Origin of the sequence: Micromonospora sp. NPDC048930, from assembly GCF_043197935.1 — a bacterium.
Taxonomy (GTDB): Bacteria; Actinomycetota; Actinomycetes; order Mycobacteriales; family Micromonosporaceae; genus Micromonospora.
Map to the genome: position 1 here is coordinate 516,715 of NZ_JBICUB010000003.1, position 188,097 is coordinate 704,811.

Here is a 188,097-nt window from a genome sequence, read left to right on the forward strand (position 1 = left end):
GATCCTAACCAGCAACAAAGGACGGTCGATGTGACCCAGATCACATAGATCTACATCGTCGGACGGTAAGGTGTCGACAATCGTCATCCCCTTTCGAAGGGTGTCGCCGATGGTCAACTTCCGCCTGTCCAGATCCCGTCGTTTCCGGATCGGCAGCCTCGCCGCCGCCGGTCTCCTCCTCGCCAGCGTCGCCGCTCCCGCCAACGCGCAGGCCACCCCACGGCTCGCCGAACCGGCCACCATGGACACCGTCGCCGCCGGGCTCGGCGTCGATGAGATCTCCAGCAGCCCCAACCTCCGCCAGGTCGCCAACCTGCCGAAGATGGGACCGTTCGCCGCGGAGAACGCCCTCAACAGCGACATCGCGTTCCAGGGGCCGTTCGCCTACGCCGGCAACTACAACGGCTTCACCATCTACAACATCGCGAACCCGGCCGCACCGAAGGTCATGTCACAGGTGCTCTGCCCGGGTTCCCAGAACGACGTATCCGTCTACGGTGACCTGCTCTTCCTCTCCACCGACTCGTCGCGCAGCGACGACTCCTGCGCCAGCGTCTCGCAGACGGCGGCCAACAAGGCATCCTGGGAGGGCATCAAGGTCTTCGACATCAGCGACAAGACCAGCCCGCGCTACATCAAGTCCGTCGAGACGGACTGCGGCTCGCACACCCACACGCTGGTGCCGGGCAAGGACGGCCTCTCCGTCTACCTGTACGTCTCCTCGTACAGCCCGTCGGCGGCCTTCCCCGACTGCCAGCCGCCGCACGACTCCATTTCCATCGTCAAGGTGCCGCTGGAGTCGCCCACCGACGCGGCGGTGGTGGCCACGCCGAACCTCTTCCCGGACGGCGGGTACCCCGGCCGCCCGGGCGGCTCGGCGACCACCGGCTGCCACGACATCACCGTGTACCCGGCGAAGGACCTGGCCGCCGGCGCCTGCATGGGTGACGGCATCCTGATGGACATCGCCAACCGGGAGGCGCCCCGGGTGATCAACCAGGTCCGGGACACGACCAACTTCGCCTTCTGGCACTCGGCCACCTTCAACAACACCGGCACCAAGGTCGTCTTCACCGACGAACTCGGTGGCGGCGGCGCGGCGACCTGCAACCCGACCGTCGGGCCGAACCGTGGCGCGGACGCCATCTACGACATCACCGGCGCTGGTGACTCCCGGACGCTGGAGTTCCGCAGCTACTACAAGATCCCCCGGACGAACGGCGACACCGAGAACTGCGTGGCCCACAACGGCTCGCTGATCCCGGTGCCCGGCCGCGACATCATGGTCCAGGCCTGGTACCAGGGCGGCATCTCGGTCTGGGACTTCACCGACTCGGCCAACCCGAAGGAGATCGGCTACTGGGAGCGGGGTCCGCTCTCCGACACCCGGCTGGTCACCGGCGGGGCCTGGTCGTCGTACTACTACAACGGCCACATCTACTCCAACGACATCCAGAAGGGCCTGGACGTGGTGGAGATCGACCAGGCGTCCATCCCGGGCGCCAACACGCGGCACTTCACCCGGCTCAACGTGCAGACCCAGCCCGACTACAAGGACTGACGTCCCGCCCGTCCACGGGCCCGGCCACCGCACCTGCGGGGCCGGGCCCGTCGGCGTTCAGCTCATCGGCAGCCGGTAGCTGCGCTGCGCACCACCGGACGGGACCAGCCGGACCTCCCCGGTGCGCAGCCCGTACGCCACCGACCAGCGGGTGTGCGGCTGCCGCACCGAATCCAGCAGGCGCAGCGCGGCCGGGGCGTCCACCACCCCGCCGGCGGCGTCCAGCGCCTCCGCCAGCAACCCGTACCGGTGGTCGCGCCGCAACTGCTGGTCGGGCACGCCGATCGCCGGCACGTTGGTCAGCGCCTGCCACGGGCCCCGCCGCTTCTCGGCGCGCAGGACGCCGTCGACGAACTCCACCACCGCCGACGCGCCGGTGGCATCGGCGAGCAGATAGTGCAGCGCCGGCCCCCCGCCGCCGAAGTCCAGGTTGTACCGCTCGAACAGGGCGATCGCCTCGTCCACGGTGGCCGCCTGGTCCAGCACCAGCCGCAGGATCCGCACCGAGCCCACGGTCGGGCGGCCCGGCACCGGGCGGACGGTCGCGTGGTCGTCGGCGGCCAGCCCCACCGCCAGGCCCCGCTCGTTCATCCCGTCGAACGGCAGCAGCGGCGCGTTGAGCAGCCGCCGGTCCCCGGCCGGGTCGGCGCCGACCCCGAGGTACGAGATGTCCACCAGGGAGATCGAGGCGTACCCGTCCGGCGGGTCGGTCCGCAGCACCAGGGCCGGGTTCGGCTCCCAGTCGAAGTTGCGGGCGAACAGCGGCCGGCTCGGGTCGCCGAGGGCGGCGAAGAGCGAGCAGCCGAACGGGCTCGCCTCGGGCGTGCCGGAGACCCCGACCATGGGGTCGTAGTCCCCCACGTACGTCATCTCGTACAGCGGCAGGTCGTCGACCTTGCGGAGGCTGGCCAGGGTGCGCTCGACCTGGCCGTCGTCCTGTCGTGAGGCGGTGGGCGTGCCGGCCGCCGCCGGTTCCGGGACCCGGCGGCTCTCGGCGCAGCCGGCGGTGACCAGCAGCAGGGTGAAACCGGTGGCGAGCAGGATCCTTCGCATGCCGCGACGCTAGAAGAGGCAGCGACGGTTGTCCATCGGGTCAGTGGGGCGGGATCCGGGCCAGCTGCGCGTCGACCGCCTCCCGGCTCAAGGCCGGGCGGCCACCGGGATGGCCGACCGTCGCGCCGGCCGCCGCGACCGCGTACCGGGCGACATCCCGGTACGCCGCGCCGCGCAGCAGGCCGGCGGTGAGCGCCGCGACGAAAGCGTCCCCGGCGCCGGTGGTGTCCACGGTGGGCGTGTCGGACAGCGGTACGAAGAGCTCCCCGTCCGGCCAGACGAAGGCGTTCCCCTCCCCCGCCACCTCCACGGCGACCAGCGACGGGCCCCGCGCCCGCAGCTCCCGGCCGGCCCGCAGGCCCGCCTCGACGTCCCGCGGCGGGTCGCCGACGAGCCGGCCGGCCTCCGGCGCGTCGGCGCGGAACACGTCGGCGAGGGCGAGCAGCTGGGCCGCGTCGGCCGGGTCGTCCGGCGCGCCGTCCAGCACCACCAGCCGACCGGCGGTACGGGCGCAACGGGCCGCCGCGAGCGCGGCCGGCACCGGCTGCTGGAGCTGGACGACCACCGCGCGGGCCGCCTGGAGCACGTCCTCGGCGGCGCGCACGTCCGCCTCGGTGAGCAGGGTCGCCTCGGGAATGTGCTCCAGGTAGCGCCAGCGCGCCCCGGTCTCCAGCATGTCGACGATCAGCGCGGTGGGGGTGCCCGGCCGGCGCAGCACCGGAGCCACGTCGACGCCGTCGCTGCGCGCCCGCCCCAGCAGCCGGTCGCCGACCTCGTCCTCGCCGACCACGCCGAGCAGGCCGACCCGGGCGCCGAGCTGGGCCAGCCCGACCGCCTGGTTGGCGCCCTTGCCGCCGAGCAGCTCCCGCCGGCACCGCACCGGGGCGGTCCCGGACGGGCCGGGGACCGCGTCGACCACCAGGACGAGGTCGCGGGCCACCTGCCCCACCACGATCGCGTCCAGTCCCGCCATGCCGGGCTGATACCCGGGCCACCGCCGGTCACGCCCGGCGGCTCACCCCCGCACGATGGCGAACATGAAGCAGCCGTAGACCACGTTGCGGCTGTGCAGGCGGTCCACCGCGGGGTCGGCGAGCAGGTCGGCGACGACGGCCTCGGGGTCCTCGCCGTCGTGCAGCCGGCCACCGACGATCCGGCCCCGGCGGTCGTACGCCCGCAGCACCTGCGGTCGCCCCCGCCAGTCGGCCGGGTACCCGGTCACCTGCTCCGGCCCAGGGCAGTCGGCGTCGTGCGCGAAGATCGGCCCCACCTCCCGGTACGGGCCGTCGGGCAGCGGCGGGGCGTACCCGAAGAGCAGCAGCGGCTCGCCCGCGACGGCGTCGCGGAGGCAGCAGCGCAACGGCTCCTCGCCCTCGGCGGTGGACCGTTCGGCCGGCCGCCCGCTCACGTCGAGGCCGGTGCGCCGCACCTCGGCCAGCACCTCGCGCGGCAGCGGCTGGATCAGGTACCCGGTACGCGTGGTCGTCATACCCCCAGCCTGCCCGGAACGGCGCACGGATGCTGGCGGCGATCGGACCTCGCGTCCCGGCGCCGCGTCGCCTGTCCGACATTTCGCATCAGACGGGCCGGGGTGGGTATGCCGGCACCCGAGCCGGTCGGGACGGGCTGCCCGCCACCCTCGGGCAGCCCGTCCCCGATCAGCGACGGGAGACCGGGATCTGGAGTTCCGTCACGCCTTCCTCCGGCCTCTCCTGGCAGTAGTCGAGGTAGACCTCGCGGGCGTACCCCTCGGCGCGCCAGCCGTTCTCCTCGATCCACCGGGCGAGCACCCGCATGCTGGCCTCGACCTCGTCCATCGCCCCGTGGTGCACGATCGTCGCGGCGGTGGCCAGCGCCGGCAGGTCGACGACGGCGACGTCGCTGGCGGCCGACCGGTCGACGTCGACGGTCACCCCGGCGTGCACGACCACCGCCTCCCCGTCACCCTCCGGCTCGTACCAGGCGATCGCCGGCCCGGTCGGGCGGACGTGCGCCTCGTCGAGCCGGCGGAACAGTTCCGGGTAGAGCGGTTGGATCACCGGACCGATGTCCGGCGTCTCGTAGCTCGGCGCCACCCCGGTCAGTTCCGCGATCCGCACCGCCGGGACCTTCTTGAGTACGACATCCTCGGTGGTCATCCGACCCTCCGTCTCGAGCATCCGGAGTCTCGCCTCCACCGCGGCCAGCCGGGCGGTGTCCGCGGCGACCTGTGCCGCGAGCTGGGCGCGGCGCAACCGCAGCATGCCGCGCAGCTCGGCCGCGTCGAGCCGGTCGTCGAGGACCGTCCGGACCTGGTCCAGGGTGAGCCCCAGGTCCTTCAGGGCGATAACCCGGTTGAGCCGGCCCAGTTGCTCCGCCCGGTAGTAGCGGTAGCCGGTGTGCGGGTCCACGCTGGCGGGACGGAGCAGCCCGATGCCGTCGTAATGGCGCAGCATACGGACCGACACCCGGCCGAGTACGGCGAATTCTCCGATGGTGAACATGACCCCCTCACGCTCGTCCCTGACACCGTGTCAGAGTCAAGCGAGGGCGATTCAGCACACCGGCTCAGACCCCCATCTCGGCTTCGTACGCGCGCCGGAACCGGCGGCAGGCGGTGGGCGCGAGACACACGTGCCAGGCCTGGCCCTCGTCGACCACGTTGATCTCGCCGGCCTCCTGCCGGGCCAGCAGCAGGTCGGCCAGGGTGTCCCGGACGCCGAAGCGGTGGAACCAGGCCATCTCCACGTCAGCCGCCCAGCCGAGGCAGTGCCCGCTGGGCACCATCGCGGCGTACCCGAGGCGGCGCAGCCGGTACTGGTGCTCGGCGCTGCGGGCGAGGCTGGTGACCCAGAGCGGCGGAGTGGCCGGCGGGGTGGCCAGGGAGAACTCGCGGCCGATGTCGTTGAGCAGCGCCACCACCTCGCGGCGGGTCCGGCGGAACATCAGCCCGGCGGTGCGCGGGGTGGCGTCGGGCAGCAGCCGCCGCCGGACCGCCCGCAGGCCGCGGCCGACGAGCGTGCCCGGCTGCTCCCGGTAGCGGAAGGCGAGCAGCCCCCGCCGGCGCAGCCACTCCAGGTCGACCAGGTCGGTGCTGCTGTTGACCTGGCTGTCGGTGAGGAAGGCCGGGGTGTCCCCCCACCACATCACGTCGATCCGGGAGAGCAGGTAGATCCGGACCAGCGCGGTGAGATCGGGCGCGGAGCTGCGGGCGTTCGGCTGGTAGCGGGCCATCTCCAGCAGCAGGGTCTCCCGGGCGCCGACGAACCCCTGCGGGGTGGCGTCGAGGACCGCGGCGACGGCCGGCTCGCGCAGCCGCTGGTCGAGCAGCACCTGGCGGGCGGTGGTCGACGGGGCGTCCGCCAGGGCGCCCACCTCGACCAGCAGCTCCGCCACCGCCGCCCGGTACGCGCCCAGGTCCGGCTGTCCGGGGGCGGGGCGACGGCCGGCGGCGGAGGGCCGCCGGCGGGCCGGCGCGGTGGACGCGACGGCGGGCCCGGGCTGCTGGCCGGGGCTTCGGCTGGGCACTCGCATGGTCGGTCCCCTCTCCGGGCAGGACACGGCGTGGTCGAACCTGAAACACACCGTAATCACCAGGAAAGGCCGATCCCCGAACAATCCTCCTATCTCCCCCTAAGGAGCTTCTTTCGGCGCGGAAAGCGCCTGCACCCACCCGTACGTCGGCGGGGTGGGCAGGTCGGCGTCGAGCCCGCCGCGGACCGCGTCGGCCAGCTGCAACGCCGCGCCGAGGGCGGCCCGGAACAGCAGGGAGCCGGTGCTGACCCGGGCCACCCCGAGCCGGCCCAGCGCGGCCAGGCCCGGCCCGCCGGGCCGGTGGAGCACGTTCAACGGCAGGCCGGCCTCGGCCGCGAGCCGCCCGACCAGGTCGTCCGGCGCGCCGGGCACGAAGAAGCCGTCGGCGCCCGCCGCCCGCCACGAGCGGGCCCGGCGCAGGGCCTCGTCGAGCGGATCGGGCACGCCCAGCCACCAGGCGTCGGTGCGGGCGTTCACGAAGAGCCCGGGCACCGCGGCCCGCACCGCCGCGAGCTTGGCGGCGGCCAGCTCCACCGGGGCGAGCGTCCCGTCCGGGCGGCCGTCCTCCAGGTTCACCCCCACGACGCCGAGCGCCGCCAGCTCGGCGACGTAGTCGGCCACCGTCGCCGGGTCGTCGCTGAAGCCGTCCTCGACGTCCACGGTGAGCAGCACCGGCAGATCGCGCAGCCGCCGGGCCAGGTCGAGGTTGTCGATCCGGGTGGCCCCGGCCGCGTCCGGTTTGCCGGCGGCCGCCGCGACCCCGAGGCTGGTGGTGCCGATCGCCGGATGCCCCCGGGCCACGAGGGCCGCGGCGGAGGCGTGATCCCAGGCGTTCGGCAGCAGCAGCGGCCGGCCCGGGCGGTGCAGGGCGTGGAAGGTGGCGGCGCGGTCGCTCATCGGACGGTCACCTCTAAGCTGGTCGGGATGCGGAGGGTGGGGTGCGGCTGGTAGCCGGCCGGGGCGTCGGCGGCACCGCAGCGGCGGCGCAGCACGTCGACCACCCCGGCCGCCAGAGCCAGGGCGTGCCGCTCCCCCGGGCAACCCCGGGGCCCGGCACCGAAGGTCAGCGTCCCGCCCGGACGCCCGGCTCGGAACCGGTCCGGGTCGGCGTGGACGGCCGGGTCCCGGTTGGCCGCGTCGAAGCGGAGCAGCAGCGGGACGTCCGGGCCGATCTCCCGGGCGCCGAGGCGCAGCGGGGCGGTGGTGAGCCGGCGGGTGGCCCGGACCGGCGGGTCGAGCCGCAGCACCTCGGCCAGCAGGTCGACGGTCGACACCGCCGCCGGCGCGGTGCGGCCGTGCCGGACGGCCGCGCCGATCAGCCCGGCGGTGGCGTCGCAGGCCTGCACCAGCAGCCCGATCCGGTTCGCGGCGACCTCGGGCGGCGCCGGTGGGGACAGCGCCAGCAGCGCGGCGACCGCCCGGTCCGCGCGGGCCACCACGGCCGGGTCGGCGCCCGGGTGGTAGGCGGCGGCCACCGCCGGCACCGCCGCCCCGGCCGCCGCCGGGTCGGCCAGCCCGAGCCGCGCCGCCAGCACCTCCAGCGGTACGCGCCGCGCCAGCCGCGCCATCACGTCGACCCGCCCCGGCCCCCGGCGCTCCGCCGCGGCCGGCCGGGGCACGGCCTGCTCGCCCGCCGCCCCGGTCCCGGGCCGGGTCGCCAGCGCGTCGAGCGTCTCCCCGGCCGGGCGGTCGGGAGGGCGGGTCGCCACCGCGTCGGGCGTGGCCCCGGTGAGCCGGACCGCCGCCTCGAGCGTGTCCTCGGTGAGCCGGGCCGCCGCGGCGCGCAGGTCGTCCGGGTCGAGGGCGGCCAGCGCGGCGACCCCGATCGCCCGGCGGTCGGGGTGCCGGTCCGGGGCGCTGAACCGGCTGACCGTCCCGCGCAGCCAGGCGAGGGTGCCGGGCGGTCCGCCGGGCGCGACCGGCACCACGCACCGGGGATCGGTCAGCACCGCCACCACGTCGGCGTGCCGGGTGACCACCCAGCCGTCGTCGGGATCGGGCACGGGTTCGCCGCACGGTGGCGTACCGGGCGGCGCAGGGATGACGGGCCAGCTCATCGCCCGACCGTAGGCGGCGTTTCCTTCGGTCCGGACCGAACCGTCCCGTCACGTCGGCGAGGTGGCATCGGGCGCGCCGCACCGCCGGGTCGGTGAGGTGGCGGCATCGGGCCGGCCCGACACCGCCAGGTCGCCGACGTGGCACTGGTCGAGCGCCTCAGGCGCGGGCGGGTCAGGCGCGGGCGGGGCCGGTGTCGCGGGATGGCGGGGACAGGTCGGCCTCGTCCAGGCCGAGGGCGGCGGCGAGGGCGGGGCGGCCGGCCGGGGTGAGGCGGATCGCCCGGCCGGTGCCGCGTACGGTCCAGCCGAGGTCGAGGAAGCGGTGGCAGAGCGCCGCGCCGAGGGCGCCGGCCAGGTGCGGGCGGCGTTCGGTCCAGTCCAGGCAGTCGCGCACCAGCGGTCGCCGGGCCGCGCGCAGGGGCTCGACCGGTACGCCCAGCTCCGCCAGCCAGGTCACCCCGCCCGGGGTCAGGGCGAGTCCCCCGCTGGTCTCCAGCACCCCCCGGTCGAGCAGGGCGTCGTGCAGCAGCACCCCCAGCCGCCCGGCCAGGTGGTCGTAGCAGGTCCGGGCGTACGCCAGGGCGGCCCCGGCCGAGGCGGCGCGCAACGTGCGGGGCGGGGCCGGCGGGGCGGGGGCGTGCCCGGCCAGGTCCTCGATCAACTGGGCCACCGACGGGCCGGCGAGGCGGACGTACCGGTGCCGGCCCTGCCGCTCCTCCACGAGCAGGCCGCCCCGGACCAGGCGGGTGAGGTGGTCGCTGGCGGTGGACGCGGCCACCCCGGCGACCCGGGCCAGCTCCCCCGCCGTCCAGGCCCGCCCGTCGAGCAGGGCCAGGCAGAAGCTCGCCCGGGTCCGGTCGGCGAGCAGCGCGGCGAGTCCGGCCATCCCCCGGCCGTCGGTGCTGGTCGTGGTCATCCCCCCATGCTGGCACGGGGACGGTTCGGCGCGGACCGACCGGTTGATGCATCGGCAGCCAGCTCTTTACATCGTTGTATCCAACGTTGTAAACAGACAGAGACCTTCGTCGACTGATCGCCCACCACCAAGGCAGGTCTGATGGGACACCTCCGCCGCGGCGTCGCCGCCGTACTCGGTCTGCTGCTGGCCGCGACCCCCGCCGTATCGGCCCCGGCCGACCCCGGCCCACCCGCCCGGTATGCCAACCCGGTCTCCGCCCGCTTCGCCGACACCTTCGCCGACCCCGCCGTCGTCCGTGGCGACGACGGCCTCTGGTACGCCTTCGGCACCTCCGACCCGCTGCGCGAGGGCGAGCGGCAGACCCACCGGGTGCCGATCGCCCGCTCCGCCGACCTGGCCGACTGGACGTACGTCGGGGACGCCTTCGCCGCCGGCCAGCGCCCGTCCTGGGCCGCGCCCGGCGCGATGTTCTGGGCCCCCGACGTGCGCCGGGTCGGCGACCGCTGGGTCATGTACGTGACCGTCACCGACACCACCGTCTCCGGCGACACCTTCGACACCGCCATCGGGGCGGCCACCGCGCCCAGCCCCGCCGGCCCGTGGACCTTCGCCGCCGAGCCGGTGGTCGCCCCCCGCCCCGGCGGCGGGGGCGGCTATCTCTGGACCATCGACCCCAGCCTGTTCATCGACGTGGACGGCACGACGTACCTCTACTACGGCAGCTACTACGGCGGGATCTCGGTCACCGAACTCTCCCCCGACGGGCTGCGGGCGGTCGGCACGCCCCGGCTGGTCGCGATCGACAACAAGTTCGAGGGCGGCTACGTGCTGCGTCACGACGGCTGGTACTGGCTCTTCGCCTCCACCGCGAACTGCTGCGCCGGTCCCGCCACCGGCTACTCGGTGCAGGTCGGACGGTCCCGCGGCCCGCGCGGCCCGTTCCTGGACCGGGAGGGCCAACGGCTCGACGTGTCCCGGGCCGGCGGCACGCCGGTGCTGACCCAGAACGGCAACCGCTGGATCGGCACCGGCCACAACGCGGTGCTGACCGACCTGTCGGGGCAGGACTGGATCGTCTACCACGCCATCGACCGCGCCGACCCGTACCTGGACGAGCCGTTCGGCGTCAACGAGCGGCCGATGCTGCTGGACCGGCTCGACTGGGTGGACGGCTGGCCCACCGTGAACGCCGGCGCGGGCCCGTCGGACGGGTCGCGGCCGGCCCCGGTCACCACCGGCCCGATCGACGACCGCTTCGCCGACGCCGGGCTCACTGGCTGGCGGGCCGTCCAGGGCAGCTGGCAGGTGGCCGACGGCGTGCTGACCGGCGAGGGGGTGCTGACCAGCCGTACCGAGATCGACGGCGACGTTCGCGCGGAGGCCGACCTGCGGCTGACCGGGGCGCACGGCGCCGGGTTGCGGCTCGGCCCGGTGGAGGTCCGGGTCGGCGACGGCCGGCTGACGGCCCGCGACGCCGGCGGCATGACCACGTCCGCCCCGCTGTCCGCCGGCCTCGACCTCGCCGACCGGCACAACCTCGCGGTCGAGGTACGCGGACGGCAGCTCGTCGCGGAGCTGACCCCGGACCGGCTCGGCGACCCGCTCGCCGTGGTGACCCTGGCGCTGACCGGCCCGGCCGCCGGGCCGCTGACGCTGCTCGCCGACGACGGGACCGCCGAGTTCGACAACGTCAGCGCGGCCGCGCTGTACCGGCCGGTGCGGCACCCGGTCGCCGCGCCGACCGTCGGCCCGCTGCTGCCCGGCTGGTCCGACGAGTTCGACGACGGGCTCGACCCCGCCTGGCGGTGGGTGCGGCGCAACCCGGCGGCGACCGTCGCCGACGGCGCGCTGCGCTGGCCGGTGGAGGCCACCGACCTGGTCGGCACCGGCAACACCGCCGGGGTGCTGCTGCGCGACGCGCCGACCGGGGACTACGTCGCGGAGACCAGGGTGACCCTCGACCTCGGCGAGGACACCGTCCGCAACTACCAGCAGGCCGGCCTGGTGGCGTACGTCGACGACGACCGCTTCGCCCGGCTGGCCCAGGTGGCGATCTGGAACACCCGGCAGGTGGAGTACGGCTACGAGCTGCCCTTCGCCGGCCAACCGGTGTACGGCGGCAGCATCGTCGGCACGCCGGCCACCACCACCTGGCTCCGGCTGGCCCACCACGTCGACCCGGTCACCGGCGAGCACGAGTTCCGGGCCGGCTCCAGCCGGGACGCGGTGCGCTGGACCTGGGGTGCGGTCTGGACGTTCCCGGCCGACACCACGCCCCGGATCGGGCTGGTCGCCCAGGGCGGCGCCGAACCGCCGGTCACCGCCGAGTTCGACTACCTGCGCTTCTACCGCTGATCCGCCCGGCGCGGGCAGACGGCACGCGGCCCCGGCCACCGTTCGGTGACCGGGGCCGCCCGCTGCCCGGCCCGTCGGCATCGGCCTGCCGCGACCATGGCCGGACGGGCAGGTCGACGAGCGGCTCCGCGACCGGCCGTCCGTCCCGACCAACCGGCTCCGACGACGGTCTCCCGGCGTCACCGCTCCGGTCGGGGCTCAGGCGCCCGGACGGGGGCAGGCCGAGGTCAGCTCGTGGACCGTCCGGGTCTCGCTGTCGTAGCTGCGCGCCGCGACGAACTCCCCGCCGGGCCGGTCGACGGCGGCCAGCGCCCGGGCCCGGCGGCGGTCGGCGTCGCGGAACCGCAGCGCCAGGCTCAGGTGCGGGATCCACCGTCCCGGCTCGTGCCACTCGCGCTGCCCGCCGGCGTCGGCGAGCACGTCGCACACCGCCCCGTGCAGGGCGACCAGCTGCGGCGTCGGGCGGACCAGCCAGACCAGCGGGGCGCTGCCGTCGAGCACGGCCACCCGGTCGAGCCGGGCCGGCAGGGGCAGCGCGGCGTCGCACAGGTCGGCGAGGCGCTCCTCGGCGCCGGGCGGGAACTCGTCGACCGCGGCGAGGGTCAGGTGCGGCCGGTTGGTGGGGTGGGTGTGGCGCGCCAGGCTGGGCAGGCCGGCGGCGGCCAACCGCGCCCAGACCGCCCGTACCGCCTCCTCCAGCTCCGGGGAACAGAGCAGTTCGACCGTCCGCACGCCGTCAGGCTAGCCGCCGCCGGTGTGCCGCGGCGTCCCGTGGGGAATGCGTACCGGATGAGCGTGCTGACCGAGACCGACGAACGCCACCTGCGCCGGGCCGTCGCGCTGGCCACCGCCGCCCGGGACGCCGGGGACGGCCCGTTCGGCTCGCTGCTGGTCGATGCCGACGGGCGGGTGCTCGCCGAGGAGGTCAACACCGAGCGGACCGACGACGACATCACCGCCCACCCGGAGCTGAAGCTGGCCCGCTGGGCGGCCCGGAACCTCGCCCCCGACGCGGCGGGAGCCGCCACCATGTACACCAGCTGCCAGCCCTGCGGCATGTGCGCGACCGCGATCGAGCGCTCCGGCCTGGGCCGGGTGGTGTACGCGCTCAGCACCGAACAGCTGGCGCAGCTGCGCCCCATGCCGCCGTACGCCCCGGTGGCGTACGCCGGTCCGGCGCTGCTGGCCGAGGCCCGGGTCCCGGTCGAGGGGGCCTGAGCGGGCCGCCGGTCAGCGCCGGCCACCGCCCTCCGGGACCGGCCGGCGACGTGATCGGGGCCACCCCCCGGCGGGACCGGGTGGCCTGTTGCGCCGGTCGCCGCGCCGGGCCGGGGGCGGTGATGAAAGGCTTGCCGCATGAGTTCCGCACCAACACCGACCGACCCCACCACCCCCGTCGACGCCGACGAGGCACCAGCCTTCGCCGATCTCGGGCTGCGCCCCGAACTGCTGGGCGCGCTCGCCGCGCTCGGCTACGAGGAGCCCACCCCGATCCAGCGGGAGGCGATCCCGCCGCTGCTCGCCGGTCAGGACCTGCTGGGGCAGGCGGCGACCGGTACGGGCAAGACGGCGGCGTTCGCCCTGCCGCTGCTGCAACGGATGCCCGACGGGCGGGCCGGTGGTGACCCGGTGTCGCTGGTGCTGGTGCCCACCCGGGAGCTGGCGGTGCAGGTCTCCGAGGCGTTCCACCGGTACGGCAAGGACCTGGGCACCCGGGTCCTGCCGATCTACGGCGGCCAGCCGATCGGCCGCCAGCTGCGCGCCCTCGACCTGGGCGTGGACGTGGTGGTGGCGACGCCGGGCCGGGCGCTGGACCACATCGCCCGGGGCACCCTGCGGCTGGGCTCGCTGGCCACGGTGGTGCTGGACGAGGCGGACGAGATGCTCGACATGGGCTTCGCCGAGGACATCGAGGCGATTCTGGAGCACGCCCCGGCCGAACGGCAGACGGTGCTCTTCTCGGCCACCATGCCGGCGCGGATCGACGGGCTGGCCCGGCAGCACCTGACCGACCCGGTGCGCATCCAGATCGAGCGCGAGCGGCCGGTGGCGGGCGAGGCGCCCCGGGTACGGCAGAGCGCGTACATCGTGGCGCGGGCACACAAGCCGGCGGCGCTGGGCCGGGTGCTGGACGTCGAGTCGCCGACCGCGGCGATCGTCTTCTGCCGCAGCCGGGAGGAGGTGGACCGGCTCACCGAGACGATGAACGGCCGGGGCTACCGGGCGGAGGCGCTGCACGGCGGGATGAGCCAGGAGCAGCGGGACCGGGTGATGGGCCGGCTGCGGGCGGGCACGGCGGACCTGCTGGTGGCCACCGACGTGGCGGCGCGGGGCCTGGACGTCGAGCAGCTCACCCACGTGGTCAACTACGACGTTCCGTCGGCCCCCGAGTCGTACGTGCACCGGATCGGCCGGGTGGGCCGGGCGGGCCGGGAGGGTGTGGCGATCACCCTGGCCGAGCCGCGCGAGCACCGGATGCTCAAGACCATCGAGCGGGTCACCGGCCAGCGGATCACCATCGACAAGATCCCCACCGTGGCGGACCTGCGGATCCGGCGGCTGGAGCTGACCCAGGCGGCGCTGCGGGAGTCGCTGCTGGAGGACGACCTGGAGCCGTTCCGGGTGATCGTGGAGTCGCTGTCGGACGAGTTCGACATGATGGAGGTCGCGCTGGCCGCGGTGAAGCTGGCCCACGAGGCGACCCTCCCCGGCACGACCGACGAGGAGGAGGAGATCCCGCAGGTCGCGGTCCGCCCGTCCCGGGAAGGCCGACCGGGGTACGAGGGCCGCGGCGAACGGCGCGCCGGGCGGCCCCGCGGCGCCGGCACCACGCAGGTCTTCATCGGGCTGGGCCGGCGCGCCGGGGTCCGGCCGCAGGACCTGGTCGGGGCGATCACCGGGGAGACCCGGGTCAGCGGCCGGGACATCGGCTCGATCGAGATCGCCGACCGGTTCTCCCTGGTGGAGGTCCCGTACGCGGTCGCCGACGAGGTGATCCAGGGGCTGCGTGCCAGCACCATCAAGGGCCGCAAGGCGACCGTACGCCGGGACCGGGACGGCGACGGCGGCGGCGGTGAGCGCCGCTTCGACGGTGACCGGCGGGACCGGCGCGGCGACGAGCGGCGGGAGCGCCGGGACCGCTGGTGAGCACGGCCGAGGCCCCCGGTCCGGGTGGACCGGGGGCCTCGGCGTGTCGGATGGTCAGGCCGCGGCGAGCGGCTGGCCGCCGAGCGTCTCCGCGTCGACGTCGGCCGGGCGCAGCGCCAGGGCGAGCACGTCGGCGACGTCGGCGAGGGTGTGGATGGTCAGCGCCTCGCGCACCTCGGTGGGCAGGTCATCGAGGTCCGGCTCGTTGCGCTTCGGGATGATCACCTCGGTGAGGCCGGCCCGGTGGGCGGCGAGCAGCTTCTGCTTCACGCCGCCGATGGGCAGCACCCGGCCGGAGAGGGTCACCTCGCCGGTCATCCCGAACTCGGGGCGGACGGGCCGGCCGGTCACCAGCGACGCCAGCGCGGTGACCATGGTGATGCCGGCGCTGGGGCCGTCCTTGGGCACCGCGCCCGCCGGGAAGTGCACGTGGATCCGCCGCCCGGCGAGGGCGTTCGGGTCGATGCCGAGGCGTCGCCCGTTGGAGCGCAGGTAGGACAGCGCGATGTGCGCCGACTCCTTCATCACGTCGCCGAGCTGACCGGTCAGGGTCAGCCCCGGCTCGCCCTCCATGCTGGTCGCCTCGATGAAGAGCACGTCCCCGCCGGCTCCGGTGACCGCCAGGCCGGTGGCCACGCCGGGCACCGCCGTCCGCTCGGCCGACTCCGGGGTGAACTTCGGCCGGCCCAGGTAGCGAGCCAGGTTGTCGGAGTCCACCCGGACCGGCGTCGGGTCGGACGCGAGCGCGACGGCGACCTTCCGCAGGATCTTGGCCAGGGCCCGTTCGAGCTGCCGGACGCCGGCCTCCCGGGTGTACTCGCCGGCGATCAGGGCCAGCGCCTCGTCGGCGACGGTCACCTCTTCGGCGGTCAGTCCGGCCCGCTCCCGCTGCCGGGGCAGCAGGTGGTCCCGGGCGATGGCCACCTTCTCGTCCTCGGTGTAGCCGTCCAGGGTGACCAGCTCCATCCGGTCCAGCAGCGGGCCGGGGATGGTCTCCACCACGTTCGCGGTGGCCAGGAAGAGCACGTCGGACAGGTCGAGGTCGACCTCGAGGTAGTGGTCGCGGAAGGTGTGGTTCTGCGCCGGGTCGAGCACCTCGAGCAGGGCCGCGGCCGGGTCGCCGGAGTAGCCGACGGCCAGCTTGTCGACCTCGTCGAGGAGCACCACCGGGTTCATCGAGCCGGCCTCGCGCAGGGCGCGGACGATCCGGCCGGGCAGCGCGCCGACGTAGGTGCGCCGGTGGCCGCGGATCTCGGCCTCGTCGCGGACGCCGCCCAGGGAGACCCGGACGAAGTTGCGGCCCAGCGCCCGGGCGATCGACTCGCCGAGGCTGGTCTTGCCGACGCCGGGCGGGCCGGCCAGGGCGAGCACGGCCCCGGAGCCGCGGCCGCCGACCACGCCGAGGTTGCGCTCGGCGCGCCGGTTGCGCACCGCGAGGTACTCCAGGATGCGGTCCTTCACGTCGGCCAGGCCGGCGTGGTCGGCGTCGAGCACCGCGCGGGCCGCGGCCAGGTCGGTGTTGTCCTCGGTACGCGTGTTCCACGGCATCTCGAGGACGGTGTCCAGCCAGGTCCGGATCCAGCCCGCCTCCGGGGAGGCGTCGCTGGCCCGTTCCAGCTTGCCGACCTCGCGCAGGGCGGCCTCGCGTACGTTCTCCGGCAGGTCCGCGGACTCGACCCGGGACCGGTAGTCGGCGGAGCCGTCCGGCTCGTCCTCGCCGAGCTCCTTGCGGATCGCGGCGAGCTGCTGGCGGAGCAGGAACTCCCGCTGGGACTTCTCCAGCCCCTCGCGGACGTCGCTGTTGATCTGCTCGGTGATCTCCTGCTCGGCCAGGTGCTCCTTCACCCAACCGACCAGCAGCTCCAGCCGGGCGGTGACGTTCGGGGCGGCGAGCAGTTCGGTCTTCTGCGCCAGGCTGAGCCAGGGCGCGTAGCCGGCCGAGTCGGCCAGCTCGGAGAGGTCGGTCATCCGCTCCATCGCGTCGATGACCTGCCACGCGCCGCGCTGCTGGAGGACGGAGGTCATCAGCGCGCGGTACTCGCGGGCCAGTTCCCGGGCCTTGCCGGCCGGGGCGGGTTCGTCGAGTTCGGTCGCCTCGACCCAGAGGGCGGCGCCCGGTCCGGGCACGCCGGAGCCGATCCGGGCGCGGGCGAGGCCGCGGACCACGGCGGCGGGCTCGCCGCTGGGCAGCCGGCCCACCTTCTCGATGGTGGCGATCACGCCGACCGGGCCGTACTCGCCGTCGATGCGGGGCACGGCGAGGATCTGCTTGTCGCTGTGCGCGCGGGCCGCGTCGACCGCGGCCTGGGTGGTCGGGTCGAGGGTCACCGGGATGACCATGCCGGGCAGCAGGACGGCGTCGGTCAGTGGAAGTACCGGAAGAGTTGCCATCGAACACCTGCTATCACGTTGAGTTGAGCGTGACAGACTCAAGTAACAAAGCGTTCCCCTTGTTCCGGGTTGTGACCCACGCCACTCCTCCGCCGGGCCCCGGTCGGCCCCGGCGGCCCGGCCGCGCCATTCCGGCAGCACGGATTTGCCGACGCACCGAATGGCGAACGACCGGTATTGTTGCGAAATTGCCGCGCCGTACGTCAAACTCTTAGCCACACCCCGCCCGACACAGGGAGCAATGGCGATGGCAAGGAAAGTAATCACCGTTCTGACCGACGACCTGGACGGCGGAAAGGCCGACCGTACCGTCGAGTTCAGCCTGGACGGCGTGGCGTACACGATCGACGTCTCCGACGAGAACGCGGGCGTTCTGCGCAAGGCCCTGGACCCGTACATCAGCGCTGGCCGGCGGATCGGGCGCGGGCCGGTGGAGAGCGCCCGCACCACGCGCCGGACCACCCGCCCGGCCACCTCGGGAATGGACCGCGAGCAGAACCGCGCCATCCGGGAATGGGCCGCGAAGAACGGCTACGAGATTTCCGAGCGGGGCCGCATCCCCGTGTCGGTGGTGGAGGCGTACAAGAACCGCTGAGCCGTCCCGGCTCACCGTCGGGCATCCCGGGGTCACGCTGAGAAATCGGCGTGGCCCCGATGGCTTTTCCCGGTGTTCACAATTTTCAGCCACGAGAGGCCCGCCGGCGCCCGGTGCCAACCCCCGTCGCCCGTCCGGCGCCCGGACCCGCCGACGGCGGAACCGCCCAGGTACGCCCCGGGCGGCTCCGGCCGTCGTGATCCTCAGTTGACCCGGATCCGTACCACGTCGAACGCGGGCGTCTGGTTGGCCCGCTCCATCATCGGGATCCGGTGCGAACCGTCACCGGCCCAGACCGCGCACTGCGCGACACCCGACTGCGGCAGGCCGGGGATCTGGATGAGCACGTCGTCCGGCTGGGCGCTGCCCTTGCCGTCCTCGGTGGCCACGAAGAACGCCGGCACGTCCTGGGGGTTCGGCGGCTGGCGGAGACTGTTGAGCATCCGGCACGCGGTGTGGAAGTGGCCGCGCACCAGGCCCTGGTCGTCGAGCAGCGAGCTCTCCAGGTAGTAGCCGCCCTGACCGGCGGCGAGGAAGCGGTCCCGGACCAGGTTCCGGGTGCTGACCCGGAGGGTGAACGGCTGGTTGCGGCGGACCTGGTTGGGGAACTGGGTGATGAGCAGCGACGGGTTGTTCGCCGCCGCGCCGACCTCACCGAAAGCGGTGCTCACGCAGCGGTTGCCGGCCTGGAAACCGTCGTGCGGCTGCAGCCGGCTGTTGGTGCAGTCCTTGGCGAGCACACCCAGGCCGTTGCCGTTGTTCCCCCCGTTGTTGTTGCCGCCATTGTTGTTGCCGCCGTTCTGACCGCCGTTGTCGTCGCCACCGTTCTGACCGCCGTTCTGACCACCGCTCTGGCCGCCGTTCTGGGCGTTGTCGGCCAGCGCGCACTGGGCCAACTGGTCCAATCCCTCGGGACGCGGCGCGACCCGGCCGATCGCCGTGGCGATCCGATTCAACGTCGCGGTCCGCTTGTCCGCGAGCGGTCGCAGGACGCTGTTGTTGACGAAGTCCTGGCTCGTGTTGCTGCCCGCGGCGGCGAGCCGCCGGTTGGCCTCGGCGATCTGCGCGTCCAACAGGGCGAGGTTGCGGTCCACCTCGTCGCGCGCCTGATCGGGCACCTCCGGCAGTTTGCTCTTGACGTCCGGGCAGGCCACGGTGGGGGCACCCGCGCCGGCGCCGCCGCCGGTGGTCTGCTGGCACTCGGCGACCGACATCTGCCCGTCACCCCAGTGGTTGCGCACCCAGCGGCCGTTCTGCCAGGTCCGGGTGGTGCTGCCCTGCCCGCCGGGCGCGGTCGCACCCGGGCTCGGGGCGCTGCACGACACCGGGGCGGTACGGACGTTCGTCCGCCGGTCCTGGGCGGACGAGATCTGGGTGACGGCGACGATTCCGCCGAAGACCGCGAGCGTGCCGACCACGGCCAGCAGCCGCTTGCTCCGCGCGTTACCGGATGACCGGCGCGCCCGTGTGGACCTGCGCATCGAATTGCTCTCCTTCTCGATCCGGTAGTTGACTCGTGATCCCGGCGGACCGACGGAATTCGGGGTGAGGATCACTGCGACGTTCCGGTTGCACGTCGATGACCGACGATGCCCTTTCCGCACCGTCACCGCGCCGTTCGGCGCGGCTGGGAAGGTCTGCGTCCATTCCCGCTTAGGTACGGAACGACGACGGCGAAGGTTCAACCGTGATCGGGAGAATTCGAGGAGAGGTGCCCACGGGGCCGGACCGCCGGTCCCCGGGGCGCGCCGGGCTCAGTCGGCGCAGAGGTGGTCGAAGGCGAAGCCGCCGTCGAGCTCGTCCCGCCGGTCGGCCAGCCGGCGGATCTGCCCGCGCAACTCGTCGCGGTCGACCAGGGGCGGCTCGGCGGCGTCGAGGCCGCGCAGCCGCTCCCCCACCGCCACCGCGGCCAGGTCCTCGGCGAGCCGGCCCGGCGCCACCCCGCAGGAGAGCCGCTGCGCGAAGAGCTGGACCCGCTCCACCAGGCACCGGCCGGGCCGCACCTCGACCCAGGCCCAGCCCTCGGCCGGGCCGTCGGTCCAGCAGGCGTGCAGGCCGCGGACGATCGGGTCGGCGAGGCGCCGCTCCACGTACGCCTCGACGGCGGCGGCCCGGGCCAGCGCCCCGAGATCGTTGACCGGCCCGCTCCGGCCGTCCGGGAGCCGGCCGACGATGTCCCGGAAGCCGACCACCTCCCCGCCCTCCGGTCCGGTGCCGCCGGCATAGGCGCGGGCGTCGATGACGTACTCGACGAGCCGGCGGGCGTGGTCGGCGCCGCGCAGCGTGGCGGACTCGATCCGCAGCACCGGCAGGCCGACGCCGGCGCAGACCGTGCTCGTCATCCGCTCGGCGCGCCGGGCCGGGGAGCCGGGCGCCGCCGGCGGGGCGAACGCCACGGCGAAGACCGGCCGGCCGCTGTCGGCCGCGCACACCACCTGGTCGAAGCTCTCCCGGATGGCCGTGCTCCACTGGTTGCCGGTGACGCCCGGCGGGCGGCCCTGGACCAGTTCGCTGAGCCGGCGTGACGGGTGGACGACCTGCCCGGACCGGGTGAACGACGGCGCTGTCCCGGCCGCGATCGGACGCAGCCAGGAGGTCGCCACGCTGCCGGTGCTCGTCATCTTCGCCAGATCCATCCGTCGGTCGCCAGACCGGCCCGAGTCTAGGGCGTCGACCATGATCGTCGCCTCGGCGGTGCGGGGGAATCCGGTTGCCCGCGCCACCGCGTACGGCTGGGATGTCCGACGTGTCGACCTTCCTCACCACCGACCGGCTGGTGCTGCGCGAGTTCACCGCGCAGGACGCCCCGCACCTGACCGACCTCGACGGCGACCCGGAGGTGATGCGCTATCTCACCGGTGGCCGGCCCACCCCGCCGGCGGAGATCCGGGACCGGGTGCTGCCCCGGATCCTGGCCGCGTACCGGCAGCCGCCCGGGCTGGGCTGGTGGGCGGCGGAACGGCGGGCCGACGGGACCTTCCTGGGCTGGTTCGAGTTCCGGCCGGTGCGCGCCGGCGACGCCCGCGAGGTGGAGCTGGGCTACCGGCTGCGCCGCTCGGCCTGGGGCGCCGGGTACGCCACCGAGGGGTCCCGGGCGCTGGTCCACAAGGGTTTCACCGAACTCGGCGTGGAACGGGTCATGGCCACCACGATGGCGGTCAACGCGGGGTCCCGCCGGGTGATGGAGAAGGCCGGCCTGTCGTACGTGCGGACGTTCCACCAGGACTGGCCGGAGGCGATCGAGGGATCCGAGCACGGGGAGGTGGAGTACGCGCTGACCCGCGCGGAGTGGGCCGCCCGGCGGTCATCGTGACGACCCGGGCTGCGAACGCGCCGCGCCTCCGGGCCGGCACCTGACCGACGAACGGCGTGTCTGAGCGACATGAACACGTCTGTCCGGCATGTCTGTCCTGCGGAACGTCCCGGCCCGCGCCGAACCCGTCGCCGAACGTCGCAGTGCCGGCTGGTGCTCCGCCACGCCGGCACCTCGACCTGAGCGCCACGACTGACCGGCGCGGAAGCGGGTACGCCGACGTCCGGTTGGTCGCCGCTGGAGCGGAGGTGGGCATGACGCGGCAGCAGTTCGGGTTCCTCGCCGGGTTCCTCCTGGTCGCGGTCTGGGCGCTGGGCGGGGCCGGCGCCGCGGCGGCCGCCACGCTGGCCGGCCTGGTCGGCTGGCTGCTCGTCCGGGCCGTCGACGGCGACGCCACCGTGCCCGGCCTGGCGGACCGGGTGGGCGCGGACCGGCGCCGCTGAGCGGGGTGGCCAGGATGACCGGCACCCTGCCCCGGCGCGCCAACGCCCCGCCGGCCGGCGCCCCGCCCCGACACGCCACCGCTCCTCCGGCCGGCAGCCGGCCGCCGCACGCCACCGCACCGCCGCGCGGCACCCGCCCGCCACGGGGCGCCGCTGCGCCACCCGGCACCCGCCCGCCGCGCGGCGCCGCGGTCCCGCGCGCCGTCGCGCCGTGGACCGAGGAGGAGATCGCCCGGCTCGCCGAGGACGCGGCCCGGCGTACCCCGGCCGTCTCCGCGCCGGCGGCGACCGTCCGCATCGACGGGCCCGCCGCCCGCGTCGACCTCGACGTCGTCGTCACGCACGGCGTCCACCTGCCGACGGCCGCCGAGGGGGTACGCCGCCGCGTGACCGCCGGGATCGAGGCGTACACCGGGCGCACCGTCGAGGCCGTCACCGTCACGGTGGTGGGCCTGCGCCTGCCCGGGGAGGCGCCCGCGCCGGGTGGACACCCCGGCGACGACCGGGAGGCGACGTGACCGCCCGTCGGCCGGCCGGGGGCTGAGGTGCGCACGGCCAACCGGGTCGCCACCCTGCTGCTGGCCGTCGCCCTGCTCGCCGGCGGGGTGCTCGTCGCCGTCGCGGGACTGCTCGCCGCGCTCGGCCGGCCCGGACCGCTGCCGGCGGCCTGGTCCGCCACGCTGACCACCGCCCGGTGGCGGGACGCCCCGGTCCGGGCGGTCGCCGCCGGCGTGACCCTGCTCGGCCTGGTCGTGCTCGCCGCCGAGCTGCGCCGCTGGCGCCCGATCCGGCTGCGCTTGGCCGCGGACGACGGCTGGCACCTGCACCGCCGTTCCGTGGAGCGGCGGCTGGCCCGGGCGGCCCGCTCGGTGCCGAGCGTGCGGCGGGCCCGGGTACGGGTCCGTCGACGCGGCGACGCCTGGCGGCCCCGGGTGACCGCCACCGGCGACCCGGCGGCCCGGGCCGACGTCGAGTTCGCGCTGCGCCGGGAACTCGACCGGCTGGCCGCACCCCACCGGGACCGGATCGAGGTCCGGCTCGTACCCGCCCGGCGGGCGACGTGAGCAACGCCGCCCACCGGCTGCTCTGGACGGTGCTCGCGCTGCTGCTGGTGGCCGCGGGCGGGATCGCGCTGGCGGTCGGCGCCGGCCGGCTGCCCGGCGGCGACGCGCCGCTGCTCGGGGCCGCCGCCGTCACCTGGTGGCGGGCCGGTACGCCGTGGAGTCCCCTCGCCGTGGCCGTCGGCGGGGTGCTGCTGGCCCTGCTCGGGCAGCGGCTGCTCGTCGCCGGGCTGCGGGTGCCGGGCCGGCTCTCCGGCACCCTGGCGCAGCCCGGGGACGGCGACGGGCGTACCCGGGTGGCGAGCGCCGTGCTGACCGACGCGCTGGAGCGGGACCTGCTCCGGGCGCCCGGGACCCGCCGGGCCCGGGTGGTGCTCACCGGCCCGGTGGCCCGGCCGGACGTCTGGGTGGCGGTGCGCCTGGCCCCGGACGCCGACGTCGCCTCCGCCCGCGACCAGGTCGACGCCGCGGTGCGGCGGTTCGCGGCGACCGTCGGCTGCCGGCCCGCGCACCTGGACGTCACGGCGCTGCTGGACGAGCCCGGGCGCTGACCGGCAACACCGGTCGAGCAGTCGGGCGGCGGGCCGGCGCACGGTGGCGCCCGCCGCCGGGTGGCCGACCGGGCCGATGCGGGAGCATGGGCGGGTCCGCGAGGAAGGGAGCCGCCGTGCGGGTGGTGTCGCTGGTGCCGTCGTTGACCGAGGCGGTGGCGCTGACCCGGCCCGGGGCGCTGGTCGGCGCCACCGACTGGTGCAGCCACCCGGCCGGGCTGGACGTCGCCCGGGTCGGCGGCAGCAAGTACTCCGACCTGGACCGGGTGCTCGCCCTCCGGCCCGACCTGGTGCTGCTCAACGAGGAGGAGAACCGACGCGCCGACGCGGACGCGCTGCGTGCGGCCGGCGTGCCGGTGCGGGTCACCTTCCCGCGTACCGTCCCGGAGGCGCTGACCCAGCTCGGGGAGCTGGTCGCCGCGCTCGGCGTGCCCGCTGAGCCGGAGTGGCTGCGCGCCGCCCGGCGGGCCTGGGCCGCGCTGCCCGCGCCGGCGGCGCCGCGGGCGGCGGTGGTGCCGGTGTGGCGGCGGCCCTGGGTGGTGCTCGGCCGGGACACCTTCGCCGGTGACGTGCTGCGCCGGCTCGGCGTGGCCAACCAGTGGGCCGACCACGCGGAGCGCTACCCCCGCCCGAGCCTGGCCGAGCTGCGCGGCCGGCGGCCGGAGCTGGTGGTGCTGCCGGACGAGCCGTACCGGTTCACCGCGGCGGACGGACCGGAGGCGTTTCCCGGCGTCCCGGCCGCGCTGGTCTCGGGGCGGCACCTCACCTGGTACGGGCCCTCGCTCGCCGAGGCGCCCGCGCTGCTCGCCGCCCAGCTCGCCACGCCGGTCTGAGCCGCGGACCTCGCCGGGAGGGCGGGGCCCGCGGCCCGGGCGGTCAGGCGATCGGGGTGGCGTGCACCGGGTCCAGCTCCATCAGGCTGGTGTCGTCCACGTCGTACCCGATGGCGTTGTGCACCTGGACGACCCCGGCGACCTGGGTGGCCAGGCGGCCGGCGAGCTCGACGGCGGTCCGCCGGTCCAGCCGCCCGTCCAGGGTGACCTCGCCGTCGCGGACCTGGACGGTGACCAGGCCGTCCCGGACCGCGAGCACCTGGCGCAGCACCTGCTGCACCACGTCCTCCCGGATCTCCGCGTCGCTGCGCAGGTGCACCCGGAGCAGGTCGCTGCGGGTCACGATGCCGACCAGCCGACCCAGGTCGTCCAGCACCGGCAGCCGCTTGACCGCCTCGCGGTCCATCAGCCGGGCCGCCGCCGGCAGCGATGCCCGCGGGCTGGTGGTGACCGCCGGCGCGGTCATCAGATCCCCGGCGACGAGCGCGCCCGCCTTCTCCCGGGCGGTACGCCGGCGCCGCCCCTGGAACACCCGACGCTCGTCGGGGTGGCCGGCCCGCTCCACCTTGTGCAGCAGGTCCGCCTCGGACACCACGCCCAGCACCCGGTCGAAGGAGTCCACCACCGGCACGGCGCTGATGCCCTGCCGGATCAGCACGTCGACGATCTGCCGGTACGGGGTCTCCTCGCGTACCGTCGCGACGTCCCTGGTCATCACGTCGTCCACCTGCCACGCCCGCATCACGACCTCCTCAGCCCGGTCTTCCACTCGCGACGCTAGGCGCGTTGGCACCCGCTGGTCAGAGGCGGTCGGCAGGCCGGCGCGGGCCGTCCGGACCGGGCCGGAAGGGGTCCAAGGTCCCGGTCCGGAGCGGCCCGGTCGGCCCTGCCCGCGACGGCGTCCCGGCGGTGGAATGAAGGTGCCACCGGAAAGCGCGGTGCGAGGCACAGGAAGGGACGTGGAGACCATGACCGCGACGATCGAGCGGATCACCGCCAACACCATCGCACCGGCGGCCGAGACCACCCGGGACGTCGAGACCACCCGTCAGAAGGCCACCCGGTACGTCCTCGCCGGACTCCGGATCGCGCTGGGCTGGACCTTCCTCTGGGCCTTCCTCGACAAGATGTTCGGCCTGGGCCACGAGACCGCCGCGAAGGCCGCCTGGATCAACGGTGGCAGCCCCACCAAGGGCTTCCTCGCCTTCGGCGCGGCCGGCCCGTTCGAGGGCATCTACCACGACATCGCCGGCGCGGCCTGGGCGGACTGGCTGTTCATGCTCGGCCTGCTCGGCATCGGCGCGGCCCTGATGCTCGGCATCGGCACCCGGATCGCCGCGGTCGCCGGCGGGCTCCTGCTGCTGATGATGTGGACGGCCGTGCTGCCCCCCGAGAACAACCCGTTCATGGACGACCACCTCATCTACGCGGGCCTGCTGGCCGTCCTGGCCCTGGTCGGCGCCGGCAACACCCTCGGCCTCGGCAAGGCGTGGGCGAAGCTCCCCATCGTCCAGCGGCTCCCCTGGCTGAAGTGAGGTCAGTGCGGGCAGTACCCACCGGGCGGGCGTCACCGAGAGGCGGCGCCCGCCACTTCGTGCCACCACCGGTCCCCGTCGCCACGCCGCGTCGGGGACCGTCACGTATCGGACGGGCGCGATCCGGCAGGATCGACGGTGACCGCACCGATCAGCACCGAGGAGACCCGTTCATGGAGAAGCCCGAGGTTGGCCCGATCGAGGGCGCGCCGCCCGCCGATCTCGTCATCGAGGACATCACGGTCGGCGAGGGCCCGGAGGCCCGCCCCGGCCAGCTGGCCAGCGTCCACTACGTCGGCGTGGCCCACTCGACCGGCCGCGAGTTCGACGCCTCGTGGAACCGGGGTGAGACGTTCGAGTTCCCGCTCGGCGGCGGCCAGGTCATCGCCGGCTGGGACCAGGGCGTGGTCGGCATGAAGGTCGGCGGCCGGCGCCGGCTGACCATCCCGCCGCACCTGGGCTACGGCGCCCGGGGCGCCGGTGGCGTCATCAAGCCGAACGAGACGCTGGTCTTCGTGGTGGACCTGCTCGGCGTCCGCTGATTCCCTGTCGGGATCGGCTGCCAAGGTACCGGCTGGCCTGACCGTGCAGGTCGGCTGGTTGGAGGATCGCTGGTGGGGAAGGTCGCCTCGTTTGTCGGCGCTTCGCGCGTCTGACCTGACATGTCCCGCGAGGACTCGTTGAGGGGCCTTCCCCACCTTCGCGCTCACAAATCCATGGTCGGCCGATAGGCGCATCACCGATGATTGCGACCATGGCCACGACCCGACGAGCTGACATGTTCACCGCCGGGTTGCTGCTTGCAGCCCTTGGGTTGCCGAAATGGCTCAGCGTCCAGGCTCACCCAATGGCCTCTACGCCGATCGTCACTCAACTGGTCACCCAATCGCCTGGGGTGGCCAACTAAGATCCGGTAACCACACCGGAGGGGTCAGATGGAGACATGGCGTGTCGTGGCGGCCATCGTCACGGGCCCGGCTGTGAGCCTTGCCGGAGTCGCCCTGGCCACCAACTTTCGCGGCGTGACGGAGTGGCACGTGCGGCGGTCGATGTCCACCGGGAGCGTGCTACGGCGAGTTCCGCCATGGCGCTGGCTACCAGACGTCCCGCACGAGGAGCGTCTAGCGCGTTTCGTCCTGCTGGAACGGCTGATTGGCATAGCTTTCGCAGTGGCCGGCGTCATGATCTTGATTACTGTGGGCTACAGCGCCTTCACCGGTCAGCCGATGCAGACGGTGAAGTAGGCAGCTTCATCTCAGCCGCTGGCCAGGTCGATCAACACCCCGGCCCGTCGTTCACCGCCCCCCGGCCAATGGCCACGATTGATCGGAATCCGATGCCGGACACGACACGGCAACTCAGCTCCGCACCGGCAGACCCGCCGCCACCGCTGCCAACACCAGACCGGCCGATGCCGCCTCGCAAGGGTCATCGCCACGGCGACCAGGTACTCCTCGTACGAGACACGCCGCACCGGAACTCCCCTCGGGCATGGGCGACGGCACGGCGGCCGGCCCTTCGCTGGTCATCGGACCGCCGCACCTGCCCACAGGTGTTCGGTCACCCCCGGCAGTGGTGGACGCTCAGGTCGTAGATCGCGGTCGAACCCCGCCCGTCGTCCAGTTCGGAAGGGGCCAGGTCCTCAGGGCGGACCTCGATCTTGTGTCCCGGCCCACTCCCGCTGTCGATCCAGACCCGCACCTGTCCCTCCTTCGGCAGCTCACGAGGGCCAACCACCGGGACTGAGTACGCCTTGGTCACACCGCCGACGCCCCCCGTTCCGACCGAACACGCTGGCCGGACGTTCAGGTCGAGCCGGGCCAGCATGGCAACCCGATCCTGGCAAGACAGGCTGGGACTGTGGGTGGTGGGCGTCCGGCAATACTCCGGTCGGTGGCGTTGAACGCCCTGACGGCGCTCCCGGGCCGCTCGATGATCGGGCTTTCGCGCCGTGGGTAGGGCTTGAACAGGTCGCCGGAGGCGGCCTGCCGGGCAGAATGTTCACGGGCGCGACCTCGATTCGCGTCAAGGCCCTCGGCCAGCGCTACCACGCGAGCCGAGGGCCGCTTTTGCGGCGCGATCCGACTTCAACCTCAACCTGTTCATCCTGTCCATAGAATGAACAGGATAGACAGCCTGGCTCGGCTGGACAGGTGGAAGCCTGAGGGCATGATCGACCCTTGGTCACCGCGTTCATTCGCCGAACAAGTGGCCGACGCACTCCGGGCGAAAATCGACAGCGGGGAGTGGCCACCCGGGCACAAGCTCCCTGGCGAGGTGACGCTGGCGCAGACGTACGACGTAGCGCGCGGCACCGTGCGGGCCGCGCTCGACGCGCTGCGTGAGGAAGGCCGGGTAGTGACCTTCACCGGGCGCGGGACGTTCGTCACGCCCGGGGGTGACCGGAACCGTTGACACTTGACGGTCAGCTCCCCCGGCCGGCCCGACCATCGAACACCTGGAGCTGCGCGAGCCCGCCGCGACCGTGACCTCTCGCCACCCGCGCCCCAGACCGGTCAGGCCGGGACCAGCTCCCGCGCGGGCAGCGGCGCCCTGCCGGCCGGGACCGGGTCGGATCCCGATACGACCCGCACCACGCGGTGCAGGCCGGTGGCGCGCAGCACCCGGGTCACCATCGGGTCGGGATCGACCAGCAGCAGCTCACCACCCCGGGCCCGGACCCGCAGGTGGGCGGCGACGAGGGCACGCACCCCGGCCGCGGAGAGCACCCGCACGCCGGACAGGTCCACCCGCAGCACCGGGCGCGCCGGGGCGGCCCACAGCGCCGCCCGGAACGACCCCACGGTGGCGATGTCGATCTCACCGACCGCCCGGACGTCCACCACGTGGTCGGCCACGTCGATCTCGACGTGGAATCGGTCGCTGCGCTGCCCCATGCCCAGGAACCTATCCCGCGGCACCGACACTTCCGGCCGCCCGCCACCGGGATCCGGGAAGGTACCGGGTGGCCACCCCGACGGCCTCGGGGTGAACCCTCAGGGACTCTCCACGACCCGGTTCTCCCAGGCCCACGCGGCGATCTCCACCCGGTTGCGCGCACCCAGCTTCTGCTGGATGCCGGAGAGGTGGCTCTTCACCGTGCTCAGCGTGATGAACAGCTCCGCCGCGATCTCCTGGTTGGTCCGGCCGCGGGCGACCGCCCGGACCACCTCGGCCTCCCGTTCCGACAGCGCCGGGCGCAACCGCCCGCCGGCCGGAGGCGCGGGCGGGTGCAGGTGCCGCAGCAGCCGCAGGGTCAGCGACGGGGAGACCAGCGCCTCGCCGTTGTCGGCGGCCCGTACCGCCTCCACGAGCAGGGCCGGCCCGGCGTCCTTGAGGACGAACCCGACCGCGCCGCCGCGCAGCGCGCCGTAGACGTACTCGTCGAGGTCGAAGGTGGTCACCACGACGACGCGCAGCGGGTCGACCACGCCCGGCCCGGCCAGGGCCCGGGTGACCTGGAGGCCGTCGAGCCGGGGCATCCGGATGTCGACCAGGCAGACGTCCGGGCGTAGCCGACGGGCCTGCTCCACCGCGTCGACCCCGTCGACCGCCTCGGCCACCACCTCGATGTCGGGCTGGTCCTCCAGGATCATCCGCAGGCCGCCCCGGACCATCGCCTGGTCGTCGGCGAGCAGCACCCGGATGGTCACCGGCGCTCCCCGGTCGCCGCGGGCAGGACGGCCGCGACCGACCAGCCGCCGTCCGGGCGGGGGCCGGCGGTCAGCGTCCCGCCGAGGGCCGCGACGCGCTCCCGCATCCCGACCAGGCCGTACCCGTGCCGGCGCGAGTGCCGGGCGGGGACGGACGGGCCGTCGTCGACGACCTCGACCGACACCCTCCCGGCCTCCTCGGTCACCGCGACCGCCACCGTACGGGCCGCCGGCGCGTGCCGGGCCACATTGGTCAGCGCCTCGCGGACGACGCGGTACACCGTGGCGGTCACCTCGGGCGGCCAGGACCCCGCGTCGTCCGGGACGCGCAGCCGCACGGCCATGCCCTGCCGGGCGAAGCGGGCGGCCAGGTCGGCGAGCTGTTCCGGGCCGGCCGAGGCCGGGGCCCCGTCGGCGGCGTCCCGCAGGATGCCGACGAGGCGCCGCATCGCGGCGAGCGCGTCGGAGCCGGCCGACTCGATGCCGGCCAGGGCCTGCCGCGCCCGCTCCGGCTGGCGGGCACCGACCAGTTGCGCGGCCTGGGCCTGGACGACGATGCCGGTGATGTGGTGGGCGACCACGTCGTGCAGTTCCCGGGCCAGTTCCAGGCGCTCGTCCCGGCGTACCCGCTCGGCGGTGGCCCGGCGGCGGGCGTCCAGCACCCGCACCGCGGTGCCGGCCGCGACGGCGGCCAGCCAGGCCAGGGCGTTCCACCAGGTCAGTGCCGCCGCACCGGTCCGGGGCCAGGAACCCGCGCCGCTGATCGCGGAGATCGCCACGGCCACCACCACGGCCATTCCACCGGCGGCGATCGCGACGGCCGCTCGGACCGGCAGCGTGCCGACCGCCGAGGCGATCAGCACGGCCAGGGGCAGGGCGGTGGCCGGGCCCGGTTCGTGCGGCAACCCGGCCAGGCCGGCGACGAGGACGGCGACCGCGGCGACCACCAGGCCCGCGACCGCCGTCCATCCCCGATGCCGCCGACGGGCCAGGGCGAGCAGGGTGACCACCATGCCGACGGCGCAGCCGAACACCCAGTACCCGCCGCCCCAGCTGCCCGCCACGGCGGCCGACTGGACGACGAGCGCGGCGGCGCAGCCCAACCCCAGCCCGACGTCGGCCGTCACGCTCCACCGGTCCTGATCTCCCATGCCGCCCAGGCTAGGGAATCGCGGCGCGGGTCGAACCGGTCAAAAGTACGGTCGCGGCGGCCCGGAACCGTGCCGTGGACCGATGGCGGGAGCCCCGCCGTCGCGAAGGCTCGGGGCATGACCGACGAGAACTCCCCACCGGTGCTGCACGCCGAGGGCCTGACCAAGCGGTACGGCAGGCGGGTGGCCCTGTCCCACTGCGACCTGCGGATCCCGCCGGGCCGGGTGATCGGCCTGGTCGGGCCGAACGGCGCCGGCAAGTCCACCCTGCTCCAGCTCGCCTGCGGGCTGATCGCCCCGACCGAGGGCAGCCTGCGGGTGCTCGGCGCCCGTCCCGCCGCCGACGCGGCCCACCTGGCCCGGGTCGGCTACGTCGCCCAGGACACCCCGGTGTACGCGTCCCTGACCGTCGCCGACCACCTGCGGATGGGCGCCTGGCTCAACCCGCGCTGGGACCGGGCCCTGGCCGAGCGGCGGATCGCCCAGGTCGGGCTGAACCGGTCGCAGCGGGCGGGCCGGCTCTCCGGCGGGCAACGCGCGCAGCTCGCCCTCACCGTAGCCGCCGCGAAGCGTCCCGAGCTGCTGATCCTCGACGAGCCGGCCGCCGCGCTGGACCCGCTCGCGCGGGACGGGTTCCTGCACCACCTGATGGAGTTCGTCGCGGAGCTGGGCGCCAGCGCGCTGCTCTCCTCGCACCTGCTCGGGGACGTGGCCCGGGTCTGCGACCACCTGGTGGTGCTCGCCGGGGGGCGGGTCCAGCTCGCCGGTGACGTCACCCGCCTGCTGGCCGACCACCGGCGGCTGACCGCCCCGCGCGGCGAGCTGGACCGGCTCCCGGCCGGCGTGGAGCCGGTGCGGCGGGCGACGGCCGGCGGGTACGACCGGGTCGTGGTCCGCACCCCGGCCGGGGTGCCGCTGCCCGGGACGGTGGAGCCGGTCGGGTTGGAGGAGCTGGCGCTGGCGTACCTGAGCCGGGCGGCCGGCGAGTCGACCGGCTCGGCGCCGGTTCCGGCGGTGCGGCGATGATCCGGCTGACCTGGCGGCAGTTCCGCGCCCCGGCCCTCGCCGGCCTGGGCGGGCTGGCCCTGCTCGCCGCCTACCTGGTGCACCTGGGCCTGGCCGTCCGGCACGACCACGACGCCTACCTGTCCCGCTGCCGGGCCGGCGGGGACTGCGCCGGCGCCCTCGCCCAGTTCCTCGGCGACCACCAGAACACCCTGCTGTACCTGGCCGCGCTGCTCGCCCTCGTCCCCGCCCTGCTCGGCATGTTCTGGGGTGCGCCGCTGGTCGCCCGCGAGCTGGAGGCGGGCACGCACCGGCTGGTCTGGAACCAGAGCGTCACCCGGACCCGCTGGTTCGCCGTCAAGCTGCTGGTCGTCGGGGCGGCCGCGATGGTCTTCGCCGGCCTGGCCAGCCTGCTGCTCACCTGGGCGGCGAGCCCGGTCGACGGGCTCGCCGGGGACCGGTTCAGCACCATCGTGTTCGGTGCCCGGAACATCGCGCCGATCGGGTACGCGGCCTTCGCGTTCACCCTCGGCACGGTCGTCGGGCTGCTGCTCCGCCGGACGCTGCCGGCGATGGCGCTGACCGCCCTCGTGTTCACCGTGGTGCAGTTCGTCGTGCCCAACCTGGTCCGGCCGCACCTGATGCCACCGGTCACGGTCTCCCGGCCGATGACCGCCGAGGCGATCAACGAGGCCCGGGCGCTGGGCAGCATCACCGGCGCCCCGGTGGTCAAGGGGCTGTCCGTGCCCGACGCCTGGGTCAGCGACGTCAGCGAGCTGCGCACCGCCGACGGCCGGCCGCTCGCGGCGGACCGCTTCGACCGCTGCCTCCTCGACCCGCCCCGCACCGGGGCCGGCGGCACGTTCGGCGACACGGCGGTCTGCCTGGGCCGGCTCGACCTGCACGTACGGCTGTCGTACCAGCCCGACGAGCGCTACTGGACGTTCCAGTGGCTCGAGACCGGGATCTATCTGGCGCTCAGCGGGCTGCTGGCCGGGTTCGGCCGGTGGCGGATCCGCCGTCGGGTCACCTGACGGGCGACGGGCGGCCCTCGGCGACACGCCGTCGAGGGCTGCCCGGGCGGGGCATCGGCGGGGAAGAATGGCCGGATGGTCGTTCCCCGCCCGCGCCCGCCCCTGCTGATCCGGCCGGTCCGCGAGCCGGCCACCGTGCCGCCGCCGCTGGACGGGCCGTGGGCCCCGGCCGACGTCCGGCTCGACCGCGCCGACCTGCTGCCGCTGCCCGACGGCGGGCACGGGCCGGAGGACGTGGTGGTCGACCCGGACGGCCGGGCGATCAGCGGTGATGAGGACGGCCGGCTCTGGTGGTGGCCGGCGGACGCCCCGGCCGGCACCCGCCCGACGCTGCTCGCCGAGACCGGTGGCCGGCCGCTCGGGGTCGAGCTGGATCCGGTCGACGGCGGGTTGATCGTCTGCGACGCGTACCGGGGGCTGCTGCGGGTCACCCCGGACGGGGCGGTGCGGGAGCTGACCGGGACGGCGCCGCCGGTGCACCTCGCCGACAACGCCACGGTGGCCCGGGACGGGACCATCTACTTCACCGACTCGTCGGACCGGTTCCCGCTGTCGCACTGGAAGCGGGACCTGCTGGAGCACCGCCCCAACGGCCGGGTGCTGGCGTACGACCGGCGCACCGGGCGGACCGAGGTGGTGGCGGACGGGCTCTACTTCCCCAACGGCGTGGCGCTGACCCCGGACGAGTCGGCGCTGATGCTGGTGGAGACGGCCACCCACCGGCTGTTGCGGGTGGACCTGCCGGACGGCCGGGTCACCGTGCTGACCGACCTGCCGGCGTACCCGGACAACGTCTCGGCGGTGGGCGACGGGACGTACTGGATCGCGCTGCCCAGCCCCCGGCTGCCGATCATGGAGAAGCTGCTGCCGCACCCCCGGGTCCGGCAGTTCGTCGCCCTGCTGCCGGGCGCCGTGCAGCCGCAGCCCCGCCGGTACGGCCTGGTCGCGCTGGTCGACGGCACCGGGCGGGTGCTGCGCACCCTGCACGGGCCGAGCGGCGCGTACCCGATGATCACCGGCGTGCGGCAGCACGCTGGGCACCTCTGGCTGGGCAGCCTGACCGCGACGGGCGTGGCCCGGGTCGACCTGACCTGACGCCGGCCGGGCCGGCCCGGCGTGGTTCCCGCAGGGACGCCCGCCGGGCCGGCCGTAACGGGGGCCGGCCCGCCGTGTTCCCGGAGGGACGCCCGCCGGGCCGGCCGAAAAGGGGCCGGCCCGCCGTCACGGCGGGCCGGCCCGTGGCCGTTCCTCCCCGGTGGTCAGCCGCCGGTGACGCTCTTCGACGGGGCGGGAGCGGGCGCCGAGCCGCCGGCCACCGCGCCCGGGTGCGGCGTGGCGACGGGCGCGGGCTTCAGCCCGGCCGGTACGGGCAGCGCGCTGCCCTTGGCGAACTCGTCCCAGCTGACGTTCCAGGCCGTGAAGCCGTTGCCCTGGTCCAGCTTCACCTCGGTGCCCTTGACCGTCACCAGGTCACCGACCTGCGTGACCCCCATCAGCCAGTCCGCGGCGGCGGCGGAGACGTTGGCGCACCCGTGCGAGACGTTGGTGGAGCCCTGGTCCCCCTCCGACCACGGCGCGCTGTGGATGAACTCGCCGCCCCAGGTGAGCCGCTGGGCGTCGTCCACGTCGACCACGTAGCCGCCGTTCGGGTCACCCCGGGTGTCGAAGGTGGTCCGGTCGAACTTCTCCATGATCACCATGGTGCCGCTGGAACTCGGCGTGCTCGGTTTGCCGAGGCTCACCGGGATCTTGCGGAGCAGCTTGCCGTCCTGGTAGACGGTCATCTGCTTGGTGGCGTTGTCGATGTCGAGGCTGACCTGCCGGCCGATCTTCGAGGTCGCGGTGTGGTCGGCGTCGCCGATGGCGTCCTTGCCGATCGGCAGCCCCTGGAGCGCGCTCCGGACACTGATCTTCGTGCCGGACTTCCAGTGGTCGGGCGCCCGGTATTCGACCTGCTTGCCGTCCGATTCCCACGACCAGGTGCCCGGCTGCGGCGGGTCGGTCTTCACGAACAACCGGCGCTGCACGTCCGCTCTGGCCTCTTTCGGAATGGGCGGGTCGAATGCGACGACCACCGGCATCGCCGTCCCGTACGTCTGATTACTGGTGAAATACAGTTCGCTGGTGATGGCCTGCTTGGTGGATTTCGCCATCGTGGTGAAGGTCGTCTTCTGCGTGGCCGTCCGCCCGCGGTCACCGGTCGCGGTCACCTCCGCCGTGTACGTGCGCGAATTCTGCAACGGACGCGTCGGCACCCAACTCGACCCGTCCTCCCGCGGCTCCGCCGGCACCGTTTGACCCTTGTCGTCGGTGAGCTTCACCGCGGTGATCTTCCCGCCGCTGACCTTGGTGCCCACCTCGGCGCTGACCGGCACGTCCTTCGTCCGGTCGCCCGGGGTCACGGTGAGCGACGGCGCGGACGCCGCCTTGCCGTGGCCGGGCTTCACGGCCTCCCGCTGGCCGGCGGTGCAGGCGCCGACCACCAACGGTGTGGCCGCGATGGTCACCGCGAACAGCGTCAATCGCCGCCTCACATCCATATTCCGCACCCCATTTCCACTCCCCTTGGCTCACATTCTCTAGGGCCTGCGGGAGGCCGTGGCATATTCGGCGGAATTGCTCGCCCGAGCCGACTTCGATTTCGACTCGGGCGTACGGAAATGGGAATTGGTGGCGCGGAAAGGGCCGTGCGTCACGCCCTGCGGCCGGCTGGGGCCGAACGGGGCGCGACGACCGGTTCAAGCCCAGTCGTCGTCGCCGTGGTTGCGGTCCCAGCGACCGCCGATCGGCGGGGTGTCGAGCCGGCTGGGCGCCTCCGCGTTCCCGGCCAGGTCGTTGTCCTCCACCCGGCAGTCCACGCAGCTGCCCTGCCCGGTGACCCAGAGCCCGTGGGTCTGCGCCTGGGTCTGCCGGCCGTCCCAGATCCGGTTGCCCCGGATGCTGGCCGAGTCCAGAGCGGCGTTCACCGTGATGCCGGCCCGGGTCGTCGGCGCCGCGGGCAGCTCGTACGGGGTGCCGGGCGGCGGGGTGTCCGCGCTCCAGGCGCTGTCGGCGTCCGGTCGGATCGGCGCCAGGGTCAGCGTCGCCGCGTCGTTCGCCGCCACCACGGCGATCCGCTCGCCGACCCGGACCACCTTGCCCCGGTGCTCGTCGTGCTGCCACTCCGCGCGCCGGTCGACCACCTGCCGCTCGCTGTACCGCACCGAGTCGCCACCACCGTGGTCGGCCGGGCCGCACTGCCGGCCGTTGCCCCGGATCCGGTTGTTCACGATGATCGCGTCGACGAGCGGCCGGTCGATCCGGATCGCGTCGAGGCTGTTGCCGTAGAAGTCGTTGCTCTCCAGGACGATCTCCCGCCCGTGCTCCTGCTCCACGCCACCGAGAGAGCGCTGGTGGTAGCCGTAGCGGCCGTTGCCGCTGATCCGGTTGCCCCGGATCGTGTACGGCCCGGGGGTGTTGCCGATGCTGATCCCGTCGCGCAGGTTGCCGTCGATCACGCAGTCGCTCACGATGCCGCCGCGACCGCCCGAGTGGGTGGTGCCCTTGGCGGAGACGTGGAAGCCCGCCTCCAGGTTGCCGGTCATCGTGCAGGCCGAGACGATCAGCCCGTTCGCGCCCCAGTCGGAGATGCCGAACCGGTTGCCCTGGGCGTGGCAGCCGATGATCCGGATGCCGCGCGGGCGCAGCTCGCCGACCTCCTGCAGCTCCAGGAAGATCCCGTTGGTGGCGTTGCCGACCGCCGAGCAGTTGACGATGTTGAGCCGCTCGACGCTGCCCCACCCGCCCACGCCGATCCCGATGCCGGCCCCGCCCATCTCGGTGCCGTTGTCCAGCCGGCCGCAGCCAGCGACCTGCACCCCGTCGATCACGGTGTCCTGGAGGAAGTCGCAGCCCAGGCCGGTCGCCGCGGTGTGGTGGATGTAGAGGTTGCGGAACACGCCCCGCACCACGTACTGGAGCCCGAGACCCTTGGCGAGCGGGTTGTACTCGGCCGAGGCCACTCCGGAACCGTCGATCTCGAAGTCGGCGAACATGCAGTCGGCCAGGTGGCGCTGCTGGTCCGCGCCGTGCTGGACGGCGGTGTGGAAGGCCAGCGGGGTCGGATCGGCCCGGTTGCCGGAGTTGCTCAGCACGAAACGGGTCGCGCCGGGTCCCGCCCCGACCAAGGAGACCCCCGAGCGCCACACCGTGCCGGCGTCCCGGATCGAGTAGACGCCGGGCGGGCAGTAGATCACCCGGGCCCGCCCGTCCGCGGCGTACGCGTCGCCCAGCCGGTCCACCAGCGCGGCGAGCGCCGGCTGGTCATTGGTCGTCCCGTCCCCGGACAGGCCCTGCTCGCGGGCGTTGCAGAGCAGCGGCGCGCCGGCTACCGGGTACGGGCGTACCCCGGCGGCGAAGGGCATGTGCGCGTACGCCATCGGTCTCCTCCCTCGAGGACCCGAGGCGGATTCCCCCCGTCGATACGGGGAAACGCCGACGCCCGCCTCAACCCGCCGCGCCGGAACGCCGGCGGTGCCCGGCGGCCAGGCCGTCGGCCCGGCGCCGGGCCGCGGCCGGCACCGGCTCGGCGAGGAACTCGCGCAGCGTGGCCCGCATCCCGTCGAGCACCACCTCCCCCTCCGCGGTGAGCCGGCCGGTCCGGGCGAGAGCGTCGGTGGCCTCCCAGGCCGCCACCCGCCAGCGGGCGAACGCGACATGCGCGGCGAACGCCGACTCGGCGTGCTCCTCGACGCGGCGCTGCCGCTGCCAGAACGCGGCCACCCCGAGGTGCGCGTAGGTGCCGTGCAGCAACGCGCCCAGCGGCCGGGGATCCTCCCGCCAGGGGGCGTAGAACCGCTCGTCCGGCCCCGGCTCGACCAGCTGGAAGGCGCTCATCAGGCCGACCATCTTGGCGTGCTGCACCTCGTGGGCGAGGGTCACCGCCAGCGCGGTGGCGTCCGGCGGCAGCGACATCGCCACCGCCCCGAACGCGTCCCGGAACGTGCCGCTGACCAGCCCGTCCGGGGCGCGGCGCAGCGGGGCGAGCACGCGGACCGCCGCGGCCACCTCACCCGCTACGGCCTGGTGGTGTCGGCTGAGCAGGCTCCACCCGGCCTCCGTCCGCCGCCGCCACCGGCGGTGCTCGGCCGGCCCGACGGTGGCCAGCAGCCGGGGATCGGGGCCGTCACCGGGCGCCAACCGCCAACCCGGCCCGTCGAGCGTGACGGCGAGTCGCAGCGGCCCGGCGCCGGTGACGATCCGGTGCAGCGGAGTCCAGCCCGCCGACGTCGCCCCGACGGCACCGGACGCGTCGACGGCTCCGGCCGGTCCGGCGGCGAGGCCGGTCCGGGCCGGCCGCTCCGCGCGGTCCGGCCCGTCCGATCGGTCGCCGGACCGGGTCAGCACCACGCGGTGGCTGCCCCGGCACAGGACCGGGCCGTCGGGCTCCGCCCGCACCTCGAACGCGTCCTCGTCCCCGGGCAACCAGGCCTGGCCGAGGGAGGGCAGCACGACGAGCGGACCGGCGGCGGGCACCCGCGTCGTCACCCCGGCCCGGACGGCGGCGGCCGCCGTGACCTGACCGAGCGCCGACGGCGCGACCGGCCCCGCGGTCGGCCGTAGCAGCGCCCGCACCGTGCCGGCCAGCCAGGCCCCCACCGTCGGGTACGACAGCACCCGCCGAACCGCCTCCGGTACGACGTGCTCGATCTCGGCGAGCACCCGGTACGCCTGGCTGGCCGCCGCGGCCTGCGGGTGCCCGGACCGGTGCGCGAGCTCCACCAGGGCGGTGGTGAGCAGGCGGTCCCGGCTGTGCCGGATCGCGGCCAGCGCGCGGACCGCCTCAGGGCCGCCACCCCCGCTCGCCAACGCCCGCAGCATCCCCTCGGAGAGCCGGTGGGCCCGGGCGGGGCCGGCCGCCGTCATGCCGCCGACCCGGCCAGCCTGCGGACGTCCCCGATGAGCCGGCGGTGCACGTGATCGATGAGGTGGCGCAGGTCCGGGCAGTACACCGAGGGGTTGCGGAAGCCGTCCCCCGCACGGTAGCGGTGCGAGAAGAGGCCGCCGCCGCAGATCTCCAGCACCGGACAGGCCCGGCAGGTCGGGGACAGGCCGTCGAGGCCGCCGCGCCGAGCCCGGGCCAGCGGCAGCCGCAGTGCCGCGTCGAAACCGTCGGTCGCGACGGCGAGCCCGCTGGCCCCGTGCCCGGAGACCGCGACGAGGTGGTCGGACTCCACGATGCTGCCGTCCGTCTCCACCACGATCGAGGCCGCCGGGCCCAACCCGATTCCCTCCAACCGGGAGGTACGGCCGAACAGCAGTCGAATGACCTCCTCGAACAGCCGGATGCCGGTCTCCCGGACCGGGGCGTCGTACCACCGGTCGAAGACCTCGACCAGCCACCGGCCGTACGGCGCGTCGGCGGAGTGGGGATCGCGGCCTGGCGGCGGGTCGGACCAGCTGCCGTGCGGCAGCAGCAGGTCGATAGCCGGCGGCCGGAACGCGAGCAGGTCCTCGTAGACCCGCACCGGGTCGTTGTCGAGGTCGACGGTGCACAGCAGGCCCAGGTACTGACGTCGGTACCGCGGCTCGGCCAGCAGGGCCAACGCCCGGCTCACCGCCCGGTGGGAGCCCCGCCCCCGGTGGTCCCGGCGGTGCCGGTCGTGGACCTCGCGTCCACCGTCGACGCTGACCCCCACCCCGACATCCAGCTCCCGGAAGAGGTCGAGGAAGCGGTGGTCCAGGCGTACCCCGTTGGTCTGCGTCGCCACCCGCACCGTCACCCCGGGGCCGACCGCGGCGCGCACCCGCCGTACGGAGTAGGCGAGGCGTTCGGCGCCGGCGAGCAGCGGTTCACCGCCGTGCAGCACCAGCTCCACTGCGGACAGTTGGTGCCGAGCGACGTGTTCGGCGATGCGGTCCGCGGTCCGGTCCACGGTGTGCCGGGACATCACCGGTGGGCGGTCCCGCCAGCGCTGGTCGCCCAACCGGTAGAGGTAGCAGTAGTCGCAGGCCAGGTCGCAGCGGCCGTGCACCTTGAGGATGAACTGCCGCAGTGGGGCGGACCCGGACGACGCCCGGTCGGCCGGGGACGGGTCGGTCAGGGACGGCCGGAGCTGATCGGTCAAGGAGACTCCCTTGGCTGCTCTGGCGTGACTGTCGGGAGTTGGCAATCGGCGCACCTGTCATCGAGCGTAGTCCCATCGTCGATCCGGCGGGGTCCACCAATGGCATGACCGTCGGCGCCATCCCGCGCCGACGACAAGTCGCGAATCCGACTGAAATCCGGAAGAGGTCGCGCTACAGCGGGCGGGGCGTGGATTTGCCGACCCGCATCCCGCGTTCGGCAAACCGCGCCCTGACCGGCGGATCCGACGCCGGCCCGACAATCGTCGGCAGGCCGGAGGGCCGGATCGGCAGTGGTTTTCCCACTCTCGACACTGCTGGGAAGACGGTGAGGTGGATGGACGTTTCCCGCCAGGGTGGCCTTGAATGGAATCCAACCCCGACGGGCGCCTTTCGGCGTCGACCGACCGGTCGTGGTCGGGGTAGCCACTGGCGGACGTGGAAACGGATGGTGCACAGGCGAATGAGCCAGGACCAGACCGACCGGGAGACGATGGTCATCGACCTGACCGGGATCGATCTGCGCGCGATCCCTGAACTGCCGGCGACCGTGTTCGAGATGGCGCTGCGCCGCCTGCGCGACGAACTCGCCGACCAACCCGATTCGTATCTGGGATTCATGAGCGCCCTCAGTCCCGACAACTGATTCCCGTCCGGCACCCCGGCCGGCGGATTTCGCCATCGGCCGGATGACGGCCCGTCCCCTCCCCGATCGACAGACATGGAGCGGCGATGACCGCAGCGACGCGGGTGGAAACCGCATCCCCGCACCCCGACATCGTCGGGTTCAGCTCACCCGGCGGTCGGTCCGGACAGACCAGCACCGTGGCGAACGCCGCGTGGGCGCTGGCCGCCGCGGGTCGCCGGGTTCTCGTCCTGGACTGGGCGACGAACCGGCCCTCGGTCCCGGCGCACTTCCCGCCGCGGGTCGCCCGGTTGGAGCCCGACGTCGCGCTGCGGGCGGCCATCGACCTGGTGCACCGGCCCGGCAGCCCGCCCGAGGTGGACCGGTACGTCACCCCCCGGCAGGCGGGCGGCGGACACGTGGACGTGGTCACCGCCGGGCCGGATGACCAGTGGATGTTCTCCGAGCTGGTCAGGAATCCGGTGACCGGCGCCGAACTGCGGAGCCGGCTCGAGGCGACCGCGTACGACCACGTGCTGCTGGACTGCCCGGCCCAGGCCCCGGCGCTGACCCGGGCCGGCCTCGCCCACCTCTGCGACGTGGTGGTGGTCTGCTTCCGGCCAGCACCCCAGTCGGTCCGGGAGGCGACCCAGATGGTCGGACGGCTGGCCACCGAGGGGCCGGAGGAGCTCCGGCTGGTGGCGGTGGCCACCCAGATCGCACACGACCAGCCGGAGGCGACCCGGCACGTGGCGGCGATCCATGACGCCTTCGCCCGCCTCGACCATCCCGGCGCGGCCGGCCGTGCGGCCCCCGCCGTGGTGGAGATCCCGCAGCACGCGTACCACGAGCACCTGGCGATCCTGCTGGACGAGGGTGCGGTGCGGGACGGGCTGCTGCGGGTGGTCGAGTTGATCGGCGGGGAGCCGCCTGTCGTCCTGCCGGTCGTGGACCCCGGTGTGCTGCACTGGTACCGCACCGACTTCGCGGACGTGTCCGGCGAGGACAGCATCGGCACCGTCCACCTCGCCTACGATGCGGCCGACCGCCGCTGGGCGGACTGGGTGCGCGACGCGCTGGGCCGCGCCGGCGCCCGCACCCGAGACCTGTCGGCCGCAGGCGATGCGGCCATCCTCACCGACGCCGACCAGGTCGTCGTCGTTGGCCACCGTCCGCTCCGCGACGCGCGGGTCGAGGCGCTGCTGTGCCCGCTGCCCGACGGCGGCGGGACCGACCCCTGGCCGGCCGGGGCGGCGGAACGCCCACCGGTCTCCGTCGCGGACGACGACGCCGGGCCAGGGCCGGCCGGATCCGGGCTGGCGGCCGGGACCGACACGTCGGACCCACCGTGCCGGCCCAGCGTCCTGCAGCTCCAGGTCGACGACGGTGACTACGGGGTCCGGGCCGGGAACCTGTACCTGGTCGACCTTACCGACGCCGACGAGGCGGGCGCGCGGGGCCGGCTCCTCACCCACCTCGGCATGCGCCTCCGGTCCGACGGATCCACCGGCCGCTTCCGCCCCCGGTTCCCCGGCACCGGCGCCGGAGTGCCGGCGGGCCCGCGGGTGCTGGACCTGCCGGCGAGGGTCACCGGGTTCGGCGGCCGCGAGGCCACGCTGGAGCGCCTGCGCGACGTGCTCCTCGCCGACGCCGAGGTCCCGGCGGCCCTGACCGGCCCGATCAGCATCGGAAAGGCCGCGCTGGCCCGCGAGTTCGCCGTCCGCTTCGGTGGCGACTACGACGTGGTCTGGTGGATCCCGGCCGAGAGCCGGGAGTCGGCCGGCCAGGCCCTGCGCCGCCTCGGTGAGGCGTTACGCAAGGAAGGGCTCGCCAACGGCCGGGCACCGGCCCGCCGCGGGACGGCGGCCGAGGAGGACCAGCGCCTCGGCGCCCGCGAGGTGGTGGAGCTGCTCCGCAAGCCCGCGTTCGGTCATCCGTACCTGCTCGTCTACGACGACGTCCGCGATCTCGACCTGCTCGACGATCTGGTGCCGGCCGGGCCGTGCGGACACGTGGTGCTCGTCGCCCGACCCGGCGTGCTGAGGCCGACCGACAGCGAGGTCGTCGTCGGCCGGCTCAGCCCGGAGGAGGCCGTCTCCCTGCTCCACGAGTTCGTGCCGGACCTGACGGTCACCCACGCCCGCGCCATCGCCGATGCCGTCGATCACCTCCCGCTCCCGCTCCGGCTGGCCGGCGCCTGGCTGCGGGAACAGGTCGACCTGGTACGCCGCCAGGCTCCCGCCGATGCCGCGGTCACCGTCGCCGCCATGGCGGACCTGCTGCGGGAGCGGATCGCCAGGCCCGCCGGCGAGGTGGCGGACCGGGGCGGGTTGTGGCGGCTGTGGGAGGTGGTCGCCACCACGCTCGACCACATCCCGATCGGTGGCCTGACCGCCCGGCTGGCCGAACTCTGCGTCCACCTGTCCGGCGACCGGATCAGCCTCAAGCTGTTGCGCAGCAGTCCGATGGTGGCGGCGCTGGTCGAGGCCGCCGGCCCGGACGCCGCCCCGCTGCTGGCCGACCCGATCGAGTTCGACCGGGTGCTCTGGACCGGGGTCCGGTTCGGCATCTTCGACCTCACCTGGGGCCCCCACGGCCTGCTGCGCCTCAGCCCCCCGCTGCAGCAGGTGATCGGGGAGAGCATGCCCGACGCCGAACGCGAGACCCGCCAGCGGCAGGTGCAGCTCGCCCTGGCCCGGTTCGCACCGGGCATCCTTGAGGACGAGGACCAGGAGCACCGGGTACGCCTGGAGGAGCTCCAGCACCACCTCGGGCCGAGCGGCGCCGTGGCCGCCACCGCCGTCGAGGTGCGCCGGTGGGTGGCCCGGCAGGTGCGGTTCATGCAGCTGCAACAGGTGGCGAGCGTCGCTCGCGCGGCGCTGCGGATCGCCGACGAGGCGCTGGCCCGGTGGCGACCGACCGTACCGCCCGACGACCCGACGCTGCTCTGGCTGGAGGTGGAGCGGGCCAACATCCTGCGGGCCCAGGGTGACTACGCGAGAGCCCGCACCGTTGACGAGACTGTGCGGCTCCAGCAGTCCGACAGCCAGGGCGTGGACCACCTGCGGACCCTCGTCACCACCCGGGGGCTCGCCGGTGACCTGCGCGCGCTCGGCTGCTACGACGAGGCCGAGCAGTACGACAGCATCGCGTACCACGGGTTTGACCGGACGCTCGGCGGCGACCACGCGCACACGCTGATGGCGGCGCATAACCTGGCGCTCTCGTCCTACCTGGACGGCGACGCGCACACCGCGATGCTCATCCAGTCCGACCTCCTGGCCCGGCGCCTGCGGCTGCTCGGCGACGCCAACCCGAGGACCTGGTGGACCGCCGAGAGTCTGGGCACCTACCAGCGGGAGTTCGGCGACGTGGACGCGGCGCTGGAGACCCTGCGGCAGGCGGACGGGTGGGTCAACCGGACCCTCGACGGGCGGCGGCGGGAACACCGGGTGGCGCTGCGGGTGGCGCGCAGCCTCGCGGTGACCCAACGCGCCGCCGGCAGCCCGCGGGAGGCCATGGCCAGCAACACCGACCTGGTCCGGGCCTTCGACCGGCTGCTGGGCCAGGAGCACCCGGACACCTGGGGCTGCCGGATGGCCCTGGCCGCCGACCACCACGTCACCGGCACCCCGCACGAGGCCGTCCGCATCGCCCGGGACGTCCTCGACCGCTACCGCAAGTCGGCCGCCTTCGGCCCCGACCACCCGTTCACCGGGCTGTGCCAGATGAACCTGGCGCTGTTCCTGCGCGGCAACCGCCAACTCGAGGAGGCCCGGGACCAGGGCGAACGGGCGTGGCACGGGCTGCGGGCCACGCTGTCCGGACCGACCCACCCGTGGGTGCTGGCCGCGATGGTCAACCAGGCCGCCCACCTGGCGTCCGTCGGCGACACCCGGCGGGCGCGCGATCTCGGCGGGGAGGCCGCCCAGTGGTGTGCGGAGGACCTGCCCGCGGAGCACCCGTACACCCTGGCCGCCCAGCGCAACCTCCGGCTCCTCGACACGTCCCCGGCCGACCCGTCGCGGTTCGACGGCATCGCCGTCGACGCGCCCCAGATGTGACCCGTCGTCCCGCTCGATCCCACCGAAGGAGGCCGCACCGGTGAACGCCGACGAATACCGTCCGCCCCCGCCGGACGAGCCCGTCCCGGGCCCCGCCGTGACCACCGTCCCGGCCGATGGTCAGGCGGACACCGGCACCGACCGGCGGCAGCGGGTCGGGGACCTGCTGGACGCCAGCCCCGACCTGCACTACATCTCCTGGTGCACGGACGGCCGGTGCGACCACCACGATGACCGGTTCGCCGACGAGGGCGCCGAGGACACCCGGGAGGCGTGCCACAAGCTGGCCCGCAAGGCCAGTTTCCAGATGGACCACCCGCTGCACGACTGGCTCATCGACCTGGGCACCGGCTCACTGATCCGACTCGTCCTGCAGACGGACGGGGGCGTCGCCTACTGCGACCAGATCATCCCTGGCAGCTACCTCTTCGGCGCGGTTCTCCGTCTGCCGGACGACCCGGCGGAACGCACCGACCTGGTCAACCGGGTGGACGCGACGGTTTCCGGGGCGGTGGAGCGCTACCGGGACGAGATCCATGCCCGGGAGTACGACCTCGGCGGCTGGCGGACCGAAGGCCTCTCCGACACCCTCCGCGCGGCACAGCCGCACCGGCCACCGGCCACCGGAATCCCGGAGCAGCGCACCGCGGCGACCTCCCTCACCGTCACCGGGCGGGCGGACCACCCCGCCGTCGCGGTGTGCCGGGCGGCGGTGCGACCGTACGACCTGCACCTGGTCGCCCTGATCGAGAACGGACGTCGGGTGTTCTGTGTCGACGTGCTGCGGGACGGGCAGTTCGACGCGGACGGCTGGGCCAGCGCCGGCGACCGCCGGGCCCGCTACGCACAGGTGGCCGTCGAGCTGCCGGACTACGTGCGGGAGCTGGGCCGAACCGCCCGGGCCTCGATCGGCGGTCCGCTCCGCCGCGTCGTGCTGGACGTCGAGAGCGGCGCGATCTACTACCGCAGGATCGACGAGTCGCGATACATTGTCGGCCTGACGCTGTACCAGCCCCGGGTCGGCTCGGCCGAACGCCAGCTCGACGCCGTCCTGGCGGCCTGGCCGTGACGACGCGAGCGGGGTCACCGGCCCGGACGGCGTCCCGCCGGCATCACGGTAATGCCGGCGGGACGGGGCGGACATCGAGGGCGGGACGTTGATCACGATCAGTCGGTTCGCCCGTCGGGCCCGCCCGGCACCCGTGCCCGCCCAGCCCTGGCACGACTGGGGCCTGGGCCGGCTCGTGCTGATCAGTGGCACGGCGGGCCTGGGCTGGCTGCTGGCGGTCGCGGCCGGGGTGCAGGTACGGGAGAACTCGGTTGGATACCTCGCCATCGCCGGCGCGTTGCTGGTCGTCGGCCTCTACAGCAGCACGCACGGCATCTCCCGCGACGAGCTGCGGGTCGGTGCCGGCACGGTGACACTCGCCGTGACCGTCGGCGTGCTGACCAAGGCTGCCTTGATCGCCGGCGCCATGTACCTGGTCTTCCGGGAGCCGCGCTACGCCGTGCTGGGGCTCGCCGTGGCCCAGATCGACCCGCTGGCGGTCGCGGCCATGAGTGCCGGCTCCCGGATGTCGGCGCGCGCCAAGGCGCTGCTGGCCGCATGGGCGTCGTTCGACGACCCGATCACCGTGGTGCTGACCGTCTACGGCGCCGCCTGGCTGCTCCGGTGGGGCTCCGCCAGCACGGGTCAGTTGACGACCATCGGTCCCGCCGCCGGTTCGATCGGCGTCAGCATCGCCCAGAACCTCGCGCTGGCCGCGCTCGGGCTGCTGCTGTGGTGGATACTCCAACGGTTCGCTACCGCCCGGGTGCCGGACCAGGAGCCGGGTGACCGGGTCTGGCCGGCTGTCATCGAGACAGCGGTTCTGGTGGCGCTGCTGGCCCTCGCCGTCGTCTACTCGCTCGCCCTCGGCGTCGCCCTGCTCGGGCTGTTCTTCCGGCCGCCGCTGGGACGGCTGCTCGGCGGGGTGACGCAGGGGGCCTTTCTGGCCGCCTGTTTCCTCCTGGGGCTGGCCCTGGCCGAGGGGGTCGACCTGTGGGCCGGTCTCGTGCTCGGGGTGGCTGCCTTCGGCGCCCAGGTCGTGGTCGGCCTGGTCATCCCGGCGCGGATCACCCGACGGGACCGCGCGTACCTGGCGGTGGGGCAGCAGAACGGGATTACCGCGATCATCCTCGCTCTCCTGCTGGAGGCGAGCGTGCCCGGCACGGTGGGGGTGGTGGCTCCGGCCATCCTGGTGGTCGCGGTGCTGCACGCCGTCAGCAACGGCGTGCTGGACACCGGAGGATCCCTGGCCCGGTGGGGGCGGCGTACCGGCGCCCCGGCACCGGACGGCCGGGAGCAGACCGGAGTCGGTCCACACGAGCGCTCGGGCATCCTCCCGGCACAGGCGGGAGGAGATGCCGCCGCCGGCACGGTGTCGAAGGTCGAGCGCGAACGCGGCTGATCCGCGGATCACCCGGCGCCAGGTCGGCCCACCACGTCAGCCGGTGCCGCCCTCCCAACCGTCCACCGCGCGTCCCACCCGGACGCCGAGTTCGGCGAAGGTACGCCGGATGTCGTCGAGCCGGATCGTCGGGCCGGCCGCCTGGGAGACGACGTCGTCGTGCTCCGGGTCGCGGACGCTCGACTCGACCAGCTTCTTCAACTCGTCCAGCGGTATGTCGTGATAGAGCGCCTCGTAGCGCGTGCAGATCCGGTCCAGCCGGTCGCGCTCCGCCGGGCTCGGCCGGCCACCGGCGCGCAGTTGGGAGGCGTCGTACCAGTCCAGGAAGGCGTGCTCGAACGCCTGCACGAGCTTGCCGAGGAAGACCGCGGTGCCCAGGGGACTGAATCCGTCCTGCTGCCTGAGCCGGGCCTGCACCGCGCGCAGCCCGGCGTGCAACGGGCGGGCCGGCGCGTCGGCGAACGCGGCGGTCAGGTCGTCGTCCATCCGGTCGATGGAGCGCAGCAGCCGTAACGCGTCCTGGAAGAGTTCCTCGACAGCGGTCAGGGTCGGCGAGGCGGTGGGGCGGGACGCTGTCGTGGTCGGGTCGCCACCCCGGGTGGCGCTGGCCACCTCCCGGCGGATGTCGGTCAGCTGCCGTTCGGTGGTCTCGCCGATCCCTGCCAGGTGCTGCGCGACGTACTCGATCAACTCCTGGGTGGTGGCCTGTTGCCGGGTGATCCGTTCGACCCCGTCGATGATCACCTCCAGCGGATTGGCGGTGACCGTCTCCCGGTGGCGGCTCAGCACGCCGGTGACCACCGCCTGCAGGGTCTCCGGGAAGGATTCGCGGCCGTACACGATCGGGTCGTTGGGCTTGAGGATCGGCACGAGTTGGGTGGCCATCGCTTCGGTCAGGTAGCCGACCACCACCAGGACGATCTCCACGGCACCGGCCTCTGCGCGGGCTCGGGCGGCCCGTTGCCGCACCTCCGTAACGTCGGCCGAGGACAGCACCCCACCGGTGATCAGGATGGCGCAGCGGTACTCACCGTGGGAGTCGGAGACCCAGTAGTCCACCCCCACCTCACCGCCGCGCTCCCGCAGGTGTCCACGCGCGACCCGGATCCCCACCCGGTTGAGGACGTGGAAGACGTCCCGGCGGACGTCCAGCACGCTGGCAAGGTCGAAGTGGTTGCCACTGACCTGGCGCACCACCTCCGGACTGATCAGTTCCTGCGTGCCCTGCGCCCAGCCGTAGAGGTAATGACACAGGGTGATGAACTGTCGGGGCACTCCCTTGGTCAACGCGACCAGGGATTCCACCGCCTGCTGGGTGAACGGGTCCAGCGCGTCGTCGCCGCGGATCGCCCGGTGCGACGACCGGATGAACTCCTGGACCTCGGCCACGGTCATCGGGCTCACCTCGACGACCTGTCCCATGCGTTGCTTGGTGCTCTCGTCGACGATCTTGAACATGTCGGGCATGCCGGCGAGCACCACCAAGGCACCGGACTCCCCGACCGCCTCCAGCATCCGCTTGAACGGCCCCAGCCGATCGGCGAAGTCGGTACGGCTGTCGACCGCCGACAGCACCCGGTCGAACTCGTCGATCATCAGGACGGAGGGCCGGCCCCGGTCCCGGTGCAGCCGCCCGAACGCGGCCATCGCGTCCAACGCCGCGGTGTCCGTGCCGATGCTGCGGAAGATTCCCCGCTCCTGGAGGAAGTCGCTCGGCGGGTTGCCGGTCAGCCAGTCCCAGATCAGCGTCTGCACCTCGGGCTGGAGCAGCAGGGTGAACGCCGTGCCGAGGTCGTTGTCCCGGGTGACCCTGATCAGGGTCGTCTGCAGCCGTTGCAGCAGCACCCGGTCGGGCAGGTGCAGCCGGGCGACCACCGCCACCGGGTCGATCTCCCCTTGCCGCAGCCGCGCGGCGGTCCGCGCGGTGTGCGGCGTCGCGTCCAGCTCGTCGGCCACCACCTCGGCGTAGTAGTCGCTGAGCAGGTCCATCACCCGCGGCCGCTTCACCTGCCCGATGAACCGCTTGTAGAGGTCGACGAAGGTGCCGTTCGGCGCGTCGAGATAGACCGGGTCGGCCGCCGGGGCGGACTCCAGGACGCGGCGGCGCAACGCGGCCACCAGGTGGGTCTTGCCGGTGCCGAAGTCCCCGACGAGGGTCAGGACGCGGCCCTTGCGGGGTTGGTCGGGCGTGTGCGGCGAGCGCAGGTAATCGTCCAACGCCTCCCTGGCCCGGACCACCGCCCTGGTGGCCACCGTGACCACACCGGCCGCGCTGTCGCCGACCCGGGCTACCGGTGTCGGCAGGTAGGGGTTGACGCCGTCTGCCGGGAAGAGGGTTCGTCGGGGTCGACCGGCACCATCCGGCGTCGGCCGCGGTGCCTGGTCACTTGGCATCGGTCTCGTCCCCTGACTCGTCCTCGTCGGTCCCTGGTCGGTGCGGCGCCTCCGGTGGTGGCCCCTCTGTCGGCGGAGCCTCGGGACCTTCCGTACCCGGATTGTCGTCCGGCAGGTACGGACGACGTTCTTCGAAGGACTCCGCCTGGCGCTCGTGGAATTTGCTGATGTGCTTGTCGGTGACGGTGGCGTCGCCGTCCGCGATCGCCTGCCTCCACACATCGTGACACAACTCACGTAGTGCGCTCAGCGTCATCCTGCGGTCGGCCGGAACCAGGTTTTCCATCATCTGCCTGTCGACCGTCGGCCAGCCCGGATTGGGGGTACGGGCGAGCCGGCCGCCGGCGTAGGTCCAGCCGTCGTGATCTTTGAGTGGGCCGAGACTGAGCACGATGGCCTCGGCCTTTCCGTCCCCGTCCAGCTGTCGGTGCCACGACCTGACCGCCTCCGGGTTGCGGCTCTCCAGGAAGAAGAAGACCCGCTCGACGCGGAATCCCATGTAGTGCTGGACCGGGTGGACCCGGGCCAGGGCCAGCTCGCCTTCCTGGCCGGGGCTGTTCACCTGATCGAGGAAGGCGGGCAGGATGATCGCCGCGAACTCCTTGCGCGACCGTAAGTGGCCGCTGAGCCTGGCGTACGCCGAGGGGGCGGGCATGATGGTCGCCCCCGGGTCGGGATAGTTGTCATCCTCCGCGTGCACCTCGGTGAGCACCCGGTGGGCGAGGCGGTCGAAGTAGTTCTCCAGCACCGAACGGCCCTCGGGAGCGGGCGGGCTGAACGGCTCGTACCGGGTCACGTCGACGATCTTCAAGGTGGTGTCGGCGAGGGCCTGCTGCAGGCGGTGGACACACCGGTGGATCAGCGACGTCTTGCCGGATCCGCGCTCGCCGGTCACCACCACCAGCCGACCGGGATGCTTGCCGTCCCTCCTCATCGGAGGGAGGAAGTCGATGAACCGCTCGTACGCCTGCTGGGTCTGGTCGACCGCGAGGTAGAGCTTCTCGTGTTCGGGGTAACCCCACGGTTGCAGCGCGCCCTCCGCGGCCGGCCCGAGTTCCTTGATGTCGAACGGGTTCCGTAGCGGCTCGCCGTTCGGGCTCATGCCATGCTCCGCGGGGACTCGTGGGACTGGTCAGCTGCCGGTGGGACGGGGGCGGCGGGCGGGGGGTGACCTCGGCGGCGCCACCGGTGGATCAGCGCGTCGCGGATCGGTCGTTCCCGGGCCTCCGCCACCGTCCGCACACCGTTGCGCAGCTCGTCGACGGCGGACCGCACCCGCACGGCGCGGTCGCCGTCCGGGCGGCGCACCTCCCGCGTCGACCACCCCGACGTCAGCTCGGACCCGAGCGGCCCGTCGTCCAGTGCGGCGAGCATCCGCCCCACCTCGGGGTGCCGGTCCGGCCGGGGCGTCTCCTCCAGGGTCAGCTGCAACCGGGTACGCAGGTCGTCCAGCGACTCGCCCCTGGGCACCGGCTGGCTGGCGTCGGTGGCGACGTCCATGAAGCCGAGGACGGCCGTGACGAACGCCCGGGCGTCGGTCCGCAGGGCGGCGGAGTGCTTGCGCAGCTCCGTCATCCGCTCCCGCCAGCCGGTGGTGGCGGCGGTGGTGACCAGGGTCAACGCGGCGCCGACCAGCAGCGGCCAGAGCACCTTCCAGGTCGAACCGCCGGAGCCGGAGCCGGAAGCGCCGTCGTCGAGCTGCGTCGCGGCGACCGCGACGCCGCACGCCCTCGCGAAGTCCTCCTGGTGTCGCCCGCGCCAGTCCTCCAGCGACCAGTCGCGGCCGTCGTCGCGGAGCTGGTCCGGAACCGGCGCAGCGGTGGCGAGCCGGAGCAGCACGGCGGCCCGCACCACCTCCGGCCGCTGGGCGGGCGAGAGGCAGAGCAGCGCCTCGGCGGCCGTGCTGTCGGCTGCTTTGTCATCCCCGCAGGCGGCCACGCCGACCAGGGTGAGGAACAGCAGCGGGCCACACAGCGACGGGATCAACCATCGACGGAGGGCACTGACCCGCATAGCTCTCGACTTTATCGACAGTGCGCCAGCAATGGCGTCCCGGCCGCGGGCCGAACTTCCGGCGCAGCCGTACCCCGGAAATTGTCCACAGTGGGCTTCCGGTCGGGCTCATTGCGTGGTAATGGCGGACCACCATTTCGAATGGAAATTCCGCGTGATCGGCGATTCGACATTCGGCCTCACATTGAACGGAAATTCCATGAGCGGGGCGAGCGAACGGGGACGGCGCCGTGGTTCCGCGGAACCACGGCGCCGTCGAATCGTCCGCCGCGACGGTCAGACGTTCGCCACCAGCAGGGCGGGCTGCTCGACGCAGTCCGCCACGTGCCGCAGGAACCCGCCGGCCACCCCGCCGTCGCAGACCCGGTGGTCGAAGGTGAGGCTAAGCTGGGTCACCTTGCGGACCGCCAACTGCCCGTCGACCACCCAGGGCTTGTCGACGATGCGCCCGACGCCGAGCAGCGCCGCCTCCGGGTGGTTGATGATCGGGGTGGAGCCGTCCACGCCGAACACCCCGTAGTTGTTCAGGGTGAAGGTGCCGCCGGTCAGCCGGGCCGGAGGCAGGGTGCCGGACCGGGCGGCCGCGGTGGTCTCCGCCAGGGCGGCGGCCAACTCCCGGGTGGTCAGCCGCTGCGCGTCGCGCAGCACCGGGACGAGCAGGCCCCGGTCGGTCTGCGCGGCGATGCCCAGGTGCACCCCGGCCGACTGGACGATCCGCTGCCCCTCGGTGTCCACGTGCGCGTTGAGCTGCGGGTACTTCCGCAGCCCGCTGAGGCAGATCCGGGCCAGCAGGGCCAGGATGCTGACCGGCGCGTCCGGGGTGGCGGCGTTGATCGCGGCCCGGGTCTCCAGCAGCCCGGTGGCGTCCACGTCCACCCAGATGGTCACCTCGGGGATCTCCCGCCGGCTGCGGGAGAGCTTGTCGGCGATCGCCTTGCGGATGCCGGTGAGCGGGATGACCACGTCGCCGTCCCCGGCCGGGGCCAGCCCGACGTGCGCCTCCGGGGCGTCCGGCACGGCGGCGAGCTTCGCGGCCGGCGTGGCCAGCGCCGCCTCGACGTCCGCACGCCGGATCACGCCGCCGGGCCCGGTGCCGGTCAGGGCCGCCAGGTCCAGGCCGCGTTCCCGGGCCAGCCGCCGGACGATCGGCGAGATGACCAGCGGCGCACCGGCCGGGCCGCCGCGGGCCGGCGAGCCGGCGCGCTCCGCCCCGACCGCCGCCGCCAGGCCGGCGACGTCCGTGGGCGCCGCGCCGGTGGCGGCGTCCGTGGCCGCGCCCGGACCGGCGGTCGGGGCCGGCGCACCGGGTTCCGGAGCCAGGGCCAGGCGCGGGCGGCGACGCCGCCGCCCGGAGCCGCCGTGGCCGGTGCCGTACCCGATGAGGACGTTGCCGGACCCGGCCCGCTCCTCCTCGCGGTAGGTGGCGTGCGGGTCGTCCCCGCCGTCGAGCGGGGCGATGGTGATCAACGGCTGGCCGACCGGGCGGACCTCACCCGCCGCGCCGTGCAGGGCGACGACCCGTCCGGCGTACGGGCAGGGCACGTCGACGACGGCCTTGGCGGTCTCCACCTCGACCACGGTCTGGTCGACGCTGACCACGTCGCCGACGGCGACCCGCCACTCGACGATCTCGGCCTCGCTCAGCCCCTCCCCCAGGTCCGGCAGGAGGAAGTCCCGGGTCTGCTGCGCGGTGGTCATGCCGCCACCCACCGGGGGTCGGGCTGGTCGTCCCACTGGAGGCGGGCGACGGTGTCCAGCACCCGGTCCACCGAGGGCAGGTGGGTGTGCTCCAGCATCGGCGCCGGGTACGGGATGTCCAGGCCGGAGACCCGCAGCACCGGGGCGTGCAGGGCGTGGAAGCAGCGCTCCTGCACCCGGGCGGCGATCTCCGCGCCGACCCCGGCGAAGCCCTGCGCCTCCTGGATCACCACGCAGCGGCCGGTCTTGCGGACCGAGGCGGCGATGGTCGCGTCGTCGAACGGCACGATGGTGCGTACGTCGACGACCTCCAGGTCCCAACCCTCCTCGCGGGCGGCCTCGGCCGCCTCGAGCGCGACCGGCACGGCCGGGCCGTACGCGACCAGGGTGGCGTCGGTGCCGGCACGGCGGACGACGGCCTTGCCGAACGGCGCGGTCCGGGCCGGCAGCTCCGCCTCGGCGCTGGAGAAGTAGAGCTTCTTCGGCTCCATGAAGACGACCGGGTCCGGGTCGTCGATCGCCTCGCGCAGCAGCGAGTACGCGTCCTCCACCGTCGCCGGGGTGACCACCTTCAGGCCGGGGGTGTGCGCGTAGTACGCCTCGGAGGAGTCGCAGTGGTGCTCGACGCCGCCGATGCCGCCGGCGTACGGGACGCGGATGACGATCGGCACGCTGAGCGCGCCCCGGGTGCGGTTGCGCAGCTTCGCCACGTGCGAGGCGATCTGCTCGAACGCCGGGTACGCGAACGCGTCGAACTGCATCTCCACCACCGGCCGCAGCCCGGACATGGCCAGGCCGACGGCGAACCCGACGATGCCGGCCTCGGCGAGCGGGGTGTCGAAGCAGCGCTTGTCGCCGAACCGGGCCTGGAGCCCGTCGGTGATCCGGAAGACGCCGCCGAGCTGGCCGACGTCCTCGCCGAAGACGACCACCCGCTCGTCGTCGAGCAGCGCGTCGGCGAGCGCGGCGTTGAGCGCCTTCGCCATGGTCATGGTGGCCATCAGGCGTCCCCCTCCTCGTCCCGGGCGGCCAGCTCGGCGCGGACCTGCTCGCGCTGCTCGACCAGCTGCGGGGTCGGCTCCGCGTACACGTGGTCGAAGAGGCTGAGCGGGTCGACGGCCGGCTGGGCGTTCATCCGGTCGCGCAGCGCGGCGGCGTACGCCTCGGCCTCGTCGGCGATCGCCGCGACGGCCGCGTCGTCCAGCACCCCCCGGGCCCGCAGGTACGCCTCCAGCCGGGCGATCGGGTCGCGGTCCCGCCACGCCTCGACCTCCTCGGCGTCCCGGTAGCGGGTCTGGTCGTCGGCGTTGGTGTGCGGCTCCATCCGGTAGGTGTGCGCCTCGACCAGGTACGGCCCCAAGCCTGCGCGGGCGTGCTCGACGGCGCGGGTGAGCACGGCGAGGACGGCCACCGGGTCGTTGCCGTCCACCTGCTCGCTGGGCACGCCGTAGCCGACGCCCTTGTACGCCAGGCTCGGCGCGGCGGTCTGCCGGGAGAGCGGGACGCTGATCGCGTATTTGTTGTTCTGCACGAAGTAGACGACCGGGGCCTTGAACACGGCGGCGAAGTTGACCCCCTCGTGGAAGTCGCCCTCGCTGGTGGCGCCGTCGCCGATGAAGGCCAGCGCGACCGTGTCCCGCCCCTGGTACGACTCGCCGTACGCCAGGCCGGCGGCGTGCACGCACTGGGTGGCGAGCGGGGTGCACTGCGGCGCGGTATGCACGGTGGTCGGGTCGTAGCCGCAGTGCCAGTCGCCCCGCAGCAGGGTGAGCACCTCGACCGGGTCGATGCCCCGGGCGGTCAGCGCCATCGACTCGCGGTAGGTGGGGAAGACCCAGTCGGTGTCCCGCAGGGCGAGGACCCCGCCGACCTGGCACGCCTCCTGGCCCCGGGAGGACGGGTAGACGGCGAGGCGGCCCTGCTTGGTCAGGGCGGTGGCCTGCACGTCGAAGCGGCGGCCGACGACCATCCGGCGGTACATCTCGCGCAGCGCCTCGACCGGCGGCTCCGGGTAGTCGTCCCGGGCCGGCAGCGGGGTGCCGTCCGGGTTCAGCAGTCGGACCGGCTCGGTGCGCGGCAGCAGGCCGGCCGACGGATCGGGGGCGGCCGGGGTGGCCGGCCGGCGGGTGCGGGGGGATGCCCTGCGGACCGCCTGGGGTGTGGTCGTCACGGCGGGGACCTCCTGGACGTGTGGTGGCCCTATGCTCCTGCTGTCGGATGATTGACTCAACATCGCGGATGAACGCGGGACGAATGGCAGAGGAATGAGGGCTTCATGAGCCAGGAGACCGGCACCACACCGGGCATGCCGGCCGGAACGGGACGTTCGGCCGGGCCGCTCGACGAGGTGGACCGGCGGATCCTGCACGAACTGGTCCGGGACGGCCGGCTCTCCATCCGTACGCTGGCCGAACGCGTGCACGTCTCGCGCACCAACGCGTACGCCCGGCTGGAGCGGCTGATCCGGGACGGGGTGGTCACCGGGTTCCAGGCGCGGGTCGCCCCGGAGCCCGCCGGGCTGGGCACGTCGGCGTACATCGCGCTGACCATCGAGCAGAACACCTGGCGGGAGGTGTCGGCCGAGCTGGCGCAGGTCCGCTACATCGAGCACGCGGCGCTGCTCAGCGGCGAGCACGACGTGCTGGCCCTGGTCCGCGCGCCGGACAACGCCACCCTGCGGGACGTGGTGCTCGACCGGGTGCAGAGCATCGCCGGGGTGCTGTCCACCCGGACCTGGCTGGTCTTCGGGGAGTTCGACGGGACGCAGAGCCCCTGGCCGTGACCGCTCAGCGCTCCGGCGGGGCCTCCAGGCCCTCGCGGTCGGCCAACTCCAGCAGCGGCTCCAGCGAGAAGCGCCGCTCGTCCAGGCCGGCGTGCGGGTCGCCCCGCTCGGCGAACCGCGCCGGCATGCTCACCACGTCGAAGTCCTCCGGCCGCGCGTCGTCCAGCTCGGCCCAGTCCAGCGGCGCGGAGACCAGCGCCCGCGGGGTGGGCCGGATCGAGTACGCCGAGGTCATCGTGTGGTCGCGGGCCATCTGGTTGTAGTCGACGAAGACCGGCCGGTCCCGCTGCTCCCGCCACCAGGTGGTGGTGACCAGGTCGGGCAGCCGGCGCTGCATCTCCCGGCCCAGGGCCAGCACGGCCCGGCGGCAGTCGCCGAAGCTCCACCGGGGCTCGATGGACAGGTAGACGTGGATGCCCCGGCCGCCGGTGGTCTTCGGGTAGCCGGCCAGGCCCAGTTCATCGAGGAACGCCCGGACCTCGTGGGCGACCGGCACCACCTGGGCGAAGTCCACGCCGGGCATCGGGTCGAGGTCGATCCGGAGCTGGTCGGGACGTTCCACGTCGGCCTTCGACACCGGCCACGGGTGGAACCGCAGGGTGCCCAGGTTGGCCGCCCAGGCCACCACGGCCAGCTCGCTCGGGGCGACCTCGTCGGCGGTCCGGCCGCTGGGGAAGGTGATGTGCGCGGTCCGCACCCACTCGGGCGCCCCCGCCGGCAGCCGCTTCTGATAGAAGGCGTCACCCTTGTTGCTCTGCCGGGTGGCGATCTTCGCGCCCTCGAACACCCCGCGCGGCCAGCGCTCCAGCATGGTGGGACGGTCCCGCAGGGCGCGCAGGATGCCGTCGCCGACGGCGAGGAAGTAGCGGACCACGTCCAGCTTGGTCAGTCCCCGCTCCGGAAAGTACGGCTTGTCGGGGCTGGAGACGCGGACCACCCGCTCCCCCACCCGGATCTCCTCGGCCGTGGTCGCCACGCCTCACACCGTAGCCGTCGGGCGCGGTCGCGGGGACCGGCTCACCGGGACTCCGCGGTCACCAGCAGCCGGATCTGGGCGTCCACCCAGGCCCGGACCGCCGCGTCGCCGGGGTCGGCGCCGAGCGCTCCGGCCAGGTCGATCAGAGCATTGCCGCACCGGTCCAGGCCCACCCGGGCCAGCCGCTCGGCGGCACTCCGCAGCCGGTCCCGGAACCCGGCCGGCAGGTGCCGCAGCCCGCTGTGGGCAGCCTGGGCGAGCAGCGCCGACGCCGCGCGCAGCGCGGCCGTCACCGGATCCGGCGGCTCGGCCACCACGCCGCCCAGCGCGCCGTCGCCCGCACCGGCCGCCAGATCGGGTACGACCACCGTGTCGGCGACCACCGCCAGCGCCTCGACCACCAGGCCGTCCGCGCCGCGCCGCACCGTGCCGCTGACGTACCGGGGGGTGCCGTGGGCGCCGCCGAGCGCCGCCGCGAGCGCGTCCAGCGCGCCCGGGGCGACCGCCCGGTGCACCGCCGAGACGGTCGCCACCCCGCCGGCCACCCCGGTCACCGTCGCGGCGAGGCGCTGCTCACCGGCGGCGTACCCGATCGCCCGCACGTCGCCCAGCGCCAGCACCCGCACCGACTCGGCCGCGGTCCGGGGTCGCAGCAGCCGGGGCGGCTGCTCGGCCAGGGCCGCGGCGAGCGCGTCCAGGTCCCGGGCCAGCAGCCCGGGTGGCAGCTCCGCCCAGGACCCGGCGCCGGGCGTGACGGTGGTGCGGGCCAGCCGGCCGGCGGCGAACCGCAGCCGGTGCGCGGCGCTGCGCACCGCCGACTCGGAGACGACGTTGCCGGCGGCCAGCGCGCCGAGCGTGCTGCCCGCCACCCGCCGCCCGGCCAGGGCGTGCCCGGTGAGCCCGGCGCCGTCGGCGGGGCCGAACTCGCGCCGCAGCACCAGCACGCCGGCGGCCGCCGGGTGGGCGAGGACGACGTCGACGGCGACCTCGCCGGCCGACTCGCGGACCCGGGCCCCGAGGCCGGTGAGCCGCAGCCGGCGCAGCGGGGTCTCGGCCGGCTCGTCCGCGCCCAGCACCCGCTCCGGCGGGGTGCCGCCACCGTTGACCACCGCCCGGCGCCGGGCCGGCAGCTCGGCGAGCACCTCGGCGAGGGTCTCCGGCCGGTAGCGGGCGCTTCGGGCCGCATACGCCTCGAGCTGGCCGGCCAGCTCGTCGACGGCGAGCAGCGGCCAGCGCAGCCCGGCGGCGTCCAGGTCCCGCCGCACGGCGGCCAGCCGGGCGTCCGCCCCGGTGCCGGTGTGCACCGCCCCGGTGAGCAGCACCTCCCCCGCCAGGGTCACCGCGGCGTCCAGCGCCGGACCGTCCACCACCGACGCCGTCCCGCCGACGCGCACCTGCGCCTCCCGGCGGTCCGGTTGGTCCCGGTCGGCCGCCCGGCACGCCCACACCGCCAGCGCGATCGCCTCGCCGCCGTCGCCGGCGGCGTCGCTGCTGGCGTACCCGATCTGGCGGGGCACCAGGAAGCGGACCGTGCCGGTGGGCAGCTCCACCTGCGGCACCGGGTCGTCCGCGCCGGGTCGGCGGACCACGGCCAGGTAGCCGCGCCGCCGCCGGCGCTCGGCTGCGGCGAGCGCCGGCGTGCCGACCGCAGCGGCCAACTCCTCGTCGGTGACGTCTCCCGGTGACCAGCGCCACGGCTCACCGGCGGTCCCCGCCGGGCCATCGCCTGCTCCGTCCGGGCCGGCGGTGTCCGGGTTCGGTCCGACGCCACCGCCGCCGGTCGGGCCGCCCGGCCTGGCGGGCACCGCCCGCTCCGGCCCGGGGCCCGTCACTGTCTGTTCCCGCTGGTAGGTCAGCACGAGCGCCAGCAGATGCCGGCAGACACCGGGCGCCGCGCAGGAGCAGACGCCGGTGGCCAGTCCGCCGCCGGCCGGCAGGACGCTGGTCACCCCATCTGGGTGTGCCGCGCGCACGGCGCCGTCCTCGTCGACCGTGAGCGTAGGCAGCTCGCCGCCGTCGACCGCCTTGGTGGCCCGCTTCACCAGGCCGCGGTTGCTGAGCGCGGCGAGCACCTCAGGGGTGAGCGCCAGCAGGTCGGTACGGGTCACGGCTCGCTCCTAACGGCCCACGTGCTCGGCCACGAACGCGGCCAGCTCGCCGGGGGTCATCGCGCCGACCGCCGCGCCGACGTCGGCCAGCTTCTGCGCGGTGGCCCGGTCGTACGCCGGGTTCGCCTCCTCGTCCAGCGCGGCCAGCCCGAGCACGTGGGTGCCCTGCTCGACGAGCTGTTTCACGCCGCGCACCAGGTGCGCCTCGCTGCCGCCCTCGTAGAAGTCGGTCACCAGCACGAGGATGGTGCGACGCGGGTTCTCCACCAGCTGCGCCCCGTACGTCACCGCCCGGGCGATGTCGGTGCCGCCACCGAGCTGCACCTTCATCAACAGCTCGACCGGGTCGTCCACGTCGCTGGTGAGGTCGACGACCTCGGTGTCGAAGGCCACCAGGTGGGTCCGGACGCCAGGCAGCCCCCACAGGCAGGCGGCGGTGACCGCGGCGTGGATCACCGACCCGACCATCGAGCCGGACTGGTCGACCAGCAGGATCACCTGCCAGCGGTCCAGGTGCCGCCGGGTCCGGGAGAAGAAGTGCGGGGTACGCACGTGCAGCCGGCGCTCGTCCGGCCGCCAGTGCGCCAGGTTGGCGCGGATGGTGCGCCGCACGTCGAAGTTGCGGGCCTGCCGGAACCGGCTCGGCCGGCGTGCCCGTGCCCCGGAGAACGACTGCCGGACCTCGCTGGCCATCCGCTCGACGAGCTGGCGCACCACCGCCTCGACCAGCCGCCGGGCCAGCCGCAGCACCCCCGGGTCCATCAGGTGCTTGGTGCGCAGCACCGCGCGCAACAGCGCCGGGTTCGGCTCCACCCGGGCCAGCACCTGCGGATCGGTCACCACGTCGTGGATCTCGTACCGCTCCACCGCGTCCCGTTCCAGCCGTTCGACGGTCTCCCTGGGGAACAGGCGGGTGATGCCCTCCAGCCAGTCCACGGTGGTCAGGACGGATGGGCCGGAGCCGCCCCGGCGCACGTCCCGCCGGCTCAGCTCCTCGTCCCGGCCGTACAGCCAGTCCAGCGCGGCGTCCCGGCCGGCCGCCTCCGCGGAGAGGCCGCCCAGGCACTCCTGCGCCGCGTCGCCGAGGAGCAGCCGCCAGCGCTCCAGCATCGGATCCGTCACGGGAGCTCTCCTTCCGGTTCGCCGAGCAGCCCCTCCCGGGCGAGTACCGTGTCGACCCGCGCGTCCAGCGCGCGGGCGGCGGCGACCAGCACCGGGTCGGCGTCCAGGCGCAGCAGGTCGCGGGCCCGTCCGTCGGCGCCGTGCAGCGCCAGGACGTGCCGGGCCACCGCCTCCCGCTCGCGGGGAGGGAACCAGCCGAACGCCTGCCGCAACGCGGGCAACGCGACCAGGAAGTCGTGCGCGTCCATCGCCGCGAGCAGATCGTCGAGGACGGCGAGCAGGGCCGCGTCTCCGGCGACCACCTCCTCCCGGGCCAGCGCGAACAGGCCGGAGAGCCAGTCGCCCAGGGTGGCCGGGGCGGCCACCGCCCGGACCGCCCGACCGGCGTCCGCCGCCGCGCCGAGGGACCAGCGCAGGCCGAGGGCGGCGCCGCGCAGGTCCGGCGGGGCCGCCGGGTCGGCGGCGACCCGCCCGGCCACCGCCAGCGCGGCCTCCGTGTCGAGCCCTAGCGTGGGACCGGCGTACCGGATCGCGTCCCGGACCGCCACCAGCGCGGCCAGCCGGCCCCGGTCGGCCGGGGCGGTGGCGGCGTGCACGCCCTCGACGAGCCAGAGCGCCCGGCGCACCGCGGCCACGATCAGCGCGCCGAGCGGCGCCGCGCCCGCGCTGCCGAGCAGCCGGTCGTGCCGCCACAGGCCGAGCACCACGGTCAACGCACGGCCCAGCGCCCGCAGGTCCGTCACCGTGCCCGCCGCCCGGGCGATCGCGGCGAGCGCCCGCGCGGAATGCTCGCGGAGTCCGGCCAGCGCGGTGTCGAAGAGCAGTGTGGCGAGACCCTCCACGTCGTCACCGAGCAGCACGGCCCGCTCCTCCACCAGGGCGGTCACCGCGTCGAGGACGGTGGGTCCGTACCCGCCGGCCTCGATCAGCCGGGCCAGCCGGTCCGCGGCCGGGCGGGGCGACCAGCGCTCGGTCAGCACCGCGTCCGCGCCCACCCGGGGGCCGCTGTCCCGGACGTGACCGGGGACGTCGAGCAGCCGCAGCCGGTGCAGCAGCCGGCTGCGCGCCAGGTCGGCAGGATCGGTCAGGCCCAGCTCGACCACGTCGGCCGGGCCCACGCGGTGCCGGTCCAGTTCAGCGTCGACGTCGTGCACCAGCGGTGGCAGCGGCGTGTCGGGGTGCAGCCGCCCCACCCGGTCGCCGCTGAGCGCCGCCACCATCTCGACCACCGCGGGGTGCGTGCCGGCGGCCAGGCGACCCCGCGACGCCCACGGCAGGGGCTGGTCGAGGGCGTCGGTGACCAGGGCGGAGACCAGCCCGTCGAGCACGTCGACCCGGCCCGGGTGGGCGTGACCGCGGAGCCGGGCCAGACCGCCGGCCATGCTCCGGGCGGCGATCAGGTCGGCGGTGGAGACCGGCTGCCGCCGGGCCCGCAGCCGGGCCGCCACCGACTCCGTCAGCGCCTCCGCCGCCCGCTGCGGGCCGTCCTCCCAGACCCGTTGGTAGTAACCCGGGGAGGGCATCCCGGACTGGTAGCCGTCGAAGGCGTCCAGCCGTTTGAACGAGTACGGCACCAGGTAGCTGCCGGCCACCGCGTCGGGCTCCGGCGCCGGCACCTCCGGCCAGTCCTCGTCCTCCGTGGTGGCGGAGACCAGCCGCACCAGGGCCGGACGGTGGAAACCGCCGGTGACCACCAGCACCGGACGGCCACCCGCCCGTGTCCGCGCCGCCCTCACCCAGCGGCCCATGTACGCCTCGCGGGCGGTGTCGTCCTCGCCCGCGTCGGACTCGCCGCGCAGCAGGTCGAAGTATGCGGCCAGCCGCTCGGCGAGTCCGTCGTCCGGGCCGATCTCGAACAGGTGGTCCCAGAGGGCGTCCACGTTGTCCACCGCCAGGGTGGCACAGAGCCGGCGCACGGCCTCGGCGTACCGCTGGTCGGCGTCGGCGTACCGGTTGGCGCGGCGGGCGAACGCCGGATGCCAGGCGGGCAGGTCGATGAAGCGGACCTGCGCCCCGGCCGCCCGCCCGGCGGTCAGCGCCACCCACTCCGGCGAGTACGCGCAGAACGGGCTCCATGAGGCGTGCCGCCGGCCCGCGTCCCGGTAGGTGCTGAACACCGCGATCGGCAGCTCGTGGTCGAGCAGCAGCTCGTCCATCCGGTCGTTGAGGTCGGCCGGCCCCTCCACCAGCACGTACGCCGGGCGCAGCGCGGCCACGGTGGCCGCCACCAGCCGGGCGCAGGCGGGGCTGTGGTGGCGGACCCCGAGGAACGCGACGCCCCCCGGCGTGTCGCCCGCCATCAGCCGGGCAGCAGGTGCCGGGCGTCGTGCAACGCCTGCCACTGCGCACCCGACCGGCGGGACACCTGCTGTTCCAGGTAGCGACGCAGCCGGGCCAGGTCGTCCGCGTCGTCCTTGGCGGCGGTGCCGGCCAGGCAGGCCACCAGGTCGGCGGCGTCGCCCGCCTCGCCGCGCAGGAACCAGCCGCGCAGCCCGACGGCGTGCGCCACCGAGACCGCCTCGGCGGTGCTCATCACCGACGACAGCCGCTCCATCGCGTCACCCCGCTCGGTGACCCCGGTACGCAGCTCGCGGAAGGTGGTCACCAGCACCTCCAGCACGTCCCGGCGTGGCGGCACGGTCACCCCGGAGCGGCGCAGCAGCTCACCGGCCTCCGCCTCGACCAGCTCCAGCTCGGTGGCCAGGTCGGGGATGGGGAAGACGGTCTCGAAGTTGAAGCGCCGCTTCAGCGCGGCGCTCATCTCGTTGACGCCCCGGTCGCGGGTGTTCGCGGTGGCGATCACGTTGAAGCCCTCGCGGGCGAACACGGTCGCGTCCCGGCCGGGCAGCTCGGGGATGGCGAGCACCCGGTCCGACAGCGGGGAGAGCAGGCAGTCCTGCACCTCCAGCGGGCAGCGGGTGATCTCCTCGAAGCGGACCACCCGCCCCTCGGCCATGCCGCGCAGCAGCGGGGCCGGCACCAACGCCCGCGGCGACGGGCCGTCGGCCACGAGCAGGGCGTAGTTCCAGGAGTAGCGGATCTGGTCCTCGGTGGTGGCCGCGCCGCCCTGGATGGTCAGCGTGGAGTCACCGCTGATCGCGGCCGCCAGCAGCTCGGACAGCAGCGACTTGGCGGTGCCGGGCTCGCCGACCAGCATCAGCCCGCGACTGGTGGCCAACGCCACCAGCGCGCGGTCGATCAGCGACGGGTCACCGACGAACTTGCGCCGGATCCCGGCGGCCGGGTCGCCGAGGATGAACCGGCGGGCGGCCCGCAGGCTCAGTGCCCAGCCCGGCGGCCGGGGGTCGGTGTCGTCGGCGGCCAGCTTCGCCAGCTCGTCGGCGTAGCGCACCTCGGCCGGGGGCCGCTGGGCGCGCTCGGCGGTGGGATCCGTCGCGGTCACCGGGTCACCTCCGCCAGGTCGCGCAGCACCTCGGACGCGGTGATCTCGTCCAGGTCACCGAAGCGGACCTTGCCGTCGCGGCCGTACCACTCCCCCTCGGGACGGTCGTTCACCCAGATCGCCTCGAGCTTCTGGTCGGGGAACATGTCCACCACGCCAACGGCGATGCCCGGGTCGAGGTCGATCACCAGGGCGCGCCCGCCGGGCAGTTCCCGCTCCAACCAGCCCTGCACGCCGGCGTCCTGGGGCGCGCCCCGCCGCCAGCCCCGCCGTTCCAGGCTGAGCAGCCGGCCGGCCGGCACCGAGACGCCCATGTGCCGGTGCAGCAGCCGCTCGTCCCGCTCGGCCTCGGTGAGCCGGTGCACCTCGCGGCCGAGCTGGACGAAGGGCTGGAGGATCTCGTAGTCGGCGAAGAGCTCCGCCCAGGCGGGCATGGCCGCGCCGAGGTGCACCGGGTGCGCGATCACCACGGTGCCGTCGTCCGGCAGCAGGTACGTCTCGTCGTCGACGTCGGCCAGCGTGCGGTCCTCGGCGACCCGGAACGCGGTGACCACGGCGCCGGCGGAGTCCACGGTCGCCCAGACCAGCCGCCGGACGATGTGCCAGAGCAGTGGGTGCGCCAGGAAGTAGCGGCGGAAGTCGGCGACCGGCCAACGTCGACCGGCCACCATGGCCGCTTCGAAGCGGCGGATCTGGTCGGCGGCGAGGGTGCGGACGTCCTTCTTCAACCCGACGAACCGCTGGTACGCCGCCGGCGCGAGCGCCTGGTCGTCCCGGGCGCCCGGCTTGGGCAGGTCCTTGCGGCGGGCCCCGGAACCGTCCACCACGTACGGCTTGAGCTGCTCGTCGAAGCCGACCGTGAACCGTCGCGGTCCGTAATCGAGGACCAGGCTGCCGTCGGCGTCGAGCCCGAGGTCGGGCACCAGCCGGTCGCCGAGCTGCTCGGAGTCCAGGCCCAGCCCGGCGGCGACCTCGGTGACCTTCGCCGCCGCCCGCTCCCGCAGCCCGCGGAACTTCACCTTCTGCGAGATGCCGTAGAGGTGCATCAGGGCCACATCGGTGCCGATGCCGGCGAGCACCTCCAGGCCGGTGACCGCCCGGGCGTGACCGCCCTCCCCGGGCCAGGCCCGGATCAGCGGGGCGAGCCGGCGGGCGGTGCCGTCGTCGCCGATCAGGCCGAGCGCGGTGAACGCCCAGCTCTCCTTCGACGGCGCGCCGGCCGCCTGCCAGCGCTCGAACAGCGCCCAGGCGAACTCGGCCAGCGAGAGCGGGTCGCACACCTCGCGGACGATGCCCACGCCCGGGTAGGCCTCACCCGGCTTGGACACGGCGAGCATGGTGCAGAGGTGACGCAGCGCGTCGACGGGCAGCGCCGCCGAACGGTCGCGCAGCAGCACCGGCGGCAGCAGCACCGGGTCCAGCCACTGCGGCAGGGTGGGCATCCGGGCGGGAAGCTGCTCCAACGGGTCGGCGTCGAGCATCGCCGTCGCCGCCGCGAGGGCCTCCTCGCCGTACTCGCCGGCGGCGTCGAGGACCGTGTCCCGGTGCTCGACGGCGACCAGGCGCAGCGCCCGCTCGGCCGCGCGTCGGCGCGGCCCGGGTGTGCCGAGGGCGGCCGGTAGCAGCGCCCGCGTGGCGGCAGCCGGGTGCCGCCGGAACCAGGCCCGCGCGGTGGAGCGGACCGACTTGAGCCGGTCGAGCCAGTCGGCCATCAGGTCGGCGACCTCGCCGTCGGCGACCGGCAGCAGCACCTCGTGGACTGCCTGTGGCGTGGTGCGGGCCAGGTGCAGCACGGCCGGCAGCGCGTCCAGCTCGTAGCGGCCGACCAGGCGGCGCAGCCACTGGTCGGCATTCCAGCTCTCGGTCGGCCGCCAGGCCGGCAGCAGGGGCCGGGCAAGCTCCTCGGTGGCCCGGGTGAAGAAGTGGACGGACTCGTAGTCGCCCGCCGTGCCGGCGGCCACCCGCCCGCCGAGCACGGTCAGGTCGTCGCCCCGCCAGTACCCCGCCCAGCCCGGCACGACGGCCGCCCAGCGTTCCCGCTCGCCCGGCTGCCAGACCAACGCGGTCCTGTCGGGGCGGGTCAGCCCGGTCACCACCGGGGGCGCGACCCGTCGGCGCTTCACCAGCCAGGGGGGACTGAGCAGCACCGGCGGCAGCCGGTCCGGCCCGGCGACCGGGACGGCGGTGGCGCCGTCGCCGGCGACCTGCGCGACCCGCGCCTGCCCCACCGGGTCGAGCCCCGGCAGCGCGGCGTCGACCGCCGTCGGGTTCGTCAGCACGTGCCCGCGCAGCAGCGTCGCGGCCTCCCGTCCGGCGGCGGTGCGCTCGCCGGCCGCCTGCGCCAGCAGGCGGACCCCGCGCACCGGGAAGCGGCGGAGCATCTCCAGCGCCCCGGCCTGGACGTACTTACGGTCCAGGCGGGCGAGGAGCAGCGCCATCGCCTCGTCGGTCGGGAGCGCCGCCAGCAGGGACACCAGCCGCTGCTGGCCCTCGGCGCCGAGGTTCTCGCGGTCGAACCACTCGGCCAGCAGGGGCGCGATCGCCGGTCCGATCGCGACGGTCCCGGTGACCACGACGGCGGGGTCGTACATGAGGGAGTAGACGGAGAGGTGGCCGGCGAGGGCGGCGAACCGTTCGACGTCGTCGACCGCGCAGAGCAGCAGCTCGACCAGGAGCCACTCGCCGGCGGGGTCCACCGCGGCCACGTCGTCGGCCACCCAGTCCCGCTCGGTCGGCAGCAGGAACGAGGTGACCACCCGGGCCGGCAGCGGACCCGACCGGTAGCCGGCGAGGGCGGCGCGGATCCCCGCGTACTCCTCGTCGCTGGCGACCGCGAGGTGCGCGCGGATCCGGCGCAGCACGCCCAGCCGCAGGTTCCGGTAGCCCCACTCGGCCGTGTCGGTGCGCACCCGGCGCAGCCCGCTGGTGCCGCCGTGGCCCGCGCCGACGGTGATGGTGGCCTGCTCGGCCAGCGCGGCCGCGGCGCCGACCGGGCCCAGCTCGGCGACCAGCAGGTCGCCGATCGCCCGCCCCTGCTGGTCGCGGTCACGCCAGCCGACCACCGCCGCGGCGGCCACCACCAGCACCGCCGCCCCCAGCGGGGTCGGCTCACCGGCGAGGTACGCCCGCAGCGCGGCGCTCAGCTCCGGGTCCTCGGCGTGCCGGGCCACCGCCTCCAGCTCCGCCGCCAGTGGTGCCAGCACCTGCTGCCCGGCGGCGCGGCCCTTGGCGCTGCCCGCCAGGGCCGGCCCCGGCACGCCGCCCCGGCGCGGGATCAGCAGCCGCCGCCAGCCGGCCGGCACCACGAACGTCTCCTCGTCCGGCAGCTGATCGGCCGTCGCCTCGCCGGGCAGCTCACCGGCGGTCGGCGCGGCCGGCGCGGCGGCCTCGGCGGTGACCGAGGGCCGCGCGGCGGCGCTGCCGGACTCGACGTACCCCTTGCGGAGCTTCTCCGCGATCAACCGCTCGGCGTGCGCGGCGGCCTCGGCGGCGGTGTCGAGTTCCTTGGCCTGCGTCCGGCCCTCGGCACCGATCCGTCCGTAGCGGACGGTCACCGTGGTACCGGTCTGGTCCACCTCCCAGAACTTGGCCGCGTTGCCGCTGACGAAGTCGAATCTGCGCACGCCGTCTCCTTGATCACCCGCAGTGTGCGGGGACCATAACCGGCCCCACCGACAGCGCGGCGACAGGAGGTCAGCTGACGAGCAGGACGCCGGCCGCGACCAGCGGCAGCCCGACGAAGAGGAAGATCCCCACGCCGGTGAGGACGCGACCGCCGCCGCCGGTCTCCTGCTCGGGCGCGAGCCCGAAGGTGGCCCGGGCGTCCAGCATGCCGATCCGACTCAGGGTCAGGTCGCCGGTGACCCCGAGCAACGCCCCGACGACGACCAGGGCGACGCCGAACCGGTTGACGAAGTCGCCGCCGGCCACCGCGACCCACGCGCCGGCGGCGACGGCGACCACGACCAGCGCGATCACGAACAGCACGCCGGCTTCCCGCAGACCCTTGAGGACCGTCATCGGTGACTCCGTCCCGTCGCGTCGGACGGGACATTGTCCTCCATCGACGCGTCCGCCCGCTGCCCCGTACGGGACAGCGGTCAGTCGGGCCGGCGACGCGGGAGCTGCGTGCTGCCGGGACCGGCCACGACGAGACTCGTCGGTCCGGTCCCGGCGGCGTCGGTGCTCAGCGCCCTTCCTGCTGCATGCGGTTCATCAGCATCTGCTTGCCCTGGTCACCGGCCTTGCGGTTGTTCTCCTGGATCTTGCGGAACCAGCTGGCGAGTTCCGTGTCGCCCCGCTGCTCGGCGTCGGAGATGTACGTATCCATCCGGTAGATGTTCTCCAACGACATCTGCAGCGTGTGGATCAGGTCGTAGTTCTTGTCCCGAACCGGGCTCATCTGTTCCTTGGTCATGGTTGCCACGGCTTACCTCCCCTGTCCGTGTCGGTCGAGCCAGCGGTTACCCCGGGTCGGGCGGTTCACGCCACCATCTCGCGACGGGGACGGTGGGCGGATCGTCCCCGAGGTGATCCGCCGGCCGGCACGGTTACCCGGCGCGGGGGCCGGGTACCGGTTGCCGCATGGCGGAACTGGCGGCGCTCTGGATCGTCCGGCACGGCGAGAGCACGGCGAACGTCGCGGCGACCGCCGCCGAGGCGTCCGGCGCCGAGCTGATCGACCTCACCCACCGGGACGCCGACGTGCCGCTGTCGCCCACCGGCGAGGAGCAGGCCCGGGCGACCGGCCGCTGGCTGGCCGGGCTGCCGGCCGGGCGCCGGCCCGACGTGGCGGTGGTGTCGCCGTACCTGCGCGCGGTGCGGACCGCCGAGCTGGCGCTGGCCGGCGCCGGCGTCCCGGTCACCCGGGACGAGCGGCTGCGCGACCGGGAGCTGGGCATCCTCGACGGGCTCACCCCGCACGGGGTCCGACGCCGCTACCCGTCCGAGGCGGAGCGCCGGGCCCGGCTGGGCAAGTTCTACTACCGGCCGCCCGGCGGCGAGTCCTGGACCGACGTGGCGCTGCGGCTGCGTGCCCTCCTCGGCGACCTGCGCCGTGACCATGCCGGCGGGAGGGTGCTGCTCTTCGGCCACGACGCGCTGGTCTTCCTGCTGCGCTACCTGGTCGACGGGCTGACCGAGGAGGAGCTGATGGCGCTGACCCGGCAGCACGTCATCGCCAACTGCTCGATCACCGGCTGGTCCGCCGACGCGTCCGGCCGGTTGGCCCTGGAGCTGTTCAACGACGTCGCCCACCTGCATCGGCAGGGCGCGCGCCCGACCCGGGAGGACGAGGTCCATGCCGAGCCGGTCTGACGTGATCACGGCCGCGCTGCTGCGGGACTGGGCGCTGCCCGTGCCGACGGGCGGCAAGGAGGCCCGCGGCACGGTGCTGGTGGTCGGTGGGTCGCGGTTCACCCCCGGGGCGGTGCTGCTCGCCGGGGTGGCCGCGCTGCGCGCCGGGGCCGGCGTGCTGCAACTGGCCGCCGCCGAGTCCACCGCCGCCGCGTTGAGCATCCAGGTCCCCGAGGCGCTCGTGGTCGGCCTGCCCGAGATGGACGGCGGCGCGGTGCGGGGCGACCCGGGCGACCTGCTCGGTGGCCTGGTGGCCGAGGCGGACGTGGTGGCCGTCGGCCCCGGGCTCAAGGACATCGACGCCACCCGGGGGCTGGTGCACCTGGTGCTCGACGCGGCCGGTCGGGAGACGTCGCTGGTGCTCGACGCGTACGCCCTCGGCGCGCTCAGCCACGAGCCGGACCTGCTGGTCGGCTCGGGCCGCAAGGTGGTGCTCACGCCGAACCTCACCGAGGCCCGGCACCTGCTCGACCGCGAACCGGGCGACGACCTCGACGCCGAGGCGGTCGAGTTGGCCCGCCGGTACGACGCGGTGGTCTCGCTCTACGGCCACATCGCCACGCCGGACGGGCGGTGCTGGCGGGAGGAGAGCGGCGACGCCGGCCTGGGCACCTCCGGCAGCGGGGACGTCCGCGCCGGGCTCCTCGCCGGCCTGCTGTCCCGGGGCGCCGAGCCGGCGCAGGCCGCGTGCTGGGCGGCGTTCGCGCACGCGGTGAGCGGCCAACGCCTGGTCCCCCGGTACGGGCGGATCGGTTTCCTCGCCCGCGAACTGCTGGACGAAATCCCCTACACGTTGGCCACCATCTGACGGCTGTTGTTCGTCCATTCGGGTGTGTGTAACACCACACCCGGCTCCCTACGCTGGTCCCTCAAAGGCGAGCAACCTGCTCGTTTTCCGCCGGCCCGCTTCCCACCAGGGAGTGTGGCCCGGCCGGATCGGCCCCCTGGGAGTCTGTGTGAAGAACCTTCGTCGCAAGACACTGGCCGCCGCGTCCGCCATGACGCTCGGCGTCGGCCTCGCCCTCACCGGCGGGCTGGCTCCGGCGGCGGCCGCCGGACCGGACACCTCGTATCTGGTCCTCGCCCCGCAGGGCGCCAACACCAGCCAGGCCGCCGCCCGCGTGGCGGCCGCCAACGGCACCGTCGTGGCCAGCTACGACCAGATCGGCGTGCTCGTCGTCCGCTCGACCAACCCGAACTTCGCCACCGACGTGGCGGGCGCGGGCGTCGAGTCGGTCGCGTCCACCGCCGGCCTGGGCACGGCCCTCGACGAGGGGGAGACCGTGGAGGTCTCCGCGGCCGACGTCGCCAACGCCACCGGCGACCCGACCAAGGAGCCCATGTACGGCCAGCAGTGGGACATGGACATGATCCACCTGCCACAGGCCCACGCGGTGACCACCGGCAGCTCGAACGTCGTCGTCGGCGTGCTGGACAGCGGCATCTCCAGCAGCCACCCGGACCTGAAGACCCAGATCGCCAAGGACAAGAGCGTGTCCTGCATCGGCGGTGTGCCCAACACCTCCGAGGCGGCCTGGAACCCGACCACCAGCGACCACGGCACCCATGTGGCCGGCACCATCGCCGCCGCCGTCAACGGCGAAGGCGTGACCGGCATTGCGCCGGGCGTCAAGGTCGCCGCCGTCAAGGTGGTCAACGACGCGCAGTTCATCTACCCCGAGGCTGCGATCTGCGGCTTCGTCTGGGCTGCCGACCATGGGATGCAGCTGACCAACAACAGCTACTACATCGACCCGTGGGAGTTCAACTGCCGCAACGACGCACGTCAGCGCCCGATCTGGCAGGCGGTGCAGCGGGCCATCCGCTACTCGCAGTCCAAGGGCGTGCTCAACATCGCGTCCGCGGGCAACTCCAACGTCGACCTGGCCCACAAGACGGTCGACACCGGTAGCCCGGACGACGTGCCCGAGGACCAGCAGGAGATCCGGGACATCAACAGCGCCTGCCTCGACCTGCCGGCCGAGGCTCCGGGCGTGGTGACCGTCTCCGCGGTCGGTCGGACCGGCGCGAAGAGCTACTACTCCTCGTACGGCCTGGGCGTGGTGGACGTGACCGCGCCGGGCGGCGACACCCGGTTCCGGACCCAGGGTGTGCGCTCGACGCTGAGCGACGGGATCCTGTCGACGACCTTCAACACCGCCACCCGCACCAACGGGTGGGGGTACAAGCAGGGCACCTCGATGTCCGGCCCGCACGTCACCGGCGTCGCGGCGCTGGCGCTGTCGGCGCACCCCGGGCTGACCCCGGGCGCGTTGGCGGCGTTCCTGGAGGGCACGTCGGTGGCGCAGTCCTGCCCGGCGGGCGTCTACAACCCGGTTCCGCTGATCTCGTCCGGCCCGCACGCCTACGACGCGACCTGCTCCGGCGGCGCGCGTAACTCGTTCTACGGCGCCGGGATGGTCGACGCCTACAACGTGGTGAAATAGCGGCAGCGGCAACCCCGGTGGGGCCCGGCGACGCGTCGCCGGGCCCCACCCGTTTGTCCAGCTCCGGCCGAGGGTAGGGGGGCGACATCAGCCGACTCTAGGAGGTCACGGGTGTCCACCGATGCCATCGTCCTGCTCAAAGAGGACCACAAGGAGATCCGCCGCCTGTTCAAGGCCTTCCAGGACGCGGAGGACGCTCCGGCGAGCGAACGCCAGGAAATCGTCAAGCAGATCCTCGAGGCCCTCACGGTGCACACGTACCTGGAGAACGAGGTGATGTACCCGGAGGTCCGCCGGCTGGTCCCGGACATCGAGGACGACATCCTGGAGTCGTACGAGGAGCACCACGTCGCGGACGTGCTCTGCTTCGAGCTCTTCACGCTGGACCCGGACGACGAGCGCTACAACGCCAAGACGACCGTGCTGATCGAGAGCGTGCTGCACCACGTGGAGGAGGAGGAACAGGAGTGGTTCCCCAAGGTCCGCGAGGCGCTCGGGCGCAACCAACTCCAGGAGATCGGTGAGCGCATGATCGAGCTGCGGAAGAAGGCGCCGAAGACCCCGGCCGCGCCGAAGGCGCTGAAGAAGTCCCTGGACGCGGTCGTCGCCTGACCCCGACGGCGGGACCCGGCCCTGGCCGGGTCCCGCCAGGTCACCCCGGTCGCCGGGGCGGCCGGGGCGGACCCGGTAGGATCGGCGCGGGCCGTGACTGGCGCGTGGGGATGGAGAACCATCGGGAAGCGGTCCCGTCATGAGGACGCACGCCGAGCGCCTGGGCCTTCCGCACGTCACCAGGAGGTCGCATGTCGCTGAACGCCGAATCCACCGCCTTCCGCAGCGCGCTGGAGGTGATCCGCGCCGTCGAGCCGCGGGTGGCGGACGCCATCGGGGCGGAACTGGCCGACCAGCGCGAGTCGCTCAAGCTCATCGCCAGCGAGAACTACGCCTCGCCCGCCACCCTGCTGGCCATGGGCAACTGGTTCAGCGACAAGTACGCCGAGGGCACGGTCGGCCGCCGCTTCTACGCCGGCTGCCAGAACGTCGACACCGTCGAGGCGCTCGCCGCCGAGCACGCGAAGGAGCTGTTCGGCGCCGCGCACGCGTACGTGCAGCCGCACTCGGGCATCGACGCCAACCTGGTCGCCTTCTGGGCGGTCCTGGCCGACCGGGTGGAGTCCCCGGCCCTGAAGAAGGCCCAGGTACGCCAGGTCAACGACCTCACCGAGGCGGACTGGTTCGCGCTGCGCCGCGAGCTGGGCAACCAGCGGATGCTCGGCATGTCGCTGGACGCCGGCGGCCACCTGACCCACGGCTTCCGGCCGAACATCTCCGGCAAGATGTTCGACCAGCGCAGCTACGGCACCGACCCGGCCACCGGCCTGATCGACTACGACCGGGTCGCCGAGGCGGCCCGCGAGTTCAAGCCGCTGATCCTGGTCGCCGGCTACTCGGCCTACCCCCGCAAGGTCAACTTCCGGATCATGCGGGAGATCGCCGACTCGGTCGGCGCCACCTTCATGGTCGACATGGCGCACTTCGCCGGCCTGGTGGCGGGCAAGGTCTTCACCGGCGACTTCGACCCGGTGCCGCACGCGCACATCGTCACCACCACCACCCACAAGTCGCTGCGCGGCCCGCGCGGCGGCATGGTGCTCTGCGGCCCGGAGCTGGCCGACCAGGTCGACCGGGGCTGCCCGATGGTGCTCGGCGGTCCGCTGCCGCACGTGATGGCCGCCAAGGCGGTGGCCCTGGCCGAGGCCCGCCGCCCCGACTTCGCCGACTACGCGCAGCGCATCGTCGCCAACGCCCAGGCCCTCGCCGAGGGGCTGCTGCGCCGGGGCGCGAAGCTGGTCACCGGCGGCACCGACAACCACCTGGTGCTGATCGACGTCTCCGGGTACGGCCTGACCGGCCGGCAGGCCGAGCAGGCGCTGCTCGACTCGGGCATCGTGACCAACCGCAACGCGGTCCCGCAGGACCCGAACGGCGCCTGGTACACCTCCGGCATCCGGATCGGCACCCCGGCGCTGACCACCCGGGGCCTCGGCACCGCCGAGATGGACGCCACCGCCGAGCTGATCCACACCGTGCTCAGCCAGACCGCCCCCGGCGAGTCCAAGGCGAAGTACGTGCTCGACCCGGCCCTGGCCGACAAGGTGAGCAAGCAGGCCAGTGAGCTGCTGGCCAAGTTCCCGCTCTACCCCGCCGTCGACCTGGGCTGACCGGCCTCCTGCCTTTCCCCGACGCCCCGCCCGGCCCCACCCGGCGCGGGGCGTCGCCATTTCCCGCTCAGGGGCATGATCGCGCTCAATCCGGGATGTAGTGGGGTCGGAGAGCGAACGAGGCTACTGGATCGTGGATCTAGTGTGATGGGCGGTCAGGACGTGGCGCGGCGGCGGAGGGCGCGGAGGCGGTGCAGGACCTCGGTGCCGCCGCGGCCGAAGTGGTCGTGCAGCGCGCGGTACTCGGCGTACAGCTCGTCGTAGGCGGCGGCCCGGGCCGGGTCGGGGTGCCAGGTCTCGCGGCGCGGCGCGGCCATCGCCGCCGAGGCCGTCTCCACGTCGGGGTACGCCCCGGCGGCCACCGCCGCGTGGATCGCCGCGCCCAGCGCGGCCGGGTGCGCCGTGTCGACCACGTGCAGCGGCCGGCGCAGCACGTCGGCGTAGATGCGCAGCAGCAGCCGGTTGGCGGTCAGCCCACCGGCGGCGGTCAGCTCGTCGACGCGTACCCCGGCGGCCTCGAACGCCTCGACCACGGTGCGGGCCCCGAACGCGGTCGCCTCCAGCAGGCACCGCCAGATCTCCGCGGGCCGGGTGGCCAGGGTGAGCCCGACCAGCACCCCGCTCAGCTCGTGGTCCATCAGCACCGAGCGGTTGCCGCTGTGCCAGTCCAGCGCGAGCAGGCCGTGCCCGCCCACCGGCTGGTCGGCGGCGAGCGCGTCGAGCAGTTCGGGCACCGGCACGCCGCGCCGCCGGGCCTCCTCGGCGTACCCGGCGGGCAGGGCGCGGTCCAGGTACCAGGCGAAGATGTCCCCGACGCCGCTCTGCCCGGCCTCGTAACCCCACCGGCCGGCGGTCACCCCGCCGTCGACGACGCCGCAGACGCCCGGCACCTCCCGGCAGCTGTCCGCGTTCATGATCAGGCAGGTGGAGGTGCCGAGCACGGCGAGCATCCGCCCGGGCGCGACCGCGCCGGCCGCCGCGGCGGTGACGTGGGCGTCGACGCCGCCGGCGGCCACCGCTGTCCCCCCCACCAGCCCGGTCCACCGGGCCGCCTCGGGGGTCAGCCCACCGGCCCGGCCGCCGGGCGGCAGCAGCTGACCGTCGATCTTCGGCAGCAGCGCGGGCAGCTCGGGGTGCAGCGCGGCCAGGAAGTCGGCGCTCGGGTACCGCCCGTCCTGCCGCAGGCCCTTGAAGCCGGCGGCGGTGGCGTTGCGGGTCGGGCGTCCGCAGAGCTGCCAGACCAGCCAGTCGGCGGTCTCCATCCACCGCTCGGCCCGGTGGAAGACCTCCGGGTCCTCCTCCAGCGCCTGGAGGGCCTTGGCCAACTGCCACTCGGCGGAGACCCGGCCCCCGTAGCGGGGCAGCCAGGACTCGCCCCGCTCGGCGGCCAGCGCGGTGATCCGGTCGGCCTGCCGCTGCGCGGCGTGGTGCTTCCAGAGCTTCGGCCAGGCGTGCGGGCGCCCGCGCAGCACGGTCAGCTCGGCGAGCGGGGTGCCGTCGGCGCGGGTGGGCAGCATCGTGCAGGAGGTCGCGTCGAGGCCGATGCCGACCACGTCGGCCGGGTCGACGCCGGCGGCGCGGACCGCGGCGGGCACCGCCGTACGCAGCACGTCCCGGTGATCGGCCGGGTCCTGCAGCGCCCAGTCCGGAGGCAGCGGCGGCCCGTCGGGCAGCCGCTCGGTGAGCACCCCGTGCGGGTACGGGTGGACGGCGCTGCCCAGCTCCGCGCCGTCGGCCACGTCGACCACGACGGCCCGCCCGGAGAGCGTCCCGAAGTCCACCCCGACCACGTACCGACCCACCCGTGGCTCCCTCCCCCACCGCCGGGGGTCGGCGCTGGGGGGACAGGCTAACGGGTCAGCGCAGCGGCCGCTTGAGGTGGTAGCGGTGCACCTCGGTGCTGCCCTGCACGTTGTTCACGTCCTCGGCGGCGGAGACCAGCTCCCAGCCCTCCCGGCCGACCCGGTTGAGGTGCGCGATGGCGGTGTCGCCGTACGCGGTCACGTCGGTGCGCGACCCGTCCGGGGCGTACCAGACGAACGACACGTGGAAGTTGCGGCCCTGCCCCTGATAGCGGCGGACCAGCAACGCGTACTCCCAGGCAACCATCCGTCCATTATCTACGGACGGATCTTCGCTCGGGAACACGGGTGGTGGCGGAACGACGACACCGCGCTGTCACGCCGGGGCGGTGAGACCGGCCAGCTCGGCCCGGGTGGGCGGGTCCGCGCCCCGCCGCCCGCAGGTCCACGCGGCCACCGCGGCGGCCTCGCCGAGTACGGCGTCGAGCAGCTCCGGGCCGGCGGCGCGCAGCGCGGAACGCCGGGCGGCACCGAGCAGGTCACGCTCGCTCAGCGCGGCCAACAGTCCCGCGGTGAACGCGTCACCCGCGCCGACGGTGTCCACCACCGCCACCCGTGGCGCGGCCACCCGCCGTGCTCCCTGCCGGGTGACCACCAGTGCCCCGTCCGCGCCGAGGGTGACCACCACGAGAATCGCGCCCAGCTCCAGCCAGCGCCGGGCCACCCGGTCGGGCGACTGTCCCGGGTGCAGCCAGTCCAGGTCCTCCCGGCTGACCTTGACCAGGTCCGAGACCGCGACCAGTTCCTCGACCCGCCACCGGGCCCGCGCCGCGTCGCCGGTCAGGGACGGGCGGCAGTTCGGGTCGAAGCTGATCGTCGCGCCTGCCCGCCGCTCCCGTACCAGCGCCAGCACGTCGTCGGCGCCCGGTTCGAGGACGGTGGCGAGCGACCCGGTGTGCAGGCAGGCACTGCCACCGGCCACTCCAGCGAGGTCGGGGAAGGACCGCCACTCGATGGCGAAGTCGTACCGGGCCTGCCCGTCGGCGCCCACCTCGGTCCGGGCCACGCTGGTGCGCGGCAGGTCCGGCACCGACGCCGGATCCAGCCGTACGCCGCTGCCGGCCAGGTGGGCGCGGAGCAGCCGCCCGTACGCGTCGTCACCGAGCTGGGTGAGCAGGGTGGTGGGCTCGCCGAGGCGGGCGAGCGCGACCGCCACGTTCGCCGGGCTGCCACCCGGGTGGGCGGTCGCCTCGCCCGTCGGCTCCTCGATCAGGTCCACCAGGCTCTCGCCGACAACCGTGATCAACTGTCTTCCTTTCCCGGGCCACCTGGACCCGGTCGCATCGGCGGCGGGTCAGCCCGCCCGCCGGCCCGGCGTCTCCTCGATCGTGGTCGCGCCGGTCATGATGGCCACCGCCTCGGGCATCGTGTGCGACGCCGGCGTGACCACGCCCGCGCACCGGCCGAGCCGCTGGATGTGGATCCGGTCGGCCACCTCGAACACGTGCGGCATGTTGTGGCTGATGAGGATGACCGGCAGCCCCCGGGTGCGCAGCTCCTCGATCATCCGCAGCACCTGGTTGGACTCCTTGACGCCGAGCGCCGCGGTGGGCTCGTCGAGCACGATCACCTTGCTGCCGAAGGCCGCGGCCCGGGCCACCGAGACCGCCTGGCGCTGGCCGCCCGAGAGGGTCTCGACCGCCTGCGCCACATTCTGCAGCGTGCCGATCCCGAGGTCCGCGAGCGCCTGCTCCGCCTCCCGGCGCATCGCCTTCTGGTCGAGCATCCGGAACACCGAACCGAGGACTCCCCGTCGGCGCTTCTCCCGGCCGAGGAAGAGGTTGCTCGCGATGTCCAGCGCTGGCGCCACGGCCAGGGTCTGGTAGACCGTCTCGATCCCGGCGTCCCGGGCGTCCTGCGGGCGCTTGAACTGCACCGGCTTCCCCTCCAGGAACAGTTCCCCCGCGTCGGGGATCAGTGCCCCGGTCAGGCACTTGATCAGCGTGGACTTCCCGGCGCCGTTGTCCCCGATGACGGCGAGCACCTCGCCCGGGTACAGGTCGAGGTCCACCCCGTCCAGGCCCACGACCTTGCCGAACGTCTTGACCAGGCCCCGGGCCGACAGCACCGGCGTACGCTGCCCGCTGTCCGTGCTGCCCGGCCGGCCGGCGGGGGTGTGCGTGGTGGTGGCGGTCATGACCTCACCTTCCTGATCCACTGGTCGACGGCCACGGCGAGGATCACCAGCACGCCCACGGCGAGTACCCGGTACTGGTCGTCCACTCCCGCCAGGGAGAGGCCGCTGCGGAAGAACCCGACGATCAGCGCGCCGAGCAGGGTACCGAGCACGGCGCCCCGGCCGCCGAAGAGGCTGGTGCCGCCGATGACGACGGCGGTGATGCTCTCCAGGTTGGCGTCGGTGATGGCGTTCGGGCTGGCCGCCCCGGCGCGTCCGATGAGGATCCAGGCGGTGAGGCCGTAGATGGCGCCGGCGACGAGGTAGACGCTCAGCAGGACCCGGTCGACCCGGATGCCGGCGAGCCGGGCGGCCTCCTTGTCGTCGCCCACGGCGTAGACGTGCCGCCCCCAGGCGGTCTTCGCCAGGGCGAAGCCCACCGCCAGGTACAGCAGGACCACCGCGATCACGCCGATCGTGATCCGGAACCGGCCGAGCGGGAAGGACTCACCGGTCCAGCTGAGCACCGCCGGGAGGTCGGTGGCCTGCACGCTCTGGCCGCTCGAGTAGAGCAGCCCGATCGCGGTGAAGACACTGAGCGTGCCGAGCGTGACGATGAAGGGCGGCAGCTTCAACCGGGTCACCAGCGCGCCGTTGAGCGCCCCGGCCGCGGCGCCCACGGCGACGGCCAGCAGGACGGCGAGGGCGCCCGGCAACCCCTGCCCCTCGGCCAGCTTCGCGGCCAGCATCATGGCCAGGATGACGATCGCGCCGACCGACAGGTCAATGCCCGCGGTCAGGATGATGAGCGTCTGCCCGACGGCGAGCGCGCCGATGACCGCCACCTGCTGCAGCACCAGCGACAGCGAGTTGGGCGAGGCGAAGCGCGGGTTGAGGGTGGAGAAGACGACGAACGACGCGACCAGCACGAGGAACGGGCTGATCGCCGGGTGCGCGTGCAGGAGGTGCTGAACGCGTTGCAGCGGTGAGTGCCGGCGCAGCGCGAACTGCTGCGCGGCGGTGGTCGGTGGGGTCGTGGCGGTCATCGGAGGCTCCCTGCCGGTGTCGGCGGTGGCGGACGGGATGCCCGGCCGAGGGTGCGGGGCGGAGGAGGCCCCGGGCCCTCGACCGCGGCGGGGGTGGCTCAGCCCCAGCAGCGCTGGGCGGCGTCGGCGCTGGTGATGCTCTCGATCCCGCTGGCCGCCTTGTCGGTGACCAGCGCGACGCCCGTGTCGAAGAAGTCAAGGCCGTCGGAGGCCTTCGGCTTCTCCCCACCGGTGGCGATCTTCTTGATCGCCTGCACGCCCAGCTCGGCCATCTTCAGCGGGTACTGCTGCGAGGTGGCGCCGATGACGCCGTCCTTGACCTGCTTCACGCCGTCGCAGCCACCGTCGACGGAGACGACCAGGACGCCCTGCGTCTTGCCGGCCGCCTGGAGCGCCTTGTGCGCGCCGACAGCGGCCGGCTCGTTGATGGTGTAGACGACGTTGATGTTCGGGTTCTTGGTCAGGCAGTTCTCCATCGCGGTCCGGCCGCCGTCCTCGGCGCCGTTGGTCGGCTCGTTGCACGCGATGGTGTAGGTGCCGCCGGAGTAGCTGCCCGTCTTGGCCTCGTCGCCGTTCTTCTTCTTGTCGGCGGTGTCGATGCCCATGCCGGTCAGGAAGCCCTGGTCCCGGTTGTAGTCGACGGAGACGACCTTGTCGTTGAACAGATCCAGCAGCGCAATGGTCGCCGGCTTGCCGGCGAGCTGGGACGCGGTCCACTTGCCGATCAGTTCGCCGGCCTTGAAGTTGTCGGTGGCGAACGTGATGTCGACGGTGTTGGCGGGGTCCGGCGGGGTGTCCAGCGCGATCACGTAGAGCCCGGCGTCGCGGGCCTTCTTGATGGCCGGGTTGACGCCGGGGCCGTTCGGGGTGATCAGAATGCCCTCGTCGCCGCGGGCGATCGCGTCCTCGATCGCCTGCACCTGGCCGGCCTCGTCGCCGTCCTCCTTGCCGGCGGCCAGGGTGAGCTTCACACCCTCGGCCTCGGCGGCCTTCTTCGCGCCCTGCTGCATGGTCACGAAGAACGGGTTCGTGGAGTTCTTGGTGATCAGCGAAACGGCGACGGTCTTGCCGCCGTCGCCGGAACCGCCGTCGCCCGAGCTGTCACCGCACCCGCTGACGGCCATGCTGGTCACCGCCGTGGCGGCGGCCAGCAGGACGGCGCGGCGGCGGCCGATGCGCTGGATCATGTGTTCTCCCATCAAGGCCCCACGGCCGGGGCCGTGGCGGAGATGACAACGATGTCAGCGAAGTTTCGGGGCAGCCACCGTGTGATGTCAATGCCTTGTCGAGCGTTTTTCTCTCACCGACTCGTAACTCGTAGGTAACTCTTGACATCGATGTCAGCGGTCCGGAGGATTCACCGCCACCACCCCACGCCCGGTGCCCGACCCGTCGGCGCGGGCGTCACGATGGACGGAGATGTGGATGAGAATCCGCCGATGGCTGGCCGCGTCCGCGGCCGCGATGCTCGTGGCGGCGGTGCCGGGCGCGGCCACCGCCGGGACGTCGACCCGGGACGAGCCGTACCGACCGCAGCTGCACTTCAGCCCCGAGCGCAACTGGACGAACGACCCGAACGGGCTCGTCTGGTACGACGGCGAGTGGCACCTCTTCTACCAGTACAACCCCGAGGGCACGCAGTGGGGGAACATGTCCTGGGGGCACGCGGTCAGCCGGGACCTCGTGCACTGGGAGGAGCTGTCGCTGGCCATCCCGCGCTCGACGGACGAACACATCTTCTCCGGGTCGGTCGTCGTCGACGAGAAGAACACCTCCGGCTTCGGCCGTCCGGGCGCGCCGGCGATGGTCGCGGTATACACCAGCTGGTACCCGGCGACCGGCATCCAGGCGCAGTCGCTGGCGTACAGCACCGACCGGGGTCGCACCTGGACGAAGTACGCCGGGAATCCGGTGCTGGACCTGGGCTCGCGGGAGTTCCGTGACCCCAAGGTCTTCTGGGACACCAAGTCCGGCCGGTGGACCATGGCGGTGGTCCGCGCCACCGAGCACAAGGTGAGCTTCTACGGCTCCGCCGACCTGCGCTCGTGGAGCCACCTCAGCGATTTCGGGCCGGCCAACGCGGTCGGCGGCGTCTGGGAGGTGCCGGACCTGTTCGAGCTGCCGGTCGACGGCGACCCGCAACATACGAGGTGGGTCCTGATCGTCAACCTCAACCCCGGTGCGGTGGCCGGCGGCTCGGGCTCGCAGTACTTCGTCGGCGACTGGGACGGCACCACGTTCACCGCGGACAACGTGGTGAACGGGGAGGCGGAGCCACCGGCCGGGACACTCTTCGCCGACTTCGAGGACGGCTACGCCAGCTGGACGGTGGAGAACGATCCGGTCCTGGGGCCGGGGCCGTTCGGCTCCGGTCCGTACCCGGGCACGGTGCCGGGCCAGCAGCAGGTGAGTGGTTTCCGCGGCCGGGCCCTGGTGAACAGCTTCCTCGGCTTCGACGCGCCCCGGGGCCGGATGGTCTCCCCCGACTTCACCCTGGACCGGGGCTACCTGAACCTCCTGGTCGGCGGCGGCGCCCACCCGCACCTGCCCGGCACGACGACCGACTTCGTGCCGGCCGGCGCCGAACCCGTGATCGGCTTCGAGCTGCCCGACGGCCAGACGTACGAGCAGGCGGGCTGGACGGCGACCGGCGGCCTGCGCGACCGCGCGCCGGTGGTCGGCCCGGCCCGATGGGAGCGCGGGCACGTCGGCGACAAGTTGCTCACCACCTTCTTCGAGGCCGACTCGACGACCGGCACCCTGACCTCACCCGGCTTCACCATCAACCGCAACCACCTGAGCCTGCTCGTCGGGGCCGGCGGTCACCTGGACGCCGGCGCCCGTACCGTGGTCGAACTGCTGGTGGACGGCCAGGTGGTGCGGACGGCCACCGGTAACTTCTCCGGCTTCATGAACTGGCGCAGCTGGGACGTGAGCGAGTTCCGGGGTCGCACCGCGCAGCTTCGGATCGTCGACGAGAACACCGGCGGGTGGGGCCACCTGCTGGTCGACCACGTCATCGCCACCGACGAGGCGGTGCTGCCCCGGTCCGTGGAGACCGCCGTCAACCTGGTGGTCGACGGCCAGGTGGTCCGAACCGCCACCGGCACGGACAGCGAGCGCCTGGACTGGGTGGGCTGGGACGTACGCGACCTCGCCGGCCGGCGGGCCCACCTGGAGATCAACGACTTCAACTCAGGCGGCTGGGGGCACATCCTCGTCGACCACGTCATGTTCGCCGACCGGCCGGCGCAGAGCGAACTCGACCGCTTCGACTGGCTCGACCACGGCAAGGACTACTACGCGGCGGTCACCTACAACAACGCCCCCGGCGGGAAGCGCGTCGCGATCGGCTGGATGAACAACTGGCAATACGCCGGCACCATCCCGACCGCGCCGTGGCGCGGCGCGATGGCCCTGCCGCGGGAGTTCGCGCTGAAGACGATCGACGGCGCGCCGCGGTTGGTCCAGGAGCCGGTCGCGCAGCTCACCAGCCTGCGCGGCGCGGGCCCGGCGTTCACCGTGCGCGACGCCACCGTGCGTCCCGGGGTGCACGACCTGCCCCCGGCGGCGGACGGCACCGTACTGGAGATCCAGGCGGAGTTCGAACTCCGCGACGCCCACCGGTTCGGCCTCCAGGTCCGCGGCGGCGGCGAGGACCGGACGCTGATCGGGTACGACGCCGGGGCGGGCCGCCTCTTCGTCGACCGGACCCGCTCCGGGCAGGTCGACGTCGGCCCGCTCTTCCCCGGCGTGCACTCCGGCCCGCTGTCGGTGGACGGCAACCGGGTGCGGATGACCGTCTACCTGGACCGCTCCTCGGTCGAGGTCTTCGGCGGAGCGGGGCAGACCACGATCACCGACCAGATCTTCCCCGCGGCCACCAGCGACCAGACCCGCCTCTTCGCCGAGGGCGGCGAGGTGGTGGTGCGGTCGCTCACCATCCGGCCGTTGCGGTCGGTGTGGCGATAACCTGAGAGTCGATCACCAGCGGTCGGGGGCCACCGGGCAGGCCCTGGCCCCCGACCGCACCACAGCCCCTGGTAGGAGCGCCATGCACGCTGCCGTCTCCGCCCCGCCGACCGGCGTCAAGGCCCGGCCCACCCTCCGGGACGTCGCGCTGCTCGCCGGGGTGAGCACGAAGACCGTCTCCCGGGTCGTCAACGGAGAGGCCGGCGTCTCCGCCCCGAAGACCGCCGCGGTACGCCGGGCGATCGCCCAGCTGGACTACCGGCCGAACTTCACCGCGAGCAGCCTCCGGCGGTCCAACGGCCGCAGCGCCGCGATCGCGGCGATCCTCGAGGACCTGGCCAACCCCTTCTCGGCCGCCCTGCACCGGGCCCTCGAGGACGCCGCCCGGGACCGGGGAGTGTTGATCTTCGCGGGCAGCGTCGACGAGAGCCCGGACCGGGAACGGGAACTGGTGCACGCCTTCACCATGCGGCAGGCCGACGCCCTGGTCGTGGTGCCGGCCAGCGACGACCAGAGCTACCTGGCCGGGGAGATCGCCGCCGGCACGCCGGCCGTGTTCGTCGACCGGCCACCGGTCGGCCTGGCGGTCGACGCGGTCCTCTCCGACAACCACCACGGCGCCGCCACGGCGGCGCACCACCTGGTCGCCCACGGGCACCGGGACATCGCGTACCTGGGCGACCTGCAGACCATCGCCACGGCCCGGCAACGCGCGCAGGGCTTCAAGGAGGCGCTGAGCGACCACGGCATCCGGCCGGCCACGATGGTGCACGACCTGCACACCGAGCGGGACTCGGTGGAGGCGGTCCGGCGGCTGCTGCGCGACGACCGGGCCCCGACCGCGCTGTTCACCTCGCAGAACATGGTCACCATCGGGGCCATCCGCGCCCTGCAGGAACTCGGCCGGCAGCACGACGTGGCCCTCGTCGGTTTCGACGACTTTCCCCTGGCCGACCTGCTGCAACCGGCGGTCACGGTGATCGCCCAGGACCCGTCCGAGATGGGTCGGGTCGCCGCGTCACTGATCTTCCGGCGGCTGGACGGCGAGCAGTGGCGACCCCGTACGCACCTCGTGGCAACCCGGCTGATCCCCCGGGGGTCCGGCGAGATCAGCGGGCCGCACCGCCACTGATCACGCTGCCGGCCGGCTCCGCCAGCTCGTCGGTGACCAGCGCGGCGAGCCGGTCCAGCCCGAGGTCGATCTGGTCCGGGGTCACCGCGCTGACCGACAACCGCAGGGCGTTCACCGTCGCGCCGTCGTCGTAGAAGTGCGCCATCGGGGTCCAGAGCACCCCGTACTCGCGGGCGGAACGGTGCAGCAACGAGTCGTCCACCCCGAACGGCACGGTGACCACCACGAAGAAGCCGCCGGCCGGGACGTTCCACCGCACCGGGCCGCCGGCCGGGAAGCGGCGGGCCAGGCCGTCCACCATGTGGCGCAGGTTGCGCGCGTACGCGGCCCGCTCCCGCACGGTGGCCGCGACCAGCGAGCAGTCGTGGGCCAGCAACGCCCCGCCGACCACCGCCTGCGCGATCGGCGAGGTGTTCACGGTGACCATGCTCTTGATCTTGGCGAGCTGGTCGGCGAGCGGCCCGACCGTCCCGTCCGAGGCGGCCACCCGCTGGTCGGCGACGACGTACCCGACCCGGGCGCCGGGCAGCACGGTCTTGGCGAACGAGCCGAGGTAGACCACCCGGCGCCGGGTGTCCAGCGCCTTCAGGGTGGGCAGCCGCCCGGCGGTACCGGCCGGGAACAGGCCGTACGGGTTGTCCTCGAGCAGCAGCAGCTCCTCCTCGGCGGCGAGGTCGAGCAGCCGGCGCCGCTGCGCCAGGTCCATGCTGACGCCGGACGGGTTGGCGAAGTCCGGCATCACGTAGCAGGCGCGTGGGCGCAGGCCCTCGGCCCGGGCCCGGCGCAGCTGCTCCCGCAGGTCGGCCAGGTCGATCCCGTCCGGGCCGCCGGTGACCGGGCGGACCGGCAGGTCGACCAGGCGGGCGGCCCCGGTCAGCCCCACGTACGTGGGGGCGACGGCGAGCAGCACGTCCCGCGGCCCGGCCCGCAACGCCCGCAGCACCAGGAACATCGCCTCCTGGCAGCCGACGGTCACCACGATCGTCTCCGGGTCGACGGTGATCCCCTCGTCCACCGCGAGGTTGCGGGCGATCAGGTGGTGCACCACACCCTTGGTCCGGCCGTACTGGAGCAGGGTCCGGTCCACCTGGACCGGGCTGAGCCCGAGGTCGTCGGCGAGGTGCCGGCGGAAGGTGTCCAGATACGTGTGCAGCACGCCCGCGTCGAAGAACTCCTCGTACGGCCGGCCGGCGGCGAGCGAGACGGCGTCCGGGTAGTGCTGCGCCACCTCGTTGAGGAAGTTCATCGAGTTGAGCGCGGGGTCGTCGACACTGGCGTGCAGGGCCGCCACGGTCAGGTCCACCGGTTCCACGGTCAGCCTCCGATCAGCGTGCGCAGCTGCCGCGCCGCGGCCGGGTCGGCGCAGCCGGCGAGGGTGAGCGCGTCACGCAGCTCGGCGGCGAGCAGCGCCAGGGCCGCCTCGGCGCCGGCCCGGCCACCGGCCGCCAGGGCCCAGAGCAGGGGCCGGCCGACCAGCACGCCGGTGGCGCCGAGGGCGAGCGCGCGCAGCACGTCGGTGCCGCTGCGGACCCCGCCGTCGAAGAGCACGGCGCACCGCTCCCCCACGGCCGCCACCACCTCGGGCAGCACGGTCGCCGACGCCGGCGCGCCGTCGAGCTGCCGCCCGCCGTGGTTGGAGACCACCACGGCGTCCGCCCCGGTCTCCGCCGCGCGCACCGCGTCGCGCGGGTCGAGGACCCCCTTCACCACCAGCGGCAGCGGCGTACGCTCGCGCAGCCAGGCCAGGTCCGCCCAGCTCATCGCGGGGTGGAAGACGGCGCCGGTGTGCGCGGCCACGGCGGACCGTCCAGGGGTGCCCTGGTGGGCCAGGTCGTCGCGGCCACCGGCCAGGTTGGCCGCGGTGACCTGCGGCGGCAGGGCGAACCCGTTGCGCACGTCGCGCAGCCGCCGGCCGAGGACCGGCACGTCCACGGTGACCATCAGCGCCGTGCAGCCGGCGGCCCGCGCCCGGTCCACCAGATCGGCGACCATCACCCGGTCGCGCAGCCAGTAGAGCTGGAACCACACCGTGCCGCCGACCGCGGCGACCTCCTCCAGCGGCGCGCTCGCCACGGTGCTGGCCACGTACGGCACCCCGGCCGCCCGGGCGGCGGCGGCCAGGGCCACCTCACCCTCGGGATGCAGCAGTTTCTGGTACGCCATCGGCGCGACCGCGGCCGGCAGCGCGGACGTCCCGCCGGGCAGCGCCGCCTCGGTACGCGGGGTGTCCAGCCCGGTCAGCACCCGGGGAAGCACCGCCACCCGGTCCAGGGCGGCCCGGTTGGCGGCGAGGGTCGTCTCCGCGCCGCTGCCACCCTCGACGAAGTCCCAGACGTCGGGCGGCAGCACCGCCCGGGCCAGCTCGGCGAAGTCGGCCAGGCCGGCGGGCGGGACGAACGTCCCGGCGGAGCCGCTGCCGGCGACCGGCACCGGAGCGTCCGCGGCCGGACCGCCGGACGGCACGGCCGTGTCGGTGCCACCGGCGGGCGGCTCGCCGGACGCGGCCGGAGCGCCGGGCAGGTCCGGAGCCACGGTCACCGCGGGATCAGCCATGCGTCGCCCCGTCCGCCGCCGGGCCGGCGACGCCCGCGGCGGTCAGCCCGAACCGGTCGCGCAGGAAGGCGGCGGCCTGCTCCTGGGCCCGCCGCCCGGCGTCGAACACGCCGGGCATGGCGAAGAAGCCGTGGATCATCCCCTCGTAGCGGGTCGCCTCGGTGGGGACGCCGGCGTCGCGGAGCCGGGCCGCGTACCGCTCCCCCTCGTCGCGCAGCGGGTCGTGCTCGGCGGTGATCACCAGCGCCGGGGGCAGCCCGGCGAGGTCCTCGGCGAGCAGCGGCGAGGCCAGCGGGTGGGCCGCGTCGGCCGGGTCGGCCAGGTAGTGCTGCCGGTACCAGGCGACGGAGTGCCGGTTGAACAGCAGCGGGTCCTCGTCGGCCGGCGACGGCTCCAGGTCGCTGCGCGGCGCCAGACGCGCCGAGCTGGAGTCGTCGAAGCGACCGGGCCGCTGGTCGGTGTTCGGGTAGACCAGCAGCTGGGCGACGAGCCGGGGGCCGCCGTCGGCGCGGGCCAGCAGGGTGACCGCGGCGGCCAGGTTGCCACCGGCGCTGTCCCCGCCGACGGCGAGCCGCTCCGGGTCGGCACCGACCTCGTCGGCGTGCGCGGCCAGCCAGCGCAGCGCCGAGTAGCAGTCGTCCACGGCGGCCGGGAAGCGGTGCTCGGGGGCCAGCCGGTAGCCGACGGTCACGGTCTGGCAGCCGGTGGCGTTGACCAGCCGGCGGCAGATCCCGTCGGCGGTGTCCACGCTGCCGAGGGTCCAGCCACCGCCGAAGAAGTAGACCAGGGTGGGCAGCGGGCCGTCCCCGGCCGACCGGTGGATCCGCACCGGCAGGGGCCCGTCCGGGCCGGGGACCTGCGTGTCGCGTACCTCGTGGACGGGCTCGACCGCGCCGGAGCCGGCGCGGATCGCGGCGAGGTCGGCGGCGCGGGCCTCGGCCAGGGTCTGGGTGTAGAGCGGTGCGGTGCCGGCGGCCGCGCGCGCGGCCCGCCACGCGACCACCTGCGGGTCGAGGGCCATGGTCGTCTCCTAGCTGCCGGTGGTGACGAAGAGCTTGTCGATGCCGCGCAGGAAGAGGCTGCCGCTGTACGTGAAGGGCTGGGTGACGGCCAGCCGGGGGAAGCGGGCGAAGAGCCGGGGCAGGGCGAGCCGCCCCTCCAGCTTGGACACCGCCGAGCCGAGGCAGAAGTGCAGCCCCACGCCGAAGGCGAGCGACGGCGGGCCGTCCCGGTACGGGTCGAACCGGTCCGGGTCAGGGAAGCGGGCCGGGTCGCGGTTGGCCGCGGCGATCAGCAGCAGCACGTTCTCGTCCGCCCGGACCGGCACGCCGCCCAGCTCGGTGTCGCGCGGCGCGGAGCGGGCCAGGAAGTGCACCGGGCTCTCCATCCGCAGGATCTCGTCCACGCAGCCCCGGGCCAGCGGGTCGTCGCCGGGCAGCCCGGTGACCACCTCGGGGTGGGCCAGCAGCAGCGGCAGGCCGTTGCTGAACATGTAGACGGTGGTGACGAAGCTGGCGTTGAAGAGCACGATCAGGTTGCTGATCAGCTCCCCCTCGGTGAGCTCCACCCCGCCGGCGTCCAGCACCTCGACCAGCCCGCTGATCAGGTCCTCGCCGGGCTGCCGCCGCCGGTGGGCGATCAGGTTCCGGTAGTAGACGCGCAGCTCCTCGGCGGCCTGGTTGGCGCGGGCCAGCCGTTCCGGGGTCTTGCCGGCGACATCCATGTACTCGTCGATCCAGTCCACCCGCTGCCGGTACCAGGGCAGGTCCGCCTCCGGCAGGCCGATGAACTCGGCCATCACCAGCGCCGGCACCGGGTACGCGAAGTCGGCCACGAAGTCCACCTCGGCGCCGCCGGCGCCGGCCTCGGCCATCCGGTCCAGGCGTTCCTCGACGACCCGGGCGATCACCGGCTCCAGCGCGCCGAGCCGGCGCGGGGTGAAGGTCTTCGCGAAGACCGCCCGCATCCGGGTGTGGTCGGGCGGGTTGGTGAACATCATCGAGGTGAGGAAGGTGCGCAGGATCTCCTGCTGCTCCCAGCCCGGCGGGAAGCCCTTGTACCACTCCGGGTCGCGCAGCACCTGGTCGACCAGGTCGTACCCGCCGGCGACGGCGGTGACGGTGCTGTGCTCGGCCCGGGTCGGGATGGCGCTGATCGGCCCGCGCTCGTGCAGGGCCGCGTACCAGGGATAGGGGTTCTGCCGGCCCTGCTCGCTGTACAGGCCGGTCAGGATCTCGTCGACGTCCACGGCGGTCGGTCCTCCCCAGGAATGGATGAGCGGCGGGGGCCGGCGTGGTGCCGACGCCGCCCCCCGGCTGGTGTCACAGGCCCAGCAGCCGCAGCGGTACGGCGTCCGCCATGGCCTGCGCGCCGCTGTCGTTCGGGTGGATGTGGTCGCCGGCGTCGTACGCCGGCAGCAGCCGGCTCGGGTGCGCCGGGTCGCGCAGCACCGCGTCGAAGTCGAGCACGCCGTCGAACTCCGCCACGCCCGCCCCGCGCAGCCAGGCGTTCACCGCCTGCCGGGTGGCCTCCTTCTCCTCGGTCCACACCCCGGGGCCGCCGTTGCCCTCGTACGGGGTGATGGTGCCGACCAGGCTGGTCAGCCCGCGCTCCCTGGCCTGCTGGTTGATCTGGCGCAGGGTGGCGATGATGCTCTCCGCGCTGTCGCCGTTCATCCAGATGTCGTTGATGCCCAGGTGGGTGATGACGGTGCGCACCCCGGTCTGCGGGAAGACGTCCTCGTTGAGCCGGGCCAGGGCGTTCGGGCCGAGTTCGTAGTAGCCCGGGAAGCCGCCCGCGCCGGGCTCGGTGCCCTCGTGGTTGAGCCGGTTGCCGGAGAGGCTCAGGTTCAGCACCCCGGGGGTGCGGACCTCGGGCCGGGCGTCGATGAGCCGCTCGGCGAGCAGGTCGGGCCAGCGCCGGTCCTCGTTGACGGTGCTGCCGTTGCCGTCGCCGATGGAGTCGCCGAGGACGACCACGGCGCCGGGGCTCATCCGCCGCTCCACGTCGATGCCGGAGAGGAACATCCAGCAGCAGTTCGGCTTGATGGTGAAGCCCGCGCCGCCGGCGGCGGTGGTGAGGTCGGTGGCGCCGATGAAGTTGGTGACCCGAGACTGGCCGTGGAACGACACCGGCCCGGTGAGCACCGGGAAGTACAGGGTGACGACCAGGTCCTCCTGCTCGTCGACCGGGAAGTCCAGCGGGTCGCTGAGCAACTCCGCGCCCTTGTTGATGGTGGCCGAGGCGGCGCCCTGGAAGGTCAGCTCCCGCAGGGTGGCCGGGTCGATGTCGGAGCGGTCCTCGGTCGCGGCGTTCGGCCGGGCGACGGTGGCGTGGCCGACCTTCACGGCCTGCTCGCCGTAGAGGTTGGTCAGCCGGACCCGGAGCCGGTCGCCGCCGACGGTGGTCTGCACGGTCATCCGGATGCTCTGGTTGTTCAGGCCGGTGTTGGTCAGGCCCACGGTGTTGCCACGGGTCACCGCCGCGGCCCAGCTCGCCGCCCATTCGCTGCGTCCGCGCAGGGCGCTGTCGGGGTCGGCCGGGCCGGCGCTCGCGGTGACGGCCGGGGTGCCGGCGATCAGCAGCGTGGCGGCGGAAGCTATGACGTGCCATCTCTTCGGGGTCGGCATTGATCCTCCATCGTCGGCAGCCCCGGGCACGGTCGGATCGACAACGATGCCCGGGCGATGGACCGGAAACTAGCCGCCCGCCAAGACGAGCGTCAATCAACCCTATCGACATGATCAAATGTCCTCGGGGTGCCGGCGGCCACCGTTCGGGTCTGTCCTGTCCGGACCCGAGGTGCCTACCCTCGAACCGGCGGCGGTGCGGTCGCCGACCCTGGCACCTGTCGTCGCGTCCCGGCTCCCACCTGCCCGGACGCTGTTCTCGGCGGCCTGCGCGGGCGGATCCCCCGCGGGCCGCCCGCGGCTCACGATGGGGGCTCTGCCATGACTGACGGCGCCGACCGACCGACGTCCTACGTGCAGCGGGCGCTGGAGCTGTTCGCCGGTTTCGGCGACCGCGAGGCGCTGGTGGGCGGGGGCCGCCGGCTGACCTACCGCGAGGTCGCCGCCGAGGTGCGCGGGCTGGCCGGCGTGCTGCTGCGGCACGGCGTACGCCCCGGCGACGGGGTGCTGGTGATGCTCGGCAACGCGGTCCAGGGCCCGCTGCTCCAACTCGCCCTGCACCTGCTCGGCTGCCGCACCATGTGGGTCGCCCCGGTCACCTCCCGGCGGGAGGTCGACGAGTTCGTCGCTCTCGCGCGCCCGGACGCCTTCGTCTACGACGCCCGCGACGGCGACTCGCTCGGGCCGGAGATCGCGGCCGGGCTGTCCGGCGTACCGGTGCTCTGCCTGGGCCCCGGCGGCGCGGGACCGGACCTCACCGCCGCCCTGGACGCGGCGGCGGACCTGCCCGCCGACGTGCCCACCCCGGAGTCGTTCCTGCAGACCAGCGGCACCACCGGCACCCCCAAGCTGGTGCACCACCGGGAGAGCTTCTACCAGCAGATCCTCACCCTGGCCGCGGACTTCCGGGCGGCCGGCTTCCCGCTGCTGCGGCACCTGTCGCACTCGCCGATGTGGCTGGCCAGCGGCCAGATCACCACCCTGTTCAACCTGTTCACCGGCGGGGTGCTGTTCCTGCGCGAGCGCTGGGACCCGGAGGCGTTCATCCGGACCGTGGACGCCGAGCGGCTCACCTCGACCTTCGTCACCCCGCCGATGCTCTACGAGGTGCTCGACCACCCGACCCTGCCGGGGGCCGACTTCTCCGCCATGTTCATGTTCAACGTGGGCGCCGGGCCCGCCGCGCCGGCCCGGCTGCGGCAGGCGATCGCCCGCTTCGGCCCGTGCCTGCGCATCGTGTACGGGCTCAGCGAGGCGGTGGTGATCTGCGCGCTGCCCGGGTTGACCGACGACCCGGAGCACCCGGAGCGGCTGCGCTCCTGCGGCCGGCCGTACGGGGACGTGGCGGTGGAGATCCGCGACGCCGAGGGCCGGGTGCTCCCGGCGGGCCAGGACGGCGAGGTGTGGGTGCGCACGAAGCTCAGCTTCGCCGGCTACCACGGCCAGCCGGAGCTGACCGCCGAGACGCTGGTCGACGGCTGGGTACGCACCCGCGACATCGGCCACCTGGACGACGACGGCTACCTCTACCTGGTCGACCGGCTCCAGGACCGGATCCTCACCCGGCAGCGCAGCTGGCCGATCTACTCCCGCCCGATCGAGGACGTGCTCGCCGCCCACCCCGAGATACGCGCCGCCGCGGTGATCGGCGTGCCGGACCCGGTCGCCGGGGAGCTGCCGTACGCGTACGTGGTGCCGGCGCCGGGGGCGGCGGTGACCGGCGACGAGCTGATCGCGCTGGTGACCCGGGAGCTGAGCGAGACCTGGGCGCCCGGCGCGGTGGAGTTCGTCGACGCGCTGCCGCTCAACCGCTCGGCCAAGGTGGACAAGCGTGCCCTGCGCGCCCGGTACGCGGCCGCCCACCCGACCGACGCGGAGTCGGTGGGCACGGTGATCGGCAGCTCGGCGTGACCCCGCGCCGGGAACTGTACACCCTGGTCGGCGCCGACCTGCTGTCCAACCTCGGCACCCGGATCTCGGTGGTGGCCATCCCCTGGCTGGTGCTGGAGACCACCGGCAGCCCGACCCGGATGGGCCTGGTCGCGGCGGCCGAGACGCTGCCGTACATGCTCTCCAGCGCGCTCGCGACCCCGTGGGCGGACCGGTTCGGGGTGCGCCGCACGGCGGTCACCGTGGACGCGGCCAGCGCGGCGGCGATGGCGGTGGTGGCGCTGGCCCCCTGGCTCGGGTTCGGGGCATTGCTGGCGCTGGTCGCCGTGGCCGGCGGGCTGCGCGGCATCGGCGACCGGGTGAAACACGTGCTGTTCAAGCCGGCCGCCGAGCGGGCCGGGGTGCCGCTGATCCGGCTCACCTCCGCCTACGACGGGCTGACCCGGGGCATGACGCTGTTCGGCGCGGTGCTCGGCGGGCTGCTCATTGACTGGGTCGGGGTGACCCGGGCGATCTGGCTCGACGCGGCCACGTTCGCGGCCTGCGCGCTGCTGATCGGCCTGCTGGTCCGGCCGCCCGCCCCGGCCCGGCCGGCCCCCCGGGAGAGCTACCTGCGCGCGCTACGCGGCGGCTTCGGCTACCTGCGTACCGACCGGGTGCTGCTGACCATGCTGGTGGTGGTGTCGGCGTCGAACATGTTCGCCAACGCCAGCGTCGCGGTCTGGATCCCGCTCTGGGTCGACCGGGTGCTCGGCGACCCGGCGGGCTTCGGCCTGGTGCTGGGGGTGTTCTCCGGCGGCGCGCTGCTGGGGAACCTGCTGTTCACGCTGGCCGGCCCGCGGCTGCCCCGCCGGCTCACCTTCGCCCTCGGCCTGACGCTCAGCGGGGCGCCCCGGCTGCTGGCGCTCGCCCTCAGCGACCGGGTCGCCGTGGTGCTCACCGTGACGTTCCTGTCCGGCATCGCCATCGCGGCGGTGAACCCGCTGCTCGGCGCGGCCCTCTACGAGCGGGTGCCGGAGTCGTTGCAGACCCGGGTGCTGGGCATCTCCGGGTCGGTGGCGTTCCTCGGCCTGCCGCTGGGGGCGCTGCTGGGCGGCTGGTCGGTGGCGTTGCTGGGGCTGACCCCGGCGCTGCTGGTGATGGCGGTGGCCTGCCTGGCGCTGACGGTCGGGCCGCTGCTGCTGACCCGGTCCCGGTCGGACCGTCCGGCGCCGGAGCCGGCGGTCTCACCGGCCGCCTGACGCCGATCCGCCGGCTCGGTGGGTCGGTGCTTCAGGCGATATGTCTCAGCGACATATTTATGACTCTGAGACATATCGCTCACGGATGGTTCTGCCTCCATGGACCTTACCGACCGTGACCGGCCAGGCTCAGTTGCCGGCCACGTCGGGCGAGGCGCCGGCGGCGCGGACCGCCGCCTCCGGGGTGTCGACGTGGATCGGGCCGGGGACCGGCTCGCCGTGGGCGTCGACGATCCGCCAGCCGCCGAGCACGACGACCGGGATGCCGCCCCGGCGCAGGCCCAGGGCCACCTCGCTGAGCGTCCCCCAGGACGCGCCCACGGCGATCACCGCGTCCGCGCTCCACACCAGGATCGCGTTGCGGGCCTGCCCCATGTTGGTGACCAGGTACGCGGAGACGTCGACGGTACCGGGGTCGGTGCCGTCGTCGGGGCGTACCGCGATGACCAGGCCACCGCGGGCGCGGGCGCCGGCGGCGACGGCGGCCATCACTCCGCCGCCCCCGCCGCAGAGCACGGTGACCCCGCGTTCGGCCAGCAACTCCCCCACCCGCCGGGCGTGCGCCAGCTCGGTAGGGGTGGCCCGCGCCGGCCCGCACACCGCCACCTGCATCCACGTCACCTCCGGTCCGACACGCTCAGGCGGGGGTGAGGACGGCCTCCTTGAGCAGGCGGCGGGCCAGCACGAGGCGGTCGGCGTCGTCGTCCAGGCCGGGCAGGTCACCGACCCGGGTGACCTCGCCGGTGAGCACGGCCCGCAGCGCCGGCTCGCAGGTGCCGGGCAGCGTGATGGTGCGGTCGAAGAGGCGCAGCGCCACCCGGCCGTCGTCGGTCGGGTCGAGCTGCCAGCGCAGCCCGGCGCGGGCCGCGACCCGGCTGTCCGGGTCGAGTGCGGCGACGGCGGCGGCCTGGGCCAGCGGGCGGATCGGCGCGGGCCGGGCGGCCGGCCAGGCCCGCCCGCGCAGCCGGGCGGCCACCGCGGCCGGGTCGGCCCGCAGCAGCCAGTCGCGCAGCGCCTCCACCGTCTCGGTCAGCTCGGGCTCGATGGCGTCGGGATCGGCGAGGTCGACGCCGAAGGGCAGCCCCGCGCGCAGCCGGGGGTCCTCGGCGGCGAGCGCCAGCAACTCCTCGACCAGGGCGTACCGGGTCAGCGCGCGGATGCCCACGGTCAGGTGCAGCGAGCTCGACTCCTGGGCCTGCGCGCTGTGCAGCCAGCCCCGCGGCAGGTAGAGCGCGTCGCCCGGTTCGAGCACCACCTCCAGCGCGGGCTTCCCCTCGGCGGTGGCCGCCACCTCGTCGGCCCGGCCGCCCCAGGGCTGCTTCTCGAGCGGGTCGGGCAGCACGGGCGGATGGATCCGCCAATGCTTGCGGCCGTCGACCTGGAGCACGAAGACGTCGTGGGTGTCGTAGTGGGTGGCGAACCCCTGGCTGCCGGCCGGGGTCAGGTAGGCGTTGACCTGCAACGGCTGGGCCAGGGCGGTGCCCAGGTCACGGGCGAAGTCGACCAGCGCGGGCCAGATCCGGTGCAGGCCCTGCAGGACCAGGGTCGCGCCGTCGGCGTACAGCTGGAGGACCTTCTCGTCGAGGACCTGGTCGCCGATCTCGGCGCCGGCGCCGCCACCGCCGGTGTACCGCGCCGCCGGCACCAGGTCGCCGTCCTTCGCCACCCGCAGGAACGGGGTACGCAGCCCGCGCCGGCTGAGCAGCTCGTCGGCGTCGGCGGGGCTGAGCAGGTCGGTGAAGCCGGCCCGGTTGGGCAGCTCGGCGGCGCGGGACAGCAGCGGGCTGCGCCCCCAGTGGTCGGCCGCGAACTTGGCCGGCTCGACCGCCACGCAGCGGGCGAGGGCGTCGATCGCGGAAGACGGAACCGCCGGACGGCCGTGGCCGCCCGGCGGGTCGAGGTGCGTCATGCCGGACCTCAGGCGCTGCCGTCGGCGCCGCCGTCACGCTGGCCCGGCGTCGCCCCACCGTCGGCGGGGCCCTCGGCACCGCCGTCGGCACCACCGTCCTGCATGCCCGGGGTCGCGCCGCCGTCGGCGGGACCCTCCGCGCCACGGTCGGCACCAAGGTCCACGCCGCGCTCCGCGCCCCGGTCCGCGCCGCCGTCGGCTCCACCGTCCTGCTGGCCCGGGTTCGCGCCACCGTCGGCGAGGCCCTCGGGGCCGCCGCCGGTGCTCTGCATGTCGTCGTCGTTGAGTGGCATGGGTGCTCCCTCGGGTGTGCCGCCCCGTCGTACGTCGGGGTCCGTGCTGCGGGTGGTACCCCACGTGCGATCTTCTCTAACCACACCGTAGACGTCGGGGCCCGGCGAAAGGGACGGTTCGCCGGCCCTGCCGTCCACGCGCCCGGCGGACCGGCTCCCCTGGTGCCAGGATGACGGGAGGGAGGTGGGGGCGGTGATCCTGGTCGGCACCTCCGGCTGGCAGTACCGGGACTGGCGGGAGCGCTTCTACCCGGCGAAGCTGCCGCAGCGGCTCTGGCTGGAGCACTTCGCCGCGCGCTTCGCCACGGTGGAGGTGAACAACGCCTTCTACCGGCTGCCCGAGCGGGACACCTTCGTCGCCTGGCGGGACCGGACCCCGGACGACTTCTGCGTGGCGGTGAAGATGAGCCGCTACCTCACCCACATCAAGCGGCTGCGGGACCCGGCCGAACCGGTGGCCCGGTTCTTCGACCGGGCGACCGGGCTGGGCGACCGGCTCGGGCCGGTGCTGGTGCAGCTTCCACCGAACCTGCGGGCCGACCCGGACGCGCTGGACGCGACGCTGCGGCTCTTCCCCGCCGAGGTGCGGGTGGCCGTCGAGCCCCGGCACCCCTCCTGGTGGACCGACGAGCTGCGCCGGGTTCTGGAGCGCCGCCGCGCCGCGCTGGTCTGGGCGGACCGGCTCAGCCGGCCGGTCGCCCCGCTGTGGCGGACCACCGACTTCGGCTACCTGCGGATGCACGAGGGGCGGGCCCGGCCGTGGCCGCGCTACGGCCGGACGGCGCTGGGCACCTGGGTACGCCGGCTGGCCGCCACCTACGCCGCCGACGAGCCGGCGTACGTCTACTTCAACAACGACCCCGGCGGCGCGGCGGTCGTCGACGCGGTGGTCTTCGCCGGGCTGGCCCGGCGGGCCGGGCTCCGGGTGAGCCGGGTCCCGCCGGCGGATGACCGCGACCCGGCGGGGCCGCCGCCGGGCTGACGTGGACGGCCCGCTCCACCGGTGGCGGGGCGGGCCGGTCGGGGCCTGCGGTCAGGGAAAGACGTTCACCAGGTCCTGGGGCATGTTGTCCTTCACATCCCCCCACGCGCCCCGAGTGACGTGCCGGCTCAGGGCGTCCAGGACCACCTGCACCACGCGGTGCATGCTGGCGTCGACGTCGTACGGGAAGCGTTGCCGCACCTCGAGCAGGAAGTCGTCCCGGCTCAGCTTCACCGGCACGTCCATCGGCTTCCAGCCGTCGAAGTAGATCCCCCGCAGCAGCAGCGGCAACTGCGCGGAGAACTCCACGCTCTCCTGCACCGGCATCCGGTCGCGCAGCAGGTGCAGCACCGTGCGCAGGGCGCAGTAGGACTGGTTGCGCTGCGACTTCGGCCAGCCGAACGCCTGCTCGATGTCCTTGAGGATCAGGTTTGTCTTCTCCACCGAGGCTTCCACCGCGGAACTCAACTGCTCAGCCATCTGCCCACCCCCGTGAGTCGGTTTCCCAGCGTCGGTCGTCGGTGCGTCGCGGCGGCCCACTGGGCCCCCGCCAGAGCCGGGTCGGGCTGAACCGACCGGGCCGCTCGCTGCGCCGGGGAGGGTCGGACTGCCCGACCACGTGCAGCACCCCGCCGCGGCGTCGATCCGCTACGACCCGCACCGTCATGGCCCACCTCCTGTCGGCCTCGCGGTCGCGTCGGTCGACGGACCGCACACACCGTCCAGATTCGCCGGGGGCAGGGTGAGCCGGCCTCACCCGGTGCGGGTGAATCCGCGCCGTCAGCCCGCGCCGAGGAACTCCCGCAGCCGCTGGCCGTTGCGCTGGGCGTAGTCGCGGTAGCAGTTGTTCATGAGGACGTGGGTCTGCTCCGCCTCGCCGGCCAGTTCGCGCAGCTTCGGCGCCCAGTCGCGCAGTTCCCGGTCGGAGTAGTCGTAGCCGAACTTCTCGTGGATGTCCGTGCTGGTCCACTTGTCGCTGTGCCCGTGGAAGCGGACCACCGCGACGTCCGCGGTGGCCGCCAGCACCGGGGGTACGGACGACCGGTGCCCCTGCGGCATGTCGACGCAGACGAACGGCAGCTCGTGTTTGCGCAGGAAGGCCAGCGTCTCCTCGGCGTTGTCGCCGTCGAACCAGGAGGCGTGCCGGAACTCGAAGACCGGGCGCAGCGGGTCACACCGCTTCGCCACCTCGAGCAGGTACTGCTTGTTGTCCCGCTTGATGGTGAACCAGGGCGGGAACTGGAACAGGATCGCGCCCAGCTTGCCCGCCTCGACCAGCGGGTCGAGGGCGGACAGGAACCGGGTCCAGACCTCCTCGTACGCCTGCGGCGGCAGGTCGTCCGGGTAGAGGTTCTTCTTCTCCGTCTCCGGGCGCAGGTCCTTGTAGAGCGCGCCGACCCGGGTCGGGTGGCCGGTCAGCAGGCTGAACGCCTTGACGTTGAAGGTGAAACCGGCCGGGGTGCGGTCCACCCACAGCCGCGCGGTCCGTTCGGCCGGCGGCGAGTAGTAGGTGGCGTCCACCTCGACCAGCGGGAACTGGCGCGCGTAGTACGCCAGCCGCTTCTCCGGGGTGTCCGCGGTCTGCGGGTACCAGCCGGAGTCGAGCAGGGTCCGGTCGGTCCAGGAGGCGGTGCCCACCTTGATGTCACCCATCTGGCGAGTCCACCGCGTCCGGGACCGACCGGCAACCCGGCGACGCTCAGGCCGCCCGCCGCTCCCGGGTCTGCTTGCAGGACACACAGGAGGTGGCGGACGGGAAGATCTCCAGCCGCTCCACGGGGATCGGCGCGGAGCAGCCCTCACAGAAGCCGTACGTGCCCTCCTCCAGCCGGGTGAGCGCGTGCTCGAACTGGGCGCGCCGGTCCAGGATGGTGCGCAGCAGGGACTGCGCGGTGTCCCGCTCGGCCGTCTTGGTGCCGCTGTCGGCCTGGTCGTCGCCGGCGGTGTCGCCGATCTCCACCAAGCGCAGCACCTGGCTCTGCTGCACGGCCTGCTCGTACTCCGCGGTCAGCTCGTCGTACCGCGACTGCAGGGACTGCCGGATCCGGTCGACCTCCGCCTGGGAGCGGCCCGTGGCTACCTTGTCGTCGACGAGCATCGCTGCCTGCCTTTCCTGGGCCTCATGCCGGTCCGGGGCGCGAGCGCCCCGGACGTGGTCCGATGGGATGCGCGGGTGAGATCACCCGTGCTCTGTGAGCCGGGCGATTACCCGGGTGTTCGCCCGGCCAAACCGGAGATCCGCGGGTTCTTTCCCGCCGTTCGTGCCCACCTGCGCCGGCGGTCTGTCCCGGTCCGTCCCGACCATCGCCCGGACGCCGGGAATACGACCGCCCGCGCCGCCCGTCCGGTACGTGAAGACATCGGGGTCCGGCCGCCCGGACCGTCGGCAGCGGTCAGCCGACCTCGACCAGGGCCGGGTGGCGGGGGTCGTCGGCCCGGACCACCACGTCGGCGAAGGAGGCCGGTGCGACCTCGTCGGCGTACCGGGCGAAGGCCGGCAGGGTCCACCGCTGCTCCGGGTCGGTACGCCGGTCCAGCGCGGCCGGGGAGAGCACCAGGTGCACGGTGACGTCGAACGGCAGGCCCCCGCCGAGCAGCAGGGCGCCGCTGACCAGCACCACGCCGCCGGGCGGCAGCTCGAGGTAGCCGGCCCGGCTGGCCCGGTCGGTGGCGGCGTCCCAGAGCGACGGCAGCAGCCGGCCCGAGCCGTCGGGGCCGGCCGGGTCGAGCACCTCCCGGCGCAGCCCCGCCTCGTCGAGCCAGCCCTCGTAGTAGGCGTCCGGGTTGGTCCGGCCGTGCTCCAGGCGCACCGACGCCGGGCGGAGGAAGTCCGTCGCGCGGACGTGCAGCACCGGGCGGCCGGCGGCGCGCAGCGGGTCGACCAGGGCGGCGGCGAGGGCGTCCGGCTGCGCGGCCGGCGGCCCGTCGACGGCCACCCGCAGCCGGCCGGGCGCGGCGGTGCCGGCGAGCCGGTCGGCCAGTTCCGTGACGAGGCGCTCGGGCGTGATCGGACGGACGTGCATCCGCCCATCCTGCCCGGCGGGTCGGGCGGGCCACCACATGATCGGCCGGGCGGTCGGGGCTCCGTCCGGTCGGGACTCGGCGAGGGGTGGCTGGAGCGGCGGTCAGCCGGTGCGGTCGATGGTGACGCGGGCGTCGTCGGCGAGCCGGTAGCCGACGCCGTAGACGGTGGTGACCAGGGGGACGTCCACACCCACCTTGCCGCGCAGCCGGCGGACGTGCACGTCGACGGTGCGGACGCCGGCGTGCTCGTACCCCCAGACGGCGTTGAGCAGTTGCAGCCGGGTGAACACCCGGCGGGGGTGGGCGACCAGGTGCAGCAGCAGGTCGAACTCCAACCGGGTGAGCGGCAGCGGCTCGCCGTCGCGCAGCACCGACCGGGAAGCGGCCAGGATGTGCAGGGTCGGGATGGTCGGCGCGAGCGGCCGGCCCGGGGACCGCCCGGCCGGTACGGGGTCGGCGCGCCGCTCGGTCGGGCCGCTGGAGATCACCGCGTCGCCGCGTTCCAGCAGCTCACGGGCGGCCTCCAGGAGCCGGCGGGCGGCCGGGGTCAGCGACTCCTCGCAGGCGAGCGGGATGTTGAGGGTCACGGTGAGCACGGGTGTGGCCGTGTTGGCCGGGCGGCGCTGGCCGCCGGGGGGCCGACCGGGGACCGCGGGTTGGGACGTATGCCATCCGGCGCGCGACGAGGCGGGGCTGACCGACATGGTCCTCCTTGGCTGGTCCGGGTATCTCCCCACGGCCCGGGACACCGCTTCATCGATGCTTCCCGGCGCCTGTGCGAGGGTCAAGGGGCGGCTACGTTGCATGAATGTGACAATTGACGAACACATCGGAGCCGAATGCTCGCTCTGCGTACGAGGCCAGATGATTACAGCAGAGCGGCGAGATGACCCGGTACGGGGGGTCCCCGCCCGGTTCACAGTGGGCGGTGTGGGGTCCGGAACGTGAACGCGGCGTACCCGGTCCCGGGTACGCCGCGCCACCGTCGCGCCGCTCAGCCCTCGTGGTCCACCACGATCCGCGCCTCGTCGGCGAGTCGGTAGCCCACGCCGTACACGGTGGTCACCAGCGGCGTGTCCGCGCCGAGCTTGGCCCGCAACCGGCGCACGTGGACGTCCACGGTGCGCGCCACCGCGTGCTCGTAGCCCCAGACGTTGGCGAGCAGCTGGAGTCGGGTGAACACCCGCCGGGGGTGCTCGGCGAGGAACAGGAGCAGGTCGTACTCGATCCGGGTGAGCGGGATCTCCCGGTCGCCCTGCCGGACCGTCCGGATGCCGGTCAGGATGCGTACCGGGTCGGGCCCCTCGGCCGGCGACCCGGGCGGGGCGGGCGGCTCGGCGGGGCGGAGCAGGCCGACCACCGCGCGGCCGGCCCCGTGCCCCTCGGCCCGGACGACCCCCTCCCCGGTCGCGGCGAGTTCGTCGAGCAGTTCGACCAGGCGGGCCAGGCCGGGCGTCAGCGCGCCGGCGCCGAGGTCCAGCGTGATGGTCAGGGTCGGCGCGGGACGCGGCCTCGGTGGCCCGGCCCGGCCGGTGCGGTGCGGACGCGGGGAGATGGCGACGACGGACATGGAGCCTCCTGAGCTGGCGGTACGCTGCGACGACTCAGCTCGGCGCGTCTTGCGCCGCGCCACGACCTGAAGCCGCCGCCCGCCACGCCGGGTGCGGCGTGGCGGTCAGCGGGGCGCCCGGCCGGCGGTGACCGGGGGCGCGGCGGACGAGGGTCGGAGCGGCGGGGTGGGGCCGAGGGTGGGCAGCCCGGCGATCCGCCAGGCGGCGAACCCGCCGACCACGTCGGTGGCCCGGTGCAGGCCGAGGTCCTGCAACGCGGCGGCGGCCAGTGAGGAGGTGTAGCCCTCCTGGCAGATGATCACCACCGGCACGTCGTAGTCGACGGCCTGGGGCAGCCGGGCCGGGCAGCGCGGGTCGAAGCGCCACTCCAGGACGTTGCGCTCGACGGCGAGGCAGCCGGGGACGCTGCCGTGCGCGGCGCGCTGCCCGGCCGGGCGGATGTCGACCAGCAGCGCCCCGGCCCGGACCGCGAGGTGGGCCTGCTCGGGGTCGAGCCGGCGCAGCCGGGCGCGGGCGGCGGCGAGGATCTCCTCGATGCCCCTGGAGCCGGGTGGCGGGGACGGACAGCTCTCGGTAGGGGTCCGGGTCAACGACATTCGTCGCGTCCTTCCATAGGTCAGGGGCGGGGCTTGCGGGTACGGCGCGGCCGGGTCACCAGGCGACCCCGGCCTCGGCCACCTCGGCGACCAGGAGCTGCCCGGCGACGAGGCGGTAGCGGGTCATCCGGCGCAGGGCCGGCCGGTAGACGTGCACGCTGACCGCGGGCCGGTCGTCCCGGTTGGTGACGACGTGCACGTGGCGCGGGCCGAACCGCCGCCCGGTGCCGGCGGCGAGCCGGTGCGGGCGCAGCCGGCCACCGCTGGCCGTCTCCTCGGTGAGGGTGCCGGCGACGACCAGGAACGCCCCGGACGAGCCACCGTGGTCGTGCAGGTCGGTGCCCTGCCCGGGCAGCCAGCTCAGCGCCCACACCTCGTGCTCGGCGTCGGCGGCGAGCCGCGCGTACCACCGCTCGGTCGGGTCGAAGCGCAGCGGCACCGGCCAGCGGCCCGGGTCGGTCCAGCGGGCGGCGACGGCGAGCAGGTCGGACGGGTCGGCGAGGCTCATCGGCAGGTCGTCCTCACGGGTACGGGGCGGTGCGTGCCCCGTCACTCTATCCGGTAAAGCCTATAGGTTTAGTAGGGTATACCGGATGCTGGGACGGCGCGGGCGGATCCGGTGCGGTCAGCGCAGGATCGGCGGGTCCACCCGGTAGCCCGGCACCGACGGCCAGCGCACGGTCAGCACGACGGACTCCCGCTCGGCGTACCAGGAGTGGTCCACGCCCCGGCCCCACACCACGTAGTCACCGGTCTCCCGCAGGACCACGGTGCGGTCCGGCAACTCGACCCGGAACGCGCCGCTGATCAGCACGAGCAGGGCGGTACGCTGCTCGCCCGTCGCCCAGCGGGACCGGGCCTCCCCCGGCGGGTGCACGCCCCACTTCACCTCGACCTCGGTGCTGTGCCGCACGTCCCCGGGCGGCTTGAAGTGACCGAGCAGCCAGCCGGCGTCGGTCGCCCCGTCCACCGCCGCCCTGCCGACGTACACCCGATCGTCCATCCGCGCCTCCCGTGCCGGCTCGGCAAGCTACCAGGCGGCACCGTCGTCGCCGCCCCCCGCTCGCCCGCCCCTGGAGATCGTGGACGCTCTCCGTCCGCGGCGGACGGCAACTCCCCAGGATCTGCCCGACGCGTCACCCGCAGCGGGCCGACGGACGGTATACAAGGGCGGTGGAGGATCCCGTACCCGAGCAGATGCGGGCGGCGGCCGGCGCGTTGCTGGCGGCGCTCGACGAGCCGGCCCGGCGGCGCGCCCGGCACGACTTCGACGACGAGGCGGCCCGGCGGTGGCTGGAGTACCGGCCCCGGCCGCGGCCCGGGGTGAGCCTCGCCGACCTGGACGTCGCCGCCCGCAAGGCCACCCACCGGCTGCTCGCCACCGCGCTCAGCCCGGCCGCCTACGCGCAGGCCATGGCGGTCGTCGCGCTGGAGGAGGTGCTCGACCGGGCGGAGGGCTGGGGGCGGGGCCGGCACAGCGGCGACTACTGGGTGGCGGTCTTCGGCGACCCCGCCGCCGACGACCGGTGGGGCTGGCGGTTCGAGGGGCACCACCTGTCGGTGAGCATGACCGTGGTCGACGACCAGGTCTCCCCCGCCCCGCTGTTCCTCGGCGCCAACCCGGCGACCGTGCGCCATGCCGGTCGCCCGGTCTCCCGGCCGCTCGGCCCCGAGGAGGACCTGGCCCGGGAACTGCTCGACGCGCTCGGGCCGGCGGGCCGGGCCGCGGCGGTCGTCGCCGACGAGGCGCCGGCCGACATCATCAGCGCCACGCGGGCCACCGCCCCCGGCCGGCTCGACCCGCTCGGGGTGCCCCGGGACCGGCTCCGCGCGACCGGCCGGGCGCTGCTCGACCAGCTCGTCGCGCTCTACCTGGACCGGCTCCCCCCGGAGCTGGCCGCCCGCGAGGCGGGCCGGCTCGAGGGTGGGGAGCTGCATTTCGCCTGGGCCGGCCCGACCCGCCCAGGCCAGCGGCACTACTACCGGATCCAGGGCGACGACCTGCTGATCGAGTACGACAACACCACCGACGACGGCAACCACGCGCACACCGTGCTGCGCCGCCCGGCCAGCGACTTCGGGGCCGACGTCCTCGCCGCCCACCACGCCACCGCCCACTGACGCACCGGCGCCGGCGCGGGAACTCAGGCGCGGGGGCGGATGATCTCCACGGTGGAGCCGGGGATGTCGGCGCCGAGCGCCTCGAACCCGGTCGGCTCGGCGGCCCGGCCCCGGTCGTACTGGCGCATCAGCCGGGCGCCCAGCCACACGCCGACCGATCCGACGGCCAGCGCGAGCAGCTCGGTGGCGAGCTCGACGCCGGTCGCGCCGCGCTGCGGCGCGTGCGCCCGCATCAGGCAGGTCAGCAGGAACAGCGCCGCCATGGCGGCGTTGACCAGGTGGCAGGTCACCGCGGTACGGCGGGTCCGGTCGGCGCGGACGTCCCAGAGGTCCACCATCCCGGCGACGGTGGCCAGCCCGGCGGCGACCAGGGCGGCTACGGCCGTCCAGTAGCCCACCTCGCCCAGGAAGGCCGGGCCCCCGGCGACGTCGGCCAGGTCGAAGACGGCGGCGCTGACGAAGAGTCCGAACGGGAACGTCACCAGCATCGGTTGGATGGGGTGCCCCTGCACCCGCAGTCGGCTCTCCATCGGTACCTCCCCGGCTCGGAACAGCTCACCAGTCCAGGGTGCTACCCGAGCCCAACGGGGGTGAAACGAATGTCGCTCAGTTGTCCCGGGGGCGGGAGACCGTGAGCACCAACCGCTCGGCGACCTCGCGCAGCGGTATGTCCAGCGAGGAGGCGGCGCTGCGGAGCACCTCCAGGGCCTCCGGCGCCGGGCAGCCGCGCTGCGTCATGATCACCCCGACGGCCTGGCCGACGACGCCCTCCGCCAGCAACGCCGAGTCGAGCTGGTCGGCCTCGGCCGCCTGCCGCGCCCGGTCCCGGACCGCGGCCAGGAGCAGCCCGGCGTGCTCGGCGAGGAGCATCGCGGTGAGCTGGTGCCGGGTGGTGAGCGCCTCGGCGGCGCCGGCGTACAGGTTGATCGCCCCGATCACCTGCTCGTCCACGTCGACCGGCGCGGAGATCACCCCGTGCACGCCCAGCCCACGGGCGCGCCCGGTCCAGAGCGGCCAGCGCGACTCGTGGTCGAGGTCGGGTGCGGTGATCATGTCCCGCCGCCGGATGGCGGCCAGCGCCGGCGTGTCCGGCCCGTGCCGGAGGTCGTCCAGCTCCGCCCGGCCCGGGTCGGAGGCGGCGACGCCGGCCGGCTCGCCGGCCCGCAGCGCGGTGAAACCGCAGCTGTCCACCTCGGGTACGGCGTCCCCGGCGATCCGGACCAGCTGGCGCAGCGCCTCGTCGAAGTCGGTGACCGCGATCAGGCCTGCGGTCAGTTCGCGCAGCAGAGCGGCCGTCTCCAGCACACCGAGCGTGTCGATCATGGGGTCCCGCGTGTCCACGTTCACCGGGCCGCGGCCTCCGCCACCTCCGGGTACGGCCACGCGATGTCCTCGTCCGGCCCCATTGCCTGTCGCATCCGCTCTTCTCTCCCTGACTCGAAGCCCCGGCCTACTACCCTCGCAAACCAGCTCCGAAACCGCGCAAAGGGGTCCCTTCCGGCACGGTAAGCGCCCGGAAGGGACCCCTCCGACCAGGGTCAGCGCGACCCGGAGATGAGCCGCCGGCCCACCGAGGCGATCAGCCGGTCCAGCTCCGAGCCGAACGGGTTGTCGTGCACCAGGTAGGTCCAGGTGGCGGTCGGCCGGACCAGCTTCGCCGCGTCCGGCTCCCAGCCGTCGGCGAACTCGGTCTCCTCGAAGGTGGCGATCGTGCGCGCCTCGATCTCGGGGATCAGCGCGTTGAACGCCGGGACGGCGCTGCGGTGGAACTCGTCCAGCGGGTCGAGGCGGCCCAGCGCCCGCAGGTGCACGCCCTCGCGCACCTCCGACAGCTCGGCCAGGTGCTCCGCCCAGAGCCGGTCCAGGTGGTAGAGGGCGATCGACCGGGCGACCTCGGCGAGCAGGTCCTCGTCCATCTCGCCGGCCTTCTCCGGCACCCGCTCCAGCAGCATCAGCGCGGCGATGTCGCTGGTCAGCAGCCGCTCCCGCCGCTCGGCGAGCGCCTTGCGCTGCTGCTCGATCACCACGCTGTACCGCCAGGTGTTGCGGTGGATCTCGTGGTCGACGCCCTCGGCGACCCGCTGGGCGTGCTCCACCGCGTAGTCGACCAGCGGGTCGGTGACCAGGCCGTCCGCGTTCATCCGCGGCGACGGCGGGACGGTGTCGCCGGCGTGCCGGACGACCAGGTCGTCCTCCAGGCTGACGAAGAAGACCGAACCGCCCGGGTCGCCCTGCCGGCCGGCCCGGCCGCGCAGCTGGTCGTCGACCCGGCGGCTGTCGTGCCGGCCGCTGCCGATCACGTAGAGGCCGCCCAGCTCGGCGACCCGCTCCCGGTCGGCCTGGTCGCTGCCGCCGAGCCGGATGTCGACGCCCCGGCCGGCCATCTGGGTGGAGACGGTCACCGCGCCGTACCCGCCGGCCTCGGCGATGATCGCCGCCTCCTCGTCGTCGTTCTTGGCGTTGAGGACCACGCAGGGCACCCCGGCCGCGTGCAGCCCCGCGGCCAGCCCCTCGGACTCCTTCACGTCCAGGGTGCCGACCAGCACCGGACGGCCGGCCTCGTGGCAGCGCTTGATCTCGTCGATCAGCGCCTCCTCCTTCTCGGCCCGGGTGGCGTAGATCCGGTCCGGCTCGTCCTCCCGGATGCACGGGGTGTTCGGCGGGATCACCGCCACCTCGAGGCCGAAGAACTCGCGGAGCTGGTCGCCGACGAGCACCGCGGTCGCGGTCATCCCGCAGACCTTCGGGTAGAGCGCGATGAACGCCTGGACGGTGATGGTGCCCAGCACCTCACCCTCGGCGGTGGCGTCCAGCCCCTCCTTCGCCTCGACGGCCGCCTGCAACCCGTCGGGCCAGCGGCGCCGCTGGGCCACCCGGCCGCGCATCTCGTCGATCAGCTCGACCGAGTTGTCCCGGACGATGTAGTCCACGTCCCGGTGCAGCAGGGCGTGCGCGTGCAGCGCCACGTTCACCGCGGAGAGCTGCCCGACGTGCTCCTCGTCGTAGAGGTCGATGCCGCCGAGCTTGGCCTCGACGGTGGCCAGGCCGACGGAGGTGAAGGCGACGCTGCGGCCGTCCTCGGCGATCGTGTAGTGCTTGCCCTTGCGCAGCCCCCGGACCAGCGCGGCGGCGGCGTGCACCGGGTCCTGCTCGCCGGGGACCGCGCCGGCCAGCACCATCGGCACCCGGGCCTCGTCGATCAGGATGGAGTCGGCCTCGTCGACGATCGCCGTCTTCAGCGCCGGCTGGACCCGGTCGGCGAGGTCGGTGACGAGCTGGTCGCGGAGGAAGTCGAAGCCGGCCTCGCTGACCGACACGTAGGTGACGTCGCAGCCGTACGCGGCCCGCCGCTCCTCGGGCGTGGACGCCTCGTTGACCCAGCCGACGCTGAGCCCGAGCAGGGCGTAGACCGGGCCCATCCACTCGGCGTCGCGGCGGGCCAGGTAGTCGTTGACGGTGAGCACGTGGACCGGGCCGTTGCCCATCCGGACGTGCCCGTACGCGGCGATGGTGGCGGTGAGCGTCTTGCCCTCACCGGTCGCCATCTCGGCGACCTTGCCGGAGAGCAGCGCCATCGCGCCGAGCAGCTGGACGTCGTACGGCCGCTGGTCGAGGCCGCGGCGGGCCGCCTCACGGCCGATCGCGCAGATCTCCTCGTACCCCTCGGCCTGGCCGGCGGCCTCGGTCAGCTCGGCGTCGGAGAGCTTCTCCAGCTCCGCCTCGCGGGCCTCGATGGCCGGCAGCAGCTTCTCCAGCGGAGCCAGGTCGACCGTCGTCCCCGGGCGCTCGAGGAACCGCCGAAACCTGCTCTTCAACCGTTGCGACACACCCATGAGCGGCAACGGTACGCGAACCTGAGCCGATTGTGACCCCCGCCTGGCGCAGGGTCCGCACGGTGTCGGTTTTTGTCACTTTTCTCGCAGCTCAGGCCCGGTCTGTCCGGTCAGCCGGTCAGCACCACCTGCAGCTCCGACCGGCGCCGCTCGGCCAGGTCGGTCAGCACGGTCGGCGCCTCCTCCAGCGGCGCCACCGCCGTGACGAGATGCTTGCGGATCAGGTCGCCGTACTGGCGCAGCAGCTCGATCGTCTCGGCGGAGAGCCGCTCCCGGTCCCAGACGTGGGCGAGCCCGCGCGGCACCCGGCCAATCTGCGCGCAGCGCAGCGACAGCCCGTTGTGGTGGAACTCCTCGCCGAACCGGACCGTGTCCGCGCCCGACTGGTAGAAGGCCAGGTCGATGACGGTGCCCTGGGGGCGCAGCAGGCGCAGCGCGAGCTGGAGCGCCCACGCCTGGCCCCGGCACTGGAAGACCACGTCGGCGCCCCGGTCGCCGGCGGCGTGGTGCCACCGGGTCTTCAGCACCACGGCCGGGTCGTCCGCCTCCGGGTCCAGGGTCTCCAGGCCGAGCGCCTCGGCCACCTGACGCCGGGCCGGGGTGGGGTCGAGGACCACCACCGAGGCCGCGCCGTGCCGCCGGGCGAGGAGCGCGGTGAGCAGCGCGACCACTCCGCTGCCGACCACCGCCACCCGGCGGCCCCGGACACCGTCGCCGAGCGACCGTACGTCCGTGCCGCACAGGTCGGCGGCGGCGTGCAGCAGGCCGTTGGCGCAGATCGGGCCCATGTGCGCGACGTAGACGCCGAGCAGCGGGTCCAGGTCGTCGGGGAGCGCGACGAACCGCTCGGCGAGCGGGTCGGCGAGGAAGCCGCTGCGATGCCCGTAGGTCATCGCGCCCACCGTGCCGACCCCGACGGCCGGGGTACGGCTCTCCACCACCCGGCCGACCTGCATGTAGCCCAGCCGGGTCACCGGGTACGGCGTGCTGGCCCCGCCGGGCTGGAACAGGCCCAGGTCGGCGTTCCAGGTGACGTTCAGGTACGGGTTGGTGCCCTTGACGTAGCTCAGCTCGGTGCCGGCGGAGACCCCGCTGTACAGCGTCTCCACCCGGAAGGTGCCCTCGCGCAGCTCGCCCGCGTCCTGTTCGACCAGCTCGACCCGGCCCGGCCCGCTGACCACGACCACCCGGTCACGCATCGACGGTCACCTCCCGTTGCGCCTCGGCCGGCACGGCGTCGGCCACCGCCGGGGTGGGCCGGGCGGCCGGCCCGGTGGGCAGCGCGACGCTGCGCCCGGTCCGTGCCGACTCGGCCACCGCGAGGGCGAGCCGCTGGGTGAGCATCGCCTCGGCGTACGGGACCCGGACGTCCTCGCCGATCCCCCGGACCGCGTCGACGAAAGCCCGGTCGACCGCCACCCGGGCGCCGTCCGGGTCGGCGGGCAGGTGCCGCTCGCCGTCCGCGTCGCAGATGGTCAGGCCGTCCTCGGCCAGCGAGAGCGCCAGCCCGTCGGCCAGGATCTCCAGGCCCGCCCGATGCTTCCAGCCGAGCACGCAGGCCGCCGCGAGGGTGCCCACCGCGCCGGAGGCGAAACGCAGCGTGGCCGCGGTGACCGAGTCGATGTCGGCGCCCTCCACCGGCGGCGGGTTGCCGTCGCCGTACGCGGTCACCTCGGTCGCCTCCCCGACCAGCAGCCGGACCAGGTCGAGCACGTGCGCCGCCTGCTCGACGACCGGCCCGCCGGACCGGTCACGCCGGGCCCACCAGGGCACCGGCGGGACCTTGTCCAGCCAGGACCCGTTGACCATCCGTACCGGACGGCCGGCCAGCAGCTGCCGGGCCTCCTCCACGACGTGCAGGTACCGCCAGTGGTGGCCCACCGCGGTGAGCAGGCCGCGCCGTTCGACCAGCGCGGCGATCCGCTCGGCGGTCTCCAGGTCCACTGCCACCGGCTTCTCCACGAACAGGGGTACGCCGGCGGCGATCACCGCCTCCTCGGCGGGGCCGTGGGCGAACGGCGGCACGCAGACGTACACCGCGTCCGGGCCGGCCGCGAGCAGTTCCGCCACGTCCCGGAAGGTCCGCGCCCCGTGTGCCCCCGCGAGGGCCTCCGCCGCGTCCGGGGCGACATCGGTCACCCCGAGCAGTTCCACATCCTCGAACCCGGTCAACACGCGGGCGTGGCGTTGCGCCACCCCGCCGGCCCCGACCAGTCCCACCCGGCACGTGCGCATCCCTCGACCCTCTCGCCGCGACTCACGAAACTGTTGTCAGCTCTCCCCGGGCGGCCACGCAATCAAACGTTCACCGGCGGGGAACCGGCCGGTGCGCTGGTCGTGATCAGGCTGTTAGGCATGATCCGGTTAGCGCGGGGTGGGTGTTGGGAAAACTTAACCCGCGTTTCCGCCACGACCTGGGGGTGTGCCCGTGCGGGATACAGAATCGATCGTCTCACCTGTGGTGGAGGCCTGGGCCACGTACCGCACCACGTCGGCCGACGACTGGCCGGTACGGCGGCTGCTACGGGCCAAGGGCGACAGCCGGGTCAGCGTGGTGTTGCCGGCACGCAACGAGGAGGCCACCGTCGGTGCCATCGTGTCGACGATCCGCGAGCACCTGATGGACCGCGTCCCGCTGGTGGACGAGCTGATCGTGGTCGACTCCCGCTCCACCGACCGGACCGCGCAGGTGGCCCGGTCGGCCGGCGCCGAGGTGGTCAGCCAGGACGCGATGACCCGCGGCCTGCCGCAGCTCACCGGCAAGGGTGACGCGCTCTGGGCCGGGCTGGCGGCGGCCGAGGGTGACGTGATCGCGTTCGTCGACGCCGACCTGCGCGAGTTCCGGCCGCACTTCGTGACCGGGCTGATCGGCCCGCTGCTGACCGACCCGTCGGTCAGCTTCGTCAAGGGCTTCTACCACCGCCCGCTGGTCGGCGCGACCAGCGTGGAGGCCGACGGCGGCGGCCGGGTGACCGAGCTGATGGCCCGCCCGCTGCTCAACCTCTTCTGGCCGGAGTTGGCCGGCTTCGTGCAGCCGCTGGCCGGCGAGTACGCGGGCCGCCGCGAGGTGCTGGAGCAGGTGCCGTTCGTCTCCGGATACGGGGTGGAGACCGCCATGCTCATCGACCTGCTGGAGCTGGTCGGGCTCGACGCGCTGGCCCAGGTCGACCTCGGTGAGCGCAAGCACCGGCACCAGGACACGGCCGCGCTGGGCCGGATGTCCGCGCAGATCCTGCTCACCGCGTGGTCCCGGTTGCAGCGGCGGGGCTGGGCCGCGCCGGGCAGCGCGCCGACCGGGCTGCTGACCCAGTTCCGGCGGGGCGGTTCGGGCGTGCTGCCGCACCTGGACCGGGAGATCGTGGTCAGCGACGTGTCGATCGAGGAGCGTCCGCCGCTGGCGCAGCTGCGCCACCGGGTGCCCCGGCGGCGGGTCGCGGCGTGAGGTCACCGCGCAGCGGTGGCGGGGGCCGGTCCACCGGACCGGCGGGTGACGGCCGGTCCGCGGGACCGGTGGCTGGCACGCGGAGGGCCGAGGGGGGCGCCGCCGAGGGAAGGACCGCACGATGAGTCTCACCGTCCTGATGAACGCGGGTCCGTGGTTGTCCGTCCCGCCGCCCGGCTACGGCGGCATCGAGAACGTGGTGGCCACCCTCGTGCCGGAGCTGCGCCGGCTCGGCGTCCGGGTGGTGCTGGCCTCGGTGGAGAGCAGCACCCTGCCGGTCGACGAGAAGATGTGGGTCTTCCCGGACGGGCAGTTCCAGTCCCTCCAGCGCCCCTACAACCAGGTCTGCGGGATCTCCCAGGCCCACCTCAACGGGGTGGTCCGCGCGCTGTACACCCGCGACGACATCGACCTGGTGCACGACCACGTGGAGGCGGTCGGGCTGGCCACCATGGCCGCGATGGGACCGGACGCCCCGCCCGTGCTGCACACCCTGCACTGGGACCTGGCCAAGCATCCCGAGCTGTACGGCAACCTCGACGGCGGCGAGCGGGTCCGGGTCAACGGGGTCTCCGCCTCGCAGCTGGCCCGGGCGCCCCGGGCGCTGCGGGAGCACTCCGTGGGACACGTGCACCTGTCCACCCCGCTCGCGGTCGGCGCGGACCGCCGGCCGGCCGCGGAGAAGGGCGACTACCTGCTGATCCTGGGCCGGATCAACCCGGGCAAGGGGCAGGACGTGGGCGCGCGGCTGGCGCAGCGGGTCGGTTTCCCGCTGGTGCTCGCCGGCCCGGTCGGGCCGTACCACCGGCCGGAGGACCTGGCCGCGGCGGGCGACGAGGCGCGGCAGAACCCGGACGTCCGGTTCTTCTACGACCAGGTCGCCCCGTACGTGGACGGCGACCTGGTCCGCTGGGTCGGCACGGTCGCCGGGCAGGAGCGGGACGACCTGCTCGCCGCGGCCCGGGCCTCGCTGTTCCCGCTGCGCTGGGAGGAGCCCGGCGGCACCGCGGTGGTCGAGTCGCTGGCGCTGGGCACGCCGGTGGTGGCCGTCTCCCGCGGCTGCCTGCCGGAGCTGATCGAGCACGGCCGCACCGGGCTGCTCACCGCCGACGAGGAGGAGCTGGGGGACCTGGTGATGGCCGCCGGCCTGCTCGACCCGGACGAGTGCCGGCGGGAGGCGGCCGCCCGGTTCACCCCGGCGACCATGGCGCAGCGGTACGTCGAGCTGTACGAGCGGGTCCGGCAGCCCGCCGCCCGGCCCTTGCAGCCCGCCTGAGCCGTACCGTCGTCCGGCCCGGTCGCCCGCGCGGCCGGGCCGGACGCGCGTTTGCCGCCGCCGGCCCCGGGAAATGCCGTCCGGTCCCTGCCAGCTGAGGAGGTCGGCATGACGAACGCGATGGCGCACTCCCGTGGGCGACGCAATCCGGCCGACGGCCGCGCGCCGGTACGCCGGGCCGCCGCCACCGTCGGCGTGATCTTCCTGGTGATCGGCGTGCTGGGCTTCATTCCCGGCATCACCACCCACTACGGCGACCTGAAGTTCGCCGGACACGGGTCGGAGGCCAAGCTGCTCGGCGTGTTCCAGGTCTCGGTGCTGCACAACATCGTGCACCTGCTCTTCGGCGTGGCCGGGCTGGTGCTGGCCCGGACGATCTCCGGGGCGCGGACCTTCCTGCTCGGTGGTGGTGTGATCTACCTGGTGTTCTGGCTCTACGGCCTGGTGACCGACCAAGGCAGCGGGGCGAACTTCATCCCGTTCAACGGCGCCGACGACTGGCTGCACTTCCTGCTCGGGGTCGGGATGATCGCGCTCGGCCTGGCCACCACCCGGGGCGCGACGCGCCGCTGAGCAGGACCGGATGGGCGGCACGTCCGGTTTCACCCGCCCCGGTCACGGGTACCTCGTAGGTCCCACGCACGAGACCGAAACGAGGGGCCCTGGATGTCGACCCGGATCAGGTGCGAGGTCCGCGACGAGTCGCCGGTCACCGTCGTACGGCTCGCCGGCGCGCTGGACCTGGGCACCATGCGCTCCGTGGACGGCGTGCTGACGGAGTGCCTGGCCGCCCAGCCGGACGCGCTCGTGGTCGACCTGGAGCGGCTCGCGGTGACCGACCGGCTGGCCCTGTCCGTCTTCGCGGCCGCCGCCCGGCGCGCCGCCGACTGGCCGGCGGTGCCGATGGTGCTCTGCGCGCCGCCGCCGGACACGGCCGCCTGGCTCGCCGAGTCCACCGCCTGCCGGGTGGTGCCGGTACGCCGGGACTGCGCCGAGGCGACCGCCTTCGCCGGCACGGCCGTCGCTCCCCGCCTGCGGGCCCGGCTCGAGCCGGTCGCCGGAGCCTGCCGGCGGGCCCGGGAGCTGGTCACCGACGCGTGCGGCCGGTGGAACATCCCGGAGCTGGCCGGTCCGGCCTCGCTGGTGCTCACCGAACTGGTCGGCAACGTGGTCCGGCACGCCGGCACCCCGATGCTGGTGACCCTGACCCTGCGCAGGCCGTACCTGCGAGTGGCCGTGATGGACGGCTGCCCGGCCGACGCGCGCCCCGTGACCGACCGCGATCTGCGGGCCGAGGGCGGGCGCGGGCTGATGCTGGTCCGCGAGCTGGCCCAGCGGTGGGGCAGTGCCCCGGCCGGCGCCGGAAAGGTGGTCTGGGCCATGCTACCGGCGAACTGACCGAAATTACCGCTCTCGCCTGGTTTCATGGGCAGAGGGCCGGGTAGGCGTGCCCGTCCTTTCTGTCGTCATGACGGGGTGAGAATATGCCCAAGCGGGTAGTCACGGAGCCGGCACGAGACCGGGGGCCGGCGATCCTCGCGCCCGCCCAGTTCGGGGGTTACCCCGGCCCGCTCCGGGAGGCGGTGAAGGGCGACAAGCTGTGGCGGCTGCTGCGCACCACCGACGCCAAGCTCATCGGGCTGCTCTACCTGATAACGTCGTTCGCCTTCTTCCTGATCGGCGGGGTGCTGGCCCTGCTCCTGCGGGCCGAGCTGGCCCGCCCGGGCATGCAGTTCCTCTCCCCCGAGCAGTACAACCAGGCGTTCACCATGCACGGCACGATCATGCTGCTGTTCTTCGCCACCCCGCTGGTGTTCGCCTTCGGCAACTACATCGTCCCGCTCCAGATCGGCGCCCCCGACGTCTCGTTCCCCCGGCTGAACGCCCTCGCGTACTGGCTGTACCTGTTCGGCGGGTCGCTCCTCATGGCCAGCTTCTTCACCCCCGGTGGCGCGGCGGACTTCGGCTGGTTCGCGTACACGCCCTTGAGCACGGCGCAGCACAGCCCGGGGGTGGGCGGGAACATGTGGGTGGTCGGCCTGGCGCTCTCCGGCCTCGGCACCATCCTCGGCGCGGTCAACATGATCACCACGATCGTCACCCTGCGCGCGCCCGGCATGACCATGTTCCGGATGCCGATCTTCACCTGGAACCTGCTGCTCACCAGCGTCCTGGTGATCTTCGTGTTCCCGCTGCTCGCCGCCGCCCTCCTGGCACTGGGGTCGGACCGGATCCTGCACTCGCACGTCTACGACCCGACCACCGGCGGGCCGTTGCTCTGGCAGCACCTGTTCTGGTTCTTCGGGCATCCCGAGGTCTACATCGTGGCGCTGCCGTTCTTCGGCATCATCACCGAGATCGTCCCGGTCTTCTCCCGCAAGCCGATCTTCGGCTACACCGGTCTGGTGCTCGCCACCATCGCGATCACCGTGCTGTCGATGAGCGTGTGGGCCCACCACATGTTCGCCACCGGCCAGGTGCTGCTGCCGTTCTTCAGCATCCTCAGCTACCTGATCGCGGTGCCCACCGGGGTGAAGTTCTTCAACTGGATCGGCACCATGTGGAAGGGCCAGATCACCTTCGAGACGCCGATGCTCTTCGCCGTCGGCTTCCTGGTCACCTTCCTGTTCGGCGGCCTCACCGGGGTGCTGCTGGCCAGCCCGCCGGCGGACTTCCACACCTCCGACACCTACTTCGTGGTGGCCCACTTCCACTACGTGCTCTTCGGCACGATCGTCTTCGCCGCCTTCGGCGGCGTCTACTTCTGGTTCCCGAAGATGACCGGGCGACTGCTCGACGAGCGGCTCGGCAAGGTGCACTTCTGGACCATGTTCATCGGCTTCCACATGACGTTCCTGGTGCAGCACTGGCTGGGCAACGAGGGCATGCCCCGGCGGTACGCCGACTACCTGCCCACCGACGGCTTCACCGTGCTGAACGGGATCTCCACCATCGGCTCGTTCATCCTCGGCGCCTCCACGCTGTTCTTCATCTACAACGCCTGGAAGTCCTGGCGGTACGGCGCGCAGGTCACCGTGGACGACCCCTGGGGCTACGGCAACTCCCTGGAGTGGGCCACCACCTGCCCACCGCCGCTGCGCAACTTCGACCGGATGCCCCGGATCCGGTCCGAGCGGCCCGCCTTCGACGCCAAGTACGGCCCGCTCGTCGCCGACCTCGGGCGGGACCTGCCACAGCGCAGCACCAGGCCACCGCAGCGGCTCGCCGAGGAACTGCGCCACGTGCCGAAGGTCCCGGAGGCACCGGCCGCCGAGGGCGCGCACGGCGCCCGCGAGGCCGTCGAGTACACCCCGGCGCCGCAGTCCGGCGCCCGGCCGGTGGAGGTGCCGGAGCCGGAGGAGGTACTCCGGCCCAGCTTCGAGGAGACCGACGAACCGGAGGAGACCCAGCTGGGCCCACAGCGCACCCGGCCGACGGACCACCCCCGCTGGGAACACCCGCGCGGGCACGGGGACACCCCGGAGCACTGAGCGGACCGCGGCAGGAGGGCCGGCGCCGTCGGGCGCCGGCCCTCCTGTCACGTACGGATCAGTCGGCGTGCGGCAGTCCGCGCCGGCTCTCCGGTCAGATACGGCGGGTCGGTCAGTCGGCCGGCGGCAGCCCGGCCGCGACCAGGGAGCGGCGGACCGCGGGCTGCACCCGGGTCAGCCGCAGCGGCACCCCGGTGCGGGCCGCCGCGTCCCGGCCGGCCATCAGCGCGGCGATACCGCCGGCGTCGAAGCCGCCCGCGCCGACCAGGTCCACCACCACCTCGCGGGGCTGCCCGGTCACCGCCTCCAGCATCGCCTTGCGGAGCTGGTCCGCGCCGTCCCGGTCGACCTCCCCGCCGACCTCGACGACCACCCGGTCGCCGTTCTGCTTGACCGAGATCCTTGACCGGGCCGGCTCGGGCTCGGCCGCGCCGTTCTGCCACGGCGGCGGGGCGTCGGCGAGCATCGCCTGCCGCAGCCAGGTCAGGGCGCGGGAGAGCAGCCGGGAGACGTGCATCTGGGAGATGCCGAACCGGGCCGCGATCTCGGCCTGGGTCTGGTTGCCGTAGAAGCGCATGGCGAGGATCCGCCGCTCCCGCCAGGGCAGGCGGTGCAGCAGGCCGGCGACGGTGACCCGGTCGTCGACCGACTCCAGGGCGTTGTCCGACTCGCCCACCAGGTCGCCGAACTCGGCGGAGCTCTCCCCGCCCACCGGCGCGTTCAGCGAGGCCGGGCTGTAGCCGGCGGCCGACTCCAGCGCGGCGAGGATCTCCTCCTCCGGCGTCTCCAGCCGCTCGGCCAGCTCGGCGACGGTGGGCGCCCGCGACAGCTCGCTGGTCAGCGCCGCCGTCGCCTGCCCGACCTCCAGGATCAGGTCGCGCAGCCGGCGGGGCACGTGCACGCCCCAGGTGCGGTCCCGGAAGTGCCGCTTGATCTCGCCGACGATGGTGATCGCCGCGTACGCGGTAAAGGAGCCCCGTTCCGGGTCGTACCGGTCGACGGCGTTGACCAGGCCGAGGCGGGCCACCTGCTCCAGGTCCTCCAGCGGTTCCCCGCGTCCCCGGTAGCGGCGGGCCAGCCGGCCGGCGAAGGGCAGCGCGAACCGGACCAGATCGTCCCGCGCCTCCTGCCGCCGCTCCGGTGGCAGCCCCTCGATCCGTGCCGCGTACGCCAGGGCCGCCGCGTCGAGGTCCTCCAGGCCCCGCTCGGTGGGTGGTGGTGTGGGTGTGGTGGTCTGTCCGAACATCCGCGCCTCCCTCAGGAAGGTGTCCCCCGCCCGGATTGGGAAGACCGGTCGTGCGCGTGGTCGGGCCACGCACCGGGCCGGAAGTGGGTTACGTGACGGAACGCCAGGAACGGGCGACGGGCTCGCCGAACGGCATCGTGGGCCGTCGCAGCGAGCGGTGTTCCCGCTCCGTGGTTACTCAATCACGGACCGCAGGATCGCGAGGATGATTCGCCGTTGTTGGTGGCCGGGGCGTCAGGAGACCAGCAGTCCCTGGTGGGCGCCCGCGTCCCGGAGGGCCGCGAGGGCCTCGGCCATCCCCAGCGGCGGCGGCACGGGCAGGTCGTACGGCTGGTTGCGCAACACCTCCGTGGCACGGCGGGTCGGCACCTGGCTCACCGGGTAGCCGCGCGCCGAACCCCGGTCCAGCGCCCGCCGCCGGCGTCCGAACGCCGCGACCGCGAGCCACTGCGGCAGGCCGGCCAGCGCGGGCGAGCGGACCCCGGGCGGCTCCGGCAGCACGTCCACCGAACTGAACGGCTCGCTCCCGGCCAGCCACCACTCCACCCCGTCCACCCGCCGCCGGGCGGCGTTCTCGCACCAGTACGGCACCAGCCCGGCCCGGACCACCTGCCACGGGTCGAGCAGCCGCCCGCACTCGACCACCAGCCGGTTGCCGGTCTTGCCCGCCCGGCGCAGCCAGTGCCGGTACAGGTCGGCCGTCGCGGCGCTGAGCGCGTCGGGCTGCGGGACGAGCACCCGGTGCAGCCGGTGCCCGTGCCGGGTGGCCCAGGTCCGGAGGCTGTGCTCGAAGCCGGACTCCACGCCGTGCTCCGCGTACGCCTGCGGGCAGGAGACGTCCGGCGGCGTCCAGTGCGCCCCGTCGCCGCCGGCGGAGCGCAGCACCTGCCGCAGCGCGTGGGCGTCGGGGTGGAAGTCCACCGGGTCGAGGCCGCTGGCCGGGGAACCGACCTGGAAGCTGTGCCCCCGCCCGTCGTCCAGCACCGGCCAGGTGCGGGCGTCGTGCAGCAGCAGCACCGGCGCCCCGGGTTCCAGGCGCTCGGCCAGGAACCGGACGTACGCCCCGGGCAGGGCACGCCAGCGCACCGCGAGCGCGATCGTGGCGCCGGCCGCCGCGCCCCGGCTGGCCGGGCAGTGCACCTGCCGGACGTGCACGTCCGGGTTGCCGGCCAGCAGGCGGCCGGCAAGGGCGGCGCCGTGGTCCAGGGCGGCCCCCGGCCGGTCCACGGTCCCGCGGGGCCAGTGCACGGCCATCTCGAAGGTCGCGGGCAGCCAGGGCACGCCCAGGGCCACCGCGAGGTGCACCGCAGCGCCGTGCGGCGAGCCGAGCACGGCGCCGGGCCAGCGCCCGGCCGGGTACTGCTCGGCGATCCAGGTGGCCACCCGCTCGGTGTCCACCTCGGCGATCCGGGCCGGGGTCAGGGCGAGCCGGCCGGCGGCGCGGGCGGCGGCGGCCCGGCGCAGGGGCTCGGGCGCGCCGGTGAGCCGGGTACCGACCGGCCCCAGATCGGCGCAGTCGTCACCGCGCAGCGCCCGGACGGCCGCCGCGAGCAGCACCCGGGCGGTGCTTCCGGCCGCCACCACCCGGTCACCGGCCAGGGTGGCGGCGTCGGCCGTCGACCCCACGGGCCCCTTCCGCACCGATCCCACCGCGCCTCGTTCGCTCACCACGCGCCCCGGCTTCCCGTCCCTCTGGGGTCTAAACGGGGCATCCCCCCACGGGTCGGACCAAGCTGCGGGTGTCCGTCGGCAGGGCGGTGACCACGCACCGCACCCAGGCGCGTCGACTCGCCGTGGCCGGCCGTCCGAGGCCGCAACGGGAGTGCCGGGCCGGGTTCCGGCCGTACCGGGCCGGGCGGCCGGCAGAGCGGCGAGGGGCGGCTCGCCTGATCGCCGGGGCGAGCAGGCGAGCCGGGGCGGCCGAGGCCGGTGGGTGGTCGACAGACGCCACGAACCTGACGACGTGCGCGATTCACCCGACCGCGGCGAACGGGTGGGCCGGCACCGCGTCCGGCTGAATCGTCCGGGTCATCAAGTTCGTAGCGACCGGACAGGCTCCTACAGAGGAAGCCGGGTCAGACCAGGTCCTCGGCCTCCACGGCCGTCCGATCCAGCACCTGCTCCCGTACCCGGCGGGCGGCGTCGCCGTCGGCGAAGAGGCCGCGCAGGTCGGCCAGGGCCGGTTCCGGCGGGTCCAGCGCCACCGTGGGGTCGACCACCATCTCCAGCACGCTGGGCCGGTCGACGGCGAGCACCTCGTCCCACGCCGCGCCGACCAGGTCCGGGCGGTCCACCCGGACGCCGTGCAGGCCGAGCAGCCGGGCCCAACCGGCGTACGGCACGTCGGGGCGCCGGTCGGTGATCGCGGTCGGCTGCCGTCCGCCGCCCATCCCCGAGTGGTCGCGGTTGTTCAGCACCAGCACCACCAGCCGGGGATCCCGCCACTGCTGCCAGTGGTGCGCCACGGTGATCAGCTCGGCCAGGCCGTTGAGCTGCATCGCCCCGTCGCCGAGCAGCGCGATCACCGGCTCGTCGGGGCGGGCGAGCTTGGCGGCCACCGCGTACGGCAGGGCGCAGCCCATCGAGCCGAGCGTGCCGCAGAGCTGCGCGCGGACGCCCGGCGGCAGCTGCAGGTGCCGGGCGTACCAGTAGATGACCGAGCCGACGTCCACCGCGACGGCTCCCCGCTCCGGCATCCGGGGCGCGAGTTCGTGCAGCACGAGCTGCGGGTTCACCGGCTCGGCCGGCGCGGCGGCCCGCTGCGCGGCGGCCTCCCGCCAGCGGTCGACCGAGTTCTCGACCACGCTCCGCCACTGCTCGTTGGGGCGGTCCGGCACCCGGCCGAGCAACGCCCGCAGCGTCTCGGCCGCGTCGCCGACCAGCGGCACGTCGACTGGGTAGCGGGTGCCGATCCGCCGGCCGTCGATGTCGATCTGGATGGTCCGGACCTGGCCGGGCATCGGGAACCAGTCGGTCCACGGGTCGTTGGTGCCGACCAGCAGCAGGGTGTCGCAGCCCCCCATGAGCTGGGCGGCGGCGGTGGTGCCGACCTCGCCGAGCACGCCGGTGTGGAACGGCAGCCGCTCGTCCAGCACCGGTTTGCCCAGCAGCGACGTGGCCACGCCCGCGCCGAGCCGGTCGGCCAGCGCCACGATCTCGTCCGCCGCGCCGTGCGCCCCCTGGCCGACCAGGATCGCCACCCGCTGCCCGGTGCTGAGCAGCGAGGCCGCCGCGGCCAGGTCACCCTCGTGGGGCAGCACCCGGGCCAGCGGCTCACCCGGGGTCGCCGAGAGCACGCCGGCGGTCTGCGGTGGCAGGTCCGGCACGGCCGACACCTGCAACGCGTGCGGCAGCACCACACAGGTCGGGCTGCGGGTCGCCGCCGCGGTGCGGAACGCCTGGTCGAGCAGGGCCGGCACCTGGCCGGGCGCCCGCCCGTACCGGACGAACTGGTTGCAGACGTCACCGAAGAGCCGGCTCAGCCCGATCTCCTCGTGCGCGCCGCCGAGCGGCCCGGTGACGTCCTCCCCCACGATCGCCACCACCGGCTTGCTGTCCAGCTTGGCGTCGTAGAGCCCGTTCAGCAGGTGCACCGCGCTGGGCCCCTGGGTGGCCAGGCAGACCCCGATCTCGCCGGTGAACTTGGCGTGACCGGTGGCCATGAACGCGGCGGTCTCCTCGTGCCGGGCGGGGATGAACTCCGGGTCTCCGCCGGCGCCGTCCAGCGCGGCCACCAGGGGGGCGATCGCCGCCCCCGGGTAGCCGAACGCCCGGGGCACCCGCCAGGCGCGCAGCCGCTCGACGACCAGGTCCGCCACCGTACGGTCAGCCATTGCCCCGCCCGGGCGTGCCCGCGTCGACGTAGCGGAGGACCGCGCCCACCCCGTCGGTCAGCTCCGGCGCCTCCTCGGGCGCGAGCACGGTGAGCTCGGCGTCGGTGCCGACCAGCGCGCGCAGCAACGCGGCGTCGGCGCGGACCCGCTGCGGGTCGGCCACCGACATGGCCTCCAGCTGCCGTGGGTCGGTGGCGATCTCGGTCGGCTCGGGGCCGACCCAGAGCTCCCCGTCGGCGGACGGGTCGTCGACGATCAGCATGGTGTCGACCTGGTTGCGTTGCAGGGCGGAGACCACCGCGTCCAGGCCGGCCCCGACGTCCTCCTGCACGCCGAACCGGTCCAGCGCGGTGCTGATCCGCTGGTCGGCGATCTCGGCGATGGTCTGCACGGTGACGTCGTCCATCAACATCGGGTCGGCGCCCCGGCTGCGGGAGCCGGCGTCCGTCCGCACCAGCATGTCCTGCAGGCGCTCGGGAAGCTGGGCGGCGATCATCCCGGTGGCCCGGATGTCCCCGGCCACCACCACCACGTCCGCGCCGACCTTGTCGGCCAGCTCGGCGGTGGCCGCGGCGGCGTCGCCGGCGTTGTGGTGCCAGGCCTCCATCGCCGCACGCTGGTAGCGGGACTGGGACCATCCGCCCGGCTTGACCTGGTGTAGCTGATAGCTCTCCCGGCCGACGACGTGCGCCTTCCGGGGCACCCCGCCGGCGCTGACCGCGATGGCGTCCGCCCCGATCCGGTCGGCCAGCACCCGCACCCAGGCGATCTGCTCGCCGCGCTGGGCCACCAGCGGCATCGTGTGCGGCAGGGCGGACCAGGTCGCCAGGTCGCGCAGCGGCGGCGCGGAGAGGTACTCGGTCAGCACCACCCGGCCGCGGGTGGCGAAGACGGCGATGCCGTAGTCCCCGGGCATCGGGTCGTGCCGCCGGACCACCTCCTCGACCGCCTCGACGGTCACCTGGTCGGCGCCCTGCTCCAACAGGCGCCCCTTGAGCGCGCGCCAGCGCAGGTCGACCGCGGGACGCGAGTCGTGGGTGTCCCGGGAGGCGTCCATGTACACCGAGCACCACGGCCCGGGCCGGTCGTAGAGCGGGCGCAGGAAGGACAGCTGCATGCTCGACCCCTTTCCAGCTCGGCCGCACGCATACCCGCGCCACCCGGGATGTCACCTGGCGGGTCCGGCGCGTGACCGTCGTTCATTCACGTCGTTCAACCCGAATGGTCGATACCATCAGTGAACGGAACGGGACTCTGGGTGGTGAACATGGACACGGAGCTGCACACCCGGCGCGTCGTCCTGCCGACGGAACGCGTCGTCACCGGACGGCTGGTCCGGTTGATGGACGGGTACGCCCGCGAGGTGCGGGTCGGCCAGCCGGTCCTGGTCGCGGTACTCACCGCGGCCGGCGTGGCGGGCCTGCTGATGCGGGTGGTCCGCGCGCTGTTCAGCAGCGGCGGCGGGGCCGCCCGGCGCAGCTTCAAGGAGCTCAAGAAGGGCCCCGAGTTCCTGGTCACCCCGGTCCGGGTGCGGGACGCCGCGCACCGGCTGCTGGAGGTGGAGCTGCACGGCCACCTGCCGCAGAGCGCCCTGCACCCCGGCGACCACGTGCAGCTCACCCTGCGCCCACAGCGCGACGCGGACCTGCCGCCCCGGATCGAGCGGATCGTCAACCTGACCACGGGGCAGTTGTTGACGCCGCGTACCGCGACGGTCTGGTCCCACCTGGGCCCGCCGCTGCTGCTCCAGGCGGTGCTGGGCGGCCTGCTGGTCCTGGGCGTCACCGCCTGCTCGGCGCTCACCTGAGAGTGCGGGGATCACCGCGGTCATCAGTGGGTAGATAAAGGTCCATCGGGCCTTCCCTCCCCCGCCGCCACGTGCGAGGTTAGGGGAACCAGCGGTGACAGGGCGGTGACCATGGGCGAGGACGTCGGCGCGCGGACCTTCAGCCGGGAGGACCGGGCCCGCTACCGGGAGAAGGTGCGGCGCTGCCTGGACGTCTTCGCGGAGATGCTGCGCGAGTCGCGCTTCGACGTGGAACGGCCGATGACCGGGCTGGAGATCGAACTCAACCTGGTCGACGACGACGCGCAGCCGGCGATGCGCAACTCGGACGTGCTCGCGGCGGTGTCCGACCCGAGCTTCCAGACCGAGCTGGGCCAGTTCAACGTGGAGATCAACGTGGCGCCGCGCCGGCTCGCCGGCAAGGGCACCGCCCAGTTCGAGGAGCACGTCCGGGCCAGCCTCAACGCGGCCGAGGAGAAGGCCCGCACGATCGGCGCGCACATGGTGATGATCGGCATCCTCCCCACCCTGCGACCCGAGCACCTGACCGCCGCCACCCTCTCGGCCAACTCCCGCTACGCCCTGCTGAACGAGCAGATCTTCGCCGCCCGGGGCGAGGATCTGCCGATCTCGATCAGCGGGGTGGAACGGCTGGCCACCACCGCCGACACCATCACCCCCGAGGCCGCCTGCACCAGCACCCAGTTCCACCTCCAGGTCAGCCCGGCGCAGTTCGCCGACCACTGGAACGCCGCCCAGGCCATCGCCGGCGTCCAGGTCGCGCTCGGCGCGAACTCGCCGCTCTTCTTCGGCCGGGAGCTGTGGCGGGAGACCCGGGTGCCGCTGTTCCAGCAGGCCACCGACACCCGCTCCGAGGAGATCAAGGCTCAGGGAGTACGCCCCCGGGTCTGGTTCGGCGAACGCTGGATCACCAGCGTCTTCGACCTGTTCGAGGAGAACGTGCGTTACTTCCCGGCCCTGCTGCCGGTCTGCGACCCGGAGGACCCGGCGCAGGCCCTGGCCGGCGGCGGGGTGCCGCAGCTCGCCGAGCTGCGGTTGCACAACGGCACCATCTACCGGTGGAACCGCCCGGTGTACGACGTGCTGAAGGGGCGCCCGCACCTGCGGGTGGAGAACCGGGTGCTGCCGGCCGGTCCGACCGTGGTCGACACGGTCGCCAACGGCGCGTTCTACTTCGGCCTGGTCCGCGCGCTCGCCGAGTCGGACCGGCCGCTGTGGTCGCAGATGTCGTTCAGCGCCGCCGAGGAGAACTTCAACACCTGCGCCCGGCACGGCATCGACGCCCAGGTGTTCTGGCCCGGGCTGGGCTACCTGCCGGTGACCGAGCTGGTGCTGCGCCGGCTGCTGCCGCTGGCGTACCACGGGCTGGACCGGTGGGGTCTCGACCCGGGCGAGCGGGACCGGCTGCTCGGGATCGTCGAGCAGCGCTGCCTGACCGGGCGCAACGGCGCCACCTGGCAGGTGGAGACCCTGCACCGGCTCGAACAGGCCGACCACCTGGACCGGCCGGAGGCGCTGCGCGAGGTGGTCCGCCACTACGTCGACCTGATGCACAGCAACCGCCCGGTCCACGAGTGGCCGCTGCCCTGAGGCGGTCGGTCGCCGGCGGAGGCCCGCGCGTACCCGGAAAGGCCGGGCAGGTCAGAGCGCCACGATCGCGGCCGACTCGGCCGGCAGTTCGAGGCCGTCGCGCATCACGGTCACCCCGCTCTCGGTGGCCAGCAGCACGTTGCGCACCACGCCGGGCAGGTTGATCCGCTGCGGCTTGCCGGCCAGGTTGGCCACCACGAGGCACTCGCCCCGGCGCATCAACAGGAACTGGTCGCCGTGCCGCACGTCGACGTGGTCGAGCCGGGGGTCGGACAGGTCGGGACGGCGTTTGCGCAGGGCGATCAGCCGGCGGTAGAAGTCGTACATCTCCCGGTGCTCGGGCTTGTCCAGCTCGGCCCAGTCGAGCCGGGAGCGGACGAAGGTCTGCGGGTCCTGCGGGTCGGGCACCTCCCCCGGTGGCCAGCCGTGCGCCCCGAACTCCCGCTTCCGCCCGGCCACCACCGCAGTGGCCAGCTCCGGCTCGGGGTGGCTGGTGAAGAACTGCCAGGGGGTGCTGGCCGCCCACTCCTCCCCCATGAACAGCATCGGGGTGAACGGCGCGGTCATCAGCAGGGTGGCGCCGACCCGCAGCAGCCCGGTCGAGAGGGTGGCGGAGATCCGGTCACCGGTGGCCCGGTTGCCGATCTGGTCGTGGTTCTGCAGGTACGCCACGAACCGGTGCCCGGGCGTCCGCTGCCGGTCCACCGGGCGGCCGTGGCTGCGGTTGCGGAAGCCGGACCAGGTGCCGGCGTGGAAGAACGCACCGGTCAGCACGTCGGTCAGGCATTCGAGGGAGCCGAAGTCGCCGTAGTAGCCCTGCCGTTCCCCGGTGAGCAGGGTGTGCAGCGCGTGGTGGGCGTCGTCGTTCCACTGCGCGTGCAGGCCGTACCCGCCGGCCTCGCGGGGGGTGATCAGCCGGGGGTCGTTGAGGTCCGACTCGGCGATCAGCGACAGCGGTCGCCCGAGGTGGGTGGAGAGCGCCTCGACCTCGACGGCGATCTCCTCCAGCAGGTGGGTGGCCCGGGAGTCCGGCATGGCGTGCACGGCGTCCAGCCGCAGCCCGTCGACGTGGTAGTCGCGCAGCCACATCAGCACGCTGTCGACGATGTAGCGGCGTACGCCGTCGGAGTGCGGGCCGTCCAGGTTGACCGTGCGGCCCCACGGGTTGCTCTGCTCGGCGAGGTACGGCGCGAACATCGGCGCGTAGGCCCCGGAGGGCCCGAAATGGTTGTAGACGACGTCGAGGATCACCCCCAGCCCCTTGGCGTGGGCGGCGTCGACGAGGCGCTTGAGCCCGTCCGGCCCGCCGTACGGCTGGTGCGGGGCGTACCAGCAGACCCCGTCGTAGCCCCAGTTGTGCTCGCCGTTGAAGGCGTTGACCGGCAGCAGCTCGATCAGGTCGACGCCGAGCTCGACCAGGTGGTCGAGGCGGCCGATGGCCGCGTCGAAGGTGCCCTCCGGGGTGAAGGTGCCGACGTGCAGTTCGTAGAGGACGCTGCCGGGCAGCTGCCGGCCGGTCCAGCCGTGGTCGGTCCAGCGGAAGGCGCTGTGGTCGTAGCGCCGGCTCGGCCCGTGCACGCCGGCCGGCTGCCAGGCCGACCGGGGGTCGGGCAGGGCCCGCTCGTCGTCGTCGAGGAGGAACGCGTAGTCGGTGCCCGGTCCGGCGCCGGGCACCTCGACCCGCCACCAGCCGCCCCGGCCGGGACGCATGTCGTGGTCGGCGACGCCGGTCAGGCGCAGCCGAACCCGGGCGGCTTCGGGCGCCCACACCCTGAACTCGGTCATCGGGCAGCCTCCACGGAGTCGGTGGGAGCCAGCAGGGCGACGGGATAGGTGCTCAACAGATCATGAAGGAGCAGCTCAGACCCACTGTAGACCCGGCCGGTGAACAAGTCAGTCACCCGATGAACGGGAAGTGACAGGGCCGTGTCGCGCCAGCCGCCGGCGCGGGCCAGCCGCAGCGGCAGCCGGGTCGCCACCGCGATCGCGCCGCCCCGGTCGAAGGCGACCGCGTGCGGGCCGGCCGGGCCGTGCGCCGGCACCGGCCGGTAGCCGGTGAACAGCTCCGGGTGGTCGCGGCGCAGCCGCAGCGTCCGGGACACCACGAGCAGCTTGGCCGCGCCGTCGGCGGCCACCGCGGGCCGCCAGCCGGCGTCGAGCCGGGCCAGCAGTTCCCGGCGTACGGCGAAGTCGACCGGGCGGCGGTTGTCCGGGTCGACCAGCGAGTTCTCCCACAGCTCGGTGCCCTGGTAGGTGTCCGGCACCCCGGGCATGGCGAGCTGCACCAGCTTCTGCCCGAGGGAGTTGGACCAGCCGGCCGGGGTGATCTCGGCGGCGAACGCGGTGATCTCGGCGTGCAGCTCCGGGTCGTCGTACATCCGGTCGACCAGGCCGTGCAGTTCGTGCTCGAAGGCCGGGTCGGGGTCGGCCCAGCTCGTCGCCACGGACGCCTCCCGGGCGGCCTTCTCCGCGTACCCGTGCAGCCGCTCCCGTTCGATCGGCCAGGCGCCGACGGTGGTCTGCCAGAGCAGGTGGGCGAAGGCGGGATCGGCGAGCGGCACGCGGGACATCCAGTCCTGCACCCGCTCGGCCCACCGCCGCGGCAGTTCGGACAGCACCGCGAGCCGGGCCCGGACGTCCTCACCGCGCTTGGTGTCGTGGGTGGAGAGGGTCGTCATGCTGGCCGGCCAGCGCACCTGCCGGGCAACGGCGAAGCGGTGGAACTCGGCCGGCGGCACGCCGAAGTGGGCGGGACTGCCGCCGACCTCGTTGAGCGCGACGAACCGGCTCCACCGGTAGTACGCGGTGTCCTCCACGCCCTTGGCCATCACCGCGCCGGTGAGCTGCGGGAAGCGGGCGGCCAGCTCGTGGCCGGGGTCGCGCAGCCGGGCGGTGACCGCGTCCAGGGTGGCGGTCAGGTCGGGGCGGCGGCGGCCCGCCTCGGCCCGGGCGGCGGCCAGGTGCCGGGCGCCCTCGGGCGGGTAGCCCCGGTAGACCGGGAAGGCGGCGGCCAACTCGGCCAGGGCCGCCCGGGCCTGCTCGCCGGGCAGCTCCGGGACCAGCGCGGCGAGCCGGCTCAGCTCGGCGGCGAGCAGCCGGGTGGCGGCCTCGAGCTTGGTCCGGTGGGTCAGCTCCGGCCATGAGGCGCGCCGGCCGGTCAGCCGGGCATCCAGCGCGGTGAAGTCGGCCTCGGCGTCCGGGTCCACGAAGAGCCCGCCGGCCGCCGCGAGGGCGTCGTAGCCGGTGGTGCCGTCCACCGGCCAGTCCGGCAGCTCCTCGCCGTACTCCAGGATCTTCTCCACCACCAGCCAGACGTCCGGGGCGGCGGCGCGCAGCCGGGCCAGGTAGCCGGCGGGGTCGCGCAGCCCGTCCGGGTGGTCGACCCGGATGCCGGCCAGGTCGCCGGCGTCGGCCCAGCGCAGGATCTCGGCGTGGGTGGCGCGGAAGACCGCCGGGTCCTCCACCCGCAGCCCGGCGAGGTCCGACACGGCGAAGAAGCGACGGTACGTCAGCTCGGTGTCGCCGCGCCGCCAGTTGACCAGCTCGTAGTGCTGCCGGTCGTGCACCTCGCGCGGGGTGCCGGCGCCGGTCCCGTCGGCGATCGGGAAGCGCTGCTCGTGGTAGCGCAGCTCGCCGTCGACCACCTTGAGATCGTCGAGCGCGTCGGGGGCGTCGGCGAGCACCGGCAGCAGCAGCCGGCCCCGGTCCCAGTCGATGTCGAACCAGTCCGCGTACGCCGAGGCCCGTCCCCGGCGCAGCACGTCCCACCAGACCGGGTTGGCCGCCGGCCGGGCGACGCCGGCGTGGTTCGGCACGATGTCCACGACCAGGCCGAGCCCGGCCGCGCGCAGCGCCCGGACCAGGCGCTGCCGCCCGGCCTCGCCGCCCAGTTCCGGGTTGACCGACCGGTGGTCGACCACGTCGTAGCCGTGCGGCGAGCCGGGGGTGGCGGTGAGCAGGGGCGCACTGTAGAGGTGGGTGACGCCCAGGTCGTGCAGGTAGTCGGCGAGCCCGGCGGTGGCGTCCAGGTCGAAGCCGGGCCGCACCTGGACCCGGTAGGTCGACCGGGGGGTGGCGGGCACGGTCAGGCCGTCCTCTCCAGGACCAGCAGCGACCGGTCGGGTACGCAGACACTCCCGCCCGCCTCGACCACCGTGCTCTTCTCCGGTTCCGGTTCCGCGGTGCTGATCACCAGCTCCCACCGCTGCCCGAACTCCGTCCCGGGCAGGGTGAAGTCCAGCGGCGCGTCGTGCGCGTTGAACAGCAGCAGGAAGGAGTCGTCCCGGTGGCGCTGGCCGTACTGGCCGCGTTCCGGGATGCCGTCGCCGTTGACGAACAGGGCCACCGAGCGGCCGAAGTCGTTGCCCCAGTCCTCCCCGGTCATCTCCCGGCCGTCCGGGGTGTACCAGGCGAGGTCGGGCAGGGCGGTGCCGGCGGCCCGGCCGCCGACCGGCAGCCCGGTGAAGAACCGGCGCCGCTGGAACACCCGGTGCCGCTTGCGGAACTCGGTGAGTCGCTGGACGAAGGCGACCAGTTCCTCGTCGGCCCGTTCCCAGTCGACCCAGGCCAGCTCGCTGTCCTGGCAGTAGGCGTTGTTGTTGCCGCGCTGGGTGCGGCCCAGCTCGTCGCCGTGGCCGAGCATCGGCACGCCCTGGGAGAGGATCAGGGTGGCCAGGAAGTTGCGCCGCTGCCGGGCGCGCAGGGCGAGCACGGCGAGGTCGTCGGTCTCCCCCTCGACGCCGCAGTTCCACGAGCGGTTGTGGCTCTCGCCGTCCCGGTTCTCCTCGCCGTTGGCCTCGTTGTGCTTGTCGTTGTACGACACCAGGTCGTGGAGCGTGAACCCGTCGTGGCAGGTGACGAAGTTGATGCTGTGGAACGGGCGCCGGCCGTCGTCCTGGTAGAGGTCGGCGGAGCCGGAGATCCGGGACGCGAACTCGGCCAGCGTGGCCGGCTCGCCGCGCCAGAAGTCCCGGACGGTGTCCCGGTACTTGCCGTTCCACTCGGTCCACTGCGGCGGGAAGTTGCCGACCTGGTAGCCGCCCGGGCCGACGTCCCACGGTTCGGCGATCAGCTTCACCCGGCCGACCACCGGGTCCTGCTGCACCACCTCGAAGAAGGTGGAGAGGCGGTCCACCTCGTAGAACTCCCGGGCCAGGGTGGCGGCGAGGTCGAACCGGAAGCCGTCCACGTGCATCTCGGTGACCCAGTACCGCAGCGAATCCATGATCAGTTGGAGCGAGTGCGGGCTGCGCACGTTGAGGCTGTTGCCGGTGCCGGTGTAGTCGACGAAGTAGCGCCGATCCTCTTCCGAGAGCCGGTAGTAGCTGGGGGTGTCGATGCCCTTGAAGCTCAACGACGGTCCGAGGTGGTTGCCCTCGGCGGTGTGGTTGTAGACCACGTCGAGGATGACCTCGATGCCGGCCGCGTGCAGCGCCTTCACCATGCCCCGGAACTCCTGCACCTGCTGGCCGAGGCGGCCGAGCGCGGAGTAGCCGTGGTGCGGGGCGAAGAAGCCGATGGTGTTGTAGCCCCAGTAGTTGCGCAGGCCGAGATCGGCCAGGCGGTGGTCGTGCACGAACTCGTGCACCGGCATCAGCTCGACCGCGGTCACCCCGAGCCGCCTGAAGTAGTCGATCATCACGGGCGAGGCGATGGCCGCGTACGTGCCGCGCAGTTCCTCGGGGATGTCGGGGTGGCGCATGGTCAGCCCGCGCACGTGCGCCTCGTAGATCACCGAGTGGTGGTACGGGGTGCGTGGCGGCCGGTCGTTGCCCCAGTCGAAGTACGGGTTCACCACCACCGACTTGGGCATGAACCGCGCCGAGTCGGCCTCGTTCATCCGGTCCGGGTCGCCCAGCACGTAGTCGTAGACGGCCGGGTCCCAGGTGACCTCCCCGTCGACCGCCTTGGCGTACGGGTCGAGCAGCAGCTTGTGCGGGTTGCACCGCAGCCCGTTGGCCGGGTCCCACGGCCCGTGCACCCGGTAGCCGTAGCGCTGGCCCGGCTCGATCCCGGGAAGGTAGGCGTGCCAGACGTACGCGTCGACCTCGCGCAGCTCGACCCGGAGTTCGGCGCCGGTGTCCCACTCGTCGAACAGGCAGAGCTCGATCCGGTCCGCCACCTCTGAGAAGATCGCGAAGTTGGTGCCCATCCCGTCGTAGGTGGCGCCGAGGGGGTAGCTCTCGCCCGGCCAGACCTGCATGTCGCTCCTTCGGCCATGATCATGAGCGCACCGGACGGACGGACCGCCGGTGCGCACGCCGGTAATGCCCCGCCGTACGCGTCGCCAATCCATCCATTCGGACGGTAACCGGAATCCGCCCACCTGATTACGGCCGGCCCTTCGGGTGTCTTCCGTCACGAACGCCCTTTTCGAGATGCGGGTGGGCGCAGGATGCCGTTTCCTTGTTGGTGGACGCGCGCGCCCGCGTGGGTCCTCTCGGCCTCTCGGCCACCCTCACCGCGCCACCCACGCCGCCACTGTCGCCGGCGCGTTCCACCATGCATGGACGGAGATTGATGTGACCATCCTGCGGGTCGGCGAGCAGCCCGCCACCGCGACGGACCGGACCCACCGCCCCACCCTCACCTCCCGCCCCACCATCCCGGCGCAGCCCGGCGTGCCGCCCCGGACGCGGCGCATCCTCATGCTGTCGTGGGAGTACCCGCCGGTGCTCGTCGGTGGTCTCGGCCGCCACGTGCACGCCCTCTCCGTCGCCCTGGCCGCCGCCGGCCACGAGGTCACCGTCGTCACCCGCCACGCCGAGGGCGCGCCTCTGGAGGAGTACGCCGACGGCGTGCGCATCGTCCGCGCCGCCGAGGACCCGGTCACCTTCCCGCTGGCCACAAGCTCGCTGCTGGCCTGGACCATGGCGTTCAACCACACCCTCACCCGGGCCGCGCTGCGCGCCGCCGAGTCCGGCGGGTACGACGTCATCCACGCCCACGACTGGCTGGTCGCGCACACCGCGATGACCCTGCGCGAGCACCTGGACATCCCGTTGGTCAGCACCATCCACGCCACCGAGGCGGGCCGGCACCAGGGTTGGCTGCCCGAGGAGATGAACCGGACCATCCACGGCGTCGAGCACTGGCTGGCCGCCGAGTCGGGCCGGGTGATCGTCTGCTCCGGCTACATGCGCGACGAGGTGACCGCGCTGTTCGGCGTGCCGGGCGCGCGGGTGGACGTGGTGCCGAACGGGGTCGAGCCGCAGCGCTGGCGGGTGCCGGCGGCCGCGGTCGCCGCCGCGCGGGCCCGCTTCGCCGGCGACGGCCCGCTGGTCACCTTCGCCGGCCGGCTGGTCTACGAGAAGGGCGTCCAGCACCTGCTCGCCGGGCTCCCCCGGCTGCGGGAGCGGCACCCCGGGCTGCGCGCGGTGGTGGTCGGCGACGGCCCGTACAAGGCGACCCTGGAGGCCGAGGTGCACCGGCTCGGGCTGGGCGGCACGGTCAGCATGCCCGGCTTTCTCGGCGGCACCGACCTGCCCGCGGTGATGGCCGCCTCCGACTGCTTCGCGGTGCCGAGCATCTACGAGCCGTTCGGCATGGTCGCCCTGGAGGGGGCGGCGGCCGGTGCGCCCCTGGCCGTGTCGCGGACCGGCGGGCTGGCCGAGATCGTCGAGCCCGGCGTCACCGGGATGACCTTCGCGCCGCAGGACCCGGACGGGCTCACCGAGGCGGTGCACGCGCTGCTGTCGGACCGGGACCGCGCCCAGGCGCTCGCCCGCCGCGCCCGCGCCATGGTCCACGAGCAGTACGGCTGGGCCGCGATCGCGTCCCGCACCGCCGCCACGTACGCCGCCGCCATCGCGGGCGACCCGGCGTTCACCGCCGCCCGCGCCGAGCAGCGGATGACCCAGGGCCGCTCCCTCCCCACCATCGGCGAGGGCAACCTCCTCGCCGCCGCCGGGCTGAGGTGAAAGGAGAGGCGGCGTGATCTGACGGTTCAGGACCTTCGGGCAGTGGCCGGAGATGCCCTGAATCAGAGAGCTCACCCGGACCATCCGTTGATCACCATAGGATGCAGCAGGGACCGGCGGTGAGCGAGGGCAGACGATGACGCAGGTGGACACGGCGGAGACCGGGCAGGGCGACGCCGGCAGTACGGGCGCCGGGGCCTGGCGCGCGCGCGTCCGCCGGGCCATCCGCGCCGCCTGCCGGCCGGGCCCCTGGCAGCGCGGCCCGGTGCTCGCGGCGCTGGCGCTGCTGCTCGGCCTGATCCTGCTGGGGCACGCGCGGATCACCAACCGCGGGAGCCTCGGCAGCCTGGTGGAGACCTTCCTGCCGTGGTTCGGCCTGTTCATCCCCGTGCTGCTGGTCGCGGCGCTGTGGCGTCGTTCCGCCTCCGCGGTGTCCGCGCTGCTGCTGCCGGCCGTGGTGTGGCTGAACCTCTTCGGCGGGCTGCTCGGCGACAAGTCCCGCCCGGGCGGCGACCTCACCGTGGCCGAGCAGAACGTCCACGCCGACAACCCCGACCCGGCCGGCACCGCCCGCGCCCTGGCCGCCTCCGGTGCGGACGTGCTGGCCCTGGTGGAGCTGACCCCGCAGGCCACGGGCACGTACGAGAAGGAGCTGGCGAACGCTTACCCGTACCACACGGTGCAGGGCACGGTCGGGCTGTGGAGCAAGCTGCCGCTGTCGGACACTCAGCCGGTCGACATCCAGATGGACGCCGGGCCGCTGGCGGCCACCAAGCCGGCCGACGTCAAGCTGGCCTACAACCGGGGACTGCGCGCCACGGTGGCCACGGACCAGGGGCCGCTGGCGGTGTATGTGGCCCACCTGGGGTCCGTACGGGTGAATCCCAGGGCGGGCTTCGGCACGGTCCATCGGGACAGAAACGCACAGGCGCTCGGGCAGGCCGTCGCCGCCGAACGGAACGAGCGGGTGGTGCTGCTCGGCGACCTGAACGGCACCACGGACGACCGCATGTTCGCCAGCCTCACCTCGCAGTTGCGCTCGGCCCACGCCGAGGCCGGGAACGGCTTCGGCTTCACCTGGCCGGCGGCGTTCCCGGTGGTGCGGATCGACCAGATCCTGGTCCGCGGCGTGAAGCCGGAGAGCTCCTGGGTGCTGCCGGCCAGCGGCGGCGACCACCGGCCGGTGGCGGCCCGCATCAGCTGGTGAACACCGCGAAAAGGCCGCCGACCCCTCGCGGGGTCGGCGGCCTTCGTCGTCAGACCGGGGGTCAGCGCTGGTCGGCGGGGGCGTAGTCCCGCTCGGCGTAGCCGGTGTAGATCTGCCGCGGGCGGCCGATCTTGGTCTCCGGGTCGTTGATCATCTCGCGCCACTGGGCGATCCAGCCGGGGAGCCGGCCCAGCGCGAACAGCACCGTGAACATCTTGGTCGGGAAGCCCATGGCCTTGTAGATCAGGCCGGTGTAGAAGTCCACGTTCGGGTAGAGCCGCCGGGACACGAAGAAGTCGTCGGCGAGCGCGATCTCCTCCAGCTGCACCGCGAGGTCCAGCAGCGGGTCCGGCTTGGCCATCCGACCCAGCACGTCCTGGGCGGCCTTCTTCACGATCGCGGCACGCGGGTCGTAGTTCTTGTAGACCCGGTGGCCGAAGCCCATCAGCTTCACGCCGTCCTGCTTGTCCTTCACCTTCCGGACGAAGGTGCGGACGTCGCTGCCGTCGGCCTGGATCTTCTGAAGCATCTCCAGGACGGCCTGGTTGGCGCCGCCATGCAGCGGGCCGAAGAGCGCGTTGACGCCCGCCGACACCGAGGCGAACAGGTTGGCGTTGCTGGAGCCGACGAGGCGCACGGTCGAGGTGGAGCAGTTCTGCTCGTGGTCGGCGTGCAGGATGAAGAGCATGTCCAGCACCCGGGCCATCACCGGGTCGACCTCGTACGGCTCGGCGGGCACGCCGAAGGTCATCCGCAGGAAGTTCTCGACGTAGCCGAGGGAGTTGTCCGGGTACAGCAGCGGCTGCCCGATCGACTTCTTGTACGCGTACGAGGCGATGGTGGGCACCTTCGCCATCAGCCGCACCGTGGACATCTCCACGTGCTCGGAGTCGAACGGGTCCAGGCTGTCCTGGTAGAAGGTGGAGATGGCACTCACCGCGGAGGACAGCACCGCCATCGGGTGCGCGTCACGCGGGAAACCGTCGAAGAACCGCCGCATCTCCTCGTGCAGCAGCGAGTGCCGCCGGATCCGCTCGCTGAACTCGGTCAGCTGCGCCTGGGTGGGCAGCTCGCCGTAGATCAGCAGGTAGGAGACCTCCAGGAAGGAGGACTTCTCGGCCAGCTGCTCGATCGGGTAGCCCCGGTACCGCAGGATGCCCGCATCACCGTCGATGTAGGTGATCGCGGACGAGCAGGACGCGGTGTTGACGAAACCGGGGTCGTAGGTGGTCATCCCGGTTTCCTTGAGCAGGTTGCCCACCTTGATGCCGGCGGGGCCCTCGACCGCGGACTGCACCGGCATCGACAGCTGCCCACCGGGGTGGTCGAGCTTGACTTCCGTCATGTGTTCCTCGCTTCGCCGGCAAGATCTTCGTTGAATTGCCTTCGCTTTTACCGTACTTACGGTCGGGAGGACACCGCTCGTCATGGTTCGGTGGTGAGGTGTGCATCACCCGATTCCCGACTTGCCGGCTCGGAAACCCGGTGGGAGCGCGCCCGCCCCTGGCCGACGGCCGGGGCGCTGCGGAAGGCTACCGGTAGGTAGGACGGGCGTCAGGACAGGGCCAGCCGGCGGAGGCCGCTGTCGGCGCCGATCCGGTAGATGTCCAGCCGGTTCGCGCCCGAGACGAAGAGCCGGTCGTCGGGCAGGAACGCGGCGAACCGCCGGCCCCCCTTGTCGGGCGGCACCACCGGGACGACCGCGCCGACCGTGCCGTTGACCGCCACCGCGAGTTGCGTCCCGTCCGGCACCGACGCGGGTACGGTGCCCCAGACCAGGGCGGGCAGCTCGCCGTGGGCGGGGTCGACGGCGCGGAACGCGTCGAGGTTGGCCACGGTCGCCGTACCGCCGGCGGGTCGGTCACCGACCCTGGTGCCGACCAGCGGGTCGGGGGCCGGGGTGGCCGGCGGGGACGGCACCCCGCCGGTGATCGTCACCGGCTGCCCGGGCCGGTCGTAGAAGCGCTTGTCGGCGCCGGCCCGCGGGGACTGCTCCGCCGAGCGGCCGTCCATCCGCCAGGGCACCCGCACGTGGGTCTCGTCCAGGATGGTGGGGAGCAGGTCCACGTGCTGCCAGTTCCGGTCGTCGACCCGGCCGGTGCGCTGGCCCGGCTCCTTGACGAACATCGGCACCCAGGCGACCTGGTCGGCGGCGTGGTTGATGGCGTCCATCCCCCGGCCCTGCCAGTCCTTGCGGAAGCTGACCCCGTGGTCGGCGGTGACCAGGACCAGCGCCTTGTCGTACAGGCCGGTGGCACGCAGGGTCCGCAGCGTCTCGCCGATCAGCCGGTCGGTGTAGCCGAGCTGGGCGAGGTGCCGCTGGCGGGCCAGGTCCACCCAGCCGGCGCCGTCGTTGGGCAGGTCCTCCGGCGCCGCGTAGTGCGCCCCGGACGGCAGGTACGCCCACGGCGAGTGGGGCATCAGCAGGTGCAGGAAGTGCAGGGTGGGCCGGGACGACGGGCGCAGCCCGGCCAGGAAGGCGGTGAACCGGGCCGGCTGGTTGTCGTCCAGGGTGTCCCAGCGGAACTTCGGGTCGTCCGGGACCGGCTCGGCGGCGTCCAGCCCCGCCTCGGCGCGGGTCAGCTCCCGGTAGGAGTCCTCCGGGTCGACCCGGCTGTCCACCGGCGCGGTGACCTGGCGCAGCAGCGTGCCGCTCTCCCGGACCAGCACGCCGAGCCCCTGCTCCGGGCTGACCGGTTGGTCGCAGCGGCTGGGCGGGCAGAGCCGGGTGATGCTCTCCTCGGCCTTGATCTCGTACAGCCCGCCGAGGGCGGTGAACAGGTTGTCCGGGTACTGCGAGTAGTGCGGGGCGAACGGTTCGGCCGGGTAGCGGCCGGTCAGCATGGCCGGCAGCGCGTACGGCGTCCAGCCGCTGACCCCGGTGGCGTCGCGGTACCAGGTCGAGCCGGCGGCCAGCTCGGCGAAGTGCGGGTACCGGGTGGCGTCGATCTTCCCGTCCGGGCCGAGCAGCGAGACCAGCGGCAGCTCGTCCAGGACGATCATGACCACCGGCGGGTGGGCGCCCGCGCCGGCCACCCCGGCGGCACCGGCGTGGGCGCGCGGCAGCACCACCGCCGAGGCCGGCGAGGCGAACAGGAACAGGCCGACGAAGACCAGCGGCCCGACCGCGGCCACCCGCAGCACCCGGCCGACGACCCGCCACCGCCGGTGCGCGGCCGCGCCGGCCACGCCGGCCACCCCCGCCGCCAGCAGCAGCGGTACGCCCCGAAGCGGCGTCCCGTGCCGCCCGACCTGGACCGCGAGCGCGGCCAGCAGCAGTCCCACCAGGACGGTGTGCACGCCCGCCCGGACGACCCGCCCGGCGACCAGGCTGACCGCCCCGAGCAGGGCGAACGGCACGGTCGGCACGATCGCGACGAGGGCCACCAGGAGCAGCACGTCGGCCGGCGAGGCCCGGTGGAACAGGAAGAAGTCCGGGCTGCGCCCGAGCACGTCCAGCAGCGGCTGGGTGACCACCAGTCCGACCAGGGCAACCACCTCGAGCAGCCGGCCCGCCTCGTGCCGCCAGCCGCGCCGGCGCCGGGGTGTCGCCGGCGCCTCCGGCGCGGACCGTGGGGGCGCGAGCGTGTCAGCCACCCAGCACCACCTGGTAGAGGGTCCGGGTGCCGGACGGCAGCTCGAGCCGGCGGACGACCCGGCCCCGCGCGACGAGCAGCGCCTCGAACGCGTCCCGGCGGTAGTCGGCGAAGAGCCCGTCCGGCTTGTTGGCCAGCAGGCGACGGGCCATCGGGTCCTCGGGGTGGACGAACTCCACGACCAGGGTGCCGCCGGCCGTGCCGAGCCCGACGAGCTGGTCCAGCACCGCGGCGAGCGGCACGTTCCGGCCGATCGCCAGGTGGTGCACCAGCGCCAGGGCGAGGACCCCGTCGGCCCGGGCCCGGTCGGCGAAGGCGGCCCGCTCGGCGCCCTGCCAGCCGCCGCCCGGCGACGGGTCGGCCAGGTCCATCACCAACGGCAGGATCCGCCGCTCCCCCTCGTCCCGCAGCGCCCGGTGGAGGGCGTCGACCACCGCCGGGTCCTGCTCGACGGCGACCACGTAGTCGGCGTGCCGGGCGGCGATCCGGGCGTACCGGCCGTCGTTGGCGCCGAGGTCGAGCACGAGACCGGGCCCGGTGGCGGCCACCGCCCGGTCGACGAAGCCCTCCTTGGCCTGCCGGTCCGGCACGGAGTACGCGCAGGTGCGCTGGTAGTCCGCCCAGTGGCTCTCCCCCGGCCGGTGGTCCAGCCGGCGGACCAGCCGGGTCAGGCCGCGTACCGTCGCCAGGGCCAGTTCCCGGGAGTACCCGGCGGCCCGCAACTGGGCGCGCACGTCGGTGGTGCTCGCGCGGGCGTTGCGGGCCTGCATCGCGCCGTGCAGGTGGACGTGGGTGAGCACCCCGGGCCGCAGCCGGCGGGCGCCGCCGAAGAGGCGGCGCATCTGGTCCGGCTCGATGCCGTCGATCCGGGCCCGCAGCCAGGGCTGGAAGTCCAGCCCGAGGTGGGCCTGGAGCAGCAGCGGGTAGAGCAGGGTCTGGCAGAACTGGCGGTACCCCGCCCAGGGTTCCCCGTCGCGGGCGGGCTCGAACGAGCCCACGTCGATGAAGACCGGTGTCGCTCCCCGCCACTGGAGGTTGTACGCCGAGCCGTCCTTGGTGGTGAAGCCGGCCGCCAGGGCGGCCGCGAGGATCTCCAGGTGCAGCAGGGCCGCGTCGCGCAGCATCCCGTACGACCATTCGTACGGGTGGGAGACGAACGGGATCCGCTCGTGCCGGAGCACCGCCGCCCAGGGCACGTCGACCGGGGTGGGGATCAACTCCTCGGTTCCGCAGACCTTGCCGCTGGCGAGCAGATCGCGGAAGAAGTCGCTGACCGCCAGGGCCCGCCAGTCGCGGGCGGACCGCTCGTCCAGGCCGCGGAGCACCTCGCCGTGCCGGTGGAAGACCCGGTTGCCGGGGTCGCGGAACGAGCCGGGCTCGACCCGGAGGCCGGCGTCGGGGACGGCCACGCGGTCAGCCCTGGTCGGTGGGCTGGCGGCGGAAGCGGGCGACCAGGCGGCGCCAGTAGAGCTTGGCGGCGACCGCGGCGCCGGCCACCCCACCGACGACCGCCTGCACGATCAGGCTGCCGGATCCCGCATCCAGGTAGGCCAGGTGCGTCATGGCTGCTCCCTTCCCTTGCCCGTTGTCGGAGCCCAGGCCAATATGAGGGCTTTCGCCCTCTACGCCGGACTTGTTCCCCACCGTACGCCGCTGTGCCCGGCCGTGAAGCCCACACCGGCCACTCCGCCCCGTCCGTTCCGTTCAAGACCGCCGGCCCCGGTGGCCCCTACCGTCGCGGGCATGACACCGCACTTCGATCTGATCGGCATGGCCGTCACCGACATGGGCCGCACGCTCGACTTCTACCGGCGGCTGGGGTTGCCGATCCCGCCCGGCGCGGAGCGGGAACCGCACGTGGAGATCACCCTCGCCAACGGCGTCCGGCTGGCCTGGGACGCGGTCGAGATGATCCGCACCTTCGACCCGGACTTCAGGCCGGCCACCGGCAGCCCCCGGATGGGCCTGGCCTTCCGCTGCGCCGACCCGGCCGAGGTGGACCGCTGGTACGCCGAGCTGACCGCCGCCGGGCACCACGGCCACCTGCCACCCTGGGACGCCTTCTGGGGCCAGCGGTACGCGGTGGTGCACGACCCGGACGGCAACGGCGTCGACCTGTTCGCCCCGCTCAAGACCGCCTGACCAACCCTCGCCCCGCCCGCGCGCCCCCGTCCCGGCGCGCGCCCGTTCTCGGCCGCAGGACCACGCTCGATCCTGGATCGGGTGGTATCGGGCGCGCTGCGATGCCACAACATCATGGATCGAGCACGATCTTGCCCGCGACGCCGGCGACGTCGGCGGGACGGCGGGTCAGGCGCGGGCGGAGCGGAGGAGGTGGGTCGGGGGGACGCCGGCCAGCTCCGTCACGTCGCGGGTGAGGTGGGCCTGGTCGGCGTAACCGGCCAGCGCGGCGGTCTCGGCGAGCGGGGTGCCGGCGCGGGCCAGGTCGAGGGCCCGGCGCATCCGCAGGATGCGGGCGAGGGTCTTCGGGCCGTACCCGAAGAGGAGTTGGCTGCGCCGGTGCAGGGCCCGCGCGCCGAGGCCGACCTCGGCGGCGGTCTCGGCGACCGTCGCGCCGGCCGCCAGCCGGGCGGCCACGCGGACGCCGAGCGGGTCGGGACCGCCGGCCGCCCGTAGCCGGGCCACGGCGACCGCCTCCAGCACGGCGGCGACCGGCGGGGCGGACCACCCGACCGCCGGCGCCGCCCGGCCGGGGTGGACGGTCACCACAGCGTCGGAGCCAGGTCCGGCTGGCCCGGCGGGCGCGCTCGCGAGCCGGGGGCGGGCGGCGCCGGCGGCCGCCAGGGCGGCGTCGATTCGGCCGGCCAGCTCGCCGGCCGCCCGGCCCCACAGGTCGGCCAGGGGTACCCGCCGGTCGCGCAGCTCGTAGGCCGGCGCCCCGAAGACCGCCGGTCCGACGCCCGGCGGAAGGCGCAGGCCGACCCAGCGCTCCCCTGGTACGCCGGTCGACAGCGCAGCGGTGCGGTCCGGCCCGGCGACCAGCAAGCCGGCCCGGCTGGACCAGAGCAGGTCCAGGCAGCCGTCCGGCAGCACCCGGGTCGGCGCATCTCCACGGGACACGCTCTCCCACAGCACCGCCCCGGCGATCCCACCGGCCGCCCACTCCCGGTACATCCCCCCACCCTCCCACCGACCACCGGTGATCATGAAGTTGTTGTCGCCCGTGCCGCGTGTCGCGACAACAACTTCATGATCGACGCAGGGCGCCGGGTGGTCAGGGGCGGTGGTGCATGGCCAGCCGGAGAAGAGTGAAGCGGAGCGCGGTTGCCGCGAGGTTGGCGGCGACCAGGACGGTCAGCTCCAGAGCGCGGGGCGGCGGGCCCGCGGCGGCGTGCAGCACCGCCAGCGATCCGCTGGTCAGGGCCAGTCCGAGCGCGAAGGCGAGCAGTCCCTGGAGGTGGTGCCGGCCGGCGTGCCGGCGGCCGGTGACACCGAAGGTGAGCCGGCGGTTGGCCGCCGTGTTGGCCACCGCGGTGACCAGCAGCGCCAGCAGGTTCGCCGCCTGCGCCCCGAGCGGTCCCCGGGCCAGCACGAACAGCACCAGGTACGCGAGCGTGCTGGCCACCCCGACCGCGGCGAACCGGACGAGCTGCCGGGGCAGCCCCACCGGCACCTGCGCCGGCGGCGGGTTCAGCGGCGCCCGGCCGAGCTGCTCGCGCAGCTCGGCCAGGGGCAGCGCGCCGGTCAGCAGCCCGCGCCCCAGCCGCCAGATGCCGCTCAGGTCGGCCAGCGCGGTGGCGACGATGTCCACCCGGCTGTCCGGGTCGTCCACCCAGTCCACCGGCACCTCGTGGATGCGCAGGCCGGCCCGCTGGGCGAGCACCAGCAGCTCGGTGTCGAAGAACCAGCCGGTGTCCTGCACCAACGGCAGCAGCCCGGCCGCCACGTCGGCGCGGATCGCCTTGAACCCGCACTGCGCGTCGGAGAAGCGCACCGCCAGGGTGCCCCGCAGCAGCAGGTTGTAGCCGCGGGAGATCACCTCCCGCTTGGCGCCCCGGACCACCCGGCTGGTCCGCGCCAGCCGGGTGCCGATGGCCAGGTCGGAATGGCCGGAGATGAGCGGCGCCACCAGCGGCAGCAGCGCGGCCAGGTCGGTGGAGAGGTCCACGTCCATGTACGCCAGCACCGGCGCCGGGGAGGCCGACCAGGCCGCCCGCAGCGCCCGGCCGCGGCCCTTGGCGTCCAGGTGCAGCACGCCCACCTCGGGCAGCTCCGCGGCGAGCGCCTCGGCCACCGCGAGGGTGCCGTCCACACTGGCGTTGTCCGCCACGGTGATCCGGAACGGGTACGGGAAGTGCGCGGTCAGGTGTGCGTGCAGCCGCCGTACGCAGGGCCCGAGGTCGATCTCCTCGTTGTGGACCGGGACCACCACGTCCAGCACCGCCGTGGCAGTCGTGGGGCCGGCCTGCACGGCAGCCCGGGGTTCGCGGGTGAAGGTCATCGCTCAGCCCTGCTTTCCGGTGCTCAGGTCGTACACCGTGACACCGTCGACGGTCTTGGCGGTGAAGTGCTCGGCGACCCAGCTGGCGATCTCGCTGGAGGCGTTGCTGCCGCCGTTGGCCCGGAACCCGCCGCCGCCGATGAAGTAGTGGATCTTTCCGTCGGCGACGTACTGCTGGAACTGGGCGAGGGTCGGGGACGGGTCGCTGCCGTTGAAGCCGCCGATCGGCATCACCGGCTTCTCGGTGGCCAGCTGGTAGCCGGACGCGTTGTTCGAGCCGACCGTGGCGGCGACCCAGGTGTACCGGTCCGCGTCCGCCTCCAGCAGCGCCTTCAGCTCGGCGCTCGGCTCACGGGCGTCGAGCAGGCCACCCATGCTGCCGCCGCGCTCCGAGCCGCCCGGGAACTGGCCCGTGCCGCCCCCGGCGAAGCCGGGGAACTGGCCGTTCTGGCCGGTCGCGCCGTTCTGGCCGGTCGCGCCGTTCTGGCCGCCCGGGAAGGCGGGAAACCCGTTCGCGCCACCGCCCGGGAAGCCCGGGAACTGCCCATTCTGGCCGCCGTTCGGCGCGGTGCCGCCGGTCTGGCCCGTGCCGCCGTTCTGGCCGCCGGCGAAGAACCGGCCGTTCCCGCCGTCGCGGCCCCCCGGGCCGCCGGGGAACCCGCCACGGCCCCCCGGGCCGAAGCCGCCCTGGCCGGCCGGACCGGCGCTGGGGATCGAGCCGGTGTGCGGTGCCGACGCGGTCTCCAAGGCGTACGCCACCGGGCCGGCGAGCGCGGCCGCCGCGCCGAGCGCCAGCACCACCGGGAGGGCCCGCCGGGCCAGCCGGTCGGCGAGCACCAGCAGCACGGCGGCGGCCAGGCCGCCCACCAGCACGGCGGTGCGCAGCCACGGGTGCCAGTCGGCGCTGCGGCCGAGCAGATGCCACGACCACCAGGCGGTCACGGCCAGGGTCACCGCGAGGGTGGCGGTGGCCCCGAGGGCGCGCCACCGGTCCCGGCGCACCGGGGCGGCGAGCGGGGCGTGGTGACCGGGCGCCTCGCCCGGGACGGCATGCGGCGCGCCCTGGGCGGACGCACCGGCCGGCGGCACCGGGCCGGCGGCGGTGGCCGGGGCGGACCCGGGGACGGCGCGGAGGCTGGCCGGCGGGGCGTTTCGGGCGCGCCACAGCAGGGTCACGCCGATGCCCACCAGCGCGCCGATCGCCGGGGCGAGGGCCACCGTGTAGTACGGGTGGAAAATCCCGGACATGAAGCTGAAGATCAGCCCGGTGACCAGCAGCCAGCCGCCCCAGAGCAGCAGCCCGGCCCGGGTCCGGTCGGTACGCGCCGCCCGGCCGGCCAGCACCAGCCCGGCGACCAGCAGGATCAACGCGGCCGGCAGCAGCCAGGAGATCTGCCCGCCGACCTCGGTGTCGAACATCCGCAGCAGCCCGCTCTGGCCGGAGAACGGCCCGCCGCCCCCGCCACCCATCCGGGCGGGGCCGCCGACGCTGCCCTCCTCGTCGCCGGTGATCCGGCCCAGGCCGTTGTAGCCGAGGGTCAGCTCCAGGATGCTGTTGTGCTGCGAGCCGCCGATGTACGGGCGGGCGCCGGCCGGCACCAGCTCCACGATCGCCACCCACCAGCCGGCGGCGACCAGCACGGCCAGCCCGGAGAGCAGCAGCTGCCGGATCCGCCGCCAGAAGCCGGTCGGCGCGGCCAGCAGGTAGACCCCGGCGAAGACCGGGATCACCAGGAACGCCTGGAGCATCTTGGTGAGGAAGCCGAGGCCGACCAGCGCGCCGGTCAGCACGATCCACCGGGTGCTGGCCGTCTCCACCGCGCGCACCGTCGCGTAGGCGGCCGCGACCAGCAGGAACACCAGCAGGGCGTCGGGGTTGTTGAACCGGAACATCAGCGTGGCCACCGGAGTGAGCGCGAGCACCGCGCCGGCGACCAGTCCGGCGACCGGGCCGTACCAGCGGCGGACGGCCGCGTACAGGACGCCGACCGAGGCCACCCCGAGCAGCGCCTGCGGCACCAGGATCGACCAGCTGCTCAGCCCGAACACCCGGACGGAGAGCGCCATCAGCCACAGCGAGGCGGGGGTCTTGTCGACGGTGATCGAGTTGGCCGCGTCGGAGGAGCCGTAGAAGAACGCCTTCCAGCTCTCCGAGCCGGCCTGCACCGCCGCCGAGTAGAACGCGTTGCCCCAGCCGGAGGCGCCCAGGCCCCACAGGTAGAGCACCGCGGTGGCCAGCAGCAGGCCGGCCAGGGCCGGTCTCGCCCAGCGCGGGTCACGGCGTGGCGGTTCGGCGGGCGGGCGGGCCGCCTCCGTACGAACCGGTTCCGGGGCGGGCGCGGGGGCCGGGTCGGTTGCGGGCGACCCGGCCGGGGGCGCGGTCAGCAGGCTCTCTGTTCTGTCCATGCCGGGAAGCCTCCGGCGGCCCGCTGGTCCGCCCCCGTGAACGACCTATGCGTCGGCTGTGGATCCCGGCAGCCGGACCGTGAACACGGTCCGCCCCGGGCGGCTGGCCACGTCGACCCGGCCGTGGTGCGCCTCCACCACGGCGGCCACGATGGCCAGGCCGAGGCCGGTGCTGCCGTGGGCCCGGGAGCGCGAGCTGTCGCCGCGGGCGAAGCGTTCGAAGACCTCCGGCTGGAGGTCGGCGGGGATGCCCGGGCCGTCGTCGGCCACGCTGAGTTCCACCCCGTCCGGCACCGGGGCGAGCCGGGTGGTGACGGTGGTGCCGGGCGGCGTGTGCACCCGGGCGTTGGCCAGCAGGTTAGCCACCACCTGATGCAGCCGGTGGCTGTCGCCGGTCACGCTCACCGGCTCGTCGGGCAGGTCGAGCTGCCAGCGGTGGTCGGGGCCGGCCACGTGCGCGTCGCTGACCGCGTTCACCACCAACGCGGTGAGGTCGACCGGCTCGGCGGCGAGCGGCCGGCCGGAGTCGAGCCGGGCGAGCAGCAGCAGGTCGTCGACGAGGCTGGTCATCCGGGTGCTCTCCGACTCGACCCGGCGCAGCGCGTGCGCCACGTCCGGCGGCACCTCGTCCCGGCCGCGCCGGGCCACCTCGGCGTAGCCGCGGATCGCGGCGAGGGGGGTGCGCAGCTCGTGGCTGGCGTCGGCGACGAACTGGCGTACCCGGGTCTCGCTGGCCTGCCGGGCGGCGAGCGCGGCGGCGACGTGCCCGAGCATCCGGTTGAGCGCGCCGCCCACCTGCCCCACCTCGGTACGCGGATCGGTGTCGGCGTCGGGCACCCGGACCGACAGCGCCACCTCGCCCCGGTCCAGCGGCAGCTCGGTGACCCGGCTGGCGGTGGCGGCGACCCGGTTCAGCGGGCGCAGCGTGGCCCGGACGATCAGCAGGCCGAGACTGCCGGCGATGAGCAGCCCGGCGGTGATCACGCCGGCCTGGGCGACGATCATCCACATGACCGTCTCGTTCACCTGGGCGAGCGGGATGGCGACCGCGAGTACGACGCCGTCGGGCGTTCGGTGGGCCACCGCGCGATAGTCACCCCGGTCGCCCAACTCGACGGTACGGGGCTGCCCGTCGAGCGGCAGCCGGGACAGTGCGGTGACGTCGGTGGCCGGGATGCTGTCGGCCCCGCCGGACTCGGCCCGGATGGCCGCCGTGGTGACCCCGCAGGCGACCCGCATCGAGATCGAACCGGTCGGGAAACCGCGCGGCGGCTCCGGTGACTCCTGCTCGCACGGGTCCGGCCGCGGACCCCCGGGCTGGCGCAGCCAGGGCGGCAGGTCACGGTCACCGTCGCCGACGCGCCGGTCGTTCATGGTGAGCTGGTTGTCGACCTGGCCGATCAGGAAGTGGCGGAGGGCGACCGTGGTCAGCCCGCCGATGCCGAGGCTGACCACCGCGAGCAGCGCCACCACGGAGAGCACCAGGCGGCGGCGCAGCGACCAGCCGGCGAGCCGACGACGCACTCGCCCGGCCAGGTCACTCCGCCGGCTTGAGGACATACCCGGCGCCCCGCAGCGTGTGGATCATCGGCTCGCGGCCCGCGTCGATCTTCTTGCGCAGGTACGAGATGTACAGCTCGACCACGTTGGCCTGACCGCCGAAGTCGTAGTTCCAGACCCGGTCGAGGATCTGCGCCTTGCTGAGCACCCGGCGCGGGTTGCGCATGAGGTAGCGCAGCAGCTCGAACTCGGTGGCGGTGAGGGTGATCAGGTCGCCGGCCCGGCGTACCTCGTGGCTGTCCTCGTCGAGGGTGAGGTCGCCCACGGTGAGCACGGCGTCCTCGCGGGTGGCGACCGCGAACCCGCAGCGGCGCAGCAGGGCGCGCAGCCGGGCGATCACCTCCTCCAGGCTGAACGGCTTCGTGACGTAGTCGTCCCCGCCCACGGTGAGCCCGGCGATCCGCTCCTCCACCGCGTCCCGGGCGGTCAGGAAGAGCACCGGCACGGTCGGGGACTCCTCGCGGAGCCGGCGCAGCACCTGGAAGCCATCGAGGTCGGGCAGCATCACGTCGAGCACCACCACGTCCGGCTTGAACTGCCGGGCGGTGCTGATCGCGGCCATCCCGTTGCCCGCTGTGGAGACCTGCCAGCCCTCGTAGCGCAGCGCCATCGAGAGCAGATCGCTGAGCGTCGGCTCATCGTCCACCACCAGCACCCGGACCGGCTCACCGTCCGGTCGGCGCAGCTCGATCCGGCCTTGCGCGGCTCGCCCTTCCATGACCATGCCCCCATCGTGGGCGGCCCCGCTGTGCCGGGCCTGTCCCGATCCTGTGTACCAGCTGTGCGGGTCGGGCGGGCGGTTCCGGCGATCCGACGCACGCGGGGATCGGGGCGCCGCGACGCACAGCCGGGCCACAGGTACGGCCCACGTCGCCTCCAGCCTGGGCCGGCACGCTGTCCGTCATGGGCGTGGACGGAACCTTCGAGGTCCGCTGGTGGTGGCGGGACCGGCCGGTACGGGTGGCCGTGACCGACCGTACCGCGCTGCCCGCGGCCCGGCGCGCGGTGGCCCGGCGGCTGGCCGGGCTGCGCGCCGTCGACCTGGAACTGGCCCGGGCGCACCGGGCCGCCGGCCGGCCGGTGCCGGTCGGCCCGCTCCTGCGTGACCTGGTGTCGGTGGCGCTCGGGGCCGCCGAGGCGAGCGACGGCACGGTGGACCCGACGGTCGGCGCGGCCCGGCTGCGCCGGACGGTGGGGCCGGTGCCGAGCTGCGGCTCCGGGTGGGGGCGGGTGGACCGGCACGCGGACTGGCGGGCGGTGTCGTTGCGGGGCGACCTGCTGGCGGTGCCGCCGCCGCACTGGCTGGACCTGGGGGCGACCGCGAGCGCGTACCTGGTGCAACGCTGCGCCGAACAGGTGGCGGCCCGGCACGGGGCCGGGGTGCTGGTCGCCGTGGGGTCCCGGCTCGCGGTGGCCGGGCCGGCTCCGCTCGGTGGCTGGCGGGTGGCCCAGGGGCCGCCGACGCTGACCGGCGGCGCGCTGGTCACCGCCGACGTGCTGCGCCCCGACGGCGGCGGGGTACGTGACCCGCGTACCGGTGGGGCGCCCGCCGCCCCGTGGCACGCCGTGACCGTCGCCGCCCCGGACGCGGCGCGGGCCGCGATGCTGGCGGTGGCCGCGCTGGCGCGCGGCGCCGACGGCCCGGAATGGCTGGCCGGGCAGGGCGTCCGGGCCTGGCCCCGGACGCGCCGGGCGGCCCTTCCCCAGCCGGCTACCCGGTGGTAACTTGCCGGCATGTCCATCGACGGTCGTCCGCCGGGCCGGCTGGCCGGCAAGGTGGTGCTGGTGACCGGGGCGGCTCGCGGCATCGGCGAGCACACCGCCCGGCTCGCCGCCGCGCGGGGCGCGAAGCTGGCTCTGGTGGGCCTGGAGGCGGACCGGCTGGCCGCGCTCGCCGCCGAGCTGGGCCCCGAGCACGTCTGGTTCGCCGCCGACGTCACCGACCAGGCCGCGCTGGACGCGGCGGTCGAGGGCACCGTCGCGGCGCTGGGCGGCATCGACGCGGTGGTGGCGAACGCCGGGGTGGCCAACCGGGGCACCATCGCCGTCGGCGATGTCGAGGCGCTGGTGCGCACCGTCGAGGTGAACCTGCTCGGGGTGATGCGGACGGCGGCCGCGACGGTGCCGGCCCTCACCGCCCGCCGGGGCTACCTGCTGATCGTCTCCTCGGCCGCCGCGTTCGCGGCGCTGCCCGGGATGGCGGCCTACTGCGCGTCCAAGGCCGGTGCGGAGCACTTCGGCACCGCGATCCGGCTGGAGCTGGCGCACCGCGGGGTGGCGGTCGGCACGGCCCACCCGTCCTGGGTGGACACCGACCTGGTCCGCGAGGCGCGGGCCGACCTGCCGGCGTTCGAGGCGGCCCTGGGCAGGCTGCCGTGGCCGATGCGGCGGACCACGTCCGTCCAGGAGTGCGCGGCCGCGTTCGTCCGGGCCATCGAGCGCCGGCAGCGGAAGGTGTACGTGCCACGCGCCGTCGGCGCGGTGCAGGCGGTGCGGTCCCTGCTGGTCAGCCCGGTCGCCGACCGGCTCATCGGGCGGACCGCGCGGACCATGGTGCCGCTGGTCGAGGAGCAGAGCCGGGCGCTGGGCCGCGGCTTCGGCGCGAGCACCCCGCCGGAGGTACGGCGGTGAGCGCCCCGGCGGAGGTGGTCTTCGAGCGGCGCGGGGCCGGGGCGCCGCTGGTGCTGCTGCACGGCATCGGCCACCACTGGGCCGCCTGGCTGCCGGTGCTGGACCGGCTCGCCGAGGCGCACGACGTGATCGCGGTGGACCTGCCCGGGTTCGGCCGCTCCCCGGTGCCAGCCGCCGGCCTGCCGAAGGACATGTCCGGCCTGGTGGCCGGCATGATCGAGTTCTTCGCCGCGCTCGGCCTCGACCGGCCGCACGTGGCCGGCAACAGCCTGGGCGGCGCGATCGCCCTGGAACTCGCCGCCGCCGGGGCGGTCGCCTCGGCCACCGCGCTCTCCCCCGCCGGGTTCTGCACGCCCCGCGAGTTGCGCTGGGCGCTGACCGTGCTGTCGCTGCACCGCTCCGCCGCGCGGCTGCCCGACCCGGTGCTGCGGTCGCTGTTCGGCTCCCCGGCGCTGCGCACCCTGGCGATGGGCATGATCCTGGCCCGGCCGAACCGGATGGCCCTCGACGCGGCGCTCGCCGACGCCCGGGCGCTACGGGAGGCGCGCGCGTTCCGCGCGGTGGCCCGCGCCGGGCGGGGCTACGCCTTCGCCGGCGTGCCGACCGTGCCGGTGACCGTGGCCTGGGGCACCCGGGACCGGATCCTGCCCCACCGGCAGGCGGCGCTGGCCCGGACCCGGCTGCCGGCGGCCCGGCACCTGGACCTCACCGGCTGCGGGCACGTGCCGATGCACGACGATCCGGACCTGGTCGCCTCGGTCATCCTCGGCACCACCCGAGCCGGCTGACCCGGTTCACTCGGTGGCGCCGAACGGCTCGGTCCGCACGTACCGCATGGTCCAGGTGCCGTAGCCGTCGCGGTGGTCACGTTCGTAGAGGTGGTCGGCCTCGCCGCCGCCCGGGGCCGCCGCCCCCTCGGGGTGGCGCAGGATCCACCGGGGTGGCGGCTCCCCGCCCGGCTCGGCCGGCAACTCCCGGACCAGGTCGTGGGCGGGCCCGCCTTCGAACCGCACGCGCACCCGAGCCACCCGCACCCTCCGCTCCTTGGTCGGCACCGGACGTCACCACAAGCTACCCCGCCCCGCCCCGGCCCGGCCGGGAAACCCCCGGCGGTTTGCCCAGCTCGGGGCCCGGGTACCGCGACCGGAAGCAGCCGTGGCCGGAACGAGGGCGAGGAGTGGTCGATGAGGACCCTGGGCGGGCGGTACGAGCTCGAACAGCGCGTCGGCATCGGCGGCATGTCGGAGGTCTGGCGGGCGCACGATCTCGTGCTGGACCGGACCGTCGCGGTGAAGCTGATCTCGCCCGGTCAGGACGGGCAGGACACGTCGGTGGAGCGGATCCGGGCCGAGGCCCGCTCGGCCGCCCGCCTGGTGCACCCGAACGTGGCCAGCGTGCACGACTTCGGCACCTCCACGGCGGCGGACGGCCGGGAGGTGCCGTACATCGTGATGGAGCTGGCCGAGGGGGAGACGCTCGCCGTGCACCTGCGCGACCGCGCGCTGGACTGGCGGATCGCGGTCCGGGTCTGCGCCGAGGTGAGCGCCGCGCTGGCCGCCGCGCACGCGCACGGCATCGTGCACCGCGACGTGAAGCCGGCGAACGTGATCCTCACCCCGGCCGGGGTGAAGGTGCTCGACTTCGGCATCGCCACCCCCGCCGGGGCACCCGACCACACCCCGGACGGCATGGTCGTGGGCACCCCGGCGTACCTCGCGCCGGAGCAACTGGACCGGCAGCCGGCCACCCCCGCCGCCGACATGTACGCGCTCGGCGTGCTGCTCTACTACTGCCTGACCGGCCGGCTCCCGTACGCCGCCAGCACCGCGACCCAACTGCTGGGCGCGCGCCGCCGCCAGCCGCCGGAACCCCTGCCCGAGATCGACGGCCTGCCGTCCGAGATCGCCGACCTGTGCCGGCGCTGCCTGGCCGACGACCCGGCCGCCCGACCGACCAGCCTGATGGCCGCGCTGCTGCTCGCCGAGGTGGTGGACGCCCGGGTGTACGTGCCGATGCTGGCGGCCATGCCGAGGCCGCGCGCGACGGCGGTGTCGCCGTGGACCGAGCAGGCGGCGGCCGAGGCGACCGCGGCGATGGCCGCGCCGGCCCCGGAGGGGCTCCGCTCCTGACCCTTCACGAGCGCCTCCCGCCAGCTCGCGCACGGTTTCGCCGGGCAGGGGCCGGGTAGCCGGGCGGGTGAGTGACGGGAGGAACGCGATGCCGGATCCGAGTTCCTGGCTGCCCGAGACGGCCACCGCGACCGCTGCGGGCGGTCACGTACGCACCGACGACGGCGGCCTCTCCTCCGCCCTGGCGTCCCCGTTGGCGCCGCACTGCACCGGCCTGACGCCCGAGCAGTTGCTGGCCGCCGCCTTCGCCTCCTGCCTGCACCACGCGGCGGTGGAGGCGGCCGGTGAGATCACCGACGAGGCGCACACCGTCGAGGTCACCGCGGAGGCGAAGCTGGGCCGCGACGACGACGGCCGGTACCGGGCCGACGTGCACGCCGAGATCGCCTCCGCGGGCCTCACCCGGAAGCAGTTGGCCGATCTGGTCGCGTACGCCGACCGGCTCTGGCCCTTCTCGAGTGACGACAACAGCCGGCACCGGCTGACCGTGACGCCGGCCGAGAACGGGCGGCACTGACCGGTCACCAGCGGAAGCCGGCGGTCACCGCCCGGTGGTCGCTGTCCGGGGTGTGCAGCACCCCCGCCGCGGTGGGGGTGAGTCCCCGGTAGAGCACGTGGTCCGGGCGGGTCACCGGGAGTTCCGCCGGCCAGGTGAAGCCGAACCCCTGCCCGGCGTCGGCCTGCGCGTCGCGCAGCAACCGGGTGAGCGGGACGAAGACCCGGTCGGTGGTGGCGGTGTTCAGGTCGCCCAGCACCACCAGCCGGGGCGCCGGGTCGGCCCGCACGGTGGCGGCGAGGGCGGCGAGTGTCTCGTCCCGGGTGGCGGTGTGCCCGGCCCGGGCCGAGCCGAGGTGGACCACGTACACCACGAGGTCGCCGCGCGGCGCGGCCACCACGGCGCGCAGCGCCCGGTCCCAGCCGAGGCCGGTGTCCACGCCGTGCGACTCCCGGATCGGCCACCGGCTCCACAGCGCCACCGTCGACACCGCGGCCCGGTGCGGGTAGCGGCGCTCCAGCGCGGTGCCGACCCGGTCGCCGTCGTCGACCTCCTGGAGCCCGATCAGGTCCGCGCCCGCGCCGGCGACCGCGTCGACCGTCGCGGCCGGATCCGGGTTGCCGGAGCGCAGGTTCTGGCTGGCCACCCGGACCGAGGCCGGGCCGGCGCCGGCGGCCGGTGGCAGCCACGCGCCCCCGTAGGCCGCCACCCAGACCACCGCGGGCAGCGCCACCGCGAGCAGGGCCCACCGGGAGCGGCGCAGCAGCGCCGCGAGCAGGAGCGGGGGTACGCCGAGGCCGAGCAGCGGGGTGGCGCTGTCCACCAGGCTGCCCAGGCCGTGCACGTTGGGTACCGCCCGATGGCCGGCGATGAGCGCGGCGAGCAGCACGGCGAGGATCGCGACCAGCAGCCCCCGCCGGTCCCGGCGACCGGTCGGGTCGCTGCCGGCCCGTTCGTCGACCATCCGCCCCGTCACCGTCCGCATCGTATCGAGCCGATCCGCGCCGGCGCCCGTGATCCCGCAGGCCCCCGGCCTGGTCCCTCCGGCCGCCAGCGAATCCACAGGTGGCGGGGGTACCCATGGGCCGAACGGAGGAGGCGCGACCGAACCTCCGAGAAGATGATCATCCGCCCCTTATGCCCGCCCTTGTCGCTCTTTTTCCGATAATTCGGGAAGGAAGAGAAGGCGGCTTTCATGGCCCACCGAGCGTAATGCCGGTGCGGATCATGGCAAATTGTGGCGCATGCCACCAACTACCCCGATGGCAAGCGCCGGGATGCTTTCTAGCCTCGGCGGGTGCATCCCGACGACTCCCCTGAGCAGCAGCCGAGCGAGAAGCCACCCGTTCGCCGTACGATCGACCCCGCATCAGCCGAACGGAGGATCGGCCGGCACCGGGCCCCGGAGCCGCCCCGCCGCCGCCCGTTCGCCTCGGCGCCCGGCCGGATCGCCGTCGCCACCGGCGTGACCTGCTGTCTCGGCCTCATCGGATTCGTCGGCGCCAAGCAGACCGGGCAGCACCACGAGCCCGTCCGCGAGATGATGGCCGACCGGGCGGCCGCCACCGACCGCGCCTCCCGGGACTACGAGCGCACCGCGCCCCCGGTCGCCGTGCCGGTCACCCCGATCCCGGTCGCCACGCCGAGCCCCACCCCCACCAGGCAGGCGACCAGGAAGCCGGTCAAGCCGAAGCACCCCCGCCCGGTCGCCGGCCTGGACCAGCGCCAGATGGACAACGCCAAGGTGATCGTCGACGTCGGCCGGGCCATGAAGATGCCGCGGCCGGCCCTCGTCATCGCGGTGGCGACCGCCATGCAGGAGAGCAACCTCTACAACCTGGCCAGCGACGTGCTGCCCGAGTCCTTCGACTACCCGCACCAGGGCAGCGGCTCCGACCACGACTCGATCGGACTCTTCCAGCAGCGGCCGAGCAGCGGCTGGGGCACGATCGCCCAGATCATGCGCCCGTCGTACGCCGCCCAGGCCTTCTTCTCGGCGCTCAACGAGGTGCCGGGCTGGCAGGACATGAGCCTCACCCAGGCCGCCCAGGCCGTGCAGGTCTCCGCCTTCCCCGACGCGTACGCGCAGCACGAGGACCGCGCGACGACGGTGGTGGCGGCGCTGGTCTGAGCCGGGACTCAGGCGGCGCTGCGCTCGGCCGACCCCGTCCCGCCGTCACCGGCCGTGCCGGCCCCGACCCGGGAGGACGGCACCCCCGCGGCGGCGGTCGGGGTGTCCGCCGGGACCGGTTCGGCCCGTCCCCCGGCCAGGATCTCCTCCACCCGGGCCTCCCGCCGCCGGCGGGCCAGCAGCGCCGCCTCGAAGTCGCGGCGCGCCCGCACCGCCTCGTCGTACGCCTGCTCGCGCACCTGCCGGGCCTCCTCCCGGGCGGCCTCCAGCTCGCTACGGGCCCGGGCCAGCAGCTCGGCGGCCTCCCGCTCCACGACCGCCGCACCGGCCCGGGCGGCGGCGCGGTCGCCCTCGACCGGCGCGGTCCGGCGGCGCAGGAAGTCGCAGAGCAGGGTCGCCTCCTGCCGGATCTGGTCCCACTCCCGGCCGGCGCCGGCGGCGCTCTCCGCGCGCGCCGCGAGCCGGACCAACCGGATCCCCAGCTCGTCCAGGCAGGAATCCACCTGCCGCTGGTCGTAACCGGTCTCAACGACGGAGAACCTCATGCTTGTCGCCCCCCAGGCAGCTGGTGTTACTTCCCCACCTGCCGATCCTCGGGGGTGGCGGTCACGGCCGAGGCGGTTCCCAAAAAATGTTCAGTATCCGGACACCGGAGGAACCGCTCAGGTGTGCTTCGGGAGCACCACCACGCGGCCGAAGAACTCGTCGATGCGGTGCACCACGTCGTTGAAGTCGTCGAGGTCGATCGGCTTCGTCACGTACGCGTTGGCCTGCAAGGTGTAGCTGCCCACGATGTCGGTGTCGGCGTTGGAGGTGGTCAGCACGACGATCGGGATGGTCCGCAGGTCCTCGTCCTGCTTGACCTCTCCCAGCACCTGGCGCCCGTCCATCCGGGGCATGTTCAGGTCGAGCAGGATGACGTCCGGGCGCTTGGCCTCGGTGTGCCGGCCCTCGCGGCGGAGGAACTCCATCGCCTCCTGGCCGTCGTTGACCACGTCGATCACCTTCTCGACGTCGGAGTCCTCGAGGGCCTCCTCGATCATGAGGACGTCCCCCGGGTCGTCGTCCACCACGAGGATGCGAACGGGGCTCGGAGTACGTGGGCCCATGGGGAAACCTGCTTCTGGTCGGGGAGGGCGGATGCAGCCGGAGCGATCAGGCCGCTGGCGGGGAAATCTAGCCGATCAGCGGGCGGACGGCGAGGGTGTGTCCGGGGTGTCCGCCTCGTACCGCAACACCTCGGCGAGCCCGGTCACCTCGAGCACCCGGGCCACCCGGCCGGTCGCCCCGGTGATCCGCAGCCAGCCGCCGTCGGCGGCGGCCGCGTTGTCGCCCCGCACGAAGGCGGCGATCCCGGTCGAGTCGCAGAAGGTCAGCTCGGTGAGGTCGAGGAGGAACTGCCGCTGACCCTCGGCGGCCAGCCGGTCGATGGCGTCGTTGAGCTGCGGAGCGGTGCTCATGTCGAGCTCGCCGGCCAGCCGGAGGCAGGCGCTCCCGTCCCGCTGGGCGTACGTGACGGTCAACGTCACCGTGGTCCCTCTCGCTCCCACCGCAAGCAGGACGCTTGCAGCCCAGCAAGTATACGCAGGTCGCCCGCCGCCGCCGGACCGGCGGCGGTCAGCGGTCCGCCGTGTCCGGGAGTTCGGCGACCCGCACCCGGGCCCGGTCGAGGAAACGCCCCGCCCGGGGGAAGTCCCGCAGCTGCCGTCCATAGTGGTCCAGGGTCAGCCCGACCGCGCCGGCCGGCACGTCACGGCTGGTCAGGATGGTCACCAGCCACTCGACGAACTCGGTGAACAGGGTCTCGTCGTCGACGTAGAGCGCGGCACCCAGGAAGTCGAGAAGGTAGCCGAGGTCGCTGACGGTCGAGTCGAGCTGCGCCGGGGTGTAGTGGCGCACCGACGGCACCCGCTCGCGCAGGTCGGCGAGCGCGCTGTCGATCAGCTCGCCCCGCCGCTTGACCAGGCTGGCGTACTCGTCGTCGGCGAGGTGGTCCAGCCGGTCGGGCGGCGCCGTCCGCAGCGCCCGTTCGTCGGCGACCAGCTCGGCCGCGTGCGGCGCGTCCGGCGCCCACGGCACCCCGAGCACCCGGGCCCACCGGCCGTCGGCGCCGAAGCCGCGCCCGCCGACCACCACCGGCACGTCGGAGCGGCGGCACGCCTCGATCATCCGGTGCGCGTACGGCAGCCGCATCGGCAGCGCGCAGGCCAGGGCGACCACGTCCGCGTCGTACCGGTGCAGGTAGGACACCAGGTGGGCGGCGGGGACGCTGGCCCCGAGGAAGGTCACCTGCCAGCCGCGCAGCCGCAGCACCTCGGCCACCAGGCGGGCCGGCAGCGCGTGCCACTCGCCGTCCATGCACGCCACCACGATCCGCCCACGGGTCGGGCGCGGGCCGACGTACGCGGTGACCGCCGCCACCACCCGCTCGCTGATGTGGGTCGCGGCGTGTTCCTGGGCCACGCTCCAGTCGTTGCGCGCCCACCGCTCCCCGACCTCGGCCTGGGCCGGGGCGACCAGGTCGAGCAGCACCCGCTCGGCCGGCACGCCGGCCTCCAGCAGCCCGATGGCGACCTCGACGGCGGCGTACTCGTCGGCCTCCGCCAGGCACTCCAGGTAGCCCGGGAAGGCGGCGGCGGGGTCCGCCTCCGTGGTCGTCGCGGTCACGCGCGGGCTCCTCTCGGATCCTGGTCCCCGCGGGCCGGAGCCGGCACCGCGTGCAGGTGACGGGCCGACCGGGTGCCCGCGCCGATCGCCCGCAGGGCGAGCACGGCGATGTCGTCGTGGTCGCCGTGGGCCAGCCAGTCACAGGTCACCTGCTCGACCCGCTCGGCCAGCGCCGGGGCCGGCATCCGGTGGCAGCCGGCGACCGCGTTCAGCAGCCGCTCGGTGCCGAACTGCTCGTCGCCGCGCCGGCCGCCCCGGGCCTCGGTCACCCCGTCGCTGTAGAGCAGGCAGGTCTCGCCGAGTTCCAGCCGTACGGTGATCTCGCCGATCCGCGGCTCCGGCACGACCCCGATCAGCATGCCGCTCAGCGGCACCACCTCGACCTCGCCGGACCCGCGCAGCACCAGCGGCGGGAGGTGGCCACCGCCGGCCATGGTCAGGCTGAGGCTGCCGTCGCGGTGCGGACGCACCACACCGAGCACCATGGTGGCGAACCGCCCCTGCCCGTGCGCCTGCGTGGTCTCCAGCAGGGCGTCGTTGAGCAGCTTCAGCAGCCGCCCCGGCTGCGACTCGACCCGGTGCAGCGCCTGGAGGCACTGGCGGAGCTGGCCGGTGAAGACGGCCGCCTCCACGCCCTTGCCGGACACGTCACCGAGGAAGAAGACGGAGCCGCCGTCGGCGAGCCGGTGCGACCCGTAGAAGTCGCCGCCGATGCGCAGCCCGGCCTGCGCCGGCCGGTACGCGGTGCCCCACTGCACCCCGGTGGCCGCCGCCGGCTCGACGGGCAGCAGGCTGGCCTGGAGGGTGTCGGCGACCTCCGCCTGGTCGCGGTAGAGCACCGCGGTGGTCAGCGCCGCGCCGCCCCGCGCCGCGAAGGCGCGGACCAGGTCGAGGTCCGCCTCGTCGTACGAGCGGGCGCAGCGGCGGGCGACCAGCAGCACGCCGGCGGGAGCGTCCCGACCGGGCAGCGGGACCACCCGGGCGGTCGCCTCGGTCGCCGTGAGGCCGGGCAGCCAGCCGGCCTTGACGGCCTGCTCGACCAGCCAGTCCACGGCGTGCGGCTCCGCGCCGGCCAGTCCCTCCTCGATCGAGGCGGGCAGGGCCGTGGCGGCGAGCACCCCGCTGTCCACCGTGGGCGCCTCGTCGGCGTGGGTGGCCCGCCACCAGCGGGCCCGACCGGAGCGGGGGGCCAGCACCAGCACGGCGACGTCGGCCAGGGTGGGCACGGCGAGCCGGACCACCGCGGCGGCGGCCCGATCGGGGTGCAGCGGGTTGCCGAGCTTCTCGCCGACCACGGCCAGGAAGGCCGAGCGGGCCCGCTCGGCCAGTAGCGCGTCGGCGCGGCTGACGCTCTCGGTGACATCCTCGACGTACCAGCAGCGGCGGTCCGCCGACAGCGGCACCGGCCGCACCCGCAGCCGCCGCTCGTGGTGGGTGAACTCCGCGGGTTCCCCGCCGAGGAGAGGGCCGACGCCGGCGGCGGCCAGCACCTGGCCGGGCGCCACCTCGGGAATCAGCCGCTGCGCGACGGGGCTGCGGTGCCGGACCACACCGTCGGCGTCGCAGACGATCAGGCCCTCGCGGAAGTGCTCGACCACCTCGGGCCAGTCCGGAGTGGGGCGGCTGCGGTCCGGGGCCAGCGGCGGCAGCGCGGACGCCGCCGGGGCGTCGGCGGACCGCGCCGCAGCCCGTGGGGTACCCGGCGTGGAGATCCGCCCGTCGCCCGGGTCGAAACCCCTGACGTCGGCAGCAGTCACCAGCTGAGCCCCACTCCTCGTCGATGCCCTCGGTCCACCAGAAACGGTGCGTATGGTCAGATCCCTTCGCCCACCCTACGCCGGTATGCCCGGACCGCCACCCCACGCGGCCTGCGGACCTCGGCGCGACGGCGGGACCGAGCGGTCCGGTTCCGGGGTTGTTACGATCCGGGCGACCCTGCCGGTCCGGCGTGCCGCGGAAAGGCGTGATGGTGGTGTCCCGACGGAGAACGCCCGAGGCGGCGCCGCTGTGCATCTGCGTGGACGGCTCCGACCCCGCGGCGCCGGCCATCAGGGTCGGCGGCGACCTGGCCTTCACCACGGCCGCACCGCTGCGCGCCGAGGTCGACCGGCTGCTCGCTCCGCGCTTTCTCGAGACGATCCTGGACATCACCGGCATCACCGGCCTGCTGGACCGCACCGGGCTGGCCGTGCCGCCGCGCGCCGCCACCGACGACACCCGCGAGGTCGGCTGAGCCGCCCCGGGTCCGGGCAGGGGATGGCCCCCGACCCTGGGACCAGGGGCCGGGGGCCGGGGAGGGTGGCTCAGGCGGCGGGCACGGGTTGGAGCCGCGGTCCGAAGTCGCGCAGCTCGCCCACCGTGGGTGGTTCGGCGTCCTCCGGGGCGCCGGAATCGGGCGTCTGGAAGAGATAACGGACGAAGTTCCCACCCAGCTCGTTGTCGTCCGCTCCGGGCCACTGCCCCACACAGTCGACCCCGACCACCTCTCGGCCGGAGCCGTCGGTCTCCTCCACCAGCGCCCACAGGGTCACCGGGTAGGAGCGGGTGAGCTGGGGGTCGACCTGCCACCGCGCGTACCAGCCGGGGCGAGCGGGGACGATCTCGACGATCCTCTTCATGACGACCTTCCCTTCCGCGTACGCCGGAAGTTTCCCGGTCAATGACGATGGTGGTGCCCGGCCGGGTGAACGCCCCTCACCCCCAGCGAATGAAGCTCGCCGCCCGCCGACACGCCGTTTCCTTCCCAGGAGCGCCGGGAAGGCGACCCGCGCAAGGCGCAACCCGACGAGGAACGAGGTGCGACGATGCGCAAGCAGATGGAGGGCGACAACCAGCGCCGCCGGACCCTCGCCCGTGAGGCCCGGGAACGCGGTCGGCGGCCGAGCGAGACCGGCGCCAGCCTGAGCGCGTCCAAGCAGGTCACCTCGCTGGACCAGCGCGAACGGTCCGGCCCCGCGCCGGCCGGCCGGCACAAGCCGGACACCACGCGCGGCGGTCCCGCGCCGCCCCCGGCGGGTGTGCCGGAGCGGCCGCGCCCGCTGCCGGGCGGGAGCCGAGCACGGGTGACCACGCTGGGCTACCGCGACCTGGTCGACGACGTCAGCCGGCGGGCCGGCGTCGACTTCTCCACCGCGAAGGTGGCGGCGGAGGCGACCGTGCTCGCGCTGGCCTGGGCGCTCGACGAGGCCGAACGCGAACGGTTGCTCGAGGCGGTGCCGGTGAAGCTGCACGACGTGGTGCCGGTGGACGGCATCGAGCGGCGCCAGGACCTGCCCGGCTTCCTGGCCGAGGTGGGCCGGCGCAGCCGCCTCACCCCGGAGCAGGCGCGGTACCAGGCCGAGGCGACGCTCGCCGCGCTGGCCGACGCCGACGGTGAGCTGGTGGAGTCGCTGCGCGTACCGGACGGGTTGCGGGATCTGCTCGCGCCGCCGCCGGAGCCCGGCGGCGGCCTGGTGGGCCCGACGTCCTCCACCGCGCCGCTGTCCGAGCAGGAGCTGCGCGACGCGCTCGCCGGACTGCCGTACTGGTCCAGCGACCGGCAGTCGCTGGTGCGCACGATCGAGCTGCCGGCCGGGAACCTGGACCGGGTGCTCGACCGGCTCGACCTGCTCCGGGTGGAGACCGGACGACGCCCGCTGATCGGCCGTCCGGACCCGGACAGCGCCGTACTCACCGTCCGGACGCAGCAGGTCGACGGGGTGACGGCGCTGGACGTGGACCTCGCCCACCAGGTCGACGACGCGATCGACGAGGCCGGTGCCGGCATGAACGCCGGCTGAGCCACCCGGGCCGGCGGGGACCAGGCCCGCCGGCCCGGCGCGCGGCCGGTAGCGTTGCCCGCCGTGGGGAGCGCGGAGCGCCTGGAGATCGTCGTGGACCGGACCCGGCCGACCGGGCGTACCCTGCTCGCCGCCGGGGTCGAACAGTCCTACGTCGACGTCGCCAACCCGCGTCACCTGCACTTCGAGTACGTCCGGCGGATGGCCGCCGTGGTCGACCTGGCCGCCCCGCCCCGGCTGCCGCTGACCGCGCTGCACCTGGGCGGCGGCGCGCTCACCCTGCCCCGCTGGCTGGCGGCCACCCGCCCCGGTTCCGCTCAGCGGGTCGTGGAGCGGGACCCGGCGGTGGTCGACCTGGTCCGCCGCGAACTGCCCCCGGTGCCGCCCGAGGTGGACGTCACGATCGGAGACGCCCGGGAGGCGGTGACGGAGGCGTCCGCCGGCGCGTACGACCTGGTGCTCGCCGACGTCTACCGGGCGGCCCGGATGCCCCGGCACGTGGCCAGCGTCGAGTTCGTCGCCGAGGTGGCCCGGGTGCTCCGCCCGGACGGTATCTACCTGGTCAACGTCACCGACCTGCCCCCGCTGGTCTTCTCCCGCGCGCAGGTGGCGACGCTGCGCGCCGTCTTCGCCGACGTCTGCCTGGTCACGGACCGGCGGATGCTGCGCGGCCGGCGCTACGGCAACCTGGTGCTCGCCGCCGCCCACCGCCCCGACCGGCTGCCGGTACGCCGCCTGGTCGCCCGCGCCGCCGGGGACCCGGTGCCCGGGGGCGTGCTGCACGGGGCGACCCTGGACGCGTTCGTCGCCGGCGCCCGCCCGGTCACCGACGCCGATCTCGCCGAGCGCTGAGGCGACCGCGCGTTTCCTTCCGTCGTGCCCGGGTAGCCGCGCGGGATGAGCCGCGCCGACGACCGGTCCACCGCCCGGCGGACGCTGGTCGTCATCGGCCTGGTGCTGGCCACCGTGGTGGCGCTGGGACTGGTCTGGGCGACCCGCCGGGTGCTGGTCTGGATCCTGGTCGCGGCGTTCTTCGCGGTGGCCCTGAAGCCACTGGTCGACGGGGTGGAACGCCGGTTCGTCCGGCACCGGGCGCTGGCCACCCTGCTGGTCTTCGTGGCCACCTTCGCGGCGCTCGCCGCGCTGGTCGCAATCATCGTTCTGCCGCTGCTCGACGAGGCGAGCCGCTTCGTGAACCGGGCCCCCGACCTGCTGCGGGAGACCCGGGCCGGCCGCGGCCCGCTCGGCGATTTCCTGGAGCGCTTCCACCTTCAGCGGTACGCCAGCGCCCACGCCGACCAGCTCCAGCGCTACGGGTCCCGGTTGAGCCAGCCCGCCGTCGGGCTGGTCCGAGGCGTCCTGGAGACGGTCGCCGGGACGGTGACGGTGGTGGTCCTGGCCTACCTGATGGTGCTGGAGGCCCCGAAGATCGTGGCCGGCATCCTCGGCCTGGTCGGCGACGGCCCGGCGGAGCGGGTACGCCGGGTCGGCCGGGACTCCTCCCGCACCATCACCGGCTATCTCAGCGGCAACCTGCTGATCAGCGTGATCTGCGGTGGCCTGACCTTCGTGGTGCTGTTCCTGACCGGGGTGCCGTTCGCGGGGGTGATCGCCCTGCTGGTCGCCATCGCCGACCTGATCCCGCTGGTCGGGGCGACCCTCGGCGCGATCATCGCGGCCGGGGGCGGGTTCGTGCACTCCCCCACCACCGGCCTGATCGTGCTGGTCTACTTCGTGGTCTACCAGCAGGTCGAGAACCACCTGCTGCAGCCGCTCATCTATTCCCGCGCGGTCCGGTTGAACCCGCTGACCGTGCTGGTCAGCGTCCTGATCGCGGCCGAGCTGGCCGGTCTGGTGGGTGCGCTGCTCGCCATCCCGGCCGCCGGGATCGGGCAGATCCTGCTGCGCGAGTTCGTCCCGGCGGGCCGCCGGACGTTGCCGCCCCCGGCCCTTGACCCTGGCCGGGGCGGCCACCCGCACGACGCGGCCGGCGGACGGGGCCCCGAGCTCGGGGAACCGCCGCCGGCCGGCGGCTGAGCGCCGGGCTCAGCCGCGCCGCACCACCTCGGGCGACTCGCTCTCCAGCGGTACGGCGTTCCCCGGCACCAGCCCGAGCTGCACCGACGGCCGGGGCAGCGTGGCGTCGAGCACCCAGTCCGCGCCCACCCGGGCCCGGTTCCCCGGCATGGCGAGCAGGTGGTAGCCGCGGGTGACCGCCTTCGCCGGCAGGCCCGCCAGGGACACCTTCAACGGGTTGGCCGCCGCGTCCTTGCCGCCGAGGTCCACCACCCAGCCCAGGTCGTGGTGCTTGTACGGCTTGCGCACGCCCTCCCCGTACGAGGCGGCGATGTTGTGCGCGGCGAGCTTGCCCTGCCGCTGGGCGTGCTGGGCGGTCATCGCGCAGATCTCCCCGGGGCGGGCCAGGTTGGGCACGGCCGCCGCGTCGCCGCAGGCGAACACGTCCGGGTAACCGGGGACGTTGAGGTACTCGTCGACCACCAGCCGGCCCTTCTCGGTCCGCAGGCCCAGCTCGGCCACGAACGGGTCGGGGCGTACCCCGACGCACCAGACGAGGCTGCACGTCGGCACGTACTCGCCGTCGGTGAGCATGACCCCGTCCGGGGTGGCCTCGGAGACCGAGGTGCCCATCCGCACGTCGACCCCGCGCCGGCGCAGCACCCGGTCCGCGGTGGTCGACATCCGCTGGTCCAGTTCGGGCAGCACGCGCGGCGCCACGTCGAGCAGCATCCAGCGCGGCCGGACCTTGAGGTGCGGCCGTTGGGTGAGCAGCCGGTCGGTGAAGAGCTGACCGTGCGCGGCGACCTCGGTGCCGGTGTAGCCGGCGCCCACCACCACGAACGTGGTGCGGGCGCGCTGCTCGGCCGGGTCGTCGGTCAGCTCGGCCAGCTCCATCTGGCGCACCACGTGGTCGTGCAGGTAGAGCGCCTCGGGCAGGCCCCGGAAGCCGTGCGCGTACTCGGTCACCCCGGGGATCGGCAGCAGCTTGTTGACGCTGCCGACGGAGAGCACCAGCCGGTCGTACGCGAGCTGACCCTGGTTCCCCTCCATCGAGCGGTAGCCGACCCAGCGGTTCTGCAGGTCGACCCGGTCCGCCTCGCCGATCACCACCCGGACCCCGTCGAGGGTGCCGGCGAGCGGCACCGCGATCCGGGTCGGCTCGACGACCCCGGCGGCGACCTCGGGCAGCAGCGGCAGGTAGAGGAAGTAGTCGGTCGTGTTCAGCAGGACGATCTCGGCCCGCTTGCCGGCCCGCCGGCTCAACGTCTTCGCCGCGTGGTATCCGGCGAACCCGGCCCCCACGATCACCACACGAGGTTTCGTCATGCCCGCTGCCGTTCCCGTCGACACGCCCGACAAACGTGGGGATGGGTCACTCCGTGGCGAGCCGGACGTATCCCTCCGAGCCGACGGCCTCGATGTCCCAGCGCCGGTCGTACGCCCGGACGCCGCTGAGGTGGATCCGGCCGACCTCGGGCGGCACCGCCGGGTCGACGACCAGCCGGCCGTCGACCGGCTGGAGCCCCAGCATGGCTCGGATCAGGTTCAGCGGAGCGCCGGACGCCCAGGCCTGCGGGCTGCACGCGGTCGGGTACGGGACGGCGAAGAGGGTCCGCTCGCGTTCGTACCCGGCCATCGCCTCCGGCAGCCGGTCGCCGAACTCGCCGGCGGCGTCCAGCAGCGCGAGGGCCACCCGGTTGGCCTCGTCACGGAAGCCGTAGCGGGCCAGCCCCAGCACGCTGATCGAGGTGTCGTGCGGCCAGACCGTGCCGAGGTGGTATCCGACCGGGTTGTACGGCGCGTCCGCCCGGGAAAGGGTCCGGATCCCCCACCCGCTGAACATGTCGTCGGAGAGCAGGTGCCGGGCGAGCCCGGCGGCCCGTTCCTGCGGAACGATGCCGCTCCACAGCAGGTGCCCCAGGTTGGACGTCATGGAGTCGATCCGGTTCTTGTCACCGTCGAGGCCGACGGCGTAGTAGCCGCCCCGCCCCTCGACCCAGAAGTCCCGGTTGAACGACTCGCGCAGCCGGTACGCGTCGGTACGCAGCCGGTCCGCGAGCTCCGGGTCGCCCAGCGGGCCGTCGGCGAGCTCGGCCAGGCGCAGCTTGGCGTCGTACGTGTAACCCTGGATCTCGCAGGTGGCGATCGGCAGCACCGGCATCCGGCCGTCGGCGAAGCGCACCCCGTCCCAGGAGTCCCGCCAGCACTGGTTGCCCAGCCCCTCCGGTGAGCGGGTGCCGTACTCCACGTAGCCGTCGCCGTCCCGGTCGCCGTACCGGTCGATCCAGTGCAACGCCGCCAGCGCGTTGTCCCGCAGCGACCGGACCAGCTCGTCGTCCCGGGTCCAGCGCCAGTACTCGGACAGCAGGATGAGCCAGAGCTGGGTGGCGTCGGCCGTGCCGTAGTACGGGTTGTACGGCATGAGTCCCTGCCGGGTCAGCTCGCCGAAGCGGACCTCGTGCAGGATCTTGCCGGGCTCCTCGTCGGTGAAGTCCTCGCACTGCCGGCCCTGATGATGGGCGAGCGAGAGCAGGGTCCCCCGGGCCAGCCGGGGCCCGAAGGTGAGCGCCTGGTACGCGGTGATCAGGGTGTCCCGCCCGAAGAGCGTGAGGAACCAGGGCATGCCGGCGGCCGGCAGGCTGATCCGCTCCTCGCCCAGCGTCATCTCCATCCGCAGCGCGGACATGTCCGCCCGGGTCTGCGCGGTCGCCCGCTCCAGCACCTGGTGGTCGCTGGTCAGCTGGGCCGCGCCGGCCAGCCACCGGGCCGCCGGATCCTCCACCCGGTGGTGGAAGATGTCCGCGATGTCACCCCGGACCCCCTTGGTCACCCCCATCCCCGCCGACACCGGCACGTCGAGGTCCACCCGCCAGGACTCGCGGGGGCCGAGTTCGACCTCCCAGACGAGGTGATCACCCTCCAGTCGCTGCGGTGAGCGGGTCGACCGGACCGAGGCGTCCGCGGTGAACCCGTCGTGCTCGTAGTGGAACAGCAACAGCGAGCCGTCCGGGGCGTGGCGACGCTGGATCCACGCCGACCGGTCCCGCACGTGCGTCTTGACCTCAAGGATGTCGGCGAAGTCGTTGCCGACCTCGAGTCGCAGCGCGAACCGCACCCGCTGCGGGGCGAAGGAGATGAGTTCGATCCGCTCGTGCAACCCCTCACTCAGATAGCGCAGCCGCCGGACACCGACGGTGTTCGTCGGCAGGTCGGGCAACGCAGGGTTGGTCAGGAAGAACTGCGCCGAGTAATGGTCGACCACGCTCGAGCGCAGCACGAGCAGGCGTTGGCCGTCGATGGTGAGCACCCAGTGGTTGAGCAGACGGGTGTCCCGGTGGACCAGGCCGCCGATGGTCCCGGCGGGCACGTCGCCGACCGGATCCGAGTACATGAAGGTCGCGCCGCTGACCAGGGCGATCGCGTCCGGGCCCAGTTCCGGCGGAAGGGCGCGGGCCTGGGCCCCGGGGCGGGTCGGGTCCTGCGGCTTGTCCGGCGTGGGATTGGCCGGAGTGGCTCGGACCTGCTCCATACCGCCGAGGCTAGGGCGAGGCGGGTGACCCGTCCTCACCCGATCCGGATGAACCGCACGCCATCATCCACCTCGGCCTATATGGACAAATCCCATCGACAGGAGTGAGGATGCCCGGATGGGTACCCATGAGACCGCCGGCAATCCGCCCACGAGGTCGACCCGGCGCACTTTCCTGACCGCCTCCGCCGCGGCCACCGCCGCCACCATCGCCGCTCCCCTGGCCGCCGCCCCGGCCGCCGCCGAAGAGGCGGTCGCGCCGCCCGGCCCCGGCCACCCGGTCCGGCCGCAGCCGCCGGACCCCGAGCTGTACGCGCTGCTGCGCGAGATCGACCGGGACCGGATCGAGGCCACCGTGCGCCGGCTGGCCGCGTTCGGCACCCGGCACACCCTGTCCAGCCAGGACGACCCGGTCCGGGGCATCGGCGCCGCCCGGGACTGGATCTTCGCGCAACTCTCCGGGTACGCCGCCGCCTCCGGCGGCCGGATGACGGTGGAGCTGCAGTCGTACGTCCAGCAGCCCGCCTCCCGGATCCCCACTCCCACCAGGATCACCAACGTGGTGGCCACCCTGCGGGGTGACTCCGCGCCGAACCGGGTCTACGTCATCACCGGCCACTACGACTCCCGCTGCACCGACGTGATGGACGGGGTCAGCGACGCTCCGGGCGCCGACGACGACGCCTCCGGCGTGGCGGTGGTCATGGAGCTGGCCCGGGTGCTGGCCACCCGGGGCACCGAGGCCACCATCGTGCTGGCCGCCGTCGCCGGCGAGGAGCAGGGTCTGTACGGCTCGGCCTACCTGGCCAAGCAGCTGAAGGCGGCCGGCGTCGACGTGCAGGGCATGTTCAGCAACGACATCGTCGGCAGCAGCACCGCCGACGACGGCACCCGCGACCCGCGGAGCGTCCGACTGTTCGCCGAGGGCGTGCCCACGTCCGAGACCCCCGCCGAGGCCAGCACCCGGCAGTCGGTCGGCGGCGAGAACGACTCGCCGTCCCGGCAGCTCGCCCGCTTCGTCCGCGACGTGGCGGAGAACGGGGCGACCGGGATGGGGGTACGGGTGATCTACCGGCGGGACCGCTACCTGCGCGGCAGCGACCACATCTCGTTCCTGCGGGAGGGCTGGCCGGCCGGGCGGTTCACCGAACCGAACGAGGACTTCGCCCACCAGCACCAGGACGTCCGGGTGGTCGACGGCGTCCAGTACGGCGACCTGCCGGAGTTCTGCGACTTCGACTACATCACCCGGGTGGCCCGGGTGAACGGGGCGACACTCTGGTCGCTGGCCCAGGCGCCCGGCACGCCCAAGGGCGTCACCGTGGTGACCACCAACCTGACCAACGACACCACGCTGCGCTGGCAGCGCGGGAGCGAGCCGGATCTGGCCGGCTACGAGGTGGTGTGGCGGGAGACCACCGCCGCCGAGTGGCAGAAGGTGCTCCCGGTCGGCGACGTCACCGAGGTGACCATCGACCTGTCCAAGGACAACGTCTTCTTCGGCGTACGGGCGGTGGACCGGGACGGGCACCGCAGCCCGGTGGCCTTCCCGAAGCCCGGCAGCTGACCACCCGTCACGGGCCCGCCGGCGTCGCCGCCGGCGGGCCCGTCGGGTCGCGTCAGGAGCGCCTGGCGAACCCGACGAACGACCGCCACGCGGCCGGCGGGAACGCCAGCACCGGACCGGCGGGGTCCTTGCTGTCGCGGACGGCGACCACGCCGGGCAGGTTGTCCGCCACCTCCACGCAGTTGCCGCCGCTGGCTCCGCTGCGGCTGGACTTGCGCCACTGGGCGTTACTGAGGTCCATGTTGGCTCTGCACTTCCTTCATCAGGTCGCTGGACTGCCGGCGCGGCAGCGCTTCGTTCCGCACACCCTCCCACCGCGCCAGGAGAGCGGCCACCCCATCCTCCCGGTCCACCACGACGCCGCCAAGCTGATTCTCCAGGTGCCCCACCCAGCCGCCGTCGGCCGAGCGGGCCAGGGCGAACGGCCCCGACGAGCCGATGTGCAGGCTGGTCGCCGCCGGGATGACGTGGATGTGGACGTGGGGCTGCTCGGCCAGGGCGATCAGATGGGCGACCTGCTCGGCCATGATGCCGCTGAGGCCGTCGCTGGTCTGCCGCAGCGTCCGCTCGTCGAGGACCACAAAGACCTGCGGCGGATTGTCGGCGGTGAGGATCGCCTGCCGCTCCAAGCGGGCGGCCACGCGCCGGTCGACCTCGTCGCTCGACAGCGTGTCGTCGGTACGCAGCACGGCACGGGCGTAGTTCTCCGCCTGGAGCAGGCCGGGGATCAGGACCGGCTCGAAGAGCCGGAGCTGGCGGGCGGCGCGCTCCGCCTCCAGCCAGGGCCGGAACCAGACCGGCTCCCCGTCGCGCTCGGCCAGCTTCAACAGGGACACGAGCAGCCCGCCCGTCTGCAACACCTCATCCGCTCGGGCCAGGAACGACTTGTCGAGCGGGCGCTGCCCCAGCTCCACGGCGGACACCTGCGAGCCCGAGTTGTGGACCCGCTTGCCGAACTCCTCCTGGCTCATGCCGGCGGCAATGCGCAGCCGGCGTAGCTGGGCCCGGACCAGGTCAACCGTCGACTCGCCTGCCACATCCCCTCCACCACGTCCCTGGCGTTTCCGTGCCAGCGCAACCGTCCCGGCGACGCCGGCCCTGTCGGCACCTCCGGACAGTAGTGCCCTCCTCACCGGACTGTCACGTGTGGACGCCCGATCAACGGGCCGGCGTGGCGCTGCCGTGGCGGCCCGCCCACCCGGCGCTTCTCCTTCGCCGCCTTTGGAGCTGACATCAGAAACGACTCACCCGTGCTGGTGGCCGTGGGTGGTCGACGCTGCCACGGCCGTACGGGCTGGGCCGGGGCGGGGTCCGCCGACGGGCGGGGCGGCGGGTGAGTCGTGTGCGATATCAACTCCACAGGCGCGCGCACCGCTGCTGGCCGACCGGCGGCCGGGAGCGGCGCACGGCACAGGCCGCGGGCCGGTCATCCGGACCGGGTGAGGCCGCCTCACCCGGCGGCGACGGAGGGTGGTGGGACCGCGAGAGCCGAGGGAGGAAACGACATGGCGGTCCGGACCAGCGTACGTCCCGCGCCCGACGACGTGTTCCCACTGCACCCCGCGTACGGCTACCGGATGCGGCGGCAACGGCATCCGGTGGGCGTACGCGGCGGGCCGCGGCCGGCCCCCGGCGGACCCTGGTTGGACGACAGCGCCCGGCACCAGGTGCGCGCCCGCTACGAACTGCGGGACCGGCAGCTGGCCCGGGCCCTGGTGGGGGCCGTCAGCCAGCCCGGTGACTCGGCGGAGAACCTGGTCGGCCAACTGGAGCAACGGATGGACGCGCTGGTGCACCGCGCCGGCTTCGCCCGCTCCATCAACGAGGCCCGGGACCTGGTCGCCCACAACACGTTCACGGTGGACGGTGGCAAGGTCAACCGGTCCTCGTACCTGGTCCGCCCCGGGCAGACCATCCAGATCCGGCCGGACCGGCAGTGCCGCGCCCCGATGGCGGTCGCGGTGGCCAACCGCGCCGAGGGCGACGTCCCGCCGCCGTACCTGGAGGTGCGGCCGGACCGCGGCACCGCGACGCTGACCCGGGAGCCGCAACGACAGGAGGTGCCGGCGCTGCGGGACGTCCCGCTCGCCGTCCAGTCGATCGGAGGGAACCCGCTGTGAGCATGCTGCCGACCGATCAACGCGTGGCCAACTACCACCAGCAGCGGGGCAGCCCGCGGCTCACGCCCCGGCAGCGCCGGCGCGTCGACCACAAGGCGTCGAAGATGCAGCGGCTGACCGGGCAGCGCCCGCCGGCCCGGGAGCCCCGACGCTGAGTCGACCACAGCGGTGGCGGTCGCCGTCCGGCGGCCGCCACCGGGCGCTCAGCCCTGCCCGGGCTCCGACGCGGTGATCGCCCAGCGTTCGTGGTCCCGCCACGCGCCGTCGATGAACAGGTAGTCCGGGGAGAAGCCCTCCAGCCGGAAGCCGAGCCGCTTCGCCAGCCGCTTGGATGGCTCGTTGCCGGGCTGGATGTTCGCCTCCAGCCGGTGCAGCCCGAGCGCGGTGAAGGCGTGCTCGATCACCAGCCGGACGCCGGCCGACGCGTGCCCGGTGCCCGCGTACGGCAGGAAGGCCGCGTAGCCGAGGTAGCCGCCGCGCAGCGCCCCCATCACGACCCCGCTGATGTTGGCGTACCCGGCGATCGCACCGGTGGCCTGGTCGCAGAAGAGGTACCCGGCGCCGTCGCGCCGCCGGGTCTTGCGCAGGTACGCGGCGTACTGCTCCGGGTCGTCCGGGGCGGCGAGCCAGGGGTGGTGCAGTTCCCGGCTGCGCCGGGCGGCGGCGATGAACTCGGCCTCGTCGGCGGGTCGGGGACGGCGGATGCCGACCCGGCCGTCGGCACGCAGGTATCTCACGGTGGGTAACTCTCGACCACCGAGCGGCCCGCTGTCCAACCGGGGTCGGGTCAGCGCCGCGCCCGTGCGCCGGTCATGGCGTCGGCCGGATGGTGCAGTTGGAGGTGTACGCCTGCACCTGATCGAGGCGCCCACTGTCCAGCACCTTCGTGCCGGTGGTGGAGGCGTCCAGCACGACGTTCTTCGCCGGCACGTTGCTGACCACGTGGTTGGTGGCGATGACGTTGTCGGCGCCGGAGGCCACCAGGATCATGGTCGGCGTGGCCCCGGCCGGGGTGATCTTCGCCGGGTCGACGGACCAGGCGATCAGGTTGCCGGTCACCAGGTTGTTGTCGCCGCGGAGCTGGATCACCCCGAACAGGTCGTCCCGGCCGTTGCCGTACGGCTGCATCGGCCCCCACGGCTCCGCCTCCCGGCGGAGGTGGTTGCCGCTGACCAGGTTCTCCTTGTTCAGCCCCTCGAACACGATCATCCCCGGGTAGAAGCCGTGCAGCCGGTTCGCGGTGATCGACGAGCGGTTGGTGTTCTTGACCTGGATGGCGCTCTTCCCGCGCGGGAAGATGTTGTTCGCGGTGACCAGGAGGCCCTCGTGCCCCTCCGCGAAGATCGAGTAGCCGACGTAGCCGGCGCCGATCAGGTTGTCGGTGACCTTGGACGCCTGGCCGGAGCCGATCAGCTCGACGCAGTTGCCGCACTCGGCGATGAAGTTGCCGCTCACGCTGAGCGCGTCGGCGTTGCGGATCACCAGGGCCCGCTCCAGGTAGGCGAAGCCCATCCGCTCGACCCGGAAGGCGTCGTTGTCGGTGTCGACCAGGATGCCGACCTTGCCGTTGCGGTACGAGTTCTGGTTGGTGGTGAAGGCGACCCCGTCCAGGCAGAAGTTCTCGAAGACCACCGAGCTGAGCCGGGGGTTGCCGGTCCGTGCCACCCGGAACGCCTCGGCGTTGCCGTCGGTGTTCTCCACCCGGACCCGGCTCCCGCCGGGCCAGATCTCCCACCAGGTCGAGGTGTCCCCGGAGTTGTACCGAATGCTGGAGGAGGTGAAGCCGTGCCCGGAACCCTTGATGGTCAGGTAGCTGACGTCCACGTTGACCCGGGTCTTCAGCGGATAGTCGCCGGGCGGCAGGTAGATCACCGCGCCGGGCTTGCTCGCCTGGTTGGGTTGGCTGGCCTTGATGTCGGCGATGATGCTGTTGATCACCGCGCCGACGTCGGTGTAGCAGGTGACGGCGGGGTTGCCGGGCACGGTCCAGGTGGTCACGTCGTACACGGTGGACATGGGACTCCCTCGGTGGTGGGGGCGACGATCCGCGCGATCATGGAGTTGGCGGCGACGAAAGGGATGAATTGCCCGGCCGACCACATGATCGACGGCGCTTGCCGGAGGCGGTCAGAGGACGCCGATCAGGTGGGCGTGGGTGCGGGGGCGCGGGGCGGAGAGGGTGGCGGGCGTCCGGGCCGGCGGGCGGCCCGGGGCGGCCGCTCGCGCCGGGTCGGCGGCGAGGGCCGCGGGAACGGCAGCCGCGCCGAGGCAGAGGGCCCGCAGCAGGGTACGGCGGGGCAGGCGACGTGCGGTCATGGAACTCTCCTGTGCTGGGGTGCCGGCACGGGCCGGGACGGTCGGGGAGAGTGGCGAAACAACCGGGCAACCGGTCGTTAACACGTGTTAGTACTCCGCCCGCCGACCGCTGTCAAGACAGCGACCGCGACCGATAGGCTCGGCCGGTGACCCGCGAACGCCCGGCCCGACCCTCTCAGCGGGACGTCGCCCGGCTGGCCGGCGTGTCGCGCACGACGGTCTCCTTCGTGGTCAACGGGGTCACCGACGTCGCCATCTCGGCGGCCACCCGGGCCCGGGTCTGGGCGGCGGTGGAGCAGCTCGGCTTCCGGCCGAACGAGCTGGCCCGGGGCCTGCGCTCCAGCCGCAGCGGGGTGCTCGGCCTGGTGACCAGCGCGATCGCCACCACGCCGTACGCGGTGGGGATCATCAAGGGGGCGCAGGAGGCCGCCACCCGGCACGGCCGGACCCTGCTGATCGTGGACACCGACGGCGCCGGGGAGCCCATGCTGGAGACCGCCGCCGGGATGACCCGTTGGCAGGCCGAGGGGCTGATCCTGGCCACCGACCACCACCGGTCGTTGACCCTCGCCGGGGACCTGACCGGACTGCCGCCGGCCGTCCTGGTCAACTGCGTCGACGCGGACGGCCGGCTGCCGGCGGTGGTGCCCGACGAGCGGCAGGGCGGCCGGCTCGCCACCGACACCCTGATCGAGGCCGGCCACACCCGGATCGGCCTGGTCAACGGGCCGCCCGACTACCCGGCCTCGGCCGGCCGGCTGGCCGGCTGGCGGGACGCGCACACGGCTGCCGGCCTCGCCGTCGACGAACGCCTCGTGCGCGCCGGGGACTGGTGGCAGGAGTCCGGCCACGCCCAGGCCGCCGCTCTGCTGGACCTGCCCGACCCGCCCACCGCCCTGTTCTGCGCCAACGACTGGATGGCGATGGGCGCGTACGACCTGCTGCGCGAGCGCGGGCTGCGGATCCCGGAGGACGTGGCGGTGGTCGGATTCGACAACCGCGAGGAGATCGCCGCGCACCTCCGGCCGGCCCTGACCACGGTCGCCCTGCCGTACCGGGAGATGGGCCGGCGCGCCGTCGAACACCTGGTCACGGGCACCGTCCCGGACGGCGTGGAAGCACTCCCCTGCCCGCTGGTCCGCCGCGCCTCCGCCTGACTCGCCGCCACCCCGGTCAGCTTTTACCGATCCGACACTTGACCGTCACACGAAGCGCTCTTACGCTCTGCCAAAAGCTTTTGCCAAAAGGTTTTGGCACCTGTCACACGTTCTCCCACCACGCGCTCCGGCGCGCCCCCACGCGCCCGGCGATCCCCTGAACGGAGCAGACATGGCCATGAGCGGTACCCGGACCACAGCCCGCGGCTGGCACCGCCGCGGCTTCCTCGGCCTCACCGCCGGCGCCGGCGCGGCCGCCCTGCTGGGCACCTCGGCCTGCGGGGCCGGCGGCACCAGCGGCGGCGGGTCGAGCGACGCGAAGACCCTCACCGTCGCCTGCGAAGGCGGCGGCAAGACCGAGCTGCAGCCGGTGGTCGACAAGTTCCAGCAGGCCACCGGCACCACCGTCACGCTGGTCGAACTCCCCTACGAAGGCCTGTTCAACCGGCTCACCAGCGAGCTGTCCAGCGGCAAGCCGTCCTTCGACGTCTGCGCGATCGACGCGGTCTGGATCCCCCTCTTCGCGAACAAGCTCGCGCCGCTGGACGGCCTGTTCACCGACGCGGTGAAGGCCGACCTGTTCCCGGCACTGGTCCAGGAGGCCCAGGTCGACGGGCACTTCATCGGCATGCCGGTGTGGACCAACAGCGAGATCCTCTTCTACCGCAAGGACCTCTTCGAGGACCCCGGGGAGAAGGCCGCCTTCCAGAAGAAGTACGGCTACCCGCTCGCCCCGCCCACCACCTGGCAGCAGTTCACCGACATCGCCACCTTCTTCACCCGGCCGCAGCAGAAGCTCTGGGGCACCGACGTCAAGGGCGCGGTGGAGACCGAGTGGCTGGCCCACGTGCTCCAGGCCGGCTCCCCCGGCGTGATCCTGGACGACAACGGCGCCGTCATCGTGGACAACGCCCAGCACGTCGCCGCGCTGGCCTTCTACGCCGACCTGAACAACAAGCACAAGGTCGCCCCCACCGGCGCCGCGCAGACCGACTGGAACGCCGCGCAGAACCTGTTCAACCAGGGGCAGACCGCGATGACCCGGTTCTGGGCGCACGCGTACCGGCAGATCCCGAAGGACGCCAAGGTGGCCGGCAAGGTCGGCGCCGCGCCGATGATCGGCGGCACCGCCGGGGTCGCCGGCATCCCCGGCCCGTGGTACCTCTCCGCCCCGAAGGGCGGCGCCAAGGCGGACCTCGCGCAGAAGTTCATCAAGGCCGCGTACGACGACAACGCGCTGAGCATCGACACGACCCTCGGCCTGGCCGCCCGCAAGTCCGCCTACCAGCAGTACGCCGCAAAGCCCGGCTTCGAGTCGTTCGGCCCGCTGCTGGCCACCCTCAACGCGAGCGCCACCCGGGCCCGCCCGGCCACCCCGCACTGGCAGCGCATCGTGGACAGCGTCCTGGTGCCCACCATCCAGAAGGCGCTGACCCCGGGCGCGGACTACGCGGCCCTGCTGAGGGCGGCGCGGACCCAGATCGAGGGCATCGTCAAGTGAGCCCGACAGCGCAGGCGGCACCGCCGCGGACCGTCCCCCGTACGCCGGTGGGCGCCGGCGGGCGGCGGACCCGCCGCAGGCTCTCGGACGCCGGGTACGCGACCCTGCTCGCCGCGCCGGCCGCGGTGGTGCTGCTCGCGCTGGTCGGCTGGCCGCTGGTGAAGCTGGCCGTGGACAGCCTCTACCGCGGCTCCGGGCTCGGTGACGGGCGCTCCTTCGTCGGGCTGGACAACTACGTCACCGCGCTGACCGACCCCGGTATCCGGGCGGCGGCCGGCCGGACCCTCGCGTACACGGTCATCGTGGTCACCGCCGAGCTGGTGCTCGGCCTGGCGGTGGCGCTGCTGTTCCACCGCCTCGGGCCGCGGTCGCGGATCCTCCAGACCCTCTTCCTCTACCCGCTGATGATCGCGCCGGTGGTCGCCGGCCTGCTCTGGCGGTTCCTGATGATCGACAACGTCGGCATCGTCAACGAGCTGCTCACCCGGGTCGGGATCCTGGACAGCCCCGGGGACGTCTCCTGGCTCAGCGACCCGGACCTGGTGCTCTTCTCGGTGGCGCTGCCCGACGTCTGGCTCACCACCTCGTTCATGACCCTGGTGCTCTACGCCGGCCTCCAGGCCATCCCCCCGGAGCTGTACGGGGCGGCCCGCCTCGACGGCGCCCGTGGGCGGCACCTGCTGCTGAACGTGACCCTGCCGCTGCTGCGGCCGGTGATCGCGGTGGCGCTGATCATCCGGGGCGTGGACGCCGCCCGGGCGTTCGACGTGATCCTCATCCAGACCGACGGTGGCCCGCAGTCCGCCTCGGAGACGTTGAGCCTGACCATCTACAAGACCATGGTCAGCTACAACGACCCGGGCACGGCGGCCGCCACCAGCACGCTGTTCATGATCGTCATGATGCTGGTCGCGATGGTCGGGGTGCTGACCATCTGGCGGCCGGGCAGGGGGGCCTGATGTCGCACGTGCTCGCCGCCCGGATCAGGACCGGGCTGCTCTGGGCCGCCGCCGTCGCGGTCGTGGTGCTCTACGGCTTCCCCTTCGGCTACCTGGTGCTCACCTCGTTCAAGCCGGCCAGCGACGCCATCGCGGTGCCGCCGACCGTGCTGCCCGAGCGGTTCAGCCTGGACAACTACCTCACCGCGCTGCACCGGCCCGGCGTCACCGCCTCGTTCGTCAACAGCGTCAGCACGGCGGTCCTCGCCACGCTGCTGTCGATGGCCCTGGCGATCCCCGCCGCCTGGGGGATCACCCGGTACCGCAGCCGCACCGGCCGGCTGCTCATGGCGGGTTCGCTGCTGGTCCGGATGGCCCCGGCGGTCGCGGTCGGCATCCCGCTGGTCACCATCCTCGGCGCGGTCTGGCTCACCGACACCCCGACCGGGCTCGCGCTGGCCCAGACGACCGTGGCGCTGCCCCTGTCGATCTGGCTGCTCACCAGCTTCTTCGACGGGGTGCCCCGGGAGATCGAGGAAGCCGCCCTGGTGGACGGCTGCGGGCGGTTCGCCACACTGCTGCGGGTGATCCTGCCGGTGGTCTCCGGCGGGGTCGCGGTGACCGCGATCTTCGCCTTCCTCGCCTCCTGGAACGAGTTCCTCTTCGCCCTCCTGCTCACCTCGGTCCGGTCCCAGACCACCCCGATCGCGATCGCCAACTTCCAGAGCCAGTTCGGCCTCGACTGGGGCCCGATGACGGCGCTGGCCACGCTCTACTCCGTACCCGCGGTCGTCCTGACGCTGCTGCTGCAGCGGCGGATCGTCGCCGGGCTCAGCCTCGGCGCGGTCAAGGGCTGACGCACAACCCCACCCCTGAAAGGATCTCCATGTCGTTCTGGCGACCCACCAGCCCGCTGTCGGGTCTCACCCGGGTCAAGGCCGGCCGCTCCCGGCGCGAGTCGAGCTGGGACCGCACCGGCGGCAACCGGGACTTCGCCGTGGTGCCGCCCGGCGAAACCCACGTGCTGGCCGACATCACCGGCACCGGCGTCATCGAGCACATCTGGCTGACCACCCGCTGCTACTCGGAGAAGTACCTGCGGAAGCTGGTCATCGAGATGTACTGGGACGGCGAGGAGAACCCGAGCGTACGCAGCCCGCTGGGCGACTTCTTCGGCGTCGGCCACGCCACCTGCACGCACTACGTGTCGCTGCCGCTGAGCATGGTGTTCGGCCCGCGGCGCGGCCCGAAGGGCCCGTTCGCCGCCGCGATGAACTCGTACTTCCCGATGCCCTTCGGCAGCTCCGCGAAGATCGTGATCCGCAACGAGAGCGACAAGCCGATCGAGAACCTCTTCTACTACGTCGACTACGAGCTCACCGACGAGGCGAAGCCGGACGACGTCGCGTACTTCCACGCGTACTACCGGCAGGAGAAGCCCTGCACCCCGGTGCCGAACGGGCTGGCGCCGGGCGAGGTCCCCGCGCCGTGGGACCTGCCCGGGGTCAACCTCACCGGCGAGGAGAACTACGTCATCCTCGACGCCGAGGGCACCGGACACTACGTGGGCTGCGTGCTCAGCATCGACAACCACAACGCCTCGAACCAGCCGTACACCTGGCCGGGCGAGGGCGACGACATGATCTTCATCGACGGCGAGCAGTGGCCGCCGTCGCTGCACGGCACCGGCACGGAGGACTACTTCAACGCCGCATGGGGCTTCCCCAGCGGCGCGTACGCCGGCCCGTACCACGGGATCAGCCTGGCCAGCAGCCCCCAGGAGCACTTCGGCCTGTGGAGCATGTACCGGTTCCACATCGAGGACCCGGTCCGCTTCTCGACGTCGATCAAGGTGACGATCGAGCACGGGCACGCCAACGACCAGGGCAACGACTTCTCCTCGGTGGCCTACTGGTACCAGCACCACCCGCACAAGCCGCTGCCGGAGCTGCCGCCGGTCGAGGAGCGGCTGCCCCGCCGCTGGCCCGAGCACGGCCTGTGGGACGAGTGACCGGTCCGATACCGTTGGCCGGTCGTCCATCCGGGCCGACCGGGCCCACCCGAGCACGGCGATGGTGAGCTGATGGGACAGAAGGCGAGCATCCGGGACGTGGCCGCCGCGGCGGGCGTCTCGGTGACCACCGTGTCCCACGTGCTGAACAACAAGTCCGGCACCCGGGTCAGCCCGGAGACCCGCGAACGCGTCGAGACGGCGGCCCGCCAGCTCGGCTACGCGGCGAACGGGCTGGCCCGCGGGCTGCGGCTGCAGCGCTCGCAGACCCTCGGGCTGCTCAGCGACGAGATCGCCACCACCCCGTACGCCGGGCGGATCATCCTCGGCGCGCAGGAGACCGCCTCGGCGCGCGGCTGGCTGCTCATGCTGCTCACCACCGGGCGCGACCCGGAGGTCGAGCGGCGGGAGATCCAGGCGCTGGCCCGGCACCGGGTCGACGGCGTGCTCTACGCGACCATGTACCACCAGGTGGTGCGGGTGCCGGAGGAGCTGCGCCCGATGCCGGTGGTGCTGCTCGACGCGAGCAGCGCCGACGGGCCGTACCCGTCGGTGGTGCCGGACGAGCGCGGCGGCGGCGCGGCGGCGGTCCGGGAGCTGCTCGCCCACGGGCACCGGCGGATCGGCTTCGTCACCAACGTCGACGACATTCCGGCCACCCACGGCCGTCTCCTCGGCTACCAGGAGGCGCTGCGGGAGGCGGGGGTGCCGTTCCGGCCCGACCTCGTGCTCGCCGAGGTCTCCGACACGCACGGCGGCTACCGGGCGGCCCGGGCCCTGCTCGACCGGCCCGACCGGCCCACCGGCCTGTTCTGCTTCAACGACCGGATGGCGATGGGCGCGTACCGGGCGGCGACGGAGCTCGGGCTGCGCATCCCCGACGACCTGTCGGTGATCGGCTTCGACAACCAGGAACTCATCGCGGAGGGCCTCTACCCGGGTCTCACCACCGTGGCGCTGCCGCACTACGAGATGGGCGCCTGGGCGGTGGAGACCATGGTGGAGCTGCTCGACCAGCCCAAGGGGTCGCGTCGGCGTACCGGCCCGCAGGTCGTCATGCCCTGCCCGCTGGTGCGCCGCGCCTCGGTCGCCACCGCCCCGAACTGACCGGCACCGTCGGCCCCCACCGACGTACCCCCGCCGCCGCGCCTCCCCGGGACCGCGCGGCGGACCCGACGTACCCCCGACGCCGCTCGCGGCGTGGACGCACCCGCCGCCGGAACGCGGCGGCCGAGCCAAAGGAACCACCGTGCTGCGACTTCCCGACGCCTGGATCTGGGACTTCTGGTTCGCCCGCGAGGGCGACACCCATCACCTGTACTTCCTGCGCGCTTCCCGGGCGCTCGGCGACCCGGACCGGCGGCACTTCCGGGCCAGCGTCGGGCACGCCGTCTCCACGGACCTGCGCGCCTGGACCCTGCTCGCCGACGCGCTCGTCCCGGCCGACCGGCCCGCCTTCGACGACGTGGCCACCTGGACCGGGTCGGTGCTGCGCGGCCCGGACGACCGCTGGTACATGTTCTACACCGGCGCGGGCAGTACGGAACGGGCCCTGGTCCAGCGGATCGGCCTGGCCACCTCCACCGACCTGGTCACCTGGGAACGACACCCGGCCTCGCCGGTGCTCACCGCCGCCGGCCGGTGGTACGAGCGGTTCGGCGACTCCACCTGGCAGGACGAGGCGTGGCGGGACCCGTGGGTGTTCCCCGACCCGGACGGCGACGGCTGGCACATGCTGATCACGGCGCGGGCCAACGAGGGGCCGGTCGACGACCGGGGCGTCGTCGCCCACGCCCGCTCCCACGACCTCGTCCACTGGACGGCCCAGCCACCGGTCACCGCGCCCGGCAGCGGCTTCGGCCACCTCGAGGTGCCGCAGGTGGAGATCGTCGACGGCCGACCCGTCCTGATCTTCTCCTGCCTGCGCGACCAGCTCGCCGAGCGCTGCCGCGACACCCGCCCCTGTGGCGTGTGGGCGGTGCCCGGCGACTCGCTGCTCGGCCCGTTCGACGCGACGAAGGCGCAGCGCCTCACCGACGACAGCCTCTACAGCGGCCGCCTGGTACGCGACCGCGCCGGCCGCTGGCAGCTGCTCGCCTTCCTCAACCACGACGAGCAGGGCCGTTTCGTCGGCGAGCTCAGCGACCCGATCCCGGTCCGGGTGCGGCCCGACGGCACGGTGCAGCTCGGCGATGCCGAGCCCGGCGTGCCGTACTCGGTGCACGGCCGCCGCAGCGTGGCCCCGGACGTGGAGAACGCCTCGCGGCGCGCCCCCGCGGCAGCCGCCGTCGCCGGCGCGCCGTCCGCTGTCGTCGGCCCCTCCTCGGGTACGCCCAACGCCCGGCACGCCGCGCCCGCGCCGGCGGACGCGCCCACCGCCGGGGCCTGAGCCGTGCTGACCGTGCTCGGCGAGGCCGTGGTGGACCTCGCGCCCTCGGGCGGCGACCTGTTCGCCGCCCACCCCGGCGGCAGCCCGCTCAACGTGGCGGTCGGCCTGGCCCGGCTGGGCCGCCCCACCGCGCTGCTGGCCCGGTTCTCCCGTACCGCCTTCGGGCAGCGGCTGCGGGCGCACGCCGCCGCCAACCGGGTCGACCTGACCCACGCGGTGGCCGACGACCGGCCGGCCAGCCTCGCCGTCGTCTCCCTCGGCACCACCGGTGCGGCCAGCTACGACTTCTACCTGGACGGCACCGCCGACTGGCACTGGACGCCGCCGGAACTGGCCGAGCTGCCGCCCGGCACGCAGGTGCTGCACACCGGCTCGCTGGCCACCCTGCTGCCGCCCGGAGCGGACCTGGTCACCGCCCTGCTGGCCCGCGTGCACGCGGCCGGCCGGGTGCTGGTCAGCCTGGACCCCAACGTCCGCCCGGCGGTGCTCGCCGACCCCGCCGCCGCCCGGGCCCGGCTGCTCGCCCTGGCCCGGTACGCGCACCTGGTCAAGGCGAGCGACGAGGACCTGGCCTGGCTCTTCCCCGGCATCGGTGTCGAGGAGGCCGCCGAACGGCTGCGGGACCTCGGCGTACGCCTGGTCGTGGTGACCCGGGGCGCGGCCGGCGCGTACGGCCGCACCGCCGGCGGCGTCGAGCTGTCCCAGCCGGCCCGGGCGGTCGCCGTGGTGGACACCGTCGGGGCCGGCGACGCGTTCACCGCCGGCCTGCTCGACGCCCTGGTCGAGGCGGGCGCGGCGACCCCGACGGCGATCGGCACGCTGGACGCGGGCCGGCTCGGCGCGGTGCTCGACCACGCCACCCAGGTCGCCGCGCTCACCTGCCAGCGACCCGGCGCCGACCCACCCCACCGCACCGACCTGACCCCCCTGCCCCCCGCCTGCCCAGCGAGGTTGACCAAGGAGTTTGCGTCAGAAGCCACCGGATCCCCGACGCAAACTCCTTGATCACGGTGGTCCGGGGCGGGTGGGGTGGAGCGGGGAGGGTGGGGGGTCAGAGGGGGCGGGGGTGGGGTTGGTCGAGGGGCATCGGGACCTGGAGGTAGGTGGTGCCGCGCAGGTCCAGCCAGGCCCGGTCCGGGGCCCGGACCAGCCGGAGCATCACCGCCGTGCAGGCCGGGCAGCGGCCCACCAGGCCGGGGGCGTGCGAGTAGACGTGCAGCCCGGCCACCGGGCCGGTGGTGCCGCAGTTGTCGCAGCGGCCCATGGCGGCGCTGAGGTCCACCGCGAACAGCTCCCGCAGCGGTCCGTCGAGCATGTTGCCGTCCAGGTAGGACATGTCGGTCATGCGTCCTCCTCGCTGGTCACCCGGTCGGTCCGAAGCGCTCGGTTCGCACCCGCCGGGTCGGGTGGCCCAGCCCCACCAGCAGGTCCGCCACGGTCTCCACGAAGCCGGTCGGGCCGCAGACGTAGCAGAGCGGTTCCAGGTCCGGCGGCCAGCCGTGGCTGTTCACGTCCGCCAGGCCGATCCGGTGCGGCTCGCCGCGCCAACCCTCCGGCGCCTGCCGGGTGTACACGTACGTCACGTCGAGCCCCTGGTCGTCGCGGGCCCGGCGGCGCAGTTCCTCGGCATAGAAGACGTCGTCGGGGGTGCGCGCCGAGTAGATCAGGCGGAACGGGGCCCGGCTGCCGGCGGCGCGGCGGGCCCGGACCATCGCCATCAGCGGCACCACCCCGGAGCCGCCGGCGATCAGCAGCACCGGCGCGGCCTCCTCGGTACGCCAGACGAACCAGCCGCCGACCGGCCCGCGCACCTCCACCGGATCCCCGTGCGCCCACACGTCGATGAGGTACGGCGACACCTCCCCGTCGGGCACCTTCTGCACGGTCAGCTCGATCCGCTCCCCGTCGGCCGGCGCGGCCAGCGAGTACGACCGGGCCGCCTGGTAACCGTCCGGGGCGGTGAGCCGGACGTCGACGTGCTGCCCGGCCACGTGCCCCGGCCAGCCCGGCACGTCCAGCACCAGGGTCTGCGCGGTCGGGGTCTCGATCCGCCGCTCGGCCAGCCGGGCCACCCGCCAGGTCAGCGGGGCGATCACGCGTCCGCCGGTCGTGGGCGCGCCCACCTCAGTCGCCCTGGTAGCGCTGCTCGCGCCACGGGTCGCCGTAGTCGTGGTAGCCGGCGGTCTCCCAGAAGCCGGGCTGGTCGTCGACGAGCAGCCGGACGCCGCGCACCCACTTCGCCGACTTCCAGAAGTACAGGTGCGGGACGAGCATCCGGGCCGGGCCGCCGTGCTCGGCGGGGAGCGGTCCGCCCTCGTACGTGTGCGCCACCCAGGCCCGGCCGCCACGCAGGTCGTCCAGGGGCAGGTTGGTGGTGTACCCGCCGTACGAGTGGACCAGCGCGTAGCGGGCCGCGGTGTCGACGCCCTCGAGCAGGGTGTCCAGCGAGACGCCCTGCCAGTTGGTGCGCAGCTTGGACCAGCGGGTGACGCAGTGGATGTCGACGGTCGGCGTCTCCTGCGGCAGGCCCATCAGCTCGTCCCAGGACCAGCGGAACTCGGCGCCGCTCTCGGTGGTCAGCACGAACTCCCAGGTGTCCAGCGGCACCTTCGGGGTCGGGCCGGCCGAGAGCACCGGGAAGTCCTGGGTGAGGTACTGGCCCGGCGGCAGGGCCGGTTCGGCCGAACGGGGCCGGCCCTGGAAGCCGGGCGACACGATTCCCACCGGTCAGTCGTACCACCTTCGGTGCGCCGGGACGAGAGGTTCGGCCGAGAGCCGTCGCGGCGGGTGACCACCGCAGCCGCCGGGCCTGCGGGTCAGTGCCGCTCGGCCACCGCCCCCACGCCGCCGGGCTCGCGGTCGCGGGTGGCGCGCAGGCTGGTCAGCGTGACGATCACCAGTACGCCGATGATGACGCCGAGCGAGGCGAGGGTGGGGATCTGCGGCACCCCGGGCCAGATGCCGTGCGCCCAGTGCAGGCCGAGCTTGACCCCGATGAACGCCAGGATGGCGGCCAGGCCGTAGCTGAGGTGCACCAGGCGGCTGAGCGCGGCGTGCAGCACGAAGTAGAGCGCGCGCAGGCCGAGCAGGGCGAACGCGTTGGTGGCGAAGACCAGGTACGGGTCCTCGGTGATGCCGTAGACGGCGGGCACCGAGTCGACCGCGAAGACCACGTCGGTGGCGAGCACCGCGACCACGACGAGGGCGAACGGGGTGAGCGCGCGGCGACCCCGCTCGCGGACGGTCATCCGCGGGCCGTGGTAGTCGTCGACCACCGGCATCACCCTGCGGAGCAGCTTCACCGACCGCATCCGGCTGATGTCGACCTCCTGCTGGTGCCCGGAGAGGGCGTCGCGCAGCAGCTTGACCGCGGTGGCGATCAGGATGACCGCGAACAGCAGGAAGGCGAAGTCGAGGGTCTCCAGGGCGGCCGCGCCGAGGGCGATGAAGACCGCGCGCAGCACGAGCGCGCCGGCGATGCCGTAGAGCAGCACCCGCTGAGCCAGCACGGCGGGCACCGCGAACGCGGCCAGCAGCAGCATGAAGACGAAGAGGTTGTCGACCGAGAGCGACTTCTCGACGAGGTAGCCGGTCAGGTACTGGACGCCCAGCTCCGACCCGTACCGGGACCAGACCCAGACGCCGAAGGCCAGCGGCAGTGCGATGTAGAACGCCGACCAGCCGAGCGCCTCCTTGATCGAGACCTCGTGCGGCTTGCGGGTGACCAGGAAGTCCAGCACCAGCAGCGCGAGCACGCCGGCGATGGTCACCGCCCACATGGTGGGCGTGCCGACCGTGGAGAGCTCAGCGGCGGACAGGTACGACAACTCGGTCATGGAGCCTCCTCGAACACCGTGTCATGTTCGAGGTCTCCTTCACCCACCGTTCGTGGGCAACCACCCGAGGCCCGCCCGGGGCGTGCCGTACTGACCGGAATGGTTCGTGGGAAGTACTCCCCTCGCGGAACCCAGGTTAGGGCAACCTCATCCCCGCCGCCAAGTCGCGAGGTCACATGATTGCCCTGGTCAACAGCTGTGTGGGCGGCGGGGCATGGTGCTCGAAGCGGCAGAGTCCTATGGTGTCGCGATGAGCAACCAGGGGCCGCTCACCGGCGTACGGGTGATCGAGCTGGCCGGCATCGGACCGGGCCCGTTCGCCGCGATGATGCTCGCCGACCTCGGCGCGGACGTGATCCGGGTGGACCGGACCAGTGGCGGCGGCTTCGGCGCCATCCCCGGTGACCTGCAGCACCGCAACCGCCGCTCGCTCGCCGTCGACCTGAAGACGCCGGCGGGACGCGAGGTGGTGCTGGCCCTGGTCGCCGGGGCCGACGCGCTGATCGAGGGCTTCCGGCCCGGGGTCACCGAGCGGCTCGGCCTCGGCCCGGACGACTGCCTCACCGCCAACCCCCGCCTGGTGTACGGCCGGATGACCGGCTGGGGGCAGGACGGTCCCCTCGCCCGGACCGCCGGCCACGACATCGATTACCTGGCGCTGACCGGCGCCCTGCACGGCATCGGCCGGGCCGGCGAGCGACCGGTGCCGCCGATCAACCTGCTCGGCGACTTCGGCGGGGGCGGCATGATGCTGGCCCTCGGCGTCGTCGCCGCCCTGTACGCGGTCCGCGCCGGCGCCCTCGGCCAGGTCGTCGACGCGGCCATCGTGGACGGCGTCTCGGTACTGGCCACCCAGATCCACGCCCTGCGCCGGTTCGGCATGTGGCAGGACCCGCGCGGCGTGAACCTGCTCGACGGCGGCGCGCCCTTCTACGACACGTACGAGTGCGCCGACGGCCGGTACGTCGCGGTGGGCGCGCTGGAGCCGCAGTTCTACGCGGAACTGGTCCGGCTCACCGGCTTCCCGCTGGACGGCGACGAGGCCCCCGACCGGAGCGACCCGGCGAACTGGCCGGTGCTGCGCGAGTCCTGGGCCCGGCTGTTCCGCACCCGGACCCGGGACGAGTGGGCGGACCTGCTGGCCGACTCCGACGCCTGCGTGGCGCCGGTGCTGGACTGGGCGGAGGCGCCGGAGCACCCGCACCTGGCGGCACGGGGCGTCTTCGTCGACCACGACGGGGTCCGCCAGCCGGCCCCCGCGCCGCGTTTCTCCGCCACCCCCACCTCGGTCCGCCGCCCGCCACCGCAGGCCGGCGAGCACACCGACGAGCTGCTCGCGGAGGCCGGCTTCGACGCCGACCGGATCGCCGCCCTGCGCGCCGCCGGCACGGTCGCCTGACCGGCCCCGGTCGCTCGGGCGGGTGGCTCAGGCGCGGCGTGCGGTGGCCGGCGCCAGGGCCGGCTCCACCATGTCCCGGTAGTCGCGTGGCAGCTGCACCACCACGTCGTGGAACTCCCCGCTGGTGATCGACTCGCGCAGCGTGGTGAACACCGCCCGGACCGCGTCCCGGGCGGCGTTCTCGTCGCAGCCGGCCCGCCGGGCCACCCGGGCCACGAACTCGGCCGCCCCGAAGCGGTCGGCCGCCTCGGTCCGGGGGTGGGGCCTGAGCACCTGCCACAGCGGCTTCGGCAGTTGCGCGGCGAGGTCCAGCACCTCACCGCCGGTCAACCGTTCCGCGAGGGTCTCCAGCGTGGCGCGGGTCAGCTCCCCGGCCCGCTCGTCGGACGTCCCGGTACGCCGGGCGACCCGCTCCACGAAGGTGACGTAGTGCATCGGTGGTACCCCCTTCGCTGCTCCAGCCGGACGCCTACCCGGCCGGGGGACCCGGAAACGGGCGCGGGATTTTCCGTGGTCCGGCGCGTGACCGGCGACCCGGTGGGTAACCGCCGCCGGTCGTGACCGCAACTACAGGCGCGAGGAGCTCGACCCATGGCGAGTTACACGGACGTCCTTGAGTACCTGTCCGCGCTGGACTACCCGGCCGGGAAGGACGACGTCATCCGCGAGGCCGAACGGGAGGGCGCGCCGCCGGAGGTGTTGCGGGCGCTGCGGGCGCTGCCCGCGGTGGACTACGCCGACGGCAACCAGGTGGCCCGGTCGGCCGGCATCGACGCCGCACCCGAGGTGAGCCGCTCGCAGCGAGCCGCCCAGGCGCGGGACAGGCACCCGCGGGTCTCGCAGCACCTGCGCGGCATCTGACACCACCGGTGCCGCGCCGGCCCGCCCGGGTACCCGGACACATCCCGGCCGCCGTCCAGCTCGTGGTGATGGGGCTGGTCGGTGCCGTCTGCGGTGGGCTCGTCGGCGTGCTGGTGTCGCCGCTGCTCGCCCCGCTGGTCGGGTGGGACGCCGCCGCGCTGACCTGGCTGGCGCTGCAGTGGGGACGGCTGTCCCGGCTGGACGCCGCGCGGACCGCCCGGCTGTCGAAGCTGGAGGACCCCAACCGCGCGGTGCGCGACGTACTGCTGCTGGCCGCCTGCCTGGCCAGCCTGCTCGCGGTCGGCGTGGTGCTCACCAGCGCGCACGCGGTCGGCCCCGGTCTTCCCCGCGACCTGTACGGCGGGCTCGGCGTGGTCAGCGTGGTGATCTCCTGGTTCGTGGTGCACACCGTCTTCACCACCCGGTACGCCCGGCTGTACTACACCGGCGAGCCCGGTGGGATCGACTTCCACCAGCCCGAGCCGCCCTGCTTCGCCGACTTCGCGTACATGGGGTTCACCGTGGGCTCGACCTTCCAGGTCTCCGACACCGACCTGTGCAGTTCGGAGATGCGCCGGACCGTGCTGCGACACGCGCTGCTGTCCTACCTGTTCGGTGCGGTCATCATCGCCGCGACGGTGAACCTGCTCGCCGGCCTGGCGAAATGAGCGGAGACAGGCGGGCGCCCCGGGTCACGAACCGCGACCTGGGGCGCCACGCAGCACCTGTCCCCGCCGGTCCGCGCCCGAACCGGGTCGCGACCGACAGGCGGTGGATGTTCGCCCGAACCGGGCGGGCATCGCTGCCACGATCATCATACGACGAGACATCAGCCGAACGGGTGAGAACCGCGGAATTGTGGCCCGCGCCGCACCCGGCTCACCCGGTCACTTCGGCGTACCGCTTCTCCAGGTCCACCCGGGCCAGTGCCCCCACCAGCCAGGCCAGCCGCTCCGATTCGCCGGTGCCGGCCAGGCCGGCCAGGTCGGCCGCGGACCGGCCCAGGCCCAGCCGGCGCGCCGCCGCGAGCGCCCGCCGGTCCGCCACCGGGGCCACCTCGTGCCACACCGCCTGCACCTCGCGCAGGAACAGATCGGCGACCTCGTCGTCGACACCGGGCAGGGTGGTGAGCAGCCGCCGCTCCCGGGTCGGTTCCTGGTGCGCCTCGGTCCGCAGCCGGCGCAGGTCACCCCGGTACCGGTCCACGACGGTCTGGGCCAGGTCGCCGAGTACGTCGGCGAGCGCACCCACGTCGCCACGCTGACCGGCCGCGCGCAACACGCGTACCCGGTCCTCGTGCAACGAGCGGGCCAGCCGGGCGGCACTGTCCCAACCGGCGTCCCGCACCGCCGCCGCGGTGTCGACCGCCTTGCGGAAGTCGCCCCGTCGGGCCAGCAGAACGGACAGGTAGAGCACCTGGAACAGTGAGGACGGATTGTTGATGACGCGGAATCCGTACCGTTCGGCGAAGCCGCGACCGTCCCCGGCGAGCCGGCGGACCAGCCGCTTCTTGTCCTCGATGCTGGAAATCGCAGTGGTCGGCATGCCCGCGTCTACCCGTGCCGGGGCCGGACATTCAGCCCAGGATCCCGCCCCGCCGGTCCCGCGCCTTCAGCCGGGTCGTGGGAAGCGCCGGGGCCGGCAACGGCGGCGCCGGGTCGTCGGCGACCGTGCCGAAGCGCCGGCCGGCCATCCAGTCCTCCCGCGCCGCCGCGATCTCCTCGTGCGAGCGGCCCACGAAGTTCCACCACATGACCAGCGGTTCCTCGAAGGGCGTACCGCCGAGCAGCAGCAGCCGGCTGCCCGTGGCCGCGCGCAGGGTCAGCGTGTCCCGGCCGGCGCCCAGGTAGAGCAGCGCGCCCACGCCCAGCGACACCCCGTCCACCTCGGCCGAGCCGGACATCGCCAGCAGCCCGTACTCGAACTCGCGGCGCAGCGGCAACGTGGCCGGGGCCGGACCGCGGACCTCGAGCTGCGCGCCGACCAGCGGCGTGTGCACCACCGCCGAGGACCGCTCGCCGCCCACCTCGCCGACCAGCAGGGTGACGTCCAGTTCGCCGTCGCGCCAGCGCGGCAGCCGCGCGTGGTGGGCGAAGTCCGCCGCGCCGGCCCGCGCCGGGTCGGGCAGCGCCACCCACAGCTGCACGCCGTGCATCACCGGCGGGTGCGCCGCGGGCGACCGTTCCGAGTGGGCGATGCCGTGGCCGGAGGTCATCACGTTGAGCTGCCCCGGGCGGATCGGCTGGATGCTGCCGAGGCTGTCCCGGTGCAGGATCTCCCCGTCGAGCAGCCAGGTGACCGTCTGCAGCCCGGTGTGCGGGTGCGGCGGCACCTCCATGCCCGGCCGGTGGGCGACGTCGTCCGGTCCGAAGTGGTCGACGAAGCACCAGGCGCCGACCATCCGCCGCTGCCGTTGCGGCAGCAGCCGCCGCACCGTGGTGTAGCGGCCGAGCGGCACGTCGTGGCCGGGCAGCAGCACGCTGGGCTGCTCGGCGGGGGCGGCGTCCGGCGGGAGGGTCTGCGCGGGTAGGGATTCGGTGCGGTCCACCGCCCGACTCTACGCTCAGCCCGCCGGGGCGGTCAGCGGGTTCGCCCCGCGTGATCACGCTGGGGTCTCTTCAGGGGCTGGGGGCGAGGGTGACCGGCTCCGGGCGGTCAGGCTTGATCCCTACGCCGGTCACCCTCGCCCCCAGCCTCGTCGTGGGCGTGGTCCGTCCGGGCGTCACCGATCCGCTCGGGGACCTCTGGCTGCGAAGACGCCGCTGGCCGGCACCCCCTGTCTCTCGGGGTGCCGGCCAGCGGCGCTTGCTCTTCTGCTGGGTCAGCTGTTTCGGTCAGCTGTTCCAGTGCTGGGCGACGATGTCGGCGGCCTGCTGCTCCCACTGGGCGTAGGCGTCCGGGTACGCCGAGACCTGCACGGTCTGGGCGGCCTCGGTCAGCGGCATGTCCTGCCACCCGTCGACCTGCTTCAGACCCTTCAGGAACGCCAGGGTCGCGTACTCCGGGTCAGTGATCTGCTCCGGCGAACCCCAACCCGAACTCGGCCGCTGCTGGAACAGGCCCAGCGAGTCATGGTCGTTCTTGTCGCCGAGGTGGCCCAGGTTCTCCAGCTTCGACTCCTGCAGGCTGGTGGCGATCGAGATCACCGCGGCCCGCTCCGGCAGACCCGCCTTCTTCGTCGCGGCGATGATCGCCTTCGCGTTCGCGACCTGCTCGTCGTTCAGGTCGATGCGCGACTGCGCGCCCTGCACACCATGCGGGATCAGCTTCGCCTGGTCGACGCCAGGCTTGTCGGCCTGCACGGCGGCCACGGGCTTCCCGGCCACGGCCGGGGCGTCGGCGTGAGCGGCGATCGGACCGGCGAACACACCACCGGTGAAGGCCAGGCCAGCAATACCAAGAACGCTCTTACGAATGATCGTGTTCACGAGAAGCTCCATTCGGGGGTTGGCGCACACACGCCGATGGGGGTCGGCACGCGCGCAAGCACCGTCAGGCGCTCAAAGAACAAGAGGGGAAAGTCTTCGAGGAGATCCGGCTCGCGGGGCGTGGCCTCTTCGCGGCGCCGGGACCATGTGTAACGACCGGCGACCCAGCATCATTCCGGGCCAGCCACCCCGCCGTGCGGGGCGGTCTTCCTCGGCCGTTCACCCGTGTTCAACGACCCCCGCCCGCCCACCATTCCGGCCCCGGGATGCCGCCCGTCACTCGCAAACCGGACACACCACCCAGCCGCGACCAGACCACCCAGCGGCCGGCACGCTCAGCCCAGCACCCGGCGCGCTCAGCCCCGCACCCGGCACCGGCCAGCCCAGCGTCCGGCCACGGTCAGCCCACCGCCGGGGCGGTCAGTGGAACGCCATGGACGTCACCGGCCCCGGGAGACACCCATGGCGTTCCACCCATCGAGGCAGCGTGACCCGAGAACGGGACAACGGGGTGCATAGCCCCTGACGCTTCGGCTCGGCCCAGCTCCCGGACCACGCACGCGGCACGCCCGGACGGCGCCGGACCACGACGCGGGTGTGGCCCGCCGTGACCGGCGCAGGGATCAAGCCTGACCGCCCGGAGCCGGGCACGGCG

General features: G+C 74.1%; 170 protein-coding genes and 1 riboswitch. Of the genes, 68 read left to right on the forward strand and 102 right to left on the reverse strand.

All coding sequences use genetic code 11. From position 1 onward, the window contains the following. The first annotated feature begins 109 nt into the window (after window positions 1-109). Complete coding sequence (locus tag ACGFI9_RS11220) at window positions 110-1,561, forward strand: LVIVD repeat-containing protein (protein WP_393177530.1); 1,452 nt, start codon at window positions 110-112, stop codon at window positions 1,559-1,561. A 57-nt stretch (window positions 1,562-1,618) separates the two neighbouring features. Here ACGFI9_RS11220 and ACGFI9_RS11225 read toward each other — a convergent pair whose 3' ends face one another. The 8 genes from ACGFI9_RS11225 to ACGFI9_RS11260 all read right to left on the reverse strand — a co-directional run bounded on the left by ACGFI9_RS11225 (window position 1,619) and on the right by ACGFI9_RS11260 (window position 9,100). Next, a complete protein-coding gene (locus tag ACGFI9_RS11225) occupies window positions 1,619-2,614 on the reverse strand; it encodes a carcinine hydrolase/isopenicillin-N N-acyltransferase family protein (protein WP_393177532.1) in 996 nt (331 codons plus the stop codon). Between the two features lie 40 nt (window positions 2,615-2,654). Then, window positions 2,655-3,587 (reverse strand): PfkB family carbohydrate kinase, encoded by a 933-nt coding sequence (locus tag ACGFI9_RS11230; RefSeq protein WP_393177534.1) that lies wholly within the window; start codon window positions 3,585-3,587, stop codon window positions 2,655-2,657. 42 nt (window positions 3,588-3,629) lie between these two features. After that, entirely contained in the window at window positions 3,630-4,103 is a 474-nt protein-coding gene (locus ACGFI9_RS11235) for a DUF1203 domain-containing protein (RefSeq protein WP_393177536.1), read from the reverse strand. A 169-nt stretch (window positions 4,104-4,272) separates the two neighbouring features. Further along, complete coding sequence (locus ACGFI9_RS11240) at window positions 4,273-5,097, reverse strand: MerR family transcriptional regulator (protein WP_393177538.1); 825 nt, start codon at window positions 5,095-5,097, stop codon at window positions 4,273-4,275. A 64-nt stretch (window positions 5,098-5,161) separates the two neighbouring features. After that, window positions 5,162-6,127: a hypothetical protein gene (locus ACGFI9_RS11245; RefSeq protein ID WP_393177540.1), complete on the reverse strand. Its 966-nt coding sequence runs from the start codon at window positions 6,125-6,127 to the stop codon at window positions 5,162-5,164. A 99-nt stretch (window positions 6,128-6,226) separates the two neighbouring features. Beyond that, entirely contained in the window at window positions 6,227-7,024 is a 798-nt protein-coding gene (locus tag ACGFI9_RS11250) for an isocitrate lyase/phosphoenolpyruvate mutase family protein (RefSeq protein ID WP_393177542.1), read from the reverse strand. Continuing rightward, the gene (locus ACGFI9_RS11255; RefSeq protein WP_393177544.1) at window positions 7,021-8,184 is read right to left on the reverse strand and encodes a cytochrome P450; all 1,164 of its coding nucleotides are present in this window, start codon (window positions 8,182-8,184) and stop codon (window positions 7,021-7,023) included. Before ACGFI9_RS11255 ends, ACGFI9_RS11250 begins: the two co-directional genes overlap by 4 nt. Window positions 8,185-8,356: 172 nt before the next feature. Continuing rightward, the gene (locus ACGFI9_RS11260; protein ID WP_393177546.1) at window positions 8,357-9,100 is read right to left on the reverse strand and encodes an ArsR/SmtB family transcription factor; all 744 of its coding nucleotides are present in this window, start codon (window positions 9,098-9,100) and stop codon (window positions 8,357-8,359) included. Between the two features lie 141 nt (window positions 9,101-9,241). Here ACGFI9_RS11260 and ACGFI9_RS11265 point away from each other — a divergent pair, with 141 nt between their 5' ends. After that, window positions 9,242-11,458, forward strand: coding sequence for a family 43 glycosylhydrolase (locus tag ACGFI9_RS11265; RefSeq protein WP_393177548.1), 2,217 nt, complete (start codon window positions 9,242-9,244; stop codon window positions 11,456-11,458). Between the two features lie 198 nt (window positions 11,459-11,656). On the opposite strand, the gene ACGFI9_RS11270 is transcribed toward ACGFI9_RS11265, so the two are convergent. Further along, entirely contained in the window at window positions 11,657-12,190 is a 534-nt protein-coding gene (locus tag ACGFI9_RS11270) for a 2'-5' RNA ligase family protein (RefSeq protein ID WP_393177550.1), read from the reverse strand. A 57-nt stretch (window positions 12,191-12,247) separates the two neighbouring features. On the opposite strand from ACGFI9_RS11270, the gene ACGFI9_RS11275 reads away from it, so the two are divergent. Continuing rightward, window positions 12,248-12,676 carry a nucleoside deaminase gene (locus ACGFI9_RS11275; RefSeq protein WP_393177552.1) on the forward strand — a complete coding sequence of 143 codons (429 nt, stop codon included), beginning with the start codon at window positions 12,248-12,250 and terminating at the stop codon, window positions 12,674-12,676. Between the two features lie 138 nt (window positions 12,677-12,814). Further along, window positions 12,815-14,605, forward strand: a complete 1,791-nt coding sequence (locus ACGFI9_RS11280; protein WP_393177554.1) for a DEAD/DEAH box helicase — start codon at window positions 12,815-12,817, stop codon at window positions 14,603-14,605. Window positions 14,606-14,659: 54 nt separating this feature from the next. Here ACGFI9_RS11280 and lon read toward each other — a convergent pair whose 3' ends face one another. Continuing rightward, window positions 14,660-16,996, reverse strand: a complete 2,337-nt coding sequence (lon, locus tag ACGFI9_RS11285) for an endopeptidase La (RefSeq protein WP_393177556.1) — start codon at window positions 16,994-16,996, stop codon at window positions 14,660-14,662. Window positions 16,997-17,243: 247 nt separating this feature from the next. Here lon and ACGFI9_RS11290 point away from each other — a divergent pair, with 247 nt between their 5' ends. Next, window positions 17,244-17,591: an Lsr2 family protein gene (locus ACGFI9_RS11290; protein WP_393177558.1), complete on the forward strand. Its 348-nt coding sequence runs from the start codon at window positions 17,244-17,246 to the stop codon at window positions 17,589-17,591. Between the two features lie 203 nt (window positions 17,592-17,794). On the opposite strand, the gene ACGFI9_RS11295 is transcribed toward ACGFI9_RS11290, so the two are convergent. Together ACGFI9_RS11295 and ACGFI9_RS11300 are read right to left on the reverse strand one after the other, a co-directional pair. Next, on the reverse strand, window positions 17,795-19,072 hold the full coding sequence (locus tag ACGFI9_RS11295; RefSeq protein ID WP_393177560.1) for a hypothetical protein: 1,278 nt from the start codon (window positions 19,070-19,072) through the stop codon (window positions 17,795-17,797). A gap of 273 nt (window positions 19,073-19,345) precedes the next feature. After that, window positions 19,346-20,212: a hypothetical protein gene (locus tag ACGFI9_RS11300; RefSeq protein ID WP_393177562.1), complete on the reverse strand. Its 867-nt coding sequence runs from the start codon at window positions 20,210-20,212 to the stop codon at window positions 19,346-19,348. A 116-nt stretch (window positions 20,213-20,328) separates the two neighbouring features. Here ACGFI9_RS11300 and ACGFI9_RS11305 point away from each other — a divergent pair, with 116 nt between their 5' ends. The 6 genes from ACGFI9_RS11305 to ACGFI9_RS11330 all read left to right on the forward strand — a co-directional run bounded on the left by ACGFI9_RS11305 (window position 20,329) and on the right by ACGFI9_RS11330 (window position 23,792). After that, a complete protein-coding gene (locus ACGFI9_RS11305) occupies window positions 20,329-20,904 on the forward strand; it encodes a GNAT family N-acetyltransferase (RefSeq protein ID WP_393177564.1) in 576 nt (191 codons plus the stop codon). Between the two features lie 254 nt (window positions 20,905-21,158). Then, window positions 21,159-21,347: a hypothetical protein gene (locus tag ACGFI9_RS11310; RefSeq protein ID WP_393177566.1), complete on the forward strand. Its 189-nt coding sequence runs from the start codon at window positions 21,159-21,161 to the stop codon at window positions 21,345-21,347. Window positions 21,348-21,361: 14 nt separating this feature from the next. Then, window positions 21,362-21,865 (forward strand): Asp23/Gls24 family envelope stress response protein, encoded by a 504-nt coding sequence (locus ACGFI9_RS11315; protein WP_393177568.1) that lies wholly within the window; start codon window positions 21,362-21,364, stop codon window positions 21,863-21,865. Window positions 21,866-21,892: 27 nt separating this feature from the next. Continuing rightward, on the forward strand, window positions 21,893-22,411 hold the full coding sequence (locus ACGFI9_RS11320; RefSeq protein WP_393177570.1) for a hypothetical protein: 519 nt from the start codon (window positions 21,893-21,895) through the stop codon (window positions 22,409-22,411). Beyond that, entirely contained in the window at window positions 22,408-22,959 is a 552-nt protein-coding gene (locus ACGFI9_RS11325) for a hypothetical protein (RefSeq protein WP_393177572.1), read from the forward strand. Before ACGFI9_RS11320 ends, ACGFI9_RS11325 begins: the two co-directional genes overlap by 4 nt. Window positions 22,960-23,075: 116 nt before the next feature. Further along, the gene (locus ACGFI9_RS11330) at window positions 23,076-23,792 is read left to right on the forward strand and encodes a helical backbone metal receptor (protein ID WP_393177574.1); all 717 of its coding nucleotides are present in this window, start codon (window positions 23,076-23,078) and stop codon (window positions 23,790-23,792) included. Window positions 23,793-23,835: 43 nt separating this feature from the next. Here the strand turns inward: ACGFI9_RS11330 and ACGFI9_RS11335 are convergent, their stop codons facing one another. After that, complete coding sequence (locus ACGFI9_RS11335) at window positions 23,836-24,534, reverse strand: CBS domain-containing protein (protein WP_393177576.1); 699 nt, start codon at window positions 24,532-24,534, stop codon at window positions 23,836-23,838. A 226-nt stretch (window positions 24,535-24,760) separates the two neighbouring features. On the opposite strand from ACGFI9_RS11335, the gene ACGFI9_RS11340 reads away from it, so the two are divergent. The 3 genes from ACGFI9_RS11340 (at window position 24,761) to ACGFI9_RS11350 (ending at window position 26,571) form a co-directional block, all read left to right on the forward strand. Further along, the gene (locus ACGFI9_RS11340; RefSeq protein ID WP_393177875.1) at window positions 24,761-25,327 is read left to right on the forward strand and encodes a DoxX family protein; all 567 of its coding nucleotides are present in this window, start codon (window positions 24,761-24,763) and stop codon (window positions 25,325-25,327) included. 173 nt (window positions 25,328-25,500) lie between these two features. Continuing rightward, window positions 25,501-25,869 carry an FKBP-type peptidyl-prolyl cis-trans isomerase gene (locus ACGFI9_RS11345; protein ID WP_393177578.1) on the forward strand — a complete coding sequence of 123 codons (369 nt, stop codon included), beginning with the start codon at window positions 25,501-25,503 and terminating at the stop codon, window positions 25,867-25,869. 411 nt (window positions 25,870-26,280) lie between these two features. Further along, window positions 26,281-26,571, forward strand: coding sequence for a hypothetical protein (locus ACGFI9_RS11350; RefSeq protein WP_393177580.1), 291 nt, complete (start codon window positions 26,281-26,283; stop codon window positions 26,569-26,571). 316 nt (window positions 26,572-26,887) lie between these two features. Here ACGFI9_RS11350 and ACGFI9_RS11355 read toward each other — a convergent pair whose 3' ends face one another. Beyond that, window positions 26,888-27,028 (reverse strand): hypothetical protein, encoded by a 141-nt coding sequence (locus tag ACGFI9_RS11355; RefSeq protein WP_393177582.1) that lies wholly within the window; start codon window positions 27,026-27,028, stop codon window positions 26,888-26,890. A 468-nt stretch (window positions 27,029-27,496) separates the two neighbouring features. Between ACGFI9_RS11355 and ACGFI9_RS11360 the strand changes: the two genes are divergently transcribed. After that, window positions 27,497-27,742, forward strand: a complete 246-nt coding sequence (locus ACGFI9_RS11360; RefSeq protein ID WP_393177584.1) for a GntR family transcriptional regulator — start codon at window positions 27,497-27,499, stop codon at window positions 27,740-27,742. Between the two features lie 101 nt (window positions 27,743-27,843). Here ACGFI9_RS11360 and ACGFI9_RS11365 read toward each other — a convergent pair whose 3' ends face one another. From ACGFI9_RS11365 to ACGFI9_RS11375, 3 genes are all read right to left on the reverse strand, one after another. Then, complete coding sequence (locus ACGFI9_RS11365) at window positions 27,844-28,224, reverse strand: STAS domain-containing protein (protein WP_393177586.1); 381 nt, start codon at window positions 28,222-28,224, stop codon at window positions 27,844-27,846. Window positions 28,225-28,323: 99 nt separating this feature from the next. Then, window positions 28,324-28,980, reverse strand: coding sequence for a response regulator (locus ACGFI9_RS11370; protein ID WP_393177588.1), 657 nt, complete (start codon window positions 28,978-28,980; stop codon window positions 28,324-28,326). Continuing rightward, window positions 28,977-30,131, reverse strand: coding sequence for a sensor histidine kinase (locus tag ACGFI9_RS11375; protein WP_393177590.1), 1,155 nt, complete (start codon window positions 30,129-30,131; stop codon window positions 28,977-28,979). The genes ACGFI9_RS11370 and ACGFI9_RS11375 overlap by 4 nt, the downstream gene beginning before the upstream one ends. Window positions 30,132-30,248: 117 nt before the next feature. Between ACGFI9_RS11375 and ACGFI9_RS11380 the strand changes: the two genes are divergently transcribed. The 3 genes from ACGFI9_RS11380 to ACGFI9_RS11390 all read left to right on the forward strand — a co-directional run bounded on the left by ACGFI9_RS11380 (window position 30,249) and on the right by ACGFI9_RS11390 (window position 33,265). After that, a complete protein-coding gene (locus tag ACGFI9_RS11380; RefSeq protein ID WP_393177592.1) occupies window positions 30,249-31,157 on the forward strand; it encodes an ABC transporter ATP-binding protein in 909 nt (302 codons plus the stop codon). Further along, window positions 31,154-32,170, forward strand: a complete 1,017-nt coding sequence (locus ACGFI9_RS11385; RefSeq protein ID WP_393177594.1) for an ABC transporter permease subunit — start codon at window positions 31,154-31,156, stop codon at window positions 32,168-32,170. Before ACGFI9_RS11380 ends, ACGFI9_RS11385 begins: the two co-directional genes overlap by 4 nt. A gap of 75 nt (window positions 32,171-32,245) precedes the next feature. Beyond that, window positions 32,246-33,265 carry an SMP-30/gluconolactonase/LRE family protein gene (locus ACGFI9_RS11390; protein WP_393177596.1) on the forward strand — a complete coding sequence of 340 codons (1,020 nt, stop codon included), beginning with the start codon at window positions 32,246-32,248 and terminating at the stop codon, window positions 33,263-33,265. Window positions 33,266-33,429: 164 nt separating this feature from the next. Here the strand turns inward: ACGFI9_RS11390 and ACGFI9_RS11395 are convergent, their stop codons facing one another. The 4 genes from ACGFI9_RS11395 to ACGFI9_RS11410 form a co-directional block, all read right to left on the reverse strand. Then, window positions 33,430-34,710: an Ig-like domain-containing protein gene (locus ACGFI9_RS11395; RefSeq protein ID WP_393177598.1), complete on the reverse strand. Its 1,281-nt coding sequence runs from the start codon at window positions 34,708-34,710 to the stop codon at window positions 33,430-33,432. A gap of 198 nt (window positions 34,711-34,908) precedes the next feature. Continuing rightward, window positions 34,909-36,588 (reverse strand): right-handed parallel beta-helix repeat-containing protein, encoded by a 1,680-nt coding sequence (locus ACGFI9_RS11400; protein ID WP_393177600.1) that lies wholly within the window; start codon window positions 36,586-36,588, stop codon window positions 34,909-34,911. 67 nt (window positions 36,589-36,655) lie between these two features. Beyond that, window positions 36,656-38,074, reverse strand: a complete 1,419-nt coding sequence (locus tag ACGFI9_RS11405; RefSeq protein WP_393177602.1) for an HEXXH motif domain-containing protein — start codon at window positions 38,072-38,074, stop codon at window positions 36,656-36,658. Then, window positions 38,071-39,276, reverse strand: coding sequence for an FxsB family cyclophane-forming radical SAM/SPASM peptide maturase (locus tag ACGFI9_RS11410; RefSeq protein ID WP_393177604.1), 1,206 nt, complete (start codon window positions 39,274-39,276; stop codon window positions 38,071-38,073). The genes ACGFI9_RS11405 and ACGFI9_RS11410 overlap by 4 nt, the downstream gene beginning before the upstream one ends. 461 nt (window positions 39,277-39,737) lie before the next feature. Here ACGFI9_RS11410 and fxsA point away from each other — a divergent pair, with 461 nt between their 5' ends. The 4 genes from fxsA (at window position 39,738) to ACGFI9_RS11430 (ending at window position 46,413) form a co-directional block, all read left to right on the forward strand. Further along, window positions 39,738-39,920: an FxSxx-COOH cyclophane-containing RiPP peptide gene (gene fxsA, locus ACGFI9_RS11415; protein WP_393177606.1), complete on the forward strand. Its 183-nt coding sequence runs from the start codon at window positions 39,738-39,740 to the stop codon at window positions 39,918-39,920. A gap of 86 nt (window positions 39,921-40,006) precedes the next feature. After that, window positions 40,007-43,963: an FxSxx-COOH system tetratricopeptide repeat protein gene (gene fxsT, locus ACGFI9_RS11420; protein WP_393177608.1), complete on the forward strand. Its 3,957-nt coding sequence runs from the start codon at window positions 40,007-40,009 to the stop codon at window positions 43,961-43,963. A 40-nt stretch (window positions 43,964-44,003) separates the two neighbouring features. Beyond that, the gene (locus ACGFI9_RS11425) at window positions 44,004-45,032 is read left to right on the forward strand and encodes a hypothetical protein (RefSeq protein WP_393177610.1); all 1,029 of its coding nucleotides are present in this window, start codon (window positions 44,004-44,006) and stop codon (window positions 45,030-45,032) included. An 88-nt stretch (window positions 45,033-45,120) separates the two neighbouring features. Then, on the forward strand, window positions 45,121-46,413 hold the full coding sequence (locus tag ACGFI9_RS11430) for a hypothetical protein (RefSeq protein WP_393177612.1): 1,293 nt from the start codon (window positions 45,121-45,123) through the stop codon (window positions 46,411-46,413). A gap of 36 nt (window positions 46,414-46,449) precedes the next feature. Here the strand turns inward: ACGFI9_RS11430 and ACGFI9_RS11435 are convergent, their stop codons facing one another. The 6 genes from ACGFI9_RS11435 to pdhA form a co-directional block, all read right to left on the reverse strand. Continuing rightward, window positions 46,450-48,666 (reverse strand): hypothetical protein, encoded by a 2,217-nt coding sequence (locus ACGFI9_RS11435; protein WP_393177614.1) that lies wholly within the window; start codon window positions 48,664-48,666, stop codon window positions 46,450-46,452. Window positions 48,667-48,796: 130 nt separating this feature from the next. Next, window positions 48,797-49,909, reverse strand: a complete 1,113-nt coding sequence (locus tag ACGFI9_RS11440; RefSeq protein WP_393177616.1) for a hypothetical protein — start codon at window positions 49,907-49,909, stop codon at window positions 48,797-48,799. Continuing rightward, a complete protein-coding gene (locus tag ACGFI9_RS11445; protein ID WP_393177618.1) occupies window positions 49,906-50,820 on the reverse strand; it encodes a hypothetical protein in 915 nt (304 codons plus the stop codon). The genes ACGFI9_RS11440 and ACGFI9_RS11445 overlap by 4 nt, the downstream gene beginning before the upstream one ends. A 276-nt stretch (window positions 50,821-51,096) precedes the next feature. Beyond that, entirely contained in the window at window positions 51,097-52,530 is a 1,434-nt protein-coding gene (locus ACGFI9_RS11450) for a dihydrolipoamide acetyltransferase family protein (protein ID WP_393177620.1), read from the reverse strand. Further along, window positions 52,515-53,519, reverse strand: coding sequence for an alpha-ketoacid dehydrogenase subunit beta (locus ACGFI9_RS11455; RefSeq protein ID WP_393177622.1), 1,005 nt, complete (start codon window positions 53,517-53,519; stop codon window positions 52,515-52,517). Before ACGFI9_RS11455 ends, ACGFI9_RS11450 begins: the two co-directional genes overlap by 16 nt. Further along, window positions 53,519-54,721: a pyruvate dehydrogenase (acetyl-transferring) E1 component subunit alpha gene (pdhA, locus tag ACGFI9_RS11460; RefSeq protein WP_393177877.1), complete on the reverse strand. Its 1,203-nt coding sequence runs from the start codon at window positions 54,719-54,721 to the stop codon at window positions 53,519-53,521. Before pdhA ends, ACGFI9_RS11455 begins: the two co-directional genes overlap by 1 nt. A 72-nt stretch (window positions 54,722-54,793) precedes the next feature. On the opposite strand from pdhA, the gene ACGFI9_RS11465 reads away from it, so the two are divergent. Then, complete coding sequence (locus tag ACGFI9_RS11465) at window positions 54,794-55,300, forward strand: Lrp/AsnC family transcriptional regulator (RefSeq protein ID WP_393177624.1); 507 nt, start codon at window positions 54,794-54,796, stop codon at window positions 55,298-55,300. 4 nt (window positions 55,301-55,304) lie between these two features. Here ACGFI9_RS11465 and ACGFI9_RS11470 read toward each other — a convergent pair whose 3' ends face one another. The 8 genes from ACGFI9_RS11470 to ACGFI9_RS11505 all read right to left on the reverse strand — a co-directional run bounded on the left by ACGFI9_RS11470 (window position 55,305) and on the right by ACGFI9_RS11505 (window position 67,326). After that, on the reverse strand, window positions 55,305-56,276 hold the full coding sequence (locus ACGFI9_RS11470; protein WP_393177626.1) for a DNA polymerase domain-containing protein: 972 nt from the start codon (window positions 56,274-56,276) through the stop codon (window positions 55,305-55,307). 41 nt (window positions 56,277-56,317) lie between these two features. Next, window positions 56,318-58,384 (reverse strand): hypothetical protein, encoded by a 2,067-nt coding sequence (locus ACGFI9_RS11475; RefSeq protein ID WP_393177628.1) that lies wholly within the window; start codon window positions 58,382-58,384, stop codon window positions 56,318-56,320. A gap of 9 nt (window positions 58,385-58,393) precedes the next feature. Then, window positions 58,394-59,506, reverse strand: coding sequence for a VWA domain-containing protein (locus tag ACGFI9_RS11480; protein WP_393177630.1), 1,113 nt, complete (start codon window positions 59,504-59,506; stop codon window positions 58,394-58,396). Beyond that, window positions 59,503-61,806, reverse strand: a complete 2,304-nt coding sequence (locus tag ACGFI9_RS11485) for a DUF5682 family protein (RefSeq protein WP_393177632.1) — start codon at window positions 61,804-61,806, stop codon at window positions 59,503-59,505. The genes ACGFI9_RS11480 and ACGFI9_RS11485 overlap by 4 nt, the downstream gene beginning before the upstream one ends. Further along, entirely contained in the window at window positions 61,806-62,909 is a 1,104-nt protein-coding gene (locus tag ACGFI9_RS11490) for an AAA family ATPase (protein WP_393177634.1), read from the reverse strand. The genes ACGFI9_RS11485 and ACGFI9_RS11490 overlap by 1 nt, the downstream gene beginning before the upstream one ends. Next, the gene (locus ACGFI9_RS11495) at window positions 62,906-66,532 is read right to left on the reverse strand and encodes a DUF4132 domain-containing protein (RefSeq protein ID WP_393177636.1); all 3,627 of its coding nucleotides are present in this window, start codon (window positions 66,530-66,532) and stop codon (window positions 62,906-62,908) included. Before ACGFI9_RS11495 ends, ACGFI9_RS11490 begins: the two co-directional genes overlap by 4 nt. A 70-nt stretch (window positions 66,533-66,602) precedes the next feature. Next, window positions 66,603-66,929, reverse strand: a complete 327-nt coding sequence (locus ACGFI9_RS11500; protein ID WP_393177638.1) for a hypothetical protein — start codon at window positions 66,927-66,929, stop codon at window positions 66,603-66,605. Between the two features lie 166 nt (window positions 66,930-67,095). Continuing rightward, a complete protein-coding gene (locus tag ACGFI9_RS11505) occupies window positions 67,096-67,326 on the reverse strand; it encodes a hypothetical protein (RefSeq protein WP_393177640.1) in 231 nt (76 codons plus the stop codon). Between the two features lie 167 nt (window positions 67,327-67,493). Between ACGFI9_RS11505 and ACGFI9_RS11510 the strand changes: the two genes are divergently transcribed. The 5 genes from ACGFI9_RS11510 to ACGFI9_RS11530 all read left to right on the forward strand — a co-directional run bounded on the left by ACGFI9_RS11510 (window position 67,494) and on the right by ACGFI9_RS11530 (window position 72,933). After that, window positions 67,494-68,225 (forward strand): histidine phosphatase family protein, encoded by a 732-nt coding sequence (locus ACGFI9_RS11510; RefSeq protein ID WP_393177642.1) that lies wholly within the window; start codon window positions 67,494-67,496, stop codon window positions 68,223-68,225. Then, window positions 68,209-69,072, forward strand: a complete 864-nt coding sequence (locus ACGFI9_RS11515; RefSeq protein WP_393177644.1) for an NAD(P)H-hydrate dehydratase — start codon at window positions 68,209-68,211, stop codon at window positions 69,070-69,072. Before ACGFI9_RS11510 ends, ACGFI9_RS11515 begins: the two co-directional genes overlap by 17 nt. Window positions 69,073-69,220: 148 nt before the next feature. Then, window positions 69,221-70,711 (forward strand): S8 family serine peptidase, encoded by a 1,491-nt coding sequence (locus tag ACGFI9_RS11520; RefSeq protein WP_393177646.1) that lies wholly within the window; start codon window positions 69,221-69,223, stop codon window positions 70,709-70,711. 111 nt (window positions 70,712-70,822) lie between these two features. Then, window positions 70,823-71,323 (forward strand): hemerythrin domain-containing protein, encoded by a 501-nt coding sequence (locus ACGFI9_RS11525; RefSeq protein ID WP_393177648.1) that lies wholly within the window; start codon window positions 70,823-70,825, stop codon window positions 71,321-71,323. 83 nt (window positions 71,324-71,406) lie between these two features. Further along, window positions 71,407-71,496: riboswitch (ZMP/ZTP riboswitch) on the forward strand. Window positions 71,497-71,514: 18 nt separating this feature from the next. Next, window positions 71,515-72,933 (forward strand): glycine hydroxymethyltransferase, encoded by a 1,419-nt coding sequence (locus tag ACGFI9_RS11530; protein ID WP_393177650.1) that lies wholly within the window; start codon window positions 71,515-71,517, stop codon window positions 72,931-72,933. Window positions 72,934-73,088: 155 nt separating this feature from the next. Here the strand turns inward: ACGFI9_RS11530 and ACGFI9_RS11535 are convergent, their stop codons facing one another. The 6 genes from ACGFI9_RS11535 to ACGFI9_RS11560 form a co-directional block, all read right to left on the reverse strand. Then, entirely contained in the window at window positions 73,089-74,735 is a 1,647-nt protein-coding gene (locus ACGFI9_RS11535) for a ribulokinase (protein WP_393177652.1), read from the reverse strand. A 55-nt stretch (window positions 74,736-74,790) separates the two neighbouring features. Next, on the reverse strand, window positions 74,791-75,042 hold the full coding sequence (locus tag ACGFI9_RS11540) for a hypothetical protein (protein ID WP_091658185.1): 252 nt from the start codon (window positions 75,040-75,042) through the stop codon (window positions 74,791-74,793). A 69-nt stretch (window positions 75,043-75,111) separates the two neighbouring features. After that, entirely contained in the window at window positions 75,112-76,041 is a 930-nt protein-coding gene (locus ACGFI9_RS11545) for a carbohydrate kinase (protein WP_393177654.1), read from the reverse strand. Between the two features lie 48 nt (window positions 76,042-76,089). After that, window positions 76,090-76,932, reverse strand: coding sequence for an ATP-binding cassette domain-containing protein (locus ACGFI9_RS11550; RefSeq protein WP_393177656.1), 843 nt, complete (start codon window positions 76,930-76,932; stop codon window positions 76,090-76,092). Further along, the gene (locus ACGFI9_RS11555) at window positions 76,929-77,957 is read right to left on the reverse strand and encodes an ABC transporter permease (RefSeq protein ID WP_393177658.1); all 1,029 of its coding nucleotides are present in this window, start codon (window positions 77,955-77,957) and stop codon (window positions 76,929-76,931) included. The genes ACGFI9_RS11550 and ACGFI9_RS11555 overlap by 4 nt, the downstream gene beginning before the upstream one ends. A gap of 98 nt (window positions 77,958-78,055) precedes the next feature. After that, window positions 78,056-79,144 (reverse strand): substrate-binding domain-containing protein, encoded by a 1,089-nt coding sequence (locus ACGFI9_RS11560; protein ID WP_393177660.1) that lies wholly within the window; start codon window positions 79,142-79,144, stop codon window positions 78,056-78,058. A 238-nt stretch (window positions 79,145-79,382) separates the two neighbouring features. Here ACGFI9_RS11560 and ACGFI9_RS11565 point away from each other — a divergent pair, with 238 nt between their 5' ends. Then, complete coding sequence (locus tag ACGFI9_RS11565; RefSeq protein ID WP_393177662.1) at window positions 79,383-81,929, forward strand: GH32 C-terminal domain-containing protein; 2,547 nt, start codon at window positions 79,383-79,385, stop codon at window positions 81,927-81,929. A gap of 82 nt (window positions 81,930-82,011) precedes the next feature. Further along, window positions 82,012-83,061, forward strand: a complete 1,050-nt coding sequence (locus ACGFI9_RS11570; protein WP_393177664.1) for a LacI family DNA-binding transcriptional regulator — start codon at window positions 82,012-82,014, stop codon at window positions 83,059-83,061. Here ACGFI9_RS11570 and ACGFI9_RS11575 read toward each other — a convergent pair. The 5 genes from ACGFI9_RS11575 to ACGFI9_RS11595 all read right to left on the reverse strand — a co-directional run bounded on the left by ACGFI9_RS11575 (window position 83,039) and on the right by ACGFI9_RS11595 (window position 89,216). Beyond that, window positions 83,039-84,427 (reverse strand): PLP-dependent aminotransferase family protein, encoded by a 1,389-nt coding sequence (locus ACGFI9_RS11575; protein WP_393177879.1) that lies wholly within the window; start codon window positions 84,425-84,427, stop codon window positions 83,039-83,041. The genes ACGFI9_RS11570 and ACGFI9_RS11575 overlap by 23 nt on opposite strands. Next, the gene (locus ACGFI9_RS11580; protein WP_393177667.1) at window positions 84,376-85,614 is read right to left on the reverse strand and encodes an alpha-hydroxy acid oxidase; all 1,239 of its coding nucleotides are present in this window, start codon (window positions 85,612-85,614) and stop codon (window positions 84,376-84,378) included. Before ACGFI9_RS11580 ends, ACGFI9_RS11575 begins: the two co-directional genes overlap by 52 nt. After that, window positions 85,607-86,635: an alpha/beta hydrolase gene (locus ACGFI9_RS11585; protein ID WP_393177669.1), complete on the reverse strand. Its 1,029-nt coding sequence runs from the start codon at window positions 86,633-86,635 to the stop codon at window positions 85,607-85,609. Before ACGFI9_RS11585 ends, ACGFI9_RS11580 begins: the two co-directional genes overlap by 8 nt. Window positions 86,636-86,644: 9 nt before the next feature. Next, on the reverse strand, window positions 86,645-87,862 hold the full coding sequence (locus tag ACGFI9_RS11590; protein ID WP_393177671.1) for a cytochrome P450: 1,218 nt from the start codon (window positions 87,860-87,862) through the stop codon (window positions 86,645-86,647). A 73-nt stretch (window positions 87,863-87,935) separates the two neighbouring features. Next, entirely contained in the window at window positions 87,936-89,216 is a 1,281-nt protein-coding gene (locus ACGFI9_RS11595; protein ID WP_393177881.1) for an SGNH/GDSL hydrolase family protein, read from the reverse strand. 348 nt (window positions 89,217-89,564) lie between these two features. Between ACGFI9_RS11595 and ACGFI9_RS11600 the strand changes: the two genes are divergently transcribed. Further along, window positions 89,565-91,154 carry a class I adenylate-forming enzyme family protein gene (locus ACGFI9_RS11600; RefSeq protein WP_393177673.1) on the forward strand — a complete coding sequence of 530 codons (1,590 nt, stop codon included), beginning with the start codon at window positions 89,565-89,567 and terminating at the stop codon, window positions 91,152-91,154. Beyond that, window positions 91,151-92,374 (forward strand): MFS transporter, encoded by a 1,224-nt coding sequence (locus tag ACGFI9_RS11605; RefSeq protein WP_393177675.1) that lies wholly within the window; start codon window positions 91,151-91,153, stop codon window positions 92,372-92,374. The genes ACGFI9_RS11600 and ACGFI9_RS11605 overlap by 4 nt, the downstream gene beginning before the upstream one ends. Before the next feature lie 129 nt (window positions 92,375-92,503). Here ACGFI9_RS11605 and ACGFI9_RS11610 read toward each other — a convergent pair whose 3' ends face one another. Genes ACGFI9_RS11610 through ACGFI9_RS11620 form a run of 3 tightly spaced genes read right to left on the reverse strand, consistent with a single transcriptional unit; the run spans window position 92,504 to window position 94,576 of the window. Beyond that, complete coding sequence (locus ACGFI9_RS11610; RefSeq protein ID WP_393177677.1) at window positions 92,504-92,986, reverse strand: hypothetical protein; 483 nt, start codon at window positions 92,984-92,986, stop codon at window positions 92,504-92,506. A gap of 25 nt (window positions 92,987-93,011) precedes the next feature. Further along, complete coding sequence (locus tag ACGFI9_RS11615; protein WP_393177679.1) at window positions 93,012-94,283, reverse strand: cupin domain-containing protein; 1,272 nt, start codon at window positions 94,281-94,283, stop codon at window positions 93,012-93,014. 8 nt (window positions 94,284-94,291) lie between these two features. Further along, window positions 94,292-94,576: a hypothetical protein gene (locus tag ACGFI9_RS11620; RefSeq protein WP_393177681.1), complete on the reverse strand. Its 285-nt coding sequence runs from the start codon at window positions 94,574-94,576 to the stop codon at window positions 94,292-94,294. Between the two features lie 184 nt (window positions 94,577-94,760). On the opposite strand from ACGFI9_RS11620, the gene ACGFI9_RS11625 reads away from it, so the two are divergent. After that, on the forward strand, window positions 94,761-95,558 hold the full coding sequence (locus ACGFI9_RS11625) for a DUF72 domain-containing protein (protein WP_393177683.1): 798 nt from the start codon (window positions 94,761-94,763) through the stop codon (window positions 95,556-95,558). Window positions 95,559-95,609: 51 nt separating this feature from the next. On the opposite strand, the gene ACGFI9_RS11630 is transcribed toward ACGFI9_RS11625, so the two are convergent. The 9 genes from ACGFI9_RS11630 to ACGFI9_RS11670 all read right to left on the reverse strand — a co-directional run bounded on the left by ACGFI9_RS11630 (window position 95,610) and on the right by ACGFI9_RS11670 (window position 101,752). Beyond that, on the reverse strand, window positions 95,610-96,038 hold the full coding sequence (locus ACGFI9_RS11630) for a DUF2267 domain-containing protein (RefSeq protein ID WP_393177685.1): 429 nt from the start codon (window positions 96,036-96,038) through the stop codon (window positions 95,610-95,612). A 300-nt stretch (window positions 96,039-96,338) separates the two neighbouring features. Further along, window positions 96,339-97,211: a DUF72 domain-containing protein gene (locus ACGFI9_RS11635; protein ID WP_393177687.1), complete on the reverse strand. Its 873-nt coding sequence runs from the start codon at window positions 97,209-97,211 to the stop codon at window positions 96,339-96,341. 46 nt (window positions 97,212-97,257) lie between these two features. Next, on the reverse strand, window positions 97,258-97,656 hold the full coding sequence (locus ACGFI9_RS11640) for a TraR/DksA family transcriptional regulator (protein WP_393177689.1): 399 nt from the start codon (window positions 97,654-97,656) through the stop codon (window positions 97,258-97,260). A gap of 295 nt (window positions 97,657-97,951) precedes the next feature. Continuing rightward, the gene (locus ACGFI9_RS11645; RefSeq protein WP_393177691.1) at window positions 97,952-98,581 is read right to left on the reverse strand and encodes a uridine kinase; all 630 of its coding nucleotides are present in this window, start codon (window positions 98,579-98,581) and stop codon (window positions 97,952-97,954) included. A 102-nt stretch (window positions 98,582-98,683) separates the two neighbouring features. After that, window positions 98,684-99,286 (reverse strand): winged helix-turn-helix domain-containing protein, encoded by a 603-nt coding sequence (locus ACGFI9_RS11650; protein WP_393177693.1) that lies wholly within the window; start codon window positions 99,284-99,286, stop codon window positions 98,684-98,686. Between the two features lie 290 nt (window positions 99,287-99,576). After that, window positions 99,577-100,152 (reverse strand): winged helix-turn-helix domain-containing protein, encoded by a 576-nt coding sequence (locus ACGFI9_RS11655; protein WP_393177695.1) that lies wholly within the window; start codon window positions 100,150-100,152, stop codon window positions 99,577-99,579. A 105-nt stretch (window positions 100,153-100,257) separates the two neighbouring features. After that, the gene (locus ACGFI9_RS11660) at window positions 100,258-100,749 is read right to left on the reverse strand and encodes a rhodanese-like domain-containing protein (RefSeq protein WP_393177697.1); all 492 of its coding nucleotides are present in this window, start codon (window positions 100,747-100,749) and stop codon (window positions 100,258-100,260) included. 55 nt (window positions 100,750-100,804) lie between these two features. Then, entirely contained in the window at window positions 100,805-101,257 is a 453-nt protein-coding gene (locus tag ACGFI9_RS11665) for a cysteine dioxygenase (RefSeq protein WP_393177883.1), read from the reverse strand. 117 nt (window positions 101,258-101,374) lie between these two features. Next, the gene (locus tag ACGFI9_RS11670) at window positions 101,375-101,752 is read right to left on the reverse strand and encodes a signal peptidase I (RefSeq protein ID WP_393177699.1); all 378 of its coding nucleotides are present in this window, start codon (window positions 101,750-101,752) and stop codon (window positions 101,375-101,377) included. Between the two features lie 194 nt (window positions 101,753-101,946). Between ACGFI9_RS11670 and ACGFI9_RS11675 the strand changes: the two genes are divergently transcribed. Continuing rightward, on the forward strand, window positions 101,947-102,870 hold the full coding sequence (locus ACGFI9_RS11675) for a DUF3500 domain-containing protein (protein WP_393177885.1): 924 nt from the start codon (window positions 101,947-101,949) through the stop codon (window positions 102,868-102,870). Between the two features lie 23 nt (window positions 102,871-102,893). Here the strand turns inward: ACGFI9_RS11675 and ACGFI9_RS11680 are convergent, their stop codons facing one another. From ACGFI9_RS11680 to ACGFI9_RS11700, 5 genes are all read right to left on the reverse strand, one after another. Further along, window positions 102,894-103,400, reverse strand: a complete 507-nt coding sequence (locus ACGFI9_RS11680; RefSeq protein WP_393177701.1) for a DUF2231 domain-containing protein — start codon at window positions 103,398-103,400, stop codon at window positions 102,894-102,896. 76 nt (window positions 103,401-103,476) lie between these two features. Beyond that, window positions 103,477-104,193, reverse strand: a complete 717-nt coding sequence (locus ACGFI9_RS11685) for an ANTAR domain-containing protein (protein WP_393177703.1) — start codon at window positions 104,191-104,193, stop codon at window positions 103,477-103,479. Window positions 104,194-104,408: 215 nt separating this feature from the next. After that, window positions 104,409-106,703: an accessory Sec system translocase SecA2 gene (secA2, locus tag ACGFI9_RS11690; RefSeq protein ID WP_393177705.1), complete on the reverse strand. Its 2,295-nt coding sequence runs from the start codon at window positions 106,701-106,703 to the stop codon at window positions 104,409-104,411. A gap of 110 nt (window positions 106,704-106,813) precedes the next feature. Further along, window positions 106,814-107,902 (reverse strand): zinc-binding dehydrogenase, encoded by a 1,089-nt coding sequence (locus tag ACGFI9_RS11695; RefSeq protein ID WP_393177707.1) that lies wholly within the window; start codon window positions 107,900-107,902, stop codon window positions 106,814-106,816. Further along, window positions 107,895-108,938, reverse strand: a complete 1,044-nt coding sequence (locus tag ACGFI9_RS11700) for a Gfo/Idh/MocA family protein (protein WP_393177709.1) — start codon at window positions 108,936-108,938, stop codon at window positions 107,895-107,897. Before ACGFI9_RS11700 ends, ACGFI9_RS11695 begins: the two co-directional genes overlap by 8 nt. 226 nt (window positions 108,939-109,164) lie before the next feature. Here ACGFI9_RS11700 and ACGFI9_RS11705 point away from each other — a divergent pair, with 226 nt between their 5' ends. The 5 genes from ACGFI9_RS11705 (at window position 109,165) to ctaD (ending at window position 114,912) form a co-directional block, all read left to right on the forward strand. Further along, complete coding sequence (locus ACGFI9_RS11705) at window positions 109,165-110,145, forward strand: glucosyl-3-phosphoglycerate synthase (protein WP_393177887.1); 981 nt, start codon at window positions 109,165-109,167, stop codon at window positions 110,143-110,145. Between the two features lie 121 nt (window positions 110,146-110,266). Next, on the forward strand, window positions 110,267-111,421 hold the full coding sequence (locus ACGFI9_RS11710) for a glycosyltransferase (protein ID WP_393177711.1): 1,155 nt from the start codon (window positions 110,267-110,269) through the stop codon (window positions 111,419-111,421). A 108-nt stretch (window positions 111,422-111,529) separates the two neighbouring features. Further along, window positions 111,530-111,994 (forward strand): DUF4383 domain-containing protein, encoded by a 465-nt coding sequence (locus ACGFI9_RS11715; RefSeq protein WP_393177713.1) that lies wholly within the window; start codon window positions 111,530-111,532, stop codon window positions 111,992-111,994. Between the two features lie 93 nt (window positions 111,995-112,087). Next, the gene (locus ACGFI9_RS11720; protein ID WP_393177715.1) at window positions 112,088-112,819 is read left to right on the forward strand and encodes an ATP-binding protein; all 732 of its coding nucleotides are present in this window, start codon (window positions 112,088-112,090) and stop codon (window positions 112,817-112,819) included. 86 nt (window positions 112,820-112,905) lie between these two features. Continuing rightward, window positions 112,906-114,912 carry a cytochrome c oxidase subunit I gene (ctaD, locus tag ACGFI9_RS11725; RefSeq protein ID WP_393177717.1) on the forward strand — a complete coding sequence of 669 codons (2,007 nt, stop codon included), beginning with the start codon at window positions 112,906-112,908 and terminating at the stop codon, window positions 114,910-114,912. A 112-nt stretch (window positions 114,913-115,024) separates the two neighbouring features. Here the strand turns inward: ctaD and ACGFI9_RS11730 are convergent, their stop codons facing one another. The 4 genes from ACGFI9_RS11730 to ACGFI9_RS11745 form a co-directional block, all read right to left on the reverse strand. Next, a complete protein-coding gene (locus ACGFI9_RS11730; protein ID WP_393177719.1) occupies window positions 115,025-116,158 on the reverse strand; it encodes a SigB/SigF/SigG family RNA polymerase sigma factor in 1,134 nt (377 codons plus the stop codon). A 234-nt stretch (window positions 116,159-116,392) separates the two neighbouring features. Next, on the reverse strand, window positions 116,393-117,799 hold the full coding sequence (locus ACGFI9_RS11735) for a hypothetical protein (protein WP_393177721.1): 1,407 nt from the start codon (window positions 117,797-117,799) through the stop codon (window positions 116,393-116,395). 434 nt (window positions 117,800-118,233) lie between these two features. Then, window positions 118,234-119,991 (reverse strand): thiamine pyrophosphate-binding protein, encoded by a 1,758-nt coding sequence (locus ACGFI9_RS11740; protein ID WP_393177723.1) that lies wholly within the window; start codon window positions 119,989-119,991, stop codon window positions 118,234-118,236. After that, window positions 119,984-121,108, reverse strand: a complete 1,125-nt coding sequence (locus tag ACGFI9_RS11745) for a Vms1/Ankzf1 family peptidyl-tRNA hydrolase (RefSeq protein WP_393177725.1) — start codon at window positions 121,106-121,108, stop codon at window positions 119,984-119,986. The genes ACGFI9_RS11740 and ACGFI9_RS11745 overlap by 8 nt, the downstream gene beginning before the upstream one ends. 141 nt (window positions 121,109-121,249) lie before the next feature. Here ACGFI9_RS11745 and ACGFI9_RS11750 point away from each other — a divergent pair, with 141 nt between their 5' ends. Both ACGFI9_RS11750 and ACGFI9_RS11755 read left to right on the forward strand, forming a co-directional pair. Next, the gene (locus ACGFI9_RS11750; RefSeq protein ID WP_393177889.1) at window positions 121,250-121,798 is read left to right on the forward strand and encodes a hypothetical protein; all 549 of its coding nucleotides are present in this window, start codon (window positions 121,250-121,252) and stop codon (window positions 121,796-121,798) included. 111 nt (window positions 121,799-121,909) lie between these two features. Further along, the gene (locus tag ACGFI9_RS11755; RefSeq protein WP_393177727.1) at window positions 121,910-123,388 is read left to right on the forward strand and encodes a glutamate--cysteine ligase; all 1,479 of its coding nucleotides are present in this window, start codon (window positions 121,910-121,912) and stop codon (window positions 123,386-123,388) included. 51 nt (window positions 123,389-123,439) lie between these two features. On the opposite strand, the gene treZ is transcribed toward ACGFI9_RS11755, so the two are convergent. The 3 genes from treZ to glgX are packed head-to-tail and all read right to left on the reverse strand — an operon-like array spanning window position 123,440 to window position 129,590. After that, window positions 123,440-125,173 carry a malto-oligosyltrehalose trehalohydrolase gene (gene treZ / locus ACGFI9_RS11760; RefSeq protein WP_393177729.1) on the reverse strand — a complete coding sequence of 578 codons (1,734 nt, stop codon included), beginning with the start codon at window positions 125,171-125,173 and terminating at the stop codon, window positions 123,440-123,442. Continuing rightward, window positions 125,170-127,470, reverse strand: a complete 2,301-nt coding sequence (gene treY / locus ACGFI9_RS11765) for a malto-oligosyltrehalose synthase (protein WP_393177731.1) — start codon at window positions 127,468-127,470, stop codon at window positions 125,170-125,172. Before treY ends, treZ begins: the two co-directional genes overlap by 4 nt. 2 nt (window positions 127,471-127,472) lie before the next feature. Beyond that, window positions 127,473-129,590: a glycogen debranching protein GlgX gene (gene glgX, locus ACGFI9_RS11770; RefSeq protein WP_393177733.1), complete on the reverse strand. Its 2,118-nt coding sequence runs from the start codon at window positions 129,588-129,590 to the stop codon at window positions 127,473-127,475. A 319-nt stretch (window positions 129,591-129,909) separates the two neighbouring features. Here glgX and ACGFI9_RS11775 point away from each other — a divergent pair, with 319 nt between their 5' ends. Next, window positions 129,910-131,307, forward strand: a complete 1,398-nt coding sequence (locus tag ACGFI9_RS11775; RefSeq protein WP_393177735.1) for a glycosyltransferase family 4 protein — start codon at window positions 129,910-129,912, stop codon at window positions 131,305-131,307. A 136-nt stretch (window positions 131,308-131,443) separates the two neighbouring features. After that, window positions 131,444-132,514 (forward strand): endonuclease/exonuclease/phosphatase family protein, encoded by a 1,071-nt coding sequence (locus ACGFI9_RS11780; protein WP_393177737.1) that lies wholly within the window; start codon window positions 131,444-131,446, stop codon window positions 132,512-132,514. Between the two features lie 61 nt (window positions 132,515-132,575). Here the strand turns inward: ACGFI9_RS11780 and ACGFI9_RS11785 are convergent, their stop codons facing one another. The 4 genes from ACGFI9_RS11785 to ACGFI9_RS11800 form a co-directional block, all read right to left on the reverse strand. Beyond that, on the reverse strand, window positions 132,576-133,859 hold the full coding sequence (locus tag ACGFI9_RS11785; RefSeq protein WP_393177739.1) for a citrate synthase: 1,284 nt from the start codon (window positions 133,857-133,859) through the stop codon (window positions 132,576-132,578). 209 nt (window positions 133,860-134,068) lie between these two features. Further along, entirely contained in the window at window positions 134,069-136,111 is a 2,043-nt protein-coding gene (locus ACGFI9_RS11790) for a sulfatase-like hydrolase/transferase (RefSeq protein WP_393177741.1), read from the reverse strand. Continuing rightward, entirely contained in the window at window positions 136,104-137,519 is a 1,416-nt protein-coding gene (locus tag ACGFI9_RS11795; protein ID WP_393177743.1) for a methyltransferase, read from the reverse strand. Before ACGFI9_RS11795 ends, ACGFI9_RS11790 begins: the two co-directional genes overlap by 8 nt. Window positions 137,520-137,523: 4 nt before the next feature. Next, complete coding sequence (locus ACGFI9_RS11800) at window positions 137,524-137,673, reverse strand: hypothetical protein (RefSeq protein WP_167604403.1); 150 nt, start codon at window positions 137,671-137,673, stop codon at window positions 137,524-137,526. Window positions 137,674-137,853: 180 nt separating this feature from the next. Here ACGFI9_RS11800 and ACGFI9_RS11805 point away from each other — a divergent pair, with 180 nt between their 5' ends. Then, entirely contained in the window at window positions 137,854-138,252 is a 399-nt protein-coding gene (locus ACGFI9_RS11805) for a VOC family protein (protein WP_393177746.1), read from the forward strand. A gap of 168 nt (window positions 138,253-138,420) precedes the next feature. Here the strand turns inward: ACGFI9_RS11805 and ACGFI9_RS11810 are convergent, their stop codons facing one another. From ACGFI9_RS11810 to ACGFI9_RS11830, 5 genes are all read right to left on the reverse strand, one after another. After that, window positions 138,421-139,245: a helix-turn-helix domain-containing protein gene (locus ACGFI9_RS11810; protein WP_393177748.1), complete on the reverse strand. Its 825-nt coding sequence runs from the start codon at window positions 139,243-139,245 to the stop codon at window positions 138,421-138,423. Between the two features lie 100 nt (window positions 139,246-139,345). Then, complete coding sequence (locus ACGFI9_RS11815) at window positions 139,346-140,572, reverse strand: glycosyltransferase (RefSeq protein ID WP_393177750.1); 1,227 nt, start codon at window positions 140,570-140,572, stop codon at window positions 139,346-139,348. A 3-nt stretch (window positions 140,573-140,575) separates the two neighbouring features. Further along, a complete protein-coding gene (locus tag ACGFI9_RS11820) occupies window positions 140,576-142,978 on the reverse strand; it encodes an ArnT family glycosyltransferase (RefSeq protein ID WP_393177752.1) in 2,403 nt (800 codons plus the stop codon). Between the two features lie 45 nt (window positions 142,979-143,023). Next, window positions 143,024-144,538, reverse strand: a complete 1,515-nt coding sequence (locus ACGFI9_RS11825) for an ATP-binding protein (RefSeq protein ID WP_393177754.1) — start codon at window positions 144,536-144,538, stop codon at window positions 143,024-143,026. Beyond that, window positions 144,516-145,256 (reverse strand): response regulator transcription factor, encoded by a 741-nt coding sequence (locus ACGFI9_RS11830; RefSeq protein ID WP_393177891.1) that lies wholly within the window; start codon window positions 145,254-145,256, stop codon window positions 144,516-144,518. Before ACGFI9_RS11830 ends, ACGFI9_RS11825 begins: the two co-directional genes overlap by 23 nt. A 185-nt stretch (window positions 145,257-145,441) precedes the next feature. Between ACGFI9_RS11830 and ACGFI9_RS11835 the strand changes: the two genes are divergently transcribed. Genes ACGFI9_RS11835 through ACGFI9_RS11845 form a run of 3 tightly spaced genes read left to right on the forward strand, consistent with a single transcriptional unit; the run spans window position 145,442 to window position 147,957 of the window. Next, on the forward strand, window positions 145,442-146,263 hold the full coding sequence (locus tag ACGFI9_RS11835; protein ID WP_393177756.1) for an FAD:protein FMN transferase: 822 nt from the start codon (window positions 145,442-145,444) through the stop codon (window positions 146,261-146,263). Between the two features lie 9 nt (window positions 146,264-146,272). Beyond that, complete coding sequence (locus ACGFI9_RS11840) at window positions 146,273-147,169, forward strand: SDR family oxidoreductase (protein WP_393177758.1); 897 nt, start codon at window positions 146,273-146,275, stop codon at window positions 147,167-147,169. Next, window positions 147,166-147,957, forward strand: coding sequence for an alpha/beta fold hydrolase (locus tag ACGFI9_RS11845; protein ID WP_393177760.1), 792 nt, complete (start codon window positions 147,166-147,168; stop codon window positions 147,955-147,957). Before ACGFI9_RS11840 ends, ACGFI9_RS11845 begins: the two co-directional genes overlap by 4 nt. Before the next feature lie 6 nt (window positions 147,958-147,963). On the opposite strand, the gene ACGFI9_RS11850 is transcribed toward ACGFI9_RS11845, so the two are convergent. Then, window positions 147,964-148,203 (reverse strand): hypothetical protein, encoded by a 240-nt coding sequence (locus tag ACGFI9_RS11850; RefSeq protein WP_393177762.1) that lies wholly within the window; start codon window positions 148,201-148,203, stop codon window positions 147,964-147,966. Window positions 148,204-148,353: 150 nt separating this feature from the next. Between ACGFI9_RS11850 and ACGFI9_RS11855 the strand changes: the two genes are divergently transcribed. Then, a complete protein-coding gene (locus ACGFI9_RS11855) occupies window positions 148,354-149,298 on the forward strand; it encodes a serine/threonine-protein kinase (protein WP_393177764.1) in 945 nt (314 codons plus the stop codon). An 88-nt stretch (window positions 149,299-149,386) separates the two neighbouring features. Further along, a complete protein-coding gene (locus tag ACGFI9_RS11860) occupies window positions 149,387-149,815 on the forward strand; it encodes an OsmC family protein (protein WP_393177766.1) in 429 nt (142 codons plus the stop codon). A 4-nt stretch (window positions 149,816-149,819) separates the two neighbouring features. Here ACGFI9_RS11860 and ACGFI9_RS11865 read toward each other — a convergent pair whose 3' ends face one another. Then, on the reverse strand, window positions 149,820-150,770 hold the full coding sequence (locus ACGFI9_RS11865) for an endonuclease/exonuclease/phosphatase family protein (protein WP_393177768.1): 951 nt from the start codon (window positions 150,768-150,770) through the stop codon (window positions 149,820-149,822). 321 nt (window positions 150,771-151,091) lie between these two features. On the opposite strand from ACGFI9_RS11865, the gene ACGFI9_RS11870 reads away from it, so the two are divergent. Then, a complete protein-coding gene (locus ACGFI9_RS11870; protein ID WP_393177770.1) occupies window positions 151,092-151,925 on the forward strand; it encodes a hypothetical protein in 834 nt (277 codons plus the stop codon). 8 nt (window positions 151,926-151,933) lie between these two features. Here the strand turns inward: ACGFI9_RS11870 and ACGFI9_RS11875 are convergent, their stop codons facing one another. From ACGFI9_RS11875 to ACGFI9_RS11895, 5 genes are all read right to left on the reverse strand, one after another. Further along, on the reverse strand, window positions 151,934-152,470 hold the full coding sequence (locus tag ACGFI9_RS11875) for an ATPase (protein WP_393177772.1): 537 nt from the start codon (window positions 152,468-152,470) through the stop codon (window positions 151,934-151,936). Between the two features lie 117 nt (window positions 152,471-152,587). Then, a complete protein-coding gene (locus ACGFI9_RS11880) occupies window positions 152,588-153,034 on the reverse strand; it encodes a response regulator (protein ID WP_393177774.1) in 447 nt (148 codons plus the stop codon). Between the two features lie 75 nt (window positions 153,035-153,109). Then, window positions 153,110-153,454, reverse strand: coding sequence for an STAS domain-containing protein (locus ACGFI9_RS11885; RefSeq protein ID WP_393177776.1), 345 nt, complete (start codon window positions 153,452-153,454; stop codon window positions 153,110-153,112). 88 nt (window positions 153,455-153,542) lie between these two features. Continuing rightward, window positions 153,543-154,592 (reverse strand): B12-binding domain-containing protein, encoded by a 1,050-nt coding sequence (locus ACGFI9_RS11890; protein ID WP_393177779.1) that lies wholly within the window; start codon window positions 154,590-154,592, stop codon window positions 153,543-153,545. After that, window positions 154,589-156,349, reverse strand: a complete 1,761-nt coding sequence (locus ACGFI9_RS11895) for a PP2C family protein-serine/threonine phosphatase (RefSeq protein ID WP_393177781.1) — start codon at window positions 156,347-156,349, stop codon at window positions 154,589-154,591. Before ACGFI9_RS11895 ends, ACGFI9_RS11890 begins: the two co-directional genes overlap by 4 nt. 215 nt (window positions 156,350-156,564) lie before the next feature. On the opposite strand from ACGFI9_RS11895, the gene ACGFI9_RS11900 reads away from it, so the two are divergent. Beyond that, window positions 156,565-156,825: a hypothetical protein gene (locus ACGFI9_RS11900; RefSeq protein WP_393177783.1), complete on the forward strand. Its 261-nt coding sequence runs from the start codon at window positions 156,565-156,567 to the stop codon at window positions 156,823-156,825. Between the two features lie 70 nt (window positions 156,826-156,895). On the opposite strand, the gene ACGFI9_RS11905 is transcribed toward ACGFI9_RS11900, so the two are convergent. Continuing rightward, window positions 156,896-157,210, reverse strand: a complete 315-nt coding sequence (locus ACGFI9_RS11905; protein ID WP_393177785.1) for a hypothetical protein — start codon at window positions 157,208-157,210, stop codon at window positions 156,896-156,898. 186 nt (window positions 157,211-157,396) lie between these two features. On the opposite strand from ACGFI9_RS11905, the gene ACGFI9_RS11910 reads away from it, so the two are divergent. The 3 genes from ACGFI9_RS11910 to ACGFI9_RS11920 all read left to right on the forward strand — a co-directional run bounded on the left by ACGFI9_RS11910 (window position 157,397) and on the right by ACGFI9_RS11920 (window position 160,408). Then, window positions 157,397-158,371, forward strand: a complete 975-nt coding sequence (locus ACGFI9_RS11910) for a DUF2267 domain-containing protein (RefSeq protein ID WP_393177787.1) — start codon at window positions 157,397-157,399, stop codon at window positions 158,369-158,371. 63 nt (window positions 158,372-158,434) lie between these two features. Continuing rightward, entirely contained in the window at window positions 158,435-159,223 is a 789-nt protein-coding gene (locus ACGFI9_RS11915) for a spermidine synthase (protein WP_393177789.1), read from the forward strand. Between the two features lie 45 nt (window positions 159,224-159,268). Next, a complete protein-coding gene (locus ACGFI9_RS11920; protein ID WP_393177791.1) occupies window positions 159,269-160,408 on the forward strand; it encodes an AI-2E family transporter in 1,140 nt (379 codons plus the stop codon). Window positions 160,409-160,417: 9 nt separating this feature from the next. Here the strand turns inward: ACGFI9_RS11920 and ACGFI9_RS11925 are convergent, their stop codons facing one another. Together ACGFI9_RS11925 and ACGFI9_RS11930 are read right to left on the reverse strand one after the other, a co-directional pair. Continuing rightward, window positions 160,418-161,716 (reverse strand): NAD(P)/FAD-dependent oxidoreductase, encoded by a 1,299-nt coding sequence (locus tag ACGFI9_RS11925; RefSeq protein WP_393177793.1) that lies wholly within the window; start codon window positions 161,714-161,716, stop codon window positions 160,418-160,420. A gap of 46 nt (window positions 161,717-161,762) precedes the next feature. Beyond that, on the reverse strand, window positions 161,763-163,919 hold the full coding sequence (locus ACGFI9_RS11930) for a glycogen debranching N-terminal domain-containing protein (protein WP_393177795.1): 2,157 nt from the start codon (window positions 163,917-163,919) through the stop codon (window positions 161,763-161,765). Window positions 163,920-164,037: 118 nt separating this feature from the next. Here ACGFI9_RS11930 and ACGFI9_RS11935 point away from each other — a divergent pair, with 118 nt between their 5' ends. Continuing rightward, window positions 164,038-165,486, forward strand: a complete 1,449-nt coding sequence (locus ACGFI9_RS11935; protein ID WP_393177797.1) for a M20/M25/M40 family metallo-hydrolase — start codon at window positions 164,038-164,040, stop codon at window positions 165,484-165,486. Between the two features lie 52 nt (window positions 165,487-165,538). On the opposite strand, the gene ACGFI9_RS11940 is transcribed toward ACGFI9_RS11935, so the two are convergent. Then, entirely contained in the window at window positions 165,539-165,727 is a 189-nt protein-coding gene (locus tag ACGFI9_RS11940) for a DUF397 domain-containing protein (RefSeq protein ID WP_393177799.1), read from the reverse strand. Further along, complete coding sequence (locus ACGFI9_RS11945; protein WP_393177801.1) at window positions 165,714-166,523, reverse strand: helix-turn-helix transcriptional regulator; 810 nt, start codon at window positions 166,521-166,523, stop codon at window positions 165,714-165,716. The genes ACGFI9_RS11940 and ACGFI9_RS11945 overlap by 14 nt, the downstream gene beginning before the upstream one ends. 468 nt (window positions 166,524-166,991) lie before the next feature. Between ACGFI9_RS11945 and rpsD the strand changes: the two genes are divergently transcribed. Both rpsD and ACGFI9_RS11955 read left to right on the forward strand, forming a co-directional pair. Beyond that, window positions 166,992-167,606: a 30S ribosomal protein S4 gene (gene rpsD / locus ACGFI9_RS11950; RefSeq protein ID WP_393177804.1), complete on the forward strand. Its 615-nt coding sequence runs from the start codon at window positions 166,992-166,994 to the stop codon at window positions 167,604-167,606. Further along, window positions 167,603-167,761 carry a hypothetical protein gene (locus ACGFI9_RS11955; protein WP_393177806.1) on the forward strand — a complete coding sequence of 53 codons (159 nt, stop codon included), beginning with the start codon at window positions 167,603-167,605 and terminating at the stop codon, window positions 167,759-167,761. The genes rpsD and ACGFI9_RS11955 overlap by 4 nt, the downstream gene beginning before the upstream one ends. A gap of 48 nt (window positions 167,762-167,809) precedes the next feature. Here ACGFI9_RS11955 and ACGFI9_RS11960 read toward each other — a convergent pair whose 3' ends face one another. The 3 genes from ACGFI9_RS11960 to ACGFI9_RS11970 form a co-directional block, all read right to left on the reverse strand. Next, entirely contained in the window at window positions 167,810-168,343 is a 534-nt protein-coding gene (locus ACGFI9_RS11960) for a GNAT family N-acetyltransferase (RefSeq protein WP_393177808.1), read from the reverse strand. Between the two features lie 73 nt (window positions 168,344-168,416). Further along, window positions 168,417-169,622 (reverse strand): NosD domain-containing protein, encoded by a 1,206-nt coding sequence (locus ACGFI9_RS11965; protein WP_393177810.1) that lies wholly within the window; start codon window positions 169,620-169,622, stop codon window positions 168,417-168,419. A 111-nt stretch (window positions 169,623-169,733) separates the two neighbouring features. Then, complete coding sequence (locus ACGFI9_RS11970; protein ID WP_393177812.1) at window positions 169,734-169,922, reverse strand: hypothetical protein; 189 nt, start codon at window positions 169,920-169,922, stop codon at window positions 169,734-169,736. Between the two features lie 146 nt (window positions 169,923-170,068). Here ACGFI9_RS11970 and ACGFI9_RS11975 point away from each other — a divergent pair, with 146 nt between their 5' ends. From ACGFI9_RS11975 to ACGFI9_RS12010, 8 genes are all read left to right on the forward strand, one after another. Beyond that, on the forward strand, window positions 170,069-171,079 hold the full coding sequence (locus ACGFI9_RS11975; protein WP_393177814.1) for a LacI family DNA-binding transcriptional regulator: 1,011 nt from the start codon (window positions 170,069-170,071) through the stop codon (window positions 171,077-171,079). A gap of 178 nt (window positions 171,080-171,257) precedes the next feature. Next, window positions 171,258-172,580: an ABC transporter substrate-binding protein gene (locus ACGFI9_RS11980; protein ID WP_393177816.1), complete on the forward strand. Its 1,323-nt coding sequence runs from the start codon at window positions 171,258-171,260 to the stop codon at window positions 172,578-172,580. After that, window positions 172,577-173,539: a carbohydrate ABC transporter permease gene (locus ACGFI9_RS11985; protein ID WP_393177818.1), complete on the forward strand. Its 963-nt coding sequence runs from the start codon at window positions 172,577-172,579 to the stop codon at window positions 173,537-173,539. The genes ACGFI9_RS11980 and ACGFI9_RS11985 overlap by 4 nt, the downstream gene beginning before the upstream one ends. Beyond that, entirely contained in the window at window positions 173,539-174,375 is an 837-nt protein-coding gene (locus ACGFI9_RS11990; RefSeq protein WP_393177820.1) for a carbohydrate ABC transporter permease, read from the forward strand. The genes ACGFI9_RS11985 and ACGFI9_RS11990 overlap by 1 nt, the downstream gene beginning before the upstream one ends. A gap of 29 nt (window positions 174,376-174,404) precedes the next feature. Beyond that, window positions 174,405-175,529, forward strand: coding sequence for a glycoside hydrolase family 172 protein (locus ACGFI9_RS11995; protein ID WP_393177823.1), 1,125 nt, complete (start codon window positions 174,405-174,407; stop codon window positions 175,527-175,529). A gap of 72 nt (window positions 175,530-175,601) precedes the next feature. Further along, window positions 175,602-176,636: a LacI family DNA-binding transcriptional regulator gene (locus tag ACGFI9_RS12000; protein ID WP_393177825.1), complete on the forward strand. Its 1,035-nt coding sequence runs from the start codon at window positions 175,602-175,604 to the stop codon at window positions 176,634-176,636. 142 nt (window positions 176,637-176,778) lie between these two features. Continuing rightward, window positions 176,779-177,918: a glycosyl hydrolase family 32 gene (locus ACGFI9_RS12005; RefSeq protein WP_393177827.1), complete on the forward strand. Its 1,140-nt coding sequence runs from the start codon at window positions 176,779-176,781 to the stop codon at window positions 177,916-177,918. A 3-nt stretch (window positions 177,919-177,921) separates the two neighbouring features. Beyond that, window positions 177,922-178,923 carry a carbohydrate kinase gene (locus tag ACGFI9_RS12010; protein ID WP_393177829.1) on the forward strand — a complete coding sequence of 334 codons (1,002 nt, stop codon included), beginning with the start codon at window positions 177,922-177,924 and terminating at the stop codon, window positions 178,921-178,923. A 46-nt stretch (window positions 178,924-178,969) separates the two neighbouring features. Here the strand turns inward: ACGFI9_RS12010 and ACGFI9_RS12015 are convergent, their stop codons facing one another. From ACGFI9_RS12015 to ACGFI9_RS12030, 4 genes are all read right to left on the reverse strand, one after another. Then, window positions 178,970-179,263 (reverse strand): DUF6510 family protein, encoded by a 294-nt coding sequence (locus tag ACGFI9_RS12015; protein ID WP_393177831.1) that lies wholly within the window; start codon window positions 179,261-179,263, stop codon window positions 178,970-178,972. Window positions 179,264-179,279: 16 nt separating this feature from the next. Further along, entirely contained in the window at window positions 179,280-180,041 is a 762-nt protein-coding gene (locus tag ACGFI9_RS12020) for a ferredoxin reductase (RefSeq protein WP_393177833.1), read from the reverse strand. A 1-nt stretch (window position 180,042) separates the two neighbouring features. Beyond that, window positions 180,043-180,633, reverse strand: a complete 591-nt coding sequence (locus ACGFI9_RS12025; RefSeq protein ID WP_393177894.1) for a sulfite oxidase-like oxidoreductase — start codon at window positions 180,631-180,633, stop codon at window positions 180,043-180,045. 101 nt (window positions 180,634-180,734) lie between these two features. After that, window positions 180,735-181,754, reverse strand: a complete 1,020-nt coding sequence (locus ACGFI9_RS12030) for a TerC family protein (protein ID WP_393177835.1) — start codon at window positions 181,752-181,754, stop codon at window positions 180,735-180,737. 250 nt (window positions 181,755-182,004) lie between these two features. Here ACGFI9_RS12030 and ACGFI9_RS12035 point away from each other — a divergent pair, with 250 nt between their 5' ends. Beyond that, entirely contained in the window at window positions 182,005-183,153 is a 1,149-nt protein-coding gene (locus ACGFI9_RS12035) for a CaiB/BaiF CoA transferase family protein (protein WP_393177837.1), read from the forward strand. Between the two features lie 27 nt (window positions 183,154-183,180). Here ACGFI9_RS12035 and ACGFI9_RS12040 read toward each other — a convergent pair whose 3' ends face one another. Continuing rightward, window positions 183,181-183,588, reverse strand: a complete 408-nt coding sequence (locus ACGFI9_RS12040; protein WP_393177839.1) for a DUF2267 domain-containing protein — start codon at window positions 183,586-183,588, stop codon at window positions 183,181-183,183. A gap of 156 nt (window positions 183,589-183,744) precedes the next feature. Between ACGFI9_RS12040 and ACGFI9_RS12045 the strand changes: the two genes are divergently transcribed. Then, window positions 183,745-184,014 (forward strand): DUF2795 domain-containing protein, encoded by a 270-nt coding sequence (locus ACGFI9_RS12045; protein WP_393177841.1) that lies wholly within the window; start codon window positions 183,745-183,747, stop codon window positions 184,012-184,014. Between the two features lie 8 nt (window positions 184,015-184,022). Further along, window positions 184,023-184,682, forward strand: a complete 660-nt coding sequence (locus tag ACGFI9_RS12050) for a DUF1345 domain-containing protein (RefSeq protein WP_393177843.1) — start codon at window positions 184,023-184,025, stop codon at window positions 184,680-184,682. 211 nt (window positions 184,683-184,893) lie between these two features. On the opposite strand, the gene ACGFI9_RS12055 is transcribed toward ACGFI9_RS12050, so the two are convergent. The 3 genes from ACGFI9_RS12055 to ACGFI9_RS12065 form a co-directional block, all read right to left on the reverse strand. After that, a complete protein-coding gene (locus tag ACGFI9_RS12055; protein ID WP_393177845.1) occupies window positions 184,894-185,559 on the reverse strand; it encodes a hypothetical protein in 666 nt (221 codons plus the stop codon). Between the two features lie 31 nt (window positions 185,560-185,590). Beyond that, a complete protein-coding gene (locus ACGFI9_RS12060; RefSeq protein WP_393177847.1) occupies window positions 185,591-186,562 on the reverse strand; it encodes a pirin family protein in 972 nt (323 codons plus the stop codon). A 286-nt stretch (window positions 186,563-186,848) separates the two neighbouring features. Beyond that, on the reverse strand, window positions 186,849-187,442 hold the full coding sequence (locus ACGFI9_RS12065; protein ID WP_393177849.1) for a hypothetical protein: 594 nt from the start codon (window positions 187,440-187,442) through the stop codon (window positions 186,849-186,851). Window positions 187,443-188,097 lie beyond the last annotated feature (655 nt).

Bases quoted from the DNA above. Each gene is read 5' to 3' on its own strand.
- ACGFI9_RS11220 (WP_393177530.1), top strand. From the start codon at position 110: ATGGTCAACTTCCGCCTGTCCAGATCCCGTCGTTTCCGGATCGGCAGC.
- ACGFI9_RS11225 (WP_393177532.1), bottom strand. From the start codon at position 2,614: ATGCGAAGGATCCTGCTCGCCACCGGTTTCACCCTGCTGCTGGTCACC.
- ACGFI9_RS11230 (WP_393177534.1), bottom strand. From the start codon at position 3,587: ATGGCGGGACTGGACGCGATCGTGGTGGGGCAGGTGGCCCGCGACCTC.
- ACGFI9_RS11235 (WP_393177536.1), bottom strand. From the start codon at position 4,103: ATGACGACCACGCGTACCGGGTACCTGATCCAGCCGCTGCCGCGCGAG.
- ACGFI9_RS11240 (WP_393177538.1), bottom strand. From the start codon at position 5,097: ATGTTCACCATCGGAGAATTCGCCGTACTCGGCCGGGTGTCGGTCCGT.
- ACGFI9_RS11245 (WP_393177540.1), bottom strand. From the start codon at position 6,127: ATGCGAGTGCCCAGCCGAAGCCCCGGCCAGCAGCCCGGGCCCGCCGTC.
- ACGFI9_RS11250 (WP_393177542.1), bottom strand. From the start codon at position 7,024: ATGAGCGACCGCGCCGCCACCTTCCACGCCCTGCACCGCCCGGGCCGG.
- ACGFI9_RS11255 (WP_393177544.1), bottom strand. From the start codon at position 8,184: ATGAGCTGGCCCGTCATCCCTGCGCCGCCCGGTACGCCACCGTGCGGC.
- ACGFI9_RS11260 (WP_393177546.1), bottom strand. From the start codon at position 9,100: ATGACCACGACCAGCACCGACGGCCGGGGGATGGCCGGACTCGCCGCG.
- ACGFI9_RS11265 (WP_393177548.1), top strand. From the start codon at position 9,242: ATGGGACACCTCCGCCGCGGCGTCGCCGCCGTACTCGGTCTGCTGCTG.
- ACGFI9_RS11275 (WP_393177552.1), top strand. From the start codon at position 12,248: ATGAGCGTGCTGACCGAGACCGACGAACGCCACCTGCGCCGGGCCGTC.
- ACGFI9_RS11280 (WP_393177554.1), top strand. From the start codon at position 12,815: ATGAGTTCCGCACCAACACCGACCGACCCCACCACCCCCGTCGACGCC.
- lon (WP_393177556.1), bottom strand. From the start codon at position 16,996: ATGGCAACTCTTCCGGTACTTCCACTGACCGACGCCGTCCTGCTGCCC.
- ACGFI9_RS11290 (WP_393177558.1), top strand. From the start codon at position 17,244: ATGGCAAGGAAAGTAATCACCGTTCTGACCGACGACCTGGACGGCGGA.
- ACGFI9_RS11295 (WP_393177560.1), bottom strand. From the start codon at position 19,072: ATGCGCAGGTCCACACGGGCGCGCCGGTCATCCGGTAACGCGCGGAGC.
- ACGFI9_RS11300 (WP_393177562.1), bottom strand. From the start codon at position 20,212: ATGACGAGCACCGGCAGCGTGGCGACCTCCTGGCTGCGTCCGATCGCG.
- ACGFI9_RS11305 (WP_393177564.1), top strand. From the start codon at position 20,329: ATGTCCGACGTGTCGACCTTCCTCACCACCGACCGGCTGGTGCTGCGC.
- ACGFI9_RS11310 (WP_393177566.1), top strand. From the start codon at position 21,159: ATGACGCGGCAGCAGTTCGGGTTCCTCGCCGGGTTCCTCCTGGTCGCG.
- ACGFI9_RS11315 (WP_393177568.1), top strand. From the start codon at position 21,362: ATGACCGGCACCCTGCCCCGGCGCGCCAACGCCCCGCCGGCCGGCGCC.
- ACGFI9_RS11335 (WP_393177576.1), bottom strand. From the start codon at position 24,534: ATGCGGGCGTGGCAGGTGGACGACGTGATGACCAGGGACGTCGCGACG.
- ACGFI9_RS11340 (WP_393177875.1), top strand. From the start codon at position 24,761: ATGACCGCGACGATCGAGCGGATCACCGCCAACACCATCGCACCGGCG.
- ACGFI9_RS11345 (WP_393177578.1), top strand. From the start codon at position 25,501: ATGGAGAAGCCCGAGGTTGGCCCGATCGAGGGCGCGCCGCCCGCCGAT.
- ACGFI9_RS11360 (WP_393177584.1), top strand. From the start codon at position 27,497: ATGATCGACCCTTGGTCACCGCGTTCATTCGCCGAACAAGTGGCCGAC.
- ACGFI9_RS11365 (WP_393177586.1), bottom strand. From the start codon at position 28,224: ATGGGGCAGCGCAGCGACCGATTCCACGTCGAGATCGACGTGGCCGAC.
- ACGFI9_RS11375 (WP_393177590.1), bottom strand. From the start codon at position 30,131: ATGGGAGATCAGGACCGGTGGAGCGTGACGGCCGACGTCGGGCTGGGG.
- ACGFI9_RS11380 (WP_393177592.1), top strand. From the start codon at position 30,249: ATGACCGACGAGAACTCCCCACCGGTGCTGCACGCCGAGGGCCTGACC.
- ACGFI9_RS11385 (WP_393177594.1), top strand. From the start codon at position 31,154: ATGATCCGGCTGACCTGGCGGCAGTTCCGCGCCCCGGCCCTCGCCGGC.
- ACGFI9_RS11390 (WP_393177596.1), top strand. From the start codon at position 32,246: ATGGTCGTTCCCCGCCCGCGCCCGCCCCTGCTGATCCGGCCGGTCCGC.
- ACGFI9_RS11395 (WP_393177598.1), bottom strand. From the start codon at position 34,710: ATGGATGTGAGGCGGCGATTGACGCTGTTCGCGGTGACCATCGCGGCC.
- ACGFI9_RS11400 (WP_393177600.1), bottom strand. From the start codon at position 36,588: ATGGCGTACGCGCACATGCCCTTCGCCGCCGGGGTACGCCCGTACCCG.
- ACGFI9_RS11405 (WP_393177602.1), bottom strand. From the start codon at position 38,074: ATGACGGCGGCCGGCCCCGCCCGGGCCCACCGGCTCTCCGAGGGGATG.
- fxsA (WP_393177606.1), top strand. From the start codon at position 39,738: ATGAGCCAGGACCAGACCGACCGGGAGACGATGGTCATCGACCTGACC.
- fxsT (WP_393177608.1), top strand. From the start codon at position 40,007: ATGACCGCAGCGACGCGGGTGGAAACCGCATCCCCGCACCCCGACATC.
- ACGFI9_RS11440 (WP_393177616.1), bottom strand. From the start codon at position 49,909: ATGAGCCCGAACGGCGAGCCGCTACGGAACCCGTTCGACATCAAGGAA.
- ACGFI9_RS11445 (WP_393177618.1), bottom strand. From the start codon at position 50,820: ATGCGGGTCAGTGCCCTCCGTCGATGGTTGATCCCGTCGCTGTGTGGC.
- ACGFI9_RS11455 (WP_393177622.1), bottom strand. From the start codon at position 53,519: ATGGCCACCATGACCATGGCGAAGGCGCTCAACGCCGCGCTCGCCGAC.
- ACGFI9_RS11465 (WP_393177624.1), top strand. From the start codon at position 54,794: ATGAGCCAGGAGACCGGCACCACACCGGGCATGCCGGCCGGAACGGGA.
- ACGFI9_RS11485 (WP_393177632.1), bottom strand. From the start codon at position 61,806: ATGGCGGGCGACACGCCGGGGGGCGTCGCGTTCCTCGGGGTCCGCCAC.
- ACGFI9_RS11500 (WP_393177638.1), bottom strand. From the start codon at position 66,929: ATGACGGTCCTCAAGGGTCTGCGGGAAGCCGGCGTGCTGTTCGTGATC.
- ACGFI9_RS11505 (WP_393177640.1), bottom strand. From the start codon at position 67,326: ATGACCAAGGAACAGATGAGCCCGGTTCGGGACAAGAACTACGACCTG.
- ACGFI9_RS11510 (WP_393177642.1), top strand. From the start codon at position 67,494: ATGGCGGAACTGGCGGCGCTCTGGATCGTCCGGCACGGCGAGAGCACG.
- ACGFI9_RS11515 (WP_393177644.1), top strand. From the start codon at position 68,209: ATGCCGAGCCGGTCTGACGTGATCACGGCCGCGCTGCTGCGGGACTGG.
- ACGFI9_RS11530 (WP_393177650.1), top strand. From the start codon at position 71,515: ATGTCGCTGAACGCCGAATCCACCGCCTTCCGCAGCGCGCTGGAGGTG.
- ACGFI9_RS11540 (WP_091658185.1), bottom strand. From the start codon at position 75,042: ATGGTTGCCTGGGAGTACGCGTTGCTGGTCCGCCGCTATCAGGGGCAG.
- ACGFI9_RS11550 (WP_393177656.1), bottom strand. From the start codon at position 76,932: ATGACCGCCACCACCACGCACACCCCCGCCGGCCGGCCGGGCAGCACG.
- ACGFI9_RS11555 (WP_393177658.1), bottom strand. From the start codon at position 77,957: ATGACCGCCACGACCCCACCGACCACCGCCGCGCAGCAGTTCGCGCTG.
- ACGFI9_RS11560 (WP_393177660.1), bottom strand. From the start codon at position 79,144: ATGATCCAGCGCATCGGCCGCCGCCGCGCCGTCCTGCTGGCCGCCGCC.
- ACGFI9_RS11565 (WP_393177662.1), top strand. From the start codon at position 79,383: ATGAGAATCCGCCGATGGCTGGCCGCGTCCGCGGCCGCGATGCTCGTG.
- ACGFI9_RS11570 (WP_393177664.1), top strand. From the start codon at position 82,012: ATGCACGCTGCCGTCTCCGCCCCGCCGACCGGCGTCAAGGCCCGGCCC.
- ACGFI9_RS11580 (WP_393177667.1), bottom strand. From the start codon at position 85,614: ATGGCTGATCCCGCGGTGACCGTGGCTCCGGACCTGCCCGGCGCTCCG.
- ACGFI9_RS11585 (WP_393177669.1), bottom strand. From the start codon at position 86,635: ATGGCCCTCGACCCGCAGGTGGTCGCGTGGCGGGCCGCGCGCGCGGCC.
- ACGFI9_RS11600 (WP_393177673.1), top strand. From the start codon at position 89,565: ATGACTGACGGCGCCGACCGACCGACGTCCTACGTGCAGCGGGCGCTG.
- ACGFI9_RS11610 (WP_393177677.1), bottom strand. From the start codon at position 92,986: ATGCAGGTGGCGGTGTGCGGGCCGGCGCGGGCCACCCCTACCGAGCTG.
- ACGFI9_RS11615 (WP_393177679.1), bottom strand. From the start codon at position 94,283: ATGACGCACCTCGACCCGCCGGGCGGCCACGGCCGTCCGGCGGTTCCG.
- ACGFI9_RS11620 (WP_393177681.1), bottom strand. From the start codon at position 94,576: ATGCCACTCAACGACGACGACATGCAGAGCACCGGCGGCGGCCCCGAG.
- ACGFI9_RS11630 (WP_393177685.1), bottom strand. From the start codon at position 96,038: ATGGCTGAGCAGTTGAGTTCCGCGGTGGAAGCCTCGGTGGAGAAGACA.
- ACGFI9_RS11635 (WP_393177687.1), bottom strand. From the start codon at position 97,211: ATGGGTGACATCAAGGTGGGCACCGCCTCCTGGACCGACCGGACCCTG.
- ACGFI9_RS11640 (WP_393177689.1), bottom strand. From the start codon at position 97,656: ATGCTCGTCGACGACAAGGTAGCCACGGGCCGCTCCCAGGCGGAGGTC.
- ACGFI9_RS11645 (WP_393177691.1), bottom strand. From the start codon at position 98,581: ATGCACGTCCGTCCGATCACGCCCGAGCGCCTCGTCACGGAACTGGCC.
- ACGFI9_RS11650 (WP_393177693.1), bottom strand. From the start codon at position 99,286: ATGTCGGTCAGCCCCGCCTCGTCGCGCGCCGGATGGCATACGTCCCAA.
- ACGFI9_RS11655 (WP_393177695.1), bottom strand. From the start codon at position 100,152: ATGTCCGTCGTCGCCATCTCCCCGCGTCCGCACCGCACCGGCCGGGCC.
- ACGFI9_RS11660 (WP_393177697.1), bottom strand. From the start codon at position 100,749: ATGTCGTTGACCCGGACCCCTACCGAGAGCTGTCCGTCCCCGCCACCC.
- ACGFI9_RS11665 (WP_393177883.1), bottom strand. From the start codon at position 101,257: ATGAGCCTCGCCGACCCGTCCGACCTGCTCGCCGTCGCCGCCCGCTGG.
- ACGFI9_RS11670 (WP_393177699.1), bottom strand. From the start codon at position 101,752: ATGGACGATCGGGTGTACGTCGGCAGGGCGGCGGTGGACGGGGCGACC.
- ACGFI9_RS11675 (WP_393177885.1), top strand. From the start codon at position 101,947: ATGCGGGCGGCGGCCGGCGCGTTGCTGGCGGCGCTCGACGAGCCGGCC.
- ACGFI9_RS11680 (WP_393177701.1), bottom strand. From the start codon at position 103,400: ATGGAGAGCCGACTGCGGGTGCAGGGGCACCCCATCCAACCGATGCTG.
- ACGFI9_RS11685 (WP_393177703.1), bottom strand. From the start codon at position 104,193: ATGATCGACACGCTCGGTGTGCTGGAGACGGCCGCTCTGCTGCGCGAA.
- secA2 (WP_393177705.1), bottom strand. From the start codon at position 106,703: ATGGGTGTGTCGCAACGGTTGAAGAGCAGGTTTCGGCGGTTCCTCGAG.
- ACGFI9_RS11695 (WP_393177707.1), bottom strand. From the start codon at position 107,902: ATGCGTGACCGGGTGGTCGTGGTCAGCGGGCCGGGCCGGGTCGAGCTG.
- ACGFI9_RS11700 (WP_393177709.1), bottom strand. From the start codon at position 108,938: ATGCGCACGTGCCGGGTGGGACTGGTCGGGGCCGGCGGGGTGGCGCAA.
- ACGFI9_RS11710 (WP_393177711.1), top strand. From the start codon at position 110,267: ATGAGTCTCACCGTCCTGATGAACGCGGGTCCGTGGTTGTCCGTCCCG.
- ACGFI9_RS11715 (WP_393177713.1), top strand. From the start codon at position 111,530: ATGACGAACGCGATGGCGCACTCCCGTGGGCGACGCAATCCGGCCGAC.
- ACGFI9_RS11720 (WP_393177715.1), top strand. From the start codon at position 112,088: ATGTCGACCCGGATCAGGTGCGAGGTCCGCGACGAGTCGCCGGTCACC.
- ctaD (WP_393177717.1), top strand. From the start codon at position 112,906: ATGCCCAAGCGGGTAGTCACGGAGCCGGCACGAGACCGGGGGCCGGCG.
- ACGFI9_RS11730 (WP_393177719.1), bottom strand. From the start codon at position 116,158: ATGTTCGGACAGACCACCACACCCACACCACCACCCACCGAGCGGGGC.
- ACGFI9_RS11740 (WP_393177723.1), bottom strand. From the start codon at position 119,991: ATGGCTGACCGTACGGTGGCGGACCTGGTCGTCGAGCGGCTGCGCGCC.
- ACGFI9_RS11745 (WP_393177725.1), bottom strand. From the start codon at position 121,108: ATGCAGCTGTCCTTCCTGCGCCCGCTCTACGACCGGCCCGGGCCGTGG.
- ACGFI9_RS11755 (WP_393177727.1), top strand. From the start codon at position 121,910: ATGGGCGAGGACGTCGGCGCGCGGACCTTCAGCCGGGAGGACCGGGCC.
- treZ (WP_393177729.1), bottom strand. From the start codon at position 125,173: ATGACCGAGTTCAGGGTGTGGGCGCCCGAAGCCGCCCGGGTTCGGCTG.
- glgX (WP_393177733.1), bottom strand. From the start codon at position 129,590: ATGCAGGTCTGGCCGGGCGAGAGCTACCCCCTCGGCGCCACCTACGAC.
- ACGFI9_RS11780 (WP_393177737.1), top strand. From the start codon at position 131,444: ATGACGCAGGTGGACACGGCGGAGACCGGGCAGGGCGACGCCGGCAGT.
- ACGFI9_RS11785 (WP_393177739.1), bottom strand. From the start codon at position 133,859: ATGACGGAAGTCAAGCTCGACCACCCCGGTGGGCAGCTGTCGATGCCG.
- ACGFI9_RS11800 (WP_167604403.1), bottom strand. From the start codon at position 137,673: ATGACGCACCTGGCCTACCTGGATGCGGGATCCGGCAGCCTGATCGTG.
- ACGFI9_RS11805 (WP_393177746.1), top strand. From the start codon at position 137,854: ATGACACCGCACTTCGATCTGATCGGCATGGCCGTCACCGACATGGGC.
- ACGFI9_RS11810 (WP_393177748.1), bottom strand. From the start codon at position 139,245: ATGTACCGGGAGTGGGCGGCCGGTGGGATCGCCGGGGCGGTGCTGTGG.
- ACGFI9_RS11815 (WP_393177750.1), bottom strand. From the start codon at position 140,572: ATGACCTTCACCCGCGAACCCCGGGCTGCCGTGCAGGCCGGCCCCACG.
- ACGFI9_RS11820 (WP_393177752.1), bottom strand. From the start codon at position 142,978: ATGGACAGAACAGAGAGCCTGCTGACCGCGCCCCCGGCCGGGTCGCCC.
- ACGFI9_RS11825 (WP_393177754.1), bottom strand. From the start codon at position 144,538: ATGTCCTCAAGCCGGCGGAGTGACCTGGCCGGGCGAGTGCGTCGTCGG.
- ACGFI9_RS11830 (WP_393177891.1), bottom strand. From the start codon at position 145,256: ATGGAAGGGCGAGCCGCGCAAGGCCGGATCGAGCTGCGCCGACCGGAC.
- ACGFI9_RS11835 (WP_393177756.1), top strand. From the start codon at position 145,442: ATGGGCGTGGACGGAACCTTCGAGGTCCGCTGGTGGTGGCGGGACCGG.
- ACGFI9_RS11840 (WP_393177758.1), top strand. From the start codon at position 146,273: ATGTCCATCGACGGTCGTCCGCCGGGCCGGCTGGCCGGCAAGGTGGTG.
- ACGFI9_RS11855 (WP_393177764.1), top strand. From the start codon at position 148,354: ATGAGGACCCTGGGCGGGCGGTACGAGCTCGAACAGCGCGTCGGCATC.
- ACGFI9_RS11860 (WP_393177766.1), top strand. From the start codon at position 149,387: ATGCCGGATCCGAGTTCCTGGCTGCCCGAGACGGCCACCGCGACCGCT.
- ACGFI9_RS11875 (WP_393177772.1), bottom strand. From the start codon at position 152,470: ATGAGGTTCTCCGTCGTTGAGACCGGTTACGACCAGCGGCAGGTGGAT.
- ACGFI9_RS11880 (WP_393177774.1), bottom strand. From the start codon at position 153,034: ATGGGCCCACGTACTCCGAGCCCCGTTCGCATCCTCGTGGTGGACGAC.
- ACGFI9_RS11905 (WP_393177785.1), bottom strand. From the start codon at position 157,210: ATGAAGAGGATCGTCGAGATCGTCCCCGCTCGCCCCGGCTGGTACGCG.
- ACGFI9_RS11910 (WP_393177787.1), top strand. From the start codon at position 157,397: ATGCGCAAGCAGATGGAGGGCGACAACCAGCGCCGCCGGACCCTCGCC.
- ACGFI9_RS11920 (WP_393177791.1), top strand. From the start codon at position 159,269: ATGAGCCGCGCCGACGACCGGTCCACCGCCCGGCGGACGCTGGTCGTC.
- ACGFI9_RS11925 (WP_393177793.1), bottom strand. From the start codon at position 161,716: ATGACGAAACCTCGTGTGGTGATCGTGGGGGCCGGGTTCGCCGGATAC.
- ACGFI9_RS11930 (WP_393177795.1), bottom strand. From the start codon at position 163,919: ATGGAGCAGGTCCGAGCCACTCCGGCCAATCCCACGCCGGACAAGCCG.
- ACGFI9_RS11935 (WP_393177797.1), top strand. From the start codon at position 164,038: ATGGGTACCCATGAGACCGCCGGCAATCCGCCCACGAGGTCGACCCGG.
- ACGFI9_RS11940 (WP_393177799.1), bottom strand. From the start codon at position 165,727: ATGGACCTCAGTAACGCCCAGTGGCGCAAGTCCAGCCGCAGCGGAGCC.
- rpsD (WP_393177804.1), top strand. From the start codon at position 166,992: ATGGCGGTCCGGACCAGCGTACGTCCCGCGCCCGACGACGTGTTCCCA.
- ACGFI9_RS11965 (WP_393177810.1), bottom strand. From the start codon at position 169,622: ATGTCCACCGTGTACGACGTGACCACCTGGACCGTGCCCGGCAACCCC.
- ACGFI9_RS11970 (WP_393177812.1), bottom strand. From the start codon at position 169,922: ATGACCGCACGTCGCCTGCCCCGCCGTACCCTGCTGCGGGCCCTCTGC.
- ACGFI9_RS11980 (WP_393177816.1), top strand. From the start codon at position 171,258: ATGAGCGGTACCCGGACCACAGCCCGCGGCTGGCACCGCCGCGGCTTC.
- ACGFI9_RS11990 (WP_393177820.1), top strand. From the start codon at position 173,539: ATGTCGCACGTGCTCGCCGCCCGGATCAGGACCGGGCTGCTCTGGGCC.
- ACGFI9_RS11995 (WP_393177823.1), top strand. From the start codon at position 174,405: ATGTCGTTCTGGCGACCCACCAGCCCGCTGTCGGGTCTCACCCGGGTC.
- ACGFI9_RS12000 (WP_393177825.1), top strand. From the start codon at position 175,602: ATGGGACAGAAGGCGAGCATCCGGGACGTGGCCGCCGCGGCGGGCGTC.
- ACGFI9_RS12015 (WP_393177831.1), bottom strand. From the start codon at position 179,263: ATGACCGACATGTCCTACCTGGACGGCAACATGCTCGACGGACCGCTG.
- ACGFI9_RS12030 (WP_393177835.1), bottom strand. From the start codon at position 181,754: ATGACCGAGTTGTCGTACCTGTCCGCCGCTGAGCTCTCCACGGTCGGC.
- ACGFI9_RS12035 (WP_393177837.1), top strand. From the start codon at position 182,005: ATGAGCAACCAGGGGCCGCTCACCGGCGTACGGGTGATCGAGCTGGCC.
- ACGFI9_RS12040 (WP_393177839.1), bottom strand. From the start codon at position 183,588: ATGCACTACGTCACCTTCGTGGAGCGGGTCGCCCGGCGTACCGGGACG.
- ACGFI9_RS12045 (WP_393177841.1), top strand. From the start codon at position 183,745: ATGGCGAGTTACACGGACGTCCTTGAGTACCTGTCCGCGCTGGACTAC.
- ACGFI9_RS12055 (WP_393177845.1), bottom strand. From the start codon at position 185,559: ATGCCGACCACTGCGATTTCCAGCATCGAGGACAAGAAGCGGCTGGTC.